The sequence below is a fragment of the Petropleomorpha daqingensis genome, assembly GCF_013408985.1.
Lineage (GTDB): Bacteria > Actinomycetota > Actinomycetes > Mycobacteriales > Geodermatophilaceae > Petropleomorpha > Petropleomorpha daqingensis.
In genome coordinates this window covers 3,603,389-3,827,153 of record NZ_JACBZT010000001.1, presented here as the reverse complement: position 1 = coordinate 3,827,153, position 223,765 = coordinate 3,603,389, and the positions used below count along the sequence as shown (strand labels likewise).

General features: G+C 73.8%; 223 protein-coding genes, 2 tRNA genes, 1 other RNA gene and 3 pseudogenes (2 of these 229 cut by a window edge). 94 read left to right on the top strand and 135 right to left on the bottom strand.

What is annotated here, in order from left to right; genetic code table 11:
* The 3 genes in view from GGQ55_RS18990 to GGQ55_RS27200 are tightly spaced (at most 51 nt apart) and all read left to right on the top strand, a layout consistent with a single transcriptional unit that may run on beyond the window.
* Positions 1 to 195 carry the end of an NAD+ synthase gene (locus tag GGQ55_RS18990; RefSeq protein WP_179719389.1) on the top strand. It extends 1,641 nt beyond the left edge of the window, so 195 of the gene's 1,836 nt are visible here — the last part of the coding sequence; its start codon lies off the left edge, out of view; it ends in the stop codon at positions 193 to 195.
* Positions 192 to 1,022: a 3-methyl-2-oxobutanoate hydroxymethyltransferase gene (gene panB / locus GGQ55_RS18985; protein ID WP_179719387.1), complete on the top strand. Its 831-nt coding sequence runs from the start codon at positions 192 to 194 to the stop codon at positions 1,020 to 1,022. Before GGQ55_RS18990 ends, panB begins: the two co-directional genes overlap by 4 nt.
* Before the next feature lie 51 nt (positions 1,023 to 1,073).
* A complete protein-coding gene (locus tag GGQ55_RS27200; RefSeq protein ID WP_246323839.1) occupies positions 1,074 to 2,180 on the top strand; it encodes a nucleotide disphospho-sugar-binding domain-containing protein in 1,107 nt (368 codons plus the stop codon).
* Positions 2,181 to 2,199: 19 nt separating this feature from the next.
* On the opposite strand, the pseudogene GGQ55_RS27195 reads toward GGQ55_RS27200, so the two are convergent.
* From GGQ55_RS27195 to GGQ55_RS18960, 5 genes and pseudogenes are all read right to left on the bottom strand, one after another.
* Positions 2,200 to 2,502 (bottom strand): annotated as a pseudogene (locus GGQ55_RS27195) (DUF2784 domain-containing protein); the annotation flags it as partial.
* A gap of 4 nt (positions 2,503 to 2,506) precedes the next feature.
* Positions 2,507 to 3,202 (bottom strand): annotated as a pseudogene (locus tag GGQ55_RS18975) (helical backbone metal receptor); the annotation flags it as partial.
* Positions 3,203 to 3,215: 13 nt separating this feature from the next.
* Positions 3,216 to 3,911 carry an NADPH-dependent F420 reductase gene (gene npdG / locus GGQ55_RS18970; protein WP_179719383.1) on the bottom strand — a complete coding sequence of 232 codons (696 nt, stop codon included), beginning with the start codon at positions 3,909 to 3,911 and terminating at the stop codon, positions 3,216 to 3,218.
* A 34-nt stretch (positions 3,912 to 3,945) separates the two neighbouring features.
* On the bottom strand, positions 3,946 to 4,131 hold the full coding sequence (locus GGQ55_RS18965; protein WP_179719381.1) for a hypothetical protein: 186 nt from the start codon (positions 4,129 to 4,131) through the stop codon (positions 3,946 to 3,948).
* A gap of 69 nt (positions 4,132 to 4,200) precedes the next feature.
* A complete protein-coding gene (locus tag GGQ55_RS18960; RefSeq protein WP_179719379.1) occupies positions 4,201 to 4,683 on the bottom strand; it encodes a cupin domain-containing protein in 483 nt (160 codons plus the stop codon).
* Positions 4,684 to 4,821: 138 nt separating this feature from the next.
* Between GGQ55_RS18960 and GGQ55_RS18955 the strand changes: the two genes are divergently transcribed.
* Positions 4,822 to 5,949, top strand: coding sequence for a GGDEF domain-containing protein (locus GGQ55_RS18955; RefSeq protein ID WP_366489709.1), 1,128 nt, complete (start codon positions 4,822 to 4,824; stop codon positions 5,947 to 5,949).
* A 45-nt stretch (positions 5,950 to 5,994) separates the two neighbouring features.
* Complete coding sequence (locus GGQ55_RS18950; protein ID WP_179719377.1) at positions 5,995 to 7,305, top strand: M24 family metallopeptidase; 1,311 nt, start codon at positions 5,995 to 5,997, stop codon at positions 7,303 to 7,305.
* A 49-nt stretch (positions 7,306 to 7,354) separates the two neighbouring features.
* Here GGQ55_RS18950 and GGQ55_RS18945 read toward each other — a convergent pair whose 3' ends face one another.
* Genes GGQ55_RS18945 through GGQ55_RS18925 form a run of 5 tightly spaced genes read right to left on the bottom strand, consistent with a single transcriptional unit; the run spans position 7,355 to position 10,467 of the window.
* On the bottom strand, positions 7,355 to 7,783 hold the full coding sequence (locus GGQ55_RS18945) for a ChaB family protein (protein WP_179719375.1): 429 nt from the start codon (positions 7,781 to 7,783) through the stop codon (positions 7,355 to 7,357).
* Positions 7,784 to 7,824: 41 nt separating this feature from the next.
* Complete coding sequence (locus GGQ55_RS18940; RefSeq protein ID WP_179719373.1) at positions 7,825 to 8,706, bottom strand: alpha/beta fold hydrolase; 882 nt, start codon at positions 8,704 to 8,706, stop codon at positions 7,825 to 7,827.
* Positions 8,703 to 9,083, bottom strand: a complete 381-nt coding sequence (locus GGQ55_RS18935; RefSeq protein ID WP_366489707.1) for an acyl-CoA thioesterase — start codon at positions 9,081 to 9,083, stop codon at positions 8,703 to 8,705. The genes GGQ55_RS18940 and GGQ55_RS18935 overlap by 4 nt, the downstream gene beginning before the upstream one ends.
* Positions 9,084 to 9,103: 20 nt before the next feature.
* Entirely contained in the window at positions 9,104 to 9,334 is a 231-nt protein-coding gene (locus GGQ55_RS18930; RefSeq protein WP_179719371.1) for a hypothetical protein, read from the bottom strand.
* The gene (locus GGQ55_RS18925; RefSeq protein WP_179719369.1) at positions 9,331 to 10,467 is read right to left on the bottom strand and encodes a baeRF2 domain-containing protein; all 1,137 of its coding nucleotides are present in this window, start codon (positions 10,465 to 10,467) and stop codon (positions 9,331 to 9,333) included. Before GGQ55_RS18925 ends, GGQ55_RS18930 begins: the two co-directional genes overlap by 4 nt.
* Before the next feature lie 74 nt (positions 10,468 to 10,541).
* Here GGQ55_RS18925 and GGQ55_RS18920 point away from each other — a divergent pair, with 74 nt between their 5' ends.
* Positions 10,542 to 10,880: a DUF8129 domain-containing protein gene (locus GGQ55_RS18920; RefSeq protein WP_179719366.1), complete on the top strand. Its 339-nt coding sequence runs from the start codon at positions 10,542 to 10,544 to the stop codon at positions 10,878 to 10,880.
* On the opposite strand, the gene GGQ55_RS18915 is transcribed toward GGQ55_RS18920, so the two are convergent.
* The 8 genes from GGQ55_RS18915 to GGQ55_RS18880 form a co-directional block, all read right to left on the bottom strand.
* A complete protein-coding gene (locus tag GGQ55_RS18915) occupies positions 10,881 to 11,771 on the bottom strand; it encodes a type II secretion system F family protein (protein ID WP_179719364.1) in 891 nt (296 codons plus the stop codon).
* Entirely contained in the window at positions 11,771 to 12,712 is a 942-nt protein-coding gene (locus GGQ55_RS18910; protein ID WP_179719362.1) for a type II secretion system F family protein, read from the bottom strand. The genes GGQ55_RS18915 and GGQ55_RS18910 overlap by 1 nt, the downstream gene beginning before the upstream one ends.
* The gene (locus tag GGQ55_RS18905; RefSeq protein WP_366489704.1) at positions 12,712 to 14,043 is read right to left on the bottom strand and encodes a TadA family conjugal transfer-associated ATPase; all 1,332 of its coding nucleotides are present in this window, start codon (positions 14,041 to 14,043) and stop codon (positions 12,712 to 12,714) included. Before GGQ55_RS18905 ends, GGQ55_RS18910 begins: the two co-directional genes overlap by 1 nt.
* Positions 14,044 to 14,099: 56 nt before the next feature.
* Positions 14,100 to 15,284 carry a CpaE/TadZ family protein gene (locus GGQ55_RS18900; RefSeq protein ID WP_179719358.1) on the bottom strand — a complete coding sequence of 395 codons (1,185 nt, stop codon included), beginning with the start codon at positions 15,282 to 15,284 and terminating at the stop codon, positions 14,100 to 14,102.
* Complete coding sequence (gene cpaB / locus GGQ55_RS18895) at positions 15,281 to 16,021, bottom strand: Flp pilus assembly protein CpaB (RefSeq protein WP_179719356.1); 741 nt, start codon at positions 16,019 to 16,021, stop codon at positions 15,281 to 15,283. Before cpaB ends, GGQ55_RS18900 begins: the two co-directional genes overlap by 4 nt.
* Positions 16,022 to 16,033: 12 nt before the next feature.
* Positions 16,034 to 16,981: a pilus assembly protein TadG-related protein gene (locus GGQ55_RS18890; RefSeq protein WP_179719354.1), complete on the bottom strand. Its 948-nt coding sequence runs from the start codon at positions 16,979 to 16,981 to the stop codon at positions 16,034 to 16,036.
* Positions 16,969 to 17,364, bottom strand: coding sequence for a TadE/TadG family type IV pilus assembly protein (locus tag GGQ55_RS18885; RefSeq protein WP_179719352.1), 396 nt, complete (start codon positions 17,362 to 17,364; stop codon positions 16,969 to 16,971). Before GGQ55_RS18885 ends, GGQ55_RS18890 begins: the two co-directional genes overlap by 13 nt.
* A gap of 88 nt (positions 17,365 to 17,452) precedes the next feature.
* The gene (locus tag GGQ55_RS18880; RefSeq protein ID WP_179719350.1) at positions 17,453 to 17,656 is read right to left on the bottom strand and encodes a Flp family type IVb pilin; all 204 of its coding nucleotides are present in this window, start codon (positions 17,654 to 17,656) and stop codon (positions 17,453 to 17,455) included.
* A gap of 332 nt (positions 17,657 to 17,988) precedes the next feature.
* Between GGQ55_RS18880 and GGQ55_RS18875 the strand changes: the two genes are divergently transcribed.
* Positions 17,989 to 18,207, top strand: coding sequence for a hypothetical protein (locus GGQ55_RS18875; protein WP_179719347.1), 219 nt, complete (start codon positions 17,989 to 17,991; stop codon positions 18,205 to 18,207).
* A 37-nt stretch (positions 18,208 to 18,244) separates the two neighbouring features.
* Here the strand turns inward: GGQ55_RS18875 and GGQ55_RS18870 are convergent, their stop codons facing one another.
* From GGQ55_RS18870 to GGQ55_RS18860, 3 genes are all read right to left on the bottom strand, one after another.
* Positions 18,245 to 18,943, bottom strand: coding sequence for a hypothetical protein (locus tag GGQ55_RS18870; RefSeq protein ID WP_179719346.1), 699 nt, complete (start codon positions 18,941 to 18,943; stop codon positions 18,245 to 18,247).
* Positions 18,940 to 22,473, bottom strand: coding sequence for a PKD domain-containing protein (locus GGQ55_RS18865; RefSeq protein ID WP_179719343.1), 3,534 nt, complete (start codon positions 22,471 to 22,473; stop codon positions 18,940 to 18,942). Before GGQ55_RS18865 ends, GGQ55_RS18870 begins: the two co-directional genes overlap by 4 nt.
* Before the next feature lie 309 nt (positions 22,474 to 22,782).
* Positions 22,783 to 23,577: an alpha/beta fold hydrolase gene (locus GGQ55_RS18860; protein WP_179719341.1), complete on the bottom strand. Its 795-nt coding sequence runs from the start codon at positions 23,575 to 23,577 to the stop codon at positions 22,783 to 22,785.
* A 284-nt stretch (positions 23,578 to 23,861) separates the two neighbouring features.
* Between GGQ55_RS18860 and GGQ55_RS18855 the strand changes: the two genes are divergently transcribed.
* Positions 23,862 to 24,965, top strand: coding sequence for a serine hydrolase domain-containing protein (locus GGQ55_RS18855; protein WP_179719339.1), 1,104 nt, complete (start codon positions 23,862 to 23,864; stop codon positions 24,963 to 24,965).
* A gap of 9 nt (positions 24,966 to 24,974) precedes the next feature.
* Here GGQ55_RS18855 and rnpB read toward each other — a convergent pair.
* The 3 genes from rnpB to GGQ55_RS18840 all read right to left on the bottom strand — a co-directional run bounded on the left by rnpB (position 24,975) and on the right by GGQ55_RS18840 (position 28,090).
* Positions 24,975 to 25,389: RNase P RNA component class A (rnpB, locus tag GGQ55_RS18850), an RNA gene on the bottom strand.
* A gap of 29 nt (positions 25,390 to 25,418) precedes the next feature.
* A complete protein-coding gene (locus tag GGQ55_RS18845) occupies positions 25,419 to 27,308 on the bottom strand; it encodes an HNH endonuclease (protein ID WP_179719337.1) in 1,890 nt (629 codons plus the stop codon).
* A 62-nt stretch (positions 27,309 to 27,370) separates the two neighbouring features.
* Positions 27,371 to 28,090 (bottom strand): PIG-L deacetylase family protein, encoded by a 720-nt coding sequence (locus GGQ55_RS18840; protein WP_179719335.1) that lies wholly within the window; start codon positions 28,088 to 28,090, stop codon positions 27,371 to 27,373.
* A 92-nt stretch (positions 28,091 to 28,182) separates the two neighbouring features.
* Here GGQ55_RS18840 and GGQ55_RS18835 point away from each other — a divergent pair, with 92 nt between their 5' ends.
* The 5 genes from GGQ55_RS18835 (at position 28,183) to GGQ55_RS18815 (ending at position 33,462) form a co-directional block, all read left to right on the top strand.
* Entirely contained in the window at positions 28,183 to 28,872 is a 690-nt protein-coding gene (locus GGQ55_RS18835; protein WP_179719333.1) for an alpha/beta fold hydrolase, read from the top strand.
* Positions 28,873 to 28,944: 72 nt separating this feature from the next.
* A complete protein-coding gene (locus GGQ55_RS18830) occupies positions 28,945 to 29,298 on the top strand; it encodes a hypothetical protein (RefSeq protein ID WP_179719331.1) in 354 nt (117 codons plus the stop codon).
* Positions 29,295 to 30,590 carry an NAD(P)/FAD-dependent oxidoreductase gene (locus GGQ55_RS18825; RefSeq protein ID WP_366489699.1) on the top strand — a complete coding sequence of 432 codons (1,296 nt, stop codon included), beginning with the start codon at positions 29,295 to 29,297 and terminating at the stop codon, positions 30,588 to 30,590. Before GGQ55_RS18830 ends, GGQ55_RS18825 begins: the two co-directional genes overlap by 4 nt.
* Positions 30,587 to 32,608, top strand: a complete 2,022-nt coding sequence (locus GGQ55_RS18820) for a DUF1365 family protein (protein WP_179719328.1) — start codon at positions 30,587 to 30,589, stop codon at positions 32,606 to 32,608. The genes GGQ55_RS18825 and GGQ55_RS18820 overlap by 4 nt, the downstream gene beginning before the upstream one ends.
* Positions 32,605 to 33,462 carry a DUF1295 domain-containing protein gene (locus GGQ55_RS18815; RefSeq protein ID WP_179719327.1) on the top strand — a complete coding sequence of 286 codons (858 nt, stop codon included), beginning with the start codon at positions 32,605 to 32,607 and terminating at the stop codon, positions 33,460 to 33,462. Before GGQ55_RS18820 ends, GGQ55_RS18815 begins: the two co-directional genes overlap by 4 nt.
* Here the strand turns inward: GGQ55_RS18815 and GGQ55_RS18810 are convergent.
* Together GGQ55_RS18810 and GGQ55_RS18805 are read right to left on the bottom strand one after the other, a co-directional pair.
* Entirely contained in the window at positions 33,431 to 35,632 is a 2,202-nt protein-coding gene (locus GGQ55_RS18810) for an outer membrane protein assembly factor BamB family protein (RefSeq protein ID WP_179719326.1), read from the bottom strand. The two genes, GGQ55_RS18815 and GGQ55_RS18810, sit on opposite strands and share 32 nt — an antisense overlap.
* Positions 35,633 to 35,763: 131 nt before the next feature.
* On the bottom strand, positions 35,764 to 36,123 hold the full coding sequence (locus GGQ55_RS18805) for a DoxX family protein (RefSeq protein WP_179719325.1): 360 nt from the start codon (positions 36,121 to 36,123) through the stop codon (positions 35,764 to 35,766).
* Positions 36,124 to 36,148: 25 nt separating this feature from the next.
* Between GGQ55_RS18805 and GGQ55_RS18800 the strand changes: the two genes are divergently transcribed.
* Both GGQ55_RS18800 and GGQ55_RS18795 read left to right on the top strand, forming a co-directional pair.
* Complete coding sequence (locus tag GGQ55_RS18800) at positions 36,149 to 36,904, top strand: sulfite exporter TauE/SafE family protein (protein ID WP_179719323.1); 756 nt, start codon at positions 36,149 to 36,151, stop codon at positions 36,902 to 36,904.
* 7 nt (positions 36,905 to 36,911) lie between these two features.
* Positions 36,912 to 38,150 carry an SLC13 family permease gene (locus GGQ55_RS18795; protein ID WP_366489696.1) on the top strand — a complete coding sequence of 413 codons (1,239 nt, stop codon included), beginning with the start codon at positions 36,912 to 36,914 and terminating at the stop codon, positions 38,148 to 38,150.
* Here the strand turns inward: GGQ55_RS18795 and GGQ55_RS18790 are convergent.
* From GGQ55_RS18790 to GGQ55_RS18755, 8 genes are read right to left on the bottom strand one after another with little or no spacing between them, the layout of a single operon-like run.
* Entirely contained in the window at positions 38,143 to 38,796 is a 654-nt protein-coding gene (locus GGQ55_RS18790; protein ID WP_179719320.1) for a hemerythrin domain-containing protein, read from the bottom strand. The two genes, GGQ55_RS18795 and GGQ55_RS18790, sit on opposite strands and share 8 nt — an antisense overlap.
* Positions 38,797 to 38,853: 57 nt before the next feature.
* A complete protein-coding gene (gene nadA, locus GGQ55_RS18785) occupies positions 38,854 to 39,876 on the bottom strand; it encodes a quinolinate synthase NadA (protein ID WP_366489694.1) in 1,023 nt (340 codons plus the stop codon).
* Positions 39,877 to 39,895: 19 nt separating this feature from the next.
* On the bottom strand, positions 39,896 to 40,990 hold the full coding sequence (locus tag GGQ55_RS18780; protein WP_179719318.1) for a bifunctional RNase H/acid phosphatase: 1,095 nt from the start codon (positions 40,988 to 40,990) through the stop codon (positions 39,896 to 39,898).
* Entirely contained in the window at positions 40,987 to 41,727 is a 741-nt protein-coding gene (locus GGQ55_RS18775) for a zinc ribbon domain-containing protein (protein WP_179719316.1), read from the bottom strand. Before GGQ55_RS18775 ends, GGQ55_RS18780 begins: the two co-directional genes overlap by 4 nt.
* Before the next feature lie 9 nt (positions 41,728 to 41,736).
* Positions 41,737 to 43,389: a monocarboxylate uptake permease MctP gene (mctP, locus tag GGQ55_RS18770; protein ID WP_366489691.1), complete on the bottom strand. Its 1,653-nt coding sequence runs from the start codon at positions 43,387 to 43,389 to the stop codon at positions 41,737 to 41,739.
* Between the two features lie 3 nt (positions 43,390 to 43,392).
* Positions 43,393 to 43,689, bottom strand: coding sequence for a DUF3311 domain-containing protein (locus GGQ55_RS27190; protein ID WP_179719314.1), 297 nt, complete (start codon positions 43,687 to 43,689; stop codon positions 43,393 to 43,395).
* 3 nt (positions 43,690 to 43,692) lie between these two features.
* Entirely contained in the window at positions 43,693 to 44,517 is an 825-nt protein-coding gene (locus GGQ55_RS18760; protein ID WP_179719312.1) for a Nif3-like dinuclear metal center hexameric protein, read from the bottom strand.
* A 14-nt stretch (positions 44,518 to 44,531) separates the two neighbouring features.
* Positions 44,532 to 45,635, bottom strand: coding sequence for an L-dopachrome tautomerase-related protein (locus tag GGQ55_RS18755; RefSeq protein WP_179719310.1), 1,104 nt, complete (start codon positions 45,633 to 45,635; stop codon positions 44,532 to 44,534).
* Between the two features lie 55 nt (positions 45,636 to 45,690).
* On the opposite strand from GGQ55_RS18755, the gene GGQ55_RS18750 reads away from it, so the two are divergent.
* Positions 45,691 to 47,628 (top strand): FUSC family protein, encoded by a 1,938-nt coding sequence (locus tag GGQ55_RS18750; RefSeq protein WP_366489688.1) that lies wholly within the window; start codon positions 45,691 to 45,693, stop codon positions 47,626 to 47,628.
* Between the two features lie 54 nt (positions 47,629 to 47,682).
* Here GGQ55_RS18750 and argG read toward each other — a convergent pair whose 3' ends face one another.
* On the bottom strand, positions 47,683 to 49,098 hold the full coding sequence (argG, locus tag GGQ55_RS18745; protein ID WP_179719308.1) for an argininosuccinate synthase: 1,416 nt from the start codon (positions 49,096 to 49,098) through the stop codon (positions 47,683 to 47,685).
* Positions 49,099 to 49,160: 62 nt separating this feature from the next.
* On the opposite strand from argG, the gene GGQ55_RS18740 reads away from it, so the two are divergent.
* The 5 genes from GGQ55_RS18740 (at position 49,161) to GGQ55_RS18720 (ending at position 57,905) form a co-directional block, all read left to right on the top strand.
* Entirely contained in the window at positions 49,161 to 50,126 is a 966-nt protein-coding gene (locus GGQ55_RS18740) for an alpha/beta fold hydrolase (RefSeq protein WP_179719306.1), read from the top strand.
* 105 nt (positions 50,127 to 50,231) lie between these two features.
* Complete coding sequence (locus GGQ55_RS18735; protein ID WP_218859343.1) at positions 50,232 to 51,659, top strand: WS/DGAT/MGAT family O-acyltransferase; 1,428 nt, start codon at positions 50,232 to 50,234, stop codon at positions 51,657 to 51,659.
* The gene (locus GGQ55_RS18730) at positions 51,656 to 52,672 is read left to right on the top strand and encodes an NAD-dependent epimerase/dehydratase family protein (RefSeq protein ID WP_179719302.1); all 1,017 of its coding nucleotides are present in this window, start codon (positions 51,656 to 51,658) and stop codon (positions 52,670 to 52,672) included. Before GGQ55_RS18735 ends, GGQ55_RS18730 begins: the two co-directional genes overlap by 4 nt.
* A gap of 53 nt (positions 52,673 to 52,725) precedes the next feature.
* The gene (locus tag GGQ55_RS18725; RefSeq protein ID WP_179719300.1) at positions 52,726 to 54,987 is read left to right on the top strand and encodes a glycerol-3-phosphate 1-O-acyltransferase; all 2,262 of its coding nucleotides are present in this window, start codon (positions 52,726 to 52,728) and stop codon (positions 54,985 to 54,987) included.
* Positions 54,984 to 57,905 (top strand): HAD-IB family hydrolase, encoded by a 2,922-nt coding sequence (locus GGQ55_RS18720; RefSeq protein ID WP_179719298.1) that lies wholly within the window; start codon positions 54,984 to 54,986, stop codon positions 57,903 to 57,905. The genes GGQ55_RS18725 and GGQ55_RS18720 overlap by 4 nt, the downstream gene beginning before the upstream one ends.
* A 2-nt stretch (positions 57,906 to 57,907) precedes the next feature.
* Here the strand turns inward: GGQ55_RS18720 and GGQ55_RS18715 are convergent, their stop codons facing one another.
* Complete coding sequence (locus GGQ55_RS18715) at positions 57,908 to 58,813, bottom strand: alpha/beta fold hydrolase (RefSeq protein ID WP_179719296.1); 906 nt, start codon at positions 58,811 to 58,813, stop codon at positions 57,908 to 57,910.
* Positions 58,814 to 58,997: 184 nt separating this feature from the next.
* On the opposite strand from GGQ55_RS18715, the gene GGQ55_RS18710 reads away from it, so the two are divergent.
* Positions 58,998 to 59,807: an alpha/beta hydrolase gene (locus GGQ55_RS18710; RefSeq protein ID WP_179719294.1), complete on the top strand. Its 810-nt coding sequence runs from the start codon at positions 58,998 to 59,000 to the stop codon at positions 59,805 to 59,807.
* A 62-nt stretch (positions 59,808 to 59,869) separates the two neighbouring features.
* Here GGQ55_RS18710 and GGQ55_RS28550 read toward each other — a convergent pair whose 3' ends face one another.
* The 6 genes from GGQ55_RS28550 to GGQ55_RS18680 all read right to left on the bottom strand — a co-directional run bounded on the left by GGQ55_RS28550 (position 59,870) and on the right by GGQ55_RS18680 (position 64,007).
* Entirely contained in the window at positions 59,870 to 61,348 is a 1,479-nt protein-coding gene (locus tag GGQ55_RS28550) for a lytic transglycosylase domain-containing protein (protein WP_179719293.1), read from the bottom strand.
* A gap of 169 nt (positions 61,349 to 61,517) precedes the next feature.
* Entirely contained in the window at positions 61,518 to 61,844 is a 327-nt protein-coding gene (locus tag GGQ55_RS18700; protein ID WP_366489684.1) for an STAS domain-containing protein, read from the bottom strand.
* A 55-nt stretch (positions 61,845 to 61,899) separates the two neighbouring features.
* Positions 61,900 to 61,971 (bottom strand) — tRNA-Val (locus GGQ55_RS18695).
* Positions 61,972 to 62,021: 50 nt separating this feature from the next.
* Positions 62,022 to 63,092 (bottom strand): glycosyltransferase family 2 protein, encoded by a 1,071-nt coding sequence (locus tag GGQ55_RS18690; RefSeq protein ID WP_179719288.1) that lies wholly within the window; start codon positions 63,090 to 63,092, stop codon positions 62,022 to 62,024.
* A 13-nt stretch (positions 63,093 to 63,105) separates the two neighbouring features.
* A complete protein-coding gene (locus GGQ55_RS18685) occupies positions 63,106 to 63,567 on the bottom strand; it encodes a peroxiredoxin (RefSeq protein ID WP_179719286.1) in 462 nt (153 codons plus the stop codon).
* Between the two features lie 14 nt (positions 63,568 to 63,581).
* Positions 63,582 to 64,007, bottom strand: a complete 426-nt coding sequence (locus GGQ55_RS18680; protein ID WP_179719284.1) for a DUF3052 domain-containing protein — start codon at positions 64,005 to 64,007, stop codon at positions 63,582 to 63,584.
* A gap of 369 nt (positions 64,008 to 64,376) precedes the next feature.
* Here GGQ55_RS18680 and aceE point away from each other — a divergent pair, with 369 nt between their 5' ends.
* A complete protein-coding gene (aceE, locus tag GGQ55_RS18675; RefSeq protein ID WP_179719282.1) occupies positions 64,377 to 67,184 on the top strand; it encodes a pyruvate dehydrogenase (acetyl-transferring), homodimeric type in 2,808 nt (935 codons plus the stop codon).
* 197 nt (positions 67,185 to 67,381) lie between these two features.
* Positions 67,382 to 68,395 carry a type IV toxin-antitoxin system AbiEi family antitoxin domain-containing protein gene (locus tag GGQ55_RS18670; RefSeq protein ID WP_179719280.1) on the top strand — a complete coding sequence of 338 codons (1,014 nt, stop codon included), beginning with the start codon at positions 67,382 to 67,384 and terminating at the stop codon, positions 68,393 to 68,395.
* 92 nt (positions 68,396 to 68,487) lie between these two features.
* On the opposite strand, the gene GGQ55_RS18665 is transcribed toward GGQ55_RS18670, so the two are convergent.
* From GGQ55_RS18665 to GGQ55_RS18655, 3 genes are read right to left on the bottom strand one after another with little or no spacing between them, the layout of a single operon-like run.
* On the bottom strand, positions 68,488 to 69,693 hold the full coding sequence (locus tag GGQ55_RS18665) for a M20 metallopeptidase family protein (protein ID WP_179719278.1): 1,206 nt from the start codon (positions 69,691 to 69,693) through the stop codon (positions 68,488 to 68,490).
* Between the two features lie 21 nt (positions 69,694 to 69,714).
* A complete protein-coding gene (locus GGQ55_RS18660) occupies positions 69,715 to 70,197 on the bottom strand; it encodes a pirin family protein (RefSeq protein ID WP_179719276.1) in 483 nt (160 codons plus the stop codon).
* Positions 70,197 to 70,895 (bottom strand): phosphatase PAP2 family protein, encoded by a 699-nt coding sequence (locus GGQ55_RS18655; protein WP_366489680.1) that lies wholly within the window; start codon positions 70,893 to 70,895, stop codon positions 70,197 to 70,199. The genes GGQ55_RS18660 and GGQ55_RS18655 overlap by 1 nt, the downstream gene beginning before the upstream one ends.
* A gap of 44 nt (positions 70,896 to 70,939) precedes the next feature.
* Here GGQ55_RS18655 and GGQ55_RS27950 point away from each other — a divergent pair, with 44 nt between their 5' ends.
* The 7 genes from GGQ55_RS27950 to GGQ55_RS18620 all read left to right on the top strand — a co-directional run bounded on the left by GGQ55_RS27950 (position 70,940) and on the right by GGQ55_RS18620 (position 77,437).
* On the top strand, positions 70,940 to 72,118 hold the full coding sequence (locus GGQ55_RS27950) for a PucR family transcriptional regulator (RefSeq protein WP_366489678.1): 1,179 nt from the start codon (positions 70,940 to 70,942) through the stop codon (positions 72,116 to 72,118).
* Positions 72,119 to 72,257: 139 nt separating this feature from the next.
* Positions 72,258 to 73,196, top strand: a complete 939-nt coding sequence (locus tag GGQ55_RS18645; RefSeq protein ID WP_179719272.1) for an ACP S-malonyltransferase — start codon at positions 72,258 to 72,260, stop codon at positions 73,194 to 73,196.
* Between the two features lie 31 nt (positions 73,197 to 73,227).
* Positions 73,228 to 73,443, top strand: a complete 216-nt coding sequence (locus GGQ55_RS18640) for a biotin/lipoyl-containing protein (RefSeq protein ID WP_179719271.1) — start codon at positions 73,228 to 73,230, stop codon at positions 73,441 to 73,443.
* A complete protein-coding gene (locus GGQ55_RS18635) occupies positions 73,440 to 74,408 on the top strand; it encodes a beta-ketoacyl-ACP synthase III (protein WP_179719269.1) in 969 nt (322 codons plus the stop codon). Before GGQ55_RS18640 ends, GGQ55_RS18635 begins: the two co-directional genes overlap by 4 nt.
* 87 nt (positions 74,409 to 74,495) lie before the next feature.
* On the top strand, positions 74,496 to 74,741 hold the full coding sequence (locus tag GGQ55_RS18630; RefSeq protein WP_179719267.1) for an acyl carrier protein: 246 nt from the start codon (positions 74,496 to 74,498) through the stop codon (positions 74,739 to 74,741).
* A gap of 45 nt (positions 74,742 to 74,786) precedes the next feature.
* The gene (fabF, locus tag GGQ55_RS18625; RefSeq protein WP_179719264.1) at positions 74,787 to 76,028 is read left to right on the top strand and encodes a beta-ketoacyl-ACP synthase II; all 1,242 of its coding nucleotides are present in this window, start codon (positions 74,787 to 74,789) and stop codon (positions 76,026 to 76,028) included.
* Positions 76,025 to 77,437, top strand: coding sequence for an acyl-CoA carboxylase subunit beta (locus tag GGQ55_RS18620; RefSeq protein ID WP_366489674.1), 1,413 nt, complete (start codon positions 76,025 to 76,027; stop codon positions 77,435 to 77,437). Before fabF ends, GGQ55_RS18620 begins: the two co-directional genes overlap by 4 nt.
* Positions 77,438 to 77,637: 200 nt before the next feature.
* Here the strand turns inward: GGQ55_RS18620 and GGQ55_RS18615 are convergent, their stop codons facing one another.
* From GGQ55_RS18615 to GGQ55_RS28545, 3 genes are all read right to left on the bottom strand, one after another.
* Positions 77,638 to 78,138, bottom strand: coding sequence for a DUF3145 domain-containing protein (locus GGQ55_RS18615; protein WP_179719262.1), 501 nt, complete (start codon positions 78,136 to 78,138; stop codon positions 77,638 to 77,640).
* Positions 78,139 to 78,517: 379 nt separating this feature from the next.
* Positions 78,518 to 78,769 carry a hypothetical protein gene (locus GGQ55_RS18610; RefSeq protein WP_179719260.1) on the bottom strand — a complete coding sequence of 84 codons (252 nt, stop codon included), beginning with the start codon at positions 78,767 to 78,769 and terminating at the stop codon, positions 78,518 to 78,520.
* 37 nt (positions 78,770 to 78,806) lie between these two features.
* Positions 78,807 to 79,922 carry a GGDEF domain-containing protein gene (locus GGQ55_RS28545; RefSeq protein WP_179719258.1) on the bottom strand — a complete coding sequence of 372 codons (1,116 nt, stop codon included), beginning with the start codon at positions 79,920 to 79,922 and terminating at the stop codon, positions 78,807 to 78,809.
* Between the two features lie 105 nt (positions 79,923 to 80,027).
* On the opposite strand from GGQ55_RS28545, the gene GGQ55_RS18600 reads away from it, so the two are divergent.
* Positions 80,028 to 80,936 (top strand): maleylpyruvate isomerase N-terminal domain-containing protein, encoded by a 909-nt coding sequence (locus tag GGQ55_RS18600; protein ID WP_246323837.1) that lies wholly within the window; start codon positions 80,028 to 80,030, stop codon positions 80,934 to 80,936.
* On the opposite strand, the gene GGQ55_RS18595 is transcribed toward GGQ55_RS18600, so the two are convergent.
* Genes GGQ55_RS18595 through GGQ55_RS18580 form a run of 4 tightly spaced genes read right to left on the bottom strand, consistent with a single transcriptional unit; the run spans position 80,933 to position 84,547 of the window.
* Positions 80,933 to 81,586 (bottom strand): response regulator, encoded by a 654-nt coding sequence (locus GGQ55_RS18595; protein WP_436277834.1) that lies wholly within the window; start codon positions 81,584 to 81,586, stop codon positions 80,933 to 80,935. The two genes, GGQ55_RS18600 and GGQ55_RS18595, sit on opposite strands and share 4 nt — an antisense overlap.
* Before the next feature lie 5 nt (positions 81,587 to 81,591).
* Complete coding sequence (locus GGQ55_RS18590) at positions 81,592 to 82,743, bottom strand: sensor histidine kinase (protein ID WP_436277843.1); 1,152 nt, start codon at positions 82,741 to 82,743, stop codon at positions 81,592 to 81,594.
* Positions 82,744 to 82,793: 50 nt separating this feature from the next.
* A complete protein-coding gene (locus GGQ55_RS18585; protein ID WP_179719252.1) occupies positions 82,794 to 83,621 on the bottom strand; it encodes an ABC transporter permease in 828 nt (275 codons plus the stop codon).
* Positions 83,618 to 84,547, bottom strand: coding sequence for an ABC transporter ATP-binding protein (locus GGQ55_RS18580; protein ID WP_179719250.1), 930 nt, complete (start codon positions 84,545 to 84,547; stop codon positions 83,618 to 83,620). The genes GGQ55_RS18585 and GGQ55_RS18580 overlap by 4 nt, the downstream gene beginning before the upstream one ends.
* Before the next feature lie 197 nt (positions 84,548 to 84,744).
* Between GGQ55_RS18580 and GGQ55_RS18575 the strand changes: the two genes are divergently transcribed.
* A tRNA-Ile gene (locus tag GGQ55_RS18575) sits at positions 84,745 to 84,818 on the top strand.
* 42 nt (positions 84,819 to 84,860) lie between these two features.
* Here GGQ55_RS18575 and GGQ55_RS18570 read toward each other — a convergent pair.
* Both GGQ55_RS18570 and GGQ55_RS18565 read right to left on the bottom strand, forming a co-directional pair.
* Entirely contained in the window at positions 84,861 to 85,715 is an 855-nt protein-coding gene (locus GGQ55_RS18570; protein WP_179719248.1) for a CbtA family protein, read from the bottom strand.
* 17 nt (positions 85,716 to 85,732) lie between these two features.
* A complete protein-coding gene (locus GGQ55_RS18565; RefSeq protein ID WP_179719246.1) occupies positions 85,733 to 85,951 on the bottom strand; it encodes a CbtB domain-containing protein in 219 nt (72 codons plus the stop codon).
* Positions 85,952 to 86,156: 205 nt separating this feature from the next.
* Between GGQ55_RS18565 and GGQ55_RS18560 the strand changes: the two genes are divergently transcribed.
* The 4 genes from GGQ55_RS18560 (at position 86,157) to GGQ55_RS18545 (ending at position 88,489) form a co-directional block, all read left to right on the top strand.
* Entirely contained in the window at positions 86,157 to 86,864 is a 708-nt protein-coding gene (locus GGQ55_RS18560; RefSeq protein WP_179719243.1) for a (2Fe-2S)-binding protein, read from the top strand.
* 35 nt (positions 86,865 to 86,899) lie between these two features.
* Positions 86,900 to 87,280, top strand: coding sequence for a hypothetical protein (locus tag GGQ55_RS18555; RefSeq protein ID WP_179719241.1), 381 nt, complete (start codon positions 86,900 to 86,902; stop codon positions 87,278 to 87,280).
* Between the two features lie 12 nt (positions 87,281 to 87,292).
* Complete coding sequence (locus tag GGQ55_RS18550; RefSeq protein ID WP_179719239.1) at positions 87,293 to 87,481, top strand: hypothetical protein; 189 nt, start codon at positions 87,293 to 87,295, stop codon at positions 87,479 to 87,481.
* Positions 87,482 to 87,634: 153 nt separating this feature from the next.
* Entirely contained in the window at positions 87,635 to 88,489 is an 855-nt protein-coding gene (locus tag GGQ55_RS18545; protein WP_179719238.1) for a hypothetical protein, read from the top strand.
* Position 88,490: 1 nt separating this feature from the next.
* On the opposite strand, the gene GGQ55_RS18540 is transcribed toward GGQ55_RS18545, so the two are convergent.
* From GGQ55_RS18540 to GGQ55_RS18520, 5 genes are all read right to left on the bottom strand, one after another.
* Positions 88,491 to 89,288 carry an alpha/beta fold hydrolase gene (locus GGQ55_RS18540; protein ID WP_179719236.1) on the bottom strand — a complete coding sequence of 266 codons (798 nt, stop codon included), beginning with the start codon at positions 89,286 to 89,288 and terminating at the stop codon, positions 88,491 to 88,493.
* Positions 89,289 to 89,362: 74 nt separating this feature from the next.
* The gene (locus GGQ55_RS18535) at positions 89,363 to 91,504 is read right to left on the bottom strand and encodes a glycine-rich protein (RefSeq protein ID WP_179719234.1); all 2,142 of its coding nucleotides are present in this window, start codon (positions 91,502 to 91,504) and stop codon (positions 89,363 to 89,365) included.
* A 169-nt stretch (positions 91,505 to 91,673) separates the two neighbouring features.
* Complete coding sequence (locus tag GGQ55_RS18530) at positions 91,674 to 92,387, bottom strand: SRPBCC domain-containing protein (protein WP_218859340.1); 714 nt, start codon at positions 92,385 to 92,387, stop codon at positions 91,674 to 91,676.
* Positions 92,384 to 92,710 carry an ArsR/SmtB family transcription factor gene (locus GGQ55_RS18525; RefSeq protein ID WP_179719232.1) on the bottom strand — a complete coding sequence of 109 codons (327 nt, stop codon included), beginning with the start codon at positions 92,708 to 92,710 and terminating at the stop codon, positions 92,384 to 92,386. The genes GGQ55_RS18530 and GGQ55_RS18525 overlap by 4 nt, the downstream gene beginning before the upstream one ends.
* A 103-nt stretch (positions 92,711 to 92,813) precedes the next feature.
* The gene (locus GGQ55_RS18520; protein ID WP_179719230.1) at positions 92,814 to 95,960 is read right to left on the bottom strand and encodes an acetyl-CoA carboxylase family protein; all 3,147 of its coding nucleotides are present in this window, start codon (positions 95,958 to 95,960) and stop codon (positions 92,814 to 92,816) included.
* Between the two features lie 43 nt (positions 95,961 to 96,003).
* Between GGQ55_RS18520 and GGQ55_RS18515 the strand changes: the two genes are divergently transcribed.
* The 3 genes from GGQ55_RS18515 to GGQ55_RS18505 are packed head-to-tail and all read left to right on the top strand — an operon-like array spanning position 96,004 to position 97,716.
* Complete coding sequence (locus tag GGQ55_RS18515; RefSeq protein WP_179719228.1) at positions 96,004 to 96,159, top strand: hypothetical protein; 156 nt, start codon at positions 96,004 to 96,006, stop codon at positions 96,157 to 96,159.
* A gap of 14 nt (positions 96,160 to 96,173) precedes the next feature.
* Positions 96,174 to 97,301 carry a serine/threonine-protein kinase gene (locus GGQ55_RS18510; protein ID WP_281371694.1) on the top strand — a complete coding sequence of 376 codons (1,128 nt, stop codon included), beginning with the start codon at positions 96,174 to 96,176 and terminating at the stop codon, positions 97,299 to 97,301.
* 31 nt (positions 97,302 to 97,332) lie between these two features.
* Positions 97,333 to 97,716, top strand: a complete 384-nt coding sequence (locus tag GGQ55_RS18505) for a VOC family protein (RefSeq protein ID WP_179719224.1) — start codon at positions 97,333 to 97,335, stop codon at positions 97,714 to 97,716.
* A gap of 4 nt (positions 97,717 to 97,720) precedes the next feature.
* On the opposite strand, the gene GGQ55_RS18500 is transcribed toward GGQ55_RS18505, so the two are convergent.
* Positions 97,721 to 99,247 carry a serine/threonine-protein kinase gene (locus GGQ55_RS18500; RefSeq protein WP_179719222.1) on the bottom strand — a complete coding sequence of 509 codons (1,527 nt, stop codon included), beginning with the start codon at positions 99,245 to 99,247 and terminating at the stop codon, positions 97,721 to 97,723.
* A gap of 106 nt (positions 99,248 to 99,353) precedes the next feature.
* Between GGQ55_RS18500 and GGQ55_RS18495 the strand changes: the two genes are divergently transcribed.
* Together GGQ55_RS18495 and GGQ55_RS18490 are read left to right on the top strand one after the other, a co-directional pair.
* A complete protein-coding gene (locus GGQ55_RS18495) occupies positions 99,354 to 99,857 on the top strand; it encodes a mycothiol transferase (RefSeq protein ID WP_179719220.1) in 504 nt (167 codons plus the stop codon).
* Between the two features lie 56 nt (positions 99,858 to 99,913).
* A complete protein-coding gene (locus GGQ55_RS18490; protein ID WP_179719218.1) occupies positions 99,914 to 100,189 on the top strand; it encodes a hypothetical protein in 276 nt (91 codons plus the stop codon).
* On the opposite strand, the gene GGQ55_RS18485 is transcribed toward GGQ55_RS18490, so the two are convergent.
* Positions 100,186 to 101,004 (bottom strand): DUF2182 domain-containing protein, encoded by an 819-nt coding sequence (locus tag GGQ55_RS18485; RefSeq protein WP_366489666.1) that lies wholly within the window; start codon positions 101,002 to 101,004, stop codon positions 100,186 to 100,188. The two genes, GGQ55_RS18490 and GGQ55_RS18485, sit on opposite strands and share 4 nt — an antisense overlap.
* Positions 101,005 to 101,008: 4 nt before the next feature.
* A complete protein-coding gene (locus GGQ55_RS18480; protein WP_179719216.1) occupies positions 101,009 to 101,611 on the bottom strand; it encodes a DUF1326 domain-containing protein in 603 nt (200 codons plus the stop codon).
* 113 nt (positions 101,612 to 101,724) lie between these two features.
* Here GGQ55_RS18480 and GGQ55_RS18475 point away from each other — a divergent pair, with 113 nt between their 5' ends.
* Positions 101,725 to 102,909 carry an acyl-CoA dehydrogenase family protein gene (locus GGQ55_RS18475; RefSeq protein WP_179719213.1) on the top strand — a complete coding sequence of 395 codons (1,185 nt, stop codon included), beginning with the start codon at positions 101,725 to 101,727 and terminating at the stop codon, positions 102,907 to 102,909.
* Positions 102,910 to 102,916: 7 nt separating this feature from the next.
* Here GGQ55_RS18475 and GGQ55_RS18470 read toward each other — a convergent pair whose 3' ends face one another.
* The gene (locus GGQ55_RS18470; RefSeq protein ID WP_179719211.1) at positions 102,917 to 103,189 is read right to left on the bottom strand and encodes a hypothetical protein; all 273 of its coding nucleotides are present in this window, start codon (positions 103,187 to 103,189) and stop codon (positions 102,917 to 102,919) included.
* Between the two features lie 152 nt (positions 103,190 to 103,341).
* Between GGQ55_RS18470 and GGQ55_RS18465 the strand changes: the two genes are divergently transcribed.
* Complete coding sequence (locus GGQ55_RS18465) at positions 103,342 to 103,647, top strand: hypothetical protein (protein ID WP_179719209.1); 306 nt, start codon at positions 103,342 to 103,344, stop codon at positions 103,645 to 103,647.
* Entirely contained in the window at positions 103,644 to 104,408 is a 765-nt protein-coding gene (locus GGQ55_RS18460) for a lipase family alpha/beta hydrolase (RefSeq protein ID WP_179719207.1), read from the top strand. Before GGQ55_RS18465 ends, GGQ55_RS18460 begins: the two co-directional genes overlap by 4 nt.
* 57 nt (positions 104,409 to 104,465) lie before the next feature.
* Here GGQ55_RS18460 and GGQ55_RS18455 read toward each other — a convergent pair whose 3' ends face one another.
* Complete coding sequence (locus GGQ55_RS18455) at positions 104,466 to 105,239, bottom strand: helix-turn-helix transcriptional regulator (RefSeq protein ID WP_179719205.1); 774 nt, start codon at positions 105,237 to 105,239, stop codon at positions 104,466 to 104,468.
* 159 nt (positions 105,240 to 105,398) lie between these two features.
* Between GGQ55_RS18455 and GGQ55_RS18450 the strand changes: the two genes are divergently transcribed.
* A complete protein-coding gene (locus GGQ55_RS18450; protein WP_179719203.1) occupies positions 105,399 to 105,605 on the top strand; it encodes a hypothetical protein in 207 nt (68 codons plus the stop codon).
* Between the two features lie 89 nt (positions 105,606 to 105,694).
* Complete coding sequence (locus GGQ55_RS18445; RefSeq protein ID WP_179719201.1) at positions 105,695 to 107,023, top strand: diacylglycerol/lipid kinase family protein; 1,329 nt, start codon at positions 105,695 to 105,697, stop codon at positions 107,021 to 107,023.
* Positions 107,024 to 107,067: 44 nt separating this feature from the next.
* On the opposite strand, the gene GGQ55_RS18440 is transcribed toward GGQ55_RS18445, so the two are convergent.
* The 3 genes and pseudogenes from GGQ55_RS18440 to GGQ55_RS18430 form a co-directional block, all read right to left on the bottom strand.
* On the bottom strand, positions 107,068 to 108,282 hold the full coding sequence (locus tag GGQ55_RS18440; protein ID WP_179719199.1) for a cytochrome P450: 1,215 nt from the start codon (positions 108,280 to 108,282) through the stop codon (positions 107,068 to 107,070).
* Positions 108,283 to 108,292: 10 nt separating this feature from the next.
* Positions 108,293 to 109,237, bottom strand: a pseudogene (locus GGQ55_RS18435) (PDR/VanB family oxidoreductase); the annotation flags it as partial.
* A 66-nt stretch (positions 109,238 to 109,303) separates the two neighbouring features.
* Positions 109,304 to 110,077: an IclR family transcriptional regulator gene (locus GGQ55_RS18430; RefSeq protein ID WP_179719195.1), complete on the bottom strand. Its 774-nt coding sequence runs from the start codon at positions 110,075 to 110,077 to the stop codon at positions 109,304 to 109,306.
* Positions 110,078 to 110,199: 122 nt separating this feature from the next.
* Between GGQ55_RS18430 and GGQ55_RS18425 the strand changes: the two genes are divergently transcribed.
* The gene (locus GGQ55_RS18425; protein WP_179719193.1) at positions 110,200 to 110,358 is read left to right on the top strand and encodes a DUF6131 family protein; all 159 of its coding nucleotides are present in this window, start codon (positions 110,200 to 110,202) and stop codon (positions 110,356 to 110,358) included.
* 55 nt (positions 110,359 to 110,413) lie between these two features.
* Here the strand turns inward: GGQ55_RS18425 and GGQ55_RS18420 are convergent, their stop codons facing one another.
* The 4 genes from GGQ55_RS18420 to GGQ55_RS18405 form a co-directional block, all read right to left on the bottom strand.
* Positions 110,414 to 110,638, bottom strand: a complete 225-nt coding sequence (locus tag GGQ55_RS18420; RefSeq protein ID WP_179719191.1) for a hypothetical protein — start codon at positions 110,636 to 110,638, stop codon at positions 110,414 to 110,416.
* A 61-nt stretch (positions 110,639 to 110,699) separates the two neighbouring features.
* Complete coding sequence (locus tag GGQ55_RS18415; protein WP_179719189.1) at positions 110,700 to 111,404, bottom strand: response regulator; 705 nt, start codon at positions 111,402 to 111,404, stop codon at positions 110,700 to 110,702.
* Entirely contained in the window at positions 111,401 to 112,633 is a 1,233-nt protein-coding gene (locus tag GGQ55_RS18410; RefSeq protein ID WP_179719187.1) for a sensor histidine kinase, read from the bottom strand. The genes GGQ55_RS18415 and GGQ55_RS18410 overlap by 4 nt, the downstream gene beginning before the upstream one ends.
* 15 nt (positions 112,634 to 112,648) lie before the next feature.
* Entirely contained in the window at positions 112,649 to 113,488 is an 840-nt protein-coding gene (locus GGQ55_RS18405; RefSeq protein WP_179719185.1) for a hypothetical protein, read from the bottom strand.
* Between the two features lie 198 nt (positions 113,489 to 113,686).
* Here GGQ55_RS18405 and GGQ55_RS18400 point away from each other — a divergent pair, with 198 nt between their 5' ends.
* The gene (locus GGQ55_RS18400; protein ID WP_179719183.1) at positions 113,687 to 114,220 is read left to right on the top strand and encodes a hypothetical protein; all 534 of its coding nucleotides are present in this window, start codon (positions 113,687 to 113,689) and stop codon (positions 114,218 to 114,220) included.
* Between the two features lie 6 nt (positions 114,221 to 114,226).
* Here the strand turns inward: GGQ55_RS18400 and GGQ55_RS18395 are convergent, their stop codons facing one another.
* Both GGQ55_RS18395 and GGQ55_RS18390 read right to left on the bottom strand, forming a co-directional pair.
* On the bottom strand, positions 114,227 to 115,402 hold the full coding sequence (locus GGQ55_RS18395) for an MFS transporter (protein WP_218860458.1): 1,176 nt from the start codon (positions 115,400 to 115,402) through the stop codon (positions 114,227 to 114,229).
* 45 nt (positions 115,403 to 115,447) lie between these two features.
* Positions 115,448 to 116,302 (bottom strand): NAD(P)-dependent oxidoreductase, encoded by an 855-nt coding sequence (locus GGQ55_RS18390; protein ID WP_179719181.1) that lies wholly within the window; start codon positions 116,300 to 116,302, stop codon positions 115,448 to 115,450.
* A 49-nt stretch (positions 116,303 to 116,351) separates the two neighbouring features.
* Between GGQ55_RS18390 and GGQ55_RS18385 the strand changes: the two genes are divergently transcribed.
* The 5 genes from GGQ55_RS18385 (at position 116,352) to GGQ55_RS18365 (ending at position 123,669) form a co-directional block, all read left to right on the top strand.
* Positions 116,352 to 119,090 carry an ATP-binding protein gene (locus GGQ55_RS18385; protein ID WP_179719178.1) on the top strand — a complete coding sequence of 913 codons (2,739 nt, stop codon included), beginning with the start codon at positions 116,352 to 116,354 and terminating at the stop codon, positions 119,088 to 119,090.
* Positions 119,091 to 119,166: 76 nt separating this feature from the next.
* On the top strand, positions 119,167 to 119,982 hold the full coding sequence (locus GGQ55_RS18380) for a PP2C family protein-serine/threonine phosphatase (RefSeq protein ID WP_179719176.1): 816 nt from the start codon (positions 119,167 to 119,169) through the stop codon (positions 119,980 to 119,982).
* A gap of 158 nt (positions 119,983 to 120,140) precedes the next feature.
* The gene (gene sdhC, locus GGQ55_RS18375) at positions 120,141 to 121,121 is read left to right on the top strand and encodes a succinate dehydrogenase subunit SdhC (protein WP_246323836.1); all 981 of its coding nucleotides are present in this window, start codon (positions 120,141 to 120,143) and stop codon (positions 121,119 to 121,121) included.
* Positions 121,121 to 122,917 carry a fumarate reductase/succinate dehydrogenase flavoprotein subunit gene (locus GGQ55_RS18370; RefSeq protein ID WP_179719174.1) on the top strand — a complete coding sequence of 599 codons (1,797 nt, stop codon included), beginning with the start codon at positions 121,121 to 121,123 and terminating at the stop codon, positions 122,915 to 122,917. Before sdhC ends, GGQ55_RS18370 begins: the two co-directional genes overlap by 1 nt.
* On the top strand, positions 122,914 to 123,669 hold the full coding sequence (locus GGQ55_RS18365) for a succinate dehydrogenase/fumarate reductase iron-sulfur subunit (RefSeq protein ID WP_179719172.1): 756 nt from the start codon (positions 122,914 to 122,916) through the stop codon (positions 123,667 to 123,669). Before GGQ55_RS18370 ends, GGQ55_RS18365 begins: the two co-directional genes overlap by 4 nt.
* 7 nt (positions 123,670 to 123,676) lie before the next feature.
* Here GGQ55_RS18365 and gvpJ read toward each other — a convergent pair whose 3' ends face one another.
* The 3 genes from gvpJ to GGQ55_RS18350 form a co-directional block, all read right to left on the bottom strand.
* Positions 123,677 to 124,030 carry a gas vesicle protein GvpJ gene (gene gvpJ / locus GGQ55_RS18360; protein ID WP_179722904.1) on the bottom strand — a complete coding sequence of 118 codons (354 nt, stop codon included), beginning with the start codon at positions 124,028 to 124,030 and terminating at the stop codon, positions 123,677 to 123,679.
* 128 nt (positions 124,031 to 124,158) lie between these two features.
* A complete protein-coding gene (locus GGQ55_RS18355) occupies positions 124,159 to 125,142 on the bottom strand; it encodes a patatin-like phospholipase family protein (RefSeq protein WP_179719170.1) in 984 nt (327 codons plus the stop codon).
* Between the two features lie 68 nt (positions 125,143 to 125,210).
* Complete coding sequence (locus GGQ55_RS18350; protein ID WP_179719168.1) at positions 125,211 to 125,666, bottom strand: MarR family winged helix-turn-helix transcriptional regulator; 456 nt, start codon at positions 125,664 to 125,666, stop codon at positions 125,211 to 125,213.
* 90 nt (positions 125,667 to 125,756) lie between these two features.
* On the opposite strand from GGQ55_RS18350, the gene GGQ55_RS18345 reads away from it, so the two are divergent.
* From GGQ55_RS18345 to GGQ55_RS18330, 4 genes are read left to right on the top strand one after another with little or no spacing between them, the layout of a single operon-like run.
* A complete protein-coding gene (locus GGQ55_RS18345) occupies positions 125,757 to 126,665 on the top strand; it encodes an SDR family NAD(P)-dependent oxidoreductase (protein ID WP_179719166.1) in 909 nt (302 codons plus the stop codon).
* Positions 126,662 to 127,552, top strand: a complete 891-nt coding sequence (locus tag GGQ55_RS18340) for an amidohydrolase family protein (RefSeq protein WP_179719164.1) — start codon at positions 126,662 to 126,664, stop codon at positions 127,550 to 127,552. Before GGQ55_RS18345 ends, GGQ55_RS18340 begins: the two co-directional genes overlap by 4 nt.
* Positions 127,545 to 129,077, top strand: coding sequence for an acyl-CoA synthetase (locus GGQ55_RS18335; RefSeq protein ID WP_179719162.1), 1,533 nt, complete (start codon positions 127,545 to 127,547; stop codon positions 129,075 to 129,077). Before GGQ55_RS18340 ends, GGQ55_RS18335 begins: the two co-directional genes overlap by 8 nt.
* Entirely contained in the window at positions 129,074 to 129,532 is a 459-nt protein-coding gene (locus tag GGQ55_RS18330) for a MaoC family dehydratase (RefSeq protein WP_179719160.1), read from the top strand. Before GGQ55_RS18335 ends, GGQ55_RS18330 begins: the two co-directional genes overlap by 4 nt.
* Before the next feature lie 36 nt (positions 129,533 to 129,568).
* Here the strand turns inward: GGQ55_RS18330 and GGQ55_RS18325 are convergent, their stop codons facing one another.
* From GGQ55_RS18325 to GGQ55_RS18280, 10 genes are all read right to left on the bottom strand, one after another.
* Positions 129,569 to 130,429 carry a PaaX family transcriptional regulator gene (locus GGQ55_RS18325; RefSeq protein ID WP_179719158.1) on the bottom strand — a complete coding sequence of 287 codons (861 nt, stop codon included), beginning with the start codon at positions 130,427 to 130,429 and terminating at the stop codon, positions 129,569 to 129,571.
* Between the two features lie 88 nt (positions 130,430 to 130,517).
* Positions 130,518 to 132,206 carry a hypothetical protein gene (locus tag GGQ55_RS18320; protein WP_179719156.1) on the bottom strand — a complete coding sequence of 563 codons (1,689 nt, stop codon included), beginning with the start codon at positions 132,204 to 132,206 and terminating at the stop codon, positions 130,518 to 130,520.
* Between the two features lie 143 nt (positions 132,207 to 132,349).
* Positions 132,350 to 133,393, bottom strand: coding sequence for an ABC transporter substrate-binding protein (locus GGQ55_RS18315; protein ID WP_179719154.1), 1,044 nt, complete (start codon positions 133,391 to 133,393; stop codon positions 132,350 to 132,352).
* A 65-nt stretch (positions 133,394 to 133,458) separates the two neighbouring features.
* Complete coding sequence (locus tag GGQ55_RS18310; protein WP_179719152.1) at positions 133,459 to 134,733, bottom strand: 2-hydroxyacyl-CoA dehydratase; 1,275 nt, start codon at positions 134,731 to 134,733, stop codon at positions 133,459 to 133,461.
* Positions 134,730 to 135,809, bottom strand: coding sequence for a 2-hydroxyacyl-CoA dehydratase (locus tag GGQ55_RS18305; protein ID WP_218859337.1), 1,080 nt, complete (start codon positions 135,807 to 135,809; stop codon positions 134,730 to 134,732). The genes GGQ55_RS18310 and GGQ55_RS18305 overlap by 4 nt, the downstream gene beginning before the upstream one ends.
* The gene (locus tag GGQ55_RS18300) at positions 135,810 to 137,042 is read right to left on the bottom strand and encodes a CaiB/BaiF CoA transferase family protein (RefSeq protein ID WP_218859336.1); all 1,233 of its coding nucleotides are present in this window, start codon (positions 137,040 to 137,042) and stop codon (positions 135,810 to 135,812) included.
* A complete protein-coding gene (locus GGQ55_RS18295) occupies positions 137,039 to 138,217 on the bottom strand; it encodes a cytochrome P450 (RefSeq protein ID WP_179719150.1) in 1,179 nt (392 codons plus the stop codon). The genes GGQ55_RS18300 and GGQ55_RS18295 overlap by 4 nt, the downstream gene beginning before the upstream one ends.
* Positions 138,214 to 139,071 (bottom strand): PaaX family transcriptional regulator, encoded by an 858-nt coding sequence (locus GGQ55_RS18290; protein WP_179719148.1) that lies wholly within the window; start codon positions 139,069 to 139,071, stop codon positions 138,214 to 138,216. Before GGQ55_RS18290 ends, GGQ55_RS18295 begins: the two co-directional genes overlap by 4 nt.
* Entirely contained in the window at positions 139,071 to 140,837 is a 1,767-nt protein-coding gene (locus GGQ55_RS18285) for an ABC transporter permease (RefSeq protein WP_179719146.1), read from the bottom strand. The genes GGQ55_RS18290 and GGQ55_RS18285 overlap by 1 nt, the downstream gene beginning before the upstream one ends.
* Positions 140,834 to 142,042, bottom strand: a complete 1,209-nt coding sequence (locus tag GGQ55_RS18280; RefSeq protein ID WP_179719144.1) for an ABC transporter ATP-binding protein — start codon at positions 142,040 to 142,042, stop codon at positions 140,834 to 140,836. The genes GGQ55_RS18285 and GGQ55_RS18280 overlap by 4 nt, the downstream gene beginning before the upstream one ends.
* Positions 142,043 to 142,222: 180 nt before the next feature.
* Here GGQ55_RS18280 and GGQ55_RS18275 point away from each other — a divergent pair, with 180 nt between their 5' ends.
* Positions 142,223 to 143,425, top strand: coding sequence for a cytochrome P450 (locus GGQ55_RS18275; RefSeq protein ID WP_179719142.1), 1,203 nt, complete (start codon positions 142,223 to 142,225; stop codon positions 143,423 to 143,425).
* Between the two features lie 7 nt (positions 143,426 to 143,432).
* Here the strand turns inward: GGQ55_RS18275 and GGQ55_RS18270 are convergent, their stop codons facing one another.
* A complete protein-coding gene (locus tag GGQ55_RS18270) occupies positions 143,433 to 144,185 on the bottom strand; it encodes an MgtC/SapB family protein (protein WP_179719140.1) in 753 nt (250 codons plus the stop codon).
* Positions 144,186 to 144,213: 28 nt separating this feature from the next.
* Positions 144,214 to 146,010, bottom strand: a complete 1,797-nt coding sequence (locus tag GGQ55_RS18265; protein WP_179719138.1) for an AMP-binding protein — start codon at positions 146,008 to 146,010, stop codon at positions 144,214 to 144,216.
* A 30-nt stretch (positions 146,011 to 146,040) separates the two neighbouring features.
* Between GGQ55_RS18265 and GGQ55_RS18260 the strand changes: the two genes are divergently transcribed.
* On the top strand, positions 146,041 to 146,499 hold the full coding sequence (locus tag GGQ55_RS18260; RefSeq protein WP_179719136.1) for a DUF3237 domain-containing protein: 459 nt from the start codon (positions 146,041 to 146,043) through the stop codon (positions 146,497 to 146,499).
* Here GGQ55_RS18260 and GGQ55_RS18255 read toward each other — a convergent pair.
* From GGQ55_RS18255 to GGQ55_RS18245, 3 genes are all read right to left on the bottom strand, one after another.
* Positions 146,457 to 147,887, bottom strand: coding sequence for a carboxylesterase family protein (locus tag GGQ55_RS18255; RefSeq protein ID WP_179719134.1), 1,431 nt, complete (start codon positions 147,885 to 147,887; stop codon positions 146,457 to 146,459). The genes GGQ55_RS18260 and GGQ55_RS18255 overlap by 43 nt on opposite strands.
* Positions 147,884 to 149,233 carry an MFS transporter gene (locus GGQ55_RS18250; RefSeq protein WP_179719132.1) on the bottom strand — a complete coding sequence of 450 codons (1,350 nt, stop codon included), beginning with the start codon at positions 149,231 to 149,233 and terminating at the stop codon, positions 147,884 to 147,886. The genes GGQ55_RS18255 and GGQ55_RS18250 overlap by 4 nt, the downstream gene beginning before the upstream one ends.
* Before the next feature lie 335 nt (positions 149,234 to 149,568).
* A complete protein-coding gene (locus GGQ55_RS18245) occupies positions 149,569 to 150,231 on the bottom strand; it encodes a TetR/AcrR family transcriptional regulator (RefSeq protein WP_366489652.1) in 663 nt (220 codons plus the stop codon).
* A gap of 118 nt (positions 150,232 to 150,349) precedes the next feature.
* On the opposite strand from GGQ55_RS18245, the gene GGQ55_RS18240 reads away from it, so the two are divergent.
* Both GGQ55_RS18240 and GGQ55_RS18235 read left to right on the top strand, forming a co-directional pair.
* The gene (locus GGQ55_RS18240) at positions 150,350 to 151,231 is read left to right on the top strand and encodes a shikimate dehydrogenase (protein ID WP_179719130.1); all 882 of its coding nucleotides are present in this window, start codon (positions 150,350 to 150,352) and stop codon (positions 151,229 to 151,231) included.
* Positions 151,221 to 153,077, top strand: coding sequence for a bifunctional sugar phosphate isomerase/epimerase/4-hydroxyphenylpyruvate dioxygenase family protein (locus tag GGQ55_RS18235; RefSeq protein ID WP_179719128.1), 1,857 nt, complete (start codon positions 151,221 to 151,223; stop codon positions 153,075 to 153,077). The genes GGQ55_RS18240 and GGQ55_RS18235 overlap by 11 nt, the downstream gene beginning before the upstream one ends.
* Before the next feature lie 52 nt (positions 153,078 to 153,129).
* Here GGQ55_RS18235 and GGQ55_RS18230 read toward each other — a convergent pair whose 3' ends face one another.
* Positions 153,130 to 153,858: a glutamine amidotransferase gene (locus GGQ55_RS18230; RefSeq protein ID WP_179719126.1), complete on the bottom strand. Its 729-nt coding sequence runs from the start codon at positions 153,856 to 153,858 to the stop codon at positions 153,130 to 153,132.
* A 37-nt stretch (positions 153,859 to 153,895) separates the two neighbouring features.
* Positions 153,896 to 154,906 (bottom strand): NAD(P)-dependent alcohol dehydrogenase, encoded by a 1,011-nt coding sequence (locus GGQ55_RS18225; protein ID WP_246323834.1) that lies wholly within the window; start codon positions 154,904 to 154,906, stop codon positions 153,896 to 153,898.
* 79 nt (positions 154,907 to 154,985) lie between these two features.
* On the opposite strand from GGQ55_RS18225, the gene GGQ55_RS18220 reads away from it, so the two are divergent.
* Entirely contained in the window at positions 154,986 to 155,612 is a 627-nt protein-coding gene (locus GGQ55_RS18220) for a TetR/AcrR family transcriptional regulator C-terminal domain-containing protein (RefSeq protein WP_179719124.1), read from the top strand.
* Here the strand turns inward: GGQ55_RS18220 and GGQ55_RS18215 are convergent.
* Complete coding sequence (locus GGQ55_RS18215; protein ID WP_179719122.1) at positions 155,599 to 156,243, bottom strand: histidine phosphatase family protein; 645 nt, start codon at positions 156,241 to 156,243, stop codon at positions 155,599 to 155,601. The two genes, GGQ55_RS18220 and GGQ55_RS18215, sit on opposite strands and share 14 nt — an antisense overlap.
* A 63-nt stretch (positions 156,244 to 156,306) precedes the next feature.
* Here GGQ55_RS18215 and GGQ55_RS18210 point away from each other — a divergent pair, with 63 nt between their 5' ends.
* Together GGQ55_RS18210 and GGQ55_RS18205 are read left to right on the top strand one after the other, a co-directional pair.
* Positions 156,307 to 157,158, top strand: coding sequence for an NAD(P)H-binding protein (locus GGQ55_RS18210; protein WP_179719120.1), 852 nt, complete (start codon positions 156,307 to 156,309; stop codon positions 157,156 to 157,158).
* A gap of 2 nt (positions 157,159 to 157,160) precedes the next feature.
* Positions 157,161 to 158,036 (top strand): dioxygenase family protein, encoded by an 876-nt coding sequence (locus GGQ55_RS18205; RefSeq protein ID WP_179719118.1) that lies wholly within the window; start codon positions 157,161 to 157,163, stop codon positions 158,034 to 158,036.
* Here GGQ55_RS18205 and GGQ55_RS28540 read toward each other — a convergent pair.
* Complete coding sequence (locus tag GGQ55_RS28540; RefSeq protein ID WP_179719116.1) at positions 158,024 to 160,753, bottom strand: helix-turn-helix transcriptional regulator; 2,730 nt, start codon at positions 160,751 to 160,753, stop codon at positions 158,024 to 158,026. The two genes, GGQ55_RS18205 and GGQ55_RS28540, sit on opposite strands and share 13 nt — an antisense overlap.
* Positions 160,754 to 160,837: 84 nt before the next feature.
* Here GGQ55_RS28540 and GGQ55_RS27940 point away from each other — a divergent pair, with 84 nt between their 5' ends.
* On the top strand, positions 160,838 to 160,969 hold the full coding sequence (locus GGQ55_RS27940) for a hypothetical protein (RefSeq protein ID WP_281371322.1): 132 nt from the start codon (positions 160,838 to 160,840) through the stop codon (positions 160,967 to 160,969).
* Positions 160,966 to 161,403, top strand: a complete 438-nt coding sequence (locus GGQ55_RS18195; protein WP_179719114.1) for a VOC family protein — start codon at positions 160,966 to 160,968, stop codon at positions 161,401 to 161,403. The genes GGQ55_RS27940 and GGQ55_RS18195 overlap by 4 nt, the downstream gene beginning before the upstream one ends.
* Here the strand turns inward: GGQ55_RS18195 and fahA are convergent.
* The 3 genes from fahA to hppD are packed head-to-tail and all read right to left on the bottom strand — an operon-like array spanning position 161,387 to position 164,991.
* Positions 161,387 to 162,568: a fumarylacetoacetase gene (gene fahA / locus GGQ55_RS18190; RefSeq protein ID WP_179719112.1), complete on the bottom strand. Its 1,182-nt coding sequence runs from the start codon at positions 162,566 to 162,568 to the stop codon at positions 161,387 to 161,389. The genes GGQ55_RS18195 and fahA overlap by 17 nt on opposite strands.
* Complete coding sequence (locus GGQ55_RS18185) at positions 162,565 to 163,773, bottom strand: homogentisate 1,2-dioxygenase (protein WP_179719110.1); 1,209 nt, start codon at positions 163,771 to 163,773, stop codon at positions 162,565 to 162,567. The genes fahA and GGQ55_RS18185 overlap by 4 nt, the downstream gene beginning before the upstream one ends.
* Positions 163,774 to 163,785: 12 nt before the next feature.
* Positions 163,786 to 164,991 (bottom strand): 4-hydroxyphenylpyruvate dioxygenase, encoded by a 1,206-nt coding sequence (hppD, locus tag GGQ55_RS18180; protein WP_179719108.1) that lies wholly within the window; start codon positions 164,989 to 164,991, stop codon positions 163,786 to 163,788.
* 139 nt (positions 164,992 to 165,130) lie between these two features.
* Here hppD and GGQ55_RS18175 point away from each other — a divergent pair, with 139 nt between their 5' ends.
* Both GGQ55_RS18175 and GGQ55_RS18170 read left to right on the top strand, forming a co-directional pair.
* On the top strand, positions 165,131 to 165,619 hold the full coding sequence (locus GGQ55_RS18175; RefSeq protein ID WP_179719106.1) for an Lrp/AsnC family transcriptional regulator: 489 nt from the start codon (positions 165,131 to 165,133) through the stop codon (positions 165,617 to 165,619).
* Positions 165,620 to 165,691: 72 nt separating this feature from the next.
* Positions 165,692 to 166,570, top strand: a complete 879-nt coding sequence (locus GGQ55_RS18170; RefSeq protein ID WP_366489646.1) for a DUF222 domain-containing protein — start codon at positions 165,692 to 165,694, stop codon at positions 166,568 to 166,570.
* Positions 166,571 to 166,717: 147 nt separating this feature from the next.
* On the opposite strand, the gene GGQ55_RS18165 is transcribed toward GGQ55_RS18170, so the two are convergent.
* Positions 166,718 to 167,092 carry an AraC family ligand binding domain-containing protein gene (locus tag GGQ55_RS18165; RefSeq protein WP_179719103.1) on the bottom strand — a complete coding sequence of 125 codons (375 nt, stop codon included), beginning with the start codon at positions 167,090 to 167,092 and terminating at the stop codon, positions 166,718 to 166,720.
* Between the two features lie 168 nt (positions 167,093 to 167,260).
* Here GGQ55_RS18165 and GGQ55_RS18160 point away from each other — a divergent pair, with 168 nt between their 5' ends.
* Positions 167,261 to 167,776, top strand: a complete 516-nt coding sequence (locus tag GGQ55_RS18160) for a COG4315 family predicted lipoprotein (RefSeq protein WP_179719101.1) — start codon at positions 167,261 to 167,263, stop codon at positions 167,774 to 167,776.
* Positions 167,777 to 167,783: 7 nt separating this feature from the next.
* Here GGQ55_RS18160 and GGQ55_RS18155 read toward each other — a convergent pair whose 3' ends face one another.
* Together GGQ55_RS18155 and GGQ55_RS18150 are read right to left on the bottom strand one after the other, a co-directional pair.
* Complete coding sequence (locus GGQ55_RS18155; RefSeq protein ID WP_179719099.1) at positions 167,784 to 168,170, bottom strand: RidA family protein; 387 nt, start codon at positions 168,168 to 168,170, stop codon at positions 167,784 to 167,786.
* On the bottom strand, positions 168,170 to 168,790 hold the full coding sequence (locus GGQ55_RS18150; RefSeq protein WP_179719097.1) for a TetR/AcrR family transcriptional regulator: 621 nt from the start codon (positions 168,788 to 168,790) through the stop codon (positions 168,170 to 168,172). The genes GGQ55_RS18155 and GGQ55_RS18150 overlap by 1 nt, the downstream gene beginning before the upstream one ends.
* A gap of 60 nt (positions 168,791 to 168,850) precedes the next feature.
* Here GGQ55_RS18150 and GGQ55_RS18145 point away from each other — a divergent pair, with 60 nt between their 5' ends.
* Positions 168,851 to 169,153 carry an antibiotic biosynthesis monooxygenase family protein gene (locus GGQ55_RS18145; protein WP_179719095.1) on the top strand — a complete coding sequence of 101 codons (303 nt, stop codon included), beginning with the start codon at positions 168,851 to 168,853 and terminating at the stop codon, positions 169,151 to 169,153.
* Entirely contained in the window at positions 169,150 to 169,647 is a 498-nt protein-coding gene (locus tag GGQ55_RS18140; RefSeq protein WP_179719093.1) for a cupin domain-containing protein, read from the top strand. Before GGQ55_RS18145 ends, GGQ55_RS18140 begins: the two co-directional genes overlap by 4 nt.
* Here the strand turns inward: GGQ55_RS18140 and GGQ55_RS18135 are convergent.
* The 3 genes from GGQ55_RS18135 to GGQ55_RS18125 form a co-directional block, all read right to left on the bottom strand.
* A complete protein-coding gene (locus GGQ55_RS18135) occupies positions 169,602 to 169,937 on the bottom strand; it encodes a cupin domain-containing protein (protein ID WP_179719091.1) in 336 nt (111 codons plus the stop codon). The genes GGQ55_RS18140 and GGQ55_RS18135 overlap by 46 nt on opposite strands.
* Positions 169,937 to 170,710, bottom strand: coding sequence for an alpha/beta fold hydrolase (locus GGQ55_RS18130; RefSeq protein ID WP_179719089.1), 774 nt, complete (start codon positions 170,708 to 170,710; stop codon positions 169,937 to 169,939). The genes GGQ55_RS18135 and GGQ55_RS18130 overlap by 1 nt, the downstream gene beginning before the upstream one ends.
* A 95-nt stretch (positions 170,711 to 170,805) precedes the next feature.
* On the bottom strand, positions 170,806 to 171,126 hold the full coding sequence (locus GGQ55_RS18125; RefSeq protein ID WP_179719087.1) for a putative quinol monooxygenase: 321 nt from the start codon (positions 171,124 to 171,126) through the stop codon (positions 170,806 to 170,808).
* Positions 171,127 to 171,222: 96 nt separating this feature from the next.
* Between GGQ55_RS18125 and GGQ55_RS18120 the strand changes: the two genes are divergently transcribed.
* Both GGQ55_RS18120 and GGQ55_RS18115 read left to right on the top strand, forming a co-directional pair.
* Positions 171,223 to 172,638 carry a cytochrome ubiquinol oxidase subunit I gene (locus GGQ55_RS18120; protein WP_218859334.1) on the top strand — a complete coding sequence of 472 codons (1,416 nt, stop codon included), beginning with the start codon at positions 171,223 to 171,225 and terminating at the stop codon, positions 172,636 to 172,638.
* Complete coding sequence (locus tag GGQ55_RS18115) at positions 172,635 to 173,630, top strand: cytochrome d ubiquinol oxidase subunit II (protein WP_179719085.1); 996 nt, start codon at positions 172,635 to 172,637, stop codon at positions 173,628 to 173,630. Before GGQ55_RS18120 ends, GGQ55_RS18115 begins: the two co-directional genes overlap by 4 nt.
* 3 nt (positions 173,631 to 173,633) lie before the next feature.
* On the opposite strand, the gene amaB is transcribed toward GGQ55_RS18115, so the two are convergent.
* Positions 173,634 to 175,154, bottom strand: coding sequence for an L-piperidine-6-carboxylate dehydrogenase (amaB, locus tag GGQ55_RS18110; RefSeq protein ID WP_179719084.1), 1,521 nt, complete (start codon positions 175,152 to 175,154; stop codon positions 173,634 to 173,636).
* A 53-nt stretch (positions 175,155 to 175,207) separates the two neighbouring features.
* On the opposite strand from amaB, the gene GGQ55_RS18105 reads away from it, so the two are divergent.
* Positions 175,208 to 176,473: a D-arabinono-1,4-lactone oxidase gene (locus tag GGQ55_RS18105; RefSeq protein WP_179719082.1), complete on the top strand. Its 1,266-nt coding sequence runs from the start codon at positions 175,208 to 175,210 to the stop codon at positions 176,471 to 176,473.
* A 108-nt stretch (positions 176,474 to 176,581) separates the two neighbouring features.
* Complete coding sequence (locus tag GGQ55_RS18100; protein WP_366489641.1) at positions 176,582 to 177,256, top strand: GntR family transcriptional regulator; 675 nt, start codon at positions 176,582 to 176,584, stop codon at positions 177,254 to 177,256.
* A gap of 4 nt (positions 177,257 to 177,260) precedes the next feature.
* On the opposite strand, the gene GGQ55_RS18095 is transcribed toward GGQ55_RS18100, so the two are convergent.
* The 10 genes from GGQ55_RS18095 to GGQ55_RS28535 form a co-directional block, all read right to left on the bottom strand.
* Positions 177,261 to 178,037 (bottom strand): FAD:protein FMN transferase, encoded by a 777-nt coding sequence (locus GGQ55_RS18095; protein WP_218859333.1) that lies wholly within the window; start codon positions 178,035 to 178,037, stop codon positions 177,261 to 177,263.
* Complete coding sequence (locus tag GGQ55_RS18090) at positions 178,034 to 178,492, bottom strand: FMN-binding protein (protein WP_218859332.1); 459 nt, start codon at positions 178,490 to 178,492, stop codon at positions 178,034 to 178,036. Before GGQ55_RS18090 ends, GGQ55_RS18095 begins: the two co-directional genes overlap by 4 nt.
* A 30-nt stretch (positions 178,493 to 178,522) precedes the next feature.
* On the bottom strand, positions 178,523 to 179,929 hold the full coding sequence (locus GGQ55_RS18085) for a ferredoxin reductase family protein (protein ID WP_218859331.1): 1,407 nt from the start codon (positions 179,927 to 179,929) through the stop codon (positions 178,523 to 178,525).
* A gap of 72 nt (positions 179,930 to 180,001) precedes the next feature.
* Positions 180,002 to 181,081 carry a 4-oxalomesaconate tautomerase gene (locus GGQ55_RS18080; protein ID WP_179719076.1) on the bottom strand — a complete coding sequence of 360 codons (1,080 nt, stop codon included), beginning with the start codon at positions 181,079 to 181,081 and terminating at the stop codon, positions 180,002 to 180,004.
* Positions 181,078 to 181,776, bottom strand: coding sequence for a 4-carboxy-4-hydroxy-2-oxoadipate aldolase/oxaloacetate decarboxylase (locus GGQ55_RS18075; protein ID WP_179719074.1), 699 nt, complete (start codon positions 181,774 to 181,776; stop codon positions 181,078 to 181,080). The genes GGQ55_RS18080 and GGQ55_RS18075 overlap by 4 nt, the downstream gene beginning before the upstream one ends.
* A complete protein-coding gene (locus GGQ55_RS18070) occupies positions 181,773 to 182,423 on the bottom strand; it encodes a GntR family transcriptional regulator (protein ID WP_179719072.1) in 651 nt (216 codons plus the stop codon). The genes GGQ55_RS18075 and GGQ55_RS18070 overlap by 4 nt, the downstream gene beginning before the upstream one ends.
* The gene (locus GGQ55_RS18065) at positions 182,423 to 183,442 is read right to left on the bottom strand and encodes an amidohydrolase family protein (RefSeq protein ID WP_179719070.1); all 1,020 of its coding nucleotides are present in this window, start codon (positions 183,440 to 183,442) and stop codon (positions 182,423 to 182,425) included. Before GGQ55_RS18065 ends, GGQ55_RS18070 begins: the two co-directional genes overlap by 1 nt.
* 81 nt (positions 183,443 to 183,523) lie before the next feature.
* Positions 183,524 to 184,384 carry an SGNH/GDSL hydrolase family protein gene (locus GGQ55_RS18060; RefSeq protein ID WP_179719068.1) on the bottom strand — a complete coding sequence of 287 codons (861 nt, stop codon included), beginning with the start codon at positions 184,382 to 184,384 and terminating at the stop codon, positions 183,524 to 183,526.
* A gap of 67 nt (positions 184,385 to 184,451) precedes the next feature.
* Positions 184,452 to 185,120 carry a response regulator gene (locus GGQ55_RS18055; protein WP_179719066.1) on the bottom strand — a complete coding sequence of 223 codons (669 nt, stop codon included), beginning with the start codon at positions 185,118 to 185,120 and terminating at the stop codon, positions 184,452 to 184,454.
* Positions 185,117 to 186,277, bottom strand: coding sequence for a sensor histidine kinase (locus GGQ55_RS28535; protein ID WP_218859329.1), 1,161 nt, complete (start codon positions 186,275 to 186,277; stop codon positions 185,117 to 185,119). Before GGQ55_RS28535 ends, GGQ55_RS18055 begins: the two co-directional genes overlap by 4 nt.
* Before the next feature lie 162 nt (positions 186,278 to 186,439).
* Between GGQ55_RS28535 and GGQ55_RS18045 the strand changes: the two genes are divergently transcribed.
* The 3 genes from GGQ55_RS18045 to GGQ55_RS18035 all read left to right on the top strand — a co-directional run bounded on the left by GGQ55_RS18045 (position 186,440) and on the right by GGQ55_RS18035 (position 189,482).
* Entirely contained in the window at positions 186,440 to 187,219 is a 780-nt protein-coding gene (locus tag GGQ55_RS18045) for a CPBP family intramembrane glutamic endopeptidase (RefSeq protein WP_179719064.1), read from the top strand.
* A 16-nt stretch (positions 187,220 to 187,235) separates the two neighbouring features.
* On the top strand, positions 187,236 to 187,946 hold the full coding sequence (locus GGQ55_RS18040) for a hypothetical protein (protein ID WP_179719062.1): 711 nt from the start codon (positions 187,236 to 187,238) through the stop codon (positions 187,944 to 187,946).
* Between the two features lie 96 nt (positions 187,947 to 188,042).
* The gene (locus GGQ55_RS18035) at positions 188,043 to 189,482 is read left to right on the top strand and encodes an MDR family MFS transporter (RefSeq protein WP_366489636.1); all 1,440 of its coding nucleotides are present in this window, start codon (positions 188,043 to 188,045) and stop codon (positions 189,480 to 189,482) included.
* On the opposite strand, the gene GGQ55_RS18030 is transcribed toward GGQ55_RS18035, so the two are convergent.
* On the bottom strand, positions 189,479 to 191,227 hold the full coding sequence (locus GGQ55_RS18030; protein ID WP_366489634.1) for an ABC transporter ATP-binding protein: 1,749 nt from the start codon (positions 191,225 to 191,227) through the stop codon (positions 189,479 to 189,481). The genes GGQ55_RS18035 and GGQ55_RS18030 overlap by 4 nt on opposite strands.
* A gap of 181 nt (positions 191,228 to 191,408) precedes the next feature.
* Between GGQ55_RS18030 and GGQ55_RS18025 the strand changes: the two genes are divergently transcribed.
* Together GGQ55_RS18025 and GGQ55_RS18020 are read left to right on the top strand one after the other, a co-directional pair.
* Positions 191,409 to 191,825 carry a MarR family winged helix-turn-helix transcriptional regulator gene (locus tag GGQ55_RS18025; protein WP_179719060.1) on the top strand — a complete coding sequence of 139 codons (417 nt, stop codon included), beginning with the start codon at positions 191,409 to 191,411 and terminating at the stop codon, positions 191,823 to 191,825.
* 89 nt (positions 191,826 to 191,914) lie between these two features.
* Positions 191,915 to 192,784 (top strand): DUF4349 domain-containing protein, encoded by an 870-nt coding sequence (locus GGQ55_RS18020; protein WP_179719058.1) that lies wholly within the window; start codon positions 191,915 to 191,917, stop codon positions 192,782 to 192,784.
* Positions 192,785 to 192,836: 52 nt separating this feature from the next.
* Here the strand turns inward: GGQ55_RS18020 and GGQ55_RS18015 are convergent, their stop codons facing one another.
* Together GGQ55_RS18015 and serA are read right to left on the bottom strand one after the other, a co-directional pair.
* Positions 192,837 to 194,072: a 3-deoxy-7-phosphoheptulonate synthase gene (locus GGQ55_RS18015; protein WP_179719056.1), complete on the bottom strand. Its 1,236-nt coding sequence runs from the start codon at positions 194,070 to 194,072 to the stop codon at positions 192,837 to 192,839.
* Positions 194,072 to 195,298 carry a phosphoglycerate dehydrogenase gene (gene serA / locus GGQ55_RS18010; RefSeq protein WP_179719054.1) on the bottom strand — a complete coding sequence of 409 codons (1,227 nt, stop codon included), beginning with the start codon at positions 195,296 to 195,298 and terminating at the stop codon, positions 194,072 to 194,074. The genes GGQ55_RS18015 and serA overlap by 1 nt, the downstream gene beginning before the upstream one ends.
* A gap of 110 nt (positions 195,299 to 195,408) precedes the next feature.
* Here serA and GGQ55_RS18005 point away from each other — a divergent pair, with 110 nt between their 5' ends.
* The 4 genes from GGQ55_RS18005 (at position 195,409) to GGQ55_RS17990 (ending at position 198,849) form a co-directional block, all read left to right on the top strand.
* Positions 195,409 to 196,278 carry an alpha/beta fold hydrolase gene (locus GGQ55_RS18005; protein ID WP_179719052.1) on the top strand — a complete coding sequence of 290 codons (870 nt, stop codon included), beginning with the start codon at positions 195,409 to 195,411 and terminating at the stop codon, positions 196,276 to 196,278.
* A 26-nt stretch (positions 196,279 to 196,304) separates the two neighbouring features.
* Positions 196,305 to 196,925 carry a hypothetical protein gene (locus tag GGQ55_RS18000; RefSeq protein ID WP_179719050.1) on the top strand — a complete coding sequence of 207 codons (621 nt, stop codon included), beginning with the start codon at positions 196,305 to 196,307 and terminating at the stop codon, positions 196,923 to 196,925.
* Between the two features lie 2 nt (positions 196,926 to 196,927).
* On the top strand, positions 196,928 to 197,785 hold the full coding sequence (locus GGQ55_RS17995) for an alpha/beta fold hydrolase (RefSeq protein ID WP_179719048.1): 858 nt from the start codon (positions 196,928 to 196,930) through the stop codon (positions 197,783 to 197,785).
* A 110-nt stretch (positions 197,786 to 197,895) separates the two neighbouring features.
* On the top strand, positions 197,896 to 198,849 hold the full coding sequence (locus GGQ55_RS17990; protein ID WP_179719046.1) for an IS481 family transposase: 954 nt from the start codon (positions 197,896 to 197,898) through the stop codon (positions 198,847 to 198,849).
* Between the two features lie 22 nt (positions 198,850 to 198,871).
* On the opposite strand, the gene GGQ55_RS17985 is transcribed toward GGQ55_RS17990, so the two are convergent.
* The 8 genes from GGQ55_RS17985 to GGQ55_RS17950 form a co-directional block, all read right to left on the bottom strand.
* A complete protein-coding gene (locus tag GGQ55_RS17985; RefSeq protein ID WP_366489630.1) occupies positions 198,872 to 199,642 on the bottom strand; it encodes a DUF1932 domain-containing protein in 771 nt (256 codons plus the stop codon).
* Positions 199,643 to 199,644: 2 nt separating this feature from the next.
* Positions 199,645 to 200,592 carry a VOC family protein gene (locus GGQ55_RS17980; protein ID WP_179719042.1) on the bottom strand — a complete coding sequence of 316 codons (948 nt, stop codon included), beginning with the start codon at positions 200,590 to 200,592 and terminating at the stop codon, positions 199,645 to 199,647.
* A 93-nt stretch (positions 200,593 to 200,685) separates the two neighbouring features.
* The gene (locus GGQ55_RS17975) at positions 200,686 to 201,948 is read right to left on the bottom strand and encodes an ABC transporter substrate-binding protein (RefSeq protein ID WP_179719040.1); all 1,263 of its coding nucleotides are present in this window, start codon (positions 201,946 to 201,948) and stop codon (positions 200,686 to 200,688) included.
* The gene (locus tag GGQ55_RS17970; protein WP_218859328.1) at positions 201,945 to 203,012 is read right to left on the bottom strand and encodes a branched-chain amino acid ABC transporter permease; all 1,068 of its coding nucleotides are present in this window, start codon (positions 203,010 to 203,012) and stop codon (positions 201,945 to 201,947) included. The genes GGQ55_RS17975 and GGQ55_RS17970 overlap by 4 nt, the downstream gene beginning before the upstream one ends.
* A gap of 11 nt (positions 203,013 to 203,023) precedes the next feature.
* Positions 203,024 to 203,905 carry a branched-chain amino acid ABC transporter permease gene (locus GGQ55_RS17965; protein WP_179719036.1) on the bottom strand — a complete coding sequence of 294 codons (882 nt, stop codon included), beginning with the start codon at positions 203,903 to 203,905 and terminating at the stop codon, positions 203,024 to 203,026.
* Between the two features lies 1 nt (position 203,906).
* Entirely contained in the window at positions 203,907 to 204,617 is a 711-nt protein-coding gene (locus GGQ55_RS17960; RefSeq protein WP_179719034.1) for an ABC transporter ATP-binding protein, read from the bottom strand.
* Positions 204,604 to 205,359: an ABC transporter ATP-binding protein gene (locus GGQ55_RS17955; RefSeq protein ID WP_366489626.1), complete on the bottom strand. Its 756-nt coding sequence runs from the start codon at positions 205,357 to 205,359 to the stop codon at positions 204,604 to 204,606. The genes GGQ55_RS17960 and GGQ55_RS17955 overlap by 14 nt, the downstream gene beginning before the upstream one ends.
* Before the next feature lie 375 nt (positions 205,360 to 205,734).
* Positions 205,735 to 206,985 carry an MFS transporter gene (locus GGQ55_RS17950; RefSeq protein ID WP_179719030.1) on the bottom strand — a complete coding sequence of 417 codons (1,251 nt, stop codon included), beginning with the start codon at positions 206,983 to 206,985 and terminating at the stop codon, positions 205,735 to 205,737.
* Between the two features lie 276 nt (positions 206,986 to 207,261).
* On the opposite strand from GGQ55_RS17950, the gene ligM reads away from it, so the two are divergent.
* On the top strand, positions 207,262 to 208,662 hold the full coding sequence (gene ligM, locus GGQ55_RS17945) for a vanillate/3-O-methylgallate O-demethylase (protein ID WP_179719028.1): 1,401 nt from the start codon (positions 207,262 to 207,264) through the stop codon (positions 208,660 to 208,662).
* Positions 208,663 to 208,751: 89 nt separating this feature from the next.
* Complete coding sequence (locus tag GGQ55_RS17940) at positions 208,752 to 210,110, top strand: aminomethyl transferase family protein (protein WP_179719026.1); 1,359 nt, start codon at positions 208,752 to 208,754, stop codon at positions 210,108 to 210,110.
* 142 nt (positions 210,111 to 210,252) lie between these two features.
* Here the strand turns inward: GGQ55_RS17940 and GGQ55_RS17935 are convergent, their stop codons facing one another.
* From GGQ55_RS17935 to GGQ55_RS17905, 7 genes are all read right to left on the bottom strand, one after another.
* On the bottom strand, positions 210,253 to 211,110 hold the full coding sequence (locus GGQ55_RS17935; RefSeq protein ID WP_179719023.1) for a class III extradiol dioxygenase subunit beta: 858 nt from the start codon (positions 211,108 to 211,110) through the stop codon (positions 210,253 to 210,255).
* Positions 211,103 to 211,447, bottom strand: coding sequence for a protocatechuate 3,4-dioxygenase (locus tag GGQ55_RS17930; protein ID WP_366489623.1), 345 nt, complete (start codon positions 211,445 to 211,447; stop codon positions 211,103 to 211,105). Before GGQ55_RS17930 ends, GGQ55_RS17935 begins: the two co-directional genes overlap by 8 nt.
* The gene (locus GGQ55_RS27935; protein WP_179719022.1) at positions 211,444 to 211,722 is read right to left on the bottom strand and encodes a muconolactone Delta-isomerase family protein; all 279 of its coding nucleotides are present in this window, start codon (positions 211,720 to 211,722) and stop codon (positions 211,444 to 211,446) included. The genes GGQ55_RS17930 and GGQ55_RS27935 overlap by 4 nt, the downstream gene beginning before the upstream one ends.
* Before the next feature lie 17 nt (positions 211,723 to 211,739).
* Positions 211,740 to 212,444 carry an alpha/beta fold hydrolase gene (locus GGQ55_RS17920; protein WP_179719020.1) on the bottom strand — a complete coding sequence of 235 codons (705 nt, stop codon included), beginning with the start codon at positions 212,442 to 212,444 and terminating at the stop codon, positions 211,740 to 211,742.
* A 137-nt stretch (positions 212,445 to 212,581) separates the two neighbouring features.
* Positions 212,582 to 212,851, bottom strand: a complete 270-nt coding sequence (locus tag GGQ55_RS17915) for a 2Fe-2S iron-sulfur cluster-binding protein (protein WP_179719017.1) — start codon at positions 212,849 to 212,851, stop codon at positions 212,582 to 212,584.
* 83 nt (positions 212,852 to 212,934) lie between these two features.
* Positions 212,935 to 213,597 (bottom strand): response regulator, encoded by a 663-nt coding sequence (locus tag GGQ55_RS17910; RefSeq protein WP_179719015.1) that lies wholly within the window; start codon positions 213,595 to 213,597, stop codon positions 212,935 to 212,937.
* Positions 213,594 to 215,159 (bottom strand): sensor histidine kinase, encoded by a 1,566-nt coding sequence (locus tag GGQ55_RS17905; protein ID WP_366489620.1) that lies wholly within the window; start codon positions 215,157 to 215,159, stop codon positions 213,594 to 213,596. The genes GGQ55_RS17910 and GGQ55_RS17905 overlap by 4 nt, the downstream gene beginning before the upstream one ends.
* 347 nt (positions 215,160 to 215,506) lie before the next feature.
* Between GGQ55_RS17905 and GGQ55_RS17900 the strand changes: the two genes are divergently transcribed.
* Genes GGQ55_RS17900 through folP form a run of 5 tightly spaced genes read left to right on the top strand, consistent with a single transcriptional unit; the run spans position 215,507 to position 220,592 of the window.
* Positions 215,507 to 216,514 carry a methylenetetrahydrofolate reductase gene (locus GGQ55_RS17900; protein WP_366489618.1) on the top strand — a complete coding sequence of 336 codons (1,008 nt, stop codon included), beginning with the start codon at positions 215,507 to 215,509 and terminating at the stop codon, positions 216,512 to 216,514.
* Positions 216,514 to 217,374: a bifunctional methylenetetrahydrofolate dehydrogenase/methenyltetrahydrofolate cyclohydrolase FolD gene (gene folD, locus GGQ55_RS17895; RefSeq protein WP_179719011.1), complete on the top strand. Its 861-nt coding sequence runs from the start codon at positions 216,514 to 216,516 to the stop codon at positions 217,372 to 217,374. Before GGQ55_RS17900 ends, folD begins: the two co-directional genes overlap by 1 nt.
* Positions 217,374 to 219,164 (top strand): aminodeoxychorismate synthase component I, encoded by a 1,791-nt coding sequence (gene pabB, locus GGQ55_RS17890; RefSeq protein ID WP_179719009.1) that lies wholly within the window; start codon positions 217,374 to 217,376, stop codon positions 219,162 to 219,164. Before folD ends, pabB begins: the two co-directional genes overlap by 1 nt.
* A gap of 4 nt (positions 219,165 to 219,168) precedes the next feature.
* A complete protein-coding gene (locus GGQ55_RS17885; RefSeq protein WP_179719007.1) occupies positions 219,169 to 219,792 on the top strand; it encodes a cyclodeaminase/cyclohydrolase family protein in 624 nt (207 codons plus the stop codon).
* Positions 219,789 to 220,592, top strand: coding sequence for a dihydropteroate synthase (gene folP, locus GGQ55_RS17880; protein ID WP_246323833.1), 804 nt, complete (start codon positions 219,789 to 219,791; stop codon positions 220,590 to 220,592). Before GGQ55_RS17885 ends, folP begins: the two co-directional genes overlap by 4 nt.
* A 1-nt stretch (position 220,593) precedes the next feature.
* Here folP and purU read toward each other — a convergent pair whose 3' ends face one another.
* Entirely contained in the window at positions 220,594 to 221,466 is an 873-nt protein-coding gene (purU, locus tag GGQ55_RS17875) for a formyltetrahydrofolate deformylase (RefSeq protein ID WP_179719004.1), read from the bottom strand.
* Between the two features lie 164 nt (positions 221,467 to 221,630).
* On the opposite strand from purU, the gene GGQ55_RS17870 reads away from it, so the two are divergent.
* Positions 221,631 to 222,380: an SDR family NAD(P)-dependent oxidoreductase gene (locus tag GGQ55_RS17870; protein ID WP_366489614.1), complete on the top strand. Its 750-nt coding sequence runs from the start codon at positions 221,631 to 221,633 to the stop codon at positions 222,378 to 222,380.
* Positions 222,381 to 222,403: 23 nt separating this feature from the next.
* Positions 222,404 to 222,985 carry a GrpB family protein gene (locus GGQ55_RS17865; protein WP_179719000.1) on the top strand — a complete coding sequence of 194 codons (582 nt, stop codon included), beginning with the start codon at positions 222,404 to 222,406 and terminating at the stop codon, positions 222,983 to 222,985.
* 25 nt (positions 222,986 to 223,010) lie between these two features.
* Here GGQ55_RS17865 and GGQ55_RS17860 read toward each other — a convergent pair whose 3' ends face one another.
* On the bottom strand, positions 223,011 to 223,765 hold the 3' portion of the coding sequence (locus tag GGQ55_RS17860) for an alpha/beta hydrolase fold domain-containing protein (RefSeq protein WP_366489612.1). 52 nt of this gene lie beyond the right edge of the window; only the last 755 of its 807 coding nucleotides appear in the window; its start codon lies beyond the right edge, outside the window; the stop codon is at positions 223,011 to 223,013.

Here is a 223,765-nt window from a genome sequence, read left to right as displayed (position 1 = left end):
GAGCGCGGGCACGACCCCGAGGTGGTGGCGAAGGTCCTCCGGTTGGTGGACATCGCCGAGTTCAAGCGCCGCCAGTCCGCGCCGGGGACGAAGATCTCCCGGAAGGCGTTCGGCCGTGACCGGCGCCTGCCGATCACCAACCGCTGGCGGGAGAGCCTGCCCAGCGTCCGCGAAGGAGCGGCTGCACAGTCATGAGCGAAAGCGTCCTCTACGGCGGGCAGTCGACGGCCCGGGTGCGCATCCACCACCTGCAGCAGGCCAAGGAGCGCGGTGAGAAGTGGGCGATGCTCACCGCGTACGACACCAACAGCGCCGCGGTGTTCGAGGAGGCCGGCATCCCGGTGCTGCTCGTCGGCGACTCCGCGGGCAACGTCGTCCTGGGCTACTCGAGCACGGTGCCGGTGACCCTCGACGACATCCTGCTGCTGACCAAGGCGGTCACCCGTTCGACCAAGCGGGTGCTGGTGGTCGGCGACATGCCGTTCGGCACGTACGAGGCCGGGCCGACCCAGGCGCTCGAGAACGCCATGAGGCTGATGAAGGAGGGCGGCGCGCAGGCGGTCAAGCTCGAGGGCGGCATCCGGGTGGCGCCGCAGATCAAGCTGCTCACCGAGAACGGCATCCCGGTCATGGCGCACATCGGGTTCACGCCGCAGAGCGAGCACGCCCTGGGCGGGTTCCGGGTGCAGGGGCGCGGGGCCGGCGCCGACCAGCTGATGGCCGACGCGCAGGCGGTGCAGGACGCCGGGGCGTTCGCCGTCGTCCTGGAGATGGTGCCGGCCGAGCTGGCCGCCCAGGTGACCAAGGAGCTGTCGATCCCGACGATCGGCATCGGTGCCGGCGCGGACTGCGACGCGCAGGTGCTGGTCTGGCCCGACATGGCCGGGTTCACCGGCGGCAAGGTGCCGCGGTTCGTCAAGAAGTACGCGGACCTGCGCGCCGAACTGCTGCGTGCGGCCCGCGAGTACGCCGAGGACGTCCGCACCGGCACCTTCCCGGGCCCGGAGCACAGCTTCGAGTAGCGCACCGGACTGCCTTGTGCCGCAACCGGCACCGGGCCAGGGTCGCGCGGCATGCGCGTCCTCGTCGTCGCCGCGCCGCTGACCGGCCACCTGCTGCCCCTGGTCCCGATCGCCCGCGCCCTGCGGGACGCCGGCCACGAGGTCGTCGTCGGCACGGCGGGGGAAGCGCTGGGCGTCTGCCCGCCGGACCTGACGACGGCGGACGTCGCCCCACGCCTGCGGATGATGCCGCTGTTCCTGCGCTTCCTCGCCCGGCACCCTCGGCTGTCGCGCGAGGCGATGGCCGGCCGGGACGAGATCCGTACCGGCGCCCTGCTGTGGGCACCGGTCAACCACCGGATGGCCGGCGGGCTGCGGGACCTGGCCGACCGGTTCCGCCCCGACCTGGTGCTGCACGAGCCGCTCGCCGGCGCGGCGTCCGGCGTCGCCAGGTACCGCAGCATCCCCTCGGTGCTCGTGGACGCGCTGCTGGTCGACACCCCCGCGCTGTTCGCCGCCGTGCTCGCGGCCTACCAGCCCGGGCTGCCGGCACCGACCGAGATCCTCAGCTCCGTGCCGCCGAGCCTGGTCGGCGGGGCGCGCGGGCGGCCGATGCGCTTCATCGGCTTCGCACCGGATCGGCCGTTCGACGAGACCTACGCCCGCCCCGGTGAGCGGCCGCGCGTGCTGGTCAGCCGGAGCACCGTCGACGACCCGTTCCGCGACCGGCTGATGAGCACCGTCGCCGACGCGGCCGGCGGCACCGACCTCGACGTCGTCCTGGTCCGGCCGGACCGCTGGGTGACCAGGCGGCAGCTCCCGCCGAACGTCGCGACGACGGGATGGCTGCCGTTCCCGCAGGTGCTCCCCGCCGCGGCCGGGATCGTCCACCACGGCGGGGCCGGCACCCTGCTCACCGCGCTGGCCGCGGGCGTGCCGCAGCTCGTCCTCCGCGGGTCCGGCGACCGCCGGGTGAACGCCGACGTGCTCGCCGCGCGCGGGGCGGGGCTGGCCGCGGACCTCAGCGACCTCTCCCCCGCGCTGCTGGAGCGGCTGGTGAGCGACGCGGCGCTGACCGCGGCGGCGCGGGAGGTGGCGGCGGAGATGGCGGCGATGCCGCACCCGACCGAGGTGGTGCCGGTGCTCGAGCAGCTCGCCGCTCGCGTGCCCGGGCGATGAGCAGCCCGTAGCCGAGGACGTTGAGGCCGAGCGCCACGGTGTACATCCCGACCTGGACGACCGCGCTGTGCACGTCCAGGCCGAGCGGTGCGAAGACGTAGTGCTCCAGGAACCCGCCGGAGTACCCGGCGCCGCCGCGCAGCCGGAGCTCCCAGCGGGTCAGCGGGCACGGCGCCCCCGCCAGGTTGATCGCGAGGATCGCCAGGGCGACCGGTGCGTGGATCCAGATCAGCCGGGGCCGGCGCAGCGCGAGCAGCGAGCCGACCAGCATGAAGACGACGGCGGCGCCGTGCACCGCCGCGACCAGCCCGGCCAGCAGCACGAGGTCAGTCTGCGCCCTCGAGCTGTGCGACGAGCAGCGCCGGCGCCTCGGTCAGCGACGGGCCGTACCAGGTCAGGTGCCGGCCGCTGACGAACGCCGGCCGGGCCTGCGGCCAGGCCTCGGGTCCGTCGTCCGGGCCGAACGCGTACGGCTCGTCGGGCAGCACGACGAGGTCGGCCTCGACGGCGGCGAGCTCCCCCGGCGCCAGCTTCGGGTAGCGGTCGGCGGCGCCGGCGAACACGTTGCGGACGCCGAGCCGGGCCAGCACGTCGCCGGCGAAGGTGTCCCGCCCGAGCACCATCCACGGCCGCCGCCAGATCGGGACGACGGCGCGCACCGGCGCCACCATCGGCGGGTCGGTCCAGGCGGCGCGGGCGGCGAGCAGCCACGGCGGGTCCGGCGCGCCGAGCAGCGCGCACAACCGGCCGAGCGACTCGAGCGCCTGCTCGACGGTGGCCGGCGCGTTGACCCAGACCCGGACGCCGGCCTCCCGCAGCGCCTCGACGTCCTCGGGCCGGTTCTCCTCGGCGTTGGCGATCACGAGATCCGGCTCGAGCGCGAGCACCCGCTCCAGGTTCGGCCACTTGGTGCCACCGACCCGGACCACGTCGAGGCCGGCCGGGTGCGTGCACCAGTCGGTGGCGCCGACCAGCACCGACGGCGCCGTCGCCGCGACCGCCTCGGTCAGCGACGGGACGAGGGAGACGACCCGCTCAGACGTCGGTGACCCTGATCCCGGCGTGCGCCTTGTAGCGGCGGTTCACCGACACGAGGTTGATGGTGAGCGCCTCGACCTGGCGGGCGTTGCGCAGCCGCCCGGCGTAGATGCCGCGCATGCCGGGCAGCCGGCCGGCCAGCGCCTGCACGGTGTCCATCGCGGCGCGGTCGTCGCCGACCACCATGACGTCGCCGTCGAGGGTCGGCTTCGACAGGTCCTCCAGCAGCGTGGCCGACAGGTGGTGGAACGCGCCGACCACGTTCGAGTCCGGCAGCAGGGCGGCCGCCTGCTGGGCGGCGCTGCCCTCGGGCACGTCGATCGCGTAGGCACCGAGCTCGTCCCAGCCCATGGGGACGACGCAGTCGACGACGATCTTGCCCGCGAGCGGTTCGGCGAGCTCGCGCACGATGTTGGCGTGCCCGGCGTACGGGACCGCCACGATCACCAGGTCGGCGGCGCCGGCGACGTCGACGTTCGCCCCGCCGGTGACCGAGACCTCGGCGCCCCCGGCCGCCGACGTCGCCCGCTCCGCCACCTCGGCGGCGATCCGAGAGCACTTCTCGGCGTCGCGCGACCCCAGCAGGATCCGCTGCCCCGCCGCCGCCAGCCGCACCGCCAGCCCGCGGCCCTGGGGCCCGGTGCCGCCGATGACCCCGACGACCAGCTCCTCGACCGCGCGTCCGTCCGTCACACGCCGATTCTGCCCAGACGATCCTGGGAACCGGTCAGTCGCCCTCCCAGGCGCGGTCCTCGGCGCTCAGCTTCTGCTCGCGGTCGGCGACCGACTGCAGCGCGTGCTCGGCCTCCTCGCGGGTGGCGTACGGCCCCAGCCGGTGCCGTTCCGCGCACCCGTCCCGCGTCTCCACCGTGTGGTGCTTCAGGCAGTAGAACCAGGGCCCCTGCTCGGCCATGGACAGCCTCCCAACCCATCGAAACGGCACGTCCCAGCGGAACGTACCCGTGGCTCTCCCCGCCCGCGCTCAGACGTCCACCATGACCTGGTCGTGCCTCGCGTAGAAGGCCGTGCGCGCCTCGGGGGTCATGTCCGCCGGCGTGCGCCCGCTGTTGCGCAGCTCCGCCATCTCGGCGAAGAAGTTCTCCCGCGCGATCCCGGGCGCGAACAGGATCAGGAACGAGGTCTCCTCGTCCCCGTCGTTGCGGAAGCCGTGCACGCCGGTCTCGTGCACCAGCGCGAAGTCGCCGGGCCGGTAGGGCTGCCACGTGCCGTCGGCGTAGATCGTCAGCTCGCCGGTGAGCACGTAGAACGACTCGGAGAACGTCTGGTGGTAGTGCGGTGCCGCACCAGCCGAGTGCGGCGCGACCCGGTACTCGACCAGCCCGTACCGCCCCTTGGTCACCGCACCGGGCGCCACCATGCGCAGCGAGCTGGTCGGACCGTTGTCCACCAGCGGGTGCACCGCGAAGGTCCGGACGTCGACCAGTGCGGGGTCGGGGTGCGACATGCCCTCACCCTGGCACCCCGCGGCGAGGCGCACAGCCCGGCGGCGCGTGCCCCGTGACACGCCGTCCGGGCGTACCCCACACGTGTGATGACGCTCGCATTCGCCCGCAGGGCGCCGCAGATGCGGCATCCTGCTGCCGTGACAGTGGGCCAAGCAGAGGACCACGGGTCGGCCCTGGCCTTCATGAGCCGGGGCCCCGAACACCGTGTCGCTGCGCTGACCCTCGCCGTCCTGCTGTTCCTCGGCGGCCTCATGGGCACGGCCAACCTGTTCGTCGACGGGATGATCCGCGGCGGCGGCCCGCGCTGGCTCTACGGCACGACCATGGCGCTCTGCATGCTTGCCGCGGTGCTGCTCGCCGCGCGCCGGCGGGCCACCCGCCCGCAGACCTTCGCCCTCGTCCTGCTCGGCGACCTCATCTACGTCGTGGTCGCGCTGTGCGTCGACGACCCGCTGCGGTACGCGACGCCGCTCATGCTGCTGTTCGCCTCGTTCGTGGCGGCCTGGTTCCTGGGGCCGTGGGAGTTCGCGGTCAACCTGGTCGTGACCCCGCTCGCCGTCCTGATCGCGATGTGGAGCAGCTACGACGACCCCGCCGGACTGGCCATCCAGGTCGTGGTGAACGCCGGGATGCTCAACGCCGCCGCGCTCGGCGTCTTCGTGCTCCGCCGCCGGGTGGAGCGGCTGCTCGAGGCGACCCAGGCGCTGTCGGTGAAGGACCCCCTCACCGGGCTGTACAACCGCCGCTACCTGGTCGAGCAGGCCCCGCGGATCTGGCGGCAGGCCCGCCGCGACGGCACCCGGGTCGCGGCGATGGTGCTCGACCTCGACCACTTCAAGCGGCTCAACGACGCCCACGGGCACGCGGCCGGCGACGCCGTCCTGCGCGCGGTGTCGAGCGCGCTGTCGGCCGGCGTGCGGCCGACCGACGTGCTGGCCCGCACCGGCGGCGAGGAGCTGGTCGTGCTCGGCCTGGTCGGCGACGGCGCCGAGGCGGCCCGCCTGGCCGAGCGGCTGCGCGCCGCGGTCGCCGCCAGCCGGACCGAGGCCGGCCACGCCGTCACCGCCTCGATCGGCGTCGCGCTCACCCGGCCGGTCGACGGCGAGAACGCCCGCGACGCCCTCTGGCGCCTGATCGACCGCGCCGACGCCGCGATGTACGAGGCCAAGCAGCAGGGCCGCGACCGCGTCGCCGCGCTGCTCGTCCCGCACCCAGCGCCGCCCTGCCCGGCCGACGCCGACAGGCCGGCCAGCGACGTCGCCTAGCCCGCTCGTCCGGTGGAGCAGCCGGTTCTCTGCTTCGCTGTGCTCATGACGCTCGTGGCGCCCGACCCCACCCGCACGGTGCCCCTGCCGTTGCGGGAGCAGGCCGACGTCCGCGACCGCTGGCTCACCCAGCGGCTGCTCGACCTGCTGCCCACCCTGATGGACCGCGCCGGCATCGACCTGTGGCTGGTCATCGGCCGTGAGTACAACGAGGACCCGGTGCTGCCCACGCTGCTGCCGGCCACGTGGCTCTCGGCCCGGCGCCGCACGATCCTCGCGCTGCACCGCAGCGACGACGGCGTCACCGCGGCCGCCGTCTCGCGGTACCCGGTCGGGCAGTTCGTGCCGGCCTGGTCGCCCGACGAGGACGCCGGGGTGCCCGCCGAGGAGTCGCAGTGGGCGGTCGTGCGCCGGATCGTCGAGCAGGCCGACCCGCGCCGGATCGGGGTCGACGTCTCCGCCGAGTTCGCGCTGGCCGACGGCCTGTCCCACACCGAGCACGAGCTGCTGGGCGCCGCGCTCGGCCCCTACGCCGACCGGCTGACCTCGGCCGAGGAGCTCGCCATCGGCTGGCTGGAGACACGGCTGCCCGAGGAGATCGCGGTGCTGCACGGGCTCAACCGGCTCGCGCACGAGGTGATCGCCGAGGCCTTCTCCCCCGCCGTCGTCACCGTCGGCGCCTCGACCGCGCTGGACGTGGCCTGGTGGATCCGGCAGCGGTTCGCCGACCTCGGCGTCGACGGCTGGTTCCAGCCGACCGTCGGGCTGCAGCGGGCCGGCGTCCCGCTGGTCGAGGAGCGCGGGACGACGCTGCCCGCCGTCCCCTACGACGCCGTCATCGAGCCCGGTGACCTGCTGCACTGCGACGTCGGCCTGTCCAGCCTGGGGCTGAACACCGACACCCAGCGCAACGCCTACGTGCTGCGCCCCGGCGAGACCGAGGCCCCGGCCGGGTTGCGAGCGGCCATGGCCGCCGGCAACCGCATGCAGGACGTGACGACGGCGGCGATGGTCCCCGGCCGCACCGGCAACGAGGTGCTCGCCGCGGCCCGCGCCACTGCGGCTGCCGCCGGCCTGGACGGCGACGTGTACTCGCACCCGGTCGGCTACCACGGTCACGCCGCCGGGCCGGCGATCGGCATGTGGGACGCGCAGACCGGCGTCCCGGGCGCCGGCGACCGGCCGCTGCACCTCGACACCGTCTACGCGCTGGAGCTCTGCGTGCGCACACCCGTGCCCGAGTGGGGCGGGCAGACGGTGCGGATGGCGCTCGAGCAGGGCATCTCGCTCACCGCCGCGGGCGTGGAGTACCTCGACGGCCGGCAGACCGAGCTGATCCTGATCCCCGGCGCCTGAGCGGAGTGCCACGGCGCGGATCCCGCGCCCGTGGCACTCCGCTCGAGCGCTACTTCTTCTTCTTGCGCGAGTCCGCGGTCTTCTTGTCGTTGGCCTTCTGGATGGCGTCGACGAGTTCGGTCTTCTTCATCTTCGAGCGGCCCGAGATCGACAGCCGCTTGGCGACGTCGAGCAGGTGCTCCTTGGACGCCTTGGCGTCGACGCCGCCCTTGGTCTTGCGGTTCGTGTTCCGGCCACCGGCGGCCTGGGCGTCCGACGGGCCCTTCTTGCCCTTCTTCTCCCAGTGGTCGCCGACCTTCTCGAAGCTGTGCTTCACCGCGGCCCAGGCGACCTGGTTCGCGCGCCGCTCGTCGCCGTACTCGTCCGCGGCGGAGTCGTGCGCCTTGGCGAACGTGCGCTGCGCCTTGGCCGGGGAGCGCTTGAGCGTGCTGGGCAGCTCGCTCTTCTTCGCGGTCCCGCTCTTCGTCGTCTTCGGCATGCCTGTCGCCTACCCGCGAACCCCGCGGTCATTCCCGCAGGTCAGCCCTTCGGGGGACGCAGGAACTCGACCAGCGCCGCGGCGAGCTCGTCCGGTGCCTCCTCGGCCATGTGGTGGCCGCTGTCGATGCGGCCACCGCCGCGGAGGTCCGCCGTCCAGTCGGCCCAGACCTTCGTCGGGTCGCCGTACAGCTCCTCCATGTCGTCGCGCGCCGACCACAGCACCAGGGTCGGGCAGCGGACCCGCCTGCCCGCCGCCCGGTCGGCGTCGTCGTGGGCGCGGTCGACGCCGAGCCCGGCGCGGTAGTCCTCGATCATCGCGACCACGGTGGCCGGGTCGTCGATCGCCCGCAGGAAGTCGTCGTGGTTCTCCTCCCCCATGGCCGTGCGGTCGTGCAGGTACCAGGACCGCGGATCGGCCAGGATCGCCCGATCCGGCTTCTCCGGTGCCCCGAAGAAGAACCAGTGCCACCAGGCGGCGGCGAAGCGGGCGTCGGCGCGGGCCAGCGCCTCGCCGATCGGGACGCTGTCGAGCACCGCCAGGTGGGTGGCGACGTCGGGGTGGTCCATCGCCAGCCGGAACGCCACGTAGCTGCCGCGGTCGTGCCCGACGACGGCGAACCGCTCGTGCCCGAGCTCCCGCAGCACCGCGACCACGTCGTGCGCCATCGCCCGCTTCGACGCCTGGGCGTGGTCGGGCGCCGGCGGTGGTGCGCTCGACCCGCCGTAACCGCGCACGTCGGGACAGACGACGGTGTGCCCGGCCGCGACCAGCTGCGGCGCCACCCGGTACCAGGTGGTGTGCGTGCGCGGATGGCCGTGCAGCAGCACCACCGGCGGCCCGTCCCCGCCGCGCCGGTAGCGGATCCGGACGCCCTCGCCGACGTCGACGTGGCCGAGCTCGAAGCCGTCGAAGAAGCTCATGCCAGGTAGCGCTTCCAGAAGCTCCGCTCCTCGCCGGTCAACGGCCGGGAGCTGTCGCCGGCGACGTCGAAGACGACGAGCACGGCATCCAGGCGGATCGCCACCTCGTCGTCCTGCACCAGCTCCTGGCGCATGGTCAGCGACTTCGTCCCGATCCGGGTGAGCCAACTGCGCACGCACAGCCGCTCGCCGGCCCGGTAGTAGAGCTGGCGCAGGTAGTCGACCTCGAGCCTCGCCAGGATGATGTCCGGCTGCCGCCCGGCGGCGACCGACGGCGAACCGGCCGCCATCGCCAGCCGGGCGTCCTCCAGCAGGCCGAGCGCCCGCGCGTGGTTGACGTGCCCGTACGAGTCGGGGTCGGACCAGCGCAGCTGCACCCAGTGGTCGTGGACCTCGCTCAGGGCAGGTCCGCCGTGTCCGACGACTGGCGGTGCCCGCCCTGGGCGTCGTCCGGATCGGGGTTGACCGTCCGCTCCTCGGACTCGGCCAGGATCACCTCGGCGGCGACCTCCTCCATCCCGCTGCCGCGGAGCTGCTTCTCCTCCGGCAGCAGCTGCGAGCGGGTCTCGATGTTCTCCTCGGTGACGTTGGCCAGCGCCTCGGGGCTCGGCTTCTTCTGCGTGCTCACGCGTTCGCCCCTCCCGGGGTCGAGGCATCGGTGTAACGCAGGACGGCGGCGACCGGGATGTCCCCCGGCATCGCGGCACGGGGCAAGACGACGACGTCGGCCTTGGTCGCGACGGCCGCGGCCACGAGCGCCCGGTCGGCCGGGACGGCGTGCCGCTCCCGCGAGCCGAGGGCCTCGAGATCGCCCTGGTCGACGCCGAGCTCCAGCGGCGAACCGCCGACGTAGAGCGTCTCGTCGTCCACCGGATCGGCGAGCACGAGCGTCTCCACCTGGTTCTTGCGCAGCGCCTCCACCACCAGCGAGGTGCCGGTGACCGACAGGCCGTGCGCGGAGGCCGCCTCGATCCGCTCGACCGCCCGGGCCTCGGCGTGCGCCTCGTGCTCGGCGACCAGCTCCGCCTCGCGGCGCTCGATCGGCTCCCGGTCGGCGCCGGCCGCGCGGCCGCCCTCCTCGATCTGGACGACGACGTCCTTCCACGAGTCCCCGGCGTTCTCCAGCAGGTGCTGCCGGGCGCGGACGTCGCCCGCGACGAGCACGAAGTCCAGCCCCTGCCGGCGGGCGTAGGAGGAGATCGAGTCGGCGACCTGACCGGCGTTGCGGTCCCACAGCTCCTCGGCGCTGTTCTGCCAGTGGTCGTGCGCCCAGCCGCCGACCTTGACCTTGCGGAGGTGGAACGTCTCGCCGTCGACGTCCTCCTGCTCCACCTCGCCGTCCAGACCGCTGACCGTGATGTCGGCGCCGACGCGGTCCATGACCACGACCGCGTGCGGGACCCGGCCGGGCAGCTGGGTGAGCACCGGCAGCAGCGCCGGCTGCGGCGACCACTCCGCGAGCTCCTGCCGGGGCTGGTCGACCAGCGGCTGGTCCAGCACCACCGTGCCGTCGGCGGCTGCCACGACCGCCCGGCCCCGCCAGGTGCCGGCCACACCGCCCTCGTTGCCCTCGAGCAGGCGGCCGCGCACCGCCTCGACGACCACCTCCGGCGCGCCCTGCTCGGTGAGCTTCTGGGCGACCGCCCGGACGCGCAGGTCCAGCTCGGTGTCGGCGGTCGCCGTCGTGTGCGTGACGTCGGCGCAGACCGTGGCGTAGGGACCGGAACTGGTGAACACGGGTTCCAGGAAGGACAGGTCCATGGCTGGCCGCCTACCCAGCGACCGCACCCTCACACCCGGTGTCGGATCCCCGGGCGACGGGTAGGCGGTCCGGCATGACCGAGCACGATCAGCTGCCCCTGCCCGACTACGACCACCTGCCGATCGGCGGGCTCGCGTCGCGCATCCGCACGCTGGACGCGGACGGTGTGCAGACGCTGCTGGACTACGAGAAGTCGCACGGCAACCGGTTGCAGGCCGTGGAGATCATGCGCCACCGGCTCAGCTCGCTGCAGTCCGGCGCGCAGCCCTCCGGCGGCGACCCGGCTGCCGACGTCACGTCCGAGGCCCCCGAGCACGCGGCCGGCGGCTCCAAGGTCTCCGAGGCGACCACCGGTCCGGCGCTCAACCCGCCGTCCCACGGCGACCCGAGCAACCCCAGGCAGCCCCGTTAGTCAGTGGCTGAAGGCCTCGACGATCCGCATGACCGCCGGGGCCAGCAGCACGATGAACAGCGTCGGCAGGATGCAGAGGATCAGCGGGAAGATCACCTTGACCGGGATCTGCATCGCCTTCTGCTCGGCCCGCTGACGACGCTTGAGCCGCATCTCCCCCGCCTGGGTGCGCAGCACGTCGGCGATCGAGATGCCGTACTGGTCGGCCTGGACGACGGCCCGCACGAAGCGGCGCAGGTCGGGCACGCCGGTGCGCTCGGCGAGCGACAGGTACGCCTCCCGGCGCGGCTGGCCGACCGCGATGTCCTGCAGCGTGCGCACGAGCTCCTCGGCCAGCGCGCCCTTGCCGTTGCGCGCGGTGCGGGCCATCGCCGCCTCGAAGCCGAGCCCGGCCTCCACGGCGATCGTCATCTGGTCGAGGGTGTCGGCGAGCTCGAGGCCGATCGCCTGCTGCCGCTCCTGGCCGCGGCTGAGCAGCAGCAGGTCCGGCACGAACCAGCACACCACCGTCACCGCGCCCATCAGCAGCACGATCGGCAGGCCGGGCTTGGCGGACACCAGCAGCGCGCCGAGCCCCCCGGACACCGCGGCGAGCACGAGCTTGGCCGCGATCACCCGCGGCAGCGGCCACCCGGCCGGACGCCCCGCGGTGGTGAGCAGCCGGTCGAGCCGGGCCAGGGTGCCGCCGGGGGTGAGGGCGCGGGCCAGCCGGCTGACCGCGCCGGGCCCGGTGCGGCTCGGCCCGCCGGCGGCCGGCGCGTAGCCGCGCACCAGGTTGTCGCGGGCGGCGACCGCGGCGGGGTCGGTCCGGGCGAGGAGCGCCCAGCCGAGCAGGGGCACGGCGAGGGCCACCGCGCCGGCGGCGGCGAGGACGAGAGGCGGGATGCTCATCAGAACCGGATGCTCACCATCTTCTTGAGCCACAGCCCGCCGCCGACCAGCAGGCCGCAGCAGACGGCGAGCAGCAGCCAGCCGATCGGGGTCGAGGTGAACATCGACAGGTAGACCGGGTTGGTCACCGAGATGAACAGGCAGACGCCGAACGGCAGCGCCATCAGCACGATCGCCGAGAGCTTCCCCTCGGCGGCCAGCGCCTTGACCTGGCGGCGGATCGCGTTGCGCTCGCGGATCGTCCCGCTCACCGCGTCGAGCACCTCGGCGAGGTTGCCGCCGACCTCGCGCTGGATGGCGATGGCCTGGGCGACCCAGCTGAAGTCGTCGCTGCCCATCCGCTCGGCGGTCTCGTCCAGCGCCGCGGTGAGGTCCCGGCCGACCCGCGTCTCGACGACGATCCGCGCGAACTCCTCCGACGTCGGGGCGGCGGCCTCCTGGGCGACCGAGTCCACCGCGCGCAGCACGCTGTGGCCGGCCCGCAGGCTGCTCGCCATCAGCTGCAGCGAGTCCTCCAGCTGGTCGGCGAAGGCGGCCCGTCGCCGCGCCGACTTCAGCGACAGCCAGAGCCGGGTCCCGAACGGGCTGACGACGACCGCCAGTGCGGCCAGCAAGGGGCCGCCCAGCAGCGCGCCGAGCACGCCCGCGCCCACGGTCAGCAGGCCGGTGACCAGGACGACGTCGGCCAGGCTCATCGACACCCCGGCGCGCTCGAGGGCCGCCTGACCGGCCGCGAGCCGGCCGCGGCGGGCGAGCACCTTCTCCACCGCCGCCCCGGCCGCGGCACCCGCGCCGGCCAGCGCCGAGGACTGCGGCGCGACCGACGGGTCCAGGCGGGCCAGCGGCACCCGCCCGTGCCCCGGCGGGACGACGACCAGCGCCAGCAGCAGCAGCGCACCGGTGACCGCGACCAGCCCGGCGACCAGCAGCGCCGGCGACATCAGCCCCACCTCTGCGGTCGCGGGGGCTGCAGCATGCCGAAGACCCGGGGCGAGATCTCGATGCCGAGCTCGGTGAACCGGTCGGTGAACCGCGGCCGCACACCGGTGGGCACCGGCTTGCCGAGGAAGCGGCCGGCCGCGTCGACGCCGGCCGAGTAGTCGAACAAGAAGGCGTCCTGCAGCGTGACCGTCTCGCCCTCCATGCCCTGCACCTCGGTCACGTGGGTGACCCGCCGGGTGCCGTCGCGCAGCCGGGTCAGCTGGACGACGACGTCGACGGCCGAGGCGATCTGCTCGCGGATCGCCCGCAGCGGCAGGTCCATGCCGGCCATGAGCACGAGGGTCTCCAGCCGCGCGATCGCGTCCCGCGGCGAGTTGGCGTGCACCGTGGACAGCGAGCCGTCGTGGCCGGTGTTCATCGCCTGCAGCATGTCGAGGGACTCCCCGCCACGGCACTCCCCGACCACGATCCGGTCGGGCCGCATCCGCAGCGAGTTGCGGACCAGGTCGCGGATGGTGATCGCGCCCTTGCCCTCGATGTTCGGCGGCCGCGACTCCAGCCGGACGACGTGCTCCTGCTGCAGCTGCAGCTCGACGGCGTCCTCGATGGTGACGATCCGCTCGTCCTCCGGGATGAACGAGGACAGCACGTTGAGCAGCGTCGTCTTCCCGGTGCCGGTGCCCCCGGAGACGATGACGTTGAGCCGGGCCTCGACGCACGCGCGCAGCAGCTCGGCCATCTCCGGCGAGAGCGTGCCGAAGCCGAGCAGGTCCTCGACGGTGAACGGGTCCTTCGAGAACTTGCGGATGGTCAGCGTCGACCCGCTGAAGGCCAGCGGCGGGATGATCGCGTTCACGCGCGAGCCGTCGGACAGGCGGGCGTCGACCAGCGGCGAGCTCTCGTCGATCCGCCGTCCCACCTTGGACACGATCCGGTCGATGACCCGCCGCAGGTGCTCCTCGGAGGTGAACCGGGCCGCCGTGCGGGTCAGCCGGCCGTCCTTCTCGACGTAGATGTTCTCCGGCCCGTTCACCATGATCTCGGTGACGCTGCCGTCGTCGAGCAGCCGCTGCAGCGGACCCAGACCCAGGGCGTCGTCGGCCAGCTCGGCGGTCAGCCGCTGCCGCTCCTCGGCCGAGAGCGGCACCTTCTCCTCGTCGACGACGGCGTCCAGCTCGGCCAGCACGAGGGCGCGCAGGGCCGCCTCGCCCAGCGACGGGTCGTTCATCCGGCTGCCGACCCGCTCGAACAGCGCCTTGCCGACGCGGTCCTTGAGCCGGGTCAGCGCGTCGGTCGGCGGTGGCGGCACGGGCACCGGCGGCCGTGGCACGGGCACAGCCGAGCTGGGCTGCGGCAGGCGCGCGGCCTCGAGCCGCGAGGAGAGGTTCACGACGCCGCCCGGTGCTTCGCGCGGCGCCCCTGCTTGAGCGGCGTCGCGGCGAACCGCGCCACCAGCCGGCGCAGCTCCTTGGCCATCGGGTCCTTGCGGCCGCTCTGCAGCAGCGGCACGCCCGCGTTCGTGCTGGCGGGCACGGCCTTGGACCAGGGCAGGACGACGTCCACGCCGCTGCCGATCGTCGTCTCCACGTCGCGCACGGACAGCCCGCCCTTGGGGTCGGCGAAGTTCATGACGACGTGCCGGCCGGCCGGGATCATGCACAGCTCGCGCAGCACGTCGAGCTCCTTGCGCAGTCCCCGGACGCCGGGGACGTCCATGCTGGTCAGCATCACGACGTCGGTGGCCCGGTCCAGCGCGGCCAGCGTCGGTTCCGACAGCCCCGGCGCGGTGTCGACGACGACGTAGCGGAACTCCCGTGCGAGCGCGGCCAGCAGCCGGCCGACGTCGGCCCCCGAGACGGTGTCGCCGGCGGCCGGTGACTCGGCACCGCAGACCGCGTAGAGCCCGCTGGGGTGCTGGGTGAGGAACGTCTTGAGGACCATGGTGTCCTCCGCGGCCGGGCCGGCCACCACGTCGGGCAGCGCGTACTCCGGCGCCAGCCCGAGCGCGGAGGCGACGTCGCCGAACTGCACGTCGAGGTCCACCAGCACGGTGGACTGCGGCGCCGCCTGGGTCAGCCCGATCGCCAGGTTGGTGCTCACCGTGGTCTTGCCGACCCCGCCCTTGGGCGAGGCGACGGTGATCACCCGGCCCGTGTAGCGGGCGGTCTCCTCCACCGGCCGCAGCACGCGGCGCCGGCCCGACGCGGCCTGCGCCGCCCGGTCGATCGCCGCCCGCAGCTCGGCCACGTCGGTCGCCGACGGGACGACGTCGCGCACCCCGGAGCGCATGGCCGTCTGCCACAGCGTCGGCGAGGGATCGGCGACGAGGACGACGCTGATCCCGGGGCACTGGGCGTCGAGCCGGGCCGCCAGGTTCAGCGCCTCGGCCGGGCTGGTCTCCGGCCCGAGCACGAGCACCTCGGGTAGCTCCCCGTCCACGAGCTGCTCGAACAGCCGGGCCGGGTCGGTCGGCAGCCGCCCGGGGGGCAGCAGGAGGACGTCGCCGTCCGCCGCCTCCTTGATCCGCAGCGCGAGCTCCTCGTCGGCGCCGCCGAGCACGACGCGGCTCATGGCCGACCTCCGTACACGTTGTCGGGGGTGACCACCTGGGTGCCCGAGTTGTCGGCGCCGTCCGGCTCGAGGGAGAGCCACAGCGTCCCGTGCTCGGCGCCGAAGACGACCTCCTCCGCGTCACGGGCCGTGAGCGCGAGGGTGACCATCAGGCTGCCGGTCGGTGCCGCCGAGCCGGCGCTCGCCGTCTGGGTGTCCGCGCCGTCCGACGGCGCCGCCGGCGCGCCCTGCACCTGGGTGACCAGCACCCCGTGCAGCACGCCGTGGGTGCTCGCGGTGGGGTCGGTCATCGAGAGGTAGACCCCCACCGTGTCCCCCGCCGCCAGCCGGCCGCCGACGGCGCGCTGCGGATCGAGCAGCACGCTCACCTCCTGCTTGCCCGCGGGGACGTCGACGGTGCCGGCCGCGCGCAGGTCACCGGGGACCTTGAACCGGCTGGCGAGCAGCTGCTCCCCCGGCTGGAGGTCCACCGTCGCCACCCTCCCGGCGAGGTCGGCCAGGTCGGCGACCCGGCCGGCGACGGCGGTCTTGGCCGGGACGAGCTCGGTGTCGACCTTGTCGGCGAGCTGGTCGGCCGGGGTGCCCGCGGGCACGAGCTCCTGGACCACCAGCACCTGCACGGTCTGCAGGCCCGCGGCGGCGCGCGCGTCGGCACCGCGCACGTAGGCCACGAGCACGACCCCGCCGACCAGGGTCAGCACCAGGGCCGCGAAGGCGGCGAGCAATCGGCGTCTCATCGGGGGAAGCTCCTAGCGGACCAGACGGAGGATCGAGGCGCCGAGGTCCGGGCCGTCGTTGGTGTAGGTGAAGCGCTCGGAGAGGTCCACGAAGCGCGTGAAGTAGCCGGCGACGCAGCGCTCGTTGCCGCTGCAGGGCTGCGGGCTGGTGCGGAACTGGCCGCCGAAGAAGTAGCCGGTGATCTTGAACGCGGCGTAGCCGTAGACGTGGTACCAGGCGTTGCTGCCGGTCTCGCCCCAGTTGTCGAACAGGGGCAGCAGCACCGTGTGCCCGACCAGCGCCGCGAAGTCGGCCGCCGAGCAGGGCGACGGGACGCTGTTGCCGGTCGACGAGTAGGACTTGCCGCCGCGGGCGCTGGTCGCCTCGCAGTGGCCGGGGTTCGTGTCGAGGTAGGCGAAGCCGCCGGGGACGACGTTGTGCGACGGACCCGTGCAGCCGGTGCCGGAGGTCTTGGTGAACTTGATCGTCCGGACCGTGGTGCCCGACGGCAGGCCGCCGCCGGTCTGCGCGGCGAACTCGCACCAGGAGAAGGTCAGCGGCAGCTCCGCCGTCCCGGCGCCCGGGTTGCCCCACGCGACGGTCGCGGTGGCCGACACGGCGGTCGAGTCGATGCCGATGACCGGCGCGAACCAGTGCTGCACCGGCTTGTCGCCGGTGACGGTCACGCTCGTCGGGGCCGAGTTCAGCACCGGCGGCCGCGAGGTCGCGCCGCCGTTGTTGGCCGCGACGATCGCGGTCGCGGTGGCGAGCATGTCGCCGCAGTTCCCGCGGGCGCAGTCCTGCGCCACGGCGAGGGCGGCCGCGTCGGCGGCGGTCTGCAGCCGGGCCTTCTCGGCGTAGACGGCGCCCACGTCGACGGCGAGGGCGGTGAAGCCCAGCATCGGCACCATGAGCAGCGAGAGGACGACGGCCGCCGCGCCGCGCTCGTCGCGCCGCAGCCGGCGGGTCAGCCGTTGCATCGCATGACCCCCGTCGCGGACAGGTCCACGCCGGCGCCGAACAGCCCGGTGAGGAACGGCATGTCGTAGTCGACGGTCAGCCGCACGGTGCTGCTGCCGCCGACCAGCGGGCAGGCGGCCGGCGTGATGCTGATCTCGGCGTCGGTGACCGCGGGGTCGAAGGTGGAGGTCGCGTTGCGGACGGCGGTGCGCGCCGCGGCCGGGTCGTTCTGCAGCGCCATCGCACGGACGCCCTCGCGGGCGGCCGCCGAGAGCTGGCCCTGCACCTGGAAGGCGTGGCCGAACTCGACGATGCCGACCACGAGCAGCACCAGCAGCGGCACGATCAGCGCGAACTCCACCGCGCTGGCGCCGCGCTCGTCGCGCAGTCGTCGCCAGGTCATCGCGGCCCTCCTTCCGTGCATCGACGTGGGTGCGGCGCAGCAGCCCGCGGGGGACGGGCCGCTGCGCCGCAGGGACGTGCTCGAGGGATCAGTTGCCGCCGGGGAGGGCGTCGGTGACCATCGTGAAGAGGTCGTTGAGCTGACCGCCGAGCAGCAGCACGGTGCCGACGATGACGGCGGCGATCAGGCCGACCATGAGGCCGTACTCGACGGCGGTGGCGCCCTTCTCCTCGCGCTGCAGGCGGTCCTTGGCGAAGGCCACGAGCGTGGCCAGGGTGGCGAACGAGTTCATCACGGGGGTTGCTCCTGGGGGATGCGCACCGACCGGGACGGGCCGGGGTGGCCCGCCGTCGCGGCGTTGGAAGCGAGGATCCGGCGCCGCGGTGCCCGATCTGAAGCTTTGTCAGCCCTGCGGCGGACCGTTGTCACGCCATGGGTTAACGGTCTTCACTCGTAGTCACGTTGTGTGATCGACCGACTGCAAAGTGCTCCGGCACGCCCTGGATGCGGTCAGGAACGGCGCGATCAGGGCTCCGACCAGCACCGATGAGCCGAACGGCGGCCTCGTCCGGGTACCGCCGGATCTCCTCATCCGCCCCGGGGAGCGCAGAAGGGCTGGCACGCATGAGCGTCGAGATCGACCTGGACGGCGAGGGGACGACGACCTTCCCCGACGCCGACCTCCCCGCCGGCCGCTACTGCTACCACGTCGGCGCCGGTGGGGCGCTGATCGTCCTGGTCGAGGAGAACGGCGAGAGCCGGGTCGACCGCGTCTACGGCCCGACCGCGTGGCAGAGCGCCCGCGGCGACGTCTGGCGCAAGGGCGTGCTGCTGCGCGGGTGACCGGCGTCTTCTGCCGTGGTCGCGCTGGTCTGACGGCTCAGGCCGGGACGGCCCCGGAGAACACGGCCGGGAAGCGGAACCCGTCGACGTCGACCGACAGGGTCACCTTGCCCAGCTGGTCGGCGGGGATGGCGAAGGAGTAGACGGCGGTGGCCGTGTCCCCCGGCGCCAGCGTTCCGCCGAAGTCGACGCTCTTCTGGTCGTAGATCGGGCTCGCCTGGGTCGGGCCCGAGCCGTAGGTGGCCTGGACGACGACCGTGTTGAGGTCCAGCGGCTTGTCCGTGCCGTTGACCAGCTCGAGGTTGAACACCGTCTGCGGCTGCCCGGCGAGCTCGCCGGGACCGGTGCCGGAGGTGACCTGCTGGTGCGCCTCGGCGACCCGGATCGTCGCGCCGTCGGACCACGACGCGGTGGCCGCGAAGTCCCCGTTGGTGGCCTGCACGGTGCGCGAGGCCTCGGGCACCCCCGGACGGCTGACCACCGTCGGCGCCGGCGCCTCCGTCGCGGGGGACGGCGAGACGCTCGGCGACGACTCGGTCGGCTCCAGCCCCAGGTCGGTCGACGGAGCCGCGGCCGACGTGGACGACGCCGCGGCGGCGTTGCCCGAGCCGTCGTCCCCGCCTCGGAGGACGAGGAAGACGACGACCGCGGCGACGACGAGCACGGCCAGTGCGGGAAGCACCCGGCGGAGCAGCAGATCCCTGCGGCTCCGCCGGGTCGGTGCAGGAGCCGTCACGCGATCGGCCGCGCCGCGAACGAGCTCACCCGGACCTGGGTGGCGGCGGTCGAGGTCGAGCCGCGGTAGGCGCTGATGCCCACCGAGCCGGAACCCTGGAGCGCGGCGTTGTTCTCGCCGTTCTGGGTGAGCTGCCAGGTGGTCGGCTCGGTGCCGGTGCCGGCCCAGATGCGGGCACGGACCGTGCTGGCACCGTTGGTCGTCGTCGTCACCTGGACCCGGACGTTGAACGCCGTACCGGCGGTCCACGTCAGGCCGGCGATCGTCGCCGTGTTCCCGAAGGTCTCCGCCCCAGCCACGCGGCGAGAGTAGAGCAGCGAGACCGAACCATCCGGAGCCACGCGGACGCGCACCCGCATGTCGTCGCCGTTCGCCATCCGGCGCGGGGTGACGTACACGTCGGTGCCCAGGCCGGTCGGCGCGGAGCTCAGCGTGAACGTCGTCGTCACGTCGGCGTTCGGCTGGGACACGCTGCCCAGGTAGGCACCCGTGTTGTTGCCCGCGGCGGGCAGGTCGAGGACACCGCCGGTCGCCTGGCTCACCGACAGGCGGGTCGCCCCGGCCTGCGCGGTCCACGCGCCGCCGGTGTCGGCGCTGCCCCAACCACCCGCGGCCACGGTGCGGCTGAAGGCGTCCTGGGCGAAGGCCGGCGACTGCGGGGCCACGATCGTCACCGGGTGCGTCACCGTGTTGGTGCCGCCCAGGTTGTCGGTCACGGTCAGCCGGACGTTGAAGGTCCCGCCCGCCGTGTAGGTGTGGTTCGCCGTCTGGCCGGTGCCGTTGGGCGTGTTGTCACCCCACTGCCACGTGTAGGTCGCGATCGTCCCGTCGGAGTCGGTGGAGCCCGAGCCGTCGACCGCGACGCTCATGTCGGTGACGGTCGAGGTGAACGCCGCCACGGGGGCGTTGTTCGGCGGCGCGGCGTTGACCGTGCGGCTGGTCGAGGCCGTGGCCCCGCCGTTGTCGGTGACCGTCAGCGTGACCGTGTAGCTGCCCGCCGTCGCGTAGGTGTGGTTGGCGGTCACGCCCGTGCCGGCCGCGGTGCTGTCGCCCCAGTTCCACGAGTAGGACGAGATCGTCCCGTTCGAGTCGCTCGACGCGCTGGCGTCGACCGAGACGCTCATCCCGGACGGCGTCGCGGTGAACGAGGCCGTCGGTGCCGGGTTGGTCGTCGTCCCGGTGGCCAGCGAGTAGTGCTGGGCCACCTGGGCCGAGGTGAGCGTCGACGGGTAGATCGCGACGTCGTCGATCGAACCGTTCAGCGACGAGCTGGTCGGCGCGTTCGGCCACGGGGTCAGCGTGCCGCTGCCGATCATCCAGTAGCCCGAGGCCAGCCGGGTGTTCGCGCTGGTCATCGTGGCGCTGCCGCCCACCTGCGCACCGTCGACGAACAGCGTCGTGCCGCCGGTGCCGACCGCGGCCACGATGTGGTGCCACTGGCCGTTGTTGATCGGCGCCGTGCTGCGGACCGTGTTGGTGTAGGTGGTCGTCTGGCCCTGCCGGCGGGAGAGGCCGAAGGAGAGCTGGCCGCCGGAGTCGACGTACAGCGTGCGGTCGCTGACGGTGTTCGCGCCCGTGGCCGAGTCGCCGAGCTGGGCGATGATGCCGCCGGCCGTGGACGTCGTCCGGACCCAGGCCTCGACCGAGAACGCGTTGGTCGGGGTGGCGACCGTGGCGGTCGTCTGCGCGGTGCCCGTCGCGGTGCCGTTGACGGTGATCGCGGTGTCACCGGCCAGCGCCCCGGCGGTGCCGCGGGTGACGCCGGCCCGCTCGGTCATGTTGGTCAGCCCGGCCGAGTCGTACGCCGTGCTGCCGCTGGACTCGTTGAGCCGCCAGTACTGCGCGGCACCGTCGGTCAGCACCTGGTTGGAGTAGCCGCTGGTGGTGCCGGCGACGGTCACCGTGTTGCCCTGGTTGCTGGTCACCGTGTTGTTCAGCGGGTCGCTGACCGACACCCGGTAGGACGCCGTCGAGCCGGCGGCGCGTCCGGTGTCGGTGAAGGTCATCGTGCTGGTGTTCCACCACTGCGTCTTGGCCGTGGTCGTGTAGATCGGCGTGGTGCCGCTGCCCCGGTACAGGTTGTAGGTCAGCGTCTCGTTGTCCATGTCCCACGCCTGCGGCCAGACGACCTTGACCTCGCCGGCCGTGGTCGACGTGGCGTTGGGCCGCAGGTTGCCGGCGCTGATCTCCGGACCGCGCCGGTTCGGGGCGATCGACGTCGCGGCGAAGCGCACCAGGCCCTGCTGCGCGGTGCCGTTGACCGAGGTGAACTCACCGCCGAAGGCGATGTAGTTGCCCGAGCCCGTGACCGTCCAGCTGCCCTGGTCCTGACCGGTGTAGGTGCCGGCCGGGATGGTCGGGAACCAGTCGAGGACCGACGGGTGCGGGCGACCCTCCCAGCTGGTGTAGCGCGGCAGCTGGGTGGTGGCCTTGAGGGTGCCGGTGACGGCGACCGTCATGGCGATCGCGCGCTTCCAGACCCGCGGGTTCTGGTCGGGGAACTGACCGGAGGTCTCGCAGTCGTGCGAGTGGCTGGCGGCGTAGACGACCGTGCCGGTGGAGTACGTGTCGTAGGTGTCGCCGTGGCAGTCGTTCATCCAGACCAGCGACAGGTCGTTGGGGTTGAACGCCACGACGCCCTCGATGTTGCCGACGAGGTAGCCGTACATCGTGGCGTAGAAGTTCGCCCCGTCGCGCTTGAGGCTGTAGACGCCGGCCGCGTCGCCGGAGGCGTCGATGCCGTACTGCCAGGTCTGGGTGTCACCGCCGGTCAGGTTCACCGACGCCATCGCGACCGCCGAGACGCCGTTCACCTGCGAGAACTGACCCGCGACGATGACGCGGGTACCCGCGGGGTTGAGCAGGATGCCGCGGACGTTGTGGTTCGCGGTCGGCGCGAAGGTCGTGCTCAGGGCGCCGTTGCTGGCCGCGAAGGCGGCGAGCCGGGTGCGGGTCTGGCCACCGGCGATGGTGAACGAGCCGCCGGCGTACACCGTGGTGTTGGTGGCGGCCAGCGAGTAGACGATGCCGTTCGTCGTCGGCGCGAAGGTGGTGATCAGCGCACCGGTGGAGGCGTTGAACGCGGCGATGTGCCCGCGGGCGACGCCGTCCACGGTGGTGAAGTCGCCACCTACGTAGATGCGCGTGCCGTCGGGCGATGCCGTGATGAAACGGCCCTGGCCGTTGAGCGTGTGGTTGAAGGTCGTCATCACGCCGGTGGTCAGGTTGAACGCGACGATGTTGGCGCGCGCGGTCTCGTTCACACCGGCGGCGCTGCCGGCCGGCCGCGCCCGCGTGAAGCTGCCGGTCGCGTAGACGGTGTTCCCGACGGTCACCGTCGACCAGACGACGCCGTTGACCTGCACGGTGGGCAGGGCGTCGGCGGCGACGGTCGCCGGGGTGCCGGAGTCGGGCCGGGTGTCGGCCGAGGCCGTGGCGGGGACGACGAACCCGAGCACCAGCATGCCGAAGGCGATGACCGCGGCGAGCGGAGCCCTCCGGCGCGGAGCCGCGGTGGTGGCAGCAGACATGGGACGACCCTCAGGACGGAGCGACAAGGACACGGGGCCGGGGTGGCGCCGTCGGTTCGGTTCCGTCGCCGTGACTGCAGCACGTCGTGCCATTGCGGTCCCCCCGTGACGGTCACCCTGCGTTAGGACATCGTCGCGCTTGTCCGGGATACGGCCACGTCAGGCCGCTGTCCCGGGCGCTCAAGGGCGCAACCGATCACGGAACGTCACTCGCTGTCAATAACATCAGGCACGAGTGACCATCCGGTGGCCGTTTGTCACCGGGTCGAGTGGGTATGCGCACCCGTTCCCCGAGGGGGGTGCGAGGGCTCAGCCGCGGTAGAAGTCGGCCAGCACCGGGGCCAGCACCGCGGGCGGGATCTCGTGGAATCCGCCCGGCAGCCGCGCCCACCGGCCGTCCGGGACGGCGTCCGCGACCACCTCCACGGTCCGCGACATCCACGGGACGGCGGTGCCCTCGCTGGTGACGCCGAGCAGCGGGATGCCGATCCGGCCGAGCACGTCGGTCGGCAGGGACTGGTCGTCCCCGCCCATCGCGTGGCCGTCGTACACGAGCGTGGGGGCCAGCGCCTCGAGGCTCGGCCACATCGGCGTCGTCCTGAACGAGGCGACCATCTCGGCGGGCAGGCCGATCACCTGGGTCTGGAAGTACTCGACCAGCCCGCTGCGGTCGTCGCGGTCGACGTAGGACTGCAGCGTGGCGAGGTAGGTCTCCGGCGGGGGCGGTGCGCCCTCGATGCGGTAGGGCGGCTCCAGCACGGAGACGCGGGCGACCGGCGCGCCGGCCTCGACGGCACGCAGCAGCAGCGCGCCGCCGGAGGAGACGCCGTGCGCGAAGACCGGCGCCCCCGGCGAGACCGCGTCCACCACGGCACGCAGGTCCTCGAACTCCCGCTCGAGCGCGTACGGAGGGGTGTCGCCGCTGTCGCCCCGGCCGCGGCGGTCGTAGGAGACCCCGCGCAGACCCCGGTCGGCGAGCGCCTGCGCCAGCTCGGCCCAGGTGTTCCGGTCGTTGAAGGCGCCACCGACGATCACCACGGCAGGGCCGTCGCCCCAGGCGTCGTAGGCGATGGTGGTGCCGTCCGCCGACGTCGTCTTCTCCACGTCCCTCTCCCCTGCTGGTCGCGCTGTCAGGAAGAGAGACTGCCGCAGCCCGCCGAGTTCATCGCCGCCGCGGCCCGTGCGGTTCCGCAATCGCGGGCAGCAGGTCGGCGACGGTCAGGACGGCGAGGAAGACGACCAGGAGCAGGAAGGTCAGGGTCACGGCGCACCTCCGGGTGGTTCGCACCCACGGTCGGCCGGGTTCCTGAGGGTCCCCTGGGAGATCGCGGTGAGCGGGCGCGGAAACAGGGTGCCCCGTCGCGGGTGGTTGCGGGCTAATACGGCGCATGGCCGAGATCCAGGGCTCGTACGACGACCTGTTCACCGCGGCGCCGAACGCGCTGGCCGGGCTGCTGGACGCCGGGGACGTCGGCGGCTCGGTCGCCGTCTTCGTGGACGGCGAGCCGGTGGTGGACGTCTGGGGCGGGTTCACCGACGCGGACCGCACGATCCCGTGGCAGCGGGACTCGATCACCGGCGTCTTCTCGGTGACCAAGACGATGACTGCGCTGTGCGCGCTGCTGCTCGCCGACCGCGGATCGCTCGATCTCGACGCGCCCGTCTCCCGGTACTGGCCGGAGTTCGGGGCCGCCGGCAAGGAGAGGGTGCTGGTGCGCCACCTGCTCTCCCACACCGCCGGCCTGCCCGACTGGGAGGGGCCGGTCGAGGAGCTCTACGACTGGTCGGCCGCGACAGCGCGGATGGCCGCGCAGGCTCCGGTGTGGGAACCGGGCAGCGCGGCCGGCTACCACTCCCTCACTCAGGGGTTCCTCGTCGGCGAGGTGATCCGCCGGATCACGGGCCGGTCGGTGGGCGAGTTCTTCGCCGCCGAGGTGGCCGGGCCGCTGGGCGCGGACTTCTCCCTCGGGCTGGCGGCCGAGCACGACTCCCGGGTGGCGCTCGCCGTCCCGCCGCCGTCGCGGGACGAGGACTACGCGGCGAGCGCGGCCGCCGGCGACTCCGCCCCTGGCACTGGGATCCGGGTGCGCGACGGGAACAGCGTGGCCTGGCGGCGGGCGCAGATCCCTGCGGCGAGCGGCTTCGGCAACGCCCGCTCGGTCGCCCTCGTGCAGTCGGTGCTGGCCTGCGGCGGCGAGGTGCGTGGGGTGCGGCTGCTGTCGCCGGCGGGGTGTGCGCGCGCTCGGGAGGTGCAGTTCCGCGGCGAGGACCGTCGTCTGGGGATGCCGGTGACCTGGGGGCTCGGCTTCGGGGTGTTCGGCAACAGCTTCGGCTGGGGCGGCTGGGGTGGCTCGCTGGTCATGGTCGATCCCGACGCCCGGATGGTGGTCGCGTACGTGACCAACCAGATGCGCGAACCCGGGGACGACACCCGCGGGCTGGAGCTGGTGATGTCCGCCTACGACGGGATCCAGGGACTGGGCGCCCGCTGAGGCGGACGACGGACGAGTCGGCCTGTACGCCGGGTTCTGTCCTCGGGCGCCTCGCGGCCTCCCGATGGGCGGTCATCCATCTAGGCCTGCCGTTGCCGGCAGGCTCGAGCGGCCTACCCGCAGGCATCGGGCGGGCAGCCCTCGAACGCCTGCGCAGGACGGCGGCGGACCGCCGTCCCTCTTGGCCTTGCTCCGGGTGGGGTTTACCGAGCCGCACCGGTCACCCGGTGCGCGGTGGTCTCTTACACCGCCGTTTCACCCTTACCAGCTCCGCGTCCGGAGACGCGGTGCTGGCGGTCTGTTCTCTGTGGCACTGTCCCGCGGGTCACCCCGGGTCGCCGTTAACGACCACCCTGCCCTGTGGAGCCCGGACGTTCCTCGGCGGCGGGGTCTCCCCCACCGACGCGACCGCCCGGCCGACTCGTCCGTCGTGCCGACCAGTCTAGTGGTGGATCAGAACGGAGCCGGTTCGGTGGTGACGGTGATGCCCGACGGTGTGGTGACGACGAGGGTGCCGTCGGCGGTCATGGTGTGGGTGAACCCGGGTGCTTGGTGCTTGCCGCGGTGATCGCCGGTGCAGAACCCGGCCAAGTTGATGGCGTCTGTCGGGCCCTCGGGCCAGCGCGCGAAGTGGTCGAGCTCGCCCTTGGAGACCGGCAGCCGGCAGCCGGGGAAGCGGCAGCGCCGGTCGCGGCGGCGCAGGAACCGGTCCAGCTCGGCGCCGGGCCGGTAGCCGTCGGTCGGCGGCGGCGCGCCCAGCGGAACACCGTCGCGGACGGCGCGGCGGAGGGCGGGCAGGTCGGTGAGGGAGACCAGGGCGCCGGTGAGGGCGTCGACCAGCGCGAGGCGGGGACGGTCGGCCAGCCCGCCGCCGGCGGTGCGCCCGAGGAGGTCGGTCAGCGCCGTCCGGTCGGCGATCGTGGCCGCGCGCAGCGCGGTCATCGCATCCTCGGCGGCGTCGACCCGGCCGCCGCTGCCGGTCCGCCAGGCCTGCTCGTCGTCGGCGTCGGACCACACCGCCTGACGCACCTGCCCACCGGCGTGGCTCAGCGCCGCCTCAGACCGTTCCTGCGCGGCCCGCGCGTCCTCCAGCGCCCGCTCCGCGCTCGTCCACCAGCCATCTGCCGGTGGTGGTTCGGTCAGCGGGGGTTCGGGGTGGTCGTCCGGGTCGGGGTCGGGATGCAAGCCCGCCGCGTACTCGCGCCACCAGCGGTCCTGCGTCGCGGCCAGCTCCCGATCCAGCTCGAGTTCGATCTCGCCGCTGGCCAGCCGGGCTTCCACCGAGGCGCGCCAGACGTCGTCGGGCATCGGATCGGGATCGTCGTCCTCCACGGGCTGGGCAGGCACTAGTTCGGTGACTGCGTCGTCGTTGTCGGCGATGCGCCGCAGCTCGGCCAGGGCGCCGTCGCCGAGGCCGGCGCCGGTCAGCGCGTTGAGCAGCTGCCGCGCGGTCTCCGCGGACACGATCCGCCCGTTCAGCTCCGCCGGGGCATCCCCGCCCAGGACGGTCTGCACCGCCGCGACCAGGGTGAGCACCACCTGCACCGGTGGCATGCCGTGCTCCCCGGGTCGCAGCACCAGATCGATCAGCACGTCCAGCAGCTTCTGCTCCCGGGTGCGGGTGTCATCGGGCCCCTTGGGCAGCGCGTCGGCGTAGGCGGCCAGCGCCGCGCGCAGCGCCTCGATCTCCGGGATCGAGCCCACCAGCAGCAGCGCGGCCAGTCCCTCGCCGGACTCGTGCGCCGGGAACACGCCGCGGCGGCGCAGCGCCTTGATCGCCTGCTGCGCCCGATCCCGGGCGTTGCGCCGGGCCAGCTCGCGCAACACCTTCTCCGCCAACTGCCCCGGGGTCGTGATCGTGCCCCTCGCCGCCCGCGCGGTGACCCAGTCCAGCAGCACACCCTCGATCTCCGCGCGCAGCACCGGATCGGCCAGCGGCGCCACGTGCTCCTCCAGGCACCACAGATGCCCGACAGTGAGCAGCCCGGCCTCGGTCGCCGCCAACGCGGCCGGCAACCGGGCCAGCATCAGCGCCTGGCCCAGCAGATCCTCGGCCTTGCGCCGGGAACAGACCAGCCCGATCGAGACCTCCTGCGCCGCCCACTCGCTGACCGGCTGCAGCAGCTCCGGGCGCGCCGCCCACCGCTGCGGGCTCATCGCCCCCGGCTCACCCTGCGCCCGATCCGCCGACGCCGGGCGCTCCGCGGCGAACGCCGCCAGCGCCCGCACCCGCGCCACGAACGCCGCACCCATCGCCCGATCCGCCACCTGCGCGGCCCCCAACGGGCCGCGCCCGAGGGCGGTCTGCGGCCCGTAGGCCGGCGGGTCAGCAGGGATGCTCACGCTCTCGATCATACGTTCGAAAAAGGGACCGCGGCAAGCCCTGTGGACAGGAAAACCGCAGGTCAGCCCCAGTAGAGCTTGAAACCGACCTCGTGGCGTCCGTCCTCGTCGGCCGCGATCATCCCGACGATCTGCCGGGCCTGTTCCTCGACCGGGGTGTCCGAGAGCAGCTCGAGATAGCGCCGGTGCTCGCTGAGCGACGCGACCGCCTTCTCGATCTGATCGGTGACGTCGACCTGGTGCATCGGCTCGAGCATCTCGGAGACCGCCACGTACTGGACACCGCTCCACCGCTCCTCGGGCAGATCCGGGAAGATCCACTCGTTCGCCGCGTCGGCGACCGCATCCAGTGCCGACTGCCCCAGCGCCCGGTGGTCGGGCGAGTTCAGGAAGGCCGGCGACTGACCGGGCGGGCTCCACGTCGCGCCGAAGTAGCCGGTCACCACCAGCTCGGGCCTGTGCCGCCGGATCCCGCCGGCGATCGCCTTCCGCAGCTCCGGACCGGCCTGCAGGACGCCGTCCTTCTCGTCGAGGAACTCCACCTCGCTGACGCCGACAACGGCAGCCGAGCGCCGCTCCTCCTCCTCGCGGATCGGCGCGGCGTCCTCGGGCTTCACCCCGGCCATGCCGGCCTCACCGCGGGTCGCCAGCAGGTAGTGCACCTCCTTGCCCGCGCTGGTCCAGGCGGCGACCGCCGCCGCGAGCCCGTACTCGATGTCGTCGGGGTGCGCTGCGATGACGAGTGCGCGCTGCCAGTCGTCGGGCATCGGTGCCGGGGTCATGGGCGCAGTGTGCACCGGGGACCGGAGCGTGGACAGAGGTCGGCACGAGGTCCGGTTTGCAGGCGGTTGAGTTGTGCACTACAGATGTGCAGGTGGACAGGCCGGCCGTCGAAGTCCACCCGTCCACCGGAGGTCTGCGCGGCGTCGCGCTCTTCTGCCACGGTGGAACGGCGACCAGCGAGGCGCCGCCGCGCGACCAGGCCCTCTCGCTGGTGCGCATGCGCGCGATCGAGCGCTTCGTCCGGCATGCCGTCGGACGGCGAGGCATCACCACGCAGCTGCTGCGGTACCGCGTGGCCGGCTGGAACGGCGACGCCGCTGATCCATTCGTCGATGTGCGCTGGGCGATCGAGCGCATCCAGGACGAGCTCGGCGGCGAAGTACCGATCGTGCTGATCGGACATTCGATGGGCGGGCGCGCCGTGCTGCGCGCCGGCGGCGACCCGCAGGTCGCCGCCGTCTGCGCGCTCGCGCCGTGGACGCCGCCACGCGAACCAGTGGCGCACCTGCGCGGGCGAACCGTGACGATCCTGCACGGCCGCGGGGACCGCTGGGTGCCGGCGCACTTGTCGGCCGACTTCGCCCTGCGCGCTCGCGAGGCCGGTGCCCGGGTCGCCCGGTTCACCACCGTCGGTGGGCACTCGATGCTGCGCAGAGCCGACCGCTGGCACTCCTTCGTGCGTGATGTGGTGCTGGGCGCCACCGGGATCGAACCGATCCGGGCCGATATCGCGAATGCCCTGCAACGACCCGTTCCGGAAGGGCTCGCCGTACCGCTGTAGCGCAGCCCCTCCACCGCCGCGGCGCGGATCGCGCGCCTCCCGCGGACCCACTTCGAGAAAGGGGACCGCCCCATGCCCGTCCTCACCCGATCGCTCGGGATCGCCACTGCCGCCTTCGGGCTGCTGGAGCTGGCCAAACCCGACCTCTGGAGCAAGCCCACAGGGGTCGTCGGTCCCTCTCCGGCGATGCGCGCCTGGCACCACACGCTCGGCGCCCGAGACGTCGCCTCCGGCCTGGCCCTGCTGTTCGCGCCGCAGGGCGCGCCGCTGCGGGCGGCCAGCGTCTACCGGATCGCCTCGGACCTCAGCGACGCCGTCGGTTTCGGCCTGAACGCTCCGGACGCCGGCCGGCGCGTCAAGGCGGTCGGCGCCGCTGTGGGGTTCGCCGCGCTGAACGCGCTGGCCCTGCGCGTCGACAACCGGTGACCGCCGCGCGCCTGCACCGTCCGACCGCCGCCGTCGTCGGGTCCGGGATCGCCGGCCTGACGGCGGCCTACCTGCTGCAGCGGACCCACGACGTCACGCTCTTCGAGGCCGAGGACCGGCTCGGCGGCCACTCCCACACCCACGACCTGACCGGCTCGGACGGTCACCCGGTCGCGGTCGACAGCGGCTTCATCGTGCACAACGAGCGGACCTATCCCCACCTGATCCGGCTGTTCCGCGAGCTGGGCGTGGCCACCCAGCCCACCGAGATGAGCATGTCCATCAGCTGCGACGGCTGCGGCCTCGAGTACGCGGGCGCAAAGGGCTTCGCCGGCCTGTTCGCGCAGCTGCGCCGCCTCGGCAACCCCACCTACCTGCGCATGCTCACCGAGGTGACGGCCTTCCACCGGGCCGCCCGGCGGCTGCTCCGGCACGCGGACGCGCACCCCGGCGGCAGCATCGACGGCCTGACCCTCGGCACCTTCCTGGCGATCTGCGGGTTCAGCCCGTACTTCGTCCGCCATTTCGTGCTGCCGGTCGTCTCCTGCGTCTGGTCGGCGGGTGCGGGGCTGTCGCTGGAGTACCCGGCGGTCTACCTGTTCCGGTTCCTGCACAACCACGGGATGCTCTCCGTCACGGGTTCCCCGCAGTGGCGGACGGTCACCGGCGGCTCGCGGACCTACGTCGAGCGGGCGGCCAAGGGCCTGTCCGCCGTCCAGACCGGGGCCGGCGTCCGGACCCTGACGCGGCACGCCGACGGCGTGGAGCTGGTCGACGACGACGGTCAGCACCACGACTCCGACGTCGTCGTCGTCGCCACCCACGCCGACCAGGCGCTCGCGCTGCTCGGCGACCCCACCGACGCCGAACGGGAGGTCCTCGGGGCGTTCGAGTACTCCCGCAACGAGACGCTGCTGCACACCGACGCACGGGTGCTCCCGGACGCCCGCCGGGCGCGGGCATCGTGGAACTACCGGCTGTCCGGGTGCGACCGGCTCGGGGACGACGTCCAGGTCAGTTACTGGATGAACCGGCTGCAGGACCTCGAGGTGCCGGAGGACTACCTGGTGACGCTCAACGGCGGCCAGGGCGTCGACCCCGGTTCGGTCCTGCAGCGCATGGTCTACGAGCACCCGATCTACACACCGGCGTCGGTCGCCGCGCAGCGGCGGCTGCCGGAGCTCACGACCGGCCGCACCGCGTTCGCCGGCGCCTACCACGGGTGGGGCTTCCACGAGGACGGCTGCTCGTCAGGGGTGCGGGCGGCCGCAGCCTTCGGTGCCGTCTGGTGAGGGCGCCGGTCCTCTACGACGTCCGCATCGGACACCTCCGGGCGACACCGGTGCGGCGCTCCTTCGAGCACCGCAGCCACCTCTGGCTGGTCGACCTGGACGACGTCGCCGCAGGCGAACTCGGCCTCCCCCGGTGGCTGGCCGGCCAGGCCCGGTTCGAGGCGGCCGACCACGTGGGCGACCCGGACCGCTCGATCAAGCAGAACGTGGTCGCGTTCGCGGCGGAGCACGGCGTGGACGACGTCGCGCGGGTGCTCATGCTCGCGCACCCGCGCGCCGGGGCCGGCCGCGCCTCGCACGTGTTCAACCCGCTCTCGACGCACTGGTGCTACCGGGCCGACGGCAGCCCGGCCTGCGTCGTCGCCGAGGTGCACAACACCTACGGCGAGCGGCACGCCTACCTGCTGCACCCCGACGAGGCCGGCCGCGCGGAGGTGGACAAGGAGTTCTACGTGTCCCCCTTCCTGACCGTCGCCGGGCGCTACCGCATGTCCGTGGCGTCGCCCGGCGAGCGGGTGCGGGTCGCCGTCGAGCTGCACCAGGACGGCGAGCGGGTGTTCTCCGCCTGGGTGTCCGGCACCGGGCGACCGGCCACGGCCGCGCGCGTCGCGGCGCTCGCCCTGCGCCGCCCGCTGCCCGCGCTCAAGGGCAGCGCGCTCATCCGCTGGCACGGCCTCCGGCTGTGGGCCCGCCGCCTGCCCATCACTCCCCGACAGACAGGAAACCGCGTGGCCACCTCGTCCCCCGCCGCCCGACTCGCCGCCCTCGTCACCGAGGTGCTGGGCGACCTGCCGCTGCGCATCCGCGCCTGGGACGGCAGCGAGGCCGGCCCGGCGGGCGCCCCGACCGTGGTGATCCGCGACCGCCGGGCGCTGCGCCGCCTGCTCTGGGACCCGGACGAGCTCGGCCTGGCGCGCGCCTACGTCGCCGGCGAACTGGACGTCGACGGTGACCTCGCCGACGGCCTGTCCCGGGTCTGGGCGCTGGTCCGGGCCCGGCCCCCACGGCTCCCCGGGTGGCGGGACCGGCTGCGCTGGGCACGCGCAGCGCTGCGGCTCGGCGTCGTCGGGCCTCGGCCCGCCCCGCCCGAGGCCGAGGCGGTGCTGGCCGGCGAGAAGCACACCACCCACCGCGACAGCGACGCGATCAAGTACCACTACGACCAGAGCAACGACCTCTACGCCGCCCTGCTGGACGAGCACATGGCCTACTCCTGCGCGTACTTCCGGCAGGACCCGGCACTCGAGGACGGCGACTACGACATCACCGACGCCCAGCGGGACAAGCTCGAGCTGGTCTGCCGCAAGCTGGGCCTGCAGCCGGGCATGCGGCTGCTCGACGTCGGCTGCGGGTGGGGCTCGCTGATCCTCTACGCCGCCGAGCACCACGGTGTGCACGCCACCGGGGTCACCATCTCCGCGCAGCAGCGCGACCACGTCGAGAAGCTGGTCGCCGAGCGCGGCCTGGCCGACCGGGTGACGGTCCGGCTGCAGGACTACCGCGACGTTCCGGTGCCGGTCGAGGGCCGGTACGACGCGGTGGCCTCGATCGAGATGAGCGAGCACGTCGGGCAGGAGCAGTACCGGGTCTACGCGGCGACCCTGCACCGGCTGGTCCGCCCCGGCGGCCGGGTGCTGGTGCAGGCGATGAGCCACCCGAGCGCGCCCGGCGGCGGCGCGTTCATCGAGCGCTACGTGGCCCCCGACATGCACATGCGGCCGACCTGGGACACCGTCGCCATGCTCAGCGCGCCGGGTCTGGAGCTGCGCGACGTGGAGAGCCTGCGCGAGCACTACGACTGGACCGTGTCCGCCTGGGCCCGACGCCTCGAGGAGCGCTGGGACGAGATCGTCGGGCTCGTGGGCGTGGCGGGTGCGCGGATCTGGCGGCTCTACCTCGCCGGCGGCGGGTTGACCTTCCGCGAGGGCCGGATGGGGGTCGACCAGGTGCTCCTCGTCCGGCCCACCGACGACGGCGGCAGCGGCATGCCGCCGACCCGCGCCGGCTGGGCACTGTGAACTGGGCGGCGTTCGGGATCGACGCCGCCATCTGCCTCGGCGTCGTGTGGCTGCTGCTGACCGGGACGTGGGCGGTGGCGCTGCGGGTCGGGCGGCACGCGATCGTCGACGTCGTCTGGGGCTCGGGGTTCGTCGTCGTCGCCCTGGTCTCGGTGCTGCTGGCCCGGGCGCACGACGTCGGGGACGGCGGCCGGCAGGTGCTGGTCGTCGTCCTGACCGCGCTCTGGGGACTGCGGCTGGCCGCGCACATCGCCCGCCGCAACTCCGGCAAGGGCGAGGACCCGCGCTACGCCGACATCGCCGCCCGCGCGACCGGGTCGGTCGCCGCGCACATGTACCGGCGGGTCTACCTGACCCAGGCGGCAGCGCTGTGGTTCGTCTCGCTGCCCGTGCAGGTCGCCGTCCACCAGAACGGTGTCCTCTGGTCGGGCGCGTCGGCCGTGCTGACCTCGGTGGGCGTCGCCGTCTGGGCGGTCGGGCTCTTCTTCGAGGCGGTGGGCGACCGGCAGCTGGCCCGCTTCACCGCCGACCCGGCCAACCGTGGCCGGGTGATGGACCGGGGTCTGTGGCGCTACACCCGGCACCCCAACTACTTCGGCGACGCCTGCGTCTGGTGGGGGCTGTTCCTGGTGTCCGCGTGGTCGTGGACCGGCCTGGTGTTCGTCCTCTCCCCCGTGCTCATGACGTGGACGCTGGCCAAGGGCACGGGAGCGCCTCTGACCGAGGAGCGGATGAAGAGCTCGCGGCAGGGCTTCGCCGAGTACGTGGCACGCACGAGCGGCTTCGTCCCGCTACCGCCGAAGCGGCAGCGGGACCACTCGGTCACCCCGGCTGCTGGTCAAGGAAGTCGCTGACCGAGAAGGTCAGCGGCACGCGTGTCGCGCTGCCGGACAGGTAGGCGCCGACGCCGACCGAGCCGGCTCCCTGCAGGGACGGCGTCGTGTCCGCCGCCGTGACCGTCCAGGTGGACGGTTCGGTGCTCCCCGTCCACGCCCGGGCGCGAAGGGTCGTGGTCCCCGTGCCGGTCACCTGGAGCCGCACGTGCAGCGCCGTGCCCGGCGTGTACCGGAGCCCCGCCACCACCGTCTCGGCTCCGAGGAAGGTCTCGCTCGCACTCGACTTCCGCGCGGTGAGGACCAGTCGCACGGTGCCGTCGCCGAGGAAGCGGGCCCGCAGCCGGTAGTCCTGGTTGACGCCGGTCCGCCGGCCGATCAGGTAGAACGACGCGCCGCCGCCGTCAGGAGCAGCGTTCAGCGAGACGGTCGCCGACATGTCAGCCGTGGACTGCGAGACGGTCGCCAGGTGCGCGGTGGTCGACGCCCCCGCAGCGGTCAGCGCCAGCCGCGCCGTCCCGGGCGACACCGACTGCCGGCTCGCACCGTCCAGCGCCGTCCAGGCACCGCCGACGTCCGCGATGCCGAGGCCGCCGCTCGCGGTGCGCTGGAACGAGTCCGCCGCGAACGTCGCCGGATCGCTCGGCGGCGGAGGCGCGCCTCCGACCGTGACCGTCTGGGTGGTGGACCCGGAGGCGCCGGACCCGTCGGTGACAGTGAGCGTGACCCGGTGGGTGCCGGCGTGCTGGAACGTCCAGGTCAGCTGGCCGGTGTTGTTCATGTAGCCCTCGTCGGAGCTCCATGAGTACGTGTAGACGTGCCCCTCGCGGTCGGTGGAGTACCGGCCGTCGAAGAGCACCGACATGCCGTTGACGGTGGTCGTGAACGACGCGACCGGCGCCGCGTTGCTCTGCGGGGTCGCGAAGACGCGGTAGCCCATCAGCAGGTTCGCGTTGAGCTGCTGGAACAACGTGCCGGAGGCGATGGCCAGCGTCTGCGGGAAGCCGGCGAGATCCTGCTGGAGCGGGATGGTGCGCAGCGGCGTCGACCCGGTGGCTGTGGTCGAGAAGCCCAGGATCCGCTGCCGGACCGTGGTGTCGGTGTCGACGTACTCGCTGTTCAGCCAGACCGTGTCACCGCCGCGGACGAGACCTTGTGCGTACCGCCCGGTGGATGCCGACCACTGCACGTTCCCGGTGCTCGCGGACAGGCGTGCGACGAAACCACCGGCGCCGCCGTGCTTGTTGTACGTCACGAAGATCGTCGAGGCGTCCGCGCCGCCCACCACGACGTCGTCGGTGTCGATGCCGGAGAAGGTCCGCTTCCACAGCGGCGAGCACGTCGCGGCACCACAGCCACCGGCCGGGAAGGCGACGGCGTACCCGTAGCCGGTGGCGAAGACCCGACCACCCGCGACGACCGGTCGACCTTGACCGCCCGCACCGGTCCAGAGGGGGCGCCCGCTGGTGGCGTCGTAGGCGACGAGCCCCTGGCCGCCGGCCGTGTAGACGACGCCGTTCCCGACGGCCATGCCGCCCCAGCCGGAGGAACCGCCCTGGGTGGTCGTGAGGGGTGCCCGCCAGAGCAGCGCGCCGTCGCTGACCCGGTAGGCGACGATCGGGCTCCCGGCGCCGGCCACGTAGACCCGCTGGCCGTCGGTGTACGCCACGCTCGGCTGGGCGTTGCCGGACCACGAGACCGCCGGCGCGGGGAGGTCCGCCGTCCACACGACCGACCGGGTGCCGAGGTCGACCGCGACGATGCCGCCCGGCCGCCCGAAGCCGGAGAACGGGATCAGGACCCGCGAGCCGCTCACGGTCAGTCCCCATTGGTACTGGGCGTTGTCCATCGGGAGCGGGATCGTGCTCAGCGTCCCGCCGGTGACCGGCGAGGTCGACGTCAGGTAGCTCGGCGCGGCGATGCCGGTCGGCGACGTGACGCGCAGCGCCACGCCGTTGACGACGGCGGGCGCGAAGGGCGACGACGAGTAGAGGGGCGCCGACCACGCTGCGCTCACCCGGGGTGCCGTGGCCGCGGTGATGCTGGTCTCGCCCACGTCGTTCGCCGTGTTGCCGGCGTCGCCGTAGGTCGCCGTCCAGGTGTCCGCCGCCGAAGCCGACGCCGGCTGCGCGACGACCGCGAAGCCCACTAGTGCCGCGGCGAGCGCACCGGCGAGGACGACCCGCTTCATGACTTCTCCGTCCCGAGCCGCGGTCCTCGAGCCGGCGGCGCCGGGCGGTGCGGTCGCTGGACGTAAGCACGGCCGGACCCGGCCGGCGGAACGAGATCGGCAGATTCACCCGAGCGGGCGACTGCTCCGACTCAGCGCCCGCGCGCGACCCTCATCGCCGCCGCGATCAGCGGAGCCTGCAGCGGCAGCCGGACCACCGCGGCGGTCATCGGCAGCGGCCGGCGCGGCACCACGCGGAACGTGTGCAGGTGCGCCGGCAGGAAGGCGGTCAGCAGGGCAGCCGCGGCCCAGCCGCCCGACCGGCGGGACGACGGGACGGCGAGCAGCCCTGCGGTCGCCAGCTCGGCCACCCCGCTGCCGGTCACCCACCCGCGGGCGGACCCGAGCTCCGGCGGCACCAGCCACTCGTAGAGACCCGGCCGCACCAGGTGCAGGACGCCGGAACCGCCTAGGACGACGGCGAGTCCGACGGCTCTCCACGGCACTGCCACGGGACCCACCGTAATCTCGGGAGTCGTGTCCGCACTCGACCTGGCCATCGCAGCCGGGGTCGCCTTCCTCGCCGGCGGGATCAACTCGATCGCCGGCGGCGGCTCGCTGATCCTCTTCCCCACCCTGGTCGCGCTCGGGCTGCCCACCGTCGACGCGAACGTCACGAACTCCGTCGCCCAGTGGCCGGGCTACCTGGGCGGCGTCGCCGGTTTCCGCGAGGAGTACGTGGGCCAGCGCGGGCGGCTGATCCGCTTCGGGACGGTCGCCGTCCTCGGCGGCATCGCCGGCTGCGTCCTCCTCCTCACCACCCCGACCGCAGCCTTCGACGTCGTCGTCCCGGTCCTGGTGCTGCTCGCCAGCCTGCTGCTGGCCGTCCAGCCGTTCGTGACCAAGCGGCTGCGCAAGGCCGAGGAGGTCGGCCGCACGCGCGACCCGGTCTGGGTCTACGTCGCGCTCTTCCTCGCCACCGTCTACGGCGGCTACTTCGGCGGCGCGCTGGGGGTCATCCTCGTCGGCGTCCTCGGCCTGGCGCTGCACCGGCTCAAGCTGGCCAACGCGCTGAAGTCGGCCCTGTCGGCGATCACCGCCACCGTCACCCTGATCATCTTCGGGATCTTCGGCCCGGTGCACTGGGGCGTCGTCGCCGTCGCCGCCCCGGCCAGCCTGGTCGGCGGCTTCCTCGGCGCGCGCGTGGCCACCCGGATCCCCTCGACGCCGCTGCGGATCCTCATCGTGACGTTCGGCGTCGCGGTCTCCCTCTACCTGTTCCTCCGCGGCTGAGCCGCCCGTGGACCCATTGGCCCTGGGCGTCTCCGCCGTCGTCCTCGTCGCCGTCCTGGTCGCCGCGGCCGTCGGCAACCCGCGGGTCCCGCCGGCCCTGATCGCCGTCCCGGGCGCCCTCTACCTCGCGGTGGTCGGCGCCATCGGCTGGCCGGACGCCGAGAACGCCGTGGTGGAGATCGCGCCCACGGTCGCCTTCCTCGTCGTGATCCTGCTGCTCGCGCACCTCGCCGACAACGAAGGCCTGTTCGGGTGGGCCGCGCAGCTCACCGCCAAGAAGGCGGGCAGGTCGGCGAAGGGGCTGCTGCTGCGGGTCGTCCTGCTCGCCGCCGTGGTGACGGCGGTGCTGAGCCTCGACGCGACCGTCGTCCTGCTCACCCCGGTCGTGCTCGCCACCGCGGTGCACATGCGGATCCCGGCCCGCCCGCACGCCTGGGCGGCAGGGCACCTGGCCAACTCGGCGTCGCTGCTGCTGCCGGTGTCCAACCTGACCAACCTGCTGGCGTTCGCCGCGACCGGGCTGTCGTTCCTGCACTTCACCGGTCTGATGCTCGCGCCACAGATCGTCGCGGTCGCCGTCGAGTGGGCGGTGCTCCGGTGGATGTTCCGCGACGACCTCGCCGTCGAGGTCGAGGACCCGGTCACCGAGGTGCCACCGGCGCCGGTGCTCGCCCTCGTCGTCGTCGGCGCCACGGTGGCCGGCTTCGCGGTCGCGTCGCTGGCCGGCATCTCCCCCGTCTGGCCTGCGGTCGCCGGCGTCGTCGTCCTGGGGGTGCGGCAGCTGCTCCGGCGCCGGACGACGATCGGCGACCTGGTCAGGGCCGCGGACCTGAAGTTCGCGCTGTTCGTGCTCGGGCTGGCGGTCGTGGTGAGGGCGGTGCTCGACAGCGGCCTCGAGGCCGGTCTGGCCGCCGTCCTCCCCGAGGGCACGAGCCTGCCCGCGCTGCTGGCGATCACCGCGATCGCCGCCGTCGTCGCCAACCTGCTGAACAACCTGCCGGCGACCCTCGCGCTGCTGCCGGTCGCCGCCGCGGGCGGCCCGGGTCCGGTGCTGGCGGTGCTGATCGGCGTCAACATCGGCCCGAACCTGACCTACGTCGGATCCCTGGCCAACCTGCTGTGGCGCCGCGTGATGGGCGAGCACGCCCCGCGGGCCAGCCGGTTCTCGTTCATGGGCGCGGCCACCGTGCCGCTCACCCTGCTCGCCGCGACCACCGCTCTCTGGGTCGCCCTGCAGCTCAGCTAGCGGCGCGCAGCCGCCGCGCGTAGCGGGCGTAGGAGCGCGGCGCCGTCCGCGGGAGCAGCGTGCGGGCGAGCGCCGGTACGTGCGCGAGGATCCCCCGCACCACCTCGGGGTCGCCGTCCTTCATGATCATCCCGACGACGGCCGAGCGCTGCTTCCTGGGGACGCCGGCCATGCCCTCCTGGCCGAGCTCCTCCCACTCCTCCCGCGTCAGCCAGCGCGCGGCCAAGGGCAGGATCTGCTCCTCCTCGGCCGCGAGGTGCTCGTCGAGCAGCCGCGAGAACCGGTCGAAGCAGTCGGCCAGGGGCTCGCGGTCGCGCTCGTGGGCGAAGGTCCGCCAGCGGCCGAGCACCGCCGTCGCCTGCGTCACCTCGGCGTGGATCGCCGCGTGCTGCTGCTCCATCGCGTCGAGCACTGGCTGGCGCTCGGGTTCGATCCGCGCGCGCAGCTTCGGGCAGAGCAGCCGGTCCTCGCCCTCGTGGTGCCGGTGCAGCAGCTCGAGCAGCAGCTGCAGGTGCGCGCCGACCGTCGCCGCGTGCCGCCGGTCGTCGACCCCCACCGCCCGGATCAGCTCAGGTGCCTCCGCGAACTCCCGCCGGAAAGCGCTGTGGACGACGACCATCTCGCGGATGTCGACGGCGGAGGTCACGACAGGCAACCCTTCCGAACCCGACCCGTGCGGGTCAACAGGATCGGTGAGGTCCTTCTACTCCCCGCCCCGGCCCGGCTCGCCGATCGCGATCATCGCCTCGACCGCGGCGCGCGCCCTCGCGGCCGTCTCGGGGTCGACGTCGATCGCACCCTCGCCGGTGCGCAGCGTCCGCAGCAGCTTCTCCGGCGTGATCATCTTCATGTACCGGCAGGCCGCCCGGTCGTTCATCGGGATGAACGCGGTCCCCTCGTTGAGCGCGCGCAGCTGGTGCAGGATCCCGACCTCGGTGGCCACCAGCACCTGCGCCGAGGTCGTCCGCGCCGCCTCCTCGACCATCCCGCCGGTCGACAGCACCCGGGTCCGCTCGGCCGGCAGGTCACCGTGGCTGACCAGGTCGAGCACCGAGGTCGTGCAGCCGCACTCCGGGTGCACGAGGATCTCGGCGTCGGGGTGGGCGGCCACCTGCGCGCGGACGTCGGCCGGGCTGATCCCGGCGTGCACGTGGCACTCCCCCGCCCACACGTGGATGTTCTCCCGTCCGGTCACCCGCTTGACGTGCGCGCCGAGGAACTGGTCGGGGCAGAACAGGATCTCCCGGTCGGCCGGGATCGAGCGGACGACGTCGGCGGCGTTGGACGACGTGCAGCAGATGTCGGTCTCGGCCTTCACCGCGGCGGTCGTGTTCACGTAGCTGACGACGACGGCGCCCGGGTGCTCGGCCTTCCACTCCCGCAACTGCTCGGCGGTGATCGAGTCCGCGAGCGAGCAGCCGGCCTCGTGGTCGGGCAGCAGCACCGTCTTGCCCGGCGAGAGGATCTTCGCCGTCTCGGCCATGAAGTGGACGCCGCAGAAGACGATCTCCCGCGCATCGGTCTGGGCGGCGACCCGCGACAGGTAGAGGGAGTCGCCGGTGAAGTGCGCGACGTCCTGGATCTCGGGCACCTGGTAGTTGTGCGCCAGGATCACCGCCCCGCGCTCGGCGGCGAGCGCGCGCACCTCGGCCGCCCAGGTCTCGTACTCAGCGGCCGACAGGGTGCGCTCGTCGCCGATCAGGGCCGGGACGGAGGTGGCGGTCACGCGCACCAGTCTCGCAGGTTCAGCGCAGGTGCCCGGTGTCGTTCACCAGTCGCACGCTGGTCCGGCCGTCCGAGGACCAGGCCACGGTGCACAGCGACGCCGCTTCCAGGAACACCCGGTGCACGACCTCGGCGCCGGTGCCCAGCCCCGCGGCGAGCAGCAGCTTGATCGGGGTGACGTGGCTGACCACGAGCACCGTCTCCCCGGCGTGCCGGGTCAGGATCCGCCGGCGGGCCCGCGCGACGCGCTCGGCGACGTCGGCGATCGACTCCCCGCCGGGGGCACGGACGTCGGTCGCGGCGAAGAACCGCCGCAGCGCCAGCGGGTTGCGGGCGACCGCCTCGTCGCGGCTGAGCCCCTCCCACTCGCCGAAGTCGAGCTCGCGCAGGTCGTCGTCCACCTCGACCGGCAGGCCCAGCACCTCGGCGGCGGCCGCGGCGGTCTGCCGGCAGCGCTGCAGCGGCGAGCTGACGATCGCGTCGATGCCGCGGTCCTTCAGCGACAGCGCCGCCGCCCGGGCCTCCGCGCGGCCCAGCTCCGACAGCGGCAGGTCGCTGCTGCCACTGAACCGACGCTCCGGCGTGTGCTCGGTCTGCCCGTGCCGCAGCAGGTGGGTCAGCGTCGTGACGACGGGCTGCGGTTCCGGGGCGGGCTGGACGTCGTCCTCGATCGTCACCGGCTCGGCGGCGGCGTCGCGGTGCACCGGCTTGCCGTCCATGGCGCTGTTGGCCAGGGCGTCGGCGGCGCTGTTCTGCGCGCGCGGCACCCAGGTGTAGCGGATCGGGCCCATCCGGCGGGCCAGCTGCTGGGCCTGCAGCGCGAGCTTCTGCATGTCCGGGTGCTTGATCTTCCAGCGCCCGCTCATCTGCTCGACGACCAGCTTGGAGTCCATCCGGACCTCGACCTGAGCTTCAGGGTCGAGGTCGTGGGCGGCCTGCAGGCCCGCGACCAGGCCGCCGTACTCGGCGACGTTGTTGGTCGCGATGCCGACCGACGCCGCCCGCTCGGCGAGCACCCGGCCGGTCTCGGCGTCGCGGACGAGGGCGCCGTAACCGGCCGGCCCTGGGTTGCCGCGCGATCCGCCGTCCGCCTCGACGATCAGCCGCCGGGTCACAGGCCGGACTCGGCCGTGCGGACGAGGATGCGCCCGCAGTTCTCGCAGCGCACGACCTCGTTCGGGTCCGCGGACCGGACGGCAGCCAGCTCCTTGCCGAACAGCTCGATCCGGCAGCCCTGGCACTGCCGCGCCTTGAGCAGCGCGGCTCCGGTGGTCCCGGTCTGCTGGCGGATGCGGTCGTACAGCGACAGCAACGGAGCGGGGATGCCGGCCGCGGCGTCGGCCCGGGCCTTCTCGTGCCGGGCCGTGGCGTCGGCGAGCTCGGCCAGCGCGTCGTCGCGCAGCTGCTCGGCCCGCGCCCGGTCGGCCTCGGCGTTCTGCAGTCCCTCCTGAGCCGAGCGCAGCGCGGAGTCGGCGGCCTCCTGCCGCTCCATGAGCTCGAGCTCCTGGTCCTCCAGGTCGCTCTGCCGGCGGGCCAGCGAGTCGAGCTCGTGCTGCAGCGCCGTCACCTCGCGCGCCGGCAGGCCACCCGCCTCCATCCGCTGCTGGTCGCGGGTGGCCCGCTGGCGGACCACGTCGACGTCGCCCTCCATCCGCTTGACCTCGCGCTCGAGGTCGCGCGACTCGGTCTCGGCCCGCACGAGCGCGGCCGCCAGGGCGCGCTCGGCCTCCAGCGCCGCGTCGACGGCGGCCGCCTCCGGCAGCGTGCGGCGCCGGTGGGCGAGCTGGGTCAGCGCGACGTCCTCGTCGGCGAGGGCCAGCAGGCGCTGCTGGTCGAAGTGGTCGGCCTTCACGCCCCCAACTTATCCGCGACGCACGGCCTCCTCCGCCACCCCCGGCGGGGCGGACTCCAGCGGCTCGGGCAGCTCGCGGAAGGAGGGGTCCTCCCGTTCTGCGGTGTAGTCGGTGTCGGCCGTGCCGTCGACGCCGTCGGCGACCTTCATCGCGCGCAGGATCAGCGTGATGATCACGACGACGAGCAGGTTCACGGCCAGCGACACGATGCCCGGGTAGATCGTGAGCTTGGTGTCGAGGCCGAGCTTGGACAGCGGGAACGACGACCCGCCGAAGTGCTCCTTGATGATCGCCCCGGTCGGGTCCTTCTTCGGGATCTCGTAGAGCATCCACAGGCCGACCACCATGCCCGCGACCCAGCCGGCCACGAGCGCGCCGCGGTGCATCCACCGGGTGTAGAGGCCCAGCGCCACCGACGGCAGAGTCTGCAGGATGATCACGCCGCCGATCAGCTGCAGGTCGATGGAGAACTGCGGGTCGATGAAGAGGATGGCCGCGACGGCGCCGACCTTGACCACCAGCGAGGCGATCTTGGCGACCCGCGCCTCTTCCCGGGAGTCGGCGTCCTTGTGGACGTACTCCTTCCAGATGTTGCGGGTGAACAGGTTGGCCGCGGCGATCGACATGATCGCCGCCGGCACCAGGGCGCCGATGGCGATCGCGGCGAACGCGATGCCGGCGAACCAGCTCGGGAAGCTGCTCTGGAACAGCTCCGGGACGATCGTGTTGCCGTCGGTGCCGATCGGCTTCGTGCCGGCGGCGATGGCCATGAACCCGAGCAGGGCGATGAAGCCCAGCGCCAGGCTGTAGACCGGCAGCGCGCTCATGTTCCGCTTGAGCACGTCGCGGTTGCTGGCGGCCAGCACGCCGGTGACCGAGTGCGGGTAGAGGAACAGCGCCAGCGCGGAGCCGAACGCCAGGGTCGCGTAGCCCAGCTGGCCGGTGGCCGGCAGGATCACGCCCCCGGTGGCGGAGAACTTGTCCGCGGCGGAGTCGAAGATGTGGCCCCAGCCGCCGACCTTCCCGGGGATCACGATCACCGCGACGATGATCGTCAGGTAGATCAACGTGTCCTTGACGAACGCGATCATCGCCGGGGCCCGCAGCCCGGAGTTGTACGTGTACAGCGCCAGGACCAGGAACGCGATGATCAGCGGCAGCTCGGCGGCGAAGCCGGAGCCGGTGAAGCCCATCGACTTGAGCACGGCCTCGATGCCGACCAGCTGCAGGGCGATGTAGGGCATCGTCGCGACGATCCCGGTGATCGCCACGAGCAGCGCCATCGTGGGCGAGCCGAACCGCGAGCGGACGAAGTCGGCCGGCGTCACGAACCCGCGCACGTGGCTGACCGACCACAGCCGGATCACCACCAGGAAGACCAGCGGGTAGATCACGACCGTGTACGGGACGGCGAAGAAGCCCGCCGCGCCCGCGCCGAACATCAGCGCCGGGACGGCGACGAACGTGTAGGCGGTGTAGAGGTCACCGCCGAGCAGGAACCAGGTGATCCACGAGCCGAAGCTGCGGCCGCCCAGACCCCACTCGTCGAGGTGCATGAGGCTCTCCGCCCGCCGCCAGCGGGCAGCGGCGAAGCCCATGACGGTGACGACGAGGAAGAGGAGGACGACGATGACCAGCTCGACGACGTTGACGTCCTTCACGGGTCAGCCCTCCCGGTCCCGGGTGGCCGCGCGGGCGGCGGCCTCCCGCTCGGCCGCGGGGCGGCGGGTCATCCGGTAGACGAGTGCGGTGGTCGCGACGCCGAGGGCGACGAACGCCAGCTGCAGCCAGTAGAACAGCGGGAAGCTGCCCCACTTCGGGTCGACGGCGTTGTACAGCGGCACGATCAGCGGCACGACGATGGGGATCAGCAGCAGCCAGTTCCACGGGCTGCGGTCGCTGCGCCGCGGTGCGGCGTCCTGGGGTCCGGGCGTCGACGGCGGTGTCGAGGCGGTGGCCACGGATCAGCTCCTCTCCTGTTCCACGAGAGCGGTCCACGGATCGGTCCGCCGCGAGGAGACGAGCACCTCCACCCGACCGTCGAGGTCCCCGGAGAGCGTCTCCGCGGCGACCGGCAACCATGGCCACTCCGAGGCGAAGTGTGCGACATCGCACAGCGCCGCGCCTGTCGACTGCTGCCGTTCTGAGACGACGTGGTGCTTGAGGTCGCTCGTCAGGAGGACATCGGCGCCGGCCGCGGTGGCCGCCTCCCACAGCGAGCCGCCGCTGCCTCCGCACACGGCCGCCGTCCGCACCGGACGCCCGAGATCGCCGGCCACCCGCACCCCTCCCGCCGTCGCCGGCAGCACCCGGGCGACCCGCTCGGCGAACTCCCGCAGCGTCGGCTCGCCGGCCACCCGGCCCACCCGGCCGAGACCCTGGCGACTGCCGGGGGCGACCGGCTCGAGCGGCCGGGCGGCCACCAGCCCGACGGCGGCGGCGAGGGCGTCGTTCACGCCGACGTCCGCGGCGCGGTCGGCGTTGGTGTGCGCCACGAACAGCGCGGCGCCGGCGCGGACCAGCCGGTGCACCACCCGGCCCTTGGGGTCGTCGGCGGGCACGCCGTGCACCGCGGTGAGGAACAGCGGGTGGTGGGTGACCACGAGCTGCGCGCCGGCCTCGAGCGCCTCGTCCACGACCTCGGCGACCGGGTCGACGGCGAAGACCACCCGCTCGACCGGGTCCGCCGGATCGCCGCAGACCAGGCCGACGGCGTCCCAGCCCTCGGCGAGCGCGGGGGCGTAGCGGGCGTCGAGGGCGGCGATGACCTCGCCGAGCGTTGCGGTCATGCACCGATCCTGGATCAGCGCAGCCGCACCGGCCCGGCGCCGATCCGGGTGCGGAACAGCGCGTACGGGTAGACGCGCTCGTCGGTGCCGCCGCGGTACTTCTCCTGCCGGTGCAGCTGGTTGGCGGTCACGTAGAGGTGGCCGTCGGCGGCGACCGACATGGTGTCGGGCCAGAGCAGCCGCGAGTCGTGGACCAGGGTCTCGACCACGCCGTCCGGACGGCGCCGCAGGATCGCGTTCTGCTCCCCCGCCGTGGCGTAGATCGTCCCGGTCTCGTCGGTCTCCAGGCCGTCGCCGGCGCTGCCCTTGTCGCCCTCGTCGACCACCTGCGCACCCACCTCGTCGGCCGACAGCGACCGGTCGACCAGCGCGTCGGTCGGGACGCTGTACCAGTGCCGGGAGGCCAGCGGGCAGTACCAGAGCCGGGCGCCGTCGGCGGAGATCGCGATGCCGTCGGCGCCCATCGTGATCGGCTGCCGCTCGCCGTCCGGCTCCTCCTGCTCCACGAACGGCCGGCCCTCCACCATCGGCACGAACGCCGGCGGCTGCTCGGCCGTGGTCGAGGGGTGGTCGCGCAGCGCCCGCCACGACTCCCCCGACGCCAGGTCGACCACGATGATCGCGTTCTCGCCCTGGTCGGAGGAGTCGGTGATGTAGGCGATGCCGCCCTCGCCGCGGCGCAGGTCGAAGCGGACGTCGTTGAGGTAGGTCGTCTCCAGCGCCGTCTCCCGCGGGAACACGATCGTCTGCACCACCGTGTCGGTCGCGAGGTCGACGCAGACCAGCTTCGGGCCGCCGACCTTCGTCGGCTGGAACATCGGCGAGCCGGTGTCGAGCACCCAGAGCCGGTCGGCCGGGTCGACGACGATGCTCTGCACGCTCACGAAGGCGGTCTCGTCGTCGTCCCCGTCGGGGCTGTTCCACGTCTGGTCGGGATAGGGCACGACCTGCCCGTCGCGGAGCTCGCCGACGGTGAACCGGACGTCGTCGCCCCACTTCGGGAAGTTCACGAAGATCCGCCCCGCGTGCGACACGGAGACGCCGGTGGGCATCGGTCCGTCGGCGAAGGCGTGCACGAGCTCGAGGTCGCCGCAGGGCGCATCTGTGACCAGGTCCATGGGGCCTGCGTGCCCGAGCCGGGTGGAACCCAACCGGGGTGGGAAGCTCCGGATCGTGGCGGAGCGGGGTGTGCGGGCGCCGGCCTGGCTGGAGGAGCTGGTCCGCACCCAGCGCCCGCCGGTGCCGTGGCCCGACGTCGTCCGATTCGCCGTCACGATCCCGATGCCGCTGGCCGTCGCGCTGCTGGTGGGCGGCGGGCTCACCAACGGCCCCGCCCTCGGCGCCGGGGTGTTCGGGACGACGGGTGCGCTCGTCGGGACGATCGCCCCGCAGGACGGGCCGCTGCGGGACAAGCTGCGCCGGATCGCGTCCGCGGCCGGGTTCGGCGTGGTCGGCCTGCTCGCCGGGCAGTACGCGGAGGGCGGCGGCTGGCAGCCGGTCGTGGTCATCGCGCTGCTGTCGGCGCTGTCGGGGCTGCTCAGCGGGATCAACGCGGCGCTGTCGCTGGGCGCGCTGCAGCTGCTGGTCTACACGGCGCTCTCGTCGGGTCTGGTCACCCCGTTGCCGACCTACGCCGAGATCGGGTTCTTCTTCGCCGGTGCCTGCTGGGCGACGCTGACCACGCTGGTGCAGTGGTGGTTCGAGCCGGAGGATCCGGACCGCTCGGCCGTGGCGGCGGTCTGCACGAAGATCGCGGCGCTGCTCAGCGCCAGCGGCACCGACGCCGCCGACGACGCCCGCCGCGAGCTGACCACCGCGCTCAACGCCGGCTACGACCGGGTGATCCGCAGCCGCAGCCGCTCGGCCGGGCGCTCGCGCGAGCTGTCGGAGCTGGCCGGGATCCTCAACGCCGCGGCGCCCCTGGTCGAGGGGGCGGTGGCGGCCGCTCGGGCAGGGGTCGCGGCCGATCCGCAGGACGTCGCCGCGGTGACCGCCCTCGCCGCGGCCGTGCGCGGCGAGCGGGAGCTGCCGCCCGAGCGCCCGCCGGCGCTCGAGGAGGGGCCGCCGGGACGACGGGCGACCCGGCACGGCATCCGGCTGGTGTGGAACGTCGTCGGCGACCCCGAGGAACGCGCCGGGGCGGCGGTCGTGCGGGAGGACCTCGACTGGCGCACGCGGGCCCGCGACCTGGCCGACCGCACGATCGCCAGCCCGGAGAGCCGCTCGTTCGCCGTCCGGCTGGCGCTGTGCATGTCGATCGCCGAGGTCACCCGCCAGCTGCTGCCCATCCCGCGGCCGTACTGGGTGCTGCTCACCGTCGCGATCGTGCTCAAGCCCGACTTCGGCTCGGTGTTCACCCGGGCGGTGCAGCGCGGGGTCGGCACGGTGCTCGGCGTCCTGGTCGGGTCGCTGCTGCTGACCGTGCTCCCCCGCTCCCCCTGGATCCTGGTCGCGATGGCCGCGGCCGCGGCCGTGCTGCCGTGGGCGCGCGGGGCGAACTTCGGCCTGTTCTCGGTGTTCCTGACCCCGCTGGTCATCCTGCTGCTCGACCTCGCCGTCCCGAGCGGCTCGGGGCTGGTGGTCGCGCGGCTGCTCGACACGCTGATCGGCTGCGCGATCGTGCTCGTGTTCGGCTACCTGCTCTGGCCGCAGACCTGGCGGGCGCCACTGGACGAGGCGCTGCGCGCCGCCACGCTGGCGCTGGACGAGTTCGTCGCGGCGGCGTTCACCGGGACGCCGACCGAGCGCCGCCGCGCCCGCCGCCGCTGCTACCGGGCGCTGACCGAGGTGCAGACGCAGCTGCAGCGCCGGCTGGCCGAGCCGCCGCCGATCAGCACCCGGGCCGGCGCGTGGTGGCCGGTGATCGTGCAGCTGGAGCGGACCTCGGACGCGGTCACCGAGGCGGTCATCGCGATCCGCTCTGGCGAGCCCGCGCCGGACCTCGCGCAGGTCGCCGTCCTGCGCCGGGCGATCCGGCAGCTGGAGGACGACGTCCGTGTGCACCGGCTGCCCGACGACGCGGAGATCCTCGCCGAGGGCGTGCTCGCGCCCGTCGCCCGCGAGGTGGACGCCGCCCGCCGCCTGGTGAGAGAAGCCGCCCCCGGCCGGTGAGCTGCGCTTTATCGCGATAAAGCACGCGTGCTTCATCGCGATAAAGCGCGACGCTCAGTCGGTGCCGGACTCCATGGCGGCGCGGTCGAGCATCTGCTCCTCGTCGGCGGCGCGGCCGCGGGAGGCGATCGCCTCCGCGCCGCCCTCGGTCAGCGGCCCGACCAGCGCCTGGTGCGCGGTGCCGATCATGCCGACGGCGGCGTACTGCTCGAGCTTGGCGCGGGAGTCGGCGATGTCGAGGTTGCGCATGGTCAGCTGGCCGATCCGGTCCACGGGTCCGAAGGCGGAGTCCGTCGTCCGCTCCATGGACAGCTTGTCCGGGTGGTAGCTGAACGCGGGGCCGGAGGTGTCGAGGATCGAGTAGTCCTCGCCGCGCCGCAGCCGCAGGGTGACCTGACCGGTGACCGCAGTGCCCACCCAGCGCTGCAGCGACTCGCGCAGCATCAGCGACTGCGGGTCCAGCCAGCGGCCCTCGTACATGAGCCGGCCCAGCCGCCGGCCCTCGCTGTGGTAGGTCGCGAGGGTGTCCTCGTTGTGGATCGCGTTCACCAGCCGCTCGTAGGCGACGTGCAGCAGCGCCATGCCCGGCGCCTCGTAGATGCCCCGGCTCTTGGCCTCGATGATCCGGTTCTCGATCTGGTCGGACATGCCCATGCCGTGCCGGCCGCCGATCGCGTTCGCCTCGAGCACCAGGTCGACGGCGGAGGCGAACTCCTTGCCGTCGATGGTCACGGGCCGGCCCCGCTCGAAGCCGATCGTCACGTCCTCGGCGGGGATCTCGACCTCGGGGTCCCAGAACCGCACGCCCATGATCGGGTCGACGATCTCGATGCCCGCGTCGAGGTGCTCCAGCGACTTGGCCTCGTGGGTGGCGCCCCAGATGTTGGCGTCGGTGGAGTACGCCTTCTCGGTGCTGTCGCGGTAGGGCAGGCCGTGGGCGACCAGCCACTCCGACATCTCCTTGCGGCCGCCGAGCTCGGTGACGAAGTCGGCGTCCAGCCACGGCTTGTAGACCCGCAGCGACGGGTTGGCCAGCAGGCCGTACCGGTAGAAGCGCTCGATGTCGTTGCCCTTGAAGGTCGAGCCGTCGCCCCAGATCTGGACGTCGTCCTCGAGCATCGCCCGCACCAGCAGGGTGCCGGTCACCGCCCGCCCGAGCGGGGTGGTGTTGAAGTAGGCCCGCCCGCCCGAGCGGATGTGGAACGCCCCGCAGGTCAGCGCCGCGAGCCCCTCCTCCACCAGGGCCGCCTTGCAGTCGACCAGCCGGGCGATCTCGGCGCCGTAGGACGTCGCCCGCCCCGGCACCTTGTCGATCTCGGGCTCGTCGTACTGCCCCAGGTCGGCGGTGTAGGTGCAGGGCACCGCCCCCTTGTCGCGCATCCACGCGACCGCAACCGAGGTGTCGAGACCGCCGGAGAAGGCGATGCCGACGCGTTCGCCGACGGGCAGGGAGGTGAGCACCTTGGACACGAGAAAGAGTATGCACGACCGTGCATGGTCATGCAGAGGCGGGTCGGGGTATGACGGTGGCCATGCCTCCCGAACTCGTCCTCCCCAGCCTCTCCGACCCGCCGCCGCCGGGCTCGCGCACGGTGCGCACGGACGACGGGGTGGACCTGCACGTCGAGGTGGACGAGAACGACGACGCGGACGTCACGGTCCTGCTCGCGCACGGGTTCACCGCCCGGCTCGCCGAGTGGGAGCTGCAGCGGGAGGCGCTGCGCCCGCGGGCGCGACTGGTGCTGTTCGACCAGCGCGGCCACGGCCGGTCGAGCTGGACGGACCTCACGAAGGCGACGATCGACCGCACCGGCCGCGACCTCGGCGCGGTGCTCGACGCGACCACCCCCGAGAGCCCGGTCGTGCTGGCCGGGCACTCGATGGGCGGCATGAGCGTCATGGCGCTGGCCCGTCAGCGGCCGGAGCTGTTCGGCACGCGGGTGGTCGGCGTCTTCCTGCTCGCCACCTCCGCGGGCGGGCTGGTCGAGAAGGGGCTGCTCGGCCGGTCGGTCAAGGTCGTCCGCCTGCTCGGGCTGCTGCCGCTGTACCTGCGGCTGCTGCAGGCGCTCGCGCCGACGGTCGAGCGCCACCGGCGGCGCGGCACCCGGTTCGGCCGGTGGTTCACCCGCCGCTACCTGTTCGGCCGGGACGACGCCGACCCGCAGCACGTGCGCATGGTCCAGGAGCTGCTCGAGGAGACGCCGTACACGGTGAACGCCGCCTTCTACGCGACCTTCCTCGACCACGACGAGACCGCGGCGCTCGACGTCCTCGCCCGCGTGCCGGTCACGATCGTCGCCGGCTCGCACGACCGGCTCACCCCGGCCGCGCACGCCCGCGCGATGGCCCGGCGGCTGGGCCCGGACGCCGAGCTGGTCGTCGTCCCGGGCGCGGGGCACAGCGTCAACCTGACCCGCGCCGCCGTGGTCGACCAGGCGTTTCTCGGGCTGCTCGACCGCGTGCAGGGCGAACTGGACGACCAGCGCGAGGCCGGCTGAGTACGTGTTACCGGCGGGTACGGCTCGGGTTGCACACGCGGCCCTCGGCCCATAACTTCGGCGGCCAGGCGCGCGGAGACGGCAAGGGAGCTGATCGTGGACCGCATGAGCCCGACCGATGCCGGTTTCTACTACGCAGAGGGCGAGAACACCCCGCTGCACGTGGGATCGGTCGCCGTCTTCGAGGGCCCCGCGCCCTCCTACGGCGACCTCGTCCGGCTGCTGCTGTCGAAGCTGCCGCTGGTACCCCGCTACCGGCAGCGGGTCCGGGAGGTGCCGCTCAACCTCGGCCGCCCGATGTGGGTCGACGACCCGCACTTCCAGATCCTGTACCACGTGCGGCACACCGCCCTGCCCCGGCCGGGCAGCGACGAGCAGCTGCGCAACCTGGCCGGCCGCGTGCTCGGCCAGCGTCTGGACATGGCCAAGCCGCTGTGGGAGGTCTGGCTCGTCGAGGGCCTGGCGGACGACCGCTGGGCGATCATCTCCAAGGTCCACCACTGCATGGTCGACGGCATCGCCGGCACCGACCTGATGCAGGTGATCTTCGACCTCAGCCCCGACGTGAAGCAGGCCGAGCCCAAGGAGTGGACGGCGCAGCGCAGCCCCTCCTCGGCGGAGCTGCTGGCCGGGGCCGTCCAGGACGCCCTCGCCCACCCGCTGCGCCAGCTCACCGCGCTGCCCGGGTCCGGCACCGCGACCAGGACGGCGAAGGGGCTGCTCGGCTCGGGCAAGTCACTGGCCTCCAGCCTGCCGTCGCTGGCCCGGCAGGCCACCACCCCCATGGCCCGCACGCTCACCGGCCCGATCGGCCCGCACCGGCGCTGGGCGTGGACCGACGCGCAGTTCGAGGAGTTCAAAGCGGCCCGGACGGCGCTGGGCGGCACGGTCAACGACGTCGTCCTGACCGCGATCACCCGCGGGTTCCGCGACCTGCTGCAGGGCCGCGGTGCGCTGTCGGACAAGGCCGTCGTCCGGTCGATGGTGCCGGTCTCGGTCCGCCGTCCCGGCGAGCGCGGCTCCCTCGACAACCGGGTGTCCGCCGTGTTCGTCGACCTGCCGGTCGGCGAGCCGGACCCGGCCGAGCGGCTGGCCCGGATCCGCCGGCAGATGGACGACTACAAGCGCTCGATGCAGGCGGTCGACGCCCGCTCGATCATCGCGATGGCCGACTTCGTGGCGCCGACGCTGCTGTCCCTCGGCGTGCGGGCGGCCATGGAGCTGGGCCAGTTCTGGGCGCAGGCGGTGACCACGAACGTGCCGGGCCCGCGGGTGCCGCTGTACGTGCTCGGCAAGCGGATGGTCTCCGCGCACGCCTACGTGCCGATCGGCGGCGGCACCCGGGTGTCGATCGGGATCTTCTCCTACCTGAACACGATGACCTTCGGGATCAACGCCGACTTCGACGCCTTCCCGGACGTCGACGTCCTCGCCACGGGCATCCGGCGCGGCGTCGACGAGCTCACCGAGCTGGCCGGCAAGGCGCCGGCGAAGGAGAAGCCGGCCAAGGAGTCGGCGGCGGCCCAGCAGTGAGCCCCGAGCGGGGCCTGACCGTCGCCGTCACCGGTCCGACGGGCACGTTCGGCTCGGGACTGGTGCCGCTGCTGCAGGACGAACCCCGCGTGGAGCGGGTCCTCGGGCTGGCCCGGCGGCCGTTCGACCCGGCCGAGCGCGGCTGGACGAAGATGGCCTACCGCCGCGGCGACGTCCGCGACCCGGACACCCTGCGCGAGGCGTTCGCCGGCGCCGACGTCGTCGTCCACCTGGCCTTCCTGATCACCGGCAACGCCCCCCGGGAGACCGCCCGCGCGATCAACGTCGAGGGCACGCTCAACGTGTTCCGCGCCGCGGCCGAGGCCGGGGCGCGCCGGTTGGTCTACGCCTCGTCGATCGCCGCCTACGGCTTCCACCGCGACAACCCGATCGGGATGACCGAGGACTGGCCGGTGCGACCGGCGGCCCGGCTGTTCTACGCGCAGGAGAAGGCCGAGGTCGAGGAGCTGCTGGCGGCCGAGTCGGCCGAGCACCCGGAGCTCGACCTCTACCTGCTGCGGCCGCCGGTGGTGCTCGGTCCGAACACCGTCGGGGCCAAGGACCTGCTGCCCGGGCCGCTCGCGCCCCTTGGCCGCCGGCTCGCCGAGGCGGCCAACCGCCGGCTGCCCGTCCCGGTGCCGGTCGTGGTGCCGAGGATGCCGGTGCAGTTCGTGCACGAGGACGACGTCGGCCGGGCCCTGCTGCTGTGCGCGCTCGGCGAAGGGCCGCCGGGGGCCTACAACATCGCCGGGGACGGCGTGCTGACCGCCGTCGACGTCGCCCGCGAGTACGGGGCGCTGCCGATCCCGGTGCCGGCCGCGCCGGCCGAGCTCGCCGCCCGCGCGATCTCGCGGCTGCCCTTCCTGCCCCCGGCCGCCGAGTGGGTGGAGGCGTTCAGCCACCCGGCGATCATGGACACCACCAAGGCCCGGGAGCGGCTAGGTTGGCGGCCTCGCTACAGCGGCCTGGAGGCCCTGCGCGCCACCCTGCGCACCGACCCGGGTGATCGGTGATCGGGTCGCGGCTCCCCGGGTCGGTGTGGGATCGGCTCCTCCCGAGGAGAGGCATGACCGCACTGTCGAGCCGGACCGACACCCCACTCCTCGTGCTCACCGACGCCAGGAGCGAGGTGGAGCGGCGCCTGCTGACCGAGGCCCTGGGCGAGCTCGACGGCGGTGCCGACGCCGCGGTCCTGCCGCTCCACGGCGACGCGCTGCGCGACCTGCTGCCGACGGCCGGTCCCGAGACCGTCGTGACCGCCCTGCGGGTCGCCTGGCGCCCGCGGCAGACCGACGAGGGGCAGGGGCGCCGCCGGGGGCGGCGGGCCCGGCTCACCTCGGCCGCTCCCCCGATCCCCCGCCGGCCGCCGCGGCCGATGCAGGCGGCGGCGCTGCGCCGCGATCCCGAGCGCGCGCGGGTCGTCGTCGCCGAGCCGGCCACCGTCGCCGAGCTCGCCCGGCGCTGGGACGGCGCGGGATCGCTGGCCGGCTTCGTCGCCGCCCAGGCCGAGCTCGCCCTCGACCGCGCCGAGCGCAGCGTCGTCGGTGACCGGGTCAAGGTGCCGCGGCAGGTCGTCGAGGCGATCGAGGCCAGCCCCGAGTTCCACCGTGAGGTCCGCGCCCTCGCCGAGCGGCTGGAGCGACCCGAGGACGAGGTCCTCGCCGAGGCGGTCGCCGACCTGCACGGTCTGGTCGCGGCCATCGACCCGGCCGCGGTGGAGCTGTTCCGGTCGATCTTCCGGCCGCTGCACGCCCGCGCGTGGACCGTGGACGCCGACACCGCCGGGCTGGCGCGGCTGCGCGAGCTCAACCGCCGCGCCCCGCTGGTCTTCCTGCCCAGCCACCGTTCCTACGTCGACCCCCTCGTCCTGGCCGACGTCCTCGCGCGCCACGACTTCCCGCGCAACCACGTGCTGGGCGGGGACAACCTGAGCTTCTGGCCGCTCGGGTCGCTGGCCAAGCGCGCGGGCATCGTCTTCATCCGCCGCACGTTCGGGGACGACGGGGTCTACAAGCTCGCGGTCCGCGAGTACTTCGCCTTCCTGCTGGCCAAGCGGTTCAACCTCGAGTGGTACATGGAGGGCGGCCGGTCGCGCACCGGCAAGCTGCGCCCGCCGCGGCACGGCCTGCTGCGCTACGTCGCCGACGCGGTGGAGCGCGGCCGCGTGGACGACGTCTTCGTCGTCCCGGTCTCGATCACCTACGACCAGCTGCGCGAGGTCTCCCTGATGGCCGCCGAGCAGCGCGGCGCCGCCAAGCGCGGCGAGGGGCTGTCCTGGCTGGCCACCTACGCCCGCGAGCAGGTGAGCACCCCGCTGGGGACGGTGCACGTGTCGTTCGCCGAGCCGCTGTCGCTGGCCGCGGCGCTGCAGGCGGGCGCCGACCCGACGGACCCCGACGCACGACGGCTCACCCTGCAGAAGGTGGCCTTCCAGGTCGCCGTCGGGATCAACTCGGTCACCCCCGCGACGGCGACGGCGCTGATCACCGTGGCGCTGCTCGGGGGTCAGGGCCGGGCGCTGACGCTCGGCCAGGTGCAGCAGGTGGTCGCGCCGCTGGTCGGCTACCTGACCGAGCGGGACCTGCCGCACTCCGGATCGGTGCTCGGCACCGCCCGCGGGGCACGGCGGGTGCTCGGGGCGCTCGCCCAGCAGGGGGTCGTGACCGTGTACGAGGGCGGCGAGGAGCCCGTGTACTCCATCGAGCGGGGGCAGCACCTCGTCGCGGCGTTCTACCGCAACAGCGCCATCCACCACTTCGTCGACCGGGCGATCGCGGAGCTGGTGCTGTTGCACGACCCGGCCGATCGCTGGGACGAGGCGTTGCGGCTGCGCGACCTGCTGAAGTTCGAGTTCTTCTTCCCCGAGCGCGACGCCTTCCGGGAGCGGCTGTCCGCCGAGCTGGCGCGGCTGGACCCGGACTGGGAGACCGCCGACGGCCGCGAGGTCCTCTGCCGCGCGCCGCTGCGGGTGGCCCACCGGGCGCTGCGGTCCTTCGTCGAGGCCCAGCTCGTCGTCGCCGAGCGGCTCGCGGCGCGCAACCCGCGCACGCCGGTGGTCGAGTCCGACTTCCTGGCCGAGTGCAGCGGCGTGGGCCAGCAGATGCTGCTGCAGGGCCGGCTGAGCAGCCCCGAGTCGCTGTCCCGCGAGCTGTTCGGCTCCGCGCTGCGGCTGGCGGCCAACCTCGACCTGGTCGACCCCGGACGGGAAGATCTCGCCCGACGCCGGCAGGAGTGGGCCGCCCAGGTCCGCGACGTCGTCGCCCGGGTCGTGGTGATCGGCGAGCTGGACGCCGCCGCGCAGCGGGAGATCGTGGGAGCGCAGCAGTGACGAACGGACAGCCGACCGCCGGCGTGTGGACCGAGGAGCAGCTGGTCGCCGACGTCGCCGCGTCGCCGCCCGGGCCCCGGGTCGCCGCCTTCTTCGACTTCGACGGCACGGTCATCGACGGCTACTCGCTGGCGTCCTTCGCCCGGCACCACCTGCGCTCGCTCGACGTCACCCCGGCCGCCCTCGGCGAGCTGCTGCTCATCGGCCTGCGCGGGGTGACCAGCGAGGAGGACTTCGAGCGGCTCACCGTCGTCGGCATGCGGGCCTGGGCCGGGCGGACCGAGGACGAGCTGACCGAGCTGGGCGAGCGGCTGTTCGTCCAGGGCATCGCCGGTGCTCTCTACCCGGAGGCCTGGCGGCTGGTCGAGGCGCACCTCGACGCCGGCCACACGGTCGTGCTCGCCTCCTCGGCCACCCGGTTCCAGGTCGAGCCCGCGGCCCGGGCGATGGGCGTCGAGCACGTGCTGGTCTCGCCGGTCGAGATCGTCGACGGCGTGTGCACCGGCCGCCCCGGCGGCGCGCTGCTCTGGCGGGCGGGCAAGGTCGCCGCGGTGCAGGCCTTCGCCGAGGAGCACGACATCGACCTGGCGCAGAGCTACGCCTACAGCAACGGCGACGAGGACGTGCCCTTCCTGCGCACCGTCGGGCGCGCCCGCGCGCTCAACCCGGGCCGCGACCTGGCCGCCGCCGCCCGCCACTACTCCTGGCCGATCGCCCGCTTCCGCCGGCGCGGCCGGGGCGGTCCCATCGAGATCGCCCGCACCGCCGCGGGGGTGGGCGGGATGCTCGGCGGGTTCGCCGCCGGGCTGGCCGTGGGCTCCCTGAGCGGATCACGCCGCGAGGCCGTCGACCTCGGCATCACCCTCGCCGGCGAGCTCGGCAGCGCGCTGGCCGGGGTCCGCCTCGAGGTCCAGGGCGCCGAGCACCTGGCCGCCCGCCCCGCCGTCTTCCTGTTCAACCACCAGAGCCAGCTCGACGTCCTGGTGCTGGCGAAGCTGCTGCACGGCGGGATCACCGGGGTCGCGAAGAAGGAGCTCGCGCACGCCCCGGGCTTCGGGCTGGCCTTCCGGCTGGCCGACGTCGCCTTCGTCGACCGCGGTGACAAGGACCAGGCGCGCAAGGCGCTCGAACCGGCCGTGCAGCGGCTCAAGGAGGGCCTGTCGCTGGTGATCGCGCCGGAGGGCACCCGCTCGGCCACGCCGTCGCTCGGCCCGTTCAAGAAGGGCGCCTTCCACGTCGCGATGCAGGCCGGCGTGCCGATCGTGCCGATCGTCATCCGCAACGCCGGCGAGCTGATGTGGCGCGGCGCGGCGACGCTGCACCCGGGGACCGTGCAGGTCCGCGTCCTGCCGCCGATCCCCACGGAGGGCTGGAGCCCCGAGGGCCTCGACGAGAAGGTCGGCGAGGTCCGCGCGGCCTACGTCGACGCGCTCGCCCACTGGACCGGCCGCAGCGGGCAGCCGGTCGACGTCCACGAGCCGACGGCGAGCATGGACGGCCCCCCGCCGCCGGCCGCGCCGCTGGACTGGGGCATCTCCGCGGAGATGAACCCCCTGGAGACGGCGATGTGGCGGGCCGAGGCCGCCGACCCGCGGCTGCGCGCCAACGTCGCCCTGCTGGAGATCCTCGACTCCGCGCCCGACTGGGAACGGCTGCGCGGCGCGCACGAGTGGGCGTCGCGGATGGTGCCGCGGATGCGCCAGCGGGTCGTCGAGCCGGCGCTCGGCCTGGGCGCACCGCGCTGGGTCACCGTGGCCGAGCTCGACCTCGACCAGCACGTGCACCGCGTGGTGCTCGACCCGCCCGGCGAGATGCGGCAGCTGCTCGACGTGGTCGGCCAGTTCATCTCGCGGCCGCTGGACCGCGACCACCCGCTCTGGCAGGTGCTGCTCGTCGAGGGCCTCGCCGACGGCCGCGCCGGCTACGTGGTGAAGACCCACCACAGCACGACCGACGGGCTGGGCGCGGTCCAGCTGATGAGCCGGCTGCACAGCCACTCGCCCGAGCACGACCCCTCCCGGCCCGAGCCGCCGGTGCCCGCGCCCGAGGAGGTCACGCCGCTGGAGGTGGCCGCCGAGCACGTCAGCGACGTCGTCCGGGCCGCCCCGCTCGCCGTGCTCCGCGGCGGTGTCGGGGCGCTGGGCGGGCTGCTCCGGCCCCTGGACGCGGCGAGCGCCGCCGTCGACACCGTCGTCGGGACCGCGCGCTCGGCCACCCACAGCCTCGGCGCCCACGGCGGCTCCGAGCTGCTGACCCCGCGCGGCGGCGACTGGCACCTCGAGGTGCTCGAGGTGCCGCTGGCCGACCTCAAGGCCGGGGCCAAGGCCGGCGGCGGCTCGCTCAACGACGGCTACCTCGCCGCGGTCGTGGGCGGCTTCCGCCGCTACCACGAGCGGCTCGGCGCCCCGCTGGGCGGCCTCACGCTCGGCATCCCGATCAGCCTCCGGGCGCAGGACGACCCGCAGGGCGGCAACCGGTTCACCGGCGCACGCTTCACCGCCGACCTGGCCGAGGCCGACCCGGCGGCCCGCATCGCGGCGGTCCGCGAGTTCGTGCTGTCGGTCCGCAGCGCAGGTTCCGGCGGTGCCTCGGCGGTCAACGACCTCGTCGGCCCGGTGCTCGGCTGGCTGCCCGCACCGGTCCTCGGGGCCGTCTCCGGCGCGCTGACCAGCGGCAACGACGTCCAGGTGTCCAACGTGCCCGGGGTGACCCAGCCGGTGTACATCGCCGGCTCGCGCATCGAGCGGATGTTCCCGTTCGGGCCGCTGCCCGGCTGCGCCGCGATGGTCACCCTGCTCTCGCAGGAGGGCACCTGCTGCATCGGGATCAACCTGGACTCGTCCGCCGTGTCCGACCCGGCCGGGCTGGTCGCCGACCTGCAGGCCGGGCTCGACGAGATCGTCGCGCTCGGGCGCTGACCTCAGGCCGGGGACGGCGTCCCGGCGGTCGCCTCGAGCCAGCCGAGCACCTCGGCCGCGACGCGGTCGGGCACCTCCAGCTGCGGCACGTGGCCGACGTCGGCGAGCTCGACGTAGGTCCAGTGCGGGTGCGCCTCGGCGACCGAGCGGGCCGCGGCCACCGGGACGAGCCGGTCGCGGTCGCCCTGGACCAGCAGCACGGGCACCCGGATGGCCGCCATCGCGCCGCGGTAGGGCCGCGGGTCCACCAGGATCTTCAGCAGCGACCGGGCCGCGACGAGGAACGCCTTGTCCATGCCGGCGACGTCCTGCCGCTCCTCGAGCAGGGTGACCGACCGGTCGATCACCTCGGCGGGCAGCTCGTCGGGGTCGACGCCGACCAGCCGCAGCATGTCCCGCACCCGCTGCAGCGGGGTGGACCGCTGGCGGCGCAGCCACAGGAACCGCTCCCCCACGAACGGCAGCGCGTAGAGCAGGAACTGCCCGGCGACCACGCCGTCGAGCGACCGCCGCCCGCCGGGCAGCGCCGGGTCGAGGAGGACGACGCCGCGCACCGCCCGCGGTGCGGACGCCGCGGTGAAGATCGAGATCATCCCGCCCATCGAGTTGCCGACGAGCACCACCGGCGCCGCGGCGACCTCGCGCAGGAACCGCCGCAGGACGGCGACGTTGGCCTGCACCGTGGCGCGGCGGCTGCCCGGCTCGCTGCGGCCGAACCCGGGCAGGTCGAGCGCGAGGACCCGGCCGTGCGGCGTGAGCAGCGGGGCCAGCAGGTCCCAGTTGAGGTGCGAGCCGCCCAGACCGTGGACCAGCACGAACGTGGGCCCGTCGGGGTTGCCGCCGAAATCGACGTAGTGGACCGGGCCGTCCCAGTCGAGCGTGGCGCTGGTGCCGAGCTGAGCAGTCATCGTCTCTCTTCCTACCCCGGGCGCGAACCGCCCCACTCCCGCGGGTCGAGCGCCACCATGGACCTCGACGTGTTCTGCATCACAACTTCATGTCGAGACGTTGTCGCCGATAAGAACGGAGTGTGACGGGCGCCCCATCTTGGTACAGGTCTGTACCAGCAGGACGTCGAACAGAGGAGGACACGTGGCAGGACGGCAGGTCGAGGGCCCCGCGCTCCCGCTGTACCTCAGCGAGCCGGGTCGCGCGGCGGCGGACTACGGCCTGTACCTGGCCACCCGCCCGCTGCTGGACCGCCTGCCGCACGGCGACGGCCATCCGGTGCTGGTGCTGCCGGGCCTGCTCGCCGACGACGTGTCCACCCGGATCCTGCGGCGGGTGCTGCGCCGGCTCGACTACCGCGTGCACGGCTGGCGGCTGGGCCGCAACATCGGCCCGACCGCGGCGTGCGTGGCAGGGCTGCGCGACCGGATGGAGGAGCTCTCCGACCGCTACGGCCGGCCGGTCACGCTCGTCGGCTGGAGCCTCGGCGGCATCTTCGCCCGTGACATCGCCCGACGCTCCCCCGAGTCGGTCCGCCAGGTGATCACCCTGGGCAGCCCGTTCCGGCTGGCGCACAACGGGCAGAGCCGGGCGACCAAGGTCTTCGACCGGTACTCGCACCTGCACGTCGAGCACCGCACGCTGCCCCTGGAGAGCGAGGCGACACCGCTGCCGGTACCGGCGACCTCGATCTACTCGCATTTCGACGGCATCGTGCACTGGCGGACCTGCCTCGACCTGCCGGGCGAGCGCTGCGAGAACATCGCGGTGATGGCCAGCCACCTCGGCCTCGGCCACCACCCGGCGGCGATCTGGGCGATCGCCGACCGGCTCGCGCAGCCCGAGGGCACCTGGAAGCCGTTCAAGGCCCCGCTGTTCCTGCGGCCGGCCTTCCCGCACCCCGACCAGCCGGTGGTCCCGGTCCCGGCGCAGGCGGCCGACCCCGCCGCCTGACCCGTCCCCAGGACGACCGAGGGCGGTTCCCCCGCGGGGGAACCGCCCTCGGTCGTCGGGGACTAGACCCCGGCCGGGCAGACCGGCAGCGGTGTCAGCGCGAGGTCGTCGCACGTCACGCCCCGGACGGCGTCGACCAGCGCGCCGGTGACCGGGTCCACCACCTGCGGCACCGTCGGGGCCGGAGCCGGCGCCGGTGCAGGAGCGGGCGCGGGGGCCGGCACCGGCAGGGGGACCGACGGGACCTGGACCGGCGGCAGCGGGACGCTCGGCGCCGGAGCGGCCGGGGCCGCGGGTGCGGGCGCCGGCGCAGAGCCGGAGCTCCCGCCGGAGGAGCCGCCGCTCCCGCCGACCGGGGTCGAGCCGCCACCGCCGGACCCACCGGCGCTGCCGGAGGAGCTCCCCGAGGTCCCCGAGGAACCGCCGCTCGCCGCCGGCGCCGCGCTGCCGTTCGGCGAGGAGCCGCCCGACGCCGTGGCCGGCTGGATGTTCTGGCTGTAGGTGGTGTCGCCGGACGACGTCGTGGTGTCGCGAGCACCCATGGCGGGGCCAGGTGCGGCCGGGGCCGCCCAGTAACCCGACGGCGCCGGGAGGCCGCCGCTGGTGTTGCCGACCAGCGGTGGCAGGTCGGCCACCGGGATGCCGGAGGCGTAGGCCGCCGCGAGCGCGAGCACCTCGGCGACGTAGCTGTCGGAGTGGTTGTAGGCCATGACCGCGCGGTGCTGGCCGGCGCTGGTGCGCAGGTCACCGCCCGCGACGCAGAGGTAGTGGGCCGCGCCGAGCGCCGCGTCGTTGATGTTGGTCGGGTCGGTCGTGCCGTTCCCGTCGCCGTCCACCGCGTAGGCGCGCCAGGTCGAGGGGATGAACTGCATCGGGCCGACGGCGCGGTCGTAGCGGGTGTCGCCGTCCCACGTGCCGCCGTCGGTGTCGCCGATGTAGGCGAACTGCCCGCCGTCCAGCGGCGGGCCGATGATCTTCGGGGTCGTGCTGCCATCGGGGTTGAGCGTGGCGCCGCCGAAGCGACCGTGGTTGGACTCGATGCGGCCGATGCCGGCCAGCAGCGACCAGTCGATGCCGCAGGACGGATCGGCGTTGGCCATGCGGGCGGCCGCCACCCGGTAGGCGTTGAGCGCGACGTTCGGGATGCCGTTGGAGGCCAGGCCGGTGATCTCCGGCGGGCCGGCCTGCTGCGTCTGGGCCACCTGCACCGGCATCGCGGTCAGCGTCAGCGCGCCGACCGGGGCGCCGGCGGACAGCTGCTGGTTCTGCTGCCGCGCGGCGACGTCCCAGGGCAGGGAGGCGTCGTTGAGCTGCGCCACCGGGTCCAGGTGGTGCTCCGGTGGCGGCGCGAACACCGCGCCCAGCGCGGCGGCCGCCGCCAGGGCGACGGGCCAGCGCCGGCGGCGCCGCACGCGGCGCGGCGGCGGCGCGGGCTCCGCCGCGGCCGGGCGCTGCGCGCGCGGGTACGGAGTGGGCCTGTCCTGCTGGGCGTCGGACCCCTGCTCGGTCCGATCGAAGGCGAGCACCATCGACCTGCGCACCGTCTTCCTCGACGTGATACGTGTGTCTTGGAGTTCCCCGTTGTCAAGCGAAACGAGCCTTACCCGCGAAGGTTGCGGTCAATCCTCAGGACTGATTCGTCCGCAAGTGCGCCCGGCGCACGACCCGGGCGGCCCACCCGCGCCCCGGCGGAACTCCTCGACGACGGCGTCAGGAGGCGAGCGCGAAGAGCTCCACGACACCGATCAGCTCGAGCACCCGCCGGGCCTGGGCGCTGGCACCGAGAACGGCAGGCAGCTGCCCCCGGTCCCGCACGGGCTGCGTCTGCCGGAGCAGGAAGGACACGGCACTGGAGGAGAGGAAGCGGACGTCGGTCAGGTCCACCGCCGCGACCGCCACCGGCGGATGCGCTCTCTGGAAGGCGGCGACGGTCTCCAGGTCGACCTCGCCGACCAGTCGCAGCACGGGGGCGCCGTCTCGGGCCTCGACGGTGATGCTGCCCGCCGACGGAAGCGTTATCGGAACGGTAGCGACCACACAACCATGGTCGGTCACAGTGCGAGATCAACTCAATACGCAGCGACAGAAAATGTGGGCGCGGCCGGGATCGAACCGGCGACCGCTCGCTTGTAAGGCGAGAGCTCTCCCGCTGAGCTACGCGCCCCGCGGGCCCAGCCTAAGGTGCGAGCGGCCGGCCGGTGCGCAGGCGCGGGCTCAGCCCCGCCGGGCCAGCCCCTGCACCCGCGCCTTCCACCGCCGGTAGCGGCGGCGCAGCAGGCTCACCAGGCTGGCGTCGGAGACGGCCGTCTCGAGGCGGTCCAACCGCCCGACCAGCTGCTCGAGGACCTCCCCGGTCCGCGCCGACGTCGCGCCCTGCGCCGCCAGCGCGCGCTCGATCTCCTGCAGGCGTGGCGGCACCTCGCCGGCGCGCGCGTGCACGCGCTCGACGTGCTCGTGCAGCAGGTCGATCTCCCGCTGGAAGTACCTGGTCACGTACAGCAGCCCGCCGGCGCCGTGCTGCCGGACGTAGTCGCGCAGGGCGGCGTCGCGCACCTCGAGGTCGCGCCCGAGGTGCTCGTCGCTGCGGTCGATGACGCTGTTGGCGTCCGTGCCGCGTGCCTCGGGCCGCTGGTGCCAGAACGCGAGCGGCTCGCCGTCGAGGAAGCCCACCGCGTGCCCGCTCTGGGCCAGGCGCAGGTGGAACTCCCAGTCGCCGACCACGGGGAGGTCTTCCCGGAACGGTCCGAGGTCCTCGAGCAGGCGGCGCCGGTAGACCACCGAGATCGGCACGAACCGGTTGCTGCGCAGCAGGTCGAACAGGGTGAACGAGTGGACGTCGGGTGAGAAGACCTCCCGGCCGCGCTCCACCACGGCGTCGCCGTCGATGCTCTCCGACACCATCTCGGTGCGGACCGCGACCGCGACGTCGTCGCTCGTGCGCAGGTGCGCGACCGTGCGCTCGAGGAACGCCGGGTGCCAGGTGTCGTCGTCGTCGTGGATCGCGACGAACTCCGCGTCGAGGGCGCCGACGCCCTGGTTGGCCGCCGCCTCCATGCCGCGGCCGACGTCGTTGTGCAGCACCGTGACCCGGCCGGTCAGGCCGGGGCACTCCTCGACCAGCCGGTCGACCTCGGTGGCGTCCCCGCCGTCGTCGACGACGACGAGGTGCCAGTCCGGGAACGTCTGCGCGCAGACGTCGGCCAGTGCGCGGGCGAGCAGCACCGGGCGGTCCCGCGTCCGGACGACCACGAGGACGGCAGCTCCCGTCCCCGTGGCCCCGGTCACCAGGCCTGCCTCGTCAGGCGGCCAGCTGGCCGACCGCGTCCTTCCACGCCGACTGCTCACGGGCGTCGCCCGGCTGGTTCACCTGCGCGAAGGTCACCACGCCGTCGGCGTCGAGCAGGTAGGTCGCCCGCAGGGCCATGCCGGCCTTCTCGTTGAAGACGCCGTAGGTCTGGGCGGTCGCGCCGTGCGGCCAGAAGTCGGACAGCAGCGGGAAGTCCAGGCCCTCCTTCTCGCGGAAGGCCTTGAGGCTGAACACGGGGTCGGTGCTGACCGCCAGCACCTTCACCCCGGCGTCGGTGTAGGTCGCGAGCTCGTCGCGCAGCTGGCAGAGCTCACCGGTGCAGATGCCGGAGAACGCGAACGGGTAGAAGACCAGCAGCACCGGGGCGCCGCGCAGGTCGGTCAGGGTCACGACCTGCTTGTCCTGGTCCGGGAGGCTGAAGTCGGGTGCTGTGTCGCCGACGGAGACGGTCATGACCCGATCGTCCCTCAGCGCCGGGAGCGGGCGGCCTTGGGGGTGACCAGGCGGATCCCCGACCAGTCCTTGGCCGCCGAGATGCTGCTGGTCTGCTGCAGCCCCGCGGTCGGCGCCACCTCGGTGACGTCGCCGGGCTCGACGTGCCCGGGCCGGCCGGACTTCGGCACCAGCAGCCACACGACGCCGTCGTCGGCGAGCGAGGTCAGCGTGTCGGTGAGGGCGTCGAAGAGATCGCCGTCGTCCTCCCGCCACCAGAGCAGGACGACGTCGGCCACCTCGTCGGTGTCCTCGTCGACCATGTCGCTGCCGATGGCCTCGACGATGGCGTCGCGCAGGTCTTCGTCGGCGTCCTCGTCCCAGCCGAGTTCCTGCACGACCATCCCCGGCTTGATGCCCAACCGGGCCGCCAGGCTGGCGCTGCCCGAGTCGACGCTCATCCCTGCTGCTCCTCCGTGGAACGGTCCTCTGCTGACCGGTTGTCTGCGACATGGTGCACCGTGGGAGAACCCGGCGCGCGACGACGGCTCACGAGCGCGCGCTCGGGAACGAGGGGAAGACGACGACGGCGGCGACGGCGGACACGACCAGCGGGAAGGTTGCCCGCACCCTGGTCATGTCACCCCTCTGGATCTCCTCGTGCCCGGTGGACCGGGCTTGGCGTTGGCGGAAGCGTAGGGCATGCCGGGCCGGGCGCAAGCCTCCCCAGGGCACGCGCACCGCCGGGAACACGCCGGTACGGCGGCGTATCGACCGGGACACGGGTCCCTCGCGTGACGTCGGAACCTCTGACGTACGACGATGGGGGTATGAGCGCACCGCAGCAGCCGGACGGCGACCCCGCCCGCGACGCCACCACCCCCCGCGCGGTCATCACCGCAGGACTGCCGAGCCAGCTGGTCGACACCGACCCCGACGAGACCCAGGAGTGGGTCGACTCGCTCGACGCGGTCGTCGACCACGCGGGGCGGACCCGCGCTCGGTACCTGATGCTCCGGATGCTGCAGCGCAGCCGCGAGCAGCAGGTCGGCGTCCCGTCGCTGCGCAGCACCGACTACATCAACACGATCCCGCCGGAGCAGGAGCCCTGGTTCCCGGGCGACGAGTTCGTGGAGAAGCGCATCCGCGCCTACATCCGGTGGAACGCCGCGATCATGGTGCACCGCGCGCAGCGGCCCGGGATCGCCGTCGGCGGGCACATCTCCTCCTACGCGTCCTCCGCGTCGCTGTACGAGGTCGGGTTCAACCACTTCTTCCGCGGCAAGGACCACCCCGGCGGCGGCGACCAGATCTACTTCCAGGGCCACGCCTCCCCCGGCATGTACGCCCGAGCCTTCCTCGAGGGACGGCTGACCGAGCACCAGCTCGACGGCTTCCGCCAGGAGGTCAGCCACCCCGGCGGCGGGCTGTCGTCCTACCCGCACCCCCGGCTGATGCCGGACTTCTGGGAGTTCCCCACCGTCTCCATGGGCCTGGGCCCGATGAACGCGATCTACCAGGCGCGGTTCAACCGCTACCTGCACGACCGCGGCATCAAGGACACCTCCGACCAGCACGTCTGGGCGTTCCTCGGCGACGGCGAGATGGACGAGCCCGAGTCGCTGGGCGCCATCGGGCTGGCCGCCCGGGAGGAGCTGGACAACCTCACCTTCGTCATCAACTGCAACCTGCAGCGGCTCGACGGGCCGGTCCGCGGCAACGGCAAGATCATCCAGGAGCTGGAGTCGTTCTTCCGCGGCGCCGGCTGGAACGTGATCAAGGTGATCTGGGGGCGGCAGTGGGACCCGCTGCTGGCCGCCGACCGCGACGGCGCGCTGGTCAACCTGATGAACGTCACCCCCGACGGCGACTACCAGACCTACAAGGCCGAGGACGGCGCGTTCGTGCGCGAGCACTTCTTCGGCCGTGACCCGCGCACCCGCAAGATGGTCGAGCACCTCTCCGACAAGGAGGTCTGGGAGCTCTCCCGCGGTGGCCACGACTACCGCAAGCTCTACGCGGCGTACAAGGCGGCGAGCGAGCACAAGGGGCAGCCGACGGTCATCCTCGCCAAGACCATCAAGGGCTGGACGCTGGGCAGCCACTTCGAGGCCCGCAACTCCACCCACCAGATGAAGAAGCTGACCGCCGAGGACCTCGTCGCCTTCCGCGACCGGCTCTACCTGCCGATCCCCGACGAGGCGCTGGACAAGACCCTGCCGCCGTACTACAAGCCCGAGCCGGACTCCGACGAGATGCAGTACATGCTCGAGCGGCGCCGGGCGCTGGGCGGCTCGATCCCGCGCCGGCAGGTGCTGGCCAAGCCGCTCAAGGCGCCGGAGGACAAGGCGCTCGACGTCCTGCGCCGCGGCTCGGGCAAGCAGGAGGTCGCGACGACGATGGCGTTCGTCCGCCTGCTCAAGGAGCTGCTCAAGGACCCGGAGCTCGGCCCGCGGTTCGTGCCGGTCATCCCCGACGAGGCGCGCACCTTCGGCATGGACTCGCTGTTCCCGACGCAGAAGATCTACTCGCCGCACGGCCAGCGCTACACCTCGGTCGACCGCGAGCTGATGCTGGCCTACAAGGAGTCCGAGCAGGGCCAGATCCTGCACGAGGGCATCAACGAGGCGGGTTCGGCGGCCTCGTTCACCGCCGCCGGGACCTCCTACGCCACCCACGGCGAGCACATGATCCCGATCTACATCTTCTACTCGATGTTCGGGTTCCAGCGGACCGGCGACGAGTTCTGGGCCGCCGGTGACCAGATGGCCCGCGGGTTCCTGCTCGGCGCGACCGCGGGGCGCACGACGCTCAACGGCGAGGGGCTGCAGCACGAGGACGGCCACTCCCTGCTGCTGGCCGCCACCAACCCGGCGGTCGTCACCTACGACCCGGCGTTCTCCTTCGAGGTCGCGCACATCACCCGGGACGCCCTGGTGCGGATGTACGGCGACGACCCCGGCGCGCCGCTCGGCGGGCACCGCAGCCCCGACGTCATGTACTACCTGACGGTCTACAACGAGCCGTTCAACCAGCCGGCCGAGCCGGAGAACCTCGACCTGCAGGGCCTGCTCGCCGGCATGTACCGCTACGCCGAGGGTCCGCAGATCGAGAACGGCAAGAAGGCGCAGATCCTCGCCTCCGGCGTCTCGGTGCCGTGGGCGCTGCGCGCGCAGGAGCTGCTGGCGCAGGACTGGGGCGTCTCGGCCGACGTCTGGTCGGTGACCTCCTGGACCGAGCTGCGCCGCGACGCGGTCGAGGCCGAGGAGCACAACCTGCTGCACCCCGAGGCCGAGCCGAAGGTGCCCTACGTGACCCGGCGGCTGCGGGACGCCGAGGGCCCGGTCGTCGCGGTGTCGGACTTCATGCGGGCGGTGCCCGACCTCATCGCGCCGTACGCGCCGCACGGCATGAAGTCGCTGGGCACCGACGGGTTCGGTCTGTCCGACACCCGTCCGGCGCTGCGCCGTCACTTCCACGTCGACGCCGAGTCGATCGTCGTCCGGACGCTCGCCTCGCTGGCCGACTGGGGCTGGCTCGACCGGGACGTCGTCCGCCAGGCCGTGGAGAAGTACCAGATCCGCGACGTGCAGGCCGCGCCCGCGGAGCAGCGGTCCGACCCCAGCCCCGCGACCTGATCGTCGGAGGCAGCACTGATCAGGTGACCTGATCGAAAACTGTCCCCCCGCACCAACGTTGGTGCGGGGGGACAGTCGTTGCTGCGGGGGGACGTCGTCAGCGGTCGCAGTTCCGCGGCGCTTGCACAGGTGGCCGCGTCGTCCACAGGTATCCGCAAGCGGTTCCCACCGCGGTCTGCCTCGGGGACGGTGCCCGCGTGGAACCGCTCCTCGCCGCCGCGATGACCCGCCACCATGGCGTCTTCGCCACCGCCGACGCGCTGGCCGCCGGCATCGACCGCAACGCCATCGGCCCCCTCCTGCGCACCGGGCAGTGGCGGCGGCTGCGGTACGGCGTCTACACCACCGCGGACGTGTGGCGCCGGCACGAGAGCACCGGGACGACGCACCGGCTGTCGTGCGCCGCGGTCCTGCGTCGCCTCGAACGGAAGGGCGTGGTCATCAGCCACAGCTCGGCGGCACGACTCCACGGACTGGTTCTCCCACGAGCGGCTGAGGACGAGGTGCAGCTGACCGATCCCGAGCAGTTCCGGACCGGCAAGGCGTACCGGATCAGGGTCGCCGCCCTCCCACCGGACGACGTCGTCGTGTTGGACGGCCTGCACGTCACCACGCTGAGCCGCACCCTCGCCGACGTCGGACGGGAGTGGGCGCTGGTCGACACGGTCATCGCGGCGGACGACGCGCTGGCGGACGGTCGCGTCACAACCGAGCAGCTGACAGGCGCATCGCTGGCTCAGACGCACTGGATCAACTGCGGCCGCGCAGCACGAGCGTTGTCGTCGGCCCGGATCGGCGCGCACTCGCCGCACGAGACGCTCACCCGCCTGGCGATCCTGAAGGCAGGGCTACCGGAGCCACTGCTGCAGCAGGCCGTCTACGTCGGCGCGCGGCTGGTCGCCGTCCTGGACATGTACTGGCCGGACCACGGCGTCTTCGTCGAGTGCGACGGGAAAGTGAAGTACACCGACCCCTGGCGGGATCGCACGCCGGCGCAGGTGCTGTGGGAGGAGAAGCAGCGGCAGGACGCCCTGCTCGACCTCGACCTGAACGGGCTGCGCGTCGCCCCGGACGACCTCTGGGAACGCCGGGATCAGAAGCTCGAGCGCCTGGCGGCCTTGCTGGCCCGCGGTCGTCGTGCCGCGCCGAGGTACCGGACGGAGTTCTGGCAGGGCGGACTCCGCAGGGTTCCGCGGGCGCAGGCGAGCTGAGCCGCAGCGCCGTCCCCCTGCACCAACAGCTGTCCTCCTTCAGCAACGCTGGCGCAGGAGGACAGCCTTCGATCAGGTCACCTGATCACCGCTCAGCCGGCGAGGGCGTCCAGGGCCATCCGGGCGTAGAGGGCGACGCCGGCGGGCAGCGGCTCCTCGTCGAAGACGACGAGGTTGGAGTGGTTGGGCGCGGCCTCCGACGGATCGGTCCCGGGCGGGCAGGCACCGAGGAACGCCAGCGCGCCCGGCACCCGCTGCAGCACGTAGGAGAAGTCCTCCGCGCCCATCAGCGGCACGGCCATCGGGGCCGCGGCCTGCGCACCGAGCAGCGCCGCGGACGTCTCCAGCACGGTCGCGGCCGCGCGCGGGTCGTTCACCGTCACCGGGTAGCCCTCGACGTGCTCGAACTCCACGGTCATGCCGTGGGCACCGGCCAGCGCCGTGGCGACCCGCTGCACGCCGGCCACCACCGCGGCGCGGGTGTCCGCCGAGAGCGTCCGGATCGTGCCCTCGAGGAACGCCGAGTCGGGGATGACGTTGTTGGTCGACCCGGCCTCGATGTGCGCGACCGTGACGACGGCGGGGTCGAACACGTCGACCCGGCGGGTGACCATCGACTGCAGGGCCAGCACGATCTCCGCGGCGACCGGGATCGGGTCGTTCGCGGCGTGCGGCATCGAGGCGTGCCCGCCGCGGCCGCGGACGGTGATCTTCCACTGGTCGGCGGCGGCCATCATCGGGCCCGGCCGGACGTTGATCGTGCCGCTGGCGAACGTCGAGGTGATGTGCAGCGCGAACGCGCCGCTCACCGGCGCCTCGGGGACGGCCTCGAGCAGCCCCTCGTCGAGCATGTACCGGGCGCCGTGGAAGCCCTCCTCCCCCGGCTGGACCATGAACACCACCTGGCCGGCGAGCTCGTCGCGGCGCTCGGCGAGCAGCCGGGCCGCGCCCAGGAGCATCGCGACGTGGGTGTCGTGCCCGCAGGCGTGCATGGCGCCGGGGATCTCCGAGGCGAACGGCAGCCCGGTGTCCTCGTGCACGGGCAGCGCGTCCATGTCGCCGCGGAGCAGGAAGGTCGGCCCCGGCCGCGCGCCGCGCAGCACCCCGACCACCGAGCTGGTCGACTTCCCCGTCGTCACCTCGATCGGCAGACCGTCGAACGCGTCGACCACCGTGGCCTGCGTCTGCGGCAGGTGCAGGCCGATCTCCGGACGGCGGTGCAACCGCCGGCGCAGGTCGATGGTGCGGTCGGCGTCGGAGTAGGCGGCGGCGAGGAGATCGGCGGCGCTGGTGGGCATGCCCCCATCCTCACCGCAGGGTCAGAAGCCGGCCCAGTCGGGGCGGTCGGTGCTGGTCCGCCAGACCACGACCCGGTCGCCGGCGTCCACGTCGAGCCGGCCGTCCGGCACGTCGGCCCCGGGCGGGCCCACCCACAGCCGCGCGTCGGGCCGGCCGAGATCGACCCAGCCGGCGACCGCCCGGTGCACGACGTGCGACGGCGGCGCCGACGGGTCGACCGGCCGCAGGTAGGCCTGCAGCACCCGGGCGCCGTCGTCCCCGGCGATCTCGTCGTGGTCGAGCCCCTCCCCCGCGCGCAGCACGGCGACGTCCCCGGCCTCCATCACGGGTTCGTCCGCCCACGCGTGCCGCAGCGACCCGGCGAGGACGACGGCGACGACGTCGACCGCCCGGTGCGCGTGCCGGCCGTAGCCCTCCCCCGGCGCCAGCCGGTCGTCGGCCAGCCGCAGCAGCGGCCCGAGCGAGCCGTCCTCCGGCGCGGCCACCACCCGACCCTCGACCATCACGCCACCTCCGCCCGGTCCCGCGCCGGCAGCGCCGCCCGCCCGCCGGGCAGCGCCCCGAACGCCACTGCGACCAACAGCGTCCACGCGACGCCGAGCGCCCACCCGCCGAGGACGTCGGAGAGGAAGTGCACGCCCAGCCACATCCGGGTCAGCCCGACGAGGAGGGCGAGCGCGATCCCGAGCCCGAGGCAGATCCGCCGTCCCGTGCGGGTCAGCAGCGGCCAGGTCAGCACCAGGACGACGGTGACCAGCGTGGCGCTGCCCGAGGAGTGACCGCTGGGGAAGCTCAGCGACTCCAGCCGTGCCCCGCCGTTGACGAAGTCCGGCCGCACCCGGCCGACGAGCTCCTTGACCGCCGTCGTCAGGGGGGCGATGAGCACGATCGCGGTCAGCACCCAGGCCGCGGTCCACCAGAGCCGGCGCAGGACGAGCCAGACCACCACCGGCAGCAGGACGACGACGCGGAACACGGTCAGCCCGGGCGAGGTGAGCACCTGCAGCAGGTCGTTCACCACGGCCGACCGCCCGTCGCCGGCGTACAGCGCCCGGCTGACGGTGCTGTCCAGCCGGAGCTGCGGGCCGAACTTCGTGGCCACGCCGATCCCGAGCACCACGAGCACGGCGACGCACGCGGCCGCGGCGATCAGGGCCCCCCGTCGCGGGAACCGCGATGCGCCGTCCGGACGAACCTCCACGTGTCCACTCTCCCCGACCTGCGGCCGCATGACAGGCTGAACCGGTGAGCGGCCGGGTCAGCAACCACCCGCCGAGCGAGGCGACCCTCCGGCGGCTCGAGCGGGCCTCGGGCCGGCTCGCCACCCGGGCCGTCGCCCGCATGGACGAGCAGCTGCCGTGGTTCCGCACCATGCCGGCCGACCAGCGCTCGTGGGTCGTGCTCGTCGCGCAGAACGGCATCGCCTCGCTCGTCGACTGGTGCCGCAACCCCGACAAGCCGCCGCGGCTGACCGGCGAGGTGTTCGGCGCGGCGCCGCGGGAGCTGGTCCGGGCCGTGCCGCTGCGGCACACCGTCGACCTGATCAAGACCACCGTCGAGGTGCTCGACGAGAACGTCGACTCGGTCGCCGAGCCCGACGAGGCCGAGGCGCTGCGCATCGCCGTGCTGACCTTCAGCCGCGAGGTCGCCTTCGCCACCGCGCACGTCTACGCCAGCTTCGCGGAGAACCGCGGTGCCTGGGACGCCCGCCTTGAGGCCCTGGTCGTCGACGCCCTGGTGCGCGGCGAGCGCTCCGAGGAGCTGCCCGGCCGGGCCGCGGCTCTCGGCTGGGCGGCGATGAGCCCGGTGGTCGTCGTCGTGGGCGGGGCGCCGGCCGGGGTCGACGCGCACTCGCTCGTCCGCCGCACCGCGCGCTCGATGCGCGCCGAGGTGCTGGTCGGCGTGCACGCCGACCAGCTGGTCGTCGTCCTCGGCGGCTCCGACGACCTCGACACGGTGGCCGAGAAGCTCAGCGACGAGTTCGGGCCCGGCGCGGTGGTCACCGGGCCGGTGGTCGACGGCCTGTCCCGGGCCGCGGAGTCGGCGGCCGCGGCGCTGGCCGGCCTGCGGGCCGCGCCCGCGTGGCCGGGCGCCCCCCGGCCGGTCGCCGCGGACGCGTTGCTGGCCGAGCGAGCCCTGGACGGCGATCCGCTGGCCCGGACCGCGCTGAACGAGCGTGTCGCCGTCCCGCTGCAGGCGGCCGGCGGCGAGGTGCTCGAGACGGTGCGCGCGGTGCTCGCCGGGGGCGGCAACCTCGAGGCGAGCGCGCGGGCGCTGTTCGTGCACCCGAACACGGTCCGCTACCGGCTGCGCCGGGCGGCGGAGCTGACCGGGCTCTCGGCCACCGACCCCCGCGGTGCCTGGACCCTGCAGGTGGCCCTGGCGCTCGCGAACCTCGGCAAGGACAGCTCGCTCTGGCATTGACGTGTGGTCTCTACCACGAATCGGCTGTCCATCCCGCCAGATGCGTCACAGCTTTGTAGGAACCCTCCAAAGATCACCGGTGTCCTTTCGTGCCGCTCCCCGGGCGCGGACGGCGGTGATCTCCGGCAGGGTGAGGGACGTGCTCGCCGTCCTCGCCCCCGGACAGGGTGCTCAGAAGCCCGGGATGCTCGCCGACTGGCTCGACCTCCCCGGCGCCGAGTCCTTCTTCCACTGGGCCGGTGCCATCGCCGACGCCGACCTGCTGACGCTCGGCACGACCGGCGACGCCGAGGCGATCAAGGACACCGCGGTCACGCAGCCGCTGGTGGTCGCGATGAGCCTGTTCATCGCCCGCGAGCTTGGCGCGCTGCCCGAGCCGGGAGCGCCGGCCGACGACGTCGTCATCACCGGGCACAGCGTCGGCGAGCTGACCGCGGCCGCGCTGGCCGGTGTGCTGAGCGTCGAGGCCGCCATCGCGCTCACCGCCGTCCGCGGCCGGGCGATGGCCGCCGCCTGCGCGCAGACGCCGACCGGCATGTCCGCCGTCCTCGGTGGCGACCCCGACGAGCTGCAGGCCGCGCTGGAGCAGCACGGGCTGCAGGGCGCCAACTACAACGGCGGCGGCCAGGTCGTGGTGGCCGGCTCGCTCGACGGGCTGGCCGCGCTGAAGGCCGACCCGCCGGCCAAGGCGCGGGTGCTGCCGCTGTCGGTGGCCGGCGCCTTCCACACCGCGTACATGGCCCCGGCGCGCGAGGAGCTCGAGGGCCTGGTCGCCGGGCTGCGGCCGGCCGATCCCAGCCGCCAGCTGCTGTCCAACGCCGACGGCAAGGCCGTGGGCAGCGGCGCGGAGGCCCTCTCGCGCCTGGTCAGCCAGATCACCAGCCCGGTCCGCTTCGACGCCTGCCTGGCCACCCTGCGCGACCTCGGCGTGACCGCGGCGGTCGAGCTGCCGCCCGCCGGCGCGCTGGCCGGGCTGGCCAAGCGCGAGTGGAAGGGCAGCGACATCGAGGTGCTCGCCGTCTCCGGCCCCGCCGACCTCGACCGGGCGCGGGAGCTGCTGGGGGCGGCTCGTGGTTGATCTCGGCAGCTTCTTCGGCTGGCGTGTCGTCGTGGCTCCCGTGCGCGGCACGGTGAGCCCGGCGGACGTCGCCGAGGGCACCCTCCTCCCCGCCGGCACGCCGCTGGGTCGCGTGCGCAGCCGGCGCGAGGAGGTCGACGTCTCGGCCGGCTACGACGGGGTACTCGCCGAGTGGCTCGTGCAGGAGGGCGACCTGGTCGACGCAGGCGACCCGTTGGCCCGTCTCTACCCGGAGGTCTCGGCATGACCACGCTCCAGCAGCGTCAGGGCGCCCCCGGCGCCCGCATCCTCGGCATCGGCGGCTACCGCCCGCGCCGGCGGGTCACCAACCACGAGCTCGCCCAGGTGATGGACACCAACGACGAGTGGATCCAGTCCCGCGTCGGCATCGCCGAGCGGCGCTGGGCCGGCGAGGACGAGACGCTCGTCGAGATGGCTGTCGCCGCCGGCGGCAAGGCGATCGCGGCCAGCGGGCTGGACCCCGACGAGATCGACATGGTCATCGCCGCCAGCGCCAGCCTCCGGCACCCCATCCCGGGCATCGGCCCGCAGGTCGGCTACCGGCTGGGCATCCGGCGCCCCGGCGCCTTCGACCTCAACGCCGGCTGCGCGGGGTTCTGCTACTCCCTCGGCCTGGCCAACGACGCGATCCGCGCCGGGTCGGTGCGCAACGCGCTGATCGTGGGCGTCGAGCGGCTGACCGACGTCACCGACATGACCGACCGGGCCACCGCGGTGATCTTCGCCGACGGGGCCGGCGCGGCGGTCGTCGGCGCCTCCGACGAGCCGGGCATCGGCCCGGTGGCCTGGGGCAGCGACGGCGACCAGCACAACGCGATCGAGATCGTCGCCGGCACCGGCTTCATGGCGATGGCCGGCCAGGCGGTCTACCGCTGGGCGACGACGAAGCTGACCGAGACCCTGGTCGAGGCGATGGAGCGCGCCGGCGTCGGGCCGGAGGACATCGACGTCTTCGCCCCGCACCAGGCGAACCTGCGCATCGTCGAGTCGATGGTCAAGAAGCTGGGGCTGCCCGAGCGCACCGTGATCGCCCGCGACATCGTCCAGTCCGGCAACACCTCGGCCGCCTCGATCCCGCTCGCGCTGTCGGCGCTGCTGGAGTCGGGCGAGGCGAAGTCCGGCGACCTCGCGCTGGTGCTCGGCTACGGCGCCGGGCTCACCTTCGCCGGGCAGGTTCTGCGCCTTCCCTGAAATCCTGTCGTCAGCCGGGACACCCGTCCCGGGACGACGGCGGCGTCCGACGTGGATGCCGCCACCTTCCGAGAGAGAGGACCCCGCGTGGCCAGCACCCAGGAGATCCAGGCCGGACTCGGCGAGATCCTGGAGGAGGTGGCCGGCGTGACCCCCGCCGACGCCACTCCCGAGAAGTCCTTCACCGAGGACCTCGACGTCGACTCGCTGTCGATGGTCGAGATCGCCACCGCCGTCGAGGACAAGTTCGGTGTCGCCATCCCCGACGACGAGCTCGGCAACATCAAGACCGTCGGCGACGCGATCAGCTTCATCGAGAAGAACCAAGGCTGAGGCCCCGTCCGACTGCCCGGCCATCTCCTTCTGGAGGGAACAGACATGAGCACGTCAACCAGTGACGTCGTCGTCACCGGCCTCGGCGCCACCACGCCGCTCGGCGGGGACGTGGCCAGCACGTGGGAGGCGCTGCTGGCCGGGCGGTCGGGCGTCAGCCGGATCACCGACGACTGGGCCAAGGAGTACCCGGCCCAGCTCGTCGCGCGCATGGCGAGCGACCCCGTCGAGCAGCTCGACCGGGTCCGCGCCCGCCGGCTCGACCGCAGCCAGCAGGCCGCCGTCGTCGCCGCGCAGGAGGCCTGGGAGGACTCCGGCGCCGCGCAGCTCGACGTCGCGCCCGAGCGCATCGCCGTCGTCTTCGGCACCGGCATCGGCGGGGCGCTGACCCTGCTGGGCCAGGACGACGTCCTGGAGGAGAAGGGCCCCAAGCGGGTCTCGCCCTTCACCATCCCCATGCTCATGCCGAACGGACCGGCCGCCGCGGTCGGCCTCGCGATCGGCGCCAAGGGCGGGGTGCACGCGCCCGTCTCGGCCTGCGCCTCGGGCGCCGAGGCGATCCGCTGGGGCCTGGACCTGCTGCGCTTCGACCGGGCGGACGTCGTCCTGGTCGGCGGCACAGAGGCCTGCATCCACCCGCTGCCGATGGCCGGCTTCGCCGCGATGCGGGCGATGAGCACCCGCAACGACGAGCCCGAGCGCGCCTCGCGGCCGTTCGACAAAGCCCGCGACGGCTTCGTGCTCGGCGAGGGCTCGGCGGCCCTGGTCCTCGAGCGGGCCGACTCCGCGAAGTCCCGCGGCGCGACGGTGTACGCGCGGGTGGCCGGTGCCGGTGCCACCGCCGACGGCTACGACCTGGTCGCCCCGCACCCCGAGGGCGAGGGCGCCGCGCGGGCCATCGGCGCCGCGCTGCGCGACGCGGGTCTGTCGCCGTCCGACATCGGGCACGTCAACGCGCACGCGACCTCCACACCGGTCGGCGACACCGCCGAGGCGGCGGCGATCCGCAGCTCGATCGGCGAGCACGTGCTGGTGACCGCCACGAAGAGCCAGACCGGCCACCTGCTCGGCGCCGCCGGCGCCCTGGAGTCGGTGTTCACGATCCTGGCCCTGCGCGACCAGATCGTGCCGGCCACGGCCAACCTCGACGACCCGGACGACGACGCCGCGGTCCAGGCCCTCGACATCGTGCGTCGCGAGCCGCGCAAGGCGTCGTTCTCCGCCGCCGTCAACGACTCCTTCGGCTTCGGCGGGCACAACATCGCCCTGGTGTTCACGACGGCGTGACGACGCTGCAGGCCGCTCCCCCGGCCCCCGTCGCCGACCCCCGGGACCCGGCGGCGCGGCTGCTGCGGCTGTTCGACGAAGGGTCGATGCAGCTGCTGGTGCCCGCCGACGACTCCGGGGTGCTGGCGGCGCGGGGCACGGTCGAGGGCGCGCCGGCCGTCGCGTACTGCAGCGACGCAACCGTCATGGGCGGCGCGATGGGCGTCGACGGCTGCCGGCACATCGTCGACGCGATCGACACCGCCGTCCGCGAGCGGGTGCCGGTGGTCGGCATCTGGCACTCCGGCGGGGCGCGGCTGGCCGAGGGCGTGGTCGCGCTGCACGCCGTCGGTGAGGTGTTCGCGGCGATGGTGCGCGCCTCGGGGCGGGTTCCGCAGATCTCGGTCGTGCTGGGGCCGGCCGCCGGCGGTGCCGCCTACGGTCCCGCGCTCACCGACCTGGTGATCATGGGCCCGGCCGGGCGGGTGTTCGTCACCGGCCCGGACGTCGTCCGCTCGGTCACCGGCGAGGTCGTCGACCAGGAGCAGCTCGGCGGTCCGGACACCCACGGCCGCCGCTCCGGCGTCGTCCACGTGGTCACCGAGAGCGAGCCCGCTGCGCTCGACACCGCACGGCAGGCGGTCGACCTGCTGGCGAACCAGGGGGCGTTCGCCCCCGCCGTGGACGAGCCGGACGTCGACCTGCGCGCGCTGCTGCCTGACCAGCCGCAACGCGCCTACGACGTCAAGCCGCTGGTGGCCGCGCTCCTCGACTCCCCCGGCCTGGAGCTGCACCCGCGCTTCGCGCCGAACATCGTCACCGCGCTGGGCCGCATCGCCGGGCGGACGGTCGGGGTGATCGCCAACAACCCGCTGCGGCTGGGCGGCTGCCTGGACTCCGCGTCGGCGGAGAAGGCGGCGCGGTTCGTGCGGATGTGCGACGCGTTCGGCGTCCCGCTGCTCGTCGTCGTCGACGTCCCGGGCTACCTGCCCGGGGTCGGGCAGGAGTGGGACGGCGTCGTCCGCCGCGGGGCGAAGCTGCTGCACGCCTTCGCCGAGGCCGTCGTCCCCCGGGTGACCCTGGTGACCCGCAAGTCGTTCGGTGGCGCCTACATCGCGATGAACTCCCGCTCGCTCGGGGCGACCAAGGTCTTCGCCTGGCCGGGCGCCGAGGTCGCGGTGATGGGCGCGAAGGCCGCCGTCGGCATCCTGCACCGCAAGAAGCTGGCCGCAGCGCCTCCCGGGGAGCGCGACGCGCTGCACGAGCAGCTGGCCGCCGAGCACGAGAGGATCGCCGGCGGGGTGAACCGGGCGCTGCAGATCGGCGTGGTCGACGAGGTCGTGGAGCCGACCTGCACCAGGCGCCGGCTGGTCGAGGCGCTGGCGACGGCGTCCGCCGGCCGCGGCGCCCACGGCAACATCCCGCTGTAGGGGCGCCTCACCCTCGCGGTGTGGTGGCGCCCCTCGCGGTGTGCCCCGAGGCTGGCGGCCACACGGCGAGGGCGACACGTGGAACGGCCGTCCGGACGCCGCTTCCCCGACGGCGTCCGGACGGCCGGACCCTCAGACTACGATGCCGTCCCGGCCCGGCCGGGTGTGTCGTAGCGAGATCGTGACCTGCGGATTCCTCCTCAGACGACCTGGTGCAGCCAGGTGACCGGGCTGCCGTCGCCGGCGTGGCGGTAGACCTCGAGGTCGGCGTCCCAGGCCGCACCGAGCAGCTCGTCGACGCCGTGCCGGAACGCCTCGATGGAGGTGGCGGTCGCGGCCAGGTGGCGCAGCTGCTGCTCGGTCACCACGAGGTCGCCGTTGGCGCTGGTCGGGGCGCGGTAGACGCCCTGGCCGGGCACGTAGGACATGCGCTCGCCGTCGTTGCCGTGGCTGGCTTCCTCGGTCACCTCGAACCGGAGCATCGGCCACGCCCGCAGGGCAGCAACCAGCTTCGCACCGGTGCCGGGTGCGCCCGTCCAGGCGACCTCGGCACGGTACGACCCGTGCGCCGCAGGCTGCTCGGCCCACGACAGGGACACCGGCGCGCCGACGACGCGTTCCAGCGCCCACTCGACGTGCTGGCAGAGCGCCTTCGGGCACGCGTGCACGAAGACGACACCCTGGGTAGACCGTCGCTGCACGAGGCACCTCCATCGAATCGACCGGTCTCGTCTTCCCCTACGGACCCACCGATTCGGTGACGCGCTGTATTCGGCAATGACGGAGCAGGGCTCCCGCAGACAGTCTGCCCGATGGACACCCCATCGCGCCAGTGGGGGTGGGGCGGATGCGCCGAATGTGACGCAAGGTGACGTGTGTTACCTCTTACCGCTGGTCAACGGCCTATATCACGACCTGCGGCGCGTCGTCCACCGGCCCTTTCCGGTTCCGAACGGGTGCTGCGACGTCGTGTCAAGCACGCGCCGAGTGCCCCGGACGGCGTGTCGCCGGCCCCCGCCCGTCGATCACGCACAGTAGCCGGCGCGAGCGCGGACTCGCCGACGCCACGCCGACGGCAGCTCACCCGCCGAGGCCGGCCTGCAGGTCCTCCCGTGGCGTCACCCGGACGGCGCGGATCCCGCCGTCGTCCGGTTCCGCCCACTCGACGGCGACCACCTGACCGGCCCGGAGCGCCTCCGCACCGGTGCTGTGCCGGACGACGGCCGCGTCGACCCAGCACTCCCCCGGCAGCTCCGGGAGGTCGATCCAGCCGCGGCCGGCGTCGTCGTCCCACCGGACGACCGTGCCGAGGCTCTGCCCACTGCGCGCCATCGCCCCAGGCTGGCCGGGTCGCCGACCCGCGGCAAGGTCAGGCGGGGGCGGTGACCCGGTTGCCGCCGGCGGTCTTCGCCCGGTACATCGCGGCGTCGGCGCGGAAGAGCAGGTCGTGGACGTCGTCCCCGGGGACGACCTCGGTGACACCGACGCTGGCGGTGACCCCGCAGTGCTGCCCGACGAAGGCGACGGCCTGCCGCAGCCGCTCGGCGAGATCGGCGGCCGGCAGCACCGTCGTCACCTCGGCGAGGACGGCGAACTCGTCGCCGCCCAGCCGCGCGACCGTGTCGGACTCGCGCACCGCCGCGTTCAGCGCCGCGGTGACCTGCTGGAGGACCCGGTCGCCCTCGGCGTGGCCGCCGCGGTCGTTGACGCCCTTGAAGCCGTCGAGGTCGACCAGGCAGACGACGGTCGGCGTGGTCTCCTCCACCGCGGTCTCGAGCCGGCTCAGGAACGCGCGCCGGTTCGAGCAGCCGGTGAGCGGATCGGTGGACGCCAGGGCCTGATGTGCCCGGAGGAGCTGGATCTGGCGCTCGTAGGCGTCCCAGGAGTTCGCCGAGGCCATGGCGCAGGCCGTCGTGAACGCACCCATGATGACCGCGATGTAAAGCACCGACAGCGTGATGTGCGGCGGCGCGACGACGAACACGTAGGTGCCGGCCATGAGCGTGCCCGTCACGACCACACCCGCCGGGGGATAGGCCAGGGCCATGTAGGCCAGGGTGAGGAAGAGCAGGGAGTACAGGGGGCTGGAGCTGCCTCCGTCGATCCGGGAGACGCCGGCGACGATGACGGTGACCGCCAGGCTCCAGCCGTAGAACAGCAGCGAACCGCGCGAGTCGCGCATCCACGTCGCCAGCGGGAGCAGGAGCAGGCCAGGGGTTCCGAACGCGGCCACCGCCAGCAGGCAGTGGACGACCAGCGACGCGTGCGCCGCCGTGTCGGTCAGCAGCACATAGCCGAGCGAGACGGCGCACGCGGTCTCGGTGAGCAGGACGCCGATGCGGACGTGGCGCACCCAGTAGGCGGCGCGGTCGTCGTCCTCGGCCAGCCTGCGGTAGAGCGCCGCGCGCAGGGCAGCACCCAGCCGGCGGTGGACGCGCGGCTGCGCGTCCGTCGCCCGGCGGTCCCCTGCCGCGGTTCGGTCCACACCTGGGCGATCGGGATCCGCGGACCGGTCCTTGACCGGGGTTCACCCGTTCGGGTGTGGCGGTTCACAGGCCTGCCGTGGCATGTGCGCGGGTACGCGCCCTCCATGGCTGGAGACGACGGCATGCGCACGCACGGGATGGCCGACGCCGGGCGGAAGGAGATCGCCGGCATGGTGCTGCCGGCGTGGGACGCCTTCCTCGCCCAGGCCGAGGACGTCGACCTCTCCCGGACCTCGCGGCTGCCGGGCTGGCGGGCGCAGGAGATCTGCGTGCACCTGGGGCTCTGGCCGGAGAACACGGCGATGGCCGACCTCATCGCGTCGGCTCGCGCGGGAGGGGACGGCCCGCAGCCCGACGTCGACGCGGTGAACGCGCGGGTGGTCGCCGCCCACCGGGACGCCTCGCGGGCCGACGTGCTCGCCGCGCTGCGCGCCAACCGGGAGGCCACCGAGCGCTACCTCACCGAGGAGCCCGAGGACCTCGACACCGCGCCGACCGTCTCGGTGGTCGGCCGGCTGCCGCTGCTCACCGTCGTCCTGGGGCAGGCGTACGAGCTGGCCGTGCACGGGCTCGACCTGGCCGACCTCGGCGCGCCGCCGGTGCCGGACGAGGTGCTGCTGTCGGGCCTGGCGGCGCTCGCCGACGTGACCGGGGCGCTCGCCGCGGCCTGCGGCATCACCGGGGGCGCGACCCTGACCACGCCGGACGGCGGATGGCGGTTCGCCGCGGACCCCCAGGGCTGGACGGTGACGCAGGTCGGCCCCGGCGAGGCGTCGGGGGCGACGGTGGAGGCACCGGCCGCCGTGCTGCTCGAGGCGGCGTCGGGCCGGATCAACCCGGTGCCGGCCGTCGCCCGGCGCCGGCTGAAGGTGCGCGAGATCGGCGGGCTGCTGAAGCTGGCGCCGATCGTGCAGGCGGTGCCGGGCATCCCCGGAGGGCCGATCCTGCAGCTGGCCGCGAAGACGGTCGGCGGCGCGAGCGGGGTGCTGGGGCGGCTCTTCGGCCGCGGTTAGCCGTCGATCAGCCCGTTCTGGTAGGCGAAGATCACGATCTGCACGCGGTCGCGCAGGGCGAGCTTGGCCAGCACGCGGGTGAGGTGGGTCTTCACGGTCGCCTCGGACAGGTGCAGACGGCCCGCGATCTCGCCGTTCGTGTGCCCGCGGGCCACCTCGGCGAAGACCTCCCGCTCCCGGTCGGTGAGCGTCGCGAGCGCGCCGTCGTCCCGGGCGGGAGCACTCGTCGCGGGCAGCCGCGCCGCGAAGCGGTCCAGCAGCTGACGGGTGATCCGCGGGCTGACGACGGCGTCCCCGGCGGCCACCGAGCGGATCGCGTCGGCCAGCGCAGCCGGTGGGACGTCCTTGAGCAGGAACCCGCTGGCACCGGCCCGCAGCGCCGCGAAGGCGTACTCGTCCAGGTCGAAGGTGGTGAGCACCAGGACCCGGGTGGGCTGGGTGGCGGTGATCGCGGCGGTGGCCTCGATCCCGTCCATGCCCGGCATCCGGACGTCCATGAGGACGACGTCCGGCCGGAGGCGGCCGACCTGCCGGACCGCGTCGGCGCCGTCCACGGCCTCACCGACGACCTCGAGGTCGGGCTGGGCCGAGAGGATCATGCGGAACCCGGTCCGGAGCAGCTCCTGGTCGTCAGCCAGGAGGACGCGCACCGGGGTCACGGTGCCGCCTCCAGGGGGACGACGGCGCGCACCCGCCATCCGCCCGACGCCGTCGGACCGGAGGAGACCGTCCCGCCGAAGAGGGCGAGGCGCTCCCGCATGCCGGTCAGGCCGTGCCCCGGCGGTCCGCCCGTGGAGTCGGCGGGCCGCCCGTCGTCGGTGACGTCGATGGCGAGGTCGTCGTCGTCCCACCGCAGGCGGACGTGGACGCCGGTGGGGTCGTGAGCGTGCTTGAGCGCGTTGGTGAGCGACTCCTGGACGACGCGGTAGGCGGTCACGTCCAGGGTGGAGGGCAGCTGCCGGGCCGGGCCGCTCACGGTGAGCCGGACCGGGAGTCCGGCCGCCCGTGCGCTGGCCACCAGGTCGTCCACCCGGTCGAGGCCGGGCGCCGGGGCGCGCGTGGCGCCCGGGTCCGCCTGCTGCTCGTCGGCCCGCAGGACACCCAGGAGCCGGCGCATCTCCCCCAGTGCCGTCCGGCCGGTGGACGCGACCTGCGTCATCGCCCCGCGCGCGGCGGCGGGGTCGGAGTCGACGGCGACGGCGGCCGCCTCCGACATCGTCACGACCACGGTCAGGCTGTGCGCCACGATGTCGTGCAGCTCCCGGGCGATGCGGGCGCGCTCGGCGGTGGCGACCAGCCGTGCGTGCTGGTCGCGCTCGCGCTCGAGAGACGTGGCGCGGTCGACGAGCGCACCGAGGTAGGCGCGGCGGTTCTGCACGCTCGTGCCCGTGAAGAAGGCGGCCGCGACGAGGCCGGAGAGGAAGATCAGGGAGCCCCAGACGTCACCGGCCGGGAGGAACCGGACGGCGACGAGCACGACCCCGAGCTCGACGACGGCCGCTGCCACCAACGCCCAGCGGCGCGGCCGGTAGGCGGCGACGGTGTACAGCGCGACGAGCACCGCGGCGTCGGCCGGGATCGGGAAGCCGATCAGCCACTGCTGGAACCCGATCGCCGCGACCACACCGAAGACGACGGCGGGCGCCCGCCTCCGCCACACCAGCGGCACCGCCAAGGCGAGGCTGAGCAGCCAGGTCCACGGGCCCAGCGTCGGGTGGTGGAGCGTGGTCGGCAGGCCGGTCAGCGCGACCAGGCACGCGACGCCGCCGTCCACGACCCAGGGGTGCCGGGCACCCCACCGCCGCACCCGGGAGGGCCCGGGTGCGGCGACGGGGTGAGCGACAGGCACGGGCGCGGTCAGGCGTCGCGCTTCTTCAGCACGACCAGCCCCGCCACCAGAGCGGCCGCCGCCCACGCGCAGAACACGGCGAAGCCCGTCCACGTGCTGAGCATGCCGGTGTCCGGGTGCACCTGGAACACGGAGGCCCCGGCGTTGCTCGGCAGGTAGGGCAGCACGTGCGGCTGCCAGCTGGTGGGCAGCAGCTGGGCCAGTCCGGGCACCACGAGGAGCAGAGCGAACAGGGTCGCGATCGTCCCGGCCGTGTTGCGCAGGGCGAACCCGAGCCCGAGCGCGAACAGCGCCACGACCGTGAGGTACAGCGCCACGCCCACGATCGGCCGGAGAGCGTGCGCCGCGCCGAGCGTCGTGCCGTGCGAGCCCAGCGCCGCTTGGCCCATGAAGAAGGCGACGAACGCGGAGACGAGCATGAGCACGAACGTCACGGCGGCGAAGACGACGGCCTTCGCGCCCAGCACCGGCCACCGGCGCGGCACGGCCATGAGGCTGGAGCGGATCATGCCGGTGGCGTACTCGCCGGTGACCACCAGCGCACCCAGCACGCCGATGACCAGCTGCGCCAGCATCACCCCGCGCAGGCTGACGCCGACCGGGTCGAAGTTCAGCCGCTCCTCCGGCCGGATCTCCGACCAGTGCGCGTTGGTGACGGCCGAGAACAACGCCCCGAGGCCGATCACGGCGAGCACGGCGACGGCGAGGGTGATCCAGCTCGAGCGCAGCGAGAACAGCTTGATCCACTCGGACGTCACGGCCCGCGGGAAGGTCACCCGCTCGCGGCGGGTGTCGGCGGGCGGTCGGCTCGTGGCCGGCGCGGTGGCGGTGGTCATGCCGTCGCCGGTCCTTCCGTGGTCGTGTGCGCGTGGTACTCGACCTCGTCGCGGGTCATGGTCATGAACGCCTCCTCGAGCGAGGCCTGCTGCGGGGTCAGCTCGTGCACGGCGACGCCGAGGTCGCGGGCGACGTCGCCGATGTGGGCGGCGGTCAGCCCGGTGACGTGCAGGACGCTGTCCTCGGTGCTGGAGACGGTCACGTCGGGCGCCGCCAGCGCGCCGCGCAGCCGCTGCGCCTCCGGGCTGCGGACGAGCACCGAGCTCCCCGAGGCGCTCCGGATGAGGTCGGCGATCGAGGTGTCGGCGATGAGCCGGCCGCGGCCCACCACGATCACGTGCTCGGCGGTGTCCTCCATCTCGCTCATCAGGTGGCTGGAGACGAAGACGGTGCGCCCCTCGGCCGCGAGCCCCTTGAGCAGCTCGCGCACCCAGCGGATGCCCTCGGGGTCCAGGCCGTTGACCGGCTCGTCGAGGATGAGCGTCGGCGGGTCACCGAGCAGCGCCGAGGCGATGCCCAGGCGCTGGCCCATGCCGAGGGAGAAGCCTCCGGCCCGCTTGCGCGCGACGTCTGCGAGGCCGACCAGGTCGATGACCTCGTCGACGCGGCTGCGGCGGATGCCGTGCGTGGCGGCCAGCGCGCGCAGGTGGTTGCGGGCCGAGCGGGAGGTGTGCACGGCTCGGGCCTCGAGCAGCGCGCCGACCTCGTGCAGCGGCGCGGGCTGGTCGGCGTAGGGCCGGCCGCCGATGGTCGCCGTCCCGGCGGTGGGGCGGTCGAGGCCGAGCACCATCCGCATCGTCGTGGACTTCCCGGCGCCGTTCGGGCCGAGGAAGCCGGTGACGACGCCGGGTTTGACGCTGAAGGTCAGCCCGTCGACGGCGGTCTTCTCGCCGTAGCGCTTGGTCAGCCCGCGGACCTCGATCACGAGGCACTCCTGGTTCTCATGACCACGACGCTAGGGACGACGACCGCTCCTGCCATCCGTCGACCGGTTGGACCCGGCCGCCTGCTCCCCTACGACTCCCGGCTCGCGGCTACGACCATCGGCTGACCTCCGCCACCGGAGCGTCTGGCAGGCTGGTGAGGCGCTCCCCTGCGGACAGAGGGCCTGGGGACCGCGCCGGGGCGGTAGCTCAGCTGGTCAGAGCATGGGACTCATAATCCCTGGGTCGTGGGTTCGAGCCCCACCCGCCCCACCCCCGTTTCTGCTGGTCAGACGCTTGCGACCACCGGGCGAGCTAGGCGTGAACGGAGCTGGGCGACCGCTCCGCGGACCGCCGGAGCAGCCGGTCGGCCAGCACGCCGAAGACCAGTCCGATCGCGCCCCAGAGGATGACCTGGGCGAGCAGCGAGTACAGCCGGAAGCCGGCCAGCACGTCGGCCGGGAAGCCTGGGAACACGATCGTGCCCTCGGCGTCCTCGAGCGGCAGCGGCGTCTCGGTGGCGTGGTGACCGTAGATGGCCACGTTGGCCGCGAGGTCGCCGGCCGAGGGGAGCACCGCCATGACGATCCCGATGAGGACGACGAACACGGCGCCGCCGGCGAGCGAGGCGTTCCAGGTGCCCAGCCGGGCCTGCAGCCGCCGGCCGACCGCCACCGCGACGATCAGCAGCACGATCGAGGTGGCGACCATGACCAGGTACAGCGTCCCGCGGACGGTGATGGTCTCCTCGTGCCCGATGGCCGGCGGGTTCGCCGGGTACTTCAGGAACGGCACGAGGAACACGCCGAGGAAGCCGCCGCCGGCGACCAGCAGCGCCAGCGACCGCGGGCCCAGCTGACCGACCCGGCCCAGCAGGACGACGTAGACGACGGCGACCAGCGCGCCCATGGCGACGCCGAACAGCACGATGCCGACGCCGGCGCCGAGGTTGCCCTGCACCGCCCGGCTGAAGATCTCGTGCTCGTGGTCACCGGTGGACACGCCCGCGGCGCGGTCCAGCGCTTCCTGCGCCTCGTGGCGACCGGACTCGTAGTCGATGGCCTGCTGGATCAGCGGCTCGGCGAAGATCCACGCGAAGACGAAGGCCAGGAGGCCCCCGATCGCCCCCGCGAGGACGCCGAACGCGATGAACGAGCGAGGGTGCGGCACTGCGCTCGCCGCCGGAGTCAGTGGCAGGGGAAGCCGAGGAAGTGCCGCGCGTCGTGCACGAACTCGTGGATGACGGTGTTGTTGCCGAACACCGAGGTCATGCCCTGGTCGACGCCGATGAAGTAGTAGGCGAGCACGGCCAGCACGGCGGTGCCGACCAGCCACATCGCCGCGCTGGGCAGCGAGACGACGACCGGCGTCCGGGCGGCGGTGGGGGTGCTGGACATGCTGCTCATGGCGTTTGACCTTCCTCCGGGGATTCCGCGTCCCCGCTCGGGATATGGGTGGCGGGAGGAGCAAGGTCTGACTCCCCGGCACTGCTGCCGGGTCACAGTGGCGCGACCGCGCTGGACTCTCACCAGCTTCTCGCCGCTCCCGCTGGGCCAGACGCTATGGGGCGGCCGCAGCGACGTCAATTCCGTCGTCCGACACACTGACGCCGTGGACGGCGAGGCGCAGCGGCAGGTCGTCGCCGCCCTCCCACCGGCGGCCGCCTACGGCCTGGTCGCCCCGCCCGGCTCTCCCCCGCTCCCGGTCCGCGAGCTCGCCGATGTCGACCGGCTGGGTGAGATCGTCGCCGCGCACGCGGCGCTCTACCCGGGTGCCTCGATCGGCGTGGCGACGACGGTCTGGTGGTACCTCGCCTCCGCCGTCCTGGCCGGTCCGCCGGCGGCCGGCGCCCTGGCCGGGGTGCCGCTGTCCGCCGATCCCGACGACCTCGACCTGCACGTCGGTCCGGCGGGCATGCCGGCCGCCGCGGTCTCCCGCAGGCTGGGTCCGGACGACGCCGGCCCGGCGCTCGGCGCCACCTTCGGCCTGCTCGTCGACGGCCTCTGCGCCCTCAGCGGTCTGCGTCCGCGGCCGCTCTGGGCGATCGCCACCGACTCGCTGGCGACCCGGCTGCTCGCGCTCGGGCGGGCTCAGCACCGGCTGGACCTCGCCACGACGCTCGCCCAGGAGCTCGTCGTCTCCAGCGGGGCGCCGGTCCCCGTGCCCCGGTTCGTCGACGTCGTCGGCGCCCGCTTCCTCGTCCGCAGCTCCTGCTGCCTGCTCTACCGCGCCGGGGGCGACCTCTGCACCTCCTGTCCCCGTCGCCCGTCCGGCGAGCGGCGGGCCCTGCTCGAACGGGCCGCGCCCGGCTTCCGCTGACCGGACTGTCGGACGCGGCGGCGAGAATCGGCTGCATGGCTGCCTTCTTCCTCCCGCGGGCGAGCGACGACGAGCAGGCCGAGCGGCTGTACGACGCGCTCGCCGAGTTCGCCGGCACCGAGCCCGCCCCTCACGGGCAGCGGGTGCAGTCGATGACGTTCACCCACGAGGGCGCCGAGTGGGTCGCCGCGGTCGGCGAGGAGCTCTCCGGACGGCGGACGACGCAGCAGCTGCGCCGCGGCGAGCTCATCGAGCGCACCGAGGAGCTGTCGTCGTCCTCGCGCGTGCTGGCGATCTACCCGGGCGCGCCGTTCGTCGTCGTCACCGACGCCCAGCCGATCACCGGGGCGGCGTCGGAGTGGGCGAACCCGTTCACCGCCCGGCCGGACCGGGTGACGTACTTCGACGCGACATGAGAGCCTCGCCCCGTGGCTGAGTACCGGCTCGACACCAAGTACGGCCCGATCGACGTCGTCACGAAGTCGATCGACGACGGCTGGGTCGCCTACGTCGAGCCCGACCAGCTCTCCGTGGAGCTCCCGCCGGACGACGGGCCGATCGCGTTCCTGGAGGACGAGGCGGTCGACCGGCTGCTGAAGCGCATCGATCGCAGCTGATCACTCGGCGTCACGACCACCCGGTCGCACGCTCGACGGACGCCGCCGCGACGCAATTCGTTCGCCCTCCCGTCGCCCGACCCGTGGACGGTCGGTGGCGGGGCAGCCCAGGATTGCCGCCGGAGGTGTTCCGAGGCTCGGGGGGGTCGCAGGATGAGCAGACCACCAGGCAGGCACCGTCGCGCCGGCCGCGGCACCTCCGTGATCGGCGCGGGCGCCGGGGTGCTCGGCGCCGCCGCCCTCGTCGCCGCCCTCCAGGCGGGTCTGCCCCCGGCCTCCGGCGCGACCTCGCTCTCGGCCACCAGCCGGCCGGTCTCCGGCGACGAGGCGTCGCCGACCGCCGGCCCGCTGGAGATCCCGACCATCGGCGTCGTCGCCCCAGGGTTCGACGACCCCTACCTGACCGTCGCTCTCAGCCCGCCGCCGACGACGACCGTGCCGCCCGCGCTCCTGCCAGCGTCGTGGTTCGTCGACCTCCCGCCCTCGCTCGACGTCGTCGACCCCGGCACGCCGCCCGACCCGGGGCCGGTCCTGGCCGATCCTCCGGCGCAGGACCCGATCGCGCCTCCGGCCGACCCCGGCACCTCGCCCGCGCAGCCGCCGGACGACGGGACGACGACGCCGACGCAGCCGGCGACCGAGACGCCGTCCCCGACCGAGAACCCGCCGGTCGCCGAGACGCCGCCGCCGACGACGGAAACCCCGCCACCGACGACGGAGACCCCGCCACCGAGCGAGACGCCGAGCGAGACGCCGACCGATCCCAGCTGCCCTGCCGCACCAACGGATGGCACGACCGACTCGACGACGACCGACGGCACGACCGATCCGACGACGGCCTGCCCGCCCGATCCGTGCGCACCTGCGGACGACCCGGCCACCGAGCCGACGGATCCGACGACCGACCCAGCGGTCACCGACCCCACCGTCACCGACCCGGCGACCGACCCCGCAGCGCCGACCTGCGAGCCGGCGGAGGCCCCGGCCACCCCGACCTCGACGCCCTGACTCAGGCCAGTCCGAAGAACCGGACCAGGTGCTCGGCCACCGTCTCCGCGGCGGTGTCGACGCCCTCGTGGTCGGCGTCGGCCATCTCGACCACGTCGGCGCGGGGCAGGGCCGTGCTCAGGTCCCGGACCACGGATGCTGCCCACGGCGGGCTCGCGGAACCCAGCATCAGCAGGACCGGCTGCACCACCGGACCGGCCAGCGCGGCCAGGTCGAGGGCCGCGAGCGCCTCGCCTTCGCGCACGAGCGTCCGGGAGGCGATGGCCAGGACGTCGTCCGGCCCGGGCGGCGCGTCGCGCAGCTCGGCCACCTGCTCCGGCGTCAGGCCGATCACCTCGATCAGGAAGCTCGCGATCGCCGGACCCGGGCGGCCGGCCGCGATCAGCGCCCGCAACCGGTCCAGCCAGTCGGCGGTCACGGTGACCGGTCCGGGCGGCTCGTAGAGAGCGATCCGCCGCAGCGGCGCACCGAGGCCCGCGGCGCCGAGGACGACGACGCCGCCGATGCTGTGCGCGAAGACGTCGATCGGCCCGTCCGTCGTCAGGTGCGAGGCGACCGCGCGCACGTCCTCGAACTCCCGCTGCAACGCGTACTCGGCACCGTCGCCGCTGCTCCCCCTCCCCCGCCGGTCGATCGCGGTGACCCGGAAGTGCGGCACGAGCTGCGCCCACAGCGGCGCGAAGCGCCACCGGCCGGACAGCCCGCCGTGCACCAGCAGCAGCGGCGGGCCGGACCCCGCCGTCACCAGGCCGATCGGGGTGCCGTCGTCGCTGCAGACCACCTCGCGGACGCCGTCCACGGCGGGCGACGCTAGTGCGCACGAAGCCGCCCGTCGTCCGGATTTCCCGACGACGGGCGGCCTGGCGGAACCGGTCAGCTCGTGCGGAACGTCCGGTCGGCGCCGTACGTGACTCCGTTGGCGCTCACCGCGACCACCCGGAAGTGATAGGTGGTGTGCCGCTTGAGCCCGGAGAGCGCGCTCTGGACGGTCTTGCTCGTCGTCCCCGAGCCGGCGGACGCCTTGGACGTGCTCTGCCCGTAGCTGGTGGTCGTGCCGTACTGGAAGAAGTAGACGGTGGTCGAGCCGCGGGGGTTGACCGCGCCGTGCAGCGTGGCCTCGGTGGTCCCGACGCCCGTGGCCGGCGAGGTGCTGGCCTGCGGCGCGGGCGGCTTCGGAGCGGCGGCGGTCGTGAAGGTGCGGTCGTCACCGGTCGTCGTCCCACCGGTGTTCGTCGCGACCAGGCGGTAGTGGTACGTGGTGCCAGGGGCGAGACCGGACACGGGCGCGGTCACGAACTGCTGGCCGGTGGTGGCGGACAGACCGGTCTCCGGGGTCGAGGACCCGTACCCGGTCCCCGTGCCGTAGTCGTAGTGGTAGGTCGTGCCGGCACCCTGCGGGTTCACCACACCGTTGAGCGTGCCGCCGGTCTGGCTCACCGAGCTCGCCGCACTGGTCGTCACCAGGGGCGGCGACTGCACGGGGGCGGCCGCGGTGGTGAAGCTCCGGACCTCTCCGACGGTGATCATGCCGTTGTCGGCGAAGGCGTCCAGCCGGTAGAAGTACTCGGTCCCCGGGGCGAGTCCGCTCAGCGGGAGCGAGACGAACTGCTGGCCCGTGGGCGAGGGCAGGTCGGGCCGGTCGGTGACGGACCCGAGGCCGAAGGGGTTCGTCCCGTACTCGAACTGGTAGCTCGTGGGAGCGCCGTTCGGGTTGACGACGCCGTTGAGGGTGGCGCCGGTCTGACCGACGCCGCTGGCCGAACCGGTCGTCACGGTGGGAGGTGCCTGGGTCGGTGCCGCCGCCGTGGTGAACGTGACCTCGCCGCCGTCGGCCGACTGGCCGGTGCCGTTGGTGGCGACCAGCCGGTAGTGGTACTCCGTGCTCGGCGCCAGCCCGGTGATCGTGCTGGAGACGGCCCGCAGCGCCGTGCCCGAGCCGGCATCGCCGGCGTCGGTGCTGACGGGATGGGTGCCGTCGGTCCAGTACTCGAAGTCGTACGTGGTCGGCAGACCCTCGGGGTCGACCACGCCGTTGAGGGTGGCGCCGGTCTGGCCGACGCCGCTGGCCGGCGTGGTGGTGGCCCGCGGCGGGACGGGGACGACATAGCTGATCACGATCCGCGGCGTGCCGCTGGTGTCGGTGGCGAAGGAGAACGCCTGACCGACCTTGGGGTTCACGAAGCTGGAGCCACCGCCACCACCCCCCGCGCGAGGGTCGCCGCCGCCTCCACCCCCCGCGCGAGGGTCGCCGCCGCCTCCACCGCCGCCACCGTGGTAGCCGCCTCCACCGCCGCCACCACCACCGGAGGCATAGAGGCCGGACGGGGTATAGCCGCCGTCCCCGCCAGTCCCCAGAGCGCCGGCCGTCGCGACCATCCCGGTGCCCAGCCCCTCGGCGCCTCCTGCCGCCGCGGTGGCGCCATGACCTCCCTGCCCGTCGACGATGGCCCCGGATCCCCCGTCCTGCCCGATCTCGGAACTGGAGCCTCCCGCCCCCACGCTGGAGGCGCCGCCCCCGCCGCCGGCCACGAGTACGCGCGACTCGAGGGATTCGCTCGCCATGCGGGACGTGGTCCGCACGTCCGAGGCGCCGCCACCGCCGGAGCCGCCGGAATTGCTTCCCGCGCCGCCCCCGTTGAATCCGCCTGGAACCAGCCCGACGGCGGTGGTGGGTTGAGCTGCGACGCCGTTGCCACCCACGTTCACGTACAGCGTCTGGCCAGGAGCAACGTCCGCGTCTGCCTCGACGACCGCGCCGGAGCCGCCGCGGATCGGCGGCGACTGCTCCACCTCTCCGCCGTGTCCGCCCACGGCGAGGACGTGGATGCTGGTCACCCCGTCCGGGACCACGAACGTCTGCTCTCCGCCGGTGTAGGAGAAGAACTGCGTCGTCGTCTCCGCCTGCGCTGCTGGTGCCAATGCGATGGCGGCAGAGCCCAGGCCGGTGACCAGGGCGGCGAGTGGAGCGATGCGGCGGCCGGTCCGGCCGCGGAGGTTCCGGGTCTGGGCGTTCACGAGAGGGCCTTCCGGCGGTCCGCCGGCACGCTGGATGGCCGGACGGTGACGACGCTAGAAACGCAGGTAGCGGCCCCCGCCGAAATCCTGAGTTCCGGTGCGGCTGACCCCTCATTTCCGCAGCGCAGAGCACCTGAGAGACGGTCTGAGGTGCCTCAGGCGATGAGCATCACACGCCAGGGCGGACCTCGACGGCGAGGAAGCCCTGCGCGACGCAGAGGTCGTCCTTCGTGGCGAGCTCCTCGACGTCGACGTCCCCGTGTTCGGGCCGCACCCGGACGACGGTCATCCCCGAGCCGTCCTCGCCGCCGAGCACCGGGCCGGCGGCCACCAGCAGCCCGCGCTCGCGCAGCCGGCCCAGGAACGCCAGGTGCTCGGCGAACTCCGGCTGGGCGAAGATCGAGGCGCCCTCCGGGAGCGAGGGACCCGGCCGGTGCAGCAGCGCGAACCAGCGGTCCTCGAGCAGGGCGGCGAACCGGGCGAGGACGACCGGCCAGCCCTCGTCGTAGTCGTCGCGGGCGGCCTGCGGTTCGGCCAGCCGCTCCCAGCCGTCGTGCTCGAGCGTGACGAGGGTGCGCTCGTCGTCGGGCTCGAAGGTCACGCGGACGCGGGTGGTGATCTCCGCCGCGCGACCGGGGTGCCAGGTGAGCTCGAGGGTGCCGGGCGGCTCCCAGGTGAGCACCTTCCCCCATACCGCGACCCGGTCTCCGGACCGCTCGACCAGCTCCCCGCCCTCGAAGGCGACCGTGCCGCCCTCGCCGAAGACGCTGTGGCCTGCGCCGAGCGGCCACCACTCGCCGATGCGCTCGGTGAACAGCGCGAACGCGCGCTCGGGCGGGGCGCCCACGACGACCTGACGGCGGACGGGCCGGACGGTGCTCACGGGCGGTTCCTCTCCTCGTCGTCCACGAACTGCGCGAAGGACGCCAGCGCGGTGTCCCACACCCCGGTGAGCCACTGCTGCAGCGGCGCGAGGGCGCCCGGAGCGAGCGCGTACAGGTTGCGGGTGCCGCGCGAGCGGTGCTCGACCAGCCCGGCGCCTTCAAGCACGCGCAGGTGCTTGCTGACGGCGGGGCGGCCCACCGGCAACCGGCCGGCCAGCTCCCCCACCGGCAGCGCGCCGTCGCGCAGGCACTCGAGGATCCGGCGCCGCATCGGGTCGCCGAGAGCGTCGAACGCGCCGTCTGCGGCCGATTGGTTGCTCATGGGTGACGGTTACCGTAGAGGAACCAAAGGTCCGCCGGCAACGTCCGGGCTCAGCACAGCGGTTCCTGGCTCACCTCCCGGCGTGAGCCAGGAACAGTCACGATCAGGGGAGCTGATCCCGGCCGGCCGCCGCCAGCGCCGCGCTGATCACCGCGCGGGTGTCGGCCGGGTCGATCACGTCGTCGATCTCGAACACGGAGGCGACGTTGAGCGCCTTGCCCTGCTCGTAGGCCTGCGCGACCAGTTCGGCGAAGCGCCGGGAACGGGCGGCGTCGTCGGGCAGCGCCTCGAACTCGCGGCGGTAGCCCAGCCGGACGGCGCCTTCCAGGCTCATCGGCCCGAACTCGCCGGTCGGCCAGGCGACGGTGAGCAGCGGTGCGCGCATGTCGCCGCCGGTCATCGCCATCGCGCCGAGGCCGTAGGCCTTGCGCAGGACGACGGCCACCAGCGGCACGGTGAGCGCGGCACCCGCGACGTACAGCCCGCCGAAGCGGCGGACGGTCCCGGTCGTCTCCGACTCCGGGCCGACCATGAAGCCGGGGGTGTCGACCAGGGAGAGCACCGGCAGCCGGTGCGTCTGGCACAGCCGCAGGAACGCCGCGGCCTTGTCCGCCGACTCGGCGTCGATCGCGCCGCCGAGATGCCGCGGGTCGTTGGCCAGCACCCCGACCGGCCGCCCGTCGAGCCGGGCCAGAGCGGTGACGATCCCCCGGCCGAAGGCGGGCCGCAGCTCGAGCACGCTGCCGGCGTCGGCGAGGGTCTCCAGCACCGGCCGGACGTCGTAGCTGCGCACCCGGTTGGCCGGCAGCAGGTGCCGCAGCCGCCGCTGGTCCGCGCCCTCCCCCGGCACGACCCGTCCGGTGAGCAGGCCGAGCGCGGCGCGGGCGGCGGCGACCGCGGCGTCGTCGTCCGGGACCACGACGTCGAGCACCCCGTTGGCCGTCTGCACCCGCACCGGGCCGACGTCCTCGGGCGCGACGACGCCCAGCCCGCCGGCCTCGATCATCGCCGGGCCGCCCATGCCGATGCTGCTGCCCTCGGTCGCGACGATCACGTCGCAGACGCCGACCAGGGCGGCGTTGCCCGCGAAGCAGTAGCCGCTCACCACCGCGATCGTCGGCACCTTCCCTGCCAGCCGGGCCATCGTCGTGAAGGTCGGGACGTCGAGCAGCGAGACGCCGGACGTGTCCGTGTCCCCGGGCCGCCCACCACCGCCCTCGGCGAACAGCACCACCGGCAGCCGGCGCTGCTCGGCCAGGGTCAGCAGCCGGTCGGTCTTGGCGTGGTTGACCTTTCCCTGAGTGCCGGCCAGCACGGTGTAGTCGTAGGCCAGGACGGCGCACGGCACCCCGTCGACCTCGCCGATCCCGGTCACCATGCCGTCGGCGGGCGTGCGGGCGACCAGCTCCTCGAGCGACCGCCGCCGGCGCTGCGCGGCGAGGCCCAGCGCGCCGTACTCGACGAAGGACCCCTCGTCGCACAGCGCCGCGACCACCTCCCGCGCGGTCCGCCGGCCCGCGGCGTGCCGCGCGGCCACGGCGTCCGGGCGGGCATCGTCCAGACCGGTGCGGTGCCGCTCCAGCGACTCGGCCAGCTCGGGCCGGATCGCGTCGAGATCGACCTCGCCGGCGTCCTCCTCGGCGGCCGCCTCGTCGGGGGCCGGGGACAGCCGGGCGAGCACGTCACCCTCGGCGACGACGTCGCCGACGGCGACCCGCAGGCCGCTCACCTCCCCCGCCGCCGGCGCCCGGACGACGTGCTCCATCTTCATCGCCTCGAGCACGAGCAGCGTCGTGCCGGCGGGCACGCGGTCGCCCTCGGCCACCGCGATCTCGACGACGACGCCCTGCAGCGGTGCGGCGACGACGTCGGCGTCGGTCGGCCGCTCGGCGAGCGCCGGAGGCAGCAGCTCGGCCAGGTGGGCGTCGAGGAAGTCGGTGGTCATCGTCGCGTCGGCGAGCTCCGGGCGGGCCAGCAGCGCGGCGAGCAGCGGCAGGTTCGTCGCCGGGCCGGCCACCTCGAACTCGGCGACCGCGCGGCCGGCGGCGGCGAGAGCGCGCGGCAGGTCGCGGTCGGCGACGACGACCTTGGCCAGCAGCGAGTCGTAGCGCGGGCTGACCTCGTCCCCGGCGACCACGCCGGCGTCCACCCGCACGCCCCGGCCGGCCGGCGGGACGAACCGCTCCAGGCGGCCGGCGGCGGGGTGCACGGTGCCGTCGGGGCGCAGGGTCTCGGCGTTCACCCGCGCCTGGACGGCGGCGCCGCGGATCTCGACCGGCCGGTCGAGACCGAGGTCGGCCAGCGTGGCGCCGCCCGCGAGCCGGAGCCCGACCTCCACCAGGTCCAGGCCGGTGACCTCCTCGGTGACCGTGTGCTCCACCTGCAGTCGCGGGTTGACCTCGAGGAAGGCGCACTCGCCGCCGCGCACGAGGAACTCCACGGTGGCCAGCCCGCGGTAGCCGACCGACCGGCCGAGGGCGACCGCGGCCTCGGTCAGCCGACGGCGCAGCGTGGGGTCCAGCGCCGGGGCCGGGGCGATCTCGACCAGCTTCTGCCGCCGGCGCTGCACGCTGCAGTCGCGGTCGCCGAGCGCGACCGCCGTCTCGCCGTCCCCGGCCACCTGCACCTCGACGTGCCGCGCTCCGGTCCACAGCTCCTCGAGGTGCACGTCGGCGACGCCGAAGGCGGCGCGGGCCTCCGACCGGCACCGATCGAGCGCCTCGGGCAGCTCCTCGGCCGACCGCACCGGCTGCTGGCCGCGGCCACCGCCCCCGGCCAGCGCCTTGACCATGACCGGTCCGACCTCGCGCAGGAACGCACGGGCCTCGTCCAGGTCGGTCGGGCCGTCGGTCGCACGGAGCACCGGGACGCCGAGCTCCCGCGCCCGTGCCCGCGCGCGGCCCTTGTCGCCGAACAGCTCCAGCGCCGACGGGTCGGGGCCGACGAGGACCAGCCCGGCCTCGGCGCAGCGGCGGGCCAGCTCGGCTGACTCGGCGAGGAACCCGTAGCCCGGGTGGACGGCGTCGGCGCCCGACCGCGTCGCGGCCGCCACGATCGCCGCGACGTCGAGGTAGGCGGCCGGTCCGGCGCCGGCCAGCCGGACGGCGTCGTCGGCGCGTCGCACGTGCAGCGATCCGGCGTCGTCGGCCGGGGCGACCGCGACCGTGCGCAGTCCGAGGGCCGCCGCCGTCCGCAGGATGCGGACGGCGATCTCGCCCCGGTTGGCCACCAGGAGCCGGGTGATCGGCATCCGCCGGAGTGTAGGTCGCGAGGTCACGGGGCAGATCCGCGCCATGACGACGCCCGAACCCAACGAGACCACCGCCCCGCCCAGCCTGCCCGAGCCGCGCGACATCGCGCTGGAGATGGAGACCCCGGAGCAGGCCGAGGAGCTGGAGGCGCAGAGCAGCCCCGAGGCCGGCACCGCCGACCAGGAGGAGGAGCGGTAACGGCCGACCGCGTCCTGGGCGGGCGGTACGCGCTCACCGACGTCCTCGGCCGCGGGGGCATGGGGGTCGTCTGGCGGGCGACCGACCAGGTGCTGCACCGCCAGGTCGCGATCAAGGAGCTGACCTTCGCGATCGGGCTGACCGACGAGGAGCGCGGGGTGCTGCGCGAGCGCACCCTGCGCGAGGCGCGGGCGGCGGCCCGGCTGGACCACCCGCGCGTCACGACCGTCTACGACGTGGTCGAGGAGGACGGCAAGCCCTGGCTGGTGCTCGAGCACGTCGACGCCGACAGCCTGCAGTCGCTGCTCGAGCACGGCGGGCCGCTCTCGCCGCGGGCGGTGGCGACGATCGGCCTCGACGTCCTGTCGGCGCTGGAGGCCGCGCACGCCGCCGGCATCGTGCACCGCGACGTCAAGCCGGCCAACGTGCTGGTGGAGCGCGACGGGCACGCCTGCCTGACCGACTTCGGCATCGCCACGAGTCTGGGTGAGACCCCGCTGACGACGCAGGGCGCGCTGATCGGCTCGCCGTCGTTCATGTCCCCCGAGCGCCTGCACGGCGACGAGCCCGGGCCGGCGATGGACCTCTGGTCGCTCGGCGCGACCCTCTACGCGGCCGTCGAGGGCCGCCCGCCGTTCAGCCGCGGCGAGCCGATGGCCACCGCGATGGCGGTCGTCGCGGAGGACCCGGCGCCGATGGTCCGGGCCGGCCCGCTCGAGCCGGTGGTGCGCGCGCTGCTCGCCAAGGATCCCGCCCGGCGCAGCACCGCCGCCCAGGCGCGGGAGGGGCTGCAGGCGGTGCTCGCCGGCGCCGAGGTGCCGCCGACCACACCTCCGCCTCCGCCGCCCCCGCCGGTGGCGCACGAGTCGGTGCACCGCTTCGACGCGGCGGACCTCAAGCAGCTGGCCGCGGCCTCGGCGGCGGTGCTCGGCTCGGTCGCCCGCGACGCCCGCGACCAGGCCCGGACGCTGGTCGAGCGGCGCCGGCAGACCGCGGCCGGGCGGCCGCCGTCAGCCCCCCAGCGCCGGCGGCGGTTCAAGAAGCGGTGGGTCGTCGTCCCGGTCGTGACGGCGCTGGTCGTCGTCCTCGCCGTCCTGGGCGGCCTGGTCTGGCTGGTGCTGCACGTCCTCGGGCTGGGCTGAACCTGTCGGCAGGAGGACGCAGGATGCGCGCGTGAAGATCAACCACCAGGTGGTCGTGTTCGACGCGGCCGACCTCGAGGCCGAGAGCCGATTCTGGGCGGGCGTGCTCGGCGGCACCGTCGACGCCGAGGACGACTGGCACATGGTGATGGTCGACGGCGCACCGCGGGTCGGCGTCCAGCTCGCGCCGGACCACGTGCCGCCGGACTGGCCGGACGGCACGCCGCCGCAGCAGATCCACCTGGACCTGTGGGTCGAGAACTTCGACGAGGCGCACGCCACCGTGACGTCGCTGGGCGCGACGGTGCTGAAGCCGGTCGAGGAGGGGCCCGCGCCGGACGCCTTCCAGGTCTACGCGGACCCCGCCGGGCACCCCTTCTGCCTGTGCTGGATCACGGCCGACCAGCCCGCGTGACGGGTCAGGTGCCGGCCGGTCCGGTGAACGGCGCCTGGCTGAACCACTCCTCGGCCAGCTCGGCGTGGGTGTGCTCCGCCCACTCCAGGATCACCACGTAGAGCGCCTTGTCGGGCTGGTTGAACATGATCCACTGCCAGATGAACTGGGGGTCGTCCTCGCTGAGCAGCCGGATCCCCGCCCGCGCGTTGCCGATCCCCCAGCTCTGCGGCGAGTCGGCGGCGTCGCCCTGCTCCAGCTCAGCCCGCCGCGCGTCGCGTGCCGCGACGTCCGGGTAGTGCGTCACCTCGGCGGTGATGCCGTTGTCGTAGCTGCAGGTGACGCCGACGTCGGCGTGCACGTCGTCGGCGAACGCGGTGGGCGCGCAGGAGCCGCCGCCCCAGCCCTCATCGGCCGGCGTTGCCGGCAGCAGGCTCGGGAAGTCGTCGACGACGAACTGCGCCTGGCCCCAGTCCTGCAGCCCGCCAGAGCGGGACTGCGAGGTCGAACCGGTCGCGGCCGGGCCGTTCCCCGGGTCCTCCGCCTCCCCCCGCCACGGCGCGATCACGAGCACCGCGACGCCGATGGTGATCACGACCAGCACGGCAGCGGCGGCCACCAGCGGACCGCGTCGCGACCGGGCCGGGGCGGTCGGGTGCTGCGGAGGAGGCGGCACCGGCACCGGTCCGACCGAGGTCTCCGGCGCCGGCACCCGCGCCGGCCAGCAGGCGCGGGCCGCGGCGACGAGTTCCGCGCAGGAGCGGTAGCGGTCGGCCGGGTCCTTGGCCATCGCGCGGGCAAGCACCCCGCTGATCGCGGGCGGGAGGTCGGGCCGCACGGCACGCACGTCCGGCGGCGGCGCGTGCACGACGGCGTACAGGAGAGCGGGCAGCGAGTCGGCGTCGAAGGCGCGGCGCCCGGTGAGCAGCTCGAACAGGACGGCGCCGAGCGAGTAGACGTCGGCCCGCGCGTCGATCGCCGCGCCGCTCACCTGCTCCGGGGCCGCGTAGGCGAAGGAGGCCACCACCTCGCCGTCCTGGGTGAGCGCCGAGGAGGCGGTCATGTCCCGGCCGATGCCGAAGTCGGTGAGCATCACCCGCTCGCCGCCGCCCGGGATCTGGGCCAGCGGGATGTTGGCCGGCTTGACGTCGCGGTGCAGCAGCCCGCACGCGTGCGCGTGGTCCAGGGCGTTGCCGATGGCCGCGACGATGTCGAGGGCGCGCTCGGGCGGCAGCGCCCCGGACCGCTCCAGCAGCGTGGCGAGGTCGGGCCCGGGGACGTACTGCATCGCCATCCACAGCAGGTCGCCCTGCTGCCCGCGGTCGCGCACGTCGACCACGTTGGGGTGCGACAGGCGGCTCAGCAGCTCGGCTTCCCGCTCGAACCGGGCGCGCATCGCGGGGGTGGCGGACAGGCCCGCGTGCAGCACCTTGAGGGCGACGTCGCGGGGCAGCGTGGGGTGCCGGACGAGGTAGACCGAGCCCATGCCGCCGGCGCCGAGCTGCTCGCGGACGACGTAGCCGCCGATGACCGTGCCCGTCGAGATCTCCACGCCCGTCCCCGTCGTCGGCCGACCCGTGCTGGGCAGTGTCGGCATTCCGGGGGCCGTCGTCCACCCTCCGGTGTTCGCCGCACCGCACCGGGGGTAGCGGCAGCGCATGCGAAGCCGAGACCTGCTGCTCTACGCCTACGACCAGATCCAGGGCACCCTGAAGCGCGCCCTCGACGGGCTGACCGCCGAGCAGCTCACCGCCCGGGTCGGGCCCGAGGCGAACACCATCGCCTGGCTCGCGTGGCACCTGGTCCGGGTGCAGGACGACCACGTCGCCGAGGTCGCCGGCCGGGAGCAGGTCTGGAAGGCGGGCGGCTGGGCCCGTCGCTTCGACCTGCCCTTCGACGACGACGCCACCGGCTACGGCTTCGGTCCGGACGACGTCGCCGCCGTCCGCGTCGAGTCGCCGCAGCTGCTGCTCGACTACGCGGCCGCCGTCCACGAGCAGTCGAAGGACTTCCTGCGGGGGCTCTCGGACGACGACCTCGACCGGGTCGTCGACGAGCGCTGGGACCCGCCGGTCACCCTCGGCGTCCGCCTGGTGAGCGTGCTCTCCGACGACCTGCAGCACACCGGCCAGGCCGCCTACCTGCGCGGTCTGCTCACCTAGGCGGTCGACGACGCGCCGGCCATCGGGCCCAGCGAGCGACCGTTAGCCTGCGCGACGTGGTCGAGCCGGGCGGCAGCGGGGGACCCACGCCGAAGCAGGGCGACTACGTGCGGATACTCCCGCACGCCCACGACCAGGCGGACGGCAATCCGCCGTTCGGCATGGTCGGGGAGAGCCTGCCCGTCGGCGGGCTGCTGGTCGCCCAGGCCGGCGCTGGTCTCGGTGTGTTCGCTCGGGAGGACCTCCAGCCGGTGTCCCCCGAGGACATCCCGGCGGATGCTCTCGCGGACATCCGCCGACGGGCCGGCCTGACACCGCCGGACCCCGGTTAGGGCGCCATCTCGGTCATCGAGGCGCTGCCGGGCACGGTGAGCGCCGGGATGGCGTCGGGCGCGACGAGGAGCAGCACGCCGAGCGCGAGCAGCAGCGCCGTCGTCCCGTAGGTCGCGACCCGCCGCCAGGGCAGCGTCTTCTCCACGGCGATGATCCCGGCGACGACGGCCATCCAGACGATGCTCATGACCCCGAGCGCGAACAGCGACGCCATCAGCGCCCAGCAGCAGCCGACGCACCAGGCGCCGTTCTTCGCGCCCATGCGCAGCGCGCCGGCCGGGCCGTCGCGCCACGAGCCGAGGAGCAGCCCGAGCGGGCTGCGGCACTTGCCGAGGCACACGTCCTTGAGCGGGGTCAGCTCGTACACGGCGGCGACGATCAGCGTCGTCCCGGCGACCCAGCGGCCGGCGCGGTCCCAGGCGAGCACGTCGCCGGCCAGCGCGTTCACCAGCGCCACGGCTCCGAAGGCGACGAGGCCGGCGACGGCCCACGTGAGCAGGTAGCCGGCGACGAAGACCAGCGGCTGCAGCGGCGCGCGCGAGCGGGTCATGCGGGAGTAGAGAGCCACCGTCGGCGCGACCGACGGGAACATCATCGCGGCCATCATCACGACCCAGACGCCGAGGAACCAGCCGAGCGCGCCGAGGGCGGTCCACGGGCCGTCGTCCATGCCCTGCATCTCGCGGACCGTCCACCACCAGCCGACCGCGGCCAGGACGAACAGCAGCGCGACGAGGCCGAGCCGCACGCGCACGGCGGCGAAGGCGGGGGCCAGTCCCTCGCCGGCGGCCCGGGCCTGCGCCGGGGCGCTCACGCCGTCACGCGGCCCAGCTGAACTCCGACGTGGACAGTCCGGTCTTCCCCTCGTAGCGGATGCCGAAGGCGTCGATGCGCGAGCGCTTCGCCTCGGCCATCGTCAGGTTCGGGGCGACGGGGTGGAACATGCCGTCGAAGCGGACCGGCGTCCCGTCCGGCTTGCCGAACGGGACGATGTCCTCGATCTCGAAGTCGATGACGTCGCCGACGCGCACCCCGTGCCGCAGCCCGTCTCCGGAGATGGTGATCGGCGCCCGCTCCACGCCGAGCATCTCCCCCACCAGCGGGCCGAGCGCGGCCATCGGGCCGCCGAGCTGGCCGCCGTAGACCTGGACGAGCTTGTCGAACTGCTCGTCCGACGCGCCGTCGTCGATGAACACGCCCAGCCGCCAGTTGCCGTCGGTCATCACCTTCGGGGTGTCGGCGATCAGCACGACCCGGCGGCCGCCGACATCCGTGCCCTCGACCTGCCCCTCGCGGATGTCCCAGGCGAGGACCACCCGGCAGTAGTCGTAGGTGGCGCCGTGGTCGAGCGACGTGTTGCACGGGCACATCAGCTCGCAGGAGCAGGTCTCCGCGTAGCTGCCTTTCAGGTTCCACGACATGGCGGGCTCCTTCCGCGCGCCGGTCAGTGTCGACCCGCCCTCTCCGACCGGTCAACGGCGCCGGAAGTGATCACCGACGAGCGGCACCGACCGTGTCCCGTTAGCGTCGCGCCGTGACCTCGCCGACCGACTTCTACGCCTTCGAGGACCTGCTGGAACCCGACGAGATCGCGATCCGCGACCGGGTGCGCGCCTTCTGCGAGCAGGAGGTCACCCCGCGGATCAACGACTACTGGGAGCGCGCGCAGTTCCCCTTCGAGCTGGTGCCGAAGATCGCGGAGCTGGGCATCTCCGGCGGCACCGTCGAGGGCTACGGGTCGCCGGGCATGAGCGCGGTCGCCGCCGGTCTCGTCGCCGCCGAGTGGGCGCGCGCCGACGGCAGCATCGGCACCTTCTACGGGGTGCACAGCTTCCTGGCGATGCAGTCGATCGCGATGCTGGGCTCGGCGGAGCAGCGGGAGCGCTGGCTGCCGCAGATGGCTCGGCTGGAGAAGATCGGCGCGTTCGGGCTCACCGAGCCGCGGCACGGCTCCGACGCCGTCGGCCTGGAGACCTCGGCCCGCCGGGACGGCGACTCCTACGTCCTGAACGGCCAGAAGAAGTGGATCGGCAACGGGTCGATCGCCGACTACGTGCTCATCTGGGCCCGCGACGAGGAGGGGAACGTCGGCGGGTACGTCGTCGAGAAGGGCACCCCGGGCTACACGGCGACGGTGATGACCGGGAAGACGGCGCTGCGGGCGGTGTGGCAGGCCGAGATCACCCTCGACGACGTCCGGGTGCCGGCCGAGAACAGGCTGGAGAACTGCCGCTCGTTCAAGGACGTCTCGACGGTGCTCGACCGCACCCGGTACACCGTCGCCTGGCGTGCCCTCGGCCTGGCGACGGCGTCCTACGAGCTGGCCCTGGCGCACGCCCTGGAGCGCGAGCAGTTCGGGCAGCCGATCGCCGGCTACCAGCTGGTGCAGGACAAGCTGGCCCGGATGCTGGCGGAGATCACCGCGATGCAGCTCATGTGCTGGCGGCTGTCGAAGCTCGCCGACGAGGGCCGGATGACCGCGGCGATGGCCTCGATGGCGAAGATGAACCACGCCGCGAAAGCGCGGGCGATCGTCGCCGACGCGCGCGACATCCTCGGCGGCGACGGGATCCTGCTCGAGCACCACGTCGCCCGGCACCACGCGGACATGGAGGCGGTGTTCACCTTCGAGGGCACCGACTCCGTGCAGGCCCTCATCGTCGGCCGGGAGATCACCGGCCTGTCGGCGATCAGCGGACGGCGCCCCGACCGCCGCTGACCGCGCGTCAGCTCGCGGTCGTCAGCGTCTTCGTGAGCACCGGCACGACGGCGGTGATGCGCACGCAGTCCGGGCACGCGGTGCGGCCGACGCCGACGCGCTCCCAGTGCTGCGATCCCCACACCTGCACGATGGCCCCGCAGACCGCGAGCTCCACCTCCCCGTCCAGCTCGTCCGGCGGCCGGTGGGCCGCGACTGCGTGCCAGGGCCGGGTGTCCTCGACCGGCCTCCCCCAGGACCGGCGGTCGGGTCGCGCGAACCCGACGGCGTAGCTCTCCACGGGAGTGCTGTGCCCCACCTCACAAGCGATCAATCCCGCCGGACGAGGAATTTCGGACGAGATCGGTCCGCCTGGGGGTCGTCGGTGGGACGCCGCTCCACGCGGGGCTCCTCGGCGCTACCGTCGGACGCGAGCGAGGAGGAGGGACACCGGTGGAACCAATCACCCTGGTGGTGGGTGCGGCGCTGCTGGCCGCGGGCTTCGTGGGCGGGCGGCTGTCGCGTCGCCGCCCGACCGGGCCGCCCCCGCCGGTGACCCCGATCTGCGGTTGCGGGCACCCCCTGAGCCAGCACGACACCGAGACCTCGACCTGCTACGCCGAACTGCGCCGCGAGACCTTCGACCGTCGCGGTCGCTTCGCGGGCCACACCTGGGTGCCGTGCACCTGCCGGCAGTACATCGGCCCCCGGCCGATCGACGAGGTGTTCCTCCCCCGACTGCTCCCGCCGACCGAGTGAGCCGCCCGATCGACCGCCGGCTGCTGGCGGCGACCGAGCCGCTGCGCGCCGCCGCCAGCGCCGGCGCGTTCGCCGCTGCCCTGCCGGTGCTCGCCTTCGCCCCGCGCGGCGACCGGCACCCCGTGCTGGTGCTGCCGGGGCTGGGGGCGACGGACCTGTCCACCGGGACGCTGCGCCGCTGGCTGCGCAGTCTCGGCTATCCCGTCGTCGGCTGGGAGCTGGGCCGCAACCGCGGGCCGACCCAGGAGGTGGTCGACGAGCTGCCGCGTCTGCTCGCGCGGCTGCACGCGCAGCACGGGTCGCCGGTGAGCATCGTCGGGCAGAGCCTCGGCGGCATCTACGCCCGGCGGCTGGCGCTGCGTGCGCCGGCCCAGGTCCGGCAGGTGATCACCCTCGGCTCGCCGTTCGCCGCTTCCCGGCCGGAGCCGGGTTCGCCGGCCGCGCGGGTGTTCGAGCGCTACCGGCCGCTGCACTCGACCCGGCGGCTGTCGACGTCCCGGACTCCGCTGCGCCGCGCGCTGCCGATGCCGAGCACGTCGATCTACTCCCGCTGGGACGGCGTCGTCCCCTGGCGGGCGTGCCTGCAGGAGACCGGGCCGACCAGCGAGAACATCGCCGTCCGGGCGAGCCACCTGGGCATGGGGCTCGATCCGGCCGTGCTGTGGGTGGTCGCCGACCGGCTCGCCCAGCCGGCCGACGCGTGGCGGCCGTTCCGCCGTCCGACCCGCCTCGGCCTCGGCGTCCTCTTCCCCGACGACTGAACGGAGTGCCAGGGGCGCAGAAACCGCGCCGTGGCACTCCGAGTCGACGGCGGCGGCCTACCTGCGGGAGCGCTGAGCGGGCGGCCGCGGCAGCGCGATCGCTGCCGCGGCCGCCACGCTGTGCACGCCGAGCCGCTCGCGCACGTGCTCCATGTGCTTGCGGACGGTGCCCACCGACACGTATAGCTGCGCGGCGATCTCGGCGAACGCGAACCCCGCCGCCGCCAGCTCCAGCACCTCCCACTCCCGCGGCGTGAGGTCCGGGACGCCGCGCCGCCGTTGCTCGGCGGCCAGCCAGATCTCCTGCAGGTGCGGGCGCAGCAGCGCGACCACCTGCCGGTCCCGCTCGGTGAAGGCCGGGTCCGCGCTGCGCTGGAAGCACAGCCGGCGGGCCTCGCTGCGCGGCGCCGGCAGCGACACGATCATCGAGTACCGGACCTCGCTCATGACCTCGCTCAGCGGGTCCGCCCGCCAGGCCCGGTCGGTCGGGTAGAAGTCGTCGCTGTGGATGACCGTGCGCAGATCGCCGGCGCGCTGCGGCCACGAGCACATGGCCGTCGGCCAGAGCTGCCACAACGGCTCGGCGGCCGGTGACCGCCCCGGCCACTCCACCCCCGTGGGCCCGCCTGGGTCGGCCCAGTGGATCACCCGGCACTCGTGGGCCCCGGGCCGGTGGTGCTGGTAGCTCACCCCGTGATCGCACGGGACCAGCTCCTGCAGGCCGATGAGCAGCGCATCCGGCATGGCCGGCCCCTGCGGATCCCGCAGGCTCTCCTCGATCACCCGCAGCATGAGGTCGGCGTCCTTCTCCCGCAGGTGGCCGCTGTCCATGGCGCCTCCGGAAGGCAGGTTCCACCGGACTGGACGACGACGGTAGGCCGGTTCGGCGCCGCGAGAAATACGCCCGAAGGCGAATGTCGCGCCGGTCGGGCAGTGGCGAGCGTGGACGGCGGGTCCGCTCGGGCCCGCCGTCCCGCCGAGGAGCCAGCGATGTCCACCACCGTCCACCCCTCCCCCGCCGCCTGGGCCGCCGCCCACCGCCTCCTGCTCGTGCTCGCCGTCGCCGTCCTGGCCGCGGTCACCGTCGCCGTCGTCCTCGTCGCCGTGCCCCGGAACTCGTCGGTGCCCTCCCCCGGCGGCCCGCTGACCACTGTCGACGACGGGTGCGCCGAGGTCGGCCCGGCCACTCCCTGCTGAGCCCCGACCGGTGACGACGGCCCCTTGACGGGGGCCGCCGTCCTCGGGAACGTCGGGCACCTCCCCGCGGGGGCCAGGAGGTGTGAGCCGTGCACCGAAGGACCACGGGCCGCCGTGCCGCCGCGGCGATCGCCCTCGCCGCAGCGGTGTGGACGCTCGGCGTCGCGCTCGTCGCCGCGTTCGACGACTTCCCCCGCGGCCTGGTGTTCCTCGGCGGCGGCCTGCTGGCCGTCGGCGCGACGTGGGAGACCGTGCTCCGCCGGGGCTGGGCGCGCTCCGGCGCGATCCTCCTCGCCCTGGCCGCACTGGCCGGCATGTTCTGGGCGCTGGCCGACGACGGGTTCCTGCGGCTGCTGCTGCTGTTCGCCCTCGGGGTGCTGGTGTGGCACGTCGGTGCCCGCATCGCCTTCGACACCCACGTGGCGCTGCCCCACGCCGTGCCCCCGCAGCGGCCGGTGCTGTTCGTCAACCCGCGGTCCGGCGACGGGAAGGCGGCCCGCGTCGGGTTGGTCGAGCAGGCGAAGGCCCGCGACATCGCGACGGTCGAACTGCACCCCGGCGACGACCTCGAGGAGCTGGTCCGCGACGCGGTCGCCGGTGGTGCCGACGGGCTCGCGATGGCGGGCGGCGACGGCTCGCAGGCGATCGTCGCGGCCGTCGCCGCCGAGCACGGCCTGCCCTACGCCTGCATCCCGTCGGGGACCCGCAACCACTTCGCGCTCGACCTCGGGGTCGACCGGGAGGACGTCGTCGGCGCGCTCGACGCCTTCGTCGACGGCGGCGAACGAGTCGTCGACCTGGGCGAGGTCAACGGCCGGGTGTTCGTGAACAACGTGTCGCTCGGCATCTACGCCGAGGCCGTGCAGCAGGCCGGCTACCGGCAGCGGAAGATCCGCACCCTGCTGGCCACGGTCCCGATGGTGGTCAGCCCGTCCAGCGACTGCCCGCCGCTGCGGTGGACCACACCGGGTGGGCGGGTCAAGAAGGGCGCCGCGGTCGTGCTGGTCTCCAACGGCCAGTACCGGCTCGGCGGAGCGGCGGGGGCCGGCAGCCGCCCGTCGCTGACCGACGGCCTGCTCGGGGTCACCGTGCTCGACCCCCGCAGCTCCGCCTCGGAAGGGCCCGGGGGGCCGCTGCCCTGGCGGCAGTTCACCGAGCCGGAGTTCACCGTCGACTCCGATGGGCCGGTGCCCGCGGGCATCGACGGCGAGGCCGTCGTCCTGGAGCCCCCGGTGCACTTCCGCAGCCGGCCGGCGGCGCTGCGGGTGCGCATCTACCGGCACCACCACGGCGCGTCGCCGTCGGCGATCGAGCCGGTGGGTGCGGTGGCCGCGCTGCGGTCCCTGGCGGTCATCGCCGCCGGCCGCGATCCGCGCGCCGCAGCGGCCCGGCCGCGCCCGACGGTCCCGACCGGCTGAGCGGAGGCCGGGAGCGCAGGAAACCTGCGCTCCCAGCCTCCGGATCAGGCGAGGTGCATGCGCAGCGGCAGGCTGTCGAAGGCGCGCAGGGTGTTGTTGTGGTGCCGCCGCGTCGCGCCGGCCACCTCGAAGGACTCCACCCTCCGGGCCAGCGCGTGCAGCACCGCCTCGGCCTCCAGCCGCGCGACGTGCTGACCCACGCACTGGTGGATCCCCATGCCGAACCCGACGTGCCCCGACGGGTCGCGCGTGAGGTCGAACCGGTCGGGGTCCTCCCAGCGTCGCGGGTCGCGGTTGGCCGCCGCGAGGAACATGAGGACCTTCTTGCCGTCGGGCACGGTGGTCCCGCCGAGCTGCACGTCGCGGTTCGCCGTCCGGAAGAACGTCTGCACCGGCGACTCCCAGCGCACCGCCTCGTCGAACGCGACGCGGGCCAGGGCCGGGTTGGCCCGGAGCCGCTGCCACTCCTCGGGGTGCGTGGCCAGGCCGTACAGGACGGCGGAGATGCCGTGCACCGTGGTGTCGACACCGGCGGTCAGCAGCGAGCGCACGACCAGCGGCGCCTGCTGCGGGGTGATCTCGCCGCGGTCGGAGGCCGCCCAGATCGCCGCGCCGAAGCCGTCGTCGGTCAGCGCCTCGCGGGCGCAGCGGGAGCCCACCCAGCCCGCGAGCTCCGCCACCCGCGGCTCGCCCTTGGCGACCAGGTCGTTGGCCGGGCCGAAGGCGTTGAACGCGTGGTCGCCGTAGGGCAGGAGGTTCTCGCGGCCGTCCGGCAGCAGCCCGACGGCGTCCGGGAACACCCGCAGCGGGAACACCGAGGACAGCGACTCGACGGCGTCGAACTCCGGCCCGTTCGAGAGCACCTCGTCGACCAGCACCTCGGCGTCGGCGAACCAGTCCTCGCGCAGCTTCCGCAGCGCGCGCGGGCCCAGGATCTTCGACAGCACGCGGCGCGGGGCGTCGTGCCTCGGCGGGTCGGCCTCCAGCAGCAGGCTCGGCGGCCGCCACGGCTTCTCGTACCGGAAGTTGGACAGCCCGACACCGTCCGCCGAAGGGAACTCCTGCCAGTCGGTCAGCGCCGCGTGCACCTCCTGGTAGCGGGCGACCGCGTAGATGTCGTACCGACGCAGGTACACGACCGGCCCCGCCTCGCGGAGCTCCTCGTGCATCGGCATCGGGTCCTCGAGCACCTCGTGGCTGAACGGGTCGACGTCGCTGGTCGGCGCCTCGATCGCGGGCGCCTCGGGGGTGACGGTCACGGGGGGCTCCTTACAGGTCCAGGACGAGGCGGTCGGTCAGCGCCCGGGAGACGCAGATGTACATGCAGTCGCCGGCGGCGCGCTCGGCGTCGTCGAGCAGCGAGTCGCGGTGGTCGGGGCGGCCGGCGAGGACGCCGGTCTCGCAGGTGCCGCAGATGCCCTGCCGGCAGGAGGAGAGGACCTCGACGCCGGCGCTGCCCACGGCCTCCAGCACCGAGACGTCCGGCGTCACGGTCACCGTCGCGCCCGTGCGGGCGAGCTCGACCTCGAACGGCGCGGTCCGGGCGGGCGCGCCTTGCTCCTCGGCGACGAACCGTTCGGTGCGCAGCGTGTACGGCGGCAGGTCGGCGCAGGCGGTCTCCAGCGCGGTGAGCAGCCGCGTGGGCCCGCAGCAGTAGACCCGGGTGCCCTCGGCGGGCGTGCCCAGGAAGCCGGCCAGGTCCAGCGGGCCGAGCTCGTCCTTGGCGTGGACGACGACCCGGTCGCCGTAGGGCGCCAGCTCGTCGAGGAACGCCATCGACCGTCGGCTGCGGCCGAGGTAGAGCAGCTGCCAGTCCGCGCCGAGCAGGTCGGCCTGCTGGACCATCGGCAGCAGCGGCGTGATGCCGATGCCGCCGGCGACGAACACGTAGCGCTCGGCCGGCACCATCGGGAAGTTGTTGCGCGGACCGCCGACGCCGACCAGGTGCCCGGGCTGCAGCTGCTCGTGCACGTGCGACGAGCCGCCCCGGCCCCCGGTCTCCAGCAGCACGCCGACCCGGTAGGAGTGCGCGTCCCAGCGGTCGCCGCACAGCGAGTACTGGCGGGTCAGCCCGTTGGGCAGCACGAGGTCGATGTGCGAGCCCGGCGTCCAGTCCGGCAGCCGGCCGCCGTCGGGCCGGGCGAGGGTCAGCGTGGCGACGCCCTCGGCGACGAGCTCCTTGCCGGTGACGGCGAGGGTGACGGTCGTCGTCCGCGGCGGTGCGGCGGCAGTCATGACGACGAGGGTGCGGTGCGGGTCACACTCCGGGACAGAGCAGTCTCATCCAATGAGAGACCACGGTGGCGGCGGGGCTCCCAGGGCTCGGTGCACGCCGCGGGCGGCGGCGAGCAGCACCGGGATGCGGGTGTGCGCCTGGCCGTCGTTCGGCACGATCGCCGACAGCGCCGCGACCACGTCGCCCCCGGCGTCGCGGACCGGGACGGCGATCCCCGTCGCCTCCTCGTGCACGGCCCCGTCCAGCTGCACCGACCCCCGGTGGCGGACGTCGGCCAGCAGCGCGCGCAACCGGTCCGGCGAGGTGATCGTGGCGTCGGTGTAGCGCACCAGCGGCCGGGCCAGGACCCGCTCCTGCAGCGCGCGGTCGGCGTGCGCCAGCAGCACCACGCCGGACGAGGAGACGTGCAGCGGCAGCCGCCCGGCGATCCGCGTGTAGTTGACGACGGCGCCGGGTGAGGACAGCCGCTCCAGGAACAGCACCTGCTCGCCGTCGAGGACCGCGAGCTGCACGTGGTGGCCGACGATCGCGTGCAGGTCCTCGAGGTAGGGCATCGCCGCCTCGCGCAGGCTCAGCGCCGGCGAGGCGCGGAAGGCCAGCTCCCAGAGCCGCACGCCGATCCGCACCCGGCCGTCCGGCTGCCGGGCGAGCAGGCCGTGCCCGGTCAGCTCGGCGACCAGCCGGGACGCGGTCGCGACGTGCAACGAGGCCCGCCGGGCGATCTCGCTCACCGGCAGCGACGGCTCCTCCGGCGTGAACACCTCGAGGATCCGCACCGCGCGGGTGAGCACCGATTCCCCGCTGCTGCCCCGCGCCACGCGCCGCAGTGTGGCACGGGGCGGACCGCCCGATCGGGTGAGATCGGACTACCTGTGAACCCCAGTGGGCATCAACGGCGATATCAGCGCTGCGCACCCCGTATGCGCACAGAGGAGGAAACGTGATCATCCTGGGACTGATCCTGCTGCTGCTGGGCCTGTTCCTGCACATCGGGATCCTGACGACGATCGGCATCATCGTGGCGGTCATCGGCCTGGTCCTGCTGCTGGTGGGTACGACCGGCCGGGCGACGGTCGGCGGACGCAAGCACTGGTACTGATCGGCGATCGCGTGACCGAGGCCCCCGGCTCGACGAGCTGGGGGCCTCGTTGCGTCTAGCGGTCGGCCGCGGAGCGGTGGGCGCGCAGCCGGACGGCCAGCAGGTACAGGCCGAGGACGACGAGCGTCGCCGTCGTCAGCAGGAACGCGATGAAGCTGAGGCCGCTGACGTACATCCACGGGCCGGACGTGTCGTTGCGCCCGGGGCCGCCGAGGGCGAAGAACACCGCGGCGAGGACGACAAGGCCGAGCATCAGGCGGAACGGGTGGCGCTGGATCATCGGGCACCTCTCGGGAGGGTCGGGCGGACTCCCCCACCGTGCTGCCGGCCGCGTCCCGCGGTCATGGGGCGCCGCGACCCGGGTCCGCGGGACGCCGGGCGCTCTCCCGCCAGGCCGGCCGGCCCGGGTCGGTGCCCAGCCCGGCGGCGCGAGCGAGCTCCGCGGCTGCGTGCCGGTCGGCCGCGGGCAGCTTGACCAGGATGTTGGAGACGTGGTTGCGCACCGTCTTCGCCGACAGGAACAGCGCGGTGGCGATCTGGCCGTTGCTGCGCCCACGGGCGAGTAGCTCGAGCACCTCCACCTCGCGGCTGGTCAGCATGGGGAAGGCCGGCTCGGCCGGGGTCGGGTCTGCGGCCACCTGGCGCCGCACCCGTGGGGCCAGCGTGCGGCCGAAGACGGCGTCGCCGTTCACCACGCCGGTCAGCGCCCGCACGATGTCCGGACCGCCGGCCTCCTTGAGCAGGTAGCCGGAGGCGCCGGCCTGCAGCGCAGCCCGCAGCGAGGCGTCGTCGTCGTGCATGGTCAGCACAAGGACGGCGGTGCCCGGCGCCTCGCGCGCGATCCACGCGGTGGCCTCGACACCGTCCAGCTCGGGCATGTGCAGGTCCATGACGACGGCGTCGGGCCGCAGTTCGCGGACGGCGTCGACCGCCGCCCGCCCGGTCGTCGCCGTCCCCACGATCTCGACGTCCCCGCTCTCCGCGAGCATCGCCTGCAGCCCGCGCAGGAACGCCGGGTGGTCGTCGGCCAGCAGCACGCGGATCACGAGACCGCCACCGCGGCACGCAGCGGCAGCCGCGCCGCCACCCGCGTGCCGCCGTCCGGCCCCGGGCCGACGGCGAGCGAGCCGCCGATCTCCTCCGCTCGCTCCCGCATCGACCCCAGGCCCACCCCGCCGCCGGGATCGGCGGGCAGCCCGCGGCCGTCGTCGCGCACCTCCAACAGGAGGTCGCCGTCCTCGGGGGTCAGCGTCACGGTGACCCGCCCGGCGGCGGCGTGACGGACGGCGTTGGTGACCGCCTCCTGGCCGATCAGGTAGGCGACCACCTCGACCGCGGCGGGCAGCCCCGGAGGCACGGCGCCCGCCACCTCGACCCGCAGGGCCGGCGCGCGGGTGGTGAGCAGGTCCGCGTGCTGCTGCAGCGCGCCGAGCAGGCCGCGGTCGTCGAGCACCGGCGGGCGGAGCCCCTCGATGATCTTGCGGATCTCGCCGACGCACTCGCGCACCTCGTCCTGCACCTGGACGATGAGCGCGTCGGCGCCGGCCGGGTCTCGCGCTGCGCGGCTGCGCGCGGCGTCGAGGCCGAGACCGACCCCCGCCAGGGCGGGGCCGAGGACGTCGTGCAGGTCGCGCCGCAGCCGCCGGCGCTCCTCCTCGCGGGCGCGGACGACCCGCTCGCGGGCACGGGCGAGGCTGGCCTGAAGCCGGACCGTCTCGGCCGCCGCGGCCAGCTGCGGGGCGACGCCGGCGAGCACCTGCAGGTCCGGCCGGCTCAGCGGCTCCCCGCGCCGGCCGGCCCGCAGCGTGCCCAGCCGGCGTCCCTGCGAGACCAGCGGGATCTCGCTGACCCGGCTGGTCGGGATGCCGACCCGGCAGTCCGCCGGCCCCGCGTCGAGCACCACCTCGGCGTAGGAGAGGCGCAGCGCCGCGGCGAGCGTCTCGACGAGCGCGTCGACCGGCCCGCTCGGGTCCGCCGCCGACTCGGCCCGCCGGCCGACCCGCAGGACGGCCCGCTCGGGCGCCCGCCGGTCGCCGTAGAGCAGCCAGTCCACCCCGCGCTGGGCGGTGTCCCGGGCCAGGAGGAGCACGGCCGCCATCGCCCCGCCGACCAGCACGGCGAAGGCGCCGTGGACGGGCACCTGAGGGCCGAGGACCACCACCGACACGGCGTACACCGCGACCCCGACGCCGGTGAGGGCGACGAAGAGCAGCGCCCGTCCAGCGATGCGTTCCGAGAGGCCGCTCGAGCGGGCTCCGTCCTGCGTGGTCACCACGGGCGGGAGTGTCGCTCAGCCGGCGGTCTCGTGGTCGATCGCGCCCTCGCCGACGTGGTCGAGGTCGAAGACGACGTAGGTGGTGCCGACGGCCGCGGGCTCGATCCCGACAACGACCCGGCCGTGCGGCGCAACCGCGGTGCCGCCGAGCCGGATCAGCGACGGCGGGACGCCCTGGCCCTGCTGTGCCTCGGCGACCACGTCGTCGTAGGTCTTCCCGCTCCTGATCGAGGCGACGTCGACGGTGCGCGGCGCGTCGCCGTCGTTGACCAGCGCGAGCGCCGTGGTCCCGGCCGGGACGGCGGACAGGTCGAGCGCGGCGGCGTCCGGCCCGAGGGTGACGGTGGCCGTGGCGTCCGGCGCCTCCCCGTGCACCACGGACCCGCCGGCGGTGAACGGCGCCAGGAACCCGTCGGCGACCTCGGGCACGCCCTGCGCGTCGGGCACGAAGGACAGCAGCACGTAGTCGCCGGCGGCCAGCGAGCCCGACCAGCTGCCGGTGTGCCCGGGGTCAAGCTCGTCGACCCCACCCACCAGCGACAGCCACGGCGGCGGGGCGGAGGCCTCGGGCGAGGCGAGGAACGAGGTGAGATCGGCGGCGGTGTGCCCGTCGCCGAGCAGCCCGATCGCGGCCATGTGCAGCGTCGTCCCGGTGTTGTCGAACGTGAGGGTCAGACCGCCGGGGTGGACCGAGTCGGGGACGCCGGTGAACGACGTGTCGTCGACGCCGACGTGGACCTCCGGCTGCGACGTCGACCGGTGCGACGGGGACGAGGCACCGGACGCGGCACCACCGCAGGCGGTCAGGGCAGTGGCGGCGAGCAGGAACGGCAGGGCGGTGCGCAGCGATGGCACGGGAACTCCTCGGACGGGCGGGTGGGTCCGCTCGACCGTCCGGTGGAGCCCGTCCCGCCGTCATGGGGCGCGGCGTCCTGTCGGAGCGGGACGGGCCGTCCCCGCTCATCCGTTCCGGGTGAGCTCGCCGGTTCGGGCGTTCCCTACCTTCGGCCGCATGGGCGCCGAGTCCGGGCGCCGGCCGGGAGGTAGCCGCACATGAACGCCAACGCGCCGATCTCCGTGGTCGTGGCCGGCTACGGCGCTCGCCAGAGGGCGGTCGAGGACCTCGAGTCGGTCTGGGAGGCGCGGCACACCGGCCCCTTCCACCACACCGCGGTCGCGCTCATGCGCCGCACCGTCGTCGACGAGATCGACGTCGAACGCAGCCACAGCACGGCTCAGCACCTGCTCTGGGGCGGGGCCTTGCTCGGCGGCGCGCTGTTCGTCCTGGTCCCGGCCGCCGGCGTCCGGATGTTCGCCGACGTCGGACTGGACGGCGCCGGGGCGCTGGTCTACCACTTCCGCCGGCACGCCGACCCGGACGGGCTGGCTGCCGGCGCGCGGCTGCTGAGCGAAGAGCCGCACGGCCTCGTCGTGGTCACCGTGAACCGGTTCGGCGAGGCCGTGGCCCCGCTGCTCCGGCGAGCGGAGCGCTGCACCTGGGTCGACCTCCCGTGGGGCGACCTGGAGGAGGAGCTCAGCCGGGACCTCGTGTCGCGCGGCGACGGCCTGCTGACCGCCGTCGGCTGAACCGGGTCAGTCCTCCTCGACCCGCAGCGGCCGCAGCGCCGGGGTGATGACGACGGCGATCGCGAGCAGCACGGCGACGACGAGCAGCGAGTCGAGGATTCCCCAGTGCTCGGCGAGGAAGCCGATGAGCGGCGGCCCGCCGAGGAACGCGCAGTAGCCGATCGAGGCCACCACGCTGACCCGCGCGGCGGACCGGCGGGGGTCGTCGGCGGCCGCGCTCATCCCGGTCGGGAAGCCCAGCGAGGTGCCCAGCCCCCACAGCAGCGCACCCACGAGGGCGAGCGGGATGTTGGGGGCGAAGACGTACAGCAGCAGCCCAGCGCCGGCCACCACGGCGCACACCCGCAGCACGGGCACCCGGCCGTGGCGGTCCAGCAGCGGCGGGCCGAACCACCGGGCGGTGGTCATGGCCGCGAGGAACACCGCGAAGCCGACCGCGCCGACGGTGGCCGAGGCGTCGTAGCCGTCGATGAGGGCCACGTTGATCCAGTCGTTGGCCGCCCCCTCGGCGAAGGCGAAGGCGAGCACGAACAGGCCGACCAGCAGCGTGCGGGGCTCGCGCCACGCGGTCAGCGCCCCGCCGCCGGACGTCGGCTCCTCGTGCGCGGCGCCGTCGGGCAGGAACCGCCGCACCGCCACGGGCACCGCGAGACCGACCAGCACCGCCACGACGGTCAGGTGGACCGCGACCGGCACCGACAGCGCCACCATGAGCGCCCCGACCAGGGCGCCGGCGACCGTGCCGCAGCTCCAGCCGGCGTGGAAGCGGCTCATGATCGACCGGCCGAGCTCCTGCTCGACCCGCGCGCCCTGCACGTTCATCCCGACGTCCCAGGCGCCGTTGGCCAGCCCGAACAGGAACAACCCGACCACCAGCGGCCACACGCCGGCCAGGTGCCCGAGCGCGGCGACCGCCAGCGCGATCCCGAACAGCACGGCCATCGCCTGGACGGTCCGCCGCGAGCCGAACCGGGTGACCGCCGGACCGGCCAGCGGGAGGGCGACCACCGACCCGGCGGCGATGGCGAGCAGGACCAGCCCGAGCTGCGCCGAGGAGAGGTCCAGCCGGTCGCGGACCTGCGGGATCCGCGCCGCCCAGTTGGCGAAGGCGAACCCCGAGCCGATGAAGGCGACGGCCGTGGCCTGCTTGGCCGCCCGCGCGCGGACCGCGGTTTCTGACAGCGCTGCGCTCAGCGTGGACTCCCTGGTCGTGGCTCGGCTGTGCGGTCAGCTTCCCAGGCCGGCGATCAGCGCCGCGAGGTCGACCCCCGAGGGGTCGGGCAGCCGCTGCGCGGCGGCGTCCATCGTCTCCAGCACCGCGGCGGTCAGCCGGTCCGACACCCCGGCTGCGGCCAGCGCCGTGGCGATCAGCCGGGCGTCCTTGGCCGCCACGTCCAGCGCGAAGCTCGGCGGGAACTCCTCGCGGAGCATGAGCCCGCTCTTCAGCTGCACGTACGGCGCGTCGAGCGGTCCGCCCTCGATCGCGGCCAGGAAGTCGCGCGGGTCGAGCCCCAGCGCCCGGGCGCCGGCGACGGCCTGGGCCACGCCCGCGGTGACCATGAAGACCCAGGAGTTGCAGACCAGCTTCAGCCGGCTGCCCGCACCGGCCGGGCCGAGCCACAGCGTCTTCGAGCCGATCGCGTCGCACACCGGCGCCACCCGCTCGCGCGCCTCCTCCGGCCCCGAGGCGAGCACGACCAGCGCGCCCTGCTCGGCCGGTTCCTTGGTGCCGAGCACGGGTGCGTCGACCAGCACGAGGTCGAGCTCGCGAGCGGTGTCGATCGTCCGCTGCACGCCGTCGACGCCGACCGTGGAGGCCTGCAGCCAGATCGTGCCGGCAGCGGGTGCCGCCCGGCGGATCACCTCGTCCACCGCGTCCAGGTCGAACACCATGGTCAGGACGACGTCGGCGCCGCTGACCGCCTCGCCGGGCGAGTCGAACGCCTCCGCCCCCGTGTCGGTCAGTGCGCGGGCCTTGGCCGGATCGCGGTTCCACATCCGCACCGGCAGGTCGGCGCGCCGCAGCGAGCGGACCATGCCGGCGCCCATCGTTCCCGTTCCGAGCACCGCGACGACCGTCATGGACCCGATCCTCGCCCTAGACTCCGCCGGTCGGCTCCCGGAGGCTTCCATGGACGTGACCGTCCGGCTCCTGGGCGGGTTCGCCGTCGCGGTCGACGGCCGTCCGGTGCCCGACGACGCCTGGCGTCGGCGGTCCGCGACCGCGCTGGTCAAGCTGCTCGCCCTCGCGCCCGGACACCGCGTGCTGCGCGAGCAGGTCACCGACGCGCTCTGGCCCGACCTGCTCCTCGACGACGCACTCCCCCGCCTGCACACCGCCGCGCACTACGCGCGCGCGGCGCTCGGCGGCCGGGACGCCGTCGTCCTCGACCAGGGTGCGGTCGCCCTCTTCCCCGGTGCGCGGCTCGGCGTCGACGTCGAGGAGTTCGAGCGGGCTGCCGACGCGGCGCGGGACGGCGGGCCGGAGCCGGCGTCCGCCGCCGCCGACCTCTACGCCGGTGACCTGCTGCCCGACGACCCGTACGAGCCGTGGGCCGAGCTGCCGCGCGAGCACCTGCGCCGGCGGTGGCTGGAGGTGCTGCGCACGGCCGGCCGTTTCGAGGAGCTGGTCGCGGCCGATCCGCTCGACGAGCAGGCGCAGCTGGCGCTGGCCCGCCAGCACCTCGCGCACGGCCGGTGGCAGGCCGCGGTGCGCAGCCTCGACCGGATGGCCGAGGTCTTCCGGGCCGAGCTCGGGGCCGAGCCCGGCCCGGCCGCCGCGGCGCTGCGCCGGGAGGCGGCCCGCGCCGCGGGGGGCCGGCGCACGAGGCTGCCGCCGGCGCGGAGCCGCCTGATCGGCCGGGACGACGACGTCGCCGCGGTGGAGTCGCTGCTGCGCACCTCGCGGGTGGTCACCGTGACCGGGCCCGGCGGCGCGGGCAAGTCGACGCTCGCGCTGGCCGTCGCGCGCCGCTACCAGCCCGACGGCGAGGCCGACGTGCTGCTGGCCGAGCTCGCCCCCGTGCGCGACCGCGCCGGGCTGGTCCGCGTCGTCGCCGAGGCGGCCGGGGTGCAGGGCGAGGGCGCGGTCGCCCCGGCCCGGCTCGCGGCGCTGCTCGGCACCCGCCCCGTGCTGCTGCTGCTCGACAACTGCGAGCACCTGCTCGACGCCACCGCCGAGCTGCTCGACGCCGTCCTCGACGCGGGGCCCCGGGTGCGGATCCTGCTCACCAGCCGCGAGCCGCTGCGGATCGACGGCGAGGTCGTGCACGCCCTCGGCCCGCTCGGCGCGGAGGCGGCCGAGCTCTTCGTGGAGCGGGCCACCGCCGCGGCCGGCCCCGGGGTCGCGGCGCGCGGCGATCCCCGGGTGGCCGAGCTGTGCCGGCGGCTGGACGGGCTGCCCCTGGCCATCGAGCTGGCCGCCGCCCAGCTGGTGCACCTCGACCTGGACGAGCTGGTCGCCCGGCTCGACGACCGGCTGACCCTCCTCGGCGGGGCCCGTCCGCGCGCCGGCGTCCGGCACTCCGCGCTCCGGGCCACCGTCGAGTGGAGCCACCAGCTGCTCGCGGCCGACAGCCGCGACCTCTTCGCCCGGCTCGGGGTGTTCCCGGCCGGGTTCGACCTGCCCGCCGTCCAGGCGGTCTCCGGCGACGCAGGCAGCGTTCCGCGGCTGCTCGGGGACCTGGTCGCCAAGAGCTTCGTCGTCCACGACCCGGTCCGGCGTCGGTACCGGCTGCTGGAGACCCTCCGGCTGTTCGCCGCGCAGCAGCTGGACGACGCCGGGCTGCGCGACGAGACCACCGAGCGGCTCCGCGCCTTCGCGGTGGCCCGGGCGCGGGAGCTGCCGCGGGCCCGGCGGTGGCTCTCCGCCGGCACCGCGGCGCGCAGCCGCGACGACCTGGACACGGTGCGGCTGGCCTTCTCGGCGAGCCTCGCCGCGGGCGATCCCACGGCCGCTGTGGACCTGGCGCTCGGCCTGGCGACGCTGTGGCGCAACGCCGTCGGCTACGCCGAGGGCCGGCGCTGGGTCGACGCGCTGCTCGCCGGCGATCTGACTCCCTGCGACCGGCTGTGGGCGCTCGTGGTCGACGCCGACGTGGCCCTGGGCGGCGGCGATCCGCGGCGCATGGCCGCCGCCGGGCAGGCGGCCGAGCTCGCTCCGGCCGCCGCGGACCCGGCGGGCGCCGCCGTCGCCGCGCACTACGACGCGATCTGCCGGCTCTCGCGGCCCGCGGAGGCGCTGGCCCGGCTCGACGTCGCCCGCGCCCGGGCGGTCGAGGCCGGGGAGCCGGGACTGGCGCGGCTCGCCGACGCCTACGGGCTGGTCGCCCACCTGCTGCTGGGCGACGGTGGGGTGGGCGGGTCCGCGCTGCTCGCCGACGGCGGCGCCGACTACGACAGCTACATCGCGATCTGGGCCACCTGGCTGGCGGCGCTCGTCGACCGGGACGGTCCGCGGCTGCAGGCCCTCATGGACCGGCAGCTGGCGCAGCTGCGGGCCAGCGGTCTCGACGAGAACTGGTTGACCACGTTCTCCTCGTCGCTGGTCCTGGTCGCGTCGGCCGAGCCCTACCTCCCGCGGCTGCGGCTCGCCCGGCAGCGCGCGGAGCAGGAGGGCCGCGCCGCCGAGGCCGACGTCGTCCTGGCCCTGGGCTACGCGGCGGCCTGCCGCGACGACTGGACCCGGGCCGCGGAGCTGATCGCCGCCGCCGGCGGCGCGCTGTTCTCGGACACCGCCGGGTTCGTGCACCACGTGCTGATCCGCGACCGGCTGGTGCGGCCACGGCTCGGCCGCGACGAGTTCGCGGCGGCGACCGCGCGCGGGGAGGCGCTGGCGCTGCCGACTGTGCTGGCCGAGCACGGGGTATGAGCCCCTCGATCCGGCGATTCGAGGGGGCGTTTCCAGGAGATCCACAGCGAACCGGAGGACAGTGAGGACCGTGTCGGTGACCGAACCGCTGGTGCTCCCGGGCGAGCTCACGCTCGTCCTGGAGTCGGCGGCCGATTCGATCGCCGGTCCGCGCCCCGACAACCAGGACGCCGGCCTGGCCGCGGCGCGCGTGATCGCGGTCGCCGACGGTGTGGGCGGCTCGTTCGGGGGCGCCACCGCCGCGGGCCTGGTGATCGACCGGCTCCGCGCCGCGGCCGACCTGGCCCGCCCCGACGCGCCGGACCTCGTCGGCTCGGTCCAGGCGGCCACCGGCGACCTCATGGTGGCCCTGACCCGTGACCCCGCGCTCGCCGGCATGGCGACCACGCTGACCGCGGCCGCGCTGACCTCCGGAGGCCGGCTCGTGCTGGCCCACGTCGGCGACTCCCGCGCCTATCTGCTCCGCCGCGGCGAGCTCATCCGGCTGTCGACCGACCACTCGCTGGTCCAGGCGCTGGTCGACTCCGGCGCGATCACCCCGGAGCAGGCCCGCGTGCACCCGATGCGCTCCGTCGTCCTGGCCGCCCTGCGCGGCCGGCCCGAGGACCTCGCCGGCCTCGCGGTGCGCGCGCTGCCCGTGCAGCCGGGCGACCGGCTGATGCTGTGCACCGACGGCCTGTCCGGCGCCGTGCCCGAGCTGGTGCTGCGGGAGCTGCTCGCCGCCGAGGCCTCCCCCGCCGACACCGTGCGCCGGCTGCTGCAGACCGCGCTCGCCCGCTCGACAGGGGACAACGCGACCGCGGTCGTGGCCGACGTCGGCGTCCTGGTCGGCGGGCCGGCCCTGCCGACGTCCGTGGTCGGGGCCGCGCGCACCCTGCGCCGTCGCGGCTGAACTGTTGCACCGGCCCCCTTTCCGAAACGGCGCGTCCGTGGTCGACTGCGCATCGTCGCCAATGGAGGCAACAGTTCGGGGGCAGCGATGTCACTGGAGCAGGAGCAGGGCCCGGAGGACGCCGTCGACGGCGCCCCATCCGCGGGGCGCGCGACGTCATGACGGCGACCGCGCCCCGCCCCACGAAGCAGCCCGGATCGGAGAACGGCCGCGGACGGCGCTGGCCGGTGGCCGCGGCCGTGTCGGCGGTGGCCGCCGTCGGCCTGCTGGCCCGGCGCCTCCGCAACGGCGGAACCACCGAGGCGCCGCCCGGGCCTCCCCCGCTGAAGGTGCCCCGCCGCGGCACTGTGCGCCGGCCCATCTGGTCGGCGGCGACCGCCCGGGCGACGATCGCGGCCCGGCACCTGCGCACCGACGCGTGGTGGGTCCAGCCGCTCATCACCGTCGTCGTGCTGCTGCTGTTCGTCGCCTACTCGACGTTCCGCGCCTTCCAGAACGCCTACTACTTCTCCGAGCCCTACATCTCGCCGTTCTACTCGCCGTGCATCACGACGCAGTGCGAGGGCGACACCTTCCCGAAGCTGTTCACCGGGCCGTCGTGGATCTCCCCGGCGATCTACATCCTCATCGTGCCGCTGGGCTTCCGGCTGACCTGCTACTACTACCGCAAGGCCTACTACCGGTCGTTCTGGCTCTCGCCCCCGGCGTGCGCGGTCGGTGAGCCGCACGGGAAGTACTCCGGCGAGACGCGGTTCCCGCTGGTCTTCCAGAACGTGCACCGGTACTTCTTCTACCTGGGGCTGGTCTTCAACGTCATCCTCACCTACGACGCCGTCGTCGCCTTCCGCGACGAGACCGGCGCGTGGGGCCACATGGGCCTGGGCACGCTGATCCTGCTGGTCAACGCCGCCTTGCTGTGGCTGTACTCGCTGTCCTGCCACTCCTGCCGGCACATCTTCGGCGGCCGGCTCAACCACTTCTCCCGGCACCCGGTGCGCTACCGGCTCTGGACGGCGGTGTCGAAGCTCAACGTCCGCCACATGCAGCTGGCGTGGATCTCGCTGGTCGGCGTGGCGCTCACCGATCTCTACATCTACCTGCTGGCCGCGGACGTGATCACCGACGTGAGGTTCTTCTGATGGAGCTCGAGGAGCACGCCTACGACGTCGTCGTCATCGGCGCGGGCGGGGCGGGACTGCGGGCGGCGATCGCCGCGCACGAGGCCGGCGCCCGGACGGCGGTGGTCTGCAAGTCGCTGCTGGGCAAGGCGCACACGGTCATGGCCGAGGGCGGCATCGCCGCGGCCATGGGCAACCTCTACCCCGAGGACAACTGGCGGGTGCACTTCCGCGACACCATGCGCGGCGGGAAGATGCTCAACCACTGGCGGATGGCGCAGCTGCACGCGCAGGAGGCGCCGGACCGGGTCCGCGAGCTCGAGGACTGGGGCGCGCTGTTCGACCGCACCGATGCCGGGCTGATCAGCCAGCGCGACTTCGGCGGCCACCGCTACGCCCGGCTGGCGCACGTCGGTGACCGCACCGGCCTGGAGCTGATCCGCACGCTCCAGCAGCGCACGGTCGCCCTCGGCATCGACGTCTTCATGGAGTGCACCGTCACCCGGCTGCTCACCGACGACGTCGGGATCGTCGGCGCGTTCGGCTACTGGCGGGAGTCCGGCCGGTTCGTCGCCTGGCAGGCGCCGTCCGTCGTCCTGGCCACGGGCGGGATCGGCAAGGCCTACAAGGTCACCTCGAACTCGTGGGAGTACACCGGCGACGGGCACTCCCTGGCCCTGCAGGCCGGGGCGTCGCTGGTCAACATGGAGTTCGTCCAGTTCCACCCGACCGGCATGGTGTGGCCGCCGTCGGTGCGCGGGCTGCTGGTCACCGAGAGCGTCCGCGGGGACGGCGGCATCCTCAAGAACTCGGCCGGCAACCGGTTCATGTTCGACTACATCCCCGACTTCTTCCGCAAGGAGACCGCGGAGACCGAGGAAGAGGCCGACCGCTGGTACACCGACAAGAAGAACAACCGGCGCCCGCCGGAGCTGCTGCCGCGTGACGAGGTCGCCCGCGCGATCAACAGCGAGGTCAAGGCCGGCCGCGGGACCGACCACGGCGGGGTGTGGCTGGACATCGCCTCGCGCCGGTCGCCGGAGTACATCCGCAAGCGCCTGCCGTCGATGTACCACCAGTTCAAGGAGCTGGCCGACGTCGACATCACCAAGGAAGCGATGGAGATCGGCCCGACCTGCCACTACGTGATGGGTGGCGTCGAGGTGGAGCCGGACAGCCAGGCGGCGAAGGTGACCGGTCTGTTCGCCGCGGGCGAGGTGGCCGGCGGCATGCACGGGTCGAACCGGCTGGGCGGCAACTCGCTGTCCGACCTGCTGGTGTTCGGCCGCCGGGCCGGCGTCGCGGCGGCCGAGAACGCCCGCAACCGGGCCGGCCGGGTGCGGCTGGCCGACGACGCGCTGACCTCGGCGGCCCGCGCGGCGCTCGCGCCGTTCGAGCGCGAGGGCGGGGAGAACCCCTACACCGTCCAGCACGACCTGCAGCAGACGATGCACGACCTGGTCGGGATCATCCGGACCGAGGCGGAGATGAAGGGCGCGCTCGAGCGGATCGCCGAGCTCAAGGAGCGGGTGGCGAACCTGTCGGTCGACGGGCACCGGCAGTACAACCCGGGCTGGCACCTGGCGCTGGACCTACCGCACATGCTGCTGGTCAGCGAGTGCATCGCGCGCGCCGCGCTCGAGCGGCAGGAGAGCCGCGGTGGGCACACCCGCGACGACTTCCCCACCGCCGACCCGGAGTGGGGGAAGACGAACCTGATCTGCAGCCGCGGCCCGGGGGGCGACGTCGGCGTGCGGCGGCAACCGCTGCCGCAGATGCCGTCGGACCTCGCCGAGATCTTCGAGGAGACCGCATGAGCTACGACGCGAAGTTCCGGGTCTGGCGCGGGGACGCCTCGGGCGGCGAGCTGCGCGACTTCACCGTTCAGGTCAACGAGGGCGAGGTCGTGCTCGACATCATCCACCGCCTGCAGGCCACCCAGGCCGGTGACCTCGCGGTCCGGTGGAACTGCAAGGCCGGCAAGTGCGGGTCGTGCAGCGCCGAGATCAACGGCCGGCCGCGGCTGATGTGCCTCACGCGGATGAGCACGTTCGCCGAGGACGAGGTCGTGACGGTGACCCCGATGCGCACCTTCCCGGTCATCCGCGACCTGGTCACCGACGTCTCCTACAACTACGCCAAGGCCGCGCAGATCCCGGCGTTCACCCCGCAGGCCCGCGACGACGACGGCAACCACCGGATGGCGCAGATCGACGTCGAGCGCTCGCAGGAGTTCCGCAAGTGCATCGAGTGCTTCCTCTGCCAGGACACCTGCCACGTCATCCGTGACCACGAGGAGAACAAGAAGGTCTTCGCCGGACCGCGGTTCCTCATCCGGCTGGCCGAGCTGGACATGCACCCGCTGGACACCGTCGACCGGCGCGAGGCGGCGCAGGACGTCTTCGGCCTCGGCTACTGCAACATCACCAAGTGCTGCACCGAGGTCTGCCCCGAGGGCATCCACCTGACCGACAACGGGATCATCCCGATGAAGGAGCGCGTGGTCGACCGCAAGTACGACCCGCTGACCTGGCTCGGCTCGAAGATCGGCCGCCGCCGCACCGACTGACGACCGGCTACTCCTCCCGGCGGCGGCCGCGGACCGCCTCGATGACGTCCTTGACCTTCTCCGCGGGACCCTCGAGCTTCTTCTCCACGACGTGCTTCGCGGTGCTCTCGATCGCGCGTTCCCCGAGCTCCGGCAGCCCGACCGGCTCCTGGGCCGGCTGGATGTCGAGCCGGTCCACGGCCTCCGCGAAGCGCAGGTAGGTGTCGACGCTGGCGATCACGACGCGCGCGTCGATGGTGACCAGCTCGACGCCGAGCAGCGCGACCCGCACGTAGGCGTCGACCACGATGCCCTTGTCCAGGACGACGTCGAGGACGTCGGCCAGGCTGCTCGGCCGAGGTGCGCGGTTGACGGAGGACATGGTCACGGGAAGAACTCCTCGATCGCCGGCGTCCCCGATGCCCTACCCGCGTCGGGCTCCGATTCACCCTCGCGGTGTGGTCGCGACCCGCGCGTCGTGCGCCGAGGGTCGCGACGACGCGGCGCGGGTCAGCCGCCGTCTCCCCCGCCGAGCGCCTCCTTCAGCAGGGCGCGGGCGTCCTCCCGGGCGGCGGCCGCGCCGGCGGCGAAGAACGACTGCTGGATCACCTCGTCCAGCCGCTCCCGGGACATCATGTCGTTGCCCATCGCCTTCTGCTCGGCCGCCGACGGCGTGAAGACGACGGTGCGGACGCCGGTCTGCTCCAGCGCCCGGACCTCGCGCTGGAGCAGCCGCGCGGAGTACCGACGGGTGGCGGCGTACAGGTCGGGGACGACGCCGGGCGGCCCGCTCATCGGCGAGACGACTATCGCCAGGTCGAGCCCGCAGCCGCGGAGCAGCGCCGCGTTGGTCGGCGAGTGGACGCCGCCGTCGACGTAGCCGTGCCCGCCGATCTCGACCGGCGCGAAGTAGCCCGGGACGGCGCAGGACGCCGCGACCGCCAGGTGCAGCGGTGCCGGCGGGCTGCCCGGGCGGCCGAAGACGACGCGCCGCCCGTCGCGCCGGCGGACCGCGCAGATCCAGAGGTCGCGCTCCGGCCAGGTCGTCGTCTCGAGCTCCTCGAGCGCGGCGAGCTGGGCGACGATGTCGTGCTTCCCCGGCGCGAGCAGCGCCAGCCCGGCGGCCAGCGGCCGGAACCTCAGCGGGTTACTCAGGGCCCGGCGCACCATGTGCCAGCCCGGCAGCCGCGCCGGGCGGCTGAGCAGCTCGAGCGGCCGGAACGGCGCGAGCTCGGGGACGTCGGTGCCGGCCAGCTGCGCCAGCACCTCCCCGTCGCCGGACAGCGGAGCTTTGACCGTCCACGCGGCGAGGTCCTCGGGCGAGACGCCGAGCCGCAGCAGCGCGCCCGTGATCGACCCCGCCGAGGTGCCGACGACCAGGTCGGCGGTGCGGGCGTCGAAGCCGACGTCGTGCTGGAGCACCGCCAGCACGCCCGCGTGGTAGGCCTGCCCCACCACGCCACCCCCGCCGAGCACCAGCCCGACCCTCGTCATGCGAACTCCGGAGGACCCGTGCGCGGCTCGTGTCCGGGGCTGGGACGAGAACGGATCCGGACGATTCCCTACCCCGCCCGGCGCGTCTCCTCACCGACGTCGTCCGGACCGGCCACGACGCGCTGCAGCAGACCGCGCAGCGTCTGCTGCTCCTCGGCGGTCAGGTCGCCCAGCTGCCGCTGCACCCCCGCCGCCGCGGCGGTGTCGGCCCGCCGGCGCAGCCGCACGCCGTTGGCGGTCGCCGCGACCAGGCGCTGCCGCCGGTCGGTCGGCGACGGACGGCGCTCGACCAGCTCCGCGGCGGCCAGCTCGTCGACCAGCGCGACGACCTGGCTGGGGTCGAGGCCCAGCACCTCGGCGAGGTCGCGCTGCGAGATCCCGTCGCTGCTGTCGTCGGCCAGCGTGAGCACCGAGTACTGCCGGACCCGCAGCCCGAGATCGGCCAGCGCGGTGTTCGTGGCGCGGACGACGAGACCGCTCGCCCGCGTCAGCAGGAAGCCGACGTCGTCGGTCAGACCCGTCATATCGGTGAGCTCCTCAATCGTTGACAATCTCCACGATATCGGCCTAGCGTCGGGTCTGGCAACGAGGAAGCTCACCCCAGGGAGTGCACGTTGGATCTCACCGGCAAGGTCGCCGTCGTCACCGGCAGCGGGCGGGGCCTCGGCCTCGCCTACGCCACCGAGCTCGCCCGCAGCGGCGCCGCCGTCGTCGTCAACGACGTCGACGAGGCCGTCGCCGACGCCGCCGTGAAGTCGATCGCCGACGCCGGCGGCACCGCGGTCGCCGAGGTCGTGCCGGTCGGCACCAGCGAGGCCGCCCAGGCCCTGGTCGACCGCGCGGTCGACGAGTTCGGCCGGCTCGACGTCCTGGTCAACAACGCCGGCATCCTCCGTGACACGACGCTGTGGAAGATGACCGACGAGCAGTTCGACGCGGTGATCACCACGCACCTGCGCGGCACGTTCACCTGCACCCGCGCCGCGGCGATCCGCATGCGCGAGCAGGGCGAGGGCGGCCGGATCATCTGCGTCGGCTCCCCCACCGGCCAGGTCGGCAACTTCGGCCAGACCAACTACGCCGCCGCGAAGGCCGGCATCGTCGGCATGGTCCGCACCTGGGCGATGGAGCTGGCCCGGGCCGGGATCACCGTCAACGCGATCGTCCCGGTCGCCGCCACCGGCATGACCGAGACGGTGCCCTTCCTGCAGCCCTACATCGAGGCGCTCAAGGCCGGCGAGCCGCTGCCGCCCTTCGCCCGCCAGCAGATGGGCTTCGGCACCCCCGAGGACGCCGCCGGGCTGGTCGCCTTCCTCGCCTCCGACGCCGCCAAGGACATCACCGGCCAGGCCGTCGGCATCGGCGGTGACCGGCTGGCGCTGTGGAGCCACCCGAGCGAGGTCGTCGTCGACTTCGCCGACGGCACCGGCTGGTCGGCCGACGCCATCGCGGGCATCTGGCCCTCGACGTTCGCCGGCAGCCTCCAGACCGTCGGCCAGCAGCTGCCGGAGCCCCCGAAGTGAGCGCCGCACCCACCGGGCTCGACCTCGACGCCCTGGTCGCCATCGACGTGCACGTCCACGTGCACGCCGACCAGCACGGCCACCTGGCCCTGGACGACGAGCTGAACGCGGCCGCCGCGAAGTACTTCAAGGGCGACCCGTACGACCCGACCGTCCCGGACATCGCCGCCGACTACCGCGACAAGAAGATGGCCGCGGTCATCTTCACCGTCGACGCCGAGGCGGCCACAGGCCAGCCGGCGCTGTCCAACGAGGAGATCGCCCAGCTGGCCGCCGAGCACCCCGATGTGCTCATCCCGTTCGGCTCGATCGACCCGCACCGCGGCGCGGCCGGCATCAGGGCCGCCCGCAGGCTGGTCGAGGAGCACGGCGTCCGCGGGTTCAAGTTCCACCCGAGCCTGATGGACTTCCTGCCGAACGACCGCGCCGTCTACCCGCTCTACGAGGAGCTGCAGTCCCTCGGCGTGCCGGCGCTGTTCCACACCGGCCAGACCGGCATCGGCTCCGGGCTGCCGGGCGGGCGCGGCATCAAGCTGCGCTACTCCGACCCGATGCTGCTCGACGACGTGGCCGCGGACTTCCCCGGCCTGACGGTCATCATGGCCCACCCCTCGGTGCCGTGGCAGGACAGCGCGATCGCGGTCGCCCAGCACAAGGCGAACGTCTACATCGACCTGTCCGGCTGGTCGCCGAAGTACTTCCCGCCGCAGCTGGTCCGTGCCGCGAACACCCTGCTCAAGACCAAGGTGCTGTTCGGCTCGGACTACCCGCTGCTGCGACCCGAGCGGTGGATCAAGGACTTCGAGGCCCTCGAGATCCGCGACGAGGTCAAGCCGCTGATCATGAAGGAGAACGCGATCCGCGCCCTCGGCCTGCGCGATGCGTAACGCCGGGCTCGGCTCGTGGCCGGAGCGCCGCCGGCGCATCTCACCGACGCGCGACGCGATCTGGTTCGAGGGGACGACGACGTCGCACGCGCAGTTCGCCGAGCGGGTCCGGCGCACCGCCGGCGCGCTGGCCGGGCTGGGCGTGCGACCCGGCGACCGGGTCGCGTGGATCAGCGGCAACCACCCCTCGGCGCTGGAGACGCTCTACGCCTGCGGGCAGCTCGGCGCGATCTGGGTGCCGGTCAACGCCCGGCTCACCGCCCCCGAGGCGCGGTACGTGCTCGGGCACTCGGGAGCGACGGCCGTCGTCCACGGCCGGGACCACGGGGTGCTGGCCGACGCGCTGCGCGACGTCGTCCCCACCTGGATCGCCGCGGAGCCGCCGGCCGAGGGCGCAACGGCCTCCCTCCCCTACGAGGAACTGCTGGCCGACGCGGACCCCGAGCCGCGCGACGTCCCCGTCGCGCTCGACGACCCCTGCCTGGTCATGTACACGTCGGGCACCACCGGCAAGCCCAAGGGCGCGGTGCTCACCCACGGGAACATGACCTGGAACGCGGTCAACCAGTTCATGGGCATGGACTTCAGCCAGGACGAGCGCACTCTCGCGCTGGCGCCGCTGTTCCACATCGGCGGGCTCAACGGCACGGTCAACCCGGCGCTGCTGCGCGGCGGCTGCGCGGTGGTCGTCCGCCGGTTCGACCCCGCCGAGACGCTGCAGGTCATCGAGGAGCAGCGGGTCAACTCGTTCTTCGCCGTCCCGACGATGCTCGACGCGATGTCGCGCCGGCCGGAGTTCCGCACCCGCGACCTGTCGGCCCTGCGCACGATCGGCGCCGCAGGCGCCCCGCTCCCCCTGCCGACGCTGCGCACCTGGCTGGACCGCGGCGTGACCATGCAGCAGGCCTACGGCATGACCGAGGCCGCGCCCGGGTGCACCGTGCTCGACTCTGCGGACGCCGAGCGCAAGGTGGGCTCGGCCGGCAAGCCGGTGTTCTTCACCGACCTGCGGGTGGTGCGGCCCGACGGCACCGACGTCGACGTCGACGAGGTCGGCGAGGTGATCGTCTCCGGGCCGAACATCATGGCCGGCTACTGGCAGGACCCGGAGAAGACCGCCGAGGTGCTGGTCGACGGCTGGTACCACACCGGCGACGCCGGTTCGCTGGACGACGAGGGCTTCCTCTACATCCGCGACCGCTACAAGGACATGATCATCTCGGGCGGGGAGAACATCTACCCCGCCGAGATCGAGAGCGCGCTGCTCGAGCTGCCGGGCGTCGTCGAGGCCGCGGTCATCGGCATCCCGGACGAGAAGTGGGGCGAGGTGGGCCTGGCCGTCCTCGTCGCCGCCCCCGACGCCGACCGCGACCCCGAGGCGATCCGGACGGCGCTGCGCGAGCGGCTGGCCGGGTTCAAGGTGCCCCGGCTGATCGAGTTCGCCGACGAGCTGCCCAAGACCGCCACCGGCAAGATCCGCAAACCCGACCTGCGTTCGCACTACCTGGAGGAATCCCCCGCATGAGCACCACCACGACCACCCTCGCCGAGCTGCCCTCCCTGGTCGGCGAAGAGCTGGGGACCAGCGACTGGATCGAGGTCACCCAGGAGCGGGTGAACCTCTTCGCCGACGCCACCAACGACCACCAGTGGATCCACGTCGACGTCGAGCGGGCCAACCGCGAGAGCCCCTTCGGCGGCCCGATCGCGCACGGCTACCTGACCCTGTCGCTGCTGATCCCGATGTGGTCGCAGGTCCTCACGGTGACCGACGTGAAGATGGCGGTGAACTACGGGCTGAACAAGGTCCGCTTCCCGGCCCCGGTGCCGGTCGGCTCCAAGGTCCGGCTGACCGCCACTCTGAAAGACGTCGAGGAGATCAAGGGCGGCTACCAGCTGACCGCCGCCGCGACCATCGAGCGCGACGGCGGCGACAAGCCGGTCTGCATCGCCGAGCTGGTCGTCCGCTTCCTCGGCTGACGACACTGCCCGGAGGGGCCTGACCGCCGTGCGCGGTCAGGCCCCTCCGTGCGCCGGGATCGTGTCGAGGACGGCGGCCGCCGCGGCGCGCGCCTGCACTTCGATCTCGGCGTGCAGCCGGTGGAACAGCTCCTGCGCCCGCTCGGCCGGCCACGGCTGCGGCAGCAGCTCGACCGGCAGCAGCGGCTCCTGCCGCAGCGCCAGGCGCCACTCCTCCTGCAGCGCCAGCTGGCGGCCGAGCGGATCGGTGTGGGCGCGGTCGGCGACCCCGCCGTCCCACCGCTCGAGGAAGCGCTCGTACCGGCGGGCCAGGCCGGGGATGTCCCAGACGTCGGCCAGCATCGCGGCCGAGTCGACCCCGGCCTGCGGCTGGGCGACGAAGGCCCGCACCTGGTCGGCGGCCTCCAGCCCGGAGAGGAGCTTCTCGACGTCGGGCACCGACGGCGCGATCCACAGGCCGCCCTGCAGCGGGCCGAACCCGGCCCACAGCAGCCGGGTGCGCAGCTCGTGCCGCTGCCGCTGCCAGGACTCCGGCAGGTGGAAGCTCAGCAGCGTCCAGCGCCCGTCCCAGTGCCGGTTGACCGCGCCGGTGCGCCAGATGCGCACGTAGCCCTCGTTGAGCGCCTGGACCGAGCTCGGGGTCAGGCCGTAGTAGACCTGCCGGCCGTTGCGGTGCGCGACCAGCCGGTCGCGCTTGACCATGCGGGCGATCGCCGACCGGGTGGCGTGCGGCGAGACCCCGACCCGCTCCATCGCCTCGATCAGGCTGGGGGTGGCGACCAGGACCGGCCGCCCGAGCACGTGCGCACCGTAGAACGTCAGCAGCAGGCTCTCGGGCCGCAGGACGACGTCGTCGTCCCCGCTGCTCGGACCGTGCAGGTCCGCGTCCGTCGTCATCCCCGCCATGATCGCGCAGGTCGGGCCCGGAGTGCAGCGGCGGCGGTGCCCCGACCACCCGGTCGGGGCACCGCCGCCGCGGTGGGGATCAGCGGTGGCCCGGAGGCGTGACCTTCAGGTCGGACCAGCCCAGCACCGTGCCCTCGTGGTCGAGGACGGCGAGGCGGTGCTTGGCCGGCGTGGCATCGGCCGGGAGCGACACCGTCACGGCGCCGTCCGCCCCCACCCAGAGCCACCCACCGAGCTGCCGCGCCGGCGAGTACAGCCAGACCGACACCCACTGCCCGGCACGCTGCTCGCCCAGATCCACCTCGACGTCGGAACCGGGAGCGGCCGAGCCTGCGGCCACGGTCACGCTGTCCCGCGTCGACGGCGTCAGCTCACCCGGGGACGCAGCGGTGGCCGCCGGGTACGGGTAGCTGCCCCAGTTCGTGAAGTCCCACGTGCGCAACGCCGGCGCCGGCGAGTACTCGATGAACCGGGAGTCGCCCGCCGACGCCGGCAGCGTCGCGGCGATCTGCTGCGCCCGGGTGTTGAGCGCGGCGGCGCTGGTGTTCGGCCACTCCCCCGTGTCGAGCCGGTCGACGACGGTCTGGAACGCCGCGAGCTTCTCCACCAGCGACTGGCTGCTGTGCCCCGGCCGCTCGATGAACGCCGAGCGCAGCAGGTTCTCGTTGCCGGCCGACCGCATGGTCTGCTGGTACGCGGTGTCCAGCGACACCGAGTCCGCGGAGTCCCCGATCGTCTTCACGCTGAACACCGGGGCACCCCCGGTCCGGCCGCTGAACGTGCCGATGCCCTCGACGGTGGAGACGGCCTCGGGCGAGGCGGCGAACCGGGGCGCGCCGGCCAGCGTGGCCAGGTCGGCCTGCAGGTCGAGACCGGCGTGGTCGTACCACCACTGGACGCGGTCGAGCGCACCCGAGCGCTGGAGCAGGTCGGCGTAGTCGACGTCGTGGTTCCAGGTGACCGGGCCGCCACCCATGATCTCGATCTCCTTGAGCACGAACTGCGGGTTCCCGAAGGCGAAGGAACCGGCGATCGCCTTGCCCTGGGTCTCGTAGTCGGTCGCGGCCGGCTCCGGGCCGGACGGCCAGCCGGTCGCCTGCTCGAAGGCCGCCGCCAGGACCAGCCGGGCCATGCCCTGCGGGGTCGCCGACGCCGTGCCGACGAGCTGGCCGAGCGCGACGTCCTGGTCGTAGGTCGCGCCGTACTCCCCGGTCGGCGAGTCCGGCAGCCCTGAGATCGCCAGCCGCGACGACGGGTCGACCAGCTGCTTGAGCGCCCAGACCGAATCGGTCTTGCCCAGCCAGCTGCCGATGACGCCTGCGCCGCCACCGGCGAAGGCGACGGCCGCGTCGAAGACGTCGGGCCGGTACTCGACCGCCATGCGCGAGACGAACGACCCGCGCGAGGCACCGAAGGCGATCGTGCGGGTCGGCTCGCTGGGCTCCCCGTCGGCCGCGGACACCGCCTTCATGAGCAGGCTGCGGGTCTCCACCAGGTTGTCGACGTAGTCGTGGAGCTCGTACGCGGTCTCGTTCTGGGTCCGCTGGTTGCCGCCGATCGCGTACCCGTGCGACAGGAACCACTGCCGCTGGGCGGGGTTCCAGTTGTTGAAGTCGAGGTCGAGCACGAGCGTGCCGTTCCACGAGGCGGGCTTGATCGCCTCGTAGACGACCTGACCGCGCTCTCCCTGGTGCAGGACGCCCTTGACGCTCACGTCGGTCGCGGCCGCGGCGGTGGAGGCGCCGCCGAGCAGCACCGAGGCGGTCACCGCCGCCCCCACCGTCGCACCGAGCCACCGCCGGCGAACCCTCGTCGTCGTCGTGTGCACAGCCTTCCTTCCGGATCAGGAAACGGGGTGTGGACGTGCGAGGGCCGGCCGGTGCGTGCGCACCGGCCGGCCCTCGGGGTGGATCAGGCGCCGCCGAGCAGCTGCTCGATCTGCGCCTTCTCGGCGTCGTCGACCGGCGTGGGCCGGACGAAGTCGCTCACGTTGTCGGCGTACGGCGAGATGGCGTCGGACACCTTGTTGAAGTAGACGTTGCCCTCCTTGGACAGGAGGTAGTTGGAGAAGAGCTTCCCGGCCGCCTGGCAGGGGCTCTTCGCGGACAGACCCAGGGCGATCTCCGGCCCGGTGGTGGGCGCGAGCACGGTGTCGTCCACCGGGGCGCCGGAGGCCTGCAGGCTCTTCACGATGGCCGCGACACCCGGGAAGCCGAGCGAGCCCTCACCGGCGGCGACACCCTGCGTGGCCGGGACCGCGGAGTTGTACCACTTGGGCTGGTTGGCGGCGACGGCCTTGAGGAAGTCGTCGCCGTAGGTCTTCCGCATCAGCTCCCAGAAGGAGAGGTTGGCCGGGGACGACGACGGCTCGGCGAACAGCAGCTCACCCTTGTACTTCGAGTCGCCGTAGGCCTCCCACGACGTGGGCGCCTTCTCCACCAGGTCGGTGTTGTAGACCATCGTGGTCGGCACGAGGCTGACCACGGGGGTGGCGCCGTCGTCGGCGGTGTAGTCGGCCGGGAACTCGCCCGGGAAGGCGGGCAGGCCGGCCTTGTCCACCGGCTGCAGCCAGCCCTTGCTCAGGGCGTCGGCGTAGAACGGCGACGAGGTCAGCAGGATGACGTCGGCGACCTCGGCCCCGGCCTGGGCCTCGCTGGAGTAGCGCTGGGTGAGGTCGGCCGACACCAGGCGGACGTAGGACACCGGGATGCCGTACTGCTTGGTGAACGCGTCGGTGACCGACTTGAGGATCGACTCGTCCGGCGCCCCGTAGAGCGTCAGGCAGTTCTCCTTCTTCGCGTCGGCCACGAGGGAGTCCAGCTCCGCCGAGTCCTGCAGCGTCGGTGCCGCCACGGTCTGGCTGCTGTCGTCCTTCCCTCCCCCGCAGGCGGTGAGGGTCATGGTGAGGGCGAGGCCCGCACCCAGAGCGCCGATGCTCTTCCAGGTGGTGCGCATGTCGTTCCTTCCTCTCGCGGCGGGTGCCGCGGTCTGTGCGATGCGAGGTCAGTGCGTGGGGGTCGTCAGCGGGAGCGTCCGGCGGCGCGCAGGGGCCCCCTCCCTTCGCGGGAGAGCAGTCGCTGCTCGATGAACCCGCTCACCGCCCGGTCGATGCGGTCGGGTCCACCGGTGCGGGGGTCGGCGTTGCTGGCGTGGATCTCGAGCACCGGGATGCCGGCGTCCTCGAGCGCCTTGGTGGTGAACCAGCTGCCCGGGACGTCGTCGGCGACCAGGTGGACGACGCCGTCCACACCGTGGGCCTGCGCCTCCTTGACGTACCAGTCGGTGCTCCACGGGGGCGTGTACAGCTGGTCGGTGAGCCCGGCGAAGCGGGCGGCCAGCGCGCGCACCGGGTCGGTGCCGTAGCGGGCGTAGCCGTCGGCGGCGATCGCCAGGTACATCGACCAGACGAAGACGGCGCCGTAGCGCTCCTCGAACCGGCGGTAGAGGCCGAGGTCGTACCAGAGGCCGCGGCCGAGCCACATCAGCCGCAGCCGCTCGTCGGGGACGACGGCCGCGCCCTGCTCGACCAGCCCGGCGACCTCGTCGTGCAGCCGGCGGGCGGCGTCACGGCCCCACTCGGTGCCGCGGTGCCACTGCGGGACCATGACCGCCGGGATGGTGTCGCCGACCCGCACCGGGGTGGGCCGGGCGGCGGCGATGAGGTCGCGGGTGCGCCGGTTCCACTCGGCCTGCTCGTTGACCAGCTCCATGACCGCGCCCAGCCGGTCGAGGTCGAGGACGCGCCCGGTGCGCTCGGTCAGGTAGCCGGCCAGATCGGTGATCTCCCCGGCGAGCAGGTCGATGCGCTCGGCCCCGAACGCCTCCTCCCAGCGGTGCGGCACGAGCTCCCACCACCGCGGCGGCGCCTCGACGGCCGAGGAGCGCTCCAGCGGGTAGAAGTCGGTGCCGGGCAGCTCGGCCCAGAGGTCGAACACCTTGCGGGCCGCGTCGCCGCTGTTCTCCGCCAGGACGACGGTGGGCTGCGGCAGGCCGCCCCACGGCGGGTCCTGCAGCGACAGCGAGCCGAGCGAGATCGCGTCGTACTGCCGGCTGTAGTCCGGGTAGCCGCGGTCGCGCAGCATCTGCAGGGCGTCGTCGGCGCGCTGCTTGGCCGCCACCACCGACGCCCACCACTGGTTGACCACGTACGGGAGGTCCATCGCCCGCAGCAGTTCCTGCGGCGCGTCGGCGTTGACCAGCACGAGCGGTTCGCCGGCCGCGGCCCGCGCACGGATCCCCGCGAACCACTCCTTCTGGTACGCCGTCGCGGCAGCCGCCGCCCCGAGCCGGGTCACGAGCGGCTGCCGATCGGCTGGGCGAGCGCGTCCTGCAGCTCGTCGGTCGCGATCCGGTACGGCTGCCGGGCCAGCAGCGCGGCGGGCACGTCGACCGCGGCCGCCTGAGCAGGGAAGTCCCACGCGGGGGCCTCGTCGTGCTCGCGGACGACGGCGAGCAGCAGGTCGGCCCGGGCGTCGCGGACGCGCTCGGCGGTGACCGCGGCCCGGTCGGCGATCGACGCCGTCGGGGCGGCCGGACCGCGGTCGCGGTAGGAACGCGCCAGGCCCTCGAGGTCCGGGGTCGCCGGGTCTGCGGGCAGCGCGGCGGCGCTCCAGCCGTGGTCCTCCCCCGCCACCAGGCAGCCGAGCTCGCCCTCGAGCACCCGGTACAGCTCGTCGGTGTCCTGGCCGCTGCCGGTGAGGAACACCCGTCGCCCGCCCGGGACCTCCGCCGACTCCGCCAGCAGCTGCTCGAGCAGCGGGACGACGTCGGCGGACGGCAGCGCCGTCGCCACCCCCACCGCGTGCAGAGCCGCGGTGCCGGAGCACCGCGCGGCGCTGATCTGCCGGAGCAGGGCCCGGACGCCGGCGACCGACCGCACGGCGGCGGCCAGCCGGTCCGGCGTCGGCTCGGTGCCGGTCCAGCCGGCGAGGGTGCCGGCCAGCTGCTCGAGACGGGCCTCGTCGTAGCGGGCGGTGTGCTCGGTGGGCAGGTGGAGCAGGTCGAGCAGCACCACCGGCGGCAGCCCGCGGGCCGGCTCGAGCCGGCGCAGCTCGCGCAGCGCGTAGAACAGCTGGAGCGAGGCCTGCGAGTCGCGCGAGACGACCACCCCGGTGAGGAACGCCAGGGAGCCGTCCAGCAGGCGGGTCAGCACCGAGTGGGCGACCGGGTCCAGAGCGGCGCCGAGGATCTCCCGCGCCTCGGGCGAGACGTGGTCGGGCGAGCCGTGCAGCCGGTAGGCCACCGCCCCGGCCGCCTCGACCAGCTCCGGGGGCACGTCCGCGCCGACGACCCCGACCACGGGACGGCCGAGGGCGCGGACGTGGTCGGGCCGCGCGGCGTACAGCTCGGCCAGGCGGTCGAGGGCGGTCACTCAGACCACCCCCGCGTCGACCAGCGCCTCGATGCGCTCGTCGGCGTAGCCGCAGAGCTCCTGCAGCACCGACCGGGAGTGCTCGCCCAGCTGCGGCGCCGGGCCGTCGAGGGTCGACGGGCTGCCGGAGAAGACGATCGGCACGCCGGTGCCGTACAGCTCGGTGCCGCCGCCCTCGGTCAGCCGGACCACCTCGCCGCGGGCCAGCACCAGCGGATCGCGGACGGCGGCGCTCGGATCGCGCACCTCCGCCGCCGGTGCGCCCTGCGCGTCGAGGACGGCGACCGCCTCGGCCACCGTGCGGCCCGCGGCCCAGTCGGAGATCAGCCCGTGCAGCTCGTCGGCGTGCGCGACCCGGCCGTCCCGGCCGGCGAACCGGGCGTCGTCCACCAGGTCCTCCCGGCCGATGGCGCGCAGGACGCCGTGGGCGAACGGGTCGACCGGCGCGCACAGCGCGAACCAGCCGTCCTTGGCCTGGAAGGTGCCGAACGGCGCGAGCCGCGGCACGGTCGCGCCGGTGCGCAGCGGCAGGCCGATCTGCTCGAAGGCGTCGAACGGCTCGCAGGCGACCAGCGACGTGAGCGCCCCCAGCATCGAGACGTCGACGTGCTGGCCGGCGCCGGTCCGCTGCGCCTGCAGCACCGCCGACACCGTGCCGATCACCGCGTACAGGGGGGCCAGCAGGTCGGCGATCGGCAGGCCGAGGCGCACCGGCGGCTCCCCCGGCGCGCCCGAGGTCATCATCACGCCGGACAGGGCCTGGACGATCGTGTCCATGGCCTTGCCGGTGCCGGGGCCGCCGTCGGCGCCGAACCCGCTGATCGACGTGTAGACCAGCCGCGGGTTGAGCCCGTGCGCCCACGCGGCGTCGATACCCAGCCGCGCGGTCACGCCGGCGCTGTAGTTCTCGACCAGGATGTCGGCGCGGCGCACCAGGTCGGCGAGCACCTCGCGGCCGCGCTCGTCGCGCAGGTCGAGGGTGATGCTCTCCTTGCCGCGGCCGCGGACCAGCATCGAGACCGACATGTCCTCCGGGGTGCTCCGGCGGACGGCGAGGCCCTCGTCGGTGACGTACGGCGAGTTGTTGCGCGCCGGGTCGCCGCCGCGGTGCGGGTTCTCGATCTTGATGACTCGAGCGCCCAGGCCCGCGAGCAGCAGCGTCGCGTACGGGCCGGCCAGCGCGTTGGTCAGGTCGAGCACGACCATGCCCGCCAGCGGCCGCTGCCCGCTCACGCCGCCGCTCCGGTGATCCGCAGGGGCACCGACACGTAGCCGATCTCGGGCATCCGGGCACCCTCCAGCGGGCCGTCGATCTCGAATCCGGTCGTGGCCGCCAGCAGCTCCTGCAGGGCGATCAGGACCATGAGCCGCGCCAGCGGCATGCCGGCACAGCGGTGCCGGCCGCGGCCGAACGCGAGGTGGGTGGCGATGTTGGGCCGGTCCAGCACGAACGCGTCCGGGTCGGGGAACTGCTCGGCGTCCCGGTTGGCCGAGGCGTAGACCAGGGTCACCGGCTCGGTCGGTCGGATCCGGCGGCCGTGCAGCTCGACGTCGTCGGCCACCGTGCGGGCGAACCCGCGGTAGGGAGTGTGCAGGCGGAGGAACTCCTCGACCGCGGCGGGCACCAGCTCGGGCTGCGCCCGCAGCCGGCTCTGCAGCTCCTGGTCGCGGGAGAGGTGCACGGCGATCGAGCCGAGCAGGATCGGCGGCGCGACCATCCCGACCACCAGGCTCTGCCGCAGGGCGCCGACGAGGTGCTCCTCGTCCAGCGGCTGCCCGTCGAGGCGCTCGGCGAGCAGCGAGCTGGCCGGGTCCTCCTCCACCGGCAGCGGGCTCTCGCGCCGGTCGCGGACGAGGTCGCGGGCGATGCCGTACATCCGCTCGCTCATCTCGGTGACGACCGGACCGTCCATCCGGCGCCAGGCGCGGACCCAGGCGGCCGCGGTCTCGGCCAGCCGCGGCGCGACGTCGTCGGGCAGGTTGAGCCACTCGGTGGTCACCCACGCCGGGAACGTGGCGCCGAACTCCTGGGCGACGTCGCCGTGCCCGCGCTCGACCATCGGCGCCAGGACGCGGGCGGCGTGCGCGCGCAGCCGCGGCTCGAGCACCGCGATGCGGGCCCGCTGCAGGGTGCGGTCCAGCGCCTTGCGGTAGGGCGTGTGCGCCGGCGCGTCGAAGTTCAGCGGCGGACGGCGCAGGCCCCGCGGGTCGCTCGGGACGACGGCCTTCACGGAGGAGATGAAGGTCCGGGAGTCCGCCGCCGCCGCGGCCACGTCGGCGTACCGGGTGAGCGCCCAGAAGCCGCCGTAGGCGTCGGTGTGCGCGACCGGGCACCGCTCCCGCAGCTCCGCATAGGTCGCCAGGGCGTCGTCCGGCGCGTCCGAGGCCAGGGGGTCGAAGTCGCTCATCGGACCGGCACCGGGATGGTCTGCAGCAGCTCGGCGGCGATCGCCCGGGCCTGCACCTCGACCTCGGCGTGCAGCCGGTGGAACAGCTCCTGCGCCCGCTCGGCCGGCCAGGGTGCGGGCAGCAGGTCGACCGGCAGCCGCGGATCGGTGCGGATCGCGCGCAGCCACTCCGCCTCCAGCGCCAGCTGGCGGCCGAGCGGGTCGGTGTGGGTCCGGTCGGCGATCCCGCCGTCCCACCGCTCGATGAACGTCTCGTAGCGCTCGGCGAGCGCGGGCAGGTCCCAGGCGTCGGCGACCATGGCCGAGACGTCGGTGCCGGTCGCCGGGAAGGCGAGGAAGGCCCGCACGTGCTCGGCGGCCTCGAGCTCCTCGAGCAGGTGCTCGACGTCGACGGTGGCCGGGGCGACCCACAGCCCGCCCTGCAGCGAGCCGAACCCGGCCCACAGCAGCCGCGAGCGCAGCTCGTGCCGCTGCCGCTGCCACGACTCGGGCAGCGAGAAGCTCAGCAGCGTCCAGCGGCCGTCCCAGTGCCGGTTGACCGCCCCGCTGCGCCAGATGCGCACGGCGCCGTCGTTGAGCACCTCGGCCGAGCGGGGGGTGAGGCCGAAGTACACCGGCCGCCCCTGGCGCTCGCTGACCAGCAGGCCCTTCTTGACCATCCTGCCCAGCGCCGAGCGCGTGGCGTGCGGCGAGACGCCGACCCGCTCCATGACGTCGAGGACGCTCGCCGAGGCGACCATCACCGGCCGGCCCAGGACGTGGGCCCCGAAGAACGTCAGCAGCAGGCTCTCCGGCCGGAGGCCCGGCTCGGATGCGTAGAGGTCGGCCTCGTCGGCCAGCACCGGGCTGGCCATCAGACCCCGCCGACCCGGGCGCTCACGCCCAGCTTGGACTTGCGCCGGGTGTAGGCCAGGACGACGACCAGCACCGTGGCCGTGATGATCACCAGCACCGTGGACAGCGAGGCCAGCAGCGCGAACGAGCCGCTGGTGAACACCTCGAGGATGCGGAAGCCGACCACCGGGTTGGCCGTGCCGGCCAGGATCGCCGAGGCGGTCAGGTCACCGACGATCCGGATGAACAGCAGCGCCCAGCCGGCGACCAGGCCGGGCAGCATCAGCGGCACGTACACCTTGCGGAAGGTGCGGAACTGCCGGGCGCCCGAGATCGACGACGCCTCCGGGAGCTCCTTGCCGACGCCGCTGACCGCCGCGTCGGCGGCGATGGAGGCCTGCGGCAGCTCCAGCGCCAGGTAGCCGATCAGCAGGATCAGCAGCGTGCCGGTCAGGTGGAACGGCGCCCCGGCGAGCAGCAGCAGGATGCCGACCGCGATCACCATGTTGGAGATGGCGGCGGGCAGCTTGATCGCCACGTCGATGCCCTTGCTCAGCGCGGTGCGCCGGCGGGCGACGTAGAGGGCGATCATCGCCGCGCCGAACATCCCGATGACGCCGCCGACCAGGCCGAGACCCAGGCTGTTGAGCAGCGCGTGCAGGGTGGTCTCGTCCTCGAAGACGGCCTTGGAGACGGCGGCGAAGCTCAGGTTCGCCCAGCGGATGTGCGGCGTCCAGAAGCCGTTGAGCGAGACCAGGACGAGGGCGACGATCGGCAGGATCGTCGAGACGATGACGTAGCCGAGCACGAGCACGCGGGCCGGCCACTTCCAGGCCTTCAGGTCGATCGTCTTGGCGCGGGCACCCTTGCCGGCCACCGTGGCGTAGCGGCCGCGCCGCAGGATGCGCAGCTGCAGCCAGTAGGCCAGCCCGACGAAGATCACGACGAACCCGGACAGGCCGATGGCGACGTCGGTCTGCGGCGGGAAGGTGAAGGTGAGCAGCTCGACGATGCGCACCGAGATGACGTCGATGTTCGCCGGCGTGCCGATGATCGCCGGGATCGAGAACATGCCGACGCCGAACCAGACCGCCAGCAGGAACCCTGCCCCGAGGCTCGGCGCGACCGCCGGCAGGGTCACCTTGCGCAGCGTGCGGAAGGTGCCGGCACCGGACAGCCGCGAGGCCTCCTCCAGCGCCGGGTCGAGGTTGCGCAGGCCGGCCGAGGCGTTCATGAAGACGAACGGGACGGCGTAGAACGCCATCACCATGATCAGCCCGTACCAGGAGTTGATGTCGAACGGGCCCTCGCGCAGGTCGACGCCGAACCAGCCCAGGGCGTCGCGGATCCAGCTGTTGAGCAGCCCGGCGCGCGGCGAGAGCAGCATCGTCCAGCCCACGGCGCCGGCCACCGGCGGCAGCAGGAACGGCAGCAACGGCAGGGCGTCGGTGAGCAGACCCATGCGGGCGTTGGTGCGCTCGTTCAGCCAGGCCAGGGTGACCCCGATGACGAACGCCAGCAGCGCGCTGGCGATCACCAGGATGGCGGTGTCGAGCAGCAGCTTGCCCAGGTCCGGTATGGCGAGCGTGCGGCGGATCGGCGCCAGGGTGAACGAACCGTCGACCCAGAACAGCCGGACCAGCACCCGGCCGAGCGGGACGACGACGATCGCGATGAGCACCGCGGCGATCACCAGGGTCACCGCGTCGAAGGCGCTGGGGCGCCGGAAGCGGCGCCGGGCGCGGGCCGGGGCGCGGTCGCCGACGAGGGCGTTGGCGGTGGTCACGACGCCGGCACCATCGCGGGAGCGGACGGCGCGGTCGCGGTCTGGGCGGCGGGCTCGGTCGCCCCGTCGACCGGCAGCACCAGCACGTCGTCCGGGTGGACCGAGACCCAGGCCGCGGAGTCGGCGGCGACCAGGTCCGACCGCGGGCTCCACAGCCGGACCTCGGTCTCCGACGTCCCCACGCTCACCACGTACTCGGTGTGCGAGCCGACGAACAGCGGCGCCTTGACCCGGCCGGGCCACCGGTTCACCGTCTGCGGCTCGTCGCGGGTCAGCAGCCCGCGCTCGGGCCGCCACATCGCGGCCGCCCGGTCGCCGACGGCGAACCGCCGGCCGCCCGTCGTCCCGACGAACCTGCCGTAGGGCGTGTCGACGACGACGCCGTCGCCGTCGACCCCGGCGACCGTTCCGACGACCTCGTTGATGGCGCCGATGAACCTGGCGACGTAGCGCGTGGCCGGTCGGTGGTAGATCTCCTGCGGGGTGCCCAGCTGGGCGATCCGGCCGCTGTCGAGCACCGCGATCCGGTGCGCCAGCTCCATGGCCTCGGTCTGGTCGTGGGTGACGAACAGGGCGGAGAAGCCGAGCTCCCGCTGCATCGACACCAGCTCGAAGCGCAGCTGCTCGCGGACCTTCGCGTCGACGTTGGACAGCGGCTCGTCGAAGAGCACCAGCTCGTCGTTGCTCACCAGCGCCCGGGCCAGGGCGATGCGCTGCTGCTGGCCGCCGCTCATCTGCCCCGGGTACTGCTTCTCGAGGTCGCCTACGCCGACCAGCTCCAGCGCCTGCCGCACGCGCCGGGCGACCTCGTCCTTGGCCACCTTGCGGCCGCGCCGGCTCTGCAGCGGGTAGGCGACGTTCTTGAACGCCGTCATGTGCGGCCACAGCGCGTAGGACTGGAAGATCATGCTGATGTCGCGGCGCTCGGGGGCGACCTCGATCCGCTCGGCCGACGAGTAGACGGTCCGTCCGCCGATCGAGATCGCGCCCTCGTCGGGCGTCTCGAGGCCGGCGATGCTCCGCAGCAGCGTCGTCTTCCCGCACCCGCTGGGCCCCAGCAGGACGACGAAGTCGCCGGGCGGGACCTCGAACGAGACGTCGTCGATCGCGTTGACCACGGCCCCGCTCTCGCGCCGGAAGCGCTTGACGACGTTCTTCACCTCCACGACCGGCGTCGTGGATGCGGTGGGCCTGTCGGACGTCATCGCGTCGACCTGTCTCTCTGTGCGCGTCGTGCGAGCTGGATCTTCGTGCGGGAATGCACACTGCCGGGTGTCGGAACGGTGACCCCGGTCACGGGTTCGCGTCGCGGCCCATGTTTGCCGAATCCATGACTGCCGTCAACAGTCTGGCGAAAATGTCGAGAATCGGGTCTACTGCTCCCCATGACCCCGGACGACGCTCGCCGCGCTGACAACGACTTCGACCCGGTGCGCCCGGGCGAGACCTTCACCAGCGCGCACGAGGAGTTCGCCGAGCTGCGCCCCCGCTGCCCGATCGCCCGCAGCCAGGAGTACGGCGGTTTCTGGGCCGCGCTGGGCTACGACGAGGTCCTGTCGGTGATCACCGACATCGAGCACTTCACGACGTCAAAGCAGAACGCCATCCCCAAGTTCGCCTTCACCGGCGTCCGCCCGCCGCTGCACCTGGACCCGCCGGAGCACATGGCCTACCGGCGGGTGATCAACTCCTTCTTCACCCCGCCGAAGATGCGGGCGATGGAGCCGAAGGTGCGCGCGGCCGCCGTCGAGCTGCTCGACCCGCTGGTCGACGCGCGCTGGGTCGACGTCTGCAAGCAGTACGCGCACAAGCTGCCCGCGCACGTCTTCGCCGAGTTCTTCAACCTCAACGTGGAGGTGTCGGAGGAGATCAAGACGGTCAGCGGCACCTACGTCGACGCCATCCAGGTGCTCGACCACGAGGTGGTCAAGAAGCTGAGCCGGCGGCTCTACGAGATCGCGCAGCAGATCATCGACGAGCGCAAGGGCGGCGGCTACGACCCGGCCGAGGACCTCACCGCGGCGCTTCTGGCGTCGGAGTACCAGGGCGGCCCGCTGCCGGCGGACATGGTGCTCGGCTGCGTGCGGCAGCTGATCGTGACCGGGATGGTCGCGCCCAGCGTCTTCATCGGGAACATGTTCGTGCACCTGTCGCGCGACCCCGAGCTGCAGGACCGGCTGCGCCGGGACCCGGCGCTGATCCCGGCTGCGGTCGAGGAGTTCCTGCGGCTGTACTCGCCGTACCGGGGCATGGCCCGCACCGCCCGCGAGGACGTCGTCCTGTCCGGGCAGCTGATCCGCAAGGACGACCCGATCGCGCTGGTCTACACCTCGGCCAACCGCGACGAGCGGGTCTTCCCCGACGGCGAGTCCTTCGTGCTGGACCGGGAGAACATCGCCTCGCACATCTCGTTCGGCCGCGGCACGCACAGCTGCCCCGGCGCCCCGCTGGCGCGGATGATGTTCCGGATCACCCTGGAGGAGGCGCTGGCCCGCAGCGCCACGTTCCGGCTGGCCGGCGAGCCGGAGATGGCCATCTGGGCCGAGTGGGGCACCCGTTCGGTGCCGCTGGACTTCGTCCGGGCCTGATCCGCCGCTACTCGGTCTCCTCCTCGGCGCGGGAGACCTGCAGCACGCCCGTGGTGCTGCCGAGCACGCCGGCCGCCGCGGTGACGTCGGGGCCGCTCAGACCGAGGGTGACGGCCACTCCCCGACCGCGGTGGCCGTCGCCGTCCAGCAGGTCGGCGACGCCGTCGTCCTGCCGGTCGTCGACGGCGAGGTCGTGGACCACCCAGTTGCGCCGGGTGCACTCGGCCAGCATGGCCCGCAGCACCCCCTGCTGGTCGGCGTAGGCGACCCGGAGCCGGACGCTGTCGCGTCCGGCCGACGGCAACCGCCCGGCGACCCAGGTGTAGCCGAGGACGACGACGAAGTGCAGGACCGTGACCACCACGGCCAGGAGCGGCAGCCCCGCGCCGGCGGCCATCCCGATCGCCGCGGTCTCCCAGACGGCGGCGGCGGTGGTCAGGCCTCTCGCCGTGCCCCGGCGGGTGATGATCAGCCCCGCCCCCAGGAATCCGATGCCCGACACGATCTGCGCGGCCACGCGGGACGGGTCCAGCACGACCCGGTCGCTGGTCAGCACGTCGGTGAAGCCGTACTTGCTCACCAGCAGGAACAGCGCCGAGGCCGTGCCCACGATGGCCTGGGTGCGCAGCCCCGCGCTCTTGCCCCGCAGCTGCCGTTCCAGACCGATGAGCGAAGACAGCACGAAGGCCACGAGCAGCTCGGTGATCTGCACCCAGCCCTGGCCGGTGGGCTCGCTGAAGGCCGCGGCGACGACGTCCATCCCCGGCCACTACCCCTGCGCGGCCCGGTCAGCCCACGACGCGGCGCACGACCCGTCGCGGAAGGGGGTCGGCGGACAGCTGCGCGGCGAGGTCGGCCCGGCGGTCGCGGACGGCGGCCTGGTTGACGTAGCCCTTGTCGGTGATCTCCCCGGCGTCGAGCTGCGGCGGCTCGGTGAGCACCAGCAGCCGCTCGACGTGCTGCGAGGAGCCGCCGCCCTCGTCGGCCAGCCGCTGCATCGTCGCGGTCAACTCTGCCCGCAGCGACTGCTCCGGCACGCCGTCCGCGTCGACCCGGCCGGCGTGGGCGGGCGCGAGCCACACCATCGCCGTCACGCAGTCGCCGTCGGCGCCGCACGGCACCGCGTCGGACAGCAGCCCGGCCGACGCCGACAGCAGCCGGGGCCGCAGCGTGCCGACGGAGACGAAGGTGCCGGTGGCGAGCTTGAAGTCCTCAGCGATCCGGCCGCGGAACACCAGCCCGGCGGCGACGTCGTCGGGGTCGGCGAGCGCGACGGCGTCACCGGTGCGGAAGAACCCGTCGGCGTCGAACGCCGCGGCGGTCAGCTCCGGCGCCCGGTGGTAGCCCCGGGTCACGTTCGGGCCCTTCACCCGGATCTCGGTCTTCTCCCCCACCGGCACCAGCGCGATCTCGACCCCCGGCAGCGGTACGCCGAGCACGTCGCTGCGGGTGATCGGGTAGTGCGCGGAGGTGGCGGCGGGCGCGGTCTCGGTCAGCCCCCACGAGGTGGTCATCCGCATCCGCCCGCCGTGCCGTGCGTTGAGCGACTCCAGCCGGTCCCACAGCTGCTGGGGCAGCGCGGCGGCGGCGAAGAAGCCCAGCCGCAGCCGGTCGAGGAAGGCGCGGGCGAGCTCGGCGTCGTCCTCCAGGAGCGGCAGCAGCGAGGCCCAGCCCGCGGGCACGTTGAAGTAGAGCGTCGGCCGGACGTCGGGCAGGTTGCGCGCGGTGCGGCCGATCAGCGGCGGCGCCGGGCGCCCGTCGTCGATCCACAGCGAGCCGCCGAAGGTCAGCACCATGTTCAGGTCGTGGTTGCCGCCGAACGTGTGCGACCAGGGCAGCCAGTCGAGCAGCACCGGCGGCTCGTCGTCCAGGAACGGCCACACCTGGCGCATCTGCTGCTGGTTGGCCGCGAGCATCCCGTGGGTGTTGACCACGCCCTTGGGCGAGCCGGTCGAGCCGGAGGTGAAGAGGATCTTGGCGATGTCGGTGCGCTCCAGCGCGGCGCAGCGGCGGTCGACCTCACCGGTGGGGTCGGCGCCGAAGGTCTCGAGGTTCAGCACGCCGTCCCGGCTGAGCACCTCCCGGCCCTCGGCCACGGCGGCCACCGCCGCGGCGAAAGTCGCGTCTTCTGCCACGACGACGGCGGGTTCGACGAGGTCGGCCATCGCGCGCAGCTTGGCGTGGTCGGTGCTCTGCAGCGAGTAGGCGACGCTGACCGGCACCACCGGCACCCCGACGGTCAGCGCGCCCAGGGTGGCGACCAGGTGCAGGCGGCTGTTGCCGGACAGGATCATCACCGGGCGGCCGGTCAGCCGCCGGTCGAGCAGCCCCTGCGCCACCCGGTCGGCCTGCGCGCGCACCTCGCCCCACGTGGAGCTCGCCCACTCGCCGTCCGGCCCGCGCTCGGCCACCAGCAGCCGGTCCGGGTGCGCGTCGGCGTGCGCCCGGAACGCGTGGACGACGCTGACCGGGTGCTCGCCCAGCGGCTCGGTGGAGCGGATCACCAGCCGGCCGCCGGGGCGCTGCTCGGCCTCGATCCGCGGGACGGCGAACGGCACCGGCCGCTCGGTGGTCGGCGTGCTCATGGGCGGGATGGTCCTCCCTAGAGTCGCGATGTGCCCGACGCCCCCGCACTGGTCCACGTCCTGCACCTCGAGGTCGAGGTCGCCGCGCCGATCGAGGTCGGCCGGCTGACCTCCGGACTGCGCCGGGTCGTGCCGATCACCGGCGGCACCGTGTCCGGGCTGTTCACCGGCCGGGTGCTGCCCGGCGGTGCCGACATCCAGCTGATCCGGAGCGACACCGAGTCCGAGGTCGAGGCGCGCTACCTGCTGGAGAGCGACGACGGCGAGCTGGTCACCGTGCACAACAGCGGCCTGCGGACCGGCTCGGCCGAGGACATCGCCCGGCTGCGCCGCGACGAGCCGGTCGACCCGGCGCGGATCTACTTCCGCAGCACGCCGCGCTTCGAGACGGCGTCCCCGCGGCTGGCCCGGCTGATGACGCACGTGTTCGTCGGTACCGGCGCCCGTCAGCCGACCTCGGTCACCTTCGACTTCTTCCAGGTGTCGTAGCGCGCCGCGGACGGGGCGGACCGCACGTGGCTGATCGCGTCGAACAGCTGCGTCGGCCGCTCGTCGGCGTCGTAGATCCGCCAGCCGGGGCTGCCCTCGGTGACCGTGCGCAGCACCGCCGACTGCAACGCCTCGGTGACAGCGAGGTCGGCCGGCGTCATGTCCCCGCCGGGGCGCTGCAGGAGCGGCCGCTCGACGAACCGCGGCGGCCGCGCCCACAGGCACGCGTTGTCCGCGCCGTGCGACGGCCCGAGGACGTCGAACGGGGGCAGCGACGGTGCGTGGTCGAACCGGCTCAGCCACGCCCGGCCACCCGCCCGCGCCTGGGCCTCGGCCAGGTCCTCGACCGGCCGCACCCACATCTCGTCGGTGAGCAGCGCCTGCAGCGGGTCCTCCCCCGCGCCGGCCGTGCGCCGGTACACGTCGAGCAGCCGGCCGAAGGCGGCCTCGCCCAGCCGTCCGCGGGCGGCTGCCGTCGCGACCCCGGCGCCGCCGGCGAGGAAGCCGGCCATCTCGTCGCGGCACCAGCCGAACCACAGCGCGGTGTCCCGCAGCTCGCCGGAGGCGACCAGGTCCGCAGGCTGCGCCCGGACGACGGCCCCGTCGAGCACCGGCGCGAAGACCGCCCCGCCGACGGCAGACGACGCCCGGGACACCCGGCGGGCGGCGGCCATCACCGACGCTGCCGGCACCGCGGAGAGCTCGTCGCGGGGGACGTCCAGCTCGGCGAGCACCCGCCCGGCGACGTCCGCCGACTCCTCCGGCGACACCGGTGCGCCGCCGACGGACAGCGCGATGACGGCCCGTGCCCGCCGTCCGGCCCCGGTCGCGAGCAGCGCGCACACCAGGCTGGCGCCGGCCGACTGGCCCATGAGCGTGAGCCGGTCGGGATCGCCGCCGAACGCGCCGATCTCGCGCGCCACCCAGTCCAGCGCCGCGACCAGGTCGGTCATCGCCGGGCTCGGTTCCGGCCGGTCCGCCGTCCCGAGCTGTAGGAAGCCGAAGGGCCCCAACCGGTAGCTGACGGCGACCACGACGGCGGGACCGTGGGCCGCCAGGTACGAGCCGTCGTAGTCGGCCGCGGCGCCGGTGAGGAAGGCGCCGCCGTGCACCCAGACCAGCACCGGCAGCGGGCCGCTCGCCTCTGCCGGGGCGTGGACGTCGAGCGTCAGGCACTGCTCCGTGCCGGTGAGCGTGCCGTCGGGCAGGAACTGGACGCCGACCGGGCCGGGGCGGCCGGCGTCGAGCGGCTCCGTCCACGCCGGCGCGGGCCGGGCCGGGCCGAACCGGTCGGCGGTGGCGTACGGGATGCCGCGCCAGCTGCGGACACCGCCGACGACCGGGCCGGAGACCGGCCCGGTCGTCGTCTGCACCTGGGAGCGCCTCACGCGGTGGCGAGCGCGCGCTCGAGCTCCTGCGCGGGCTTGCCGCCCAGCTCCGCGGTCGGCACGTGCGCCGTCTCGCGGGCGGTCAGGGCGCAGAGGCCGGCCACGGTGGCCGCGCCGGCGGTGAGCAGCGCGACCGGGATCCACCCGCTGCTGCCCTCGCCCACGATGGCGGCCGCGATCGCCGGCGAGAAGCCGCCGAGCGCGAAGCCGATCTGCGTGCCGATGGCCATGCCCGAGTAGCGCACCCGGGTGTCGAACATCTCGCCGTAGAACGACGGCCAGGTCGCGTTCGCCGCGGAGTACACGATCCCCGACAGCAGCAGGCCGAACAGGAAGATCAACGGGAAGTTCTTCTGCTGCAGCGCCCAGAGGAACGGGAAGGCCAGCGCGGCCGAGCCGAACGCGCCGAAGACGAACACGGGCTTGCGGCCGATCCGGTCCGACAGCCGGCCCCAGAACGGGATGGCGCCGAGCGCGATCACGTTGGCCAGCGCCACGACCCACAGGAACGGCGCCTTCTCCATGCCGAGCACGGTGGTGCCCTGGGCGATCGACCACGTGCCGAAGATCGTGCTGACCACCGAGACGAGGGCGCAGAAGATCACCCGGATCACCGACGCCCAGTGGTCGCGGAACAGCACGGCGATCGGCAACTTGGCGACGGCGTCGGCCTGCTCGACCTTGGTGAACTCGGGCGCCTCGGGCAGCGTCCGCCGGACCCAGTAGCCGACCGCGACGACGATCGCGGAGAGGAAGAACGGGATCCGCCAGCCCCAGCTGAACAGGGCGTCGTCGGGCAGCTTGGCGACCGGGATGAAGACGAGGACGGCGAGGATCGCGCCGGCCTGGGTGCCGGTGAGGGTGAAGCTGGTGAAGAACCCGCGCCTGTTCTCCGGTGAGTGCTCGAGGGTCAGCGAGTTGGCCCCGCTCTGCTCGCCGGCGGCCGACAGCCCCTGCAGGACCCGGAGCAGCACCAGCAGGACGGGGGCGGCGATGCCGATCGCGGCGTACGAGGGCAGCGCGCCGATGAGGAACGTCGAGGTGCCCATGAGCAGCAGGGTCAGCACGAGCATCCGCTTGCGGCCGACCCGGTCGCCGAAGTGCCCGATGATCACCGCACCGATCGGGCGGGCCACGTAGGCGACGCCGAAGGTCGCCAGGGACAGCAGCGTGGCCGTCGAGGGGTTGCTCTCCGGGAAGAAGACCTTGGGGAAGACCAGGCCGGCCGCGGAGCCGTAGATGAAGAAGTCGTAGTACTCGAGCATGCTGCCCACGAAGCTCGCGCGGGCGGCCTTGGCGGGAAAGCGCTGCTCGGTGGTGCCACCGGATGCGGTGGTCGCGCTCATGACGGTCTCCAGGGTGTGCCGGCGGCAGCGATGAGGATCGTGCCGGGGGGCGGTCAGCGGTGCGTCGTTGCTCGTGCTGCGCGGCCGGGGTCTCCGGGCCGTCGTCGTCCCAGGGGCTTATGTACCAACTGGTTACGTACCAGATGGTGAGGTGACCGGCGTCACCGTGTCAAGCCGACGAGCCAAGGTCGTGCGAAGCCGCTGGTAGCTGAGTCGGCGCTCGACGACACGGCCGGTGATGTGCGTTCGTGGCGGGTTCTGCGCTCAGAACCCGCCACGAACGCACACCGCTCCTGCCGGGTCGGCTGGAGGCCCGCCCGGCCTACCCGCGAGGATCAGCGGGCGGTGAGCCAGGCGACGACGGCGTCACCGAGCATCCGGCGCTGGTGCTCCCGCCGGTCCGGGTCGAGCATGTCGCGGCCGAAGATCGCGCCGAACGTGTGCCGGTTGGCGGTGCGGAAGACGCAGTAGGCGCTGATCATCTGGTGCACGTCGAGGGCGTCGACGTCCTCGCGGAACAGGCCGGCCGCCCAGCCGCGGTCGAGGATCGTGCCGAGCACGTCGACGGCGGGGTTGGCCAGCCCGGAGAGCACGCCCGAGCGCACGATGTGCTCGGCGCGGTGGATGTTCTCGTTGACCACGAGCCGGATGAACTCGGGGTGCGCCTCGTGGTGGTCGAAGGTCAGCCCGGCCAGCTCGCGGATCGCCTCGACCGGGTCGAGGTGCTCGACGTCGAGCTGCTGCTCGAGGCTGCGGATGCGGCTGTACGCCTGCTCCAGGACGGCGATGTAGAGCCCTTCCTTGCCGCCGAAGTAGTAGTAGATCATCCGCTTGGTGGTGCTGGTCTTCTCGGCGATCTCGTTGACCCGGCCGCCCGCGTAGCCGCGGTCGGCGAACTCCGCCGTCGCCACGGCCAGGATGTCGGCCTTGGTGCGCTCGGCGTCCCGCATCCGCTCGGGCGCGACCACCGGCTCGTCCGGCGTCGGCAGTGCGCTCACGCTGCGCAGCCTACGGCGGACGGCCGCGAGCCGGATCACACCAGGGGCTGGCGCCCGGCCCGGAAGTGTGGTCCCCTCGGTACTAACTCACCAGTTGGTACACAAGCGGAGGTCTCCCGTGTCCCCCAGCTCTCGCGGTTTCCTCGTCGGCCTGGTCGGCACGGGGATCGGCCCCTCGCTCACCCCGCCGATGCACGAGCGGGAGGCCGACGCCCTGGGCCTGCGCTACCTCTACCGCCGCTTCGACCTCGACGAGCTGCGGCTGCCCGCGACCGCCATCGGCGACCTGCTCACGGCCACGCGGATGGCCGGCTACGACGGCCTCAACGTCACCCACCCCTGCAAGCAGCTGGTGCTGGGGCACCTCGACGCGCTCTCCCCCGACGCCGAGGCGCTGGGCGCGGTGAACACCGTGGTGTTCCGCGACGGCCGGGCGATCGGGCACAACACCGACTGGTCGGGCTTCGCCCGCTCCTTCGACCGCGGCCTCGCCGACGCCCCGCTGGACCGCGTGGTGCTGCTCGGCGCGGGCGGGGCCGGGGCGGCCGTCGCGCACGCGCTGCTCACGCTGGGCACCCGGCAGCTGACGATCGCCGACGTCGACGAGCGCCGCGCCCGCGAGCTCGCCGGTTCGCTGGTCAAGCGCTTCGGCCGCGGCCGCGCCGTCGGCACCGGGACCGCGGACGCCCCCGATGCGCTCGCCACCGCCGACGGCCTGGTGCACGCCACCCCGACCGGCATGGCTGCCCACCCCGGCCTGCCGCTGCCGGCCGAGCTGCTGCGGCCCGAGCTGTGGGTGGCCGACATCGTCTACCGGCCGCTGGAGACCGCGCTCGTGCAGACCGCCCGGGCCCGCGGCTGCCGGGTGCTCGACGGCGGCGGCATGGCGGTGTTCCAGGCGGTCGACGCCTTCAAGCTGTTCACCGGGGTGGAGCCCGACGCCGACCGGATGCTGGCCCACTTCGCGCAGCTGATCGGGGACGCCGCCCGTGTCGGCTGAGCCGCGCCGCTCGATCGCCACGGTCTGCCTGTCCGGCACCCTCGAGGACAAGCTGATCGCGGCCGCGGGCGCCGGCTTCGACGGGATCGAGGTGTTCGAGCCCGACCTGGTCGCCGCGCCGTGGTCGCCGCGCGAGCTCGCCGAGCGCTGCGCCGACCTGGGCCTGTCGATCGACCTCTACCAGCCCTTCCGCGACCTCGACTCGACCGACGCCGAGCGCTTCGCGCGGAACCTGCGCCGGCTGGACCGCAAGTTCGACGTCATGGCCGAGCTCGGCGTCGACACGGTGCTGGTGTGCTCCTCGGTCTCGCCCGACGCGGTGGGCTCTCCGGACCGGCTCGCGGAGCAGCTGGCCGTGGCGGCTTCCCGGGCCGGGGAGCGCGGGCTGCGGATCGCCTACGAGGCGCTGGCGTGGGGCGCGCACGTCTCGACCTGGGACGCGTCGTGGGACGTCGTCCGGGCGGTGGACTCCCCCGCGCTCGGGCTCTGCCTGGACAGCTTCCACGTGCTCTCGCGGGCCGGCGATCCGGCCGGGTTCGCCGCTGTGCCCGGGGAGAAGCTGTTCTTCCTGCAACTGGCCGACGCGCCGCAGCTGCACATGGACGTGCTGCAGTGGAGCCGCCACCACCGGCTCTTCCCCGGCCAGGGGGCCTTCGACCTGCCCGGCTTCGTCGCCGCCGTCCTCGCGACCGGTTACGCCGGGCCGTGGTCGCTGGAGGTCTTCAACGACGTGTTCCGCCAGTCGGACCCGGGGCGGACGGCGGTCGACGCGATGCGGTCGCTGCGGTGGCTGCAGGAAGCGCTGGCCGCTGGCTCGCCGTCGTCCGGGCTGGCGGCTCCCCCGCCGGCGCCGCCGCTGTCGGGCTGGTCGTTCGTCGAGCTCGGCGTCGACGGGATCTCCGGGCCGCAGCTGGCCTCGGTGCTGCGCACTCTCGGCTTCGCGCACACCGGGCAGCACCGCTCGAAGCCGGTGCAGCTGTGGGAGCAGGGCGCCGCCCGCGTGCTGCTCAACGACGCCGTCGTCCGGCCTGCTGCCGCCGGTGTCGCGGCGGTGACCGCCCTCGGGCTGGAGAGCGCCGACCCGTCGCTGTCCGCGGCGCGGGCCGAGGCGCTCAAGGCGCCCGTGCTGCCGCGCACCCGCGGTGCCGCGGAGGCCGACCTGTCGACGGTGGCCGCGCCCGACGGCACGCAGATCCTGTTCACCCGCACCGGTCCCGACGGTTGGCCGGCCGACTTCCTGGCCACCGGCGAGACCGCCGAGGACGGCGTCGGGGTGACCGGCGTCGACCACGTGGGGCTGACCCAGCCGTTCGACTCGTTCGACGAGGCGGCGCTGTTCTACCGCGCCGTCCTGGGCCTGGAGCCGCAGACGACGACCGAGGTGGCCGCGCCGTTCGGGCTGGTGCGCACCCGGGCGGTCACCGACGCCGCGCGGTCGGTGCGGCTGGCGCTGTCGGTGTCCGCACTGCGCCGCGGCGGTTGGTCGCCCGGGGTGCCGGAGCCGCAGTACGTCGCGCTGGCGACCGACGACCTGGTGGCGACGGCTGTGGCGCTTCGCGCTGCGGGTGCGCCGCTGCTCGCGTTGCCGGAGAACTACGCCGACGACCTCGACGCCCGGTTCGACCTCGATCCGGCGCTGCTGGCCGCGATCCGGGAGCACGGGCTCATGTACGAGGAGGACGCCTCGGGCGCCTACCTGCACCTGGCCACCGAGGTGCTCGGCGACCGCGTGTTCGTCGAGTTCGTGCAGCGGCTGCGCGGCTACGACGGTTACGGCACGCTCGACGCGCCGGTGCGGATGGCCGCTCACCGCCGCGCCCGCACCCGCGATCTCGCCGTCCGCTGATCCCCCCGCCGATCGCGCCACTTCGGCGCCGCCAACTGCGTCCTTTTGGCGGCTAGGCGTAGCGGGCGACGAAGTTCTTGAGCAGGCGGCCGGGCTCGGTGACGACGCCCTGCGAGAGCCGGGCGATCAGCGCGTCCAGCTCGTCGGGCGGGAAGTAGCCGTAGTGCTGGTAGACGCGGGCGCGGGCGCAGAAGCCCGGCGCGTCGAGCTCGGGGTGGAACTGCGTGCCGTAGACGTTGGCGCCCACCCGGAACATCTGCACGGGGCACGCCTCGCCGGTCGCCAGCAGCACCGCGGACGGCGGCAGCACCCGGCAGGCCTCCTTGTGCCCGACGAACGCGTCGAACCGATCGGGCACGCCGGCCAGCAGCGGGTCCTCCGCGCCGGCCGCGGTCAGCTGGATCGACACGGCCGACAGCGGCTCGGTGTACGTGCGGTCGACCACGCCGCCCTGGTGGCTGACGATCGTGCCGACGCCGTAGCAGGCGCCGAAGAAGGGGAAGTCGCGCGCGACCACCTCGTCGAGCAGCCGCGCCAGGTCGGCCTCGACCCGCCGCTGCACCGGCGACTTGAGCTCCGGCGGATCGCTGCTGTTGAAGGGGCTGCCGCCGAGGAAGATGCCGGCGTAGTCGTCGAGGTCGAGGTCGGGCAGCGGCCCCGCCTCCAGCCGGACGCGGTGCAACTGCTCGGGTGGCAGCCCCGCGAACCGTAGGAACGCGGCGTACTCGTCGTCGGCGGCCTGGTCCTCGGCGCGCGAGGCCAGCAGCAGGAAAGGCCTCACGCCGGGGATCGTAGGCGGTCGCAGCGCTGGCCCGGCATCACCCGATCGTGACGGCGAGCTTGCCGGTGACCTGCCCGTCGACCAGCCGCCGGATCGCGACCGGCACCTCGGCGAGCGGGTACGCGTGCTCGACGGCCGTGCGCACCCGGCCGGCCTCGATCAGCTCGCGCAGGGCCGCCAGGTCCGCGGCGTTCTCCTTGTTCACGAAGAAGCCCAGCCGCTGGCCGACGAACGGCGAGAGCAGGACCGCCCGCAGCTGCCGGTCGAGGCCGTCGAGCCACCGGCCGCCGGTCTCGCCCCCGACGATCACCAGCCGCCCGTGCGGGGTCAGCGCCCGCCGCAGCCGGTGCAGCGGGCGGTTGCCCGCGATGTCCAGGACGACGTCGTAGCGGCGGCGCCCGTCGACCGGGTCCTCGGCCGTGTAGTCGACGACGGCGTCGGCGCCCAGCGCCCGCACCGCCTCCAGCTTGCCGGCGCTGGCCACCCCGGTCACCTCGACGCCCATGGCCTTGGCGATCTGGACGGCGAAGCTCCCCACGCCGCCCGACGCGCCGAGCACCAGCACGGACTCCCCCGGACGCACCCGCGCGTGGTCGCGCACCGCCTGGAGGGCCGTGCTGCCGGACACCGGAACGGTGGCCGCCTCCTCGAAGGAGACGTTCGCCGGCTTGGCCGCGAGCCGGTCCGGCCGCGCGACCACGTACTCGGCGAACGTGCCGTTGCCGGCAGCGAGCCCGAACACCTCGTCGCCCACCCGGAACCCGTCCACCCCGGCGCCCACCGCCGCCACGGTGCCCGCGAGGTTGCGGCCGGGGTTGGCGAACCGCGGCCGGCGCAGGCCGAAGACGAGCCGGATCGGGTAGGCCAGCCCCGCCATCAGGTGCCACGTGCCGCGGTCGACGCTCGCCGCGCGCACGCGCACCAGCACCTCGCCGTCCCCGGGGGCGGGGCGGGCGACCTCCGCCGTCCGGAGCGTCTGCTCCGGGTCGGAGCCGTAGGAGTCCTGGACGAGCGACGTCATGGTGGCCGGCAGCTGGTGCGTGGTCATGGTGCCCTCCCGACGAGTGAGACTTACGGCGTAAGTAATAGACTTACGCCGTAAGCTTGTCAACGTGCCGCGGAGAGGGATGGACCGGGAGCAGGTGCTGCGGGCCGCGGTGGCCCTCGCCGACGAGGCCGGCATCGAGTCGCTCAGCATGCGCAAGCTCGGGCAGGCGCTCGGGGTCGAGGCGATGTCGCTGTACAACCACGTCGCCGGCAAGGAGGCGCTGCTCGACGGCATGGTCGACCTCGTCTTCGCCGAGATCGACCTCCCGGCCGGGAGCGACTGGAAGAAGGCGCTGCGGCAGCGGGCGATCTCGATGCGGGAGGCGCTGACCCGGCACCGCTGGGCGGTCGGGCTCATGGAGTCGCGCACCTCGCCCGGCGCCACCACCCTGCGCCAGCACGACGCGGTACTCGGCTGCCTGTTCGCCGCCGGCTTCTCGATGGAGCTCACCGCGCACGCGTTCGCCGCGATCGACAGCTACGTCTACGGCTTCGCCCTGCAGGAGAAGGGTCTGCCGTTCGACACGCCGGAGCAGACGGCCGAGATGGCGCAGGCCATGCTCGCGCACTTCCCGGTCGACGAGTTCCCGAACCTCGCCGCGTTCACCCGGGAGCACGTGCTGCGCCCCGGCTACGACTTCGGCGCGGAGTTCGAGTTCGGGCTCGACCTGATCCTCGACGGCCTCGAGCGGCTCAGCGGTAGGTGAGGTCCTCACCCTCGAGGTGGGAGTGCTCGTTGAAGGTGAGCAGTGCCAGGCCGGAGCGCCCGGCGGCGAGCTTGGTGATCGCGCCGTTGACCGCCACCCGGTTGAGCGCGACGAGGCCCGGCGCGCCGGTGCCGAGCAGGTCGGCGCAGACCGCGGCGATCACGCCGGCCGAGGTGAAGACGACGGCGTCCTGGCCGCTGTCGAGGCCGGTGACCAGCTCGCGGAGGGCGTCGCCGACGGTGCCGGTGAACGCCGGCCACCCGCCGGCGTCGCCGTGCTCGACCCAGGCGGTCAGCGCCGCGTCGAGCACGACCTGGAACTCGCGCGAGGTCGTCGGCTCGGGCGCTCCCTGCGCCGAGGCGTACCGGCGGACCAGGTCGATGTGGTCGTACTCGTCCCACCGCTCGTCGGCCCGCGGCGTCGTCCCGATCCCCGCAGCCGCCAGCGCCAGGCTCGCCGTGTCCCGCTGGCGGCGCAGCGAGCCGTGCACCGCCACCGGCCGCCGCAGGCCGGCCGCGGCGAGCCGGTGCCCGGCGAGCTCGGCCTGGCGGCGCCCGAGGTCGGAGAGGCTGTCGTAGTCCTCCGCCCCGAACGAGGCCTGGCCGTGGCGGACGAGCAGCACGATCGGCATGCCGGCAGTCTCCCCGACCACAGTTGCTTGATCTCTCAACTAAATGCGCCTAGCGTGGTTCGCATGCTCACCGTCACCGGAGCCTCCGGCAAGCTCGGCCGGCTCGTCGTCCTCGGTCTTCTCGACGCCGGCGTCCCCGCCGCCGACGTGGTCGCCGTCGTCCGCAGTCCGGAGAAGGTCGCCGACCTCGCCGAGCGCGGCGTCCAGGTCCGCCAGGCCGACTACGACGACGCCGACGCCCTCGCGCAGGCCCTCGCCGGCACCGACCGGCTGCTGCTGATCTCCGGCAGCGAGCTCGGCACGCGGGTGGCGCAGCACGGCACCGTGCTGCGGGCCGCGCAGGCCGCCGGAGTCGAGCTGGTGGCCTACACCAGCGGTCCCAAGGCGGAGAGCAGCGCGCTCGCGGTCGCCCCCGACCACCTCGCGACCGAGCGGCTGATCGCCGAGCTCGGCCTGCCCGGCGCGCTGCTCCGCAACAACTGGTACTTCGAGAACTACGACCCGGCGATCGCCCGGGCGGCCGAGACCGGCGAGGTCGTCGGCAGCGCCGACGGCGGCCGGATCGCCGCGGCCACGCGCGCGGACCTCGCCGCCGGCGCGGTCGCCGTGCTCACCGCGGCCGAGCCGGTCCCCGGGATCTACGAGCTCGGCGGCGACGAGGCCTGGACGCTCGCCGACCTCGCCGCGGCGGTCGCGGCGGCGACCGGTCGCGAGGTCACCTACCGCGACCTGTCCGCCGAGGAGCACGCGCGCGCGCTCGAGGCCGCCGGCCTGCCGGAGGGCGCCGTGCAGTTCGTCGTCGGCACCGACCAGGCGATCGCGAACGGCGCCCTGGACACCGGCAGCCACCAGCTGTCGGAGCTGATCGGCCGGCCGACGACCACGCTCGCCGAGTACGTCCGGAGGGTGCTGTAGCCATGTCGTTCCTCTTCCCCGAGACGCCGGCCGCGGCGTTCGACGAGTTCCTCGCCGCCACCGCCCCCGCCGACCGCGGCCGCCCCACCTGGACGCCGGACGACGGGCCGATGCCGGCGCTGTACCTCAGCCACGGCGCCCCGCCGCTGTTCGACGACCCGCACTGGATCGGCCAGCTCTTCGCGTGGTCGCAGGCGCTGCCCAAGCCGACGGCGGTGCTCATCGTGAGCGCGCACTGGGAGTCCGCGCCGCTCGCGCTCTCGGCGCCGGAGGCCGGGACGCCGCTGGTCTACGACTTCGGCGGCTTCGCCCGGCGCTACTACGAGATGACCTACGCGACGCCGGACGCGAGCGCCCTCGCCCGCCGGGTGGCCGCGCTCATGCCGGCCACCGAGCCGGTGCACGCGTCGGCCCGGCGCGGCCTCGACCACGGCGCGTGGGTGCCGCTCAAGGTCATGTACCCGTGGGCCGACGTGCCGGTGCTGCAGCTGTCCATGCCGACGCACGACCCGGCGCGGCTGGTCGAGCTCGGCCGGCGGCTGCGCCCGCTGCGGGAGGAGGGCGTGCTGCTCGTCGGCTCCGGCTTCATGACCCACGGGCTGCCGTTCATGACCCGCGAGATGGTCGAGTTCAACGCCGTCCCGGCGTGGTCCAGCGAGTTCGACGCCTGGGTGGCCGAGGCCCTGGCGACGGGTGACCTGGACACCCTCGCCGACTTCCGCCGGGCGCCCGGCATGCCGTACGCGCACCCGACGGTCGAGCACTTCACGCCGCTGTTCGTGACCCTCGGCGCGGCCACCGACCCGACCGCCGCGCCGACCACGGTGATCGACGACTTCCAGATCGGGATGGCGAAGCGGTCGCTTCAGGTCGCCTGACGCGCGAACTGCGCGGCGACGGCGGCGCGGGATCGCAGTCCCCGCTTGCGCAGGATGCTCGTGAGGTGGTGCTCGACGGTCTTCGGGCTCAGGAACAGCGCGGCGGCGATGTCCCTGTTGGTCATCCCCTGGGCCACCAGCAGCGCCACGCGGGTCTCCTGCGAGGTCAGCTCGTCGCCCGCCGCGGGACCGCGGCGCGCCCGCTGACCGGTGGTGGCCAGCTCGTCGCGGGCCCGCCGGGTCCAGCCGTCCAGTCCCAGCGCGTCGAACGCCTCGACGGCGCGCTCGAGCTGATGGCGGGCCGCCACCCGCCGCCCGGCTCGGCGCAGCCGCGCACCGTGGAGCAGGCGGGTGCGGGCCGCCTCGACCGGGACGGCGCCGGACGTGTGCGCGTCGTGCGCCCGCTCGAAGGCGGCGTCGGACGCGGCGTCGTCGTCCGCGAGCAGGCCGGTCAGCCGCTCGACGTGGCCGCGGATGTCGGGCACCGGTGAGTCGCGGTGCAGTGCCGCGTGCCGGGCGGCCAGGGCGACGGCGTCGTCGCGGCGTCCGAGGCCGAGATAGGCCTCGACCAGGTCGGGGGCGACCGACAGCTCGTACTCACCCCGCGGGAGCCGTCCGCCGTCCGCGGCGATCTGCCGTTCGAGGACGAGGACGACGCGCGCCAGGTCGCCCCGGCACAGCGCCGTGAACGCGTCGACCAGGTGCAGGTGCACCGCTCGGGGCGTCACTCCTGCACGGTCACCCAGGTCACGCGCTCTGGCCAGGGCGGCCGCCGCCTCCCGGTGCCGGCCGCGGGCCGCCTCCTCCCAGGCCAGGAGCTCGCAGGAGGTGGCCACGTCGGCGACGTAGCCGAGCTCGCCGCCGAGCTCGACCGACTCGCCCGCCGCGGCGTAGGCCAGGCGGTGCTCGCTGGCGAACTGGGCTCCCCCTGCGATCAGGCTGAGCACCGGGGGCAGGACGCCGAGCGCCCCGGCCGCCCGGGCCGCGGCCAGCCGGCGGTCGAGCACCCCGTCGAGGAGCCGGACGTCGTCGGCCCAGCCTGCCGCGAGCAGTGCCACCATCAGGTAGCGGGGCTCGTCGCGCAGCAGCGGCTCGCGCTCCAGGAGGTCGAAGGCGCGCAGCGCGAGCGGCCGGGCCCCCGACCAGTCCCCGGCGAAGGCGAGCGCGTGCGCGTGCGCGTAGTCGGCCAGCATCGCCTGCTCCGGGTCGGAGCGGTCGGCGGTCGCCGTGATCTCGTCCGCGACCTCGGTGACCGCCGCGCGGTCGGCCAGCCGGTAGGCCGCAACGCCGAGCTCGGTGAGCGCCCGCAGCCGGACCGAACCGGTCGAGCAGGACGCCGCCTCACGCAGCAGCCCCGGTGCGGCCGGCACCGAGCCGGCGTAGTGCTCCAGCGTGCCCAGGCAGAGCAGGGCACGTCCACGCGCGCCCGGCGGGGCGGATCCGGCGAGCAACTGCGCGGCCGACGTCCGGACCCGCCGCGGGTCGCCGGCGAGGAACGCGTCCTCCACGGCGAGCGCCCGAGCGGCGGCGGTGGCCGCCCCCGAGACGTGCAGCCGGGCCGCCTGCTCCTGGAGCTCCGACGCGGCAGCGAAGCCGCGCCGCAGCCGCTCCCGTGCGGCCAGCTCCTCGAGACGGCCGGCCAGGACCTCGTCCGTCCCGAGCACCGCTCGGGCGCGGTGGCGGACAGCCCGATCGGGATCGTCGGCCAGCGCGGCCGCCAGACCGGCGTGCGCCTCCCGGCGCGCCTCCGGCGGCACGGAGCCGAGCACAGCGGAGCGCAGCAGCGGATGGGCGAAGTCCGCGGTGCCCGGGCCGAGCACGAGCGCACCGGCGCGCTCGGCCTCGCCCAGCGCGGCGTCGGGGTCCTCGCCGGCGGCGAGCAGAGCGGACACGATCGGCCCCGCCTCGGTCCCCGCCGACAGCGCGGTCAGGACGACGGCCCGCCGGGCACCCGACCCGAGTCCGGCGAGGAGCCGCGCGGCATCCGTGCGCTCGCCGACCGGCAGCACTTCGGGCAGGGGTGCCGAGCCGCGCCGCTGCTCGGGGGTCAGCGAGCCCACGGCCTGCACGAGCGCCAGCGGGTTGCCGCCGGTGGTTGCGACCAGCGTCTCGGCGACGGGCGGGGCCACCGAGGGGCCCAGCAGCTCCGCGGCCGCCGCGAGCTCCAGGCCGCGCAGCTGGTGCCTCGGCAGGTCGGCGAGCTCGTCGTCCGTGCTCTCCGGTGGTCGCCGAGCGAGCACGAAGGCCACGCGGTCGTGCTGCAGCCGTCGCGCCGCGAAGGCCACAGCGCGGACCGACTCGCGATCCACCCACTGGACGTCGTCCACGAGCACGAGGACCGGTGCGTCCTCGGCCGCTCGGGCGAGCAGGGTCATCGTCGCCACCGCGACGAGGAACCGGTCGCCCGCCGGGCTCCCCTCGGCCCAGCCGAGGGCGGCGGCCAGCGATCGCCGCTGCGGCGCCGGCAGGCCGGGGACGAGACCGCGCAGCGGGGTCAGCAGCTCCAGCAGACCGGCGTGCCCGAGCTCCAGCTCGGCCTGGACACCCGTGGTCCGCACGCACCGGAACCCGTCGGCGGCGGTCGCGGCCGCGGCGAGCAGCGTGGTCTTGCCGGCGCCGGCCGGGCCTTCGAAGCAGACGGTGCGGCAGCGCCCGGCCCGTGCCGCGTCGAGCACGGCGGCGACGACCGCCCGCTCGGCCGCCCGACCCACGAGCACGGGGGAACGCTAGCGCCGGTGCGCCGGCGTTGTCGGGGGATTTCCCCGACGCGACGGGATGCGCCCGGGCAGGAGCGTGTGGGCATGCGCAACCACACCGAACTGGCCCGGCGCGTCCTCGACGTCGTCGGGGACGGGCTGACCCTGACCGCGCTGTGCTTCGGGACGCCGATCGGCGTCCGCCGGCTCACGCAGCGCCGGGAGAGCCGGCGATGACCGCGCCGCCGCTGGCCGGCCTCTCCCACGTCGGCCTCAGCGTGGCCGATCTCGACGCCGCCGTCGCCTTCTGGAGCGGCACGATGGGCTTCGAGGTCCTCGACCGCGCGCCCGCGTTCGCCCTGCTCCTGTACCGCCCGAACCCCCTGGTCATCGGCCTCGCGAACCACGACGGCGCCGTGACCGGCCCGTTCGACGAACGCCGCACGGGCCTGGACCACCTCGCCCTCGCCGTCTCGGACACCGCCGCCCTCCAGGCGTGGATCCGGAGGTTGGAGGAGGCGGGGATCCCCCACTCCGGTCCGGTGGACTCGGAGTTCGGCGCGCACCTGAACTTCCGGGGACCGGATGCCTTCCCCGTCGAGCTCTTCGTGCTGGCGCCGGCCGGCCTCGAGGCCCTGGGCCTGGACCCGGCGGTCACCGCGCCGGCATGACCTGCCCCGTCACCTCGCCGAAGGAGATCCGCGAGCCGTCGGCACCCGGCGCGGTGGCGGTGATCGTGACGACGTCGCCGTCCTCGAGGAACGTGCGCGTCGTGCCGTCGGCGAGGGTGAGGGGATCGGCGCCACCCTCGCAGAGCTCGATCAGCGACCCGCGCTGGTCGCGCTCCGGGCCGCTGACCGTGCCCGAGGCGAACAGGTCGCCGGTGCGCAGCGAGGCGCCGTTGACCGTGAGGTGCGCCAGCTGCTGGGCCGGCGTCCAGTACATCGAGGCGAACGGCGGCCGGCTGACCACCTCGCCGTTGAGCCGCACCTCGAGGGTGAGGTCGAGCCCCCAGGGGGCGTCGTCCTGCAGGTAGGGCTGCAGCGGGACGTCGCGCGGCGGCGGGGCGACGCGGGCGGCGTCCAGCGCGGCGAGCGGCACGACCCACGGCGAGACCGAGGTGAGGAACGACTTGCCGAGGAACGGCCCGAGCGGCACGTACTCCCACGCCTGCAGGTCGCGGGCCGACCAGTCGTTGACCAGGCAGACGCCGAAGACGTGCTCGGGCAGCGCCGCCACCGGCACGCTGGTGCCGGGTTCGGAGGGCATGCCGACGACGAAGCCCACCTCGGCCTCGATGTCCAGCCGCCGCGTCGGCCCGAAGGTGACGTCGTCGCCGTCCCTGCGCTGACCGCACGGACGCACCACCGGTGTGCCGGAGACGTCGACCGTGCCGGCCCGGCCGTGGTAGCCGACCGGCAGGTGCTTCCAGTTCGCCGGCAGCGGCGGCGTGCCCGGCCGCAGGATCCGGCCGAGGTTCTCCGCGTGGTGCTGCGAGCTGTAGAAGTCGACGTAGTCGGCGACCTCGAACGGCCGGTGCATCCGCACCTCGGCCTGCGGGATCAGGTGCGGCTCGACGACCCGCCGGCACGACGGCTGGGTGAGCCAGTCGGTCACCTGCTCGCGCAGCTCGCGCCAGGCGCGCGGGCCGAGGGCCATGAGCTCGTTGAGCGAGCCGGACAGGTGCAGCGGGTCCTCGGTCAGCCCGCCGAGGTCGAGGACGGCGTCGCCGACCGCGATCCCGGTGCGCATCACCCGCCCGCGGCAGGAGAAGACGCCGAACGGCAGGTTGGCCAGGCCGAACCCGGTGTCCTCGGGGAGCTCCAGCCAGGTCACGACGTCGCGGGCCCGCGGCCGGACCAGGACCAGGCGTAGCGGCCGTCGTCCACCGCCGCCCCGGCCTCACCCAGCGCGAGCGGGCGGAACGTGTCGACCATGACGGCCAGCTCGTCGAAGAACTCGACCCCCAGCGACCGCTCCGTCGCCCCCGGCTGCGGGCCGTGCGAGTGCCCACCCGGGTGCAGGCTGATCGAGCCCTTGCCGATGCCCGAGCCCTTGCGCGCCTCGTAGTCGCCGTCGACGTAGAACATGACTTCGTCGGAGTCGACGTTGGAGTGGTAGTAGGGCACCGGCACGGCGAGCGGGTGGTAGTCGACCTTGCGCGGGACGAAGTTGCAGACGACGAAGTTCTGCCCCTCGAACACCTGGTGCACCGGCGGCGGCTGGTGCACCCGCCCGGTGATCGGCTCGAAGTCGGCGACGTTGAACACGTAGGGGTAGAGGCAGCCGTCCCACCCGACCACGTCGAACGGGTGCTCCGGGACGACGTGGATGCTCCCCGCCAGGCCGCCCGGGCCGTCGCCGCGGTGCTTGACGTACACCTCGACGTCGCCGCCCTCGACGGTGAACGGCTCGACCGGGCCGCGCAGGTCGCGCTCGCAGTAGGGCGCGTGCTCGAGCAGCTGCCCGTAGCGGGACAGGTAGCGCTTGGGCGGGGCGATGTGGCTGTTGGCCTCGATCACGTAGGTGCGCAGCGGCTCCTCCCCCGCGGGGAGCCACCGGTGCGTGGTCGCCCGCGGCAGGATCACGTAGTCGCCGGGGCCGACGGAGAGGACGCCGAAGACCGTCTCGACGGTCGCCGTCCCGCGCTCGACGAACACGCACTCGTCGCCGGTGCCGTTGCGGTACAGCGGGCTCGCCACGCTGCTGACCGCGTAGGAGATGCGGACGTCGGCGTTGCCCAGCACGAGCCGCCGGCCGGTCACCGCGTCGGTGGCCTTGTGCTCCTCGCCCGGGAACAGGTCGTGCAGCTTGAGGTGCCGTGGCACCAGCGGGCTGTTCGGCGTGGTCGCCTGGTCGGGCAGCTCCCACGGCCGGACGTCGACCAGCGCCGACGGGATGCCGCGGTGGTAGAGCAGCGAGGAGTCGCTGGAGAAGCCCTCCTCCCCCATCAGCTCCTCGGCGTACAGGCCGCCGTCCGGACGGCGGAACTGCGTGTGCCGCTTCGGCGGCACCTGCCCGATCTGCCTGTAGTGCGCCACCGGACTCCTCCGTCAGAAGTTGCCGCGCCGCTCCTGCTCGCGCTCGATCGCTTCGAAGAGTGCCTTGAAGTTGCCCTTACCGAAACCGAGCGAGCCGTGGCGCTCGATCAGCTCGAAGAACACGGTCGGCCGGTCCCCGGTGGGCTTGGTGAAGATCTGCAGCAGGTAGCCGTCCTCGTCGCGGTCGACCAGGATGCCGCGGCGCTGCAGCTCCTCGATCGGCGCGCGCACGGTGCCGATGCGCCCGCGCAGCTCGGGGTCCTCGTAGTAGGAGTCCGGGGTGGAGAGGAACTCGACGCCCTCGGCGGTCATCGCGTCGACGGTCGCGATGATGTCGTTGGTGGCCAGCGCGACGTGCTGCGCGCCGGGACCGCAGTAGAACTCGAGGTACTCGTCGATCTGCGACTTCTTCTTGCCCAGCGCCGGCTCGTTGAGCGGGAACTTGACCCGGTGGTTGCCGTTGGCGACCACCTTGCTCATCAGCGCGGAGTAGTCGGTGGCGATGTCCTCACCGATGAACTCGGCCATGTTGGTGAAGCCCATGACCCGGTTGTAGAAGTCGACCCACTGGTCCATGTTGCCGAGCTCGACGTTGCCGACGACGTGGTCGACGGCCTGGAACAGCCGCTTGGCCGCACCCGGCCGCTTGACGAAGGTCGAGCGCTTCTCGACGAAGCCCGGCAGGTAGGGGCCGCTGTAGCGCGAGCGGTCGACCAGGGAGTGGATGGTGTCGCCGTAGGCGGCGATCGCGGCGCGGCGCACGGTGCCGTGCTCGTCGGAGACGTCGTGCGGCTCCTCGACGATCGTGGCGCCCTGCCGGCGGGCGTGCTCGATGCAGCGGTCGACGTCGGGCACGGTCAGCGCGATGTCGGCGATGCCGTCGCCGTGCGTGCGGTGGTGGTCGGCCAGCGGGCTGGCCGGGTCGTACGCGCCCTGGATGACGAAGCGCGCCGCCCCGGAGGTGAGCACGTAGGCGTGGTGGTGCCGGTTGCCGTTCTCGGGGCCGGAGTAGGCGACCAGCTCCATGCCGAACGCGGACTGGAAGAAGTGCGCCGTCTGCACGGCGTTGCCGACCGTCCAGACCAGGGCGTCCCACCCGGAGACCGGGAACGGGTCGGTCGAGTCGTCGTGCTCGACCAGGCCGACCAGCTGCTTGAGCTGGTCGAGGTCCAGTTCGGCGAGCCGCTCCTCGTCGTTGAGGATCTGGTCCAGGCTCATCGCTCCTCCTCCTGTGCGTGCGGTGCGTGAGCCAGGGCACACCCTCGGTCGCCTGCTGCGCAAGCGGCACTCTGCCGACTGCCCGTTCGGATGGTTCGGTCTAGCGGTCAGTCGGTTCTGCTGTGCAGACTGCACAGTCATGGACGGTCTGGACGTCGCCCTGCTCACGGCCCTGCGCGACCATCCCCGGGCCGGCGACCTGGAGCTCTCGCGGCTGCTGGGCGTCGCCCGCGGCACGGTGACCGCGCGGTTGCAGCGACTCGAGTCCTCCGGGGTGGTGACCGGGCACGGTCCGGACGTCGACGTCGCCGCGGCCGGGTTCGGCGTGCAGGCGTTCGTCACCCTGGAGATCGCGCAGGGGGCGCTGGACGCCGTCCGGCACGACCTCGAGGCGATCCCCGGCGTGCTCGAGGCGCACGCGACGACCGGTCAGGGGGACGTGCTGTGCCGGGTCGCGGCCCGCTCGCACGAGGCGCTGCAGCAGGTGCTCGTGGAGCTGGGGCGCTCGCCGAACGTCGTCCGCTCGACGAGCGTGATCGCGCTGTCCGTGCTGGTGCCCTTCCGGACCCTGCCGCTGCTGTCGGCCGAGGCCGCGCCGGGTGCGGGGCGTTCTTCTCTGTCGCGCTGAGCTTCGAGAACCGTCGTACCCCGTGCCTGGGTTGGGGTCATGACGACGACCGCCGCTCACGAACCTTGGTTCGTGATCGACGTCGTCCACGAGTCGCACCGGGCGGCCGCCGCGCGCCCGCCCAAGGAGCGCACGGCGGCCTGGCTGCAGCTGATCCAGCGGCAGCGGTCGCGGGCGGCCGCCGAGGAGGCGGGGTTCATCCTGCGGCTGGCCGCGCTGTGCCCCGACGAGGACGACCCGCCGCCGGATCACCCGGGGGCAGCCAAGACCTACTGGATGTCGGCGCGGTCGGAGTTCCCCGGCGTCTCGGAGTTCTTCGTCGACGAGCTCGCCGCCGTCCTCGGGGTCGGCCGGGGCACCGCCGCGCACAAGGCGACCCGGGCGTTCACCTGGCGCGACAGCCTGCCGGCCACCTTCGCCGCCCTGAAGTGTGGGGAGCTGGACGAGCGGCGGGCGCAGATCTTCGCCGACACCCTCGAGCACACCGCTCCGCGGCTGGCCTGGCGGGTCGAGCAGGTCGTACTGCCCGAAGCCGTGACTCTGGGGTTCGACGCGCTGAAGATGCGCATCCGGGCGGTGCTGCTGGAGCTGGACCCGGACGGAGCCGACGAGCGGCGCGACCTGGCCGCGAAGAACTCCGACGTGTGGGTCGAGCCCGGCGCCGACGGGCGGGCCACCTTCAGCGCGGAGATGGACCACCGGCACCACCCGAACCGGATCCACCGCCCTTCTGATCGACACCCGGACATGTCGGCTCGTCATCAAGTCGACCAGCCGACATGTCCGCAGCACGAGAGACAATCCCCCCGTGACCGAGCACGAGCCGGGCTGCCCGCTCCGCGCGGCAGCGTGGATGGACGGCGTCACGGAGCAGGTGCTCACCGAGCGGGCGGCGTCGGCGTCGATGCACACCACCGTGAGGCGGTTCGACGACATCGACCTAGGAACTGACGCCCGGCTGACCGGCGCCCTGCGTCGCGCTGCCCCGCCCGACGATGAACTGCGCCTCGCCTGGTGCACCTGCCGCCGCGGTACCGGCGGTGCATCGCCCTGACGGCGGCGTCACCACCTCGCTCACCCAGCTCGGCGACTGGGCCCTCAGGCCTGCTGGAGCTGTTGCATGTGCGCCTGGATCGCAGCCACGGTGGCCGCCAGCTGGTCCTTCGGGCTGAACTGGACGAACTCGCTTCCGGCCTCGGCGGTCGGCACGTGACCCGGCGTCATGTAGAAGGCGTCACCCGGGCCGTAGGACTCCTCGCGGTCGCCGTAGTCGACCGTCAGCGTGCCGGCGAGCACGTAGCCCCAGTGCGGACACGCGCACTGCCCGTTCGGCAGGCCGGCGAGCGCGTCCTTGAGCGAGTGCGTCTCACGGATGCTGACGAAGTTGACGGTGATGTCGTCGAGGTCCGCGGAGCGATCGACGGCCAGGCCGAAATCCTGTGTTTCGGCGGTGCTCTTGTTCGTGAACCCCATCTCGGGCCCTCCCTGCCGGTGCGGTTGATGCCGCGAACGCTAGGAGCGACACCACGTGGCACACATGGGGCAGTTGCCCCATCTTCGATGGCGGCCGGAGGTTCGTGGCGTCGTTGACAGCTCGGCCCGCCGCCGAGACCGTGGTCGTCGACGAGTCGGAGGTCGACGATGTCCCTTCCCCGGCGCCTCGCCGCCTGTCTGCTCGCGACTGGCCTGCTCCTCACCGGCTGCGGTGGCTCCTCCGCGGACAGCGAGACCCCCGCGGCAGCGTCCACCGCGACCGGGCCGACCACGCCGAGCTCCTCCTCGAGCGAGCCGGCGGCCGCCGCGCAGACCGTCACGACCGGTGGCAGCGACTACGGGACCATGCTGTTCGACCTCCGCGGACAGGCCATCTACCTGTTCGACAAGGAGACGACCAGCAGCCCCGACTGCTACGGCGACTGCGCCGCGGCCTGGCCCCCGGTGCTCACCGACGGACCGCCGGTCGCGGCCGGGGAGGCCCAGGCGGAGCTGCTCGGCACGACGCCGCGGAACGACGGCTCGACCCAGGTCACCTACGCCGGCCACCCGCTCTACCACTACGCCGCAGAGGGCCCGGGGCAGGTCCTCTGCCACGGCGTAGCCGAGTTCGGCGGCACCTGGCTCGTCGTCACACCCGCGGGCACGCCCGCCGCCGTCTGAAACCCTGCTACCGGACGGCGATCGCAGAGATCTCCAGCATCATGCCGGGCACCGCGAGGCCGGTGACGCCGACGACGGTGCCCGCGGGCGGCGGCCCGGTGACGAACTCGGCGCGCACGCGGCCGAGGTCGCGGGCTCGCGTGACGTCGGTGAGGTACGTCGTCGTCGACACCAGACCGGCGAACGACGTGCCGGCCGCCTCGAGCACGGTGCGGAGGTTCTCGAAGGTCCGGCGGGCCTGCGCCTCGAAGTCGCCGGCACCGACGAGCGAGCCGTCCGCAGCGATCGGGCCCTGCCCGGCGACGACGACCAGGGACTCCGCGCCGTCCACCCGCCAGGCCTGCGAGTAGCCGAAGCGCTCCTGCCACGTCCAGGGGTTGACGGGTTCGGTCATCACGACGTCCGCTCCTCCTCCAGCGCGGCCTGCACCAGCGCCCGCGCGGCCCAGCGCAGGGTCTCCTCCTCGTCGGCGGCGTCCAGACCGCGGATGTCGCGCAGCACGACCATCGCCTCCCAGCCGAGGACGACGCACAGCGCCGAGACCAGCCGCTCGTAGCGCTCCGGCGACAGCTCCTCGCGCACCGGCGCCAGGGCCCGCTCCACCCACGAGGTCCGCCGGTACCCCCGGCGGACGGATCCCGCCGGGGTGTCCACGGTCAGCGCGATGAGCTTGCGCCCCAGCGGCAGCGCCGACGGCGCCGTCTCGGCCAGCCCGCGAGCGAGCGCATCGGTGCGGGCCACGGCGTCCTCCCCCTGCTCCTCGCTGGCCGCCAGCCGCGCGTCGACGGTCGTCTCCGCGAGCAACCCCGACGCGGCGTCGAGCAGCAGGTGGTCCAGCGTCGGGAAGTGCATGTAGATCGTCCGCCGCGAGACGTCGGCCGCCGCCGCGATCTCGTCGATCGACGGCGTGCGTCCGCCCGCGACCAGCTCCCGCGTGGCCGCCACGATGGCGTTCCGCGTGCGCCGCTTCTGCGCCTCGCGACCCCCCGGGCGAACCTCTTGACCGGCTGTCATGCCCGGACTATAACGACGTGCACTCATTGCACACAAGTGCAACAAACGTAGGAGGACTCGGTGGTCCGCTTCATCAACTGCTTCGAGGTCCCGGACGGCCGGGACGACGACTTCCTCGCCCTGTTCGGCGTGGTCAACGCCCACATGAGCGCGCAGCGCGGCTACCTCGGCCACCAGCTGCACCGGTCGCTGTCGCCCGACGCCCGCTTCCGCTTCGTCAACTACGTCGAGTGGGCGACGGCGGAGGACTGGCGCAATGCGCACGGCGAGGAGTTCCGCCGGCTGGTCAGCGACCCGGAGTGGCGGGCGTTCCCCACGACTCCGGCGCTCTACGAGATCGTCCACGAAGGTGCCCGGTCGTGACCGTCGTGATGAGCCCGGCGGAGGTCGAGACCTTCACCGCCGCCGGCAACACCTTCCGGCTGCTCGAGGACGGGACGACGACCGCCGGCCGGATCGGGATCGTCGAGTGCTCGCTGGTCCCCGGCTGGGTCGGCCCGCCGCAGCACGTGCACCAGCGCAACGACGAGACCTGGTTCGTCCTCTCCGGCGCCGTCCGCTTCACCACCGGCAGCGACTCGTTCGTGGCCACCCCGGGCCGGCTCGTCGTCGCGCCGATCGGGGCGCCGCACACCTTCGCCAACGCCGATTCCGACGCCCCGGCCCTGCTGCTCTGCACGATCACGCCGGCCGACTACGTCGAGTACTTCCGGGAGCTCGCCAGGCTCCGGCCCGGCCCCGACGGCCGGTTCGACCCGGTCGACATGGCCGCGATGATGCAGCGCTACGCCACCCGTCCCGCGACCGCGGGTCAGCCGACCGGCGTCGAGATCGGCTCGCCCGTGGCCACCAGGTAGGTGCTGAGCAGCTCCGCCGTCCCGGGCCCGGCGGCGCGCGCCTCGTGCGGCGTCCGCGGCGGGACGACGAAGCCGTCGCCGGCCTGCAGCACCCGAGGCGGGTCGCCCTCGACCCGCACCTCGACGCTCCCGGCGAGGACGTAACCGACCTCCTCGCCGGGGTGCGTGTGCCGACCCGACCCCTCTCCGGCCGGGATGCGGATCAGCAGCTGCACGACCTCCCGTCCCGCGACGGACAGCGCACCGCGCTGGACTTCGGTCCGCTCCAGCGCCGGCGCGGGACCGGTCATCAGCTCAATGCGCCGGACGGCGTCGGAGCCGCCGAGCTCACCGCGGTCAGCGCCTGCCGGATCACGTCGATCACGACCTGCGGCTTCGAGATCATGATCACGTGTGATCCCTCGACCTCGGTGATCGTCGCCCCCGCCCGCTGGGCCATCGACCGGACGACGTCGCTGCCGGCCGCCTTGTCGCCGGTGGCCACGACGGCCCACGACGGCAGGCTGCGCCAGGCCGGCGTCCCGGTCGGCTCGACGAACCCGAGAAGTGAGGCCGGGCGCTGCGTCGCGGCCATGACCGCGGTCTGCGCGTGCGGCAGGTCGGCGGCGAACGCGTCGTGGAACTTCTCCGGGTCGATCCCGACCTCGACCTGCGTCGCGTCGCCCTCCCCCGTCGGGTAGGTCCGCTGCACCAGCGCCGAGTTGAGCACGCTGTCGGTCGAGCCGGCCTCGATGTCGAAGAGCTTCTCGCCCTGGTCCGGTGCGAAGGCGGCGACGTAGACCAACCCGACGACGTTGCCCGCGTGCAGCGCCGCGTTGGTGATGATCGCCCCACCGTAGGAGTGCCCGACCGCCAGCACCGGTCCCGGTACCTGCGCCAGCGCGCTGGCCACGTAGGCGGCATCGATGGAGATGCCGCGCAGCGGGTTCGGGACCGTCGTCACCGGGATCCCGGCGGCCTGCAGGCCCTCCACCACGCCGTTCCACGACGAGCTGTCGGCGAAGGCGCCGTGCACGAGGACGACGGTGGGGGTGGTGGGGGCGACAACGTTCGCTTCGGACATGCGGAAACCCTCCAGAAGGCCCCCGTGCGCGGAAGAACGACGCCGGCGACGCTAGCCGCCGCCGCGCCGCCCTCGCGCCCGTCGATCTCCCTGGGTCAGACCCGCATCTCCCCCAGCTCCGACCAGTCGTCCTGCGGAACCGTGAAGTTGACGATCCGCGGCGTCTCGGCCAGGTGCGGCGGCAGCTCGCGCTGCGCGGCCTTGAAGTGGTCGGACTGCACGTGCGCGGCGCCCGCGTCGCCGTCCCGGAACGCCTCGACCAGCACGTACTCGTTCGGGTCGTCCAGGCTGCGCGACCAGTCGAACCACAGGCAGCCGGGCTCCGCGCGGGTCGCCTCGGTGAACGACTTGCTGATCGACGGCCAGGCGTCGGCGTCCTCGGGGCGGACCCGGAACTTCGCGGTGATGAAGATCATCGCCCCAGCCTGTCAGCGACCGAGCGACCGGACCAGTCGTGCTCCGACGGTGCCGGCGGGAGTGTGCGGCGGGGAGACCGGGCGCACGCTGGAGCCGTGCCGGACCTGCTCCCCCGGGCGGCCGGGGAGCTGCTCGCCGCTGCGGGTGACCCTTCGCAGCTGCTGCCCGCCCGCGAGCAGATGGCGTTCACCCTGGGCTTCCACATCATCCTGGTGCCGTTCGGCGTCGCGTTCACCTTCCTGATGCTCATCGCGAACTGGCGCGGGCTGCGCCACGGCGACCAGCAGGCGCTGGTGCTCGCCCGCCGGTGGTCGCAGGTCTCGGCCGTGCTGTTCGCCGTGGGAGCGGTGTCGGGCACCGTGCTCTCGTTCGAGCTCGGGCTGCTCTGGCCGGGGCTGATGGGCCGCTTCGGCGCGGCCTTCGGGATCCCGTTCGCGGTCGAGGGGCTGTTCTTCTTCCTCGAGGCGATCTTCGTCGCGATCTACATCTACGGCTGGGACCGCATGCGCCCGTGGCCGCACTTCTGGACCGGCGTCCCGGTGCCGCTGGCCGGCATCGGCGGCACGCTGTCGGTCGTCGCGGCCAACGGCTGGATGAACCAGCCCGCGGGCTTCACGCTGCGCGACGGCCGCGTCGTCGACGTCCGCCCGCTGGGCGTGATCTTCAACGGCGCCTTCTGGTACGAAGCCCTGCACATGCTGCTGGCCGCCTACATGATCGCCGGCTTCACGGTGGCCGGCGTCTACGCGGTCGGCCTGCTCCGCCGACGGAACGACCGGCTGCACCGCCTCGGCCTGGCCATCCCGTTCACGGTCGCGGCGATCGCCACGCCGGTGCAGATCTTCGTGGGCGACGTGGCGGCCCGGGCGGTCTTCCAGAACGAGCCGGCCAAGTTCGCCGCGATCGAGATGGTGCCGAGGACGAGCACCCACGTGCCCGAGACGCTGCTGGGCGTCTACGAGCACGGCCGGGTGCGCTTCGGCATCGATCTCCCGAACGGCGCCTCGCTGCTGTCCGGCTTCAGCCCGGGCACCCGCATCCGGGGACTCGACGCCATCCCGCCGGAGCTGCGGCCGCCCGACCACCTGATCACGCTCGTGCACTGGTGCTTCCAGATCATGGTGGGCATCGGGTTCGCGCTGCTCGCGCTCTCGATCTGGTTCGCCGTCGCCGCCTGGCGCCGCCGCGCTGTCCCCACCGGCCGCTGGTTCCTGCGCTGCACCGCGGTGTCCGGGGTCGCGGCGATCGCCGCGCTGGAATGCGGCTGGATCGTCACCGAGGTCGGCCGGCAGCCGTGGACGGTCGTCGGCTACCTGCTCACCCGCGACGCGGTGACGACCTCGGGCGACGTCTGGCTGTTCTTCGGCGCCACCCTGGCGCTGTACGTCGCGGTCGGCTACGGCACGTTCGTCGCACTGCGGCTGTTGCGCCGCCGGTGGCGCGCGCAGGTGGAGGAGGACGGCGACGTCCCCTACGGCCCCTCGCGCGCCCGCGAGGCGGCCGGCACGTGAGCACCTTCGCGGCGGTCGTCCTCTTCGTCGGCGTGCTGGTCTACGCCGTGCTCGGCGGCGCCGACTTCGGCGCCGGCTTCTGGGACCTCACCGCCGGTGGCGCCGAGGCCGGCCGGCGGCCGCGGCACCTGGTCGACGAGTCGCTGGCGCCGGTGTGGGAGGCCAACCACGTCTGGCTGATCTTCGTGCTGGTCATGCTCTGGACGGCGTTCTCCCCGGCCTTCGCCGCGATCACGACGACCCTCTACGTCCCGCTCGGCCTCGCCGCCCTCGGCATCGTGATGCGTGGTGCGGGCTTCGCGTTCCGCAAGGTCATGGTGCGCACCGACCAGCAGCGGGTCACCGGCGCGGCCTTCGCCGCGTCGTCGGTGGTCACGCCGTTCTTCCTCGGCACCGTCGCCGGCGGCATCGCCTCGGGTCGCGTGCCCACCGCCGGCCACGGCGACGGCGTGACCAGCTGGGTGAACCCGACGTCGCTGCTGGGTGGTGTGCTCGCCGTGCTGGCGTGCGCCTTCACCGCGGCGGTGTTCCTCACCGCGGAGGCACGCCGCCGCGACGAGCCGGGGCTGGAGACCTGGTTCCGCCGGCGGGCCCTGGTCGCGGCGGTCGTCACCGGCGTCGTCGCGCTCGCCGGCATCGCCGTCCTGCACGCCGACTCACCGCGGCTGTTCGACGACCTGCTCGGCCGCGGCCTGCCGCTGGTGCTGCTCTCGGCACTGTGCGGACTGGCGTCGGTCGTGCTTCTCCGCCGCGCCGCGCCCCGCGTGCTGCAGGGGCTCGCCGTCACCGCCGTGGCCGCGATCATCGCCGGCTGGGGGGTCGCCCAGTACCCCTTCCTGCTCGGCACGCACCTGAGGATCACGGCCGCCGCCGCCCCGACGTCGACCCTCTGGGCGCTCACGATCGTGGCGGTGGTGGCGCTGCTGCTCGTGGTCCCCTCGATGGGCCTGCTGTTCGTGCTCGCGCAGCGCGGCCGGCTGGAGAGCCACTGACCCTCAGACGGTGAACGTCACGCCCTGCGCCAGCGGCAGCTCGCCGGAGTAGTTGATCGTGTTGGTCGCGCGGCGCATGTAGCTCTTCCACGCGTCCGAGCCGGACTCCCGGCCGCCGCCGGTCTCCTTCTCCCCGCCGAAGGCGCCGCCGATCTCCGCCCCCGACGTCCCGATGTTGACGTTGACGATGCCGCAGTCGGAGCCGTCGGCGGCGAGGAACCGCTCGGCCTCGGCCTGGTCGCCGGTGAAGATGCTCGACGACAGACCCTGCGGCACGTCGTTGTTCAGGGCGATCGCCTCGTCGAGGGTGCGGTAGGGCAGCACGTACAGGATCGGTGCGAACGTCTCGCGCCGGACGACGTCGGTCTGCGCCGGCATCCGGACGACGGCGGGCTCCACGTAGTAGGCGTCGGGGGCCTCGTCGGCGAACCGCCGTCCGCCGCCGACCACGACCTCGCCGCCCTGCGCCCGGGCCTCCTCCAGCGCTGCCTGCATCGCGTCGTACGCCCGGCCGCCGATGAGCGGGCCGACCAGCGTGCCCTCCTGCACCGGCGAGCCGATCGGCAACCGCCCGTACGCCGCGGCCACCCGCTCGGTGACCTCGTCGACCACGTCGGCGTGCACGATCACCCGGCGCATGGTCGTGCACCGCTGCCCCGCCGTCCCGGCGGCGCTGAACACGATCCCGCGAGTGGTGAGATCGAGGTCGGCCGACGGGGTGACGACGGCGGCGTTGTTGCCACCGAGCTCCAGCAGCGAGCGGCCGAACCGGTCGGCCACCCGCGGGCCCACCGCCCGGCCCATCCGCGTCGAGCCGGTGGCCGACAGCAGCGCGATCCCGCGGGAGCCGACCAGCGCCTCGCCGACGTCCGGGCCGCCGACGAGCACCTGGCTGAGCCCCTCGGGCGCGCCCTGCTCGGCGATGGCCCGGTCCAGCAGCGCCGCGGCGGCCAGCGCCGACAGCGGCGCGAGCTCCGACGGCTTCCAGACGACGGGGTCGCCGCAGACCAGCGCGATCGCGGTGTTCCACGACCACACGGCGACCGGGAAGTTGAACGCGCTGATCACCCCGACCACGCCGAGCGGGTGCCAGGTCTCCATCAGCCGGTGGCCGGGCCGTTCGGAGCTGATCGTGCGGCCGTAGAGCTGCCGTGACAGCCCGACGGCGAACTCGCAGATGTCGATCATCTCCTGGACCTCGCCACGGGCCTCGGAGGTGATCTTGCCGACCTCGAGGCTGACCAGGGTGGCGAGGTCGTCCTTGTGCTCGCGCAAGAGCTCGCCGAAGCGGCGCACCAGGCCGCCGCGGACGGGGGCGGGCACGGTCCGCCAGGTGCGGAACGCCTCGCCGGCGCGGGCCACGGCGGCCTCGACGTCCCCGGCGTCCTGCCAGCGCAGGGAGGCCAGGGGCCGCCCGTTCACCGGCGAGACGACGTCGTGCTCGCCGGCCTGGAGGTCGACGCCGCACCGGCCCAGGGCCTTCTCGGCCGCGCTCTGGAGCTCGTCGGCGGCGGGCAGCGTCATGGGTTCCTCCTCGACAGCGGGTGCGTGCCCCTCCACCTTGGCAGGATGGGCCCGTGGGCGAGGCGGGCGGGACCTGGGCGGGCACGTACACGTACCGGGCGGCGACGCTGCACCGGCCGAGGTCGCTGCCCGAGCTGCAGGAGATCGTCGCCGCGGCGCCCCGCGTGCGCGTGCTCGGCTCGCGGCACTCGTTCACCGACATCGCCGACTCCGCCGAGCTCGTCAGCCTGGAGTCGCTGCGGACCACCGAGGCGCTGCCGGCCGACGTCGTCGTCGACCGGGACGCCGGCACCGTCTCCTTCGGCGCGGGGATGAAGTACGGCGAGCTGGCCGAGGTGCTCAACGACGAGGGGGTGGCGCTGGCCAATCTCGCCTCGCTGCCGCACATCTCGGTCGCCGGCGCCGTCGCCACCGCGACGCACGGCTCCGGCGTGGGCAACGGCAACCTGGCCACCGCGGTCGCGGCGATGGAGCTGGTCACCTCCGACGGGCAGCTGCGCCGGCTGGCCCGCGGGGACGCCGACTTCCCCGGCGCCGTCGTCAACCTGGGAGCGCTGGGCGCGGTGACCCGGCTGACCCTCGACGTCCAGCCCGCCTACGACGTGCGGCAGACGGTGTTCGAGGGGCTGTCCTGGCAGGCGCTGGCCTGGCACTTCGAGGAGATCGTGTCGGCCGGCTACAGCGTCAGCGTCTTCACCACCCTGCGCGACGCCGTCGACCAGGTGTGGGTGAAGTCCCGCTCGCACGAGGCCGCGCCCGAGTCGCTGTTCGACGCGCGGCCGGCCACCGTCGACCGGCACCCGATCCTCGGCCTGGACCCCACGCCGTGCACCCCGCAGCTGGGCCGGCCGGGGCCCTGGTCGGACCGGCTCCCGCACTTCCGCATGGGCTTCACCCCGAGCGCCGGGGAGGAGATCCAGTCGGAGTACCTGCTCCCCCGCGAGCACGCGCTCGCCGCCGTCGACGCCGTCCGGCAGCGCGCCGAGCGGATCGCGCCCCTCCTGCAGGTGTGCGAGATCCGCACGATCGCCGCCGACGACCTCTGGATGAGCACCGCCTACGGCCGCGACTCGGTCGGCGTCCACTTCACCTGGAAGCGCGAGCCGGCCGCGGTGGAGGAGGTGCTGGCCGACCTCGAGCCGGCGCTCGCGCGGCTGGGCGCTCGACCGCACTGGGGCAAGCTCTTCCTCGCCCCGGCCGAGCAGATCGCGCCGCTGTACGAGCGGTACGGCGCCTTCGTCGACCTGGTCCAGCGGCTGGACCCGCGCGGCGCCTTCCGCAACGACTGGTTCGAGCGACACGTCCTCGGGCCGCGCTGAGCTCGGGCCGGCGGGTCCCCCGCTGGGGCGAGCACGTCGCGAACATCGTTGACGATCGAGCTCGCATCCCGAAGCCTGGCAGTCCCACCGTCGAGGAGGAAGCCACGGGTGAGCGAGGACCTGCGCGCGGAGGAGACCGACCCCCGCGAGGGCGCCGCGGCGACCCGCAAGGCCGTGGCGGCCCTGCGGACGGCGCTGTTCAACGGTGACCTGGCCCCCGGGCAGCGGCTGGTCGAGGCCGAGCTGGCCGAGCTGTACGGCGTCTCGCGGGCCAGCGTGCGCGCGGCGCTGATCGACCTGACCGCCGACGGCCTGGTCGAGCGGATCCCCAACCGCGGCGCCCGCGTGCGGGTGGTCTCGGTGCCCGAGGCCGTCGCGATCACCGAGTGCCGCATGGTCCTCGAGGGGCTGTGCGCGGCCAAGGCCGCCGAGCGGGCGACCGACGAGCAGATCGCCGTCCTCACCGGGCTGGGCGAGCAGATGCAGGACGCCGTCGCCGGCGGCGACCCGATGAAGTACTCGGCGCTCAACCGCGAGCTGCACCGCCTGGTGCGCGAGTACTCCGCGCAGCCGGTCGCCTCCAACCTGCTGGACCGGCTCAACGGCCAGATCGTGCGCCACCAGTTCCGGCTCGCGCTGCGCGCCGGTCGTCCGCAGGTCTCGCTGCCCGAGCACCTGGCGATCATCGACGGCGTCGCTCGCCGCGACCCGGCCGCGGCGGAGGCCGCCGCCCGGGCGCACCTGAGCAGCGTCATCACCGCGCTGCTCGAGTCGGACGCCTGAGCGCTCAGAGCACCGGTTCGACGGTGGTCGTCGTCCCGTCGTCCCACACGACGAGGCCGGAGCGGCCGGGCCGGGTCTCCAGCCAGCGGGCCGCGTCGCGACCCTGCGCGTAGGCGGCGGTCGCGTCGATGTCGGCCCAGGTCAGCGACCCGGCGATCACGGTGACCGAGGCGACGCCGACCGGCGGGAGGCCGGTCCGGGCGTCGACGAGGTGCTGCCCGCGGTGCGCGGTGCCGGAGGTGGCGACCGCGCCGCTGAACACCGGGACGACCGCGAGGATGCGCCGGGGATCGGCGGGGTCCTCGACGCCGACCCGCCACGGCCGGCCGTCGGGGTCGACGGTCAGGCAGGTCAGGTCGCCGCCGGCCGACAGGCAGTGGTCGGTGTCGGCGAGGTCGGCCAGCACGCGCGCCGCGCGCTCGACCGCCCAGCCCTTGACCACGCCGCTCGGGTCGAGCACCCGCTCGCCGTCCGGGCCGGGACGGCGGATGTCGAACGCGCCGCCCGAGCCGATGCGGGCGAGGTCGCCCAGCGCCAGCACCTCGGCCACCTCGACCGGGCAGTCCTCCAGCTCCAGCTCGCCGGCGTTGAGCAGGGAGACGTAGGAGTCGGCCCGGTACGTGCTGAAGACCCGGTCGACCTCGCGCAGCGAGATCATCACCTCCGCCCAGGCGGCGCGGGCCGCGGCGTCGTCGGTGTGCCGGCCGCGCAGCGCGAGGCTGATCGGCATGCCCATCACGTGCTCGACGTAGCGGGCGGTGTCGGGGAGGACGGCGTTCACGACAGGCCCGCCTTGTCCAGCGCGCTCTGCAGCGACTCGAGGTAGCCCTCGCTGGTCACCGTCGCGCCGCTGACCATGTCGATCTTGGCGTTCTGCGCGTCCAGAGTCTCCTGGATCAGCACCGGCAGCGCGCGGGCGTTGATCTGCTGGTCCCTGCCGTTGCCGCTCGGGTACTGGAGCACCGAGACGTCGGTGATCGAGCCGTTCGCCACGGTCAGCTCGACCTGGACCGGACCCCAGCGGGTGGAAGCGACCGAGCCGGTGACGGTGCTCGACGCCGTCGACGTCCCGGACGTCGCACCGGACGACGACGAGTCGGAGGACGACGAGTCGGAGGACGACGTGCTGCCCTGCACCGGCGCGACCGCCGAGGACTGGCCGCCCGCGGCGGCCTGGGTCGACGACGTGGACGTGTGGTAGCCGAACAGCAGCACGAGCGCGGTCAGCGTGCTCATGCACCAGAGGACGATGCGTCTCATCGGGGATTACCAGCCAAAGCTCTCGACGTGGAAGCGGTCTGCGGGCAGGCCTGCGGCCTCGGTGGTGCGGCGGACGTCCTCGGCCCACGCCTCGGGGCCGCACACGTAGACGTCGCGCTCGGCGAGGTCGGGCACCCAGTGGAGGAGGGCGGTCAGGTCGTCGGCGGGGCCGATGCCGGCGCCGAGCCACGAGCCGGGCGAGCGCCGGTGCCCGGGCAGCAGCACCTGGTCGAGCCCGCGCTCGGCGGCGAGCACCTGGAGCTCGCGGGCGAACAGCGGCGAGCCGGTGAACCGGTAGAGCAGGACGGCGTCGCCGGGTGCGTAGTCCATCGCCTCGGCGAGCGCGCGCAGCGGGGTGACGCCGACGCCGGCGCCGATGAACGCCACCTTGCGGCGGGTGCGGGCCCGGTCGGAGAGCCGTCCGTACGGCCCCTCGACGAGCACCCGGGTGCCGGCGCGCAGGTGGCGGAGCGCGGCGCTGCCGTCGCCGACGAGCTTGACCGTGATCCGCAGGCTGCGCCCGTCCGGCGCCGCCGACAGCGAGTACGGGTGCGCGCGGGTCCAGCCGCTGCCGGCCAGGAACCGGAAGGTGAGGAACTGCCCGGCCTCGACCGGCATGCGGGCGCCGCGGCGGGCGGTCATGTACACCGACAGGACGCCGTCCCCCTCGGGCACGACCGAGGTGACCCGGATGCCGTACCGCGCGCTGCGCCACAGCGGCAGCGCCACCCGCCAGACCAGCACCGAGCCGGCGGCGGCGATCCACAGTCCCCACCAGAAGACCTGGCGCCCGGTCGAGGAGACGAAGTCCTGGCCGGTCCACAGCTGGTGCGGCAGGGCCAGGCCGACGCCGAGGTAGGCGTAGAGGTGCAGCAGGTGCCACGACTCGTAGCGCAGCTTCCGACGGGCGGCCTTGACGCTCGTGACGACGACCATGACCAGGCAGGCGGTGCCGGCGACGGCCAGCAGCATGCCCGGGTAGTTCACCGTCAGGTCCCACAGCTCGGCCGGGGTCCGGGTCAGCTGGCCGGCGGCGTAACCCCAGGTGATCAGGCCGATGTGGGCGACCATCAGGGTGAACGAGGTGAAGCCGACGAGCCGGTGCATCCGGGCCAGCCGGTCCTGCCCGAAGGCGTGCTCGAGCACCGGCAGCCGGGCCATGAGCAGCACCTGCACCAGCACCAGGTCGGCCGACAGCAGGCCGGTGAGCCGGCCGGTCGAGGTCAGGCCGGTCGCCCACCCGGCGAGGTCCTGGAAACCGCCGCCGGTCGCCCACCAGTAGGTGACGAGCAGCAGGCTCGCCCACAGCGCGACGAGCCCGCCGGAGCGGACGGCGGCGTCGAGCCGGGCGCGGGTCGTGTCGGGGGCGCTTCGCGGGAGGGCCGGCGAGCGCGGCGCGGCAACGGTGGTCACATGCTCAACCATCGGTGCCGAACCTGGACGGCGGGACGGGGTTCGGCTGTGCGCCGCCTATGAGTCTTCTGGTCAGGCCCGGGGAAAGGCGGTCCCGTCGAAGAGCTTGCGGGCGGTGCGGACGACGCCGGAGCGGACGACGCGCGGCGGCGTGACCGAGGGGTCGACCTCGACGTCCACCAGCAGGTGCCCGGTGGGGTGCTCGACGTCGACCCGCGAGGTGCCCTCGGGCCAGTCCTCGGTCAGCTCGTGCCCGACGGCGCCCGGGACGAGCATGCCGGTGACCACGCTGACCGCGCCGAGGACGCCGATCGAGGTGTGCGGCTGCACGGGGATGAAGGAGCGGGTGCAGACCTGGCCGCCGTCGCGGGCCGGCGCGAGCAGCACCGTCTTCGGCACGCTGGCGGCCGAGACGTCGCCGAGCCCCATGAGCTCCGCGGCCTTGCGCCGGAAGGCGTCGACCCGCGCCAGCAGGTCGGCGTCGGCGGCGAGCTCCTCGTGCGACTCGTACCCGGTCAGGCCGAACGACGAGGCCATCGCGAGCACGACCGGCATGCCGTTGTCGACGCAGGTGACCTCGACGCCCTCGACGGTGTCGCGCACGTGCCCGGTGGGCAGGAGGGCCCCGGTCGCGGAGCCCTCGGTGTCGGCGAAGTCGAGCACGACGGGCGCGGCGGTGCCGGGGACGCCGGCGATCTCCACGTCGCCGCGGTACTCCACCCGGCCGCCGGGGGTCGGGAACGTGGCGACGGCGACGCTGTCGGAGTTCACCATCCGGATCCGCACGCTCGTCTCGCCGTCCCCGGCCGGGACCAGCCCGCGTTCGACGGCGAACGGGCCGACCCCGGCGAGGATGTTGCCGCAGTTCTGCCGGTCGCTGACCGTCGCCTGATCGACGCCGAGCTGCAGGAACAGGTAGTCGACGTCGATCTCCGGGTCGTCGGACCGCGAGACGACGGCGACCTTGCTGGTCAGCGTCGTGGACCCGCCGAGGCCGTCGATCTGCCGCGGGTCGGGGGTGCCCATCAGCCGCAGCAGCAGGTCGTCGCGCTCGGCCGGGTCGGCGGGCAGGTCCTGCGGCTCGAAGTACAGCCCGCGCGACGTCCCGCCGCGCAGCATCGTGCAGCGGACGCCGGTGTCGTCGTAGGTCATTCGGCCACCCACTTGTCGTAGGAGACGTACTCGATGCCGAACTCCGGCAGCTTGTCCCGGAGGCCGTAGCGGTCCAGGCCCAGCTCGCCGTCGGCGAAGGCCGCGCGGCTGGCCGCCTCCTTGTCGATGCGGGCCTGCGAGGCGGTCAGCGCCCGCGGCACGTCGGCGCGCGGGACGACCATGACGCCGTCGTCGTCGGCCACGACCACGTCGCCGGGGTGGATGGTCTGCCCGCCGAGGACGACCGGCACGTTCACCGCGCCGGCGGTGGCCTTGACCGAGCCCTGCGCGCTGACCGCCCGCGACCAGGCCGGGAAGCCCATCTCGCGCAGCTCGGCGACGTCGCGCACGCCGCACCCGAGCACGACGCCGCGCACGCCGCGGCGGGCCAGCGCGGTGGCGAACAGCTCGCCGAACAGCCCGTCGGTCGACGGGGAGTTGGTCGCCACGACCAGGACGTCGCCGGGCCGGCACTGCTCCACGGCCACGTGGATCATCAGGTTGTCCCCCGGCCAGCACAGCGCCGTGACGGCGGTGCCGCCGATCCGCGCGCCGGCCCACGCCGGGCGGAACTCCGGGCCGAGGTAGCCGACCCGGCCCAGCGCCTCGTGCACCGTGGCCGTGCCGAACCCGCCCAGGGTCTCGGCGTCGCCGACGTCGGCGCGCGGCGGATCGGTGACGACGACGTTCCTCATGCGGGACCTCCGGGGTTCGGTTCGGACAGCGCGGCGATGACGCCGCGGAAGTGCTGGGCGGCCGCGGCCTCGGCCCGGTCGGGGTCGCGGTCGGCGATGGCGTCGACGATGGCGGTGAGCCCGCGCAGGCTGACCTGCGGCCGGCCGGGGCGCAGCGAGAGCCGGAACTGGTGGCGGACGAGCTGGGCCTGCAGCCGGTCGACCAGCCCCTTGGCGACCGGCTGGTCGGCGAGGTCGCGGATCTGGCCGTGCAGCTGCGAGATGAGCGCCGAGTACTTGAGCAGGTCGCCGGCCCCCACCGCGCCGCGCATCAGCTCGACCTGCGCGCGCAGCCGGTCGACGTCGTCGTCGGTCGCCCGCTGGGCCGCCTTGCGGGCGATCAGCGACTCCAGCGCCATCCGCGCCTCGGTGATCGCGACGGCTTCCTCGGTCGTCACGACCCGGACGCGGGCACCCCGGTTGGGGATCCGCTCGACCAGGCCCTCCGCGACGAGCGCGTCGATGGCCAGCCGGACGGTGCCGCGGCTGACCCCGAACAGCTCGACCAGGTCGGCCTCGACCAGGCGGGCGCCGGGGGCCAGGTCGCCGTCGGTGATGGCGGTGCGCAGCCGCTCCTCGGCCACGGACCGGTCGGGAGTGCCCTCCATCAGCGGCCCTGGCTGCGCAGGATGCGGTCCAGCCGCGGGTAGACCCGGCGGACGTTGCCCTCGAAGACGGCGGCGCGCGCCTCGTCGTCCAGGGAGGACGCCTCGACGTAGCGGCGGGTGTCGTCGAAGTGGTGACCGGTCCGCGGGTCGATCCCGCGGACGGCGCCGACCATCTCCGAGCCGAACAGGATGTTCTTCGTGTCGATGACGTCGAGCAGCAGGTCGATGCCGGGCTGGTGGTAGACGCAGGTGTCGAAGTAGACGTTGCCCATCACGTTGGTCTCGACCGCCGGCTGCTCGAGCATGTCGGCCAGGCCCCGGTAGCGGCCCCAGTGGTAGGGCACCGCTCCCCCGCCGTGCGGGATGACCAGGCGCAGCTCGGGCAGGTCGCCGAACAGGTTGCCCTGCACCAGCTGCATGAACGCGGTCGTGTCGGCGTTGATGTAGTAGGCGCCGGTCGCGTGGAAGACCTTGGTCGCCGACGACGACACGTGCACCATCGCCGGGACGTCGAGCTCGACCATCGCCTCGTAGAAGGGGTACCAGGTCTTGTCGGTCAGCGGCGGCGAGGTGAAGTGGCCGCCGCTGGGGTCGGGGTTCAGGTTGACCCCGACGAAGCCCAGCTCCTCGACGCAGCGGCGCAGCTCGGCGATCGAGCCCTCGATGGGCGCGCCCGGCGACTGCGGCAGCTGGGCCACGCCGATGAACCGCTCGGGGAACAGCGTGGTCACCCGGTGGATGAGGTCGTTGCAGCGGCGCGCCCACTCCAGGCTGACCGCGGCGTCGCCGACGTGGTGGGCCATCGCCGAGGCGCGCGGGGAGAAGACGGTGACGTCGATGCCGCGCTCGTCCATCAGCCGCAGCTGGCTGGCCTCGATCGTCTCGCGGATCTCGTCGTCGCTGATCACCGGATACGGCTCGGGAGCGGTCCCGGCCTCCCACGCGGCCACCTGCTTCTCCCGCCAGGCCGTGTGCGCGGCGGGCGCCGTGGTGTAGTGGCCATGGCAGTCGATGATCAACGCTGTTCCCCTTCGTCCGGGGAACAGCTTCGTCCGCCGTCGGTCAGATTGTCAACAATCCTGGCGACGTCCTGCGAGCCGTCAGCTCAGGCCGAGCACCGCCATCGTCTGCGCCGCCATCTGGGACTCGCCGAGCGCGTTCGGGTGCACGATCACGGGGTTGGTGCCCTGCAGCACCGGCTCGATCCAGCGGACGCCGATCGCCTGGCAGGCGTCGTGCCCCTCGGACACCTGGTTCATGTCGACGTAGGTCGCGCCGGTGGCCGCGGCGGCGCGGCGGACGGCGTCGTTGAGCGTCGCCTGCACCCCGCGCAGGTAGGGGACGTCGCCCTCCGCGACCGGCATCTTGTCGAAGCAGCCGCCGGTGGCCGGGAGGATCCAGGGGTAGCCGAGGATCGCGACCTGCGCGTCCGGCGCGCGGTCCCGGACCGCCTGCAGCGCCTGCACCAGCGCCGGGTAGGTGGTGGTGTTGATGGTGTCCTCGAACGAGGAGCCGTAGCGGTCCTTGCAGGGGCTGCCCTGGCCCAGCGTGCTGGCGCCGAGGGTGCCGCACTCGAGGATCGAGCTGATGAAGACGTTGCTGTCGTTCCCGCCGATGGTCATCGTGACCAGCTGGGTGCCGGGGTGCAGCGCGTCGAGCTGCGGCGGCACGCCCTGGTACTGCGCGCCGGCGTAGTCGCCGGTGTCCGCGCCACCGCAGGTGACGTCGGTGAGCTGGGCGCCGGTGGCCGCCGCGATGACGTGCGGGTAGTTGCTCGTCGAGCGCAGGCACTGCGGGGCGGCGGTCGGGTCCGGCGGCAGCACGCCGGACGCGGCGCTGTAGGAGTCGCCGAGGGCGACGTAGTCCAGCGGCTGGGTGGTGCCGGCCGAGGCGGTGGGCGCGACGACCACGCCGGTGACGACGGCGGCAGCGGCCAGGACGCAGGTGGCGAGACGACGCACGGGCTTCTCCTCGGGACCGGGGATACTCACCGGTAACAACGCGCGAGACGCCCGAGGGTTACGCAGATCACCTCGATCGCGGCTCGTCGGCGCCGACGAAGCCGGTGCGGTAGGCCCAGACCACCGCCTGGGTCCGGTCCCGGACACCGAGCTTGCCGAGGATCGCCTTGACGTGCGTCTTCACCGTCTCGGGCGCGAGGAACACCCGGCTCGCGATCTCGGCGTTGGACAGCCCCTCGGCCAGCGCGCGCAGGATCTCCGCCTCGCGCTCGGTCAGGTGCGCCGCCAGCCGCAGCCGCTCGCGGTCCGGCGGCCGGCGGCTCGCGTAGGCGGCCAGCAGCCGCCGGGTCACCGCGGGCGCGACCAGCGCCTCGCCGGCGACCACGGTGCGGATGCCGTCGATCAGCTGCTCCGGGGTCGCCCGCTTGAGCAGGAAGCCGTCGGCGCCGGCGTCCAGCGCGTCGTCGACGACCTCGTCGAGGTCGAACGTGGTGAGCACGAGCACGCGCGGCCGGGTCGGCCACGCCACGATCTCCCGGGTAGCGCGCACCCCGTCCAGCCGCGGCATCCGCACGTCCATGAGGACGACGTCGGGCCGCAGCGACCGCGCCCGCTCGACCGCCTCGCGCCCGTCGGCGGCCTCCCCCACCACCGTCAGGTCCTCCTCGGCGTCGAGGAGCGCGCGCAGCCCGCTGCGGACCAGGACGTCGTCGTCGGCGAGCAGCACCCGGATCACGGGACCACCGCCGCGCTCACGGGCAGCACCGCCCGCACCCGGAACCCGCCTTCGACCGGGCCGGCCTCCAGCACGCCGCCCTCCAGCCGTGCCCGCTCGCGCATGTTGACCAGCCCGTGCCCGGGCACCGGCTCGGGAGGTGGCGCGCAGTCGTTGGTCACCTCGAGCCGCACGTCGCCGTCCCGCCGTTCCACCTCGACGCGGATCCCTCCCGCGGGGGTGTGCCGGACGGCGTTGGTCAGCGCCTCCTGCACGATCCGGTAGACCGCCCGCGCGGTGCCCTCCGGCAGCGCGCCGACGTCCGCCCGCAACTCCACGTCCCGCCCGGTCGTCCGCACCCGCTCGACCAGCTGCTCGAGGTCGGTGGCCGTCGGGGAGAACGGGTCCGGCGCCCCGCGTTCGTCGGGCTGCAGCACCCGCAGCAACCGGTTGAGCTCCTCGAGCGCGGCCCGGCCGACGGTCTCGATCGAGAGCAGCGCCTCGCGCGCGAACGCGGGGTTGTCGGCGAACACCCGCCGGCCGACCCCGGCCTGCAGCACCATGACGTTCACCGTGTGGCCGAGCGAGTCGTGCAGCTCGCGGGCCAGCCGGCTGCGCTCCTGGTGCAGCAACCGCTCCGCGGCGAGCGCCTGCTGGCGGCTCTCCGCCGCCCGCCGCGCCTCCGTCGCCGCCGCCCGGGCCCGGCGGCTGGACAGGTCGCCGATCACCATGGCGATCAGGAAGTGGATGACGATGCCCGGCAGCGCCCCGACCGGGTCGCCCCGGTCGAAGGCCACGTAGCCGGCGATCGCCACGGCCGTGAGCGCGCCGGCCGCCGTCCGGACCCGCCGGTCGCCCACGTCGAAGCAGGTGAACAGCGCGATCCAGGCCGGCCACTCGAGGAACCCGATCGCGCCGCCGACGGCGGCGTTGACCACCACGGTCCCGCCGGCCACGGCCAGCGTGAGCAGCGGTGCGGTCTGCCGCCAGACCAGCGCGGCGGGCCCGAGGGTGGCGAGCAGCAAGGTCCACCCGTCCACCGGCCGGTAGGGAGGCCCGGCCGGCATGGCCAGGGCCGAGGAGAGCGACAGCACGACCAGCCCGGCGGCGAGCCAGGCGTCGAGGCGGGTACCGGCCCACCACGGCCGGCTGTGCGAGGTGCCCGGGAACGACGACACGCCTCATCGTGGCGGTCCCGGGCGCTCGCGGGGAGCCCTCGCGCGAGGCCTCCCGCCTCCCTCGCGCGAGGGAGGGACCGGACCCGGCCGGGGCTCGTGGCGGGGCGGCGACGGCGGCACGGTTCTCGCCGACCGATCCGGCTCCCCCAAAGAGGCACCGTCATGAGCACCACCACCGTCCCCCGCCCCGCGTCGGGCGAGGTCGTGATCCCTCAGCTCCGCCGGCGCGGGGTGCTCGCCGTCTGGGCGGCCGCCGCCGTCCCGATGGGGGTGCTCGCGTGGGTGGTCGCGCCGCTCGTGGCCGACCACCTCGACGGCCCGGCACCGCTGGCCCGCACGCTGATCGTCTGCCTGACCGCCGGGCTGGTCTGGCAGTTCGTGCTCGTGGCGGTCCTCGTCCGGCGGGAGCAGGGCACGCTGCGCTGGCCCGTCGTCCGGGAGGCCCTGTGGTTGCGGGCTCCGCGGAATTCGCGCACCGGCCGCCGCGGTGGCCGGCTCTGGCTGGTCCTGATCCCGGCGGTCGCGTGGTTCGCCGCCGAGCAGTTCGTGCCGGCACTGCCGGTCCCCGCGGCCCGCGACTTCGGCGCCTTCATGGGCTCCGACGCCGGCGCGGCGCTGCTCGGCGGGTCGTGGGGCTGGCTCGCCGTCCTGGTCGTGCTGTGGGTGTTCAACACCGTGCTCGGCGAGGAGCTGCTGTTCCGCGGCTACTTGCTGCCCCGCATGTCCGGCGCGTTCGGCCGCTACGACTGGGTGGTCAACGGGCTGCTCTTCGCCTGCTACCACGTCCACCTGCCGTGGGTGATCCCGTCGGCCCTGCTCGACATGGTCGCCCTCGCGCTGCCGTCGCGGCGCTACCGCAGCGCGCTCATCGGCATCGCCGTGCACAGCGCGCAGAGCGTCTTCCTGCTCGCCCTCGTCCTGCCGATCGTCCTGCACGGCTGACCCCGAGGAGTTGGTCATGACCAGCATCTCCGCACCGCCCGCCTACACCTCGCCCGCTCCGCGGCGCCGCGGCGCCGCCCGCGTCGTCGCACTCGTCCTCGGCTCCCTGCTCCTGCTGCCCGGCATCGCGCTGGTCGCCGCCGGTGGGCTCCTGCTCTGGGCGCACGGGGTGCACCGCTCCGACGGCTTCGTCTTCTCGCCCGAGGACCGGCTCAGCACCTCGACCCACGCGCTGTTCAGCGACCGGATCGACCTGCGGACCGGCGCCGACTGGCTCCCGGTCTCGACCTCCATCGGCGACGCCCGCGTCCAGGTCACCGCCGACGACCGCGGCGCGGTGTTCGTCGGCGTCGCCCGGGCGGACGACGTGAACGCCTACCTGCACGGGGTCAGCCGGACCCACGTGGACGCGCTCGGCTTCGACTCCCCCGCCGGCACCGACGACCAGTTCCCGGGCGGCGCGCCGTCCGGCCCGCCCGCCGACCAGGACTTCTGGATCGCCCGGTCGTCCGGGACGGGGACGCAGCAGGTCGCCTGGCCGGCCGGCGACGGCGACTGGGTGTTCGTGGTCATGAACGCCGACGGCTCGGCCGGGGTCGACGTCGACGGGCGGATCGGCGCCGAGTTCCCCGCTCTGGGCACGGTCGCGTGGACGGTGCTGATCGTCGGGGCCGGGATCACGGTCGTCGGCGTGCTGCTCGTGCGGCCCCGTCGACAAGGTTTCTGAACGCAACGGGAATTTCGTCCCACGTCCGTGGCACTGTGAGCGGACGTGGGACGAGGCACGCGCAGCGGGGAACCCGGGACGACGGACGAGCCCGGTGTGGGTTTCCGTTCCGAGCGCGGGCCGGTGCTCATCGCGGTCATGCTCACCACCGGGCTGGTGGCGATCGACTCGACGATCATCGCGACCGCGGTCCCGTCGATCGTGGAGAGCGTCGGCGGCTTCGCCCAGTTCCCGTGGCTCTTCTCGATCTACCTGCTGGCGCAGGCGGTCACCGTGCCGGTCTACGGCAAGCTGGCCGACGTCTTCGGCCGCAAGCCGGTGATGATGGCCGGGATCGGCCTGTTCCTGCTCGGCTCGATCCTGGCCGGCGCGGCGTGGAGCATGGGCGCGCTCATCGCGTTCCGGGCCGTGCAGGGTCTGGGCGCCGGCGCCATCCAGCCGATGTCGCTGACGATCGTGGGCGACCTGTACTCGCTGAAGGAGCGGGCCAAGGTGCAGGGCTACATGGCCAGCGTGTGGGCCATGTCCGCGGTGATCGGCCCGACGCTGGGCGGCGTGTTCGCCGAGTACGTCAGCTGGCGGTGGATCTTCTTCGTCAACATCCCGCTCTGCCTGCTCGCCGGGGCGATGATCATGCGCGGGTTCACCGAGCAGGTGCAGCGCAGCAAGCCGCGGATCGACTACGCCGGCGCCGTCACCCTCACCGCCGCGCTCACGCTGCTGATCCTCGGCCTGCTCGAGGGCGGGCAGGCGTGGTCGTGGGGCTCGCCGCAGAGCATCGGCGTCTTCGCCGCCGGCGTCGTCCTGCTGGTCGTCTTCGTCCTGGTCGAGCGGCGCGCGGCCGACCCCGTCGTCCCGCTGCAGCTGCTGCGCGTCCGGCTGATCGTGGCCACCTGCCTGGTGGCCGCGTGCGTCGGCGCGATCCTGCTCGGGCTGACCTCGTACGTGCCCACCTACGTCCAGGTGGCGCTGGGCACCGGCCCGCTGATCGCCGGGTTCGCGCTGGCCGCGCTCACGCTGGGCTGGCCGCTGTCGGCCTCGCAGTCCGGGCGGCTGTACCTGCGGCTGGGCATGCGGGTGACCGCGCTGATCGGGGGCGTGATCGTGGTGGGCGGCACCCTGCTGCTGCTCCCGCTCGACCAGGGCTCCAGCGTGCTGCACGTGGCGATCACGTGCTTCGTCATCGGCTTCGGCATGGGGTTCACCGCGGCGCCGACGCTGATCGCGGCGCAGGCGGCGGTCGACTGGCAGCAGCGCGGCGTGGTCACCGCGGCGAACATGTTCTTCCGCTCGCTGGGCAGCGCCGTGGGCGTGGCCGTGTTCGGCGCGGTGGTCAACGGCAGGCTCGGCACCGCGACCGTCGACGGCCACGTGCCGCCGGGGCCGCTCACCGACGCCGTGCACCTCGTGTTCCTGGGCACGGTGGCGGTCGCGGTGCTGATGCTCGTCGCGGTCGCATGCATGCCGCGCGACCGGGCCACGCCGGCGGTCGCGCCGGTGCCCGCGGAGGCGCAGCCGGTCGCCACCGCCGACTAGGCCGCCAGGGTGACGGCGCGCTCGGCGGCGCCGACCAGCCGCGCGTAGCGGCCGCCGCGGGCGAGCAGCTCCTCGTGCGTGCCCTGCTCGACGACCCGGCCGCCGTCCAGGACCGCGATCGCGTCGGCGTCGCGGATCGTGGAGAGCCGGTGCGCGATGGTGATCGTCGTGCGGCCGCGGCTGGCCTCGTCCAGCGCCGCCTGCACCGCCCGCTCGGTCTCGTTGTCCAGGGCGCTGGTCGCCTCGTCGAGCACCAGCACGCGCGGGTCGCGCAGCAGCGTGCGGGCGATCGCCAGCCGCTGCTTCTCCCCGCCGGAGAACCGGTGCCCGCGCGCGCCGACCACGGTGTCGTAGCCCTGCGGCAGGCGGGTGATCACGTCGTGGATCTGCGCCTTGCGGGCCGCGTCCTCGATCTCCTCGTCGGTGGCCTGGGGCGCGGCGTGCCGCAGGTTCTCCCGCACGGTGGTGTGCAGGAGGTAGGTCTCCTGGCTGACCACGCCGACGATCTGCGCGAGCGTGGCCAGGGTCAGGTCGCGCAGATCGACGCCGTCGATCGTGATGCGGCCGACGGTGGGATCGGCCAGCCGCGGGACCAGCGAGGCGAGGGTGGTCTTGCCCGAGCCGGTCTCCCCCACGATCGCCAGGTTCGCGCCGGCGGGCACGGTGAGCTCGACGTCGGTGAGCGCGTTGCGGGCGGCGTCCGGATAGCGGAACGTGACGCCGTCCCAGCGCACCTCGCCGCGCACCGCGGCCGGGTCCAGCGGCACGGGGTGCGGCGGGTCGGCGATGTCGACGGGCAGGTCGAGGTACTCGAACACGCGGCTGAACAGCGCCATCGAGCTGGTGACCGACACCTGGACGTCGAGCAGCGCCATGAGCGGCCGGAACAGCGCGCCCTGCAGCGTGGTGAAGGCGACGAGGGTGCCGATGGTCATGCCACCCGAGGTGGCCGGGAACCCGGCGGCCAGGTAGATCGCGGCCGGGATCGCGGCGAAGACGATGCTCATCGTGCCCATCCGCCAGCGGCCGGCCAGCTGCGAGCGGATCTCGAGGGAGACCAGATCGCGGGAGGTGTCGGCGAACCGGTCGGCCTGGACGGGCCCGGCGCCGACGGTCTTGGACAGCAGCGCACCGCTGATCGACAGACCCTCCTCGACCTGGGCGTTCATCTCGGCGAGCTGCCGCTGCTGCTGCGCGGTGACGCTCCGGCGCATGCGGGCGACCTTGCGGGTGAGCAGCACGGCGGGTGGCAGCACCAGCAGCGAGAGCAGGGAGAGCCGCCAGCTCAGCGCGACCATCGCGATCACCGTGCCGACGACGGTCGTGGTGTTGGAGGCCAGCGACGTGGCCGTCGACGTGACGACGGACTGCATGCCGCCGATGTCGTTGGTCAGCCGCGACTGCACCTCGCCGCCGCGCGTACGGGTGAAGAAGGCCAGCGACTGGCGCTGCAAGTGGGTGAAGACGGCGGTCCGCAGGCCGTGCATGACCCGCTGGCCGACCGTGGTGGACAGCCAGGTCTGGACGACGCCGAGCAGCGCGGTACTCGCGGCGACGGCGACCATGCCGGCGACGGCCCACGCGAGGAGCGGCACGTCGTGCTCGGGCAGCGCGTGGTCGATGACCTCGCGGAGCAGGAACGGGGAGGCCAGGGCGATCGCGGACGACGCCACGATCAGCGTGACGACGACGGCGAGCTGGCCGGTGAAGGGGCGGAACAGGGCGGCGATCCGGCGCAGCGGCACCGGGTTGCGGTCGAGCTGGGCGCGGTCGGCGGGGTCGACGCGGCGGCCGGAGCGGCCACCGCCTCCACCGCCTCCGCCGAAGTTGGGGGCAGTCAGAAGGCATCACCTTGTCGGGTCTTCGAGTCGATGCGGAGGTTACCTCACGATGTGGTAACCGCAACGTCTCGGCTAGCATTCCGCCGTGGCCGACGACGACAGCGGGACGCTCAGCGAGCTGCTCATGCACGCCGCCCGCGCCCAGCGCCGCCGGTGGCGCGAGCTGCTCGAGCCGTGGGACCTGACGCCGTCGCAGTCGCGGGCGCTGCGGGTGATCGGGGACGGGGACGGCACGCGGGTCTCCGACCTGGCCGAGGCGCTGCGGATCGCGCCGCGGTCGGCGACCGAGGTGGCCGACGGCCTGGAGGCGCGCGGTCTGGTGGAGCGCACCCCCGACCCGGCCGACCGGCGGGCGGTGCTGCTGCGCATGACCGCGGCCGGGCGGTCGATCCGCGACGAGGTGGCCGTGGCGCGCGCCGCCGACGCGCGTGCGTTCTTCGGCCGGCTCGCGGCGGAGGACCGGGTGGCGCTGGCCCGGCTGCTGCGCGAACTCGCGGGGTAGTTCCCCCGAGTCACGATCAGGCCTCGCGGCCGCCACGATTCGGCATCGGTGCTGGTCGGGGCCGAGATCGCAGGCCTAGCGTCCCGACGATGAGGCGCTCTCTCGGCACAGCGCTCGCGGCGCTGACCATGGTGGTGCTCGTCGGTTGCTCCGGCCCCGGGGCCGGCTCGGACTCATCCGGTGCGGACGGTGGCGCAGGGGTCGTGCCCGACGCCCCGGGAGATCCCGGGAGCACGCCGTCCGACCCCGACCGGCAGGTGGTCACGACCGCCACCGCGTCCGTCGCCGTCAAGAACCCGGCGACCGGCGCCCAGCGGATCAGCGAGCTGGTGGAGGCCGCCAGTGGCCGGGTCGACCAGCGCACCGAGCAGGCCGGGTCCGGGAAGAGCGGGCTCGAGGGTGCCTCCGCCGACCTCGTCGTGCGGGTGCCGGCCGATGCGCTGACCGGTCTGCTGGCCGACCTGGAGGACGTCGGTGACGTCGCGAACGTGTCGGTGTCCCGTTCCGACGTGACCGCCACCGCGGTCGACCTGGACGCGCGGATCTCGGCGCTGCAGGCCTCGGTGGCGCGGCTGCAGGGCCTGATGAGCCAGGCGGCCACCACCGAGGCGCTGCTCGCGGCGGAGAAGGCCCTCTCCGAGCGGCAGGAGCGGCTCGAGTCGCTGCAGTCCCAGCGGGCGGCGCTCGCCGACCAGGTGGAGCTCTCGACGCTCAGCATCCACCTGGCACCGTTCGGCGTCGCCCCGGTCGGCGGGCCGGACAGCTTCGCCGACGGGCTCAGCACCGGGTGGAAGGCGCTGGTCACCGCGCTGCGCGCGGCCGTCGTCGTCCTCGGTGTCGCCCTGCCGTTCCTGGCTCTCGCCGCGGTGGTGACCGCGGCGGTGCTGGTGCCGATCCGCATGGTGCGGCGGCGGTCCGCCGTCCCGGCACCGGCTCCTGCCGGCCCGCCCCAGGACTAGGAGGTTGTGCGCGCTTAACCGCGCGTGGTTTTGCGCGCTTAACCGCGCGCGGTCATGCGCGGCGGGCGCGGGCGGCGGCGGCCAGCTCGTCGAGCATCGCCGTCGTCGTCTCGGGGTCGACGCAGGCGTCGGTGACGCTCATCCCGTAGGTCAAGCCGTTCGGCTCCCTCTGCAGGTCGAGGTCCTGCCGGCCGGCGACCAGGTTGCTCTCCACCATCACGCCGCGGATCGCCTGCTCCCCCGAGGCGATCTGCCGGGCCAGGTCGTGCACCACCTCGATCTGGCGCAGGTGGTTCTTCTGGCTGTTGCCGTGCGAGGCGTCGACGACCAGCACCTCGGGCAGCCCGCGGCGGGCCAGCAGCGCGCGGGTCTCGGCGACGTGCTCGGCGGAGTAGTTCGGGCCGTTCTTGTCCCCGCGGAGGATCACGTGCCCGGTCTCGTTGCCGAGGGTCGACAGCTGAGCGGTGATCCCGTGCTGGTCGATCCCGAGGAACTCGTGCGGCGCCCGGGCCGCCACGATCGCCTGGATCGCCGCCTCGATGCTGCCCTCCGGCGAGTTCTTGAAGCCGACCACCGAGGAGAACCCGGACACCCGCTCCCGTGCGGTCTGGTCGGTGACGTTGCGCGCGCCGACGCCGTTGTAGGTGACCAGGCCGTTGACGTACTGCGGGGTCAGCGCGTTGAGCGGCTCGGCGGCCACGGGCACGCCCATCGCGGTGATCCGCAGCATGAGCATCCGGGTCGCGATCAGCCCGACGCTGATCCGGTTGGAGCCGTCCAGGTAGGGGTCGTAGGCGAACCCCTTCCAGTCGACCTCGGTGCGCGGCTTCTCGGTGTAGGTGCGCATGACGATCTCGAGGTCGTCCGCGTACCGCGACCGCATCCGGGCGAGGAAGCCGGCGTACTCCACCGTCGCCGCGGGGTCGTGGATCGAGCACGGCCCGGCGATGACCGTCAGCCTCCCGTCGGCACCGCTCACGATGTCGGTGACGGCGCGGCGGCCGGCCCGCGTCGTCGCGGCGGAGTCGGCGGTCACCGGCAGCAGGGTCGCCACCGCCTCCGGCGTGACGACGATGGACAGACCCGCGATCCGCGTGTTCACCAGGCCGTCGAGCTCGACCGGCTCCGCCGTGCCGTAGCCGAGCTGCCGGCGGATCTCCGGCAGCTCGGCGGACGCCGTGGCGTCCATCTGCCGGTTCACCCGCTCCTGCAGCTCCAGCAGGCGGTCGGCGATGCGCTGGGCGACCTCGAGCAGCCGGTCGGCCGGGATCTCCTCGTGCGGTTCCATCAGCAGGGCAGGACGTCGACCCGCATGATCTCGGGCATCGCGCGCAGCTGCTCCACCACCTGCGCGGTGAGCGGGCCGCGGACGTCGGTGACGGCGTAGCCGACGTGGCCGGCGGTGGACAACTGCTGCTGCTCGACGTTGAGCCCGTTGTCGGCCAGCGCGCTGTTCACGTGCGCCATGGCGCCGGGCTGGTTGCGGTGCAGCAGCAGCAACCGGGTGACGCCCTCCAGGTGCGGCAGCAGGACCTCGGGGAAGTTGACCGACAGCGCCGTCGTCCCGTTCTGCAGGTAGCCGAGCAGCTTGCCGGTGACGAAGTCGCCGATGTCGAGCTGGGCCTCCTCCGTCGAGCCGCCCACGTGCGGGGTGAGGATCACGTTGGGCAGGCCACGGAGGTCGGACTCGAACGGGTCGCCGGAAGCGGCCGGCTCGGTCGGGAAGACGTCGACGGCGGCACCGGCCAGGTGGTCGGACTCGATGTGCTTGCGCAGCGCCACGTGGTCGACGACGAAGCCGCGGGAGAGGTTGAGGAAGACCGCGCCGGGCACCATGCGGGCGAACTGCTCCTCGCCGAAGAAGCCGCTGTTCCCCGCCCGGCCGTCGACGTGCAGCGTGACGACGTCGGAGTCGGCCAGCAGCTCGTCGAGCGTGGCGCACCGCCGGGCGTTGCCCAGGGCGAGCCGGTCGGCGGTGTCGAAGAAGCGCACGCTCATGCCCAGCGCCTCGGCGAGCACCGAGAGCTGGCTGCCGATCCGGCCGTAGCCGACGATCCCCAGCCGGCGGCCGCGCATCTCGTGGCTGCCCTTGGCCGACTTGTCCCAGCGCCCGGCGTGCATGGCGTCGTCCTGCACGGTGAGCCGGCGGGTGAGCGCGATCATCTCGGCGACCGCCAGCTCGACGACGCTGCGGGTGTTGGAGAAGGGCGCGTTGAAGACGGCGACGCCGCGCTCGGTGGCCGACGGCAGGTCGATCTGGTTGGTGCCGATGCAGAACGCGCCGACCGCGCGCAGGTCGGTCGCGGCGGCCAGCACCTCGGCGGTCAGTTGCGTGCGCGAGCGGATGCCCAGAACGTGCACGCCCTGCAGCCGCTCGGCCAGCTCCTCCGGCCCGAACGCGCGCTTCTCGGTCTCGACGACGACGCCGGCCGCGGAGAGCAGCTCGGCGGCCACGGGGTGGACGCCCTCCACCAGCAGGGCCCGCACGGGACCGTCGGCAGCCTGCACGGACATGGTTTCGCTCCCTCAGAACCGGGGTCGGCGGCGACGCCTGCGCACCGCCGTCCTCGCCCCGAATGATTCCCGACGCGCGCCGGCCGCCTCGCACCGCCTAGGTTGCGGACATGCCCCCCGCCGTGCTGCAGGTCCCCTCCGCCCACGACGTCGAGCTCACCGCCTACCGCTGGGACCCGGCCGGGACACCGCGCGGGATCGTGCAACTCACCCACGGCATGGGCGAGCACCTGCTCCGCTACGAGCCCCTGGCCGGTGCGCTGACCGCGGCCGGGTTCGTGGTGATCGGCCAGGACCACCGGGGCCACGGCGCCTCGGCGCAGGGCGAGTGGGGCGCGCTGGGCGAGGGCGGCTGGGACGAGCTGGTGCGCGACATCGGGCGGGTCAGCGACGTGGCCCGCCAGGACTTCCCCGACCTGCCGCTGGTCCTGCTCGGGCACAGCATGGGGTCCTTCGCCGCCCAGCAGTACGTGCTCGACCACAGCGACGAGCTGGCCGGCCTGGTGCTGACGGGCACCGCCGTCCTCGACCTGCTCGAGCCGGCGCTGGACCTCGACCAGCCGCTGGACCTCTCCGCGTTCAACGCCCCCTTCGAGCACCGCACCGGCTACGAGTGGCTCTCGCGCGACACCGCCCAGGTCGACGCCTACGTCGCCGACGAGCGCTGCGGCTTCGGGCTCTCGGACGTCGACGGCCGGCAGATGTTCGCCTCGGCCCGCCAGGTGGCCGACCCCGGACGGCTGGCCGGGCTCCGCAAGGACCTCCCGGTCTGGATCCCCGTCGGCGAGCACGACCCGGTCAACGGGCAGCTCGCGCTGGTGCACCCGCTGGTCCAGCGGCTGACCGACGCCGGGCTGACCGACGTCACGCTGGTCGTCTACCCGGAGGCCCGGCACGAGGTGTTCAACGAGACCAACCGCGACGAGGTCGTCGCCGACCTGCTGGCCTGGCTCGACCGGGTCGTCCCGCCCGCCGCCTGACCACCGCTCCGAGAGGAAGAACGCCCGTGCACGCTCGCTCGACCACCATCCAGGGCGACCCGGGGGCGGTGCCGACCGGCATCGCCTTCGTCCGCGACGAGACCATGCCGATCCTCCGGCAGATGGACGGCTGCGTGGGCCTGTCCATGCTGGCCGACCCCGAGTCGGGTCGCTGCATCGTGACGACGTCGTGGCAGGACGCCGACGCCGTCCGGTCCAGCCGCGACGTCGTCCGGCCGACCCTGGAGCGGACGGCGGAGGCGCTCGGCGGGCCGGCCGAGGTGCAGGAGTGGGCGATCGCGGCCATGCACCGCGTGCACGAGGCCCACCACGGCGCCTGCGCCCGGGTCACCTGGCTGCGCACGGCCCCGGACGAGGTGGGCAAGGCCGTGGACGCCGTCCGGCTGTCCCTCATGCCCAAGCTCGACGACCTGCCGGGCTTCTGCAGCCTCAGCGTGATGGTCCGCCCGGACGACGGGACGGCCGTCGCCGCGGTCGCCTACGACACCTGGGAGGACCTGCGAGCCGCCGCTGAGGGGGCCCGGGAGTTCCGCGACGAGTTCGCCCCCGCGATGGGCATCGAGGTGCTCGACACCGGCGACTTCGACCTGGCCCTGGCCCACCTCGGCGTGCCGGAGACGAACTGACCGTGCCGTTCACCTCGCCTGTCGACGGGTTCCGGCTGGCCTACGACCGCACGGGCGGCGGCCCGCCCGTGGTCCTGCTGCACGGCTGGCCGGGCGACCGCGGCGACTTCCGGCTGGTCGCACCCGCGCTGGCGGACGCCGCCGACGTCGTCGTCCCGGACCTGCGCGGGTTCGGCGACTCGGACAAGCCCGACGTGGACCCCGCCCAGTACGCAGGAGACGCCCAGGCGCGCAGCGTGCTGGGGCTGATCGAGGAGCTGGGCCTGGAGCAGGTGGTGCTGGCCGGCTACGACATAGGCAGCCGCATCGCGCAGGTCGTCGCCCGGCAGGCGCCGGGGCGGGTGCGCGCGCTGGTGATCGCCCCGCCGGTGCCCGGCGCCGGTAAGCGCCTGCTGGACCCCGCGGTGCTGCAGGAGTTCTGGTACCAGAACTTCCACCGGCTCGAGCTGGCCGAACGGCTCCTCGACGGCAACCGGGACGCCGTGCGCAGCTACCTGCAGCACTTCTGGACCCACTGGTCCGGCCCGGCGTTCACTCCTGCCGACGCCGACCTCGACCGGCTGGCCGACGGCTACGCCCGGCCCGGCGCCTTCACCCGCTCGATCGGCTGGTACCGCGCCGGGTCGGGGATCCTCGCCCGGGGACTCCAGGAGCAGACCCCCGACCCCGCGGACCGCCTGAGCACGCCCACGCACGTGCTCTGGCCGGCGCACGACCCGCTGTTCCCGTCGGCGTGGTCGGACCGCCTCGGGGAGTTCTTCGCCGACGTCACCCTGACCTCGCTGCCGGACTCCGGGCACTTCGTGCCGCTCGAGGCGCCCGACGAGCTCACCTCCGCGATCAGGGCGGCCCTGGGCTAGGTGTCGCGACCAGACACGTTGTTGACAGTCGGCGTGGTGGCTTGATCACGAAGGAGACCTCCGGAAGGAGTGGCGGTGCTTGACGTCACCATTCCCAACCGGAGGTCTCCGTGGCCCACGCTAACGCCCGCACCACCGTCTACGCCCGCAAGCTGATCGTCGCTCGTGTCCGAGCTGGTCACCGCCCCGGCGAGGTCGCCAAGCAGCTCGGAGTGAGCCGCCAAACGGTCTACAAGTGGGTGCGCCGCTGGCGGGCCGAGGGCGAGGCTGGGCTGGCCGACCGCTCCTCGCGGCCGCATCGGCTGCCGCGGCGCACCTCAGCCGAGAGGACCGCGGCGATCGTGGCCGCGCGCAAGGCCCACCATGCCGGGCCGGTGCGGCTGGCCGCGATCCTCGGGCTGGCGGCCTCCACGATCGGGGCGGTGCTGCGCCGGGCCGGCCTGCCCCGGCTGGCCGACGTCGACCGGCTGACCGGCGAGCTGCTGCGCGGCCGCCGGCACAGCCAGGTCCGCTACGAACGCGAGCACCCCGGCGACCTGCTGCACGTGGACGTGAAGAAGCTCGGCCGGGTGCCGGTCGGCGGTGGCTGGCGCATCCACGGCCGCCGCGAGGAGGTGCGCGGGCGCGGCATCGGCTGGGACTACGTGCACGTGGCCATCGACGACCACACCCGGCTGGCCTACGCCGAGGTGCTGCCCGACGAGCGCACCGGCACCTGCGCCGGCTTCCTGACCCGCGCGGTGGCCTGGTTCGCCGCCCAGGGCGTGACCATCGCCCGGGTGCTGACCGACAACGCCAAGAGCTACCGGATCGGTGCCGCCTGGATCGCGGCCTGCGCCCAGCTGGGCATCGCCCGCCGGTTCATCAAGCCCGGCCGGCCCTGGACCAATGGCAAGGCCGAACGGTTCAACCGCACCCTGCAGAGCGAGTGGGCCTACGCCACCGCCTGGGCATCGAACGAGGAGCGCACCGTCGCGCTGGACGGCTGGCTCGAGCACTACAACACTGCCCGTAGCCATTCCGCCCTCGGAGGTCACCCGCCGGTCAGCCGCCTCGCCGCGTGAACAACCTGTCCGGTCACGACAGCTAGGCCGGCGGGGCGTCGCGCAGCTCGACGAGCAGGTCGCGCGCCGCCGGCGCGATGCGGGCGGGGACGCCGAGCTCGACCAGCTGGTCGGTCGCGGCGGCCATCTCGTCGGCCCGCCGGCGCGCGTGCGTGTGCGTGCCGTCGACCAGCCGGTCCACGGTCCGCTCGTCGAAGCCGGCCAGCTCGGCGGAGATGTTGCCGCGCAGCCAGTCCGCGCAGCCGGCCGCCTCGGCCCCGCGCAGCGCCTCGACCACCGCGGCGGCCAGGCCCTTGTAGAAGACGCTGCGCAGCAGCTTGCGCGAGATCGCCTCCCCCACCGGGCCGGGCTGCACGGTGACCTCCGCGCCGAGCGGGACGAGCAGGTCGCGGTACGTCCGGGCGCGTGGTCCGGAAACCAGCATCGGCGTCCGCAGTCCCTTGCCCGGCACCGGCGACATCAGCGCCACGTCGACCACGTCGACGTCCCGGCCGGCCACCCGCTCGGCGAGGGAGACCTTCAGCCCCGGCGACGCGGTGTTCAGGTCGGCCCACAGCGTGCCCGGGCGCAGCCCGTCCAGCGCGTTCTCCAGCGCGGTCATCGCGTCGTGCGAGCTGTTCAGGCTCAGCACGAGATCGGCGTCCGCGACCGCCTCGGCCTCGCTCCCCCGATGCCGGACGCCGTCCACGGTGATCGGCTTCGGGTCGTAGCCGCGGACGTCGGCGCCGGCGGCGACGAGGTCGGCGCCGATCGCCGATCCGGCCTCGCCCAGCCCGAGGACGGCGATCCGCACGGTCACTCGCCGACCGGCGGGGTGCCGTGGGTGTGGAAGGTGGAGATCGTCTGCAATCCCCAGGCCTGGCCCTTCGCCCGCTCCTCGGCCGACCAGTCCACCGGCTGCCAGTCGGGGGCGAAGACCAGCCGGGCACCGGCGTTGTCCAGCTCGATCCGGTTGCCGGCCGGCTCCCAGACGTAGAGGAAGAAGCTCTGCTGGATGGTGTGCTTGTGCGGGCCGGTCTCGATGTGGATCCCGTGCTCGAGCGCCAGGTCCGCCGCCCGGATGATGTCGTCACGGCTGTCCACCGCGAACGACAGGTGGTGCAGGCGGCCGGAGGTGCCGGTGTTGTCCCGGGTCCAGACGGCGTCGTAGCCCTTGTTGGTGAAGGTGGTCCAGCTGCCGGCGACCCCGTCGTCCAGCACGATCTGCTCGGTGACCATCCCGCCGAGGACGTCGCGCGCGAAGTCGCGGTTGGCGACCGGGTCGACGGCCAGGTAGTTGATGTGGTCGATCCGCCGCACGCTCACGCCGCGGCCGGGGTAGGCCTGGGCCTGGTTCTTCAGCGACGGCTTCAAGTCACCCTCGGGCCGGTACCACTCGCACTCGTAGTAGATGCCCATCTCGTGGCCGTCGGGGTCGGTGAAGACGTAGACCGGGCCGTAGCCGGGGTCGCCGTCCTCCCACCCGCGGCCGAGGCCCGTCGCCTCGATCGCGGCGACCCGACGCTGCAGCGCCTCGGGCGTGCTGGCGCGGAAGTTGGTGCGGCCGACGCCGGGTCGCGGGGCGGCGGTGAGCTTGATGGTGGCGTTCTCGTAGTCGTCCCAGGCGTGCAGGAACACCGAGTCGCCGGCCGAGCCGTTCTCGGTCAGGCCCAGGTAGCGCACGAAGAAGTCGAGGCTCTCCTCCGGCTTGTCGGTGAGCAGCTCGACGTGGGCGAGGTGGGCGATGTCGTGCAGCGGCGGCACGGAGGTCTCCTTCGAGGGGTGGGTGTGTCCGGGCGGAGGCACGAAGGGGCGGCCCGTTCGAGAACGAGCCGCCCCTGTCGCTTCAGACCGGCGTCAGTCGAACGACTGGACCGTGTCGTAGCCCCTGCCGTTGTACTTCTGCACGACGACCGAGGACACCGCGGGCTGGTCGCCCTGGGTGGTGTCGACCGACGTGCCCTCGAGCATGAGCGGCGCCTGGTAGTCCTTGATCGAACGCAGGGCCTCCATGAAGGACTCGCGGGTCGGCTCCTTCATCTTCTGGAAGGCCTGGTCGAGCGTCGCGCCGACCATCCAGCTCCACTGGCAGTGCGGGAACGCCGGCGGGTCCGGGTAGTCGCCGTACTGCTTGAGGGCGGCCAGGTAGGTCTGCACGTCCTCGTCCGACGCGAACGCCGGGCTGGCCGGAGCCTTGGCGAAGGACACCGAGTAGACGCCGGGGTACGCGCTGGCACCACCGGGCTCGAGGATCGCCCCCGGGCTCGAGGTGTTGGAGGGCAGGAACCAGCTGGGCTTCCAGTTCAGCTGCTGCGCCTTCTGCAGCGAGGAGATCATCAGCGGGGTGATCGACATCGCGTTGAAGAAGACGTCGGCGCCGCTGGAGGCGAGCTCGGTGAGCTGCGCGTCGACCGAGGTGTCGGTCGCCTCGTAGGTGAGCTCCTTGACGACCTTGATGTTGTCCTTGCCCTCGATGGCCTTCTTGAAGCCCTCGACGTAGCCCTTGCCGTAGTCGTCGTTCTGCGACAGGATCGCGACCTTGTGCTCGCCGCCCGAGGTGGCCAGCAGCTCGCCCATGGCCTCGCCCTCGTTCTGGTACTTCGGCACGAAGCCGAGCTGCCAGGGGCTTTCCTTCTCGTCGCTGAAGATCGGGTCACCGGTCATGACCAGCACCTGGGGCACCTCGTCGGCGATCGCCGCCTGGCGCCATGCGCGGTTCGTCGGCGTGCCCAGCCCGGCGGTCATCGCGAAGACGTCGCCCTTGAGCTGGTCGTAGTTCGCCTTGGCCTTCTGCGGGTCGTAGCCGTCGTCGAGCGCCTTGATCTCGACGGTGCGGGTCTTCCCGTCGCCGAACTTGATGCCGCCCTCGGCGTTCTTCGCACCGAAGTAGGCCTTGACGCCGGCGACGGTGCACGTGCCCGGGCCCGCCGTGGCACCGCTGAGCGGGGTGGTGATGCCGAGCGTGAGCGTCGTGTCGGTGATGCCGGGGCTGGTCCCCGAGTCACCGGCGCCGCTGCGTCCGGAGTCGTCGCGGCTGCCGCACCCGGCGAGCATCAGCGCGAGCGCGGACGCGCCGGCGACGATGCGGAACGCCGTCCGCGATCGGGTGTGTCTCCTCATGCGTGACCTTGCCTCTCTGTCTCAGGTTGCTCCGCCGCGGTGCCCGACCCGGTGGTCGACGACGGAGTGGTCGGGGGCGCGGCAGGGCCGCGCGCGGCGCGGGAGCGCCGCCGTCCGCGGGTCAGCGCGCGGGGCAGCGACACGAGGCCGCCGGGGAGCACGAACAGGACGACGAGCAGGATCGCGCCCTGCAGCAGCGCCGTGAGGCTCGGGTCGACGGCGTTGGTCAGCTGCGGGACGAGCACGTAGTACAGGCCGCCGAGGATCGAGCCCACGATGCTGGCCGAGCCGCCGATCACCATCGCGGCGACCAGGTTGATCGAGTGCCCGAAGCTCATCGTCTCCGGGGACGTGTACTGGATGACGACCATGTACAGGAACCCGCTCACGCCGCCGATGAGCGAGGCGATCGTGAACGCCAGCACCTTGTAGCGGTACGGCGAGATCCCCATGGACGACGCCACGTTCTCGTTGCCCTTGACGATCGCGAACGCCCGGCCGTACTTGCCGCGGACGACGTTGTGGGTCAGCAGGTACACGATGCCGCCGATGACCAGCACCAGGTACAGCTGCCACTGGTCGTCGAAGAGCCCGCTCCACTCCGGCGCCTTCGCGAAGGCCGTCGAGGTGCCCTCCGAGCCGCCGGTGAAGTCGCTGAGCCGCTTGGCCAGCGGGACGCCGACGATCGGCAGCGCGATGGTCACCATGGCGATCGCGAGCCCGCCCAGGCGGGCGGCGGCCAGCGCGACCAGCAGGCCCACCACGGCGGGGGCCAGGCAGGCGAGCGCGAAGGTCAGCACGATGTTCCAGTCGTTCGTCACCCCGTACGCGGTGACGTACGCGCCGAACCCGAGGAAGAAGATCTGGCCCAGCGAGACCTGGCCGGTGTAGCCCATCACCACGTTCAGGCCGAGCACGGCGACGGCGAAGACGCCGATGCGGGCGAGCGTCTGGTTGGTGAACTCCGACAGCCCGAGCGGCGCCACGAACAGCACGACCAGGACCACGAGCACCGCTGCCCAGCGGACCCACGGGCGCTGCCACACGGCCGAGGCGGATGCCATCTGAGGGGCCATCACACCCGCACCACGACTTTCCGGCCGAACAGGCCCTGAGGTCGAACGATGAGCACGACGAAGATGAGGATGAACGGCACGGCGACCTTGAGGTCGAAGCCGATGAAGTCGACGTAGACCGCGGCCAGGTTCTCCAGGACGCCGATGATCCAGGCCGCGACGACGACGCCGATCGGGCTGGTCAGACCGCCCAGGATGACCGCGGCCAGCGCGTAGACCAGCGCGTTGTCCAGCATCCCGGGGGTCAGCGTGAGCTGCGGGGCGACGAGCGCGCCGGCGACCGCGCCGAGCGCCGCCGCGAGGCCCCAGCCGACCATCAGCAGGCGCCCGACGGGGAGCCCGGAGAACGCCGCGGACTGCGGGTTGATCGCCACGGCCCGAAGGGCCAGGCCGAGCTTCGTGCCGACGAACAGCCCCTGCAGCAGGAGCATCGCCACGATGATCACCAGCGTCGTCCCGATCGAGCGGATGCTGATCGAGACACCCAGGACCGACACCGTGCCGAGGGGGAACAGCGACGGGAACTGCTGGTTGTTGTACGTCCACAGCCAGCCGCAGATGCCGGTGATCAGGGTCAGCAGGCCGATCGTGACGACCACCGCGGTGTCGGGGTCACCCCGCTCGAACCGCCGCATCAGCCACCGCTCGACCACGGCGCCCAGCACGAAGGAGAACAGGATCGAGATCAGGATGGCGAGGACGAGCGGCACGTCGTGGGTGGTCAGCCACCACGCGACGTAGGCCGCCAGCACGGCCATGCCGCCCTGCGCGAAGTTGATGAGGCCGGTGGCCTGGTTGACCAGGACGATCGCGAGGGCGATGGCGCCGTAGATCGAGCCGGTCGACAGACCGTCGACGACGAGCTGGACGAATTTGCCCACCTCAACCCCCCAGGTATGCGCGTCGGATCTCGTCCATCCCCTTGAGCTCGGCGGACGTGCCGGTGAGCACGTTCCGGCCGGTCTCCAGGACCGTCGCGCTGTCGACGAGGGTGAAGGCGAGGTTGGCGTTCTGCTCGACGACGACCATGGCGATGCCCGACTCGATGCGCAGGCGCCGGATCGCGTCGTAGACGTTCTTCGCGGTGCTCGGCGCGAGGCCGAGCGAGGCCTCGTCGAGGAGCAGCAGGCGTGGCTTGGACATGATCGCCCGCCCCACGGCCAGCATCTGCTGCTCGCCGCCGGACAGGGCCGACGCGTTCGACTTGATCCGCTCCTTCAGGTTCGGGAACAGGTCGAGGCAGTAGTCGATGTCGGCGTCGATGCCCTTGCGGTCCTTGCGCAGGTACGCACCGACCCGCAGGTTCTCGCGGACGGTGAGGTCACCCAGCGTGCCGCGCCCCTCCGGGACGTGCGCGATGCCGAGGGCGGCGACCTGGTCGGGTCGCATGCCGCGGATGTCCTTGCCGTCGAAGACGATGCGGCCGCCGGCGCGGACGGTGCCGCTGATCGTGCGGAGGGTGGTGGTCTTGCCGGCGCCGTTCGCGCCGAGGATGCCGACCGCCCCGTTGTCCGGAACGGTCAGCGACACCCCCTCCAGCACCTGCACCGGGCCGTAGAACGCGGTGACGTCCTCGAGCTCAAGCAGCGTCATCTGCGGCGTCCTTCCCGATGTACGCCTCGATGACCCGGGGGTCGGACTGCGCCTCGGCGGCCGTCCCCTCCATCAGCTTGCGACCGTGGTCGAGCACGACGACGCGGTCGGTCAGCGCGGCGATGAGGCCCATGTGGTGCTCGACGATGACGACGGTGATGTCGTCCTCGCCGCGCAGCCGCCGGACCGTCTCGATCAGCTGCTCCACCTCGGCGTGCGGGAGGCCGGCGGCGGGCTCGTCGAGGAGCAGCAGGCGCGGCTTCATGAGCAGCGCGCGGCAGAGCTCGACGCCCTTGTGCAGGCCGTGCGACAGCTCGTCGGCGGGCAGGTGCGCCGCCCAGCCCAGGCTGTTGCGCTCCAGCAGTTCGAGCGCCTCGGCGCGCAGCTCCTTCTCGGAGCGCCGCGTGCGCGGCAGTCGCAACGACCACTCCAGCGATCCGCCGGGCAGCCGGGTGTGCGCCCCGAGCAGCACGTTCTCGAGCACCGTCGAGTGCAGCTGCAGGGCCGGGTGCTGGAAGGTCCGGGCCAGGCCGTGCCGGGCGAGCGTCGCCGGGCGCGCGCCGTGCACCTCGGTGCTGTCGATCCGCACCGTGCCGGAGGTCGGCTTGTAGTGGCCGCTGATGCAGTTGAACAGCGACGTCTTGCCCGCGCCGTTCGGTCCGACGAGCCCGAAGATCTGGCCCGGCTCGACGGAGAAGCTCACCTCCTGCAGCACCTTGATGCCGCCAAATTGCAGGCTCACGTCCTGCAAGGTCAGCTCAGCCGCCATTGACTGCCTTTCCCGCCGTTGCCGCGTTGCATCGGTGTGTGCGGGCGCACAGCCCGCCGAGGAACCTACGAATCTCGTCCGAGATTGTCAACGATTTTGGTGTGAGTCCGGCGTCGGACGTCGGCCACCTCCCGTGTCGCGGTCCGCCGTGGCTCCCGTCCCGTGCACGACCGCCCGGTGGCGGGGGCCGACTTCAAGGGTGGGCTGCCTCGGCGGATCTCGCCTGGCGTGGGGGCGTCCGGGGCCCCTGCGGAGGAGGCTACGAGACAGGACGGGTGCTGTCGGTCACGCGAACGTCTCGATCCGCGGCAGCGCCGAAGTCGAGACAGATGACGTATCCCCCGCTCGTCAGCGCGGCGGCTCGCCCTGGCCGGAGGCGGGGTCCCACCGCCGGTAGAGCACCCCACCGAGGACGGCGAGCAGCCCCAGGCAGGAGAGCACCGCCGGCTGCGCCGTCCACGACGACGATGACGCACCGGCCGCCACGACCAGCGGCGGGACGAGCAGCTGCCCGATGCTCGAGCCCTGCGTGAGCACGCCGACCGAGGCGCCGGCGGCGGGGGTGCCCGCCGTCAGGGCGGCCACCCCGCTGAACAGCGACGAGGGGACCAGCCCGGCGAGGAAGGAGAACAGCGCCACCGCGGCGATCCGCACGCCCAGCGGGAGGGCGTCGTCCTGCCCGGCCCACACGGTGGCGGCCATGCACAGGCTGCCCGTGACGACGAGGCGCCACCGGGCCACCCCGCGGTGCAGGAGGTAGGCGCCCAGCAGGTTGCCGGGGGCGTTCGCGAGGAAGGCCAGGCCGCTCAGCACGCCCGCCGTGCGCAGGGAGATCCCGCCGTCGTGCACCAGCATGGCCGGGAACAGCCCGAGGACCGCCAGGTACTGCCCGGCGTAGAGCGCGAACACCCCGGCGAGGGAGAGCACGCCCGGTGAGCGCAGCGCCCCGAGCAGCCCCGCCCGGTCGGGCAGCCGGCGCGCCGGTGAGCCCGGCACCCAGCGGAGCACCGCCACCGCGGCGAGCACGGCCAGCACGGCGTCCAGCACCCAGGCCGTGGGCCAGCCCAGGCCGGCGACGACGGGCGGCACGAGCAGCGCGGCCAGGCCCGACCCGACCGGCATGTAGGCGCCCCACGCGCCCATGACCAGCCGGCGCTGGCGCGGCGCGGTCAGGCCGGGGAGCAGGCCGGGCACGGCCAGCACCACGAGGACGAAGCCGAGACCCTCGGCCACCCGCGTGACCAGCAGCGCGCCGGTGGTCTGCAGCGCGGCGCCGGCGACGTTGGCGACGGCGATCGTGGCCAGCCCCAGGAGCACCTGCCGGCGGAAGCCCAGCGCCTGCCCGGCCCAGCCCAGCAGCGTGCCGAAGACGGCGCCGAGCGCGCTCATCGCGGAGAGGTACCAGGCGGCGGCCGACGCGCTCAGGCCGAAATCCGCCTGGAGCTCCGTGAGCGCCGAGGCCCCCTTGCCGACCTGCGCGGCCGCGACGAAGCCCGCGGCCATCAGGCTGCCGACGGCGGTCCACCGGGTGGCCTCCCCCGCCCCGACGGCGGCAGCCGCCGGACCCCGCACCGCTGCCGACGCACGCGACCTGAGCACGGCTCACGGTAAGCAGATCGGCGGTCGCCCCGCGGGCACCCGGCGGCGCACCGCGCGAGGCGTTACGTTGCGAGGGTGACGAGGGTCACCCGGCGGCCCTCCGCCGGTGCGACATCTGACGTACGCGAGGACGCCCGTTGCGGCCGGAGACGGCCCGCCATCCGGCTGTGTCCCACGACACGGGGCAGGCCTAGCGTTCATCGCGGACTGCGCTTCCGCCCCGCGGGGCAGGAACAGCGCGACAGCCCAGCCGAGAACACACGAGGACGGATGCACATGACCGCGAGCAACCTGCAGGAACTTCTCGACCAGACCGGCAACACCGTCGAGCTGCTGCGCAACTCGCAGCTCGGCACCTACATCTACCCGGTGGTGCCCTCGGAGTTCACGAACTGGCGCCGCGAGCAGAAGGCATGGCGGGACACCGCGGTGCTCTTCGACCAGTCGCACCACATGTACAACACGTGGATCTCCGGTCCGGACGCGCTCAAGCTGATCTCCGACCTGGGCATCAACAGCGTCGCGAACTTCCCGGTCAACATGGCCAAGCAGTTCGTCCCGGTCTCCCCCGAGGGCGGCGTCATCGGCGACGGCATCCTGTTCCACCTCGACGAGGAGGAGTACGTCTTCGTCGGGCGCGCGCCGGTCGCGAACTGGCTGGAGTTCAAGGGCTCCAAGGGCTACAACGTCGAGGTCCGCAACGACCCGCGCTCGACCTCCCGGCCGTACGGCAAGGCCGTGTCGCGCGACGTGTGGCGCTTCCAGATCCAGGGCCCCAACGCCTGGCCGATCATCGAGAAGCTGCACGGCGGGGACCTCGAGCAGCTGAAGTTCTTCCGCATGTCGACCATGAACATCGGCGGCGAGCAGGTCCGCACCCTCCGGCACGGCATGGCCGGCGCTCCCGGTCTGGAGATCTGGGGCCCGTACGAGTCCTACGAGAAGGTCCGCGACACCATCCTCGAGGTGGGCCGCGAGTTCGGGCTCGAGCCGTGCGGCTCGCGCGCCTACTCGTCCAACACCCTCGAGTCGGGCTGGATCCCCTCGCCGCTGCCGGCGATCTACACCGCCGACGAGCTCCGTGACTACCGCGAGTGGCTCCCGGCCAACGGCTACGAGGCGACCAACGCGCTGGCCGGCAGCTTCGTGTCGGACAAGATCGAGGACTACTACCTCAACCCGTGGGAGCTCGGCTACGGCTCGTTCGTGAAGTTCGACCACGACTTCATCGGCCGAGACGCGCTCGAGGCGATCGACCCCAGCACCCAGCGCCGCAAGGTGACGCTGGCGTGGAACGACGAGGACCTGACGAAGCTGCTCGGCGGGATCCTGGGCGAGAAGCCCGGGTACATGACGTTCGACCTGCCCAACGCCAACTACGGGTCGTCGAACTTCGACTCGGTGATCGACGCCGACGGCCACGTGATCGGCGCGTCGCTGTTCACCGGCTACAGCGCCAACGAGCGCAAGGGCCTTTCCCTGGCCACCGTCGACCCGAACGTGCCCCTGGGCGCCGAGGTCCGCGTGGTCTGGGGCGAGCCCGACGGCGGCAGCAAGAAGACCACCGTCGAGCCGCACGAGCAGCTCGCCGTGCGCGCCGTGGTCAGCCCGGCGCCGTACGCCGAGACCGCCCGCGGTGACTACCACGCCGGCTGGCGGAGCAAGGCGACCGCCTGAGTCGACAGACGGGGCCGGGTGGCGGGGAAACCCACGCCGCCCGGCCCCGTCGCATATCCGCCCCCCGAGAGGAAAGGACCTCCCTCGTCATGCCGTCCGAAAGCCTGGCCGCCGCACTGGCCCGCGCCGGGAGCGCAGTGGAGCTGCTGCGCAACCTCAGCTTCCCGCCCAGCACCTTCCCGGTGAAGCCGGAGTTCACGAACTGGCGCTCCGAGCAGCGGGCGTGGCTGGACTCGTGCGCACTGCTCGACCAGTCCCACCACATGACCGACCTGTTCGTCGAGGGCCCGGACGCGCTGCGGCTGTTCAGCGACCTCGGCGTCAACACCTTCGCGAACTTCGGCCCGGGCAAGGCCAAGCAGTTCGTCGCCGTCGCCCCCGACGGCCACCTGATCGGTGACGCGATCCTGTTCCACCTCGACGAGGACTCGTTCGACCTGGTGGGGCACCCGATGGTGCTGGACTGGGTGACGTTCCACCTCGAGCGGGGCGACTACAAGGCCACCGCCGAGCGCGACGACAACTCGATCGTCCGGCAGTCCGGGCCGCCGAAGCTCTACCGCTACGAGCTGCAGGGCCCCACGGCCGCCGCGATCGTCGAGCAGGTGTCGGGCGCGCCGGCGCCGGACGTGAAGTTCTTCAACATGGCCGAGTTCACCATCGCCGGCAAGCGGGTCCGCGGGCTGCGGCACGGCATGGCCGGCCAGCCCGGCTTCGAGCTGTTCGGCCCATGGGAGGACGGCGAGGCCGTGCTGGGCGCGCTGCTCCAGGCGGGCCAGGACCACGGGCTCGTGCGGGTCGGAGCCAAGGCCTACTCGACGGCGAACCTGGGTTCCGGCTGGGTCCCGGCCCCGCTGCCGGCGATCTTCGGCGACGACCCGCTGCTGGCCGAGTACCGCGAGTGGCTGCCGGTCGGCAAGGTCGGCTCCATCGGCGGCAGCCTCGACTCCGACGACATCGCCGACTACTACCTGACGCCCTACGACATCGGCTACGGCAAGACGGTCAAGTTCGACCACGACTTCGTCGGCCGGGAGGCGCTGGAGCGGATGGCGCAGGAGACGCCCGCCCGCACCAAGGTCACCCTCGTCTGGAACGCCGACGACGTCACCGCCGCCGTCGGCTCGATGTACCGGCCGGGCCCCGGCGCGAAGTACATCGAGATGCCCAAGGCCCGCTACGCCACCCACCACGAGGACGCGGTCCTCAAGGACGGCCGGCAGGTCGGGATCTCGCTGGACGTCGGCTACCTCGCCAACGAGCGGGAGATGGTGTCCCTGGCCACCATCGACAGCGCGCTGGCCGAGCCGGGCACCGAGGTGACCGTCGTCTGGGGCGAGAACCCGGTGTCGGCGAAGCCGGCCGTCGAGCCGCACGAGCAGGTGCAGATCCGCGCCGTCGTCGCCCCCTGCCCGTACGACGCGCGGGAGACCTACCGCGCGGGCTGACCCACCACGACGAAGGGCCCCCGGACGATCCGTCCGGGGGCCCTTTCTCATGCGGGCTCGGGGCGCCGCGGTGCGCGCGGTTTCGCGCGCTTAACCGCGCGCGGTTAAGCGCGCGAAACCACCGCCCCGTGGCCTGACGCGATCAGGCGGGCTGCGAGACCCGGTTGTCGAACAGCGCGATCCCCGCCGCGGTGTTGGACGCGGGCACGAAGTAGTCCGAGTGCACCTTGCGGATCTGCTCGTTCATCGCGCCCCGCATGATCAGCCACATGATCAGCTCGATCCCCTCCGAGCCGGCCTGGGCGATGAGCTCCTCGCGGGAGAGGGCGGCGAGCTTCGCCGGGTCCTTCTCGATCGCGTCCATCCACATGTGGTCGAACTCCGGGTTGATGAACCCCGCCCGGGTGCCGGCCAGCTGGTGGCTCATGCCGCCGGTGCCGAGCACGCCGACAGTGAGGTCGCCGGGGAAGCTGCGGATCGCACGGCCGAGCGCCTGGCCGAGCGCGTAGCAGCGCGCCGCGGTGGGCTGCGGGTACTGGATCACGTTGACCAGCAGCGGGATCACCGGGCACGGCCACGCTTCGCCGGGGTCCGGCGTCCACACCGACAGCGGCACGGTGAACCCGTGGTCGACGTCGAGCTCCTGGAAGACGGTCAGGTCGAAGCCCTCGTCGATGAGCTCCTTGACCAGGTGCAGCGACAGCTCCGGGTGGCCGATGACGTCGGGGACCGGACGGCGGCCGAAACCTTCGTCGGCCACCTCGTACCGCTCGGCGGTGCCCAGCCCGAAGGTCGGCACGAAGTCGAGGTCGATGCCGTTGGCGTGGTCGTTGTAGACGACGATGGCGACGTCCGGCGTGTGCTCGGCCAGCCACTCCCGCGCCGGGGCGTAGCCGTCGAACAGCGCCTTCCAGCTCGGGTCCTCGGTCTTGCCGCGGTCCATCGCCGCGCCGATCGACGGCACGTGCGACGTCGCCAGCCCCCAGATCACCTCAGCCATCGCGACGGCCCCCTGCCTTCATCGCGGCGAGGAAGTCGGCCTCGCCCATGCCGGTGAACACTCCGCCCAGGTACTGCATCGACCGCCCGTCCATCATCGCCAGCTTGTAGACGTAGAAGATGCTGCCGCCGAGGTCGATCATCGCCTGCCAGTCGCGGCTCAGCACGGCGCGCTCCTGATCGTCGGTGAGCCCGAACTCGCGGCAGTAGGCGGCCTCGTCTGCCAGGAAGCGCTCGCGGTTGGCCTCGGTGCGCAGGCTCATGAACAGCTTGTTCATGCGGAAGCCGCGCCGGCTGGTCTCCCCGTCGAAGATCGGGGTCGGCGTCCCCTCGGTCACGCCCGCTCCTGCGGGTGCGTGGCGAGCGCTTCGACCTGCACGTCGAGCCAGGGCGCCATCGGCAGCGACATCAGGGCGTCGTGCAGGGCCGCCGGGTCGTCGGCCTCGTACAGGCCGATCGTCGCGGTGCGGCCGGGCACCCGCCACAACCGCTTCAGCACGCCGGCCGCGCGCAGCTCCATGGCGCGGGCGCGCTCCGCGGAGCGCAGCTCCTCCCGCCGCTCGGCGGGGGTGTCGACGGGCAACCGGTTCTCGGACCGGACGAGGAACTCCACGTGATCTCTCCCTGCAGTCAGTCGGCGAGCTCGAGCAGGACCTTGGCCAGCGCCTCGGGGGCGGTGACCATCGCCTCGTGCCCGGTGTCCAGCTCGTGCACCGGCCATCCGCGCTCCCGTGCCCGGTCGGCCTGCGCGGCGAACACGCGCATCCACGTCACGCACTCGACGAACGCGGCCGGCACGCCGTCCACGGCACCGGTCAGGCGCAGCGGGTCGGTGTAGGTCTTCCACGGGTGCGGGGTCAGCTTCGGGGTCAGCCAGTCGATGTCGGCGGGCTCCGTGACGCCGAGCACCGACAGCTTGCGCACCGGCACCAGCCACTCGAAGCCCTGCTCCGCGGCGGACTCCGCCCAGTGGTGCTCGACGGTCTCGGGCAGCAGGTCGCGGGCGGTCTCGCCGTCGTCCCCGACGAAGGCGTCGAGGTAGACCCGGCGGGCGACCGCGTCCGGACGGCGGTCGGCCACCGCGGTGACGACCTGACCGGCGTAGCTGTGCCCCACCAGCACCACGTCGGTGAGCCGGAAGGTGTCGATCAGCCGGACGACGTCCTCGACGTGGGTGTCGAGCCCGACCAGCGGCGAGAGCAGGTGGGCGCGCTCGGACAGCCCGGTGAGGGTGGGCGCGTGCACCTCGTGACCGGCCTCACGCAGCCGCGGCGCCACCCTGTCCCAGCACCAGCCGCCGTGCCACGCGCCGTGGACCAGGACGAACGTGCTCATCCTTCCACCCTAGGCAGCGCCGGACCGCGCCGGATCGGCGCGATGTCACCGTCGGACCCGCCGCGGCCACCCGCCGTGACTACGTCATCCGTCGTGGATCTCATCCCTCGGGGCTACCCCGGATCGGAGGCCCCAGTTCACAGGTCCAGCACCAACCGGTCCCCCTGCGCCCCGGACACGCAGATCATCATCGTCTCGCCGAAGGCGCGCTCCTCGGCGGTCAGCACGGCGTCCCGGTGCTCGGGCTCGCCCTCGAGGACCCGCGTCTCGCACGCGCCGCAGCTGCCGTCCCGGCACGGACCGGCGACGGGCAGGCCGGCGTCGCGGACGACGTCGAGGATGCTGGCCCCCGGCGGTACGACCAGGTCGAGGCCGGCCGTGGCGCAGACGACGTGGACGGCGGGCATGCGGCGACGCTAGGAGCGGCCGGTCGCCGGCGGATCCCGCGGTTGACCGGGAACCGCCGCGACGGATGTCGCGCCGGTCGTGCTCAGCGGGGCTGGACCAGCCCCTCCTTGACCGCGAGCAGCGCCGCCTGGGTGCGCGACGACAGGCCCATCTTCGCCAGGAGGTGGCTCACGTGGGTGCGCGCGGTGCGCTCGCTGATCACGAGGTGGTCGGCGATGTCCTTGTTGGACCTGCCCTCGGCCACCAGGATCAGCACCTCCTTCTCGCGGGCGGTCAGCACCCCGAGGCCGGTGCGTGGGGCCCGCATCTCCTGGGTGAGCTTGCGGGTCACCGCCGCGTCGAGGAACACCTCGTCGCGGACGGCGGCGCGCAGGGCCGCGTCCACCTCGGCGGGGCCGGCGTCCTTGAGCAGGTAGCCCGAGGCGCCCTTCTCCAGCGCCGCGTGCACCCGTTCGGTCTCCCCGAAGCTGGTCAGGATGACCACCTTCACGCCGGGGAAGCGCCGGACGATCTCCGCGGTGGCGGTGACGCCGTCCATCTCGGGCATCTGCAGGTCCATCAGGACGACGTCGGGCAGTTCCTGCAGCGCGCTGGCGCGGGCCAGCCGCTCCAGCGCCTCCGAGCCGGTGCCGGCCTCCCCGGCGACGGCGACGTCCTCCAGCGCCTCGAGGTAGGCCACGACGCCGCGGCGGACGACGGCGTGGTCGTCGACGACCAGGACCTGGATGGGGGTCGGTGCGCTCACCGCTCCACTGTCCACGACGAGCCCTCCGTCGTCGGCACCGCGGCCGGGACGGGCACGGTCAGCCGCATCCGCGTCCCCCCGGTGGGGACCTCCTGCACGCGCACGCTGCCGCCCCAGCGGGCCGCGCGCTCGCGCATGGCGGTCATGCCGAAGCCGCTGGAGGAGACCCCTCCCGCGGTGTCCTCGGCGGCCGCCCGCAGGCCGCGACCGTCGTCGACCACCTCCGCGACCAGCCGCCGCCGGCGGCCGTGCGCGGTCATCGCCAACCGGAGCTGCAGGTTCTCCGCGGCGGCGTGCTTGACGCAGTTGTGCACGGCCTCGGCGACGATGCGGTAGACGTCCTCGACCAGGTCGCCGTCGAGCGCGGACAGCTCGTCCCCGGCGTCGTCGATGTCGAGGTCCGTGCGCAGCCCCGAGCGCGCCGCCGTCGTGTCGAGCAGCGAGCGCAGGGCCCCGGCGAAGCTCTGGTCGACGGTGGTGACGGGGCGCAGCTCCACGACCATGCCGCGCAGGTCGCCGAGCACGTCCTCGGCCGTGCTGCTCAGCTCGTCGGCCACCTGCGCCACGGTCTCCGGGGCCGGCGGGAGGCCGCGGCGGACCAGCACGCCGAGGGACTTGCTCTGCATCATCATCGAGAAGACCTGCTGGACGACGGAGTCGTGCAGGTCGCGGGCGAGCTTCTGCCGCTCCTCGCGCCGGGCGAGGTCGCGCTCCCGTTCCAGGAGCGAGGCGTGGTCGACGGCCATCGCGGCCTGCTCGGCCATGGCGACCAGGAACTCCAGCTCGGTCTCCCCCACCGTCTGCCCCGGGGCGTAGAAGGCGTTGAGGATGCCCAGCCGCTCCCCGCGCGCCATCAGCGGCACGCTGGCGAACGAGTCCCACCGGGGGTGCCGCAGGTCCTCCCGCAGCGGCGCCCACGCCGGGTCGGCCATGACGGCCTCGTACCGGCTCTCCATCACCACGGTCTGCCCGGTGTCGAAGGCCTCGAGCATCAGCAGCCGCGCGCCCAGGGCCCGGCAGGCCATCAGCTTGTCGAAGAAGTCGTGGGTGCGCCCGAACCCGGCGGTGCCCATCACGTGCAGCCGGTCCCCGGCGGAGTTGACGGTGAGGATCTGCACGCCGGCGATGGCGTCAGTGCGCACCACCTCCCGCGCGAGCGCCTCGAGCGTGCCGACCAGCGACCGCTTCGAGGCCACGCTCGCCGCGGCCTTGGCGATCGCGGCGAGCCGCCGCTCCTGGCGCCGCGGCACCGTCACGTCGCGGAAGGACACCACCCACCGCTGGTGCGCGGGCATCTCCTGCAGCACGTAGCTGAACTCGCGCCGGACCCCTGGCGAAGGCTCCCACTCGACGGTCAGCTCACCGGCCCTCCGGGCGGGCGGTTCGTCCTGCGGCGGCGGGAAGGGGGAACGCAGCCCGGCCACCGTGCCCGCGGGCAGCCCGCACAGCCGGACGGCGACCGGGTTGGCCTCCACGAACCGGCCGTCGGCGTCGATGACGGCCAGTCCGTCCGGTGCGTTCGCCACCACCTCGCCGGCCGAGGGGGCCACTGCCACCGACACGCCGGCAGGGTCTCGTCCCGCGGACTCCACCGCTCCTCCTCGCTGTGCGGCCGCCGCGATGCGGCCGGCACCTGCGTTCCATGCTGACATGCCGAAGCGACCTCGCCGCCCGGCCACCACCCGGGCGGGTGGCGCTCCGCAGGCGGGGGAACCCGTCCACCGCGACGATTGACGTACGGGCGGCGAGGCGATCCGGCGGCAGAAGTGCCGCCATCCCACCGTGCCCCCGCCGCGTGGCACGACTCACGATGGGAATGCCGTCGAGACGACCGCTCGCTGGCCGCGACCGCTCTCCCGTCGCCCCGCCCTCGGCCGAGACGGCCCGCTGCACAGGAGGAGACCACCACGTGACGCGCACCGTGAAGGACCGGGCCACCGCCGCCCGGGAGACGATGCAGAGGATCCGCACCAATCCCGCCCTCGTCGAGCGGACCACCGCCGCCCGGGACGCGGTGCAGAAGGCCGTGCACACGGCGGTGCAGAAGGTCGTCACCGACCGTGCCCTGGTCGTGCGCGACCCCGCCACCCGGCGGACGCTGCAGCGGGTGTTCGGGGACCTCGGCTACGAGGTGATCCCGTTCAAGAAGACCGAGCAGGCGGTTCTGGACACCGTGCCGACCGACGTCCGGCTGACCGTGACCGCCTCGCCGGCCAAGGGCCAGGACGCGACCGTCGACCTCGCCGTCAGCCTGGCCGCGGCCGGGTACACCGTCGCCCCGCACCTGTCCGCCCAGCAGGTCCGCGACCGCGCGCACCTCGCCGAGATCGTCGCCCGCTGCCGGGAGGCCGGCCTCACCGACGTCTTCGTCGTCGGCGGCGACCCCACCGACACGCCGACCGAGTTCCCCGACGCGCTCGCGCTGCTCACCGCGCTGCACGAACTCGACCACGGCTTCACCGACATCGGCATCGGCGGCCACCCCGAGGGCCACCCCGCCGTCTCCGACGACGTGCTGTTCCAGGCGCTCAAGGACAAGGCCGCCCTGGCCACCCACATCAAGACCCAGATCGTCTTCGACCCGAAGGTCATCCTCGACTGGGCCCGGGAGCTGAAGAACCGCGGGATCGACCTGCCGGTGCACATCGGCGTCCCCGGCGCGGTCCACCGGCAGAAGCTGCTGCGCGTCTCCGGCGGGCTCGGCATCGGCGAGTCGGCCAAGTTCCTCAAGAAGCAGCAGACCATGTTCTGGCGGTTCTTCATCCCCGGTGGCTACAGCCCCGACAAGATCATCAAGGGACTCGCGCCGCACATCGGCAAGCCCGACAACCACATCGAGGGCTTCCACGTCTTCACGTTCAACGATCTGGGCCCCACCGAGGCCTGGCGCCGGCGGACTCTGGAGAATCTCGCCTGATGACTGCCCAGACGATCGACGGCACCGCGGTCGCCCGCAAGGTCCGCGAGGACGTGGCCAAGGGCGTCGAGGAGCTGGTCGCCCGCGGCGGGACGGCGCCCGGGCTGGCGACGGTGCTGATCGGCGACGACCCGGCGTCGGAGGTCTACGTCCGCAACAAGCGCAAGCTGTCCGTCGCCGCGGGCATGCAGGACCTGCACCGGCACCTGCCCGGCGACGTCGACCAGGCCACGGCCGCCGCGCTGATCGACGAGCTGGCCGCCGACCCCGCGGTCTCGGGCATCCTGCTGCAGCTGCCCACCCCGAAGCACCTCGACTCCGAGGCGCTGCTGGCCCGGATCCCGGCCGAGAAGGACGTCGACGGGCTGACCACGGTCAACGCCGGCCTGCTGGCCCAGGGGCGCCCCGGGCTGCGCCCGTGCACCCCGTCGGGCGTCATGGTCCTGCTCGACGAGTACGACGTCCCCTTGAAGGGCGCCGAGGCGGTCGTCGTCGGCCGGTCGGTGCTGGTCGGCAAGCCGATGGCGCAGCTGCTGCTCGAGCGCCACGCGACGGTGACCATCTGCCACTCGCGGACCCGCGACCTCGCCGAGGTGTGCCGCCGCGCCGACGTGCTCGTCGTCGCGGCGGGCATCCCCGGCCTGGTCGCTGCCGACGCGGTCAAGCCGGGCGCGGTCGTGATCGACGTCGGCATCCACCGCACCGACGACGGGCTCCGCGGCGACGTGGACACGGCGGCCGTCGCCGAGGTCGCCGGGAAGATCACCCCCGTGCCGGGCGGAGTGGGACCGATGACCATCGCGATGCTGCTCGCCAACACGCTGGCGGCGGCGAAGGCCCAGCAGGGTCTCGAGGACTGATGGCCCCGGCCGGTGGCACCGCCGGTCCGTGGGCCCGGTTCGACGACCTGCGCGGCGGCGAGGCGCTGCTCTGCCCGCCGCCGCACCGCGTGCTCACCGCGACGCGGCCGGAGGAGGTCGCCGGCGTGCTGCAGGAGGTGCACGAGGCGACCGAGGCCGGCAGCTGGGCCTACGGGTACGTCGCGTACGAGGCGGCGAGCGGCCTCGATCCGCGGCTGCCCGGCGGCGCCGGCGCCGGGCAGCCGCCGCTGGTGTGGTTCGGGCTGTGCGACGAACCCGCCCGCACCTCCCCCGTGACCGCCGGTGCGCCGACCGACCTCCCCTCCTGGCGGCCGGACTGGACCGACCACGAACACGCCCGTGCCGTGGCCGCCGTCCGGGAGCACATCGCCGCCGGTGAGACCTACCAGTGCAACCTCACCGACCGGCTGCGCGCGAGCCTCGTCGGCGATCCCTTCGCCCTCTACACGCGGCTGGCCCTCGCGCAGCGCGGCGCCCACAACGCCTATCTCGACCTGGGCCGGCACGTCGTGGCCAGCGCCAGCCCAGAGCTCTTCTTCGAGTGGGTGGGCGACGAGGTCCGCACCCGTCCGATGAAGGGCACGGCACCCCGGGGCCGGACGACGGCCGAGGACGAGCTGGTGGCGCGCGAGCTGCGCGCGAGCGCCAAGGAGCAGGCCGAGAACCTGATGATCGTCGACCTGCTGCGCAACGACCTCGGCCGGGTCGCGGAGATCGGCAGCGTGGTCGTCGACGAGCTGTTCGCCCTCGAGCGGTACCCGACGGTGTGGCAGCTGACCTCGCAGATCAGCGCCCGGCTGCGCCCCGAGGTGGGGCTGCTGGAGCTGTTCCGGGCGCTGTTCCCCTGCGGCTCGGTCACCGGCGCGCCCAAGCAGCGGACCATGCAGCTGATCGGCGACCTGGAGCCCTCGCCCCGCGGCGTCTACTGCGGCGCGGTCGGGCTGGTCGCTCCCCCGACCGCGCCCTTCCGCGCCCGGTTCAGCGTGGCGATCCGGACCGCCGAGGTCGACCGCGCGACGGGCGAGGCCGGCTACGGAGCCGGCGGTGGCATCACCTGGGGCTCGGACGCCGCCGCCGAGCGGGCCGAGCTGCACGCGAAGGCCGCCGTCCTCGCCCACGACCCCGAGGAGCACCGGCTCGTCGAGACGCTGGCGTTCCTGCCGGCCACCGGGCTGCGCTCCCGGGACCGCCACCTCGCGCGGCTGGCCGACTCGGCCGCGTACTTCGGCTTCCGGTTCGACCGGGACGCCGTCCTCGCCGCGGCCGGGCACGCGCTGGCGGAGCCGTCCGGGCCGGCCCGGGTGCGCATCCTGCTCGACCGCTCCGGCGACGTCGCGGTCGAGGTGGGCGAGCTGCCGCCGTCCGTCAGCGGCCCCGTCCGGCTGGTGGTGGACGACGACCCGGTGGACTCCACGAGCCCCTGGCTGCAGCACAAGACCACCCGCCGGGAGCCCTACGTGACCCGGGCCCTGCGGCACCCGGAGGCCGACGACGTCGTCCTGGTCAACGAGCGCGGCGAGCTGACCGAGACCACCATCGCCACCCTCGCCGTCCGGCTGGACGGGCGGTGGTGGACCCCGCCGACCGCGTCGGGCTGCCTGCCGGGGGTCGAGCGCGCGCGCCTGCTGGACCTCGGCCGGCTGCACGAACGCGTCCTGCACGTCGAGGACCTCGCCGCCGCCGACGGGCTCGCCGTCCTCAACTCCCTGCGCGGCTGGCGCACCGCCGCGCTGCTCGACCGCTCTCCCCTGCTCCCGACACCCTCCTGAGGCCATGGACGACGCACTGACCCGCCAGCCGATCGGTGAGTTCCTCGGTCAGCTGGCCGCACGGCTGCCCGCCCCCGGCGCCGGGGCGACCGCGGCGATCGAGGCCGGCCTCTCCGCCGGCCTGGTCGCGATGATCGGGCGCTTCACCACCGACCCGGAGCACGCCGACGTGATCCAGGAGATCGTGGCCGAGGCCGACGCCCGCCGCGACGCCTGCCTGGCGGCGGCCGCGGCGGACGAGGAGGCGTTCTCCGCGGTCGCCGACGCGATGAAGCTGCCGCGGGACACCGACGAGGAGCGGGCCTCCCGCCGCCGGGCGCTGGGCGCCGCGCAGCTCGAGGCCGCCCGGCCTCCCCAGGTCGTGATCGAGGCCGCGGTCGAGCTGGTGGCGCTGGCCGAGCGGCTGTTGCCGATCGCCAACCGCAACCTGATCAGCGACGTCGCGGCGGCCGCCGCCGCCGCCCGCGCCGCGGCCTCGACGGCCCGGCTGGCCGTGGAGACCAACCTGCCCGGGATCGAGGACGACGACGCCCGCGCCGAGCTGAGGACGGCGGTGGCCGTGGTCGACGAGCTGCTCGCGCGGGCGGACGAGATCGAGGACGCGGTCCGCGCGGAGATGCGCCGATGACCTGCCGCGTCATGGGCATCCTCAACGTCACGCCCGACTCCTTCTCCGACGGCGGCCGCTACGGCTCCCCCGAGGCCGCGGTCGCGCACGGCGTGCAGATGGCCTGCAGCGGCGCCGACTACGTCGACGTCGGCGGGGAGTCGACCCGGCCCGGTGCCGGCCGCGTGGACGTCGACGAGGAGCTGGCCCGCGTGGTCCCTGTGGTCGCCGAGCTGACCCGCCGGGGGGTCGCGGTCAGCGTCGACACCACCCGCGCCCGGGTCGCCGCAGCCGCCGTCGAGGCCGGCGCCGTCCTGGTCAACGACGTCAGCGGCGGCTTGGCCGACCCGGACATGGCCGCGGTCGTGGCCGCGACCGGGGTGCCCTGGGTGCTCATGCACTGGCGCGGGCACAGCGCGGACATGTACGCGCCGGCGACCTACGACGACGTCGTCGCCGACGTCCGCCGCGAGCTGCTGCAGCGGGTGGACGACGCCGTGTCGAAGGGCGTCGCCGAACGCCAGATCCTGCTCGACCCCGGGCTCGGGTTCGCCAAGCTGCCGCCGCACGACCTGGCCCTGCTGCGCCGGCTCGACCAGCTCGTCGAGCTCGGCTTCCCGGTGCTGGTCGGCGCCTCCCGCAAGCGCTTCCTCGGCGCGGTGCTCGCCGGACCGGACGGCGAGGCGCCCCCGGCCCGGGAGCGCGACGCCGCGACCCTCGCGACGACGGTGCTGGCCGCCCGCGCGGGCGCCTGGGGCGTCCGCGTGCACGAGGTGGCCGGCACCGTCGACGCGGTGCGGGTGGTCGCCGCGGTCGGCTGACCTACTCGAAGACGACGGTGCGGTTGCCGAGGATGACCACGCGGTTCTCGGTGTGCCAGCGCACGGCGTGCGCGAGAGCGCGGGTCTCGGCCTCGCGGCCGCGGGCGGCCAGCTGCTCGGGCGAGAGCGAGTGGTTCACCCGGAGCATCTCCTGCTCGATGATCGGGCCCTCGTCGAGATCGGCGGTGACGTAGTGCGCCGTCGCGCCGATGAACTTCACGCCGCGGGCGTGCGCCTGGTGGTACGGCCGCGCGCCCTTGAAGCTCGGCAGCATCGAGTGGTGGATGTTGATCGCCCGTCCCTCCAGCTGCCGGCAGAGGTCGTCGGAGAGGATCTGCATGTACCGGGCCAGGACCACCAGCTCGACGTCCTTCTCGCGGACCAGCTCCATCAGGGCCGCCTCGGCCTCCGGTTTGGTGTCCTTGGTGACCGGGATGTGGTGGAACGGGATGCCGTAGAAGTCGGCGATGTCCGAGAGCGTCGGGTGGTTGGACACGATCGCGACCACGTCGAGGTTGAGCTCGCCGATGGAGTTGCGGAACAGCAGGTCGTTGAGGCAGTGCGGGTACTGGCTGACCATGATCAGCACGCGCTGGCGCTCGTCGCGGTCGGCGATCCGCCAGTTCATGCCGAACCGCTGGGCGATCGGCTCGAAGGCGGTGCACAGACGCTGCAGGTCCAGCGGGGAGCCGTCGGCGTGGGCGAACTCGACGCGCATGTAGAACATGCCGCTCGTCCGGCTGTCGAACTGGTGGCTCTCCACGATGGTGCACTGCTCGTCCACGAGCAGGCCCGACACCGCGTGCACGATGCCCGGGACGTCCTTGCAGGACAGCACCAGGACGCCGTGGTGCTCGTCGGCGGGTCGGGTCATGAGACCTCCAGGATCGTCGGGCCACGCCTATGGCGCGGATTACACCTCTGCCGAGCACGGTATGCAGAGCGTGGGACGCCTCCAAGCGCGCGGGCGGCCCCTCACCGCCCGCAGCTCGGGCAGGCGGCCCGCGACAATCGACGTACGAGAGCACAGGAGGACGTGTGGACCAGGCAGGTGTCGAACCCGGCACGGTCGTCGTGGTGACCGGCGGCGCGCGCGGCATCGGGGCCGAGCTCAGCCGGCACCTGGCGGCCGAGGGCGCGGTCGTCGTGGCGGCCGACGTCGTCGACCCCGAGTGGGACGCCGGGGACCTCGCGGTCACGCACGAGCGCGTCGACGTCAGCGACGAGGCGTCCTGGCAGCGGCTGGTCGACGCGGTCGTGGACCGGCACGGCCGGATCGGCGCGCTGGTCAACAACGCCGCGATCTACCAGGGGCTGGGCGCCAAGCGGCACTTCACCGAGCTCACCGTCGAGGAGTGGGACCGGGTCCTGGCCGTGAACACCCGCGGCGTCTGGCTCGGGATGCGGGCGGTGCACCCGGTCATGAAGGCCCAGGGGTGGGGGCGCGTGGTCAACATCGCCTCGTCCACGGTGCACATGGGGGTGCCGCACTTCGCGCACTACACGGCGTCCAAGGGTGCGGTCATCGCGCTGACCCGCAGCATCGCCCGCGAGGTCGGTCAGGACGGCATCACGGTCAACGCCATCGCGCCCGGGCTGGTGGAGACCGAGGCGACCCGCTCCCTCAACGACGACGAGTACCTGGCCGCGGCCGCCGTGCGCCGCGCGATCCCCCGCGCGCAGGAGCCCGGCGACCTCGCCCCGGTCGTGTCGTTCCTGTGCTCGCGCGGCAGCGGGTTCGTCACCGGTCAGACCCTGATCGTGGACGGCGGCCTCGCCTTCAGCTGAGACGTCGAGGGGACTGTTCAGGGGTGGACGAGAAGCGCGAGGCGTACCTGGACAGGGTGCTGATCGGCGGTCGCGAGGCCGCCGCGATCACGGTGGTGGACTACGACGAGCGCTGGCCCGTGCGCTTCGGCGAGATCGCCGAGCGCGTCCGCGCAGCCGTGGGTGCGGCCGCCCTGGGCGTCGAGCACATCGGGTCGACGTCCGTACCGGGTCTGGCGGCGAAGCCGATCGTCGACGTGCTGCTCACCGTTGCCGACGTCGACGACGAGGCGGCGTACGTGCCCGCGCTCGAGTCGGCGGGTTTCGTGCTCCGGGTGCGCGAGCCGGCGCACCGGATGGTGCGGACGCCGGCCCGGGACGTGCACGTGCACGTCTACGAGCCGGGCCGACCGGAGGTGCGGGACTACCTCGACCTGCGGGACTGGCTGCGCGTGGACGCGGAGGATCGCGCGCTCTACGCGGCGACGAAGCGGGTGCTGGCCCGGCGGCGGTGGAGCGACATGAACGACTACGCCGATGCCAAGACCGAGGTCATCGCCGACATCCTGGCCCGGGCCCGGGCGTGGCGTGCGGGTGCGCTGGCGCCCCGAGACCCTCCAGGGTGATGTGCGTTCGGCCAGGCGACCTCGCTCAGCTGAGCGCGCTGCGCAGGAACGCGGACACCGCCCCGAGCACCGGCGGGGTGTCCAGCGCCGGGTCTTCGTGGTTGGCGCCGGCGACCAGCAGCAGCGTCGAGTCCACGCCCTGCGCCCGCAGCAGCCGGTGCAGCGTGCGGCTGTGCGTGGACGGGACGAGGCCGTCGTTCTCGCCGTGCACGAGCAGGAACGGCGGGGCGCCGGCGTGCACGTGGGTGACCGGGCTGGCCGCCCGGGCCGCGTCCCACGCCTCCGCGACCGACTCCACGCCGAGCAGGCGGGCCTCGTTCGACACGGGCGGCGGGGGCCCGGTGACGAACGGCGGCAGCGGCCCCTCGGGGACGTCGGTGTCCCGCAGGGTGAGGTCGGTGATCGGGAACCAGCAGACGGCGGCCTGCACGGAGCTGTCCCCCTGTTCATCCGGGCACAGCGCCAGCAGCGCGGCGAGGTAGCCGCCGGCCGACCCGCCCCAGACCCCGATCCGGTCGGCGTCCACGCCCAGCTCGTCGGCGTTGCGGCGCAGCCAGCGGACGGCCGACCGGACGTCGTCCAGCTGGGCGGGGAACGTCGCCTCGCTGCTGAACCGGTACTCGACCGCCGCGACCGCCACCCCGGCCCGCGCCACGGGCAGCAGCCGCTCCTCTGCCCGGACGGCGCGCCCGCCGCGCAGCCAGGCGCCGCCGTGCAGCCACAGGCACAGTGGCGCCGGCCGGGACGCCGGCAGGTACAGGTCGAGGTGCAGCTCCCGGC

Bases quoted from the DNA above. Each gene is read 5' to 3' on its own strand.
- GGQ55_RS18165 (WP_179719103.1), bottom strand. From the start codon at position 167,092: ATGGGGTTCACGAACAAGAGCACCGCCGAAACACAGGATTTCGGCCTG.
- cpaB (WP_179719356.1), bottom strand. From the start codon at position 16,021: ATGAGACGCCGATTGCTCGCCGCCTTCGCGGCCCTGGTGCTGACCCTG.
- folP (WP_246323833.1), top strand. From the start codon at position 219,789: ATGACCTGCCGCGTCATGGGCATCCTCAACGTCACGCCCGACTCCTTC.
- GGQ55_RS18015 (WP_179719056.1), bottom strand. From the start codon at position 194,072: ATGGAACCGCACGAGGAGATCCCGGCCGACCGGCTGCTCGAGGTCGCC.
- GGQ55_RS27940 (WP_281371322.1), top strand. From the start codon at position 160,838: ATGCGCAACCACACCGAACTGGCCCGGCGCGTCCTCGACGTCGTCGGG.
- GGQ55_RS18135 (WP_179719091.1), bottom strand. From the start codon at position 169,937: ATGACCGGTCCCGCGCCGGCGCTGGAGCGGACCGAAGTCCAGCGCGGT.
- GGQ55_RS18480 (WP_179719216.1), bottom strand. From the start codon at position 101,611: ATGTCGTGGAACCTGAAAGGCAGCTACGCGGAGACCTGCTCCTGCGAG.
- GGQ55_RS18215 (WP_179719122.1), bottom strand. From the start codon at position 156,243: ATGCCGATCGTGCTGCTCGTCCGCCACGGCCAGGCCTCGTTCGGGGCG.
- GGQ55_RS18355 (WP_179719170.1), bottom strand. From the start codon at position 125,142: ATGACGAGGGTCGGGCTGGTGCTCGGCGGGGGTGGCGTGGTGGGGCAG.
- GGQ55_RS18265 (WP_179719138.1), bottom strand. From the start codon at position 146,010: ATGAGCACGCCGACCACCGAGCGGCCGGTGCCGTTCGCCGTCCCGCGG.
- GGQ55_RS18005 (WP_179719052.1), top strand. From the start codon at position 195,409: ATGCCCCCCGCCGTGCTGCAGGTCCCCTCCGCCCACGACGTCGAGCTC.
- GGQ55_RS17975 (WP_179719040.1), bottom strand. From the start codon at position 201,948: ATGAGGAGACACACCCGATCGCGGACGGCGTTCCGCATCGTCGCCGGC.
- GGQ55_RS18840 (WP_179719335.1), bottom strand. From the start codon at position 28,090: ATGACCCCGGCACCGATGCCCGACGACTGGCAGCGCGCACTCGTCATC.
- GGQ55_RS18900 (WP_179719358.1), bottom strand. From the start codon at position 15,284: ATGAGCCGCGTCGTGCTCGGCGGCGCCGACGAGGAGCTCGCGCTGCGG.
- GGQ55_RS18715 (WP_179719296.1), bottom strand. From the start codon at position 58,813: ATGACTGCTCAGCTCGGCACCAGCGCCACGCTCGACTGGGACGGCCCG.
- GGQ55_RS18075 (WP_179719074.1), bottom strand. From the start codon at position 181,776: ATGAGGAACGTCGTCGTCACCGATCCGCCGCGCGCCGACGTCGGCGAC.
- GGQ55_RS18495 (WP_179719220.1), top strand. From the start codon at position 99,354: ATGCGAAGCCGAGACCTGCTGCTCTACGCCTACGACCAGATCCAGGGC.
- GGQ55_RS18910 (WP_179719362.1), bottom strand. From the start codon at position 12,712: ATGTCGCCGGCGCTGCTGGTCGCCGGGCTGGTCGCGGTCACCGGTGCG.
- GGQ55_RS18525 (WP_179719232.1), bottom strand. From the start codon at position 92,710: ATGAGCAACCAATCGGCCGCAGACGGCGCGTTCGACGCTCTCGGCGAC.
- GGQ55_RS18660 (WP_179719276.1), bottom strand. From the start codon at position 70,197: ATGGTCGAGGGTCGGGTGGTGGCCGCGCCGGAGGACGGCTCGCTCGGG.
- amaB (WP_179719084.1), bottom strand. From the start codon at position 175,154: ATGACGCTGCCCGCCGCCGACGAGCTCCAGAGCGCGGCCGAGAAGGCC.
- gvpJ (WP_179722904.1), bottom strand. From the start codon at position 124,030: ATGTCCTCCGTCAACCGCGCACCTCGGCCGAGCAGCCTGGCCGACGTC.
- ligM (WP_179719028.1), top strand. From the start codon at position 207,262: ATGACCGCGAGCAACCTGCAGGAACTTCTCGACCAGACCGGCAACACC.
- GGQ55_RS18130 (WP_179719089.1), bottom strand. From the start codon at position 170,710: ATGTCCGAAGCGAACGTTGTCGCCCCCACCACCCCCACCGTCGTCCTC.
- GGQ55_RS18635 (WP_179719269.1), top strand. From the start codon at position 73,440: ATGACCACGCTCCAGCAGCGTCAGGGCGCCCCCGGCGCCCGCATCCTC.
- GGQ55_RS18155 (WP_179719099.1), bottom strand. From the start codon at position 168,170: ATGACCGAACCCGTCAACCCCTGGACGTGGCAGGAGCGCTTCGGCTAC.
- GGQ55_RS18685 (WP_179719286.1), bottom strand. From the start codon at position 63,567: ATGACCGTCTCCGTCGGCGACACAGCACCCGACTTCAGCCTCCCGGAC.
- GGQ55_RS18175 (WP_179719106.1), top strand. From the start codon at position 165,131: ATGGACGGTCTGGACGTCGCCCTGCTCACGGCCCTGCGCGACCATCCC.
- GGQ55_RS18725 (WP_179719300.1), top strand. From the start codon at position 52,726: ATGACCGCACTGTCGAGCCGGACCGACACCCCACTCCTCGTGCTCACC.
- GGQ55_RS18195 (WP_179719114.1), top strand. From the start codon at position 160,966: ATGACCGCGCCGCCGCTGGCCGGCCTCTCCCACGTCGGCCTCAGCGTG.
- hppD (WP_179719108.1), bottom strand. From the start codon at position 164,991: ATGAGCCTGGACCAGATCCTCAACGACGAGGAGCGGCTCGCCGAACTG.
- GGQ55_RS18740 (WP_179719306.1), top strand. From the start codon at position 49,161: ATGCCTCCCGAACTCGTCCTCCCCAGCCTCTCCGACCCGCCGCCGCCG.
- GGQ55_RS18335 (WP_179719162.1), top strand. From the start codon at position 127,545: ATGCGTAACGCCGGGCTCGGCTCGTGGCCGGAGCGCCGCCGGCGCATC.
- GGQ55_RS18250 (WP_179719132.1), bottom strand. From the start codon at position 149,233: ATGAGCGCGACCACCGCATCCGGTGGCACCACCGAGCAGCGCTTTCCC.
- GGQ55_RS18585 (WP_179719252.1), bottom strand. From the start codon at position 83,621: ATGACCACCGCCACCGCGCCGGCCACGAGCCGACCGCCCGCCGACACC.
- aceE (WP_179719282.1), top strand. From the start codon at position 64,377: ATGAGCGCACCGCAGCAGCCGGACGGCGACCCCGCCCGCGACGCCACC.
- GGQ55_RS18125 (WP_179719087.1), bottom strand. From the start codon at position 171,126: ATGATCTTCATCACCGCGAAGTTCCGGGTCCGCCCCGAGGACGCCGAC.
- GGQ55_RS18880 (WP_179719350.1), bottom strand. From the start codon at position 17,656: ATGAACTCGTTCGCCACCCTGGCCACGCTCGTGGCCTTCGCCAAGGAC.
- GGQ55_RS18810 (WP_179719326.1), bottom strand. From the start codon at position 35,632: ATGAAGCGGGTCGTCCTCGCCGGTGCGCTCGCCGCGGCACTAGTGGGC.
- GGQ55_RS18945 (WP_179719375.1), bottom strand. From the start codon at position 7,783: ATGCCGAAGACGACGAAGAGCGGGACCGCGAAGAAGAGCGAGCTGCCC.
- GGQ55_RS18885 (WP_179719352.1), bottom strand. From the start codon at position 17,364: ATGACCTGGCGACGACTGCGCGACGAGCGCGGCGCCAGCGCGGTGGAG.
- GGQ55_RS17920 (WP_179719020.1), bottom strand. From the start codon at position 212,444: ATGAGCACGTTCGTCCTGGTCCACGGCGCGTGGCACGGCGGCTGGTGC.
- GGQ55_RS18045 (WP_179719064.1), top strand. From the start codon at position 186,440: ATGAGCACCACCACCGTCCCCCGCCCCGCGTCGGGCGAGGTCGTGATC.
- GGQ55_RS18565 (WP_179719246.1), bottom strand. From the start codon at position 85,951: ATGAGCAGCATGTCCAGCACCCCCACCGCCGCCCGGACGCCGGTCGTC.
- GGQ55_RS18455 (WP_179719205.1), bottom strand. From the start codon at position 105,239: ATGGACAGCGGCCACCTGCGGGAGAAGGACGCCGACCTCATGCTGCGG.
- GGQ55_RS17970 (WP_218859328.1), bottom strand. From the start codon at position 203,012: ATGGCATCCGCCTCGGCCGTGTGGCAGCGCCCGTGGGTCCGCTGGGCA.
- GGQ55_RS18520 (WP_179719230.1), bottom strand. From the start codon at position 95,960: ATGCCGATCACCCGGCTCCTGGTGGCCAACCGGGGCGAGATCGCCGTC.
- GGQ55_RS18205 (WP_179719118.1), top strand. From the start codon at position 157,161: ATGTCGTTCCTCTTCCCCGAGACGCCGGCCGCGGCGTTCGACGAGTTC.
- GGQ55_RS18090 (WP_218859332.1), bottom strand. From the start codon at position 178,492: ATGAGCACGCTGACCGCGCTCGTGCTGCTGTTCGGCTACCACACGTCC.
- GGQ55_RS18920 (WP_179719366.1), top strand. From the start codon at position 10,542: ATGACCGAGCACGATCAGCTGCCCCTGCCCGACTACGACCACCTGCCG.
- GGQ55_RS18040 (WP_179719062.1), top strand. From the start codon at position 187,236: ATGACCAGCATCTCCGCACCGCCCGCCTACACCTCGCCCGCTCCGCGG.
- GGQ55_RS17915 (WP_179719017.1), bottom strand. From the start codon at position 212,851: ATGCCCGCCGTCCACGTCGTCTGCGCCACGGCCGGCCTCGACCTGGTC.
- GGQ55_RS18610 (WP_179719260.1), bottom strand. From the start codon at position 78,769: ATGGCGCGCAGTGGGCAGAGCCTCGGCACGGTCGTCCGGTGGGACGAC.
- GGQ55_RS18915 (WP_179719364.1), bottom strand. From the start codon at position 11,771: ATGAGCATCCCGCCTCTCGTCCTCGCCGCCGCCGGCGCGGTGGCCCTC.
- GGQ55_RS18270 (WP_179719140.1), bottom strand. From the start codon at position 144,185: ATGGACGTCGTCGCCGCGGCCTTCAGCGAGCCCACCGGCCAGGGCTGG.
- GGQ55_RS18965 (WP_179719381.1), bottom strand. From the start codon at position 4,131: ATGGCCGAGCAGGGGCCCTGGTTCTACTGCCTGAAGCACCACACGGTG.
- pabB (WP_179719009.1), top strand. From the start codon at position 217,374: ATGGCCCCGGCCGGTGGCACCGCCGGTCCGTGGGCCCGGTTCGACGAC.
- GGQ55_RS18315 (WP_179719154.1), bottom strand. From the start codon at position 133,393: ATGCGCACCACCTGGAAGAGCATCGGCGCTCTGGGTGCGGGCCTCGCC.
- GGQ55_RS18070 (WP_179719072.1), bottom strand. From the start codon at position 182,423: ATGGAGGGCACTCCCGACCGGTCCGTGGCCGAGGAGCGGCTGCGCACC.
- GGQ55_RS18890 (WP_179719354.1), bottom strand. From the start codon at position 16,981: ATGCAACGGCTGACCCGCCGGCTGCGGCGCGACGAGCGCGGCGCGGCG.
- folD (WP_179719011.1), top strand. From the start codon at position 216,514: ATGACTGCCCAGACGATCGACGGCACCGCGGTCGCCCGCAAGGTCCGC.
- GGQ55_RS18290 (WP_179719148.1), bottom strand. From the start codon at position 139,071: ATGGCCAGCCCGGTGCTGGCCGACGAGGCCGACCTCTACGCATCCGAG.
- GGQ55_RS18220 (WP_179719124.1), top strand. From the start codon at position 154,986: ATGGACCGGGAGCAGGTGCTGCGGGCCGCGGTGGCCCTCGCCGACGAG.
- GGQ55_RS18875 (WP_179719347.1), top strand. From the start codon at position 17,989: ATGAGCGTCGAGATCGACCTGGACGGCGAGGGGACGACGACCTTCCCC.
- GGQ55_RS18280 (WP_179719144.1), bottom strand. From the start codon at position 142,042: ATGACGTCCGACAGGCCCACCGCATCCACGACGCCGGTCGTGGAGGTG.
- GGQ55_RS18210 (WP_179719120.1), top strand. From the start codon at position 156,307: ATGCTCACCGTCACCGGAGCCTCCGGCAAGCTCGGCCGGCTCGTCGTC.
- GGQ55_RS18865 (WP_179719343.1), bottom strand. From the start codon at position 22,473: ATGTCTGCTGCCACCACCGCGGCTCCGCGCCGGAGGGCTCCGCTCGCC.
- panB (WP_179719387.1), top strand. From the start codon at position 192: ATGAGCGAAAGCGTCCTCTACGGCGGGCAGTCGACGGCCCGGGTGCGC.
- GGQ55_RS18925 (WP_179719369.1), bottom strand. From the start codon at position 10,467: ATGGACCTGTCCTTCCTGGAACCCGTGTTCACCAGTTCCGGTCCCTAC.
- GGQ55_RS18080 (WP_179719076.1), bottom strand. From the start codon at position 181,081: ATGACCTACGACGACACCGGCGTCCGCTGCACGATGCTGCGCGGCGGG.
- purU (WP_179719004.1), bottom strand. From the start codon at position 221,466: ATGACCCGACCCGCCGACGAGCACCACGGCGTCCTGGTGCTGTCCTGC.
- GGQ55_RS18400 (WP_179719183.1), top strand. From the start codon at position 113,687: ATGAACGCCAACGCGCCGATCTCCGTGGTCGTGGCCGGCTACGGCGCT.
- GGQ55_RS17940 (WP_179719026.1), top strand. From the start codon at position 208,752: ATGCCGTCCGAAAGCCTGGCCGCCGCACTGGCCCGCGCCGGGAGCGCA.
- GGQ55_RS18385 (WP_179719178.1), top strand. From the start codon at position 116,352: ATGGACGTGACCGTCCGGCTCCTGGGCGGGTTCGCCGTCGCGGTCGAC.
- GGQ55_RS17960 (WP_179719034.1), bottom strand. From the start codon at position 204,617: ATGACGCTGCTTGAGCTCGAGGACGTCACCGCGTTCTACGGCCCGGTG.
- GGQ55_RS18365 (WP_179719172.1), top strand. From the start codon at position 122,914: ATGAGCTACGACGCGAAGTTCCGGGTCTGGCGCGGGGACGCCTCGGGC.
- GGQ55_RS18940 (WP_179719373.1), bottom strand. From the start codon at position 8,706: ATGAGCTTCTTCGACGGCTTCGAGCTCGGCCACGTCGACGTCGGCGAG.
- GGQ55_RS18830 (WP_179719331.1), top strand. From the start codon at position 28,945: ATGCCCGTCCTCACCCGATCGCTCGGGATCGCCACTGCCGCCTTCGGG.
- GGQ55_RS18760 (WP_179719312.1), bottom strand. From the start codon at position 44,517: ATGACCGCAACGCTCGGCGAGGTCATCGCCGCCCTCGACGCCCGCTAC.
- GGQ55_RS27200 (WP_246323839.1), top strand. From the start codon at position 1,074: ATGCGCGTCCTCGTCGTCGCCGCGCCGCTGACCGGCCACCTGCTGCCC.
- GGQ55_RS18665 (WP_179719278.1), bottom strand. From the start codon at position 69,693: ATGCCCACCAGCGCCGCCGATCTCCTCGCCGCCGCCTACTCCGACGCC.
- GGQ55_RS18420 (WP_179719191.1), bottom strand. From the start codon at position 110,638: ATGATCCAGCGCCACCCGTTCCGCCTGATGCTCGGCCTTGTCGTCCTC.
- GGQ55_RS18390 (WP_179719181.1), bottom strand. From the start codon at position 116,302: ATGACGGTCGTCGCGGTGCTCGGAACGGGAACGATGGGCGCCGGCATG.
- GGQ55_RS18370 (WP_179719174.1), top strand. From the start codon at position 121,121: ATGGAGCTCGAGGAGCACGCCTACGACGTCGTCGTCATCGGCGCGGGC.
- GGQ55_RS18735 (WP_218859343.1), top strand. From the start codon at position 50,232: ATGAGCCCGACCGATGCCGGTTTCTACTACGCAGAGGGCGAGAACACC.
- GGQ55_RS18225 (WP_246323834.1), bottom strand. From the start codon at position 154,906: ATGACCACGCACCAGCTGCCGGCCACCATGACGTCGCTCGTCCAGGAC.
- GGQ55_RS18160 (WP_179719101.1), top strand. From the start codon at position 167,261: ATGTCCCTTCCCCGGCGCCTCGCCGCCTGTCTGCTCGCGACTGGCCTG.
- GGQ55_RS18450 (WP_179719203.1), top strand. From the start codon at position 105,399: ATGTCCACCACCGTCCACCCCTCCCCCGCCGCCTGGGCCGCCGCCCAC.
- GGQ55_RS18680 (WP_179719284.1), bottom strand. From the start codon at position 64,007: ATGAGCGTCGACTCGGGCAGCGCCAGCCTGGCGGCCCGGTTGGGCATC.
- GGQ55_RS18150 (WP_179719097.1), bottom strand. From the start codon at position 168,790: ATGACAGCCGGTCAAGAGGTTCGCCCGGGGGGTCGCGAGGCGCAGAAG.
- GGQ55_RS18275 (WP_179719142.1), top strand. From the start codon at position 142,223: ATGACCCCGGACGACGCTCGCCGCGCTGACAACGACTTCGACCCGGTG.
- GGQ55_RS18555 (WP_179719241.1), top strand. From the start codon at position 86,900: ATGGCTGCCTTCTTCCTCCCGCGGGCGAGCGACGACGAGCAGGCCGAG.
- GGQ55_RS18295 (WP_179719150.1), bottom strand. From the start codon at position 138,217: ATGAGCGACTTCGACCCCCTGGCCTCGGACGCGCCGGACGACGCCCTG.
- GGQ55_RS18020 (WP_179719058.1), top strand. From the start codon at position 191,915: ATGAGGCGCTCTCTCGGCACAGCGCTCGCGGCGCTGACCATGGTGGTG.
- sdhC (WP_246323836.1), top strand. From the start codon at position 120,141: ATGACGGCGACCGCGCCCCGCCCCACGAAGCAGCCCGGATCGGAGAAC.
- GGQ55_RS18600 (WP_246323837.1), top strand. From the start codon at position 80,028: ATGGCTGGAGACGACGGCATGCGCACGCACGGGATGGCCGACGCCGGG.
- GGQ55_RS18545 (WP_179719238.1), top strand. From the start codon at position 87,635: ATGAGCAGACCACCAGGCAGGCACCGTCGCGCCGGCCGCGGCACCTCC.
- GGQ55_RS18330 (WP_179719160.1), top strand. From the start codon at position 129,074: ATGAGCACCACCACGACCACCCTCGCCGAGCTGCCCTCCCTGGTCGGC.
- serA (WP_179719054.1), bottom strand. From the start codon at position 195,298: ATGTCCGTGCAGGCTGCCGACGGTCCCGTGCGGGCCCTGCTGGTGGAG.
- GGQ55_RS18325 (WP_179719158.1), bottom strand. From the start codon at position 130,429: ATGACGACGGACGCGGACCTGCACGGTCCGAGCAGCGGGGACGACGAC.
- GGQ55_RS18755 (WP_179719310.1), bottom strand. From the start codon at position 45,635: ATGGACCTGGTCACAGATGCGCCCTGCGGCGACCTCGAGCTCGTGCAC.
- GGQ55_RS18350 (WP_179719168.1), bottom strand. From the start codon at position 125,666: ATGACGGGTCTGACCGACGACGTCGGCTTCCTGCTGACGCGGGCGAGC.
- GGQ55_RS18855 (WP_179719339.1), top strand. From the start codon at position 23,862: ATGGCCGAGATCCAGGGCTCGTACGACGACCTGTTCACCGCGGCGCCG.
- GGQ55_RS18950 (WP_179719377.1), top strand. From the start codon at position 5,995: ATGACGCTCGTGGCGCCCGACCCCACCCGCACGGTGCCCCTGCCGTTG.
- GGQ55_RS17885 (WP_179719007.1), top strand. From the start codon at position 219,169: ATGGACGACGCACTGACCCGCCAGCCGATCGGTGAGTTCCTCGGTCAG.
- fabF (WP_179719264.1), top strand. From the start codon at position 74,787: ATGAGCACGTCAACCAGTGACGTCGTCGTCACCGGCCTCGGCGCCACC.
- GGQ55_RS17935 (WP_179719023.1), bottom strand. From the start codon at position 211,110: ATGGCTGAGGTGATCTGGGGGCTGGCGACGTCGCACGTGCCGTCGATC.
- GGQ55_RS18960 (WP_179719379.1), bottom strand. From the start codon at position 4,683: ATGTCGCACCCCGACCCCGCACTGGTCGACGTCCGGACCTTCGCGGTG.
- GGQ55_RS18515 (WP_179719228.1), top strand. From the start codon at position 96,004: ATGACGACGCCCGAACCCAACGAGACCACCGCCCCGCCCAGCCTGCCC.